The following is a 228,132-nucleotide window of genomic DNA, read 5'->3' as shown; positions in this document are numbered from 1 at the left end:
CGAGGAGGCCGACCTGGGCACCGATCCTGAGGACGCCGACTCCGACGACGACGGGTTGACCGACGGCGCTGAGGTCAACACGCACGGCACCAACCCGCTCGACCCGGACACCGACGACGGCGGCGTCAACGACGGCGCCGAGGTCAACGAGCTCGGCACCGACCCCGACGCCGCCGTCACCGACAACGACGGCCTCAGCGACGGCGACGACGTCAATGAGCACGGCACCAACCCGCTCGACCCGGACACCGACGACGTCTGCGTCAACGACGGCACCGAGGTCGGCAACGGCACCAACCCCGTGGACAACCCGGCCGACGACGTGGAGGCCACCGGCGACAGCGACGGTGACGGTCTGACCGACGAGGAGGAGGCCGACCTGGGCACCGACCCCGACGACGCCGACACCGACAACGACGGCCTCACCGACGGCGCCGAGGTCAACGACCACGACACCGACCCGCTCGACCCCGACACCGACGACGGTGGCGTGACCGACGGCGCCGAGATCAGCAACGGCACCAACCCCGTCGACGACCCGTCCGACGACATCCCGAACGACGACCGCGACGGTGACGGCCTCACCAACGACGAGGAGGCCGAGCTCGGCACCGACCCCGACGACGCCGACACCGACAACGACGGCCTCACCGACGGCGCCGAGGTCAACGAGCACGCCACCGACCCGCTCGACCCCGACACCGACGACGGTGGCGTGACCGACGGCGCCGAGAGCAGCAACGGCACCAACCCCGTCGACGACCCGGCCGACGACCTGCCGAGCACCGACACCGACGGTGACGGCCTCTCCGACGAGGACGAGGCGACCCACGGCACCAGCCCGACGGACCCCGACAGCGACGACGACGGGCTCTCCGACGGCGCCGAGGTCAACACCCACGACACCGGCCCGCTCGACCCCGACACCGACGACGGCGGCGTCAACGACGGCACCGAGGTCAAGAACGGGACGAACCCCAAGGACGACCCGGAGGACGACCTCGAGGCGACCGGTGACAGCGACGGCGACGGTCTGACCGACGCCGAGGAGACCGAGCTGGGCACCGACCCCGACGACCCCGACACCGACAAGGACGGGCTCTCCGACGGCGCCGAGGTCAACACCTACGACACCGACCCGCTCGACCCCGACACCGACGACGGCGGCGTGACCGACGGCGCCGAGGTCGACAACGGCACCGACCCGGTCGACAACCCGGCCGACGACCTGCCCACCCCGGCCGACGAGGACTCCGACGGCGACGGCCTCACCGACGCCGAGGAGGAGGAGATCGGCACGGACCCGGACAACCCGGACACCGATGGTGACGGCATCCGCGACGGCGCCGAGGTGGCGGGCGACAACAACCGCTACTGCGCGACCAACCCGCTGCGGGCCGACACCGACGCCGACGGGCTCAAGGACGCTCGCGAGGTCGTCGGCAGCCAGATCCGTCAGCTGGTGACCTATGTCGCCGGTCGTCCCCGCAACGGCAGGCAGATCGGTCTCGTGAAGACCAACCCCTGTGTCAAGGACACCGACGGTGACGGCCTCACGGACTTCCGCGAGGTCAAGGGCACCAACCTGCGCCAGGTGGCGGTCCGCTCGAAGGCACTCGGGGGTCGCTACGTCATCGGGCTCCGTCGCAGCGACCCGACCCGTCGGGACACCGACCGCGACGGCCTGAGCGACCGCGTCGAGGTCACCGGCAGCGCGAACCGCAAGTTCGGTCGCGCCAAGTCGGACCCGACCAACGCCGACACCGACTGGGGTGGCGCGCCCGACGGCCGGGAGATCCGCAACCGGACCGACCCGACGCGCTACCTGTACTGACGACGCGATCGTTGGTCCAGCGCCGTCGACTTCTAGGCTGATCCCGTGGATGCGGAGGAGATCGAGAAGTCGGCGGCGCTGGAGCGTCGTCACTGGTGGTACGCCGCGCGGCGAGCCCTGGTCCGGCGCACCGTCGGGCCGTGGCCGGCCGGTCGGGCCATCGACGTCGGCTGCGGCATGGGCGGCAACACGGCCGTGCTGCGCGAGCTCGGTTGGCAGGCGGTCGGGGTCGAGTACACCGCGGTCGGCTGCGAGATCGCCTCCTCCCGCGGCATCCCCGTCGTGCGCGGCGACGGCCGCGTGCTGCCGGTCGCCGACTCCTCGGTCGACCTGGTCATGTCGACCGACGCCTGGGAGCACATCGACGACGACGTGTCCGTGGCCCGTGAGAGCGCCCGGGTGCTGCGTCCCGGAGGACGACTGCTGGTCGCCGTACCCGCGAGCATGGCGCTGTGGAGCGGCCACGACGTGGCGTTGGGCCATGTGCGGCGCTATGAGAGGGACGAGCTCGCGGCGCGGATCGAGGGCGCCGGGCTGGTCCTCGACGACCTCTGGTCGTGGAACGTCCTGCTGCGCCCCGTGGTCCGCGCCCGCCGCAAGAAGCGGCAGGAGTCGGAGAGCGAGATGGAGGCGGTCCACCCGGTCCTCAACGCCGGGCTCCGCGCCGCCGTCGGCATGGAGCGGGTCCTGCCGCTGAAGAGGCTCCCCGGAGTGAGCCTCGTGGCCCTCGCCCACAAGGCGTGAGCGAGCGCCCGCTCCCGGACGGGTCGCCCCGGTGGGTGGCCGATCCGGGGATCCCGTGGAGGATCCTGCTCACCGCGACCGTCCCGGCGCTCGCACCGGACGGTGCGCTCGACGCCTCTCTCGAGGCGCTGGCCCGCGACCAGGGGTGGGTGACGCCACCACCGCTCGTCGTCGCCGGTGATCCGGCCGGACTACGGCGACGGCTGGCCACGGCCCAGCCCGCGCAGGTGGTGATCGGCCGAGCGGGCGGCGACCTGGTCGTCTCGGCTCACCACTCCGCCGTCGACGGCCTGGGGCTGCTGCGGGTGGTGGAGGCCCTCGGCGCAGGTCCCGTGACGAGCTCGGCCCGCGGCGTCGGGGACCGGGCGCCCGACGCGGGGACCGCGCGGACGATCGCCCGCCGCCTGCGCGAGGCCGCCCTCGCTCCCCCGGCCGGGCTGCGCCTCGAGCCGGCCGTCGACTCACACGCCGGAGGCGACGTCATGGTGGAGCAGACGCGCCCCGGCTCCTTCCGTACGGCGGACCTGGTCCATGCCGCGACCCGCGCCGTCGTGGCCCGCGAGCCGGCCCGTCACGTCGCGATCGCGATCGGCGCGACCCGCGACCCACTCCCCGACGACCCGGTCATCCGGGACCGCAGCGCCCTGCTGCGCCTGCGCGACGTCGAGCGGCTCGACCGGGCCGGGATCGAGCAGGCGCTGCGGACCGCGCCGCTGCAGACCCCTCCGACGCCGGGTGCGGGTGGGCCTGGTGCCGCACTCCTCGGCCGGGCGGCCACGACGGGGATGCGGCTGCTCTCCTCGCGCCTGGGCTCGACGTTGCTGGTCTCGCACCTCGGTGAGGTGAGCGCACCCCGGGTGAGGGGCCTCGCGTTCCACCCCGTCACGGCCGGCGGGACCGGGCTCTCCCTCGGCGCCGTCGGCCACGGCGGCCGCACCGTCGTGACGCTGCGGGCCCGTGCCGCGCAGTGGAACGACGACGGCCTCGAGCAGCTGCTCGAGGCCGTCATCTCCCTCCTCTGAGAGGAGTTCGGGGACCAGCGTCAGACGCCGGCCAGCTCCTTCTCGTTCCGCGGCTGCTGGCGCTCACGCCCGGACGAACGTCCGAGGAACAGGCCGGCGGCCAGCAGGATCGCGCCCAGCAGGCCGATCAGGACCGGGAACAGCAGCTGCATCCCGGCGAGCATCCGGGCGTTGCTCTTGGCGTCGGCGACGAGGTCGGCCACCTGGTCGTCGGTGTACTGCACGGTGCCGGTGAAGGCCGACACCGAGACGCCGTCGTAGCGCAGCTCCTGGACCCGGTCCTCGACGCGGTTCACCGGCGACCCGGTTTCCGGCTCGATGTAGAAGGTGCGGGTCATCTCGTACCACATCTCGGCCTCGACGGTCGGCTCGGTCGAGCCGAACACCGAGCCGGGGACGTCGCGGAGCTCGACGACCTCGGGGTCGATGCGCTGGACGAACTTGTAGACCGTCAGGCCGTCGATCTGCTCCTCGCCCTCGAACGTGGCGTCGACCGCGCGACCGGTCGTGCCGTCCCAGACCGGGTAGGTCTTCTTCTCCGTGCCGAACGGGAACTTGTAGACCTGGCCCTCGAAGTCGGTGGTCCGCTGCTCGCCGTCGGCGACCTCGACCCACGGCTCGCAGCTGTCGCAGTCGACGGCGGCACCCGTGCCCGCGTCGAAGGCGACGCGCTCGCGCGACTGCTGGAAGACGGTGCCGTCGGCACGCGTCACGGTGGCCGAGTTGACCCACACAGGCGTGCCGTCCGGCGCGTCAGCGCCGGTGTCGGCGACGGTGCGCGAGGCGATGCTCAGGTCGGTCACCTCGGTGGCGAGGATCTCCGGGTCGGAGTTGAAGACCTGGGCGCCCGTGGCCTCGAGGTAGGTGATGCCCTCGTAGTCCGCGGGCACCTTCGCGAGCGACGGGTAGGCGTAGGCGCGGACCAGGACGGCCGCGACGATCAGGAAGACGCCGAGTCCGACGGCTCCCGAGGCGAGCTTGCTGCGCATGGCGTGAGTACCTCTCAAACGGCCACGCGAGCATCGCGTGGGTGGTGACGGTCGGTGACCGCTTCTGCGGCACCGGTGGTGATCGGGGTGAGGCTGCGTGCCACCAGGTCGGCGGCGGCGAGGCGCGTCTGCGCCCAGTCGAACCTCCGCGCCCAGGCCAGGCAGGCCTCGGCGCGCTGGATCCGGGCATCGGGCCCGGTGGCATCGGCGAGGGCAGACTCGACGCCGTCCGCGAGGCGGGACACGATCAATGCCTCGCCGTCGGTGTCCGGCACGAGCCAGCCGCTCTCCCCCTGCTTGATGGAGTCGCGCAGCCCGGGGACGTCGCGGGCCAGCGTCGGGACGCCCCAACCGGCGGCGTCGATGACCGCCTGTCCCCAGCCCTCGGCATCCGAGCCGCACACGTGCAGCGCGGCCCGGGCGAGCAGCTCGTCCTTGTCAGCGGCCGGCAGGAAGCCGTGGAACGTGACCCGGTCGGCGAGACCGAGCTCCGCGGCACGCGCGACGAGCCGGTCCCGCTCGGGACCTTGGCCGATCACGTCGACGTGGAGGTCACGGCCGGCGAGGGTGGCCCGGGAACCGGCCCCAGCGATGGCCTCGAGGACGAGGTCGACGCGCTTGTGGGTCACCAGGCGACCGAGCACGACGATGCGGTCGGCGTCCTTGTCGGCGGCCCGCCGGGCGTCGTACGACGGCAGGTCGGCGCCGTTGGGCAGCAGACCGATCTCTCCGGTCCAGCCCAGCTGGCTCCGCATCTCCGCGGCCGTCGATGCCGAGACCGCGAGGGTGGTGTGGCGGCGATAGACCCGGCGCATCGCCACCCGCTCCAACCAGCGCCCGAGCGCCGCGGCCGGCGCCGGGAAGTGCACGCCGAACTGCGCCTGGTGGACGTGGTGCACGATCAGCACGGCCGGTGTGCGGCGGCGCAGCACCAGCGGCGAGAAGGACGGCAGTCCGCAGGCCGGGTCCACGACCGCGTCGACCTGCCTGCGGTGACGCAGCAGCCAGACCAGGGCGAAGAGGTAGAAGCCCAGGCGCCCCCCACCTCGCTGGATCGTGATGCCGTCGCGCACCTCGCGCGCCGGCTGTCCCTCGTCGCGGGCCGTCACGAAGTCGACCTGTGCGCCGGCGTCCCTCAGGCCACGGGCCAGCTGCCAGGCATAGATCTCCGCGCCCCCGGCGAGCGAGTGGTCGAGGTCGCGCCAGTTGACGACGACGACGCGTCGTCCACCCAGGTCCGCGTCCGGTGCTCGTGTCACCGCCGCCCCCGGTCGTGCAGGTCGGCCGTCGCGGCGACGATGAAGGGCAGCACCACCGCGGCGGGCAGCGCAGCCGGAGCGGGCAGCGGCGCGCGCAGCCCGGCGGCGACCTTGCCCGAGACGGTCGAGCGGCGGTTGCGCCACGCGATGCGGCCCAGCTCGGCGAAGGCGCTGGCGCCGTGGCGGGCCGGGACGAAGGTGGACCCCGGGACGTCGACCCAGGTCACCGGCAGCTCCTCGATCCGTGCGCCCGCGGCCTGCAGCAGGACGAGGAGCTCGACGTCGAAGGAGAAGCCGGCCGTCCGCAGGTCGGCGACGACCGAGCGGACCAGGTCGCCCCGGAAGAGCTTGAACCCGCACTGCGTGTCGCTGATCCCCGGCAGCATCCGGTGGGCCAGGCGCCGGTAGGCGGCAGCGCCGCGCGAGCGCGTCTTGCAGTGACGGGCCGTGGTGGTGCTCTCCGCGAGCCCGCGCGAGGCGATGACGACGTCGGCGCCGCCCATCACCCGCGCCCACGAACGCTCGAGGGCGTCGAAGGCGGTCGCGCCGTCGGCGTCCATGAAGCACACCAGCGCGGCGTCGCTGGCCAGCAGGCCCGCGCGAACGGCCGCACCCTTGCCGCGCTGTTGGCAGCGCACGACGCGCACCGGCATCGCGGTCGAGTCGGCGGCGCGCGCAACCTCGGCGGTGCCGTCGGTGCTGGCGTTGTCCACCACGAGGACCTCGACGCGGCCGAGCTCACCGCGGTGGGCGACGACGTGACGACGCAGCTCCCGCAGGGTGCGCGGCAGCCGAGCCTCCTCGTTGAACGCCGGAATGACGATCTGCAGCATCGGACCCTCCCAAGCCGTCTGCTCAGACGTCCCCCTCCCAAGGGACGTACGACGAAGCCAGGTCACCCCTCCGACGAGGAGGGCGTGACCCGACCGGGGGTCCTACTCGGACGCGTACTCGACGAGCTTGTCCTGGCTGACGGGCTTCGGGTCGCCGCCCTGGTAGGCCTGGATGCCACCGATGGTCACCGCACTGGCGACCAGACCGCCGACAACGGCAGAAATGATGAGATTCATGCGAAGGTCCCCTCCCAAAGACCAGCGCAGAGCGTGACTCCCCATGTCCATCATGCGGTGTGACGCCTGTTACTTACTGGCTCGAAGTATCCACACCGTGCTGGACGAAATCAAAACAATCGCCAGCAGATGCGCAATCGTGACCAAAATGCTCCGCAGCACCCCCCGGTCGGGCCATAGGACCTTGGTCCCAACGGCCACCTCGCCGGCCGCCCCGTCCGCAACGGCCAGGTCGAGCAGCTCGAGCCCGTCCCCGGCGTACGCGACCTCGCCGCGGGGAGCGGGCACGTCGGACACCCCCTGCTCGACGAGCACCCAGCGCACGCCCAGGTCGCGCAGGTGCTGCGCGACCGTCCCCGGATCACCGGCCGCCAGGGCGTCGTCGACGGCGCGGACGCGGGGGTCCTCTGCGGCGACGACGATGTCATCGAGGAACACCCTGTCGTCGACGAGGACCGTGCCGGGCAGATAGCGGGGCGCCGGGTCGAGCACCGCCCGGTCGTGGTTCCAGTCATAGCTGCGGTAGGAGCCGTGCCAGGGCAGGACGACGGTCGCCTCGTCGTCGCCGATCCGGTCGGCCACCTCGTCCCAGGCGTCCGGGTAGGTCGAGCGGTCGAGCTCGCCGAGCGCGCCCCACGCCAGACTGGGCAGCAGCAGGACGGGCGCGACGACGAGCAGGGCGACCGCACTCCACAGGGCACCGGTCCCGGGGGCGATCCGCGCGCGGACCAGGGTCACGGCGTGGGCCACGCCGACGGCGAGCACGAGACCGAGCGGGGCGAGGAAGCGGTGCGAGTCGCGCAGCAGCGCGATGCCGGGGACGGCATCGCCGAGGGCCTCGAGTGCCGCCGCGCCGCCCGGGAGCGTCGGAACCAGCGCCACCAGGACCGATCCGCCGCCGAGCAGCAGCCAGCGGTGACGGGCGGGCTCGGCGAGCCACAGGCCTGCCAGCGCCGCAGCGCTCAGCAGGCACGACAACAGCACCAGCGCCGTGCTGGCGCGCTCGACCGGAAGGATGGAGGTCTTCCAGATCCCGCCCATCGACAGGACACTCGCCACCGCACCGGCGCCGGACTCTGCGCGCGCCGCGAAGCCCGCGAACACGCCGTCGGTGGAGACCCGGACGGTCTCCACGGTGAGTGCGGGCACCAGCCAGGTCAGGTTGGCGACGACAGCGAGCAGTGCCGGACGCCACCACGTGCCCGGCGTACGACGCGCGCCGAGCACGAGGACCACGACGGCCGCCATCACGCCACTGGAAGGGCTGCACACGGCCGAAAGGCCCAGGGCCAGGCCGGCCCGGCTCCAGTCGCGGGGCTCCTTCCGGAGCCGGATCGCGCCGGCCGCGACCCACGGCAGGAGCAGGTAGCCGAGCAGGATCGCCCACTGTCCGATGAGGAGCCGCTCGTGGACCCACGGGTTCCAGCAGAAGAGCGTGATCGCGGCTGCGCGCGCGTACCAGGCCTGGTCGCCGACCAGCCGGGCGATCCCGAGGCCGCCCGCGAGGAAGCCGCCGAGCAGCAGCAGCTTCTGCACCAGGGTCCCGGGGAGCACGAGGCTGACGAGCGAGACCAGCGCGTCCATCGGCACCGCCCTCGGCAGGGCGCCGTCGAGCCCGAGCCAGGCGGCCTTCCAGGGCTGGTGCGGCACGAAGACCATGTCGCCCACCAGCCAGAAGCCACTGCCGAGCAGCAACGGCCCGCAGATCGCGACGGCCACGGCCACGGAGACCGCCAGGTCTGCGCTCGCTCGAGGTCCCGGCCGGATCATGGCGCCTCCGGCAACCCGGCGTCGAGGGCGGTGACGCACACCGCGTCCGGGCCGCTCCCCTCGAGCCGGACGTCCTCGACCGGTCCCGGCAGGTCGGGCAGGACCAGCCACACCTGCTGCGGACCCCGTCGGGCGAGGAAGCGGGTCGACCACTCCCCCGAGCTGACCACCACGACGGACTCGGCGCTGGTGAAGTAGGAGACCCGCAGCAGCACCTGGCCCTCGAGCGGCAGCAGGAAGGCGATGTCGACTGCGCCGGTGTCGACCCGATGACCGCAGTCACCGTCGGGCCCCGGCTCGGCGGCGACGAAGCCGGTGAGGTCGACCGGCAGCAAGGTGCCGTCATCGAGCACCTGCCGCAGGCGCGAGGACGTCTCGTCGAAGCGCAGACTCTCCGGCAGGGGCGCGAGGATGCGCGACAGTCGCGAGTCGTCCCCGACCAGCGGGAGGACGACGTCCGCCGGCGCCAGACGGTCGAGGAGCACCTGGGTGGGGTCGGCTGCCATCGCCGCGCGCAGGTTGGCGACGAAGGCCCGGTCCTCCTTGTTCTGGAAGGCCGGGACCAACAGCGCCGATCCCGACCAGCAGGCGACGGCGAGCGCCGTCATCCCCCCGACCAGAGCCGCCCGCCCCCGACGTGGCGACCCGGCGGGCAGTCCGAGCCGGGGAGGGGCACCGCGCAGGCACAGCGCGACACAGAGCACGGCAGCATGGATGGTGTCCGAGGAGTAGCGCGGGTCGAGCCCGATGATCGAGCCGAAGCCGGCCCGGCCGGACAGCAGGAGGGCGAGGTCAGCGGCGACGTAGCCCACGAGCACGGCGAGGCCCCACCGTCGCGCCGGACCGCCGCGCAGCAGCAACAGGGCCGCCACCGCGACGGCCAACGTCACCGACACGACGACCACCCATGTCGACGGCACGACCGCGCCACCCTCGATCCGACCGGTCCACGGTCCGCCGAAGAAGCCGGGGACCACGTTGCGGCCCAGGAACGATCCGGTCACCTCGACCTTCTGACGCAGCGTGCTCTGGCCGCCCTCGACGTCGGTCAGCAGCCCGTGGGCCACCAGGAAGCCGGTCAGGAGCAGGGCCTGGCCGACCCACAACCAGCGGAAGCGCACCAGCGCCGCGACCAGGCGCCGCCAGCCGGCGGCGAGTCCTGTCGCCCCCTCGTCCCCGTCGTCCCCGTCGGCCAGCGCCACCGCGACGCCGAGGAGCAGCGGGACGATGAGCACTGCCCGCTCGTGCCAGAGCAGTCCGATCGCGGTGAGGCCGAGAATGGCCAGCGTCGCCCGCCAGGCCCGAGCGTCGCCCTGCTGCCAGCGGACCAGCAGCAGGACCGCACCGAAGGAGCACAGCAGGTGGGGCCACAGGCCCATCGCAGCGCTCCACCACAGCGTCGTCGCGAGCGTGATCGGCGCCCAGGCGAAGAGCGCGAGCAGGAGGACCCGGCTCCACCGCTCTCCCAGCAAACGGGTGAGCAGGAGCCACAGCACGACGACGGTCGCCACCTGGATCGCCAGGATGAGTGCGGCGACCAGTCCCCAGTCATAGGGCGCGTGGTGGGCCACCAGCCAGTAGCTGAGCTGCTGGAGGGGATTGACGTGCCCGGCGGTGTCGCGGACCAGGAAGCCCGGGGTGAGGTCGGCGGCGTAGGCGCGACCGGACAGATAGAAGTCGTCCTGGTTGAACCACGAGCCCGCCAGCAGGATCCACCGGCTGATCAGCATCGTCACGATCACCCCGAGGGCGGCCGCACCCTGGGGGCCACGCCACGGCGCCCACGGTCCGGGGCGCGCGCCGCTCATTTGGCGACCTCCTGACGCCCGCGGGCCGGCCTGCCCAGCGCCACCCCGGCGACGGCGCCGACGGCGAGCGCCGCTGCGAGATCGGCCAGGTCGGCGACCGCCCGCGCGCTCGACGAGGCGTCCAGCGCTCCGGAGGCGGCCACCAGGACGCCGGCGATCCCCACGACCAGCGGGGTGCGTCGGAGGAGCGCTCCGGCGGCGAGCCCGGCGAGCGCGACCGGACCGAGCAAGAGCAGCGTCGCCGCGGCGGCCGCGGCCCACCAGGGCAACGCCACTGGGCCGGTTGACGGCGGCTCAGGACGTGACTCTCCCCCGTCCTCCCTGCGCCGGAGGAGCAACAGGACGAGGGCGACCAGGCCAGCGACCAGGACACCGCCACTGACCGCGAGACCCAGCGGCAGCACGACGTCGTAGGTGCGCTGCGGGGCGTAGCGCAGACTGACCTCCGTCTCACCGCCCGCAGGGAGGATCCAGCCCTGCTGCCAGCCGTCGACCCGCACGGCCTCCAGCCGCTGTCCGTCGGCCTCCGCGACCCAACCCGCGTTGAAGTTCTCCGGCACCGACAGCAGCGTCTCACCGCCCGCCCCCACGCTCGCCGTACGACGGCTGCTGGACCACTGCGCCACGGTGATGCTGCGGCCGTCGGTCGGCTCGGCGGCCCTGTCGACGGGCACGAGCGCGAGGTCGAGCATCTCGACCTCGGCGCTCGGCTCGACCACGAGCCGGTGCTCGCCCGCAGCCAGGATTGCGAGCGCGGCGGCGCCATCGGCGTCGCAGGCCTCGAGCTCCAGCGGGCTGCCGTTGGCGATGTCGGCCATCGTGCCGCTGACCCGCGTGGTGATCCGCTGGTCGGCGATGCGGAGCACCGGGCCGAAGCCGCAGGCCGCACCACCGGGGGCGTCGGCGATGAACGGCTGGGTCACGTCGGCGCCGGTCAGCTCGACCTCCCGGACGACCACGTGGGCGCTCTGCGGCGACTTGATGAAGCGCACGCTCAGGGTCCTCGCACGGACGGGGTCGATCGCGACGCGCTCGTCTCCCGTCAGCGCGACCTGCTGCGCCACGCCGTCGTCCCCGGTCACCACGGCCGCGACGGGCGCGTGCTCCGTGCCGAGCACGGGCACCCTGATCGCGGTGATCGTGCGCGGCGCGCGCCACTGGAAGGTCAGGGTCGGATAGAGGTCGGTGCCGTCGGAGACCCACGCCGTCGATGACTCGCCGTCGTAGGCGAATCGCCCCGCGACCTTGGGGTCCTGCCCGAAGGACGACGAGACGCCGATCGGCAGCCGCCGCCCGAACGGTGTCAGGAGGCGCGCGGCCTCCGGCGTGCTGCGGGTCACCACGTGGCCCGTGATGCGCACGGTCTGCCCGGCCTCGACGGTGAACGTCCGGTCCATCCCGCCGCGTTCCTCCGCCGAGCGGATCCGCGCGGCGTCGCAGTCGGGGATGTCGAGGGTGACCCGGCAGGCCCGGCGCCCGGGGACGGTGCCGAAGACGAAGGATGCGCCCCCCGGTGCGGTCCCGGGCAGCCGGAAGGTCCGGCGGGGCGCGAGGTCGTCGACGCGCACCTCGCGCAACCCGACCCGTGCCGAGCGGGCGCTGGTCGCCGCTTCCGCGATCCGCACCTCCACGTGGCCGACCGCGCTCCCGTCCAGTGGCACCGTGACGGGGACGCCGTCGGCCGGCACGTCGGCGCGGACCCGCTGGTCGCCGGCGACGACCTCCACCTCCCGGATCGGTACGACGAGGGGGTCGTCCGCCACGGGCGTGATCGTGACCTCGCGCACCGGGCGTGGCCCGTCGAGGTCGATGCGCAGCCACTGCTCCTCGGCAGCGCCGACGTTGGAGCTGACCCAGCGGGTGTCGGCGTCGCCGTCGACCGCGGCCTGCGGTCCGGCCTGCACGGTGACGGCACCGTAGTTGTCGGCGTATCCCTGCGAGCTGGACGCCGAGACGCCGGAGACGCCGCCGTCGTAGTCGGCGACGACGGGGTGCTCCGAGGGCCCGGAGGGATAGTCGTGGGCCGCCCGCTCGACGCGGTAGTCCTCGCCCGCACCCATCAGCACCGACAGTCCCTCGTCGTTGTTGCCGAAGGCCCGCTCACGACGCTGGTCGGTGTCCGTCACGACGTCGGCGGAGCCGTCCCAGCCGGGCTCCCCCTCCAGCACCGTCGGATCGTCGGCGCCGATCAGGCCGGTGGACTGGAGCGCGAGCACGCTCTCCGGTGCACCGCGGACCGTGGTGACGTCGTCGACGTCGGTGGCGCGCAGCCGCTGGCCGCTGCCGAGGAGACTGCCGGGCACGCGGAAGATCTCGACGAGGGCCTCGCCCGCGTCAGTGCTCCCGAAGCCCGCGAGCCGGACGAGGCCGGCATGGTCGAGTGACACCGCCGTCCCTCCGGGGTGGGGCGAACGGGTCTCGGAAGGCAGCAGGTCACGCCGCAGGACGACGTGGGAGATGCCCGCGCGAGACAGCTGCTCGCCCAGCGCCGCGGTGGCACGGCCCGTGGCGATCAGCTGGTCGAGCGCGGAGAGATAGCGCAGCGACTCTCCCGGGATCAGCGGCACCTGGCTGCGCGAGACCATCGGCGTCCCGCCGAGGATGGCGAGCGGCTCATCGATCGTCCAGCCCCACTCCTGCAGCGCGAAGCTGGTGCCGGGGACGACCAGGACCCGTCCGGAGCCCCCACCGTCGAGATCGACGCCGGCGTCCTCGGCGAGGAAGGAGCGCGCCTGCTGCCACGGCTCGGACACGTCCTGCCAGCCGGGCGTGCGACCACTCCCGGCGAGGAAGGGCTGGCCGAGCGCCAGCACCAGGACCAGCGGCGCCAGCGCGAGCAACCGCCCGCCGGGCGCCAGCCGGGGCACCCGCGCGAGCAGCCACGCGGTGCCGGACGCGACCGCGGCACCGACGCCGACCGCCAGCGGGAGACGGACGACGGGATCGATCTTGTGGACGTTGCGGAAGATCTGCAGCGGACCGTCCAGCAGGGCCCGCACGGGCTCGGCGATCGGCGATCCGGCCACGCCGCCGTGGGCGACCGTCAGACAGCCGAGCCCGAGGAGGGCCGCGAGCATCAGCGGCCTGCGGAGGTCGTCGGCGAGGGTCGCGAGACCCACCAGCCCGACCGCGGCGACCAGTGCGGCGATGGCGATCAGCCACGGGTCGGTCGCCAGTCGGAACGCGGCCGGCCACCAGGGTTGGTCGCCCGCCAGCAGGTAGCCGAGCCACGACGAGTCGCCCCGGGTCGCCTCCGACCAGCCGATCAGGCCCGTGGTGTCGCGCGCACTCTCGACGTACTCGAAGAACGGTGGGGCATGACGCGCGAGCACGAGCAGCGGCAGCGCCCACCACAGGCAGGCCGCGCCGATCGCCGCGGACCACCCGAGCGCGAAGCGGGCCGTCGTGCGGCCGCTGCGGGCGCCCCAGACGACGAGGATGAAGGCGAGCGGGAGCGACCCGGCGGTCTCGACCGCGTTGACGCCGCCCATGCACACGACGGCGGCGCCGCTCAGCAACGCGGTGCGCCACGGCCCCAGCCTCCCCCGGAGGTGCAGCAGCACGGGGAGCACGAGCCAGGGCATGACGGCCCCCGGCAGCGACTCGGCGGTCTGCACGCCGACGGTCCCGAGGAGGCGGGGCGACATCGCGAAGGCGGCGCCGGCGACCAGGGCCGCCACGTCGCGCAGTCCGACGACCTGGGCGACCCGGCGGACGCCCTCCCAGGCGAGGATCAGCACGAGCGCCGACCACAGCCGCTGACCGACCCAGCCCGGCATCCCGACGAGGTCGCTCAGCCAGAACCACGTGCCCTGCGGGAAGAGGTAGCCATAGGCCTGGTTCTGGAACTCGCCGAAGTTGGTCCCGGGGTGCCAGAGCGTGAACGAACCGGCGAGGAAGTCGCCCGGACGCTCGGTGAGCTCGGCGCGGGTGTCGTAGGTGGTCCGGCCGGGCTGCTGGAGCAGCATGAGCGCGGCGACCATCGCATAGAGCGTGACGGCCAGTCCTCCGGCGCCCTCGACCCGCTCGGTCCTGTCGCTCACCCGTCCTCCTCCCCTCCTGCGGCCCTGCTGTCCTGCTGCTCCCCGCCGCCGCGCCCTCCCCGGCGTGGCGGTGGTCACTGTAGAACGACTGACCGCCTTCGCGACGATCACCGCGTCCACCTACGATCGGGGCGTGACCATCGCTGCTCCCGCGTCCGGAGGACGAATCCTCCGCCTCCTGCGGAGCACCGCCGGCATCGCGATCGCGATGGCCGTGATGAACATCGGCACCTACGCCTTCCAGATGGTCGCCGCCCGCATGCTCGGGCCCGCGCAGTACGGCGCCGTCGCCTCGATGCTCGCGCTGCTGATGGTCCTCTCGGTGCTGCAGCTGGGACTCCAGGCCACGGCGGCACGGCGGATCTCCGCGGCTCCCGGTGATGTCGCCGCGATCGAGCAGACCGTGCTGACGACGACCTGGTGGGCGGCCGGCCTGCTCGGTCTCGTGGCGCTCGCCGCCGCGCCCGCGGTGTGGCACCTGCTGCGCCTCGACGGCCTCGCTCCCGCCGTCCTGCTCGCGCTGTGCGTCGTGCCCGTGACGGTGATGGGCGGCCAGGCCGGTGTGCTGCAGGGCGAGCGGCGCTGGTTGCCGCTCAGCCTCGTCTACGTCGCCGTCGGGCTGCCGCGCGTGGCCCTCGGAGTGGCGTTCCTGATCGTGTCGCCGAGCGAGACCAGCGCGATGCTGGCCGTCCTGCTCGCCTCCTGGGTGCCGGTGGCCGTCGGCTCGTGGACGCTGCGCCGCCGCCCGCGGCCGGTCACCGTCGCCCACGAGCAGCACGAGCGACGTGACCTGATGAAGGAGACGCTGACCAGCTCGGTCGCGCTGCTCGCCTTCATCGCGCTGTCCAACCTCGATGTGGTGGTGGCCCGCGGTGCGCTCGACGAGCACGATGCCGGGCTCTATGCCGGCGGGCTGATCGTGACCAAGGCCGTGCTCTTCCTGCCGCAGTTCGCCGTGGTGGTGCTGTTCCCGTCGATGTCGACCGACGGCGAGAGTCGCGGCGCCGTGCTCAAGGGCCTCACCTTCCTCGGTGGCATCGGCGCCGCGGCCGTCGTGGCGACGTACGTCCTCGCCGACCTGGCGCTGGTGTTCATCGGTGGCGACGAATACGGCGAGGTGCGCGACCTGCTGTGGCTCTTCGCGGTCCTCGGCGCGCTGCTGGCGGTGCTGCAGCTGCTGGTCTATGCAGGCCTCGCCCGCCGCGGCCGGGCGACGAAGTACCTCGTCGCCGTCGGCGTCGTCGTGATGATCAGCGCCGGCTCCACCGCAGGCGACCCGACCGCCCTCGCCACGATGGTCGCCGTGGTCGACGCGGTGCTGCTCGCCGTGCTCCTCACCCTCCAGCTCGTGCGGCACCGCCGCGAGGCGGCGGACGCCTGAGACTGACCGGCGGCTCAGTGCGCGGCTTCGTGCCAGCTCAGCCCGGTGCCGACCGAGACGTCGAGCGGCACGGTGAGATCGGCCGCGCCCGCCATCTCGGTGCGCACCAGGGCCTCCAGGGCCTCTCGCTCGCCCGCGGCGACCTCGATCACGAGCTCGTCGTGGACCTGGAGCAGGATGCGTGAGCGCAGACCAGCCGCCTCGATGGCGGCGCCCGTCCGCAGCATCGCCACCTTGATCAGGTCGGCTGCCGAGCCCTGGATCGGCGCGTTGAGCGCCATCCGCTCCGCGGACTCACGGCGCATCCGGTTGTCGCTGGTGAGGTCGGGCAGGTAGCGCCGCCGCCCCATGATGGTCTCGGTGAAGCCAGTGCGGCGGGCCTCGTCGACGACGCCGGTGAGATAGCTGCGGATGCCGCCGAAGGTCTCGAAGTACTCGTCCATCAGGCCACCGGCCTCGCTGGGCGTGATGCCGAGCTGCTGGGAGAGCCCGAAGGCCGACAGGCCGTAGGCGAGGCCGTAGTTCATCGCCTTGATCTTGGCGCGCATCTCCGACGTGACGGCGTCGGGATCGACGTCGAACACGCGCGAGGCGGTCTCGGCGTGGAAGTCGCGCCCGGAGCGGAACGCCTCGATCAGCAGCGCGTCCTCGGACAGGTGCGCCATGATCCGCATCTCGATCTGGCTGTAGTCGGCCGTCATCAGCGACTCGAAGCCCGGGCCGACGACGAAGCCCTCACGGATCCGCCGACCCTCCTCCGTGCGCACGGGGATGTTCTGCAGGTTGGGCTCGGTGCTGGAGAGGCGTCCCGTGGCCGCGATGGTCTGGTGGAAGGTGGTGTGGATCCGGCCGTCGGGCTGCACCGTCTTGAGCAGGCCCTCGATCGTCTGCCGCAGCCGGATCACCTCGCGGTGGCGCAACAGGTGGGCGAGGAACGGATGCTCGGTCGTGGCGAACAGGCCCTGCAGGGCGTCGGCGTCGGTGGTGTAGCCGGTCTTGGTGCGCTTGGTCTTGGGCATGCCCAGCTCGTCGAAGAGCACCACCTGCAGCTGCTTGGGCGAGCCGAGGTTGATCTCCTTGCCGATCACCGCGTAGGCCTCGTCGGCCTCCTTGCGCACCTCCTCGCCGAAGTGGCTCTCGAGGGACTCCAGGTGGTCGACGTCCACGGCGATGCCCGTCTGCTCCATCGCAGCCAGCACCGGGACGAGCGGCATCTCCACGTCGGTGAGGAGCCGGTGCCCACCCGCACGCTCGACCTGGTCGGCCAGCTCGACGGAGAGGTCCAGGGCCGCGCGGGCCGCGACCATCGCGCTGCGCGCGGTCGTGTCACCCTCGTCGAACAGCATGCCCTGGTCGTCATCGGCCGACTGCTCCAGCTCACGGTGGAGATAGCGCAGGGTCAGGTCGGCGAGGGCATAGGAGCGCTGGTCGGGGGCGACCAGGTAGGCGGCGAGCGCGGTGTCCTCCGCGACGCCGGCGAGCTGCCAGCCCTGGGCGGCGACCGCCAGCGACGGCCCCTTGGCGTCGTGCAGCACCTTGGGCCGCGCGGCATCGGCCAGCCAGGCGGCCAGCGCCGTGTCGTCGGCGGGCGAGAGCCCTTCGACCGCGACGTAGGCCGCACGGCCGTCGGCGAGTGCGACCGCGAGGCCGTCGACGCGGCCCGTGCCACTGCCCCACGTGCCGCCGACGTGCAGCCCGACCGGGTCAGCGCCCGTCTCGGCCAGCCAGCCCGCCACCTCGTCGGGGCCGAGCGTCACCCCGTCGAGCTCGACGCCGGCCTCGACCGGCTCGTCCTCGCCGGGTGCGACGACGTCGAGGATGCGGGTGCGCAGCTCGCCCCGGATCTCGAGCTCGTCGAGCAGCGCCAGCGCCTCGGCCCGGTCCCAGTCGGAGCGAGCCAGCTCACCGATCGTGACCCCCAGCGGGAGGTCGCGCACGAGTGCGTTGAGCCGGCGGTTGCGGATCACGTCGCCCAGGTGCTCCCGGAACGCCTCACCCTTCTTGCCGGTGATCTGGTCGGCCTGGGCGATGACGTTGTCGAGCCCGTCGTAGGTGTTGATCCACCGCGCGGCGAAACCGGCACCGACGCCGGGCACTCCCGGCAGGTTGTCGGACGTCTCCCCGACGATCGCGGCGAGCTCGGGATAGCGGTGCGGCGGCACGCCGTACTTCTCCTCGACGGCGGCCGGTGTCATCCGGGCCAGGTCGGAGACGCCACGCATCGGATAGAGCACGGTCGAGCGGTCGGTGACGAGCTGCAGCGAGTCGCGGTCGCCGGTGAGGATCAGCACCTCGGTGTCGTCGGAGTCGGCCAGCGCGTCGGTGACGAGGGTGGCGATGATGTCGTCGGCCTCGTAGCCGTCGACCTTGAGGAAGGGGATGGCGAAGCAGGTCAGCATCCGCTCGATGAGCGGGAGCTGGCTCTTGAACTCGTCCGGGGTCTTGTTGCGCTTGGCCTTGTAGTCGGCGTACTCCTCGGACCGGAAGGTCTGCCGGGACACGTCAAAGGCGACCGCCACGTGGGTCGGCTGCTCGTCGCGGAGCACGTTGACCAGCATCGAGGTGAACCCGTAGACGGCGTTCGTGTTCTGACCCGTCGCGGTCGAGAAGTTCTCGACCGGCAGCGCGAAGAACGCGCGGTAGGCCAGGGAGTGTCCGTCGAGCAGCAGCAGTCGTGGCACCCGCCGACTCTATCGAGGTCCACCGACAGCGCGACCCGCCGGAGTGCCTGCGCCGGGCGTACCGGGCCTCGCTATCGTCGCAGCATGACGACGCCCGACCAGCCCGACCAGATTGCCGAGATCGCCGACTTCGTCCGCTCCAACATGGGCGCGCTCAACGAGAAGATGGGCGTGGAGCTGGTGGAGGTCAGCCCCGAGCGGGTCGTGGCGACGATGCCGGTCGAGGGCAACACCCAGCCCTACGGGCTGCTCCACGGCGGCGCATCGGTCGTGCTGGCCGAGACCCTCGGCTCGGTCGCCGCTGCCGTCAACGCGGGCGAGGGCCGCTTCGCCGTCGGCACGGAGATCAACGCGACCCATCACCGCTCGGCGACCAGCGGCACGGTCACCGGCGTGGCCACGCCGATCCACGTGGGTCGGACGATGGCGAGCTTCCAGATCGAGATCACCGACGAGCAGGGCCGCCGGGTGTGCACCTCACGCCTCAGTTGCGCGATCCTCGAGCGGGACCCGTCGCCGAAGGGCTGAGCGCCGCGCGGCGAGCACCCGGCTGCGGCTGGTCTCGGCGCCCAGGCCCGTGCGCTGCGGCGAGAGGCGGTTGCGCACCAGGGCCGTCGGCGCGACCCGATACATCACGACGGGCGCGAGGCCGAGTCGGGCCATGAAGCGGTTGGCGTCGCGCGAGGAGTGCGGGACGGCCGTGACGACGTGGAGGATGCCGTTCTCCTCCGCAAAGGTCGTCGCGGCCTCCATCAGCGCCCGGCCGACGCCACGCCGACGGAACTGGTCGAGCACCCGGGGGTGGATCGACTGCACGCAGGGCTCGAGGTTGAGGGGCGAGAGGGTCGTGATCCGCAGCAGGACCGCCCCGGCGACCTGGCCGTCGTAGTCGACGACGACGACGCGCTGCTCGGGCGAGGCCACCGCGGACTTGACCACCAGCTCGATGTCGGCGACCTGCTCGGCGCGGTCCGCCTTGCGCACCGCGTCGGACCACAGCTCCGCCAGCAGCGGAGCGTCCTCGCGCGTGGCCGTCCTCGTGGTCAGCGAGTAGCGACTCATCGCAGCGCCTGCCTTCCCCAGCACCCGGGGGACCGCGCGACGGCGGGCGGTCCGGAACAGGCACAGCGTACGCCCGGGCGCCGGGCGCACGGCAAGGGATCCGGCGAACTCGGCATCGCCGCCGGCCTGACCCGCAATTGTTACGGTTCGGGCACATCGGCGCTCGACCCGCACAACTGTGTCCCAAGTCGCGTTCCGGACACTAGGGTGCTGGCAATGCCCGCTCCGTGGGCAGGGACCAGCTTCCGCAAGATCCGGAGGACCCATGAAGCGGATGACCACCATGATGCGCCTGGCCGCCATCGCCACGACGAGTGCACTCGTGCTCGCGGGCTGTGGCAGCGAGGACGGCGACGACAACGACTCGGGCGACAAGACGACGTCGAGCGACTCCCCCAGCTCCGACGCACCCGTTGCCGAGGGTGACGGCACCCTGACGTTCGGCTCGCTCCTGCCGCAGACCGGCAGCCTGGCCTTCCTCGGCCCGCCCGAGTTCGCGGGCGTCGACCTGGCCGTCAAGGACATCAACGCCGCCGGCGGTGTGCTCGGCAAGGACGTCGTGCACGTCCGCGGCGACTCCGGCGACACCGACTCCGGCATCGCCCCGGCCGAGACCGACAAGCTCCTCGACGCCGGCTCCGACGTCGTCGTCGGTGCCGCCTCCTCGGGTGTCTCCCTCACCGTGATCGACAAGATCATGTCCGAGGGTGCCGTGATGTTCTCCCCCGCGAACACCTCGACGGCGTTCGACGAGGGCGACTACGCCGGCGCCGACAACTACTTCCGCACCGCCCCCTCGGACATCCTCCAGGGCGCCGTGCTGGCGAACCTGCTGGTCCAGGACGGTCGCAAGAACGTCGCGATCATGGCCCGTCAGGACGCCTACGGCGAGACCCTGGCCGCCGAGGTCAAGAAGAACCTGGAGGCGCAGGGCTCGGCCGTCGCCACGACCGTGTTCTACGGCGAGAAGGCGCAGTCCTTCGACTCCCAGGTCCAGGAGGTCTCGGGTGCGGGTGCCGACGCGGTGGTCCTCATCGCGTTCGAGGAGACCACCTCGATCATCCCGCAGCTGATCGCCGCCGGTGCCGGCCCGCAGGACCTGCCGACGTACTTCGTCGACGGCAACACGGCCAGCTACGCCGACGACGCCTCCGCGCCGCTGCCCCCGGGCACGCTCGAGGGCACCAAGGGCACCATCCCGGGCGCCGAGGCTGCCAAGGACTTCCGCGACCGTCTGCTCGAGGTGAACCCGAAGCTCAAGGACTTCACCTACTCCGCAGAGGCCTACGACGCGGTCGTCGTGTCCGCCCTCGCCGCGATCGCGGCCGGCAGCGACGCCGGTGACGCCATCGCGACGAAGATCGTCGAGGTCACCGAGGGTGGTGAGAAGTGCACGGAGTTCAAGGCGTGCGCCGACCTGCTCGCCGATGGTGCCGACATCGACTACGACGGACTCTCCGGTCCGATCGACATGGGTGACACCGGTTCGCCGACCGCCGCCTCGATCGGCATCTACGAGTACGACGGTGAGAACCGGATCTCGCCGGTGGAGTACATCGCCGGTCAGATCTGATCTGACGCACAGCACGACGAAGGCCCCGGAGCTCGCTCCGGGGCCTTCGTCGTTGGCAGCGGGCTCAGCCGGCCTTGCCGAGGGTGCCGAGGTAGAGCTCGATGACCTTGGGGTCGTCGGCCAACGACTTGCCGGTGCCGGTGTAGGCGCTGCGCCCCTGGTCGAGCACGTAGCCGCGGTCGCAGATCTGGAGGCAGCGACGAGCGTTCTGCTCGACCATGACGACCGTGACGCCCGCCTTGTTGATGTGCCGGGTCTGCACGAACACCTCGTCCTGCATGACGGGCGACAGGCCGGCGGACGGCTCGTCGAGCAGCAGCACCGACGGGTTCATCATCAGGGCCCGGCCCATGGCGACCATCTGCCGCTCTCCGCCGGACAGGGAACCGGCCCGCTGCTTGCGGCGGGTGCCCAGCGTCGGGAACAGGTCGGTGACGAACGCGAACCGCTCCGCGAACCGCTTGGGGTCCTGGTAGCAGCCCATCTCGAGGTTCTCCTCGATCGTCAGGCTCGGGAAGACGTTGTTGGTCTGGGGCACGAAGCCGATGCCGCGGGCGACCAGCTCGTCGGCGCGCTTGTTGGCGACCTCCTGGCCGCCCAGCACGACCGATCCGCTGTGCACCTTCACCAGGCCGAACATCGCCTTGAGGAGCGTCGACTTGCCCGCGCCGTTGGGGCCGATGATGCCGACCAGCTCACCCTCCTGGGCGTAGAGGTCGGCCCCGTTGAGGATGTTGACACCCGGCAGGTAGCCGGCGACCACGTTGTCGGCGCGCAGGATCGCACCCTCGGCCGCGGCCAGGTGCGCCGTGTGCGCGTCGTTGACGGTGCTCTCGCTCATCAGTTCTCCCCTGCCTCGATGGCCTCGATCTCGGCCTCCACGGCCGCCTCCAGCGCCGCCTCGTCGAGCTCGCTGAGGTCGGCGTCGTGGTGGGCGCCGAGGTAGGCGTCGATGACCCGCGGGTCCGACATCACCGCGTCGGGCGTGCCCTCCGAGACGATCGAGCCCTGCGCCATGACGATGACCCAGTCGGAGATGTCGCGGACCATGTCCATGTCGTGCTCCACGAAGAGCACCGTGCGGCCCTCGTCGCGCAGCGACTTCACGTGGCCGAGCAGCGACTGCTTGAGCGCGGGGTTCACGCCCGCCATCGGCTCGTCCAGCATGATCAGCTCGGGATCCACCATGAGGGCGCGGGCCATCTCGAGCAACTTGCGCTGTCCGCCCGAGAGCGACCCGGCGAAGTCCTCGCGCTTGGCGTCGAGCTTGAAGCGCGCCAGCAGCTCGTCGGCGCGCGCGGTGATCTCGTCCTCCTGGGCGCTCCACAGCGCGCGGAACGGGGCGGACCAGAACCGCTCGCCACGCTGACCGGTCGCGCCGAGACGCATGTTCTCGATGACGGTGAGCTTGGAGAGCACCTTGGTCAGCTGGAACGTGCGCACCATGCCGCGCCGCGCGACCTTGTAGGCCGCGACCTTCTGCAGGGGTTGGCCGTTGAACGACCACGTGCCCGCGTCGGCGACGTCGAAGCCGGTCAGCAGGTTGAACAGTGTCGTCTTGCCGGCGCCGTTGGGGCCGATCAGCGCCGTGATCGCACCGCGCGGGATCTCGATGTGCGCCACGTCGACGGCGGTGAGACCGCCGAAGCGGCGGGTGATCCCGTCGCCGACGACGATCGCGTCGGGCTTCGAGGCGCCCGGCTCCGCGGGCACCGCCGACAGGTCGGGCCCTGCCGTCGCGGTGAGGCCCGTCGAGCCGCCCAGTGTCTTGTCCATTGCGTCAGCGTCCATCGATCGCGATCTCCCTCCGGTCGCCGAAGATCCCCTGTGGTCGATAGATCATCAGCAGCATGAGACCCAGGCCGGTCACGATGAACCGGATCAGGCTGGCCTGGGTGCCGTCCATCAGCCAGGTCGGCAGCAGCGGGTCGGAGCCCTCGGTCGCCTGGCTGAAGATGCTGCCGAGGCCGGCGACCAGGAACCAGAAGATGATCGCGCCGACGACCGGTCCCAGCACCCGTGCCGCGCCGCCGATGAGCAGCGCCGTGTAGGCGAAGAACGTGATGTTGGTCGAGTAGTCGCTCGGCACCACCGACGACTGCTTCAGCGCGTGGAAGAGACCGGCCAGGCCGCCGAACAGGCCGCCGAGGATGAGGGCCTGCATCTTGTAGGCGAAGACGTTCTTGCCCAGCGAGCGGACCGCGTCCTCGTCCTCACGGATCGAGCGCAGCAGGCGTCCCCACGGGCTGCGCATCAGCGCCCACACCAGCAGGCAGCCCAGCGCGACCAGGGTCCAGCCGACGGTCACCGACCAGAGGTCGTCGCGGCTGAACCGGATGATGCCCAGGTCGAGGCCGCCGTCGTAGGGATTGAGGTCCTTGTAGGGCTTGGAGTAGCCGGTCAGCCCGTTGGACCCGCCGAACGACTCCTTCATCTCGACCGAGCCGAAGATGAGGCGCAGGATCTCTGCCATCGCGATCGTCGCGATGGCCAGGTAGTCGGCGCGTAGCCGCAGTGTCGGGAAGCCGAGCACGATGGCGAGCAGCAGCGGCATCAGGAACGCCATGCCGATGCCGAGCCAGAACGGCAGGTCCATGATCACCACGGTGACGGCCAGGCCGTAGGCGCCGACGGCCATGAAGCCGGCCTGACCGAAGTTGAGCAGGCCGGTGTAGCCGAAGTGGATGTTGAGGCCGATGGCGGCCAGCGCGAAGACGATGGCCGTGGGACCGAGCGCCTGGCTGAGCGCGGTCCGAAGGATCTCGATGATGTCCATGCTGCCCCCTCAGCCGATCCGCTCGCGTCGGCCCAGGATGCCCTGTGGCCTGATCAAGAGGATGAGGATGAGGACGACGAGCGCGCCGACCTCCTTGATCGACGACGGCACTCCGAAGAGCGGCCCGGCCTCGACCATGATGCCGATGACCATCGAGCCGAACAACGCGCCCCAGATGGTGCCGAGGCCACCGAGGGTGACGGCGGCGAACACCAGCAGCAACAGCTTGAAGCCCATCAGGAAGTTGACCTGACTGTTGACGGCGAGCAGGGCGCCGGCGAGGCCGCTCAGCGCGGTGCCGAGGATCCACGCCATCCGGATCACGCCGTCGACCCTCATGCCGGACGACGCCGCCAGCGCCGGGTTGTCGGAGACCGCGCGCATCGCCTTGCCCATGCGGGTCTTGGCCATGGCGACGCAGACCAGGGCGATCGCGACGAGCGCGATCAGCATGATCGCGACCTCCTTGTCGGCGAGCTTGAAGAGCCCGTAGTCGCGCCGCTCCTGGTTGGTGTATTCGGACAGCGACCGGGTCGAGCTGCCGAAGAAGTACTGATAGACGCTGCGGAGGAAGAGACCGAAGCCGATCGACACGATCATCATCGCGATCAGGCCGGTGCCCCGGCGGCGCAAGGGGCGCCAGAGGGCGCGATCCTGCGTCCAGCCGAACCCCGCGGAGAGCGCCACCGCGACCAGTCCGGCGAGCAGGACGGACAGGCCGAGCTCGCGGTTGGCGAAGTAGGTGAACAGTCCGCCGAGCGTGATCAGCTCGCCGTGCGCGAAGTTCGTCAGGCCCGTCGTACCGAAGATCAGCGACAGCCCCAGGGCTGCCAGCGCGACGATGAGGCCGAACTTGATGCCCGAGAGCATGCTCGCCACGAACTTGTCACCGAAGGACGCGGTCTCGCCCTTCGTGGCACCGATCGGGAAGTCGACGAACGTGGTGGTCAGCAGTCGCATCTGGATCGGCTGCGACTCGTTGCTGCCGTTGAGGTTGATGCCGTCGGGCAGGGTGTCCTCGTCGAGCCGCACCGTGTAGGTGTCGAGCTCCTCGACCGGGACGAACGCCATGCCCTCGGCGTCGGTCACGCCCTCCCCGACCTCGTTGCCGGAGCTGTCGAGGACCGTGAGCGTCACGCCCTCCATCGGCGCACCCTTGGGGTGCTCGTCGCTCTTGTCGGAGCTGTTGACCAGCGTGATCCCGATCCCCGGGCCCGAGGGCACCACCGGGTCGTCGGACGCCGTGTCGGTCGGCGACACACTCTCGGACGGGGACTGCGTGGCGCTGCCCGACGACGGGGAGTCCGTGGGCTCCGCCGTCTCGTCCGCGTGGGCCGCGGCCGGGGACAGCAGGAGCAGGATCACCCCCGCCAACAGCAGCGCCCACCAACGACGATGAACCACTCGGCCAACTCCTGTTCGTCACGATCGCATCGCCTCACCCGACGCGGAAGCAAACGGCAGTCTATGCACGAGCAACCCTCGACGGGGTCCCCCGGCGCCGCCGACACACAATCGTGACGTGGCGGACTCAGTTGGCGCCCGGCACCCCGTGGGCCACGACGCCCTCGGCGACCTCGCGCATCGACATGCGCAGGTCCATCGCGGTCTTCTGGATCCACCGGAAGGCGTCGGCCTCGCTCAGCGACAGCGTCTCCTGCAGGATGCCCTTGGCCCGGTCGACCGCCTTGCGCGTCTCCAGCCGGTCCTTGAGATCGGTCACCTCGGCCTCGAGCTGCGCGATCTCGGCGAACCGGCTCACTGCCATCTCGATCGCCGGCAGCAGGTCGCCCTGGGAGAACGGCTTGACGAGGTAGGACATCGCGCCGGCCTCACGGGCCCGCTCCACCAGGTCGCGCTGGGAGAAGGCCGTCAGCATCACCACGGGCGCGATCCGCTTGCCCGCGATCGCCTCCGCCGCCGCGATGCCGTCCAGCACCGGCATCTTGACGTCGAGGATGACGAGGTCGGGGCGCAGCTCCTCGGCCAGCTCGATGGCCTTCTGGCCGTCGCCCGCCTGACCGACGACGTCGTAGCCCTCCTCGACGAGCATCTCGGCGAGGTCCATCCGGATGAGGGTCTCGTCCTCCGCGATCACCACGGTCCGCGGCGTGGTCGACGGGGTCGGGGCAGTCTCGGTCACGGGACAAGGCTATCGGGCCGCCCGGTTGCTGCGCCGGGTGCCGCCTCGGCTACCGTTTCCATCAAACTTGGCCGGGTTGGCGGAACGGTATACGCGGCGCTCTCAAAAAGCGTTGTCCGCAAGGGCATGTGGGTTCGAATCCCACACTCGGCACCCATCAGCTCTTGCGTCGGTAGGCGGGTGCGACCTCGTTGATCGCGTCGCCCATCCGGTGCACGCGCAGCGCGTTGGTCGACCCGGGGATGCCGGGCGGGCTGCCGGCGACGATGACCACCAGGTCACCTTCCTGGACCCGCCCGATCTTGAGCAGCTCCTCGTCGACCTGGCGGACCATCTCGTCGGTGTGCTCGACCGTCGAGGTCTTGAAGGCCTCGACACCCCAGGTGACGGCGAGCTGCGAGCGGCAGCGGGCCTCGGGGGTGAAGGCGAGCACCGGGATCGAGCTGCGCAGCCGCGAGAGGCGACGAGCCGAGTCGCCGGACTGGGTGAACGCGACGACGTACTTGGCACCGACCCGCTGGGCGACCTCCTCGGCCGCCTTGGTGATCACGCCCGAGGTGGTGTGCGGGTCCCAGTCGATGCGCCCGAACCGGCTGAACATGTCGTCGACGAGCGCGTGGCCCTCGGTGGCGACGATGATCCGCGCCATCGTCTCGACGGTGTGCACGGGGTGCTCCCCCACGCTGGTCTCCCCGGAGAGCATCACCGCGTCGGCGCCGTCGAGGACGGCGTTGGCGACGTCGCTGGCCTCGGCGCGCGTCGGCGCCGGGTTGTTCACCATCGACTCGAGCATCTGGGTCGCCACGATCACCGGCTTGGCGTTGCGGCGCGCGGCGACGATGACCTTCTTCTGCAGGAAGGGCACCTCCTCCAGCGGACACTCCACGCCGAGGTCGCCGCGGGCGACCATGAAAGCGTCGAAGGCGCGCACGACCTCGTCGAGGTTCTCGATCGCCTGCGGCTTCTCGATCTTGGCGATCACGGGCACCATGACGCCCTCTTCGCGCATGATCGCGCGGACGTCCTCGGCATCCGCGGCGTTGCGGACGAAGCTGAGGGCGATGAAGTCGACGCCCAGCCGCAGCGCGAACCGCAGGTCCGCCTCGTCCTTGTCCGACAGTGCCGGCACCGACACCGCGACGCCCGGGAGGTTGATGCCCTTGTGGTTGCTGACCTTGCCCCCGACGAGGACCTCGGTGAGGACGTCGGTCTCGCCCACCTCGACCACCCGCAGGCGCACCTTGCCGTCGTCGATGAGCAGCGGGTCACCGGGCGAGACGTCGCCCGGCAGGCCCTTGTAGGTCGTGCCGCAGATCTCCGCATTGCCCGCGACGTCGCGGGTCGTGATGGTCCAGCGCTGTCCGCGCGCGAGGGTGACCGGACCATCGGGGAACGTGTCGAGCCGGATCTTCGGTCCCTGCAGGTCGGCCAGGATGCCGACGCCGTGACCGCTGGCGTCGGACGCCTCGCGGACGAGGCGGTAGGCCTCGGCGTGCTGCTCGTGGCTGCCGTGGCTCATGTTGAGCCGGGCGACGTCCATCCCCGCATAGACGAGCTCGCGAATGCGCCGCTCGGAGCTGGTGGCAGGGCCCAGGGTGCACACGATCTTTGCTCTTCGCACGAGTGCAGCCTAGCGGGAGTCACTTCGACCAAAACCACGACACCGGCGCAAACTTCAGGTGAAGTCTGCGCCGGTGCGGCGTGGTGCGCTGTGACGGGGCGGCCCGATGGCTGGTCGGGTCAGACCACGACCGGGCGGGCCGTCGGCGGGATGGGCGCCGGCAGCTGGGTCGAGCCCGACAGGAACGTGTCGACCGCGGCGGCGGCGGAGCGCCCCTCGGCGATCGCCCAGACGATGAGCGACTGACCACGACCGGCGTCACCGGCGACGAAGACACCGTCGACGTTGGTCGCGTAGTCGTTGGCACGCTTCACGTTGCCGCGCTCGTCCAGGTCCACACCGAGCTGCTCGATCAGGCCGGGCTGCTCGGGACCGACGAAGCCCATCGCGAAGAGGACGAGGTCGGCCGGGATCTCCCGCTCCGTGCCCTCGTGCTCGACGAGCTTGCCGCCCTCGAACGCGACCTCGACCAGGCGCAGCGCCCGGACGTTGCCGTCGTCGTCGCCGACGAACTCCTTGGTGGAGACGGCGTAGACCCGATCGCCGCCCTCCTCGTGCGCGGAGGAGACCCGGTAGGTCATCGGGTACGTCGGCCACGGCTGTCCGGTCGGACGCTCCTCGGTCGGCTGGGGCATGATCTCGAGCTGGGTGATCGAGGCCGCGCCCTGTCGGATGGAGGTGCCGAGGCAGTCGGCGCCGGTGTCGCCGCCACCGATGATGACGACGTGCTTGCCGTCGGCCCGGATCTGGCCCTCGACCTCCTCGCCGACCGCGACGCGGTTGGCCTGCGGCAGGAACTCCATCGCCTGGTGGATGCCCTTGAGCTCGCGTCCCGGGACCGGCAGGTCGCGGGCGACCGTCGAGCCGGTGGCGATGACGACCGCGTCGTAGCGGTCGCGCAGGCGGTCACCGGTCAGGTCGCCCTGGCCCACCTCGACGCCGGAGCGGAACACCGTGCCCTCGCGCTTCATCTGCTCGAGGCGCTTGTCGAGGTGCTTCTTCTCCATCTTGAACTCGGGGATGCCGTAGCGCAGCAGTCCGCCGGGCTTGTCGGCCCGCTCATAGACGGCGACGGTGTGGCCGGCGCGGGTCAACTGCTGGGCGGCGGCGAGGCCCGCGGGACCGGAGCCGATGACGGCGACGGTCTTGCCCGAGAGCCACTCCGGCGGCTGCGGCCGCACGAAGCCGGACTCGAAGGCCTTGTCGATGATCGAGACCTCGATGTTCTTGATCGTCACGGCCGGCTGGTTGATGCCGAGCACGCAGGCGGTCTCGCACGGCGCCGGGCAGAGGCGACCGGTGAACTCCGGGAAGTTGTTGGTCGCGTGCAGGCGCTCGATCGCGCCCTCCCAGTCGTCGCGCCAGACCAGGTCGTTCCACTCCGGGATGATGTTGCCCAGCGGGCAGCCGGAGTGGCAGAACGGGATGCCGCAGTCCATGCAGCGGCTGGCCTGGACGTTGATGATCGGCAGCAGGGCGCGGCCGATCCCTCCCGGATAGACCTCGTCCCAGTCGTTGACGCGCTCCTCGACCGGACGACGTCCGGCCACCTCACGGGTGTTCTTGAGGAAGCCCTTCGGGTCAGCCATACAGCACCTCCATGACTCGGTTGGCGGCAGCGTCGGCGTCGAGGCCCTCGGCCTCCGCCTCGGCCTGGACCGCCAGGACCTTCGCGTAGTCGCGCGGCATGACCTCGGTGAACCGCGGCAGTGCGGCCTCCCAGTCGGCCAGCAGCGCCTCGGCGACCTCGGAGCCGGTCTCCTCGAAGTGCTTGCGCACGATGTCCTGCAGCTCCGCGGCGTACTGCTCGCTCACCGGACGCAGGTCGACGAGCTCGCCGTTGACCCTGAAGTCCTTGAGGTCGAGCACCCACGCGATGCCACCCGACATGCCGGCCGCGAAGTTGCGGCCGGTCTTGCCGAGCACGACGACGCGGCCGCCGGTCATGTACTCGCAGCCGTGGTCGCCCACGCCCTCGGTGACGATCGTCGCACCGGAGTTGCGCACGCAGCAGCGCTCGCCGACGCCACCGCGGATGAAGATCTCACCCGAGGTCGCTCCGTAGGCGATCGTGTTGCCCGCGATGATGTGCTCGTTGGCCCTGAACGTGGCCGCACGGTCGGGCCGGATCACGATCCGGCCACCCGAGAGGCCCTTGCCGACGTAGTCGTTGCCGTCGCCCTCGAGGCGCAGCGTGATGCCCGCGGGCACGAACGCGCCGAACGACTGGCCCGCCGAGCCGGTGAACGTCAGGTCGATCGACCCGTCGGGAAGTCCGGCGCCGCCGTACTTCTTGGTGACCTCGTGGCCGAGGATCGTGCCGACGGTGCGGTTGACGTTGCGGATCGCGAGTTGGGCGCGCAGCGGCTCCCCCGACTCGATCGCCGCGGCGGCCAGCGGGAGGATCTCGGTGACGTCCAGCGAACGCTCGAGACCGTGGTCCTGGGTGCCCGTGTTGCGCAGGTCCTGGTCCGGGAAGTGCGTGTCCGCGATCTCGACCTTGTGCAGGATCGGCGTGAGGTCCAGGCCCTGCGCCTTCCAGTGGTCGACGGCCTCGGCGACGTCCAGCGTCTCGACCTGGCCGACGGCCTCGGCGATCGACCGGAAGCCGAGCTCGGCGAGCAGCTCGCGGACCTCCTCGGCGATGAACTCGAAGAAGTTCACGACGTACTCGGCCTTGCCGCTGAAACGCGACCGCAGGGTCGGGTTCTGGGTGGCGACGCCGACGGGGCACGTGTCGAGGTGGCAGACCCGCATCAGGATGCAGCCGGAGACCACCAGCGGGGCGGTCGCGAAGCCGAACTCCTCGGCGCCGAGCAGCGCCGCGATGACGACGTCACGGCCGGTCTTGAGCTGTCCGTCGGTCTGCACGACGATCCGGTCGCGCAGGCCGTTGAGCAGCAGCGTCTGCTGGGTCTCGGCGAGACCGAGCTCCCAGGGTCCGCCCGCGTGCTTGAGCGACGTCAGTGGGGACGCGCCCGTGCCCCCGTCGTGACCGGAGATCAGCACCACGTCGGCGTGCGCCTTGGACACACCGGCAGCGACCGTGCCGACGCCGACCTCGGAGACCAGCTTCACGTGGACGCGGGCCGACGGGTTGGCGTTCTTGAGGTCGTGGATCAGCTGCGCCAGGTCCTCGATCGAGTAGATGTCGTGGTGCGGCGGCGGGCTGATGAGGCCCACACCCGGCGTCGAGTGACGCGTCTTGGCCACCCACGGATAGACCTTGTTGCCGGGCAGCTGGCCACCCTCGCCGGGCTTGGCGCCCTGCGCCATCTTGATCTGGATGTCGTCGGCGTTGGTGAGGTACTCCGACGTGACGCCGAAGCGGCCCGACGCGACCTGCTTGATCGACGAGCGACGCTCCGGGTCGTAGAGCCGGTCCGGGTCCTCGCCGCCCTCACCGGTGTTGGACTTGGCGCCCAGCCGGTTCATGGCGATCGCCAGGGTCTCGTGCGCCTCGCGCGAGATGGACCCGTAGGACATGGCACCGGTCGAGAATCGCTTCACGATCTCCGAGACCGGCTCGACCTCGTCGATCGGGATGGGCGTGCGGCCGAACGCTCCGGCGTCCTTGAAGCGGAACAGGCCGCGCAGGGTCATCAGCTTCTCGGACTGGTCGTCCACTGCCTGCGTGTACTGCTTGAAGATGTCGTAGCGACCGGTGCGCGTCGAGTGCTGCAGCCGGAAGCCGGTCTCGGGGTTGAACAGGTGCGGCTCGCCCTCGCGACGCCACTGGTACTCGCCGCCGATCTCGAGCTCGCGGTGCGCGGGCGCGATGCCGACGGGCGGGTGTGCCTTGGCGTGCCGCTGGGCGACCTCCTTGGCCACCTCGTCGAGCTCGATGCCGCCGAGCTTGGAGGTCGTGCCGGTGAAGTAGCGGTCGACCACCGACTGCGACAGGCCGATGCACTCGAAGATCTGCGCACCGGTGTACGACGCCACGGTGCTCACGCCGATCTTGGACATCACCTTCACGACGCCCTTGCCGAGCGCCTTGATGAGGTTCTTGACCGCGACCTCGGGGTCGGTCTTGACGTAGTAGCCCTCGCGAGCGAGGTCCTCGACCGTCTCCATCGCGAGGTAGGGGTTGACCGCGGCAGCGCCGTAGCCGACCAGCAGGGCCACGTGGTGGACCTCGCGGACGTCTCCGGCCTCGATGAGCAGGCCGACCTGGGTGCGGGTCTTCTCGCGGACCAGGTGGTGGTGGACCGCGCCGGTCAGCAGCAGCGACGGGATCGGCGCGAGGTCGGCCGTCGAGTGCCGGTCGGAGAGCACGATGATCCGGGCCCCGTCCGCGATGGCGGTCGACACCTCCTGGCAGATCTCGTCGATCCGCGCCGACATCGCCGCGCCGCCGCCGTGGACGTCGTAGAGGCCGCGCGAGACGTGGGTGATGAAGCCCGGGTGGTCGCCCTCGCGGTTGATGTGCCGGATCTTGGCCAGGTCGTCGTTGGAGATGACCGGGAAGGGCAGCACGATCTGGCGGCAGGAGGCCGGGGTCGGCTCGAGCAGGTTGGACTCCGGGCCGATGGAGCCGTAGAGCGAGGTGACGAGCTCCTCGCGGAGGGCGTCCAGCGGCGGGTTGGTCACCTGCGCGAACAGCTGGCTGAAGTAGTCGAACAGCAGCCGCGGCTTCTCGCTGAGGGCCGCGATGGGCGTGTCGGTGCCCATCGAGCCGAGGGCCTCGCCCCCGGTGTTGGCCATCGGGGTGAGGATGACGCGCAGCTCCTCCTCGGTGTAGCCGAAGATCTGCTGGCGGCGGGTCACCGAGGCGTGGGTGTGCACGATGTGCTCACGCTCGGGGACGTCGTCGAGGTGGATCATCCCGGCGTGGAGCCACTCCCCGTAGGGGTGCTCGCCCGCGAGCTGGTCCTTGATCTCCTCGTCCTCGATGATCCGGTGCTCCTCGGTGTCGACGAGGAACATGCGACCCGGCTGCAGCCGGCCCTTGCGGACGATCGTGGCGGGGTCGAGGTCGAGCACGCCGACCTCGGAGGCCATGACGACCAGGCCGTCGTCGGTGACCCAGAAGCGGGAGGGGCGCAGACCGTTGCGGTCGAGGACCGCGCCGATCTGGGTGCCGTCGGTGAAGACGACGCAGGCCGGGCCGTCCCACGGCTCCATCATCGTGGAGTGGAAGCTGTAGAAGTCGCGGCGCGACTCCGACATCTCCGTGTGGTTCTCCCACGCCTCGGGGATCATCATGAGCACCGCGTGGGGCAGGCTGCGCCCGCCCATGTGCAGCAGCTCGAGGACCTCGTCGAAGGACGCGGAGTCCGACGCCTCAGGGGTGCAGATGGGATAGAGCCGCTCGAGGTCGCCGGGGATGGCGTCGGAGTCGAGCAGCGCCTCGCGGGCCCGCATCCAGTTGCGGTTGCCCTTGACCGTGTTGATCTCACCGTTGTGCGCGATGAAGCGGAACGGGTGCGACAGCGGCCAGCTCGGGAACGTGTTGGTGGAGAAGCGCGAGTGCACCACACCGATGGCCGAGGCCATCCGCTCGTCGAGCAGGTCGGGGAAGAAGTTGTCGAGCTGGTCGGTCGTCAGCATGCCCTTGTAGGCGAGCGTGCGCGACGACAGCGACGGGAAGTAGACCTCGGTCTCACGCTCGGCGCGCTTGCGCAGGCAGAAGGCGAGACGCTCCAGGTCCATCCCGTTCAGGGGACCGCCGGCGGCCTGCACGAACAGCTGCGTGAACGTCGGCATGACGCTGAGCGCCATGGTGCCGAGGATGCCCGGGTTGACGGGCACCTCGCGCCAGCCGAGGACGGTCAGGCCCTCCTCGGCCGCGATCTCCTCGATGCGGCCACGGGTCTTCGCCACGTGGTCCTCGTCGCCGGGCAGGAAGGCCGTGCCGACGGCGTACGTGCCGGCGGTCGGGAGCGTGATGCCCTCCTCGCCCGCAACGGCGCGCAGGAAGGCGTCCGGGACCTGCATGAGGATGCCGGCGCCGTCGCCCGAGTTGGGCTCGGCTCCCGCGGCACCGCGGTGGTCCAGGTTGCGCAGGGCCGTCAGGGCCTTCACCACGATGTCGTGGCTGGCCTCACCGGTCATCGTCGCGACGAAGGCGACGCCACAGGCGTCGTGCTCGTGACGCGGGTCGTAAAGACCCTCCGGCGGCGGGAACGCGTGCGAATAGGGCACCAGGGTTCTCCCGTCGACTACGTCTGTGGCCGCCCGGGACGCCGACTCAGGGAGTGTCGTACCGGAAGGTCCGCAGAAGGTGGGGCGCTAGGGACAACACTGGCCCACGCGGCGGAAGCGTCAGGTTACCACCGTGTGAACCCACCGCGCTCATCCAGCGTCGTCGCTGGATGCCGCCTTGGTCACATCTTCAACCACGTCGGGGTCGTTCGCGTCAGCGTCCTCGGCGTCGGCGTCGTCGGTCGCCGGCTCCCGCCCCTCGACGTACGCCGCGTCCTCGCGTCCCGGCGCATGACGGCTGGACCACAGGTAGTAGGCGGCCGCGAGGACGAACAGCACGATCGAGGTCCACACGTTGAACCGGAGACCGAGGACGTCGTCGAGCTGCACGTCGTCGATGCGCAGGTACTCGATCCAACCGCGTCCCAGCGTGTAGCCCATGACGTAGAGCGCCATGATGCGGCCATGGCCGATCCGGAAGCGGCGGTCGAGCCAGATGATGAGGGCGAAGGCAGCGAGGTTCCAGCCGAACTCGTAGAGGAAGGTCGGGTGGAAGGTCGCCAAGTCCGGGATCGGCTGGCCGGCGTCGATGAGCTGCTGCTCGTAGGCGCTGCTGAAGTGGTCACGGTCGATCTCGACGCCCCACGGCAGGTCGGTGGGCTTGCCATAGAGCTCCTGGTTGAACCAGTTGCCCCAGCGGCCGATCGCCTGCGCGACCAGCAGCCCCGGCGCCAACGCGTCGAGGAAGGGCAGGAAGCGGATGCCCTTGCGGCGCGCACCGATCCAGGCGCCGAGCGCACCGAGACCGATGCCGCCCCAGATGCCGAGGCCGCCGTGCCACACATAGAGCGCGTCCACGGGCGAGGCACCCTCACCGAAGTAGTTCTTCCAGTCGGTGGCGACGTGATAGGCGCGGGCCCCGACCAGCCCGAAGGGGACGGCCCACAGCGCGATGTCCTGCACGTCGCCGACGGTGCCGCCACGCGCCTGCCAGCGTCGCTCCCCGATCCAGATCGCGGCGACGATGCCGAGGATGATGCACAGCGCATAGCCGCGCACCGGGAAGGGGCCGAGCTCCCAGACCCCGTTGGCGGGGCTGGGGATCGCGGCGATGATGAGGTCGACGGTCACGGCTGGTCCTTCACGGTCTGGCGGCTCGATCCTCGTCAGTCGTCGGCGAGGAGGATGCTGAAGTCGTTGGCGAACTCGGTGCTGGAGGTCTCCTGGTTCCACAGGGCGACGGCCTCGTCGTCGCTGCTGATCGCCAGGGTGAAGGTCGAGTGCCCGCCGAGGTCGTAGCCGCCAGTGGGCAGCTTCTCGCCGTCGTTCACGTAGACGTGGAGCGGGTCGCCGAGGGCGATGATGTCGTCGAGGTCTCCGGTCAGGCCGATGAATCCGGCGTCGTAGGCCTTGAGGTAGTCGTGCAGCGTCGCCTCGTCGTCACGGCTCGGATCGGTCGTCACGAAGACGACGTCCACCTTCGACCGCTCACCTTCGTCGAGCCGGTTGAGCGCCGCGGACAGGTTGTTCATCACCAGCGGACAGTAGTCCGGGCAGTGGGTGTAGCCGAAGAAGACCAGGGTGAGCGCCTTGTCGGTGTCGGCCGCCAGGGAGTACGACGACCCGTCCGTCGCGGTCAGCGCGATGTCGGGCACGTCGTAGGGCTGGTCGAGGCGGTTGCCGACGAACTCGCCGCTGCTCTCCTCCCCGCAGCCGCTCAGCACGAGTGCCATCAGGACGAGCAACATCGAGGCCGCGGTCAGGCGACGCTCGTGGCGGCCCGGCCGTTTGCTAGGCACGCACGGCCCCCGCGACGCCTCGGGCGAGCTCCTCGGTGAGCGCGCCGAGCGACTTCAGGCCGGCGGCGGCGTCACCGGGGTGGTCCAGCAGCGTGCGGACGAAGGCCGAGCCGACGATCACGCCGTCGGCGTACGCCGCCAGGTCCGCCGCCTGCGCGCCGGTGCTCACCCCCACGCCGACGCCGACGGGCAGGTCGACCCCACCGCTCGGGCTCAGTGCCTTGGTGCGGGCGATCAGCGGGGCGACCCCCGCGGCCGTGGCCTGCGTGGTGCCGGTCACGCCCATGACCCCCGTCGCGTAGACGAAGCCGCGCGAGGCGGCCGTGGTCATCGCGATCCGCTCGTCGGTCGACGACGGTGCCACGAGGAAGACCTTGTCGAGGCCGCGCGCGTCGGCCGCGGCGATCCACTCGGGCGCGAAGTCGGGCGTCAGGTCGGGGGTGATGAGGCCCGCTCCCCCGGCGTTGGCCAGGTCGGTGGCGAAGCGCTCGACACCATAGGCCTCGACGGGGTTCCAGTAGGTCATCACGAGGGTCGGCGTGCCGGTGGCCGCGACGGCCTCGACGACCCGCAGGACGTCGGTGATCCGGATGCCGGCCTCGAGCGCCTGCTGCGCGGCGGCCTGGATGGTGGGCCCGTCCATCACCGGGTCGCTGTAGGGCAGTCCGATCTCGATGACGTCGCAGCCCGCGTCGACCATCACCTTCAGTGCGGCGATGCTGGTGTCGACGTCGGGGAACCCGGCGGGCAGGTAGCCGACGAGGGCGGAGCGCCCCTCACCGCGCGCCTTCTCGAACGCCGCTCCGGTGGTCTGGCTGCTGCGGGTCACTCCGACTCCCCTGTGCTGCCGTCCGTGCCGAGGCCGAAGTAGTCCAGCGCCGTGCCCATGTCCTTGTCGCCGCGACCCGACAGGTTGACCAGGATGGTCTGCCCGGGCCGCTCCTCGGCGACCTTGAGCGCACCCGCGACGGCGTGGGCCGACTCGATGGCCGGGATGATTCCCTCGGTGCGGGCGAGCAGGGCCATCGCGTCCATGGCCTCGGCGTCGGTCACCGGCAGGTAGGTCGCGCGGCCGCCGGCGGCGAGCGCCGCGTGCTGGGGACCGACGCCCGGGTAGTCCAGGCCCGCGGAGATCGAGTGCGACTCGACGGTCTGGCCGTCCTCGTCCTGCAGGACGTAGGTGCGCGCGCCGTGGAGGACGCCGACCGTGCCGGCGAAGATCGTCGCCGCGTGCCGACCGCTCTCGACGCCGTCACCCCCCGCCTCGAAGCCGTAGACGTCAACCTCCGGATCGTCGAGGAAGCCGGCGAACAGGCCGATCGCGTTGGAGCCACCGCCGACGCAGGCCGCGATGGCGTCGGGCAGTGCGCCGGTCAGCTCCAGGCACTGCTGGCGCGCCTCGTCGCCGATGCCGCGGACGAAGGAGAGGACGAGGCTGGGGAAGGGGTGCGGGCCGGCCGCCGTACCGAAGAGGTAGGCGGTGTGGTCGACGCTGGCGACCCAGTCACGCAGCGCCTCGTTGATCGCGTCCTTGAGCGTCCGCGAGCCGCTTGTGACGGGGATGACCTCCGCGCCGAGCAGCTGCATCCGGGCCACGTTGAGCGCCTGGCGCTCCGTGTCGACCTCGCCCATGTAGACCGTGCAGTCGAGACCGAGGTAGGCCGCAGCGGTGGCCGAGGCGACACCGTGCTGTCCGGCTCCGGTCTCGGCGATGACGCGGGTCTTGCCCATGCGCTTGGTCAGCAGGGCCTGGCCCAGCACGTTGCGGATCTTGTGGGCGCCGGTGTGGTTGAGGTCCTCACGCTTGAGGAGGATCCGCGCGCCGGCGCGCTCGGAGAGCCGCTGGGCGTCGTAGAGCATCGAGGGGACGCCGGCGTAGTCCTGCAGCATCCGCTCGAACTCGGCGATGAAGGTCGGATCCACCATCGCCTTCTGCCAGGCGATGTCCAGCTCCTCGAGGGCCGCCATCAGCGCTTCCGGCATGAACCGGCCACCGAAGGCACCCGCACCGCCGAACCACCCGAAGGCGTCGGCGTCGTATCCACTCTCGGGAGTGCCCATCAGCCCTTCACCAGTCCTGTCATGGCCGCCACCGCGTCGCGGGGCGCGCCGTCCTTGACCAGGGCCTCGCCGACGAGCACGACGCGGGCGCCCTCGTCGACGTAGCGCTGGACGTCCGCCGGTCCGCCGATCCCCGACTCGGCCACCAGCACGCGATCCGCGGGGACCAGCGGGGCCAGGCGGCCGAAGGTGTCGGGGTGGACCTCGAGGGTCTTGAGGTTGCGAGCGTTGACGCCGATCAGCTCGGCGCCGACCTCGACGGCACGCTCGGTCTCCTCCTCGTCGTGCACCTCCACGAGGACGGTGAGACCGAGCTCGCGGGCGAAGTCGTGCAGCCGCGCCAGCTGGTCCCCCGGCAGCGAGGCGACGATCAGCAGCGCCAGGTCCGCCCCGGCCGCCCGTGCCTCGAGCAACTGGTACTCGGTGACGATGAAGTCCTTGCGGAGCAGCGGTACGTCGACCGCGGACCGCACCGCGCGCAGGTCCTCGAGGCTGCCGTTGAAGCGCCGGCGCTCGGTCAGGACGCTGATGGCGCCGGCACCGCCGGCGGCGTACTGGGCCGCGAGCGCAGCCGGGTCCGGGATGTCGGCGAGCTCGCCCTTGCTGGGGCTCTTGCGCTTGACCTCCGCGATCACGCTCGACGCGGCGGCGCGGAAGCCCGGCATCGGGTCGAGCGGAGCGGCCACGTCGTCGAGCGCGGCCCGCAGGTCCAGCTCGGTCGTGACCGCCTGGCGGGCGGCGAGGTCCTCGAGGACGCCGGCGACGATGCCCTCGAGCACCGTTGATGTTTCCGCCTGCGGAGCCTGGGGGGCCGACATGGCGACTCCGTTCATGAGTTCGTGGTTGAGGCTGGTGTCGAGTGTGGCACGCCGCCCCACGCCTGCACCGGCCGGCTCAGGGCGCGAGCCAGGCGCCCGCAGAGGTGTTGCGCAGGATGGTGAACACCGCCATGGCGGCGATCAGGACGCCTGCCGAGAGGGAGAGCGCACGGTCCGAGGCGCTCCAGGTCCGACCGGTCCAGCGTCCTTGGGTCCAGCGCAGGAAGACCCACGCCAGGACGGGCACCGACAGCACGAAGAGCAGGTTGCTCGACGCGGCGTCGAACAGGCGCGCGTTGCTGAGGTCGTTGACCGCCCGCAACCCCCCGCAGCCCGGGCACCAGAAGCCCATCGCGGCCGTGGGACACATCCCCCAGCTGCCCTGGTCGTGCGGGTCGCGCAGGTGCAGCGCGGCGGTCGCCACCGCGAGTCCACCGGCGACGAGCGTCGGTGGCACCATCCGCAGCCAACGCGTCTGGCCGCTGGGCGGGGAGGTCGGCGCGGGGACAGTCATCCTGACCTGGGCGAGGCGTGGTGCCGCGGTCGGCTCAGTGGGCCGACTCGTGCATGCCGAGCTTGGCCATGACGAGGAAGACGACGCCACCGCCGACGGCGACGACGGTGCCGATCCAGAAGGCCGGCCAGTTGAGCGGGTCGACGGACATGCCGAACGCCGCGATGCAGAAGCCGACCAGGGAGACGATGACACCCGTCCAGGCTGCCGGGGTGTTGCCGTGGTTGTCGGCCATGTGGAAGTGCTCCTCGCTCGGTGGTTCGTGCGGGTCGATTCTAGGGGGTCAGTCGTCGGTCGGGTCGGCGCCCTCGTCCATCGCCTTCCACAGGTCCAGGTTGGACTGCTCGCCGTCGGCGCCGTCAGCGACGGGAGCGGTGGCGCCGCCACCCGTCGGGGCGTCGTAGCGGCTGCCCATCTCGGGCCAGCGCCCGACATGACGGACGGCAAGGACACCGGCGGCGAGCGTCACCAAGCCACCGGCCAGCGCCACCCACACCCACGGCGTGCGGTCGACCTCGATGGTCACGGCGCCGAGACCGAGACGGGTGGCGAGGTCGGCTGCCGCGTCGTCGTCCTGGACGAAGCCACCGACGACCACGACCGCCGTCGCTCCGGCGCCGGCCAGGGCCGCCAGGGCGGCGACGATCCGCCGGACGATCCCGCGACTGACGAGCAACGCACCCCACGCCGCAAGACCGACGAGACCGAGGGCCCCGGCGAGCGGGAACTGCACCTGGGCGTTCTCGTTGCCCTCATAGCTGAGCAGGCCGGCGGACTGGAGGAAGCTGCCGGGCACCTCGAGCATCGCGCGGTGGCCGCCGACGGCCACCGCGCCGGCGCCGGCCAGGCCGAGCAGCACGACCGGTCCGAAGAGACGGCGTGACCCGTCGGGGGTCGGCTCGGGCGTCGGCTCGGGTTCAGTCACTGAGCAGGCCTTCGTCGAAGCAGGTGCGGGCGCCGGTGTGGCAGGCGACGCCGACCTGGTCGACACGGACGAGGAGGGTGTCGCCGTCGCAGTCGAGGCGCACCTCGTGGACGTGCTGGGGGTTGCCGGAGGTCTCTCCCTTGACCCAGTACTCCTGTCGGCTGCGGCTCCAGTACGTCGCCCGGCCGGTGGTCAGCGTGCGGTGCAGCGCCTCGTCGTCCATCCACGCCAGCATCAGCACCTCGCCGGTGTCGTGCTGCTGGACGATCGCGGGCACCAGGCCGTCGTCCGTGCGCCGCAGGCGGTCGGCGATGGCGGGATCGAGGGAGACACTCACCCGACCATTATCCCGTCGTCCGTCACGCCGTCACCGAGGGGCGTGCTGGGCGACCCAGCTGGTGTGCAACCGGGCATAGGCCGATCCGGCCTGCCGGACCAGCTCGGCATGCGGTCCGTGCTGCACGATCCGCCCCCGATCGACGACCACGACGACGTCGGCGGCCTCGGCGGTGGAGAGGCGATGGGCGATCGTGACGGAGGTGCGTCCACTCATCAGGCGCTCCAGGGCGCGGCCGATGCTGGTCTCGAGCTGAGGGTCGACGGCGCTCGTCGCCTCGTCGAGGACCAGCAGGTCGGGATCGGCGAGCTGTGCCCGCAGGAGCGCGACCAGCTGCCGCTCCCCGGCCGACAGCGACTCGCCGCGCTGGCCGACCTGCGTCCCGGTGCCGTCGGGCAGCCCGGCCAACCAGTCGCCGAGGCCCAGCGCATCGGCCGCCTCGCGGATCTCCTCCACGGTCGCGCCGAGGCGGCCGTAGCGCACGTTGGCGGCGAGGGTGTCGTCGAAGAGGAAGCCCTCCTGCGGGACGAGCACGACGCTGCGGCGCAGCGCGGTCTCAGCGACCTCGCGCAGGTCGATGCCGTCGAGCAGGACGCGACCCCGGCTGGGGTCCATCAGTCGGGTGAGCAGCTTGGCGATCGTGGACTTGCCGGAGCCGGTCTCCCCCACGACCGCGACCCGCTGGCCCGCCGGGACCACCAGCTCGATGTCGCTGAGGACCTCGACGCCGCCCGGGTAGGCGAACGAGACGTCGTCGAAGCGGACGTCGATCGCGCCCTTCGGCAGGACCTCGCCGTCGGGGCCGGGATCGACCAGGTCGGCCGGGGTGTCCAGGATGCCGATCACGCGGCGCCAGCCGGCGATCGCGTTCTGGGCGTCGGTGAGGATCTGGGTGCCCATCTGGACCGGTCCGACGAAAAGGGTCACCAGGAACGCGAAGGCCAGCACCTCGCCCGCGGTGATGGTCTCGCCCCAGTCCCCCAGCAGATGACCCTGGCCGAGCCAGATGCCGACGATCAGGACCCCGGCGTTGGCGAAGCCGGCCGAGATCCCGCCGAGGCTGAACGAGAACGCCGTGAACCCCTGCGCCCTCGTGCTGGCCGCCTTGTGGACGTCGATGGCGGCGTCGATGCGCTCCTGCGTCCGGTCCTCGATCGCGTAGGCCTTCACGACCGCCGCGCCGACCACCGGCTCCGACACCGCCGAGAGCAGCACGCCGACCTGGCGTCGTACGGTCCCGTAGGCGGCGGAGAGCTTGCGCTGGAAGTAGCGCAGGCTGAGGAAGAGCGGCGCGAAGCAGAGCCACACCACCAGGGCGAGCTGCCAGCTGTAGAAGACCATCACGACGGTGGCGATCAGGATCTGCCCGATGCTGACGATGAACAGCAGGCCGCCGAAGACGAGGAACTGGCTGACCTGGTCGACGTCGCTGGTCACGCGGGAGACCAGGGACCCGCGGCGCTCGGTGTTCTGGGTCAGCAGCGGCAGGTCGTGGACGTGGCGGAACGCCTTGACCCGCAGCGTCGCCAACCCGTGCTCGGCGGCCGAGAAGAGCCGCGCGGTCATGGCGTACGACGCCCAGCTGGTCACCGCGATCGCGAGGCCCGCGAGCACCGCCAGCCAGGTCGTGTAGCCGACGTCGGGTCCGCCCTCACCGCGCAGCCCGTGGTCGATCGTCTGCTGGACGGCGATCGGCACGACCACCTGACCGACGGATGCCAGGACGGCGAGGAACAGGGTCCAGCCGAGTCCGTCGCGCAGCTCCGGCGAGTGCCGGATCCCGCGGCGGATCGTCTCCATCGCACCGAGCTCCTCGCCCGTGCGCAGTGTGGTGCTCACCGGATCACCTCCACCGGCGCGGTCTCGGCGTCGGTCTCGCTCTCGGTCTCGTAGGCGTTGACCAGGCGCGCGTAGTCGTCGTTGCGGGCCACGAGGTCGTCGTGCGGACCGCGGTCGGCGATGCGGCCGTCGACGAGGAAGAGGACCTCGTCGGCGAGGGCGATCGTCGCCTTGCGGTAGGCGACCACGACCAACGTGGTGTCGCCGTGGCCGAGGCCGGCGAGGATGCGGGCCTCCACGTCGGGGTCGACCGCCGAGGTGGCGTCGTCGAGGACGAGCAGTCGAGGTCGGCGGGCCAGGGCGCGGGCGAGCGCGATCCGCTGCCGCTGGCCCCCGGAGAGCGACGTGCCGCGCTCTCCCAGTCGGGTGTCGAGTCCGTCGCCGAGGGCCCTGACGAAGTCCTCGCCCTGGGCGACCCGCAGCGCGGCCCAGACATCGTCGTCGGGCAGGTCGGCGCCGAGGGTGACGTTGCCGCGGACGGTGTCGTCGAAGAGGAAGGCGCTCTGCGGGACCAGCGCGAGCACGTCGGCGAGGGCACCGCGCTCGAGGTCGCGGACGTCGATCCCGTCGACGCGGATCGTGCCGTCGTCGAGGTCGACCAGACGGGCCAGCAGTGTGGTGAGCGTGCTCTTGCCGGACGCGGTCGCTCCGACGATCGCGACCCGGGAGCCCGGCGCGACGTCGAAGGTGAGGTCCCGCAGGAGGGGGCGATCGGCCTGGTAGCCGAACGCCGCGTGGTCGACCTCGAGGCGGGCGCCGCCGCTCGCTCCGGGTGCGGGCCGGTCGCCGTACGTCATGGCGCCGGAGGCGGCGAGGACCGAGGCCACCCGCCGATGGCCCACGACGCTGCGCGGGAAGTCGCCGAGCAGCCAGCCGATGGAGCGGATCGGGAAGGAGACCACGGTGAGCAGGTAGGCGACGGTCACGACGTCACCGGCGGCCGTGGAGCCGGAGACGACGCGGTGGACGCCGAGGACGAGCACCACCAGCACGGCGAGGTTCGGCAGGGCCGCGAGGACCGGGTCGAACGCCGCCCGGATCCGTCCGACGCGGATGTTGGCCTCGCGGAGCTCATGGGCCTTCGCCTGGAAGCGGGCGGTCTCCTCCGGCTCACGTCCGAGGGTCTTCACGACGAGCGCGCCGTCGAACGACTCGTGAGCGATCTCGCTCAGCTCGGCCCGCAGCTGTTGCGCGCGGGTCGCCCAGCCCTGAGCGAGGCGTTGGTAGATGACATTGGTGCCGATGACGAGCGGGAAGACGAGGAGTCCGACAGTCGCCAGTGCGAGGTCGGTGACGAGCATCTGCCCGACGGCGATCACCATCATCGCGATCGTCCCCACCGCCATCGGCAGGGGCGCGATTGGCCCCCAGGCGGCCTCGACGTCGGCATTGGCGTTGGACAGCAGCTCGCCCGTCGGGTGCTTCTGGTGCCACGCCATGGGCAGGCGCAGGTACTGCCGGGTCACCGCTCGGCGACTGTGGGCCTGCATGCGGTATTGCATGATCCCGGCGCCGAGCCGCCGGGCGACGATGCCGACCGCTCGCAGGATCGCGACCCCGACGAAGAGCCCGAGCACCGCCCAGAGCAGGCCGGCGCCGATCTCGCCGTCACGGAAGGCGGGAAGGACCACGTGGTCGGTGGACCAGCCGAGCACCCACGCATCCGCGACGGTCAGGGCGCCGAAGAGCACGCTGCCGATCGTGGACAGCGTGAAGATCCAGGGCTCGCGCTTGATGGCGACCCAGAGGACACCGAACCCGGCGGACGTCGTGCCCGTGCTCCCGGTCGTGCTGCCTGCCGTCGCCACCCGCACCCTGCTCTCACCGCTCGTCACTCGTGAACCTCAGCCCAACCCGGGCCCGGCGGAGCCTATTCCGGGCCGGGGACACCTCCCCCGGATGCGAGCCTGTACGACGGGCCCGGGCGCTGCCATGCTGACGTGATGGACGTCGTGGTGCTGGTGCTCCTCCTGCTGCAGTCGGCGCTCGGCGTCCTGGCACTGCTCCGGTGGCGCAAGGCGCTGCGTCCCTCGGCCCGCTTCCCCACCTCCCTCGTGGCCGCACACATCGCCGTCTCCGACATCGCGACCATCCTGTGGGTCGTCCGACTCGTGACCGACGAGGTCGGCTGGGGCTGGGCCGCGCTCGGCGTACTCCTCGTGGGCAACGGCATCGGCGACCTGGTCCTCGCGGGTCGCTGGCGCCTCGACCAGGCCACCTCCGGCGCCTGGCTGAAGGGATGGGTGTCGGCGGCGAAGGGGCTCACCAACCCCAAGAGGCGCGTCGGCGCCGCCCACGCCGCCGGCGCGGGCATCACCACCGTCGCGCTGCTCGTGGCCTGCCTGATCGGCTGAGCACAGCGCCATCAGCGCGGTCGCTGCCCACCCGCTGACGAGCTCTCCGACCGGCACGTCGAGTGCGAGCGCGATGGCCCAGCTGCTGAACAGCTCTGCCGAGCCGGGCGTACGAGGTCACCAGGGCAGCTCCGGCGCAGCGGCGCCGTTGTCCACAGGTCGCGTCGGAGCCGGTTGCGCCCCGCCGCGGGTCCGAGCACGCTCGGACCCACCCACCAGAGGAAGGCACCACGATGAATCCCATCGGACGCCGTCTCGGGCTCCTCTGCGCACCGCTCGTCCTGATCGCGAGCGGATGCGCGGGTCCCGAGGCCACCACACTCGACCTGCGGACCCCGGCGGTCAGGCCCGCCCCGGACGCGCCCACGACGACGCCCTCCGACGTGATGGGCGAGCTCGCCCACCGAGGGGCCGAGGGTCTGCGCGTGCATTGACCTGTCGTCGATTCGTCCACAGGCGGACGCGGCGTCGGTGACAACGCCGACGCCGACGCAGTACGGTCGACGCGCGTCCCCGGTCCGGGCGCGATGTTCTCGGGAGGACCCATGCGTTCCACACGACTTGCCGTCGCGTTGACGGCCTTGACGCTGCTCCTGCTCGGCTGCACCGATGACGACGTCGGACCGGGCGAGGCGACCTCGACCTGGACACCGTCGGGGACGATCGAGACGGCACCGACTGCCGCTGAGTCGAGCGACCCTGACGCCGCGCCGGCCAACGAGACCGCCCGGCAGTTCATCCGGCGCTGGGTCGAACTCGGCAATCAGATGCAAGCGACGGGCGAGACCGATGCGTTTCTCGCTGTTGCAGGTCCCGACTGCGACGCGTGCCACGAGTTCGCGACCAAGGTCGAGCAGATCTACACGGCCGGCGGAAGCATTACCGGCGGGCAGGAACTGATCCTCCGCCTGGAGCCCGAATCACACACGCAATGGCTCGTCACCACCGAGGCGTCGCCGACTACCTACACCGATGATGTCTCCGCCAGCCCGAGCACGCTGCCAGGCGGCCGCTTCCAGTCCCGCGTGCATCTCGTTCGAGGTCATCACGGTTGGATCGTCGGCTCGACGGAGGGAGTACCTCTGTGATCCGCGCGCTTCTCCTCCTGATCGCAACCGCCGTCCACGCGGTCACTCTGGTCCTGGGCCCACCCGCATCGGCAGGTTGCGGCAGTGCCGTCAACCTGCGCAACGCGTCACAGACGTGTGTCAGCGCAGGAGATCTTCCTGCAGGTCAGGCAGCCTCCGCCGAGCACCACACCTACCTCTACTTGCCTGTTTGCGGCATCCGGGTGGGCGGCGCCTGCGGCAGGGTCGTCGCGTGCACCACCCGCTCCGGATCCCGCGGAGTCCTCCACGACGTCACTGTCGACGGCGAAGCGGCCGGCCGTCAGTGCATCGGCGACGAGGAGGCCAGCGATGCCGCGGTCGTGACACCAGGGCTGGTCCAACGCGCCATGCGGCGCCTTGCCTGGCCAGCCAGCCCGCTGACCGTCCAGCCACCCGACGGCCTCACGCTGGTCAACTTCGACACGAACTTCTACACGACCGGCACCGAACCGGTGACCCGCGCGGTCACGCTCCTCGGCCAGCAGATCACCATCGAGGCCACCCCGATCGAGTACGCCTGGCACTTCGGCGATGGCGAGGTGCGCCGGACGGCAGAGGCCGGAGCGCCGTACCCCGATCTGCGGATCACGCACAGCTACCTGCGCAAGGACACCTACGACGTGCGGCTCGACACGACGTACGGCGGCCGGTTCCGCGTCGACAACGGCCCGTGGCAGGACATCCCCGGCACCGTCACCATCACCGGCACGCCGCAGTCGCTACGAGCGATCGAGGCGCGGCCGACGCTGGTGGGCTACTGAGATCCATCAGGGGCGTCTCGTGACGGCCCTGGCCGGCCTCCTCGAGGACCGGATGGCTCAGCGGATCGGATGGCCTGCGTCCGCGAGAGCGGACTTCACGTCACTGATGCGCAGCGTGCCGAAGTGAAAGACGCTCGCGGCGAGCACGGCGTCGGCGCCAGCGGTGACGGCCGGCGCGAAGTGGTCGACGGTGCCCGCTCCCCCGGAGGCGATGACCGGGATGTCGACGACCGAGCGGACCGCCGTGATCATCTCGACGTCGAAGCCGTCGCGGGTGCCGTCGGCATCCATGGAGTTGAGCAGGATCTCACCGGCTCCGAGCTCAGCGGCCCTGGCCGCCCAGGCGACGGCGTCGATGCCGGTGGACGTCCGACCGCCGTGGGTGGTGACCTCGTAGCCGGAGTCGGTCCGTACGTCGCCGCTCACCCGCCGGGCGTCGAGAGAGAGCACCAGCACCTGGTTGCCGAAGCGGTGGGCGATCTCCGCGATCAGCTCGGGTCGGGCGATCGCCGCCGTGTTGACGCCGATCTTGTCCGCGCCGGCCCGGAGCATCCGGTCGACGTCGTCGACCGACCGGATCCCCCCACCGACGGTGAGCGGGATGAAGACCTCCTCGGCGACCTTGCTGACCATCTCCAGGGTCGTTGCCCGGCCGTCGGACGACGCGGAGATGTCGAGGAAGGTCAGCTCGTCGGCGCCCTCGGCGTCGTAGGTGCGGGCCAGCTCCACCGGGTCGCCCGCGTCACGCAGGTCGGTGAAGTTGATGCCCTTGACGACGCGGCCCGCGTCCACGTCGAGGCACGGGATGACCCGTACCGCCAAGGTCACAGGAGACCACCCTGGGTGAGGGTCAGGGCGTCCTCGAGGGTGAACTGTCCGGTGTAGAGCGCCGTGCCGGCGATCGCGCCCTCGACGCCGACCTCGACCAGGTCCATGAGGGCCCGGATGTCGTCAAGCGTGGTGACACCGCCGGAAGCGACGATGGGCCGGTCGGTGGCGGCGCACACGTCCTTCAGCAGCTGCAGGTTGGGGCCCTGCAGCATGCCGTCCTTGTTGACGTCGGTGACGACGTAGCGGGCGCAGCCCTCGGAGTCGAGACGGGCGAGCGTCTCGTAGAGGTCACCGCCCTCCTGGGTCCAGCCGCGCGCAGCCAGCGTGCGGCCACGGACGTCGAGGCCGACGGCGACCCGGTCGCCGTACGTCGCGATCGCCTTCGCGCACCACTCCGGCTGCTCGAGGGCTGCCGTGCCGATGTTGACGCGACGGCAGCCCGTCGCCATCGCTGCCTCCAGCGACTCGTCGTCGCGGATCCCGCCGCTCATCTCGACCTTGATGTCGAGCCGGCCGACGATCTCCGCCTGCAGCGCGCGGTTCTGGCCGTGGCCGAAGGCCGCGTCGAGGTCGACCAGGTGCAGCCACTCCGCGCCAGCCTCCTGCCAGCGCAGCGCCGCTTCGATCGGGTCGCCGAAACGCTTCTCCGACCCGTCGACGCCCTGCACCAGCTGGACGGCCTGGCCGCCCTTGATGTCGACCGCGGGAAGCAGCTCCAGGTACGTGCTCACAGTGATGTCACCCAGTTCCTCAACAGTTGAGCGCCCGCGTCACCCGACTTCTCCGGGTGGAACTGCGTGGCGCACAGTGGTCCGTTCTCGACGGCCGCGACGAAGCGGTCGCCGCCGTGCTCCGCCCACGTCACCAGCGGCTGGTAGGCGTCGGGCGTGCGGTCGTTGGTGACGAGCTTCCAGTCCCGCACGCCGTAGGAGTGCACGAAGTAGAACCGCTCGTCCTGCAGGCCGTCGAAGAGGCGCGTGCCGGTGGGGACGTCGACCGTGTTCCAGCCCATGTGCGGCACGATCGGCGCCTGCAGGCGCTCGACGACGCCCGGCCACTCACCGCAGCCCTCGGTCTCGACGCCGTGCTCGATCCCCCGCTCGAAGAGGATCTGCATGCCGACGCAGATCCCCAGCACCGGGCAGTTGCCGGACAGTCGACGCGCGATGATCCGCTCGCCCCGGATCGCCCGCAGACCCTTCATGCAGGCCTCGTAGGCACCGACGCCCGGCACCAGCAGACCGTCGGCCGCCATGGCGGCGTCCAGGTCGGCCGTCAGGGTCACCGATGCGCCGGCGCGCTCGACCGCGCGGACGGCGGAGCGCAGGTTGCCGGAGCCGTAGTCGAGGACGACGACGGAGGGAGTACGGCCCGCCATCAGGCTGCGAGGGTTTCGAGGCTCGTCGCTAGCGCTCCTCGCGCCTCAACCACCGACGGGGTCACAGAGCGCCCTTCGTGGACGGGATCCCGGTCTCGCGCGGGTCGAGGGCGATCGCGTCGCGCAGTGCCCGGGCGAACGCCTTGAACTGCGTCTCGACGATGTGGTGCGGCTCGCGGCCCGCCAGCACCCGCACGTGCAGTGCGAAGTGGCCGTGGAAGGCGATCGACTCGAAGACGTGCTGGGTCAGCGAGCCGAGGTAGGACACGCCGGAGCCGCCGAGCTGGACGTACTGCTGGCCCTCCGGCTCACCCGTGTGCACGCAGTAGGGACGGCCGGAGACGTCGACGACGGCGTGCACCAGCGCCTCGTCGAGCGGCACGGTCGCGTCGCCGAAGCGACGGATGCCCGACTTGTCACCCAGCGCCTCGCGCAGCGCCTGGCCGAGAGCGATCGCGGTGTCCTCGGTGGTGTGGTGGGCGTCGATGTGGACGTCGCCCTCGGTCTGCACCGTCAGGTCGAGCAACGCGTGGCGCGCGAGCGCGGTGAGCATGTGGTCATAGAAGCCGACGCCGGTGGAGATGTCGTGGCGGCCGGTGCCGTCGAGGTCGACCTCGACGAGGACCTTCGACTCACTGGTCTGCCGCTCGACGCGGGCGGTCCTGGCAGTCATGCGCGCTCTCCATCTACATCGGTCAGTGCGGCCCGGAAGGCCGCCATTTCGTCGGGGGTGCCGACCGAGACCCGCAGCCAGCCGTCAGGCCCGGTCTCCCGGATCAGGACTCCCCGGTCGAGGAGACCCTGCCAGACAGCATGACGGTCGGCGAATCGTCCGAACAACACGAAATTGGCATCGGAGTCGGCAACGTCGTACGCCTCGGCGCGGAGCCAGTCGACCAGCGCGTCGCGCTCGGCCCGCAGCTCGTCGACCTTGCCCAGCAGCTCGGGTGCGTGCCGCAGGGCCGCGAGCGCGACGGCCTGGGTGACGGCCGAGAGGTGGTAGGGCAGCCGGACGACCCGGATCGCGTCGCAGATCTCGGGCGCGGCGGCGAGGTAGCCGAGCCGCAGGCCGGCGCCCGCGAAGGCCTTGCTCATCGTGCGCGTCACCACCAGGTTGCGGTACGACGGCAGCAGCTCGAGCGCGCTCGGCACCCCCGAGCGGCGGAACTCGCCGTAGGCCTCGTCGACGACCACGATCCCCTCATCGCCCGCGGCCTCGCAGAGCACGCCGACCGCCTCGGGCGGCAGCGCCGTGCCGGTCGGGTTGTTGGGGCTGGGCAGCAGGATCACGCTCGGCTGCTCGGTCTTGACCAGGTCGCGCGCGGCGTCGAGGTCGAGCGAGAAGTCCTCGGCACGGTGGCCGGCGACCCAGCGGGTGTTGGTGTCGCGGGCGTACTCCGGATACATCGAGTAGGTCGGCGCGAAACTCACCGCTGTGCGGCCGGGACCGCCGAAGGCCTGCAGCAGCTGCAGCATGACCTCGTTGGACCCGTTGGCCGCCCACACCTGCTCGGGCGCAATCGAAGACTCGGTGGTTGAGGTGCGAGCGCCAGCGAGCCTCGAAACCGCGTCCCGGGTCAGGTACGAGGCGAGCGCCTCCCGCAGCGCGACGAACTCGCGATCCGGATAGCGGTTCAGCGTCGCCGCCGCCTCCGCCGCGGAGGCCGCGATGTCCGCGATGCATGCCGCGGACGGCCCGTAGGGGTTCTCGTTGACGTTGAGCTGGACGGGGACCACGTCGATGGGCAGCTGCGGGGCGCCGTAGGGCTCGATCCCGCGCAGCTCGTCACGCAGCGGAGGGAACGTCACGATCGGCCGCCCGTCCGCACCGTGATCGCGGCGCCGTGACCGGGCAGGTCCTCGGCCTCGGCGAGCGTGACGACGTGACCGGCGACCTCGGCGAGCGCCTCGGCGGAGTAGTCGATGACGTGGACCGACTTGGTGAACGCGCGCACCGAGAGACCCGACGAGTGGCAGGCGCAGCCGGCCGTCGGGAGCACGTGGTTGGAGCCGGCGCAGTAGTCACCGAGGCTCACGGGGGCGTGCGGCCCGACGAAGATCGCGCCGGCGTTGCGCACCCGCGCAGCCCAGCCGGCAGCGTCATCGGTGTGGATCTCGAGGTGCTCGGCGGCATAGGCGTTGACGACCTCGAGACCCTGCTCGAGGTCACGCACCAGCACGATCGCCGACTGCTGCCCGCCGAGCGAGGTGGTGATCCGCTCGGCGTGCTTGGTCGCGGCGACCTGCGCCTCGAGCTCGGTCTCGACCTCGGCGGCGAGCCGCTCGGAGGTCGTCACCAGCACGGACGCGGCCAGCGGGTCGTGCTCGGCCTGGCTGATCAGGTCGGCGGCGACGTACGACGCATCGCCGGTGTCGTCGGCGAGGATCGCGATCTCCGTCGGACCGGCCTCGGAGTCGATGCCGATCTGGCCCTTGAGGATCCGCTTGGCGGTGACCACCCAGATGTTGCCCGGGCCGGTCACCAGGTCCACGCGCCTGCACGGCCCGGTGCCGTAGGCGAACATCGCGATCGCCTGGGCACCGCCGACGGCGTAGACCTCCTCGACGCCGATCAGCGCACACGCGGCCAGGATCGTCGGGTGCACCGAGCCGCCGAACTCCTTCTGCGGCGGGCTGGCCAGGGCGATCGACTCGACGCCGGCGGTCTGCGCGGGGACGACGTTCATCAGCACGCTCGACACCAGCGGCGCCAGGCCTCCGGGGACGTAGAGGCCGACCCGGCCGACCGGCACCTTGCGGTGCGTGACCCGGGCACCGGGGCCCAGCTCGGTGACGGCGTCGGTCTCGAGCTCGTTGGCGCAGGTCGCGCGCAGACGGCGGATCGACTCCTCCAGCCCGGCGCGGATGTCGGGGTCGAGGTCGTCGAGGGCAGCGCGCATCGCCGCCGGTGCGACCCGGATGTCATCGACGCGGACGCCGTCGAACCGCTCGCCGAACTCCACGATCGCGTCCAGCCCGCGGGTGCGGACCTCCTCGCAGATCGCATGCACCGCCGGGACCGCCGCCTCGACGTCGAAGTCGGCACGGGGCACGGCTGCGCGGTAGTCGACGGAGGCGTCGGCGTCACGCAGGTCGATGCGGCGGATCATGCTCCCGATTCTACGGGCGGTTGCGCCAGCACCCTGCGTCGCGGCGCTAGGTTGGACAACGTGAACGACCAGCTGCCGATGTTCCCCCTGAACTCGGTGCTGTTCCCCGGGGTGAGCATCCCGCTGCGGGTGTTCGAGGACCGCTATCGCTCCCTCGTGCACCACCTGCTGCGGATCGAGGACCCCGCCGAGCGCCTCTTCGGCTCGGTGGCCATCCGCGAGGGCTACGAGGTCGGCGATCACGGCAACCAGTCCCTGTTCCGCGTCGGCGTGCGGATGCAGCTCACCGACGTCGAGGCCCACAGCGACGGCACCTTCGACATCGTCGCGGTCGGACGCGACCGGATCCGGCTCGAGCGGCTACGGCCCGGCGAGACGTTCCCCGTCGGCGAGGTCGCGATCCTGGGCGAGTCCGCTGACGACGTACCGGCCGAGGTCATCGACCGCGCCCGGGCCACCTTCGTCGCCTACCGCCATCTGGTCCGCGAGATCTCCAGCGATCCACTCGAGGGCGAGCTGCCCAGCGATCCTGACTTCCTCGCCTGGACCCTCGCGGCCTGCAGCCCGCTCCCCCTCGCCGAGCGCCAGGAGCTCCTCGAGGCGCCCGATGCGGCCCAGCGGCTGATGCTGGTCACCGATCTGCTGCGGACCGAGCTGCACGCGATGAACGTCATCCCGTCCCTGCCGGCGACCGAGGTCAACCGCACTCGGTGGAGCCCCAATTGAGCAAACGCAAGACCGCCGGTGGTACCCCGGCGACGACGGCGCTCACCGCGGCCGGCGTGCCGTTCACGGTCCACGACTACGACCACGACCCCCGCTCGACGTCCTACGGGGAGGAGGCGGCCGAGGCGATGGGCATCGATCCGGCCCGGGTGTTCAAGACGCTCCTCGCCGACGTCGACGGCGCCCTGACGGTCGCCGTGGTGCCCGTCACCGGTCAGCTCGACCTTAAGGCACTGGCTCGCGCCGTCGGGGGTCGCAAGGCGGCGATGGCCGACCCGAAGGCGGCCGAGCGGGCCACCGGGTACGTCGTCGGCGGCACCTCGCCGCTCGGCCAGAAGCGGCCCCACCCGACCGTGGTCGACGCCTCGACCCTCGGGCACGACACGGTGTTCGTGTCGGCGGGTCGTCGTGGCCTGGAGGTCGAGCTCGCCCCCGACGCCCTCGTCGCGGCGACGAAGGCCGTGGTCGCGGAGATCGGCCGGACCTAGACCGATTCGGCCGGATCGGCGCGGTGCTGGGCGCGCGGGTCCGAGGGCAGGGTCGCGCCGGCCGTCGTGGCGAGGGCGAGCATCACCACCAGGTAGCCGAGCAGTGCACCGACGGGCCACACCAGCCAGGGCGTCGTGACGGGGATGATCCCGTCGTCGTCGCCGACCGCGTCGGCCAGCGAGTCGGGCAGGTCCAGCTCGTGGCTGGCGATCTCGAGGTGGCCGGGCAGCTTCGTGCCGATCTCGACCTTGGCGGCCTGCTCCTGCGGGTCCGGCGGGCTCTGCTCCTGACCGATCCAGGTCATCAGGCCCGCACCGAGCACGCTGGCGAGCAGCACGCCGACCAGCCCGGGGATCGCGTTGTTGCGTGCCCAGAGCCCCGCGGCGATGCCCAGCGCCAGCGCCAGGCCGACACCGATGACCACGAAGGTCGCCGTGCCCTTGAAGTCGGCGGTGATGCCGGGGTCGAACGGGTTGGGATACCAGGCGGGACCGGCGACGGTGTCATAGATCTGCCCGGACGGCGCGGGTCCCCACCAGCGCCACCACAGCCATCCGCCCAGGCCGCCCAGCGCGGCGCCGAGCGCCAGCGGTACGGCGACCGGCAGCGCCCAGGCGCGCGCACGGCCGACTGCGTCGGGCGCCGCGCGCCCGGTCTCGATGTCCTGCATCAGCCGAGACACCCCGGACCGAGGAGCTGCTTGAGGTCAGCGAAGAGTGCCGGGGTGGGAGTCACCCGGAGATTGTCCCCCAGACGCATGAGCTTGGTGGAGTCGCGGCTCAGCAACTGCAGCCTGACCTCGGTGAGTCCGGGGTGGGTGCCGAGGACGTCGCGCAACTGTTGGACCACCGGACCGGTGCACCGCGTCGAGGGCAGGCTGATCACGACCGGGCCGTCGCTGCCCCGGTCGAGGTCGGGCACCGTCACCTCCTGGCCGCGCAGCTGCGGGGCCTCCCGCTCGGTGTCGAGCTGGCCGCGGACACGGACGATCGCGTCCTCGGTGAGGTAGGGAGCGGCGAGGCGGTAGGAGCTCGGGAACAGCAGCACGTCGATGCCTCCCTCGAGGTCCTCGAGCGTGACGGTGGCCCACGGGTCGCCGTTCTTGGTGATCTTGCGCTGCACCGAGGTGATCAGTCCGGCCACCGTGACGGTGGAGTTGTGGGCCCGGTCCTCGTCGGTGACGAGCTGGCCGATCGTGCAGTCGGTGCCGTTGGACAGCACGTGCTCGAGACCGAGCAGCGGGTGGTCGGAGACATAGAGGCCGAGCATCTCCCGCTCGTGGCCGAGCAGGGTCATCTTGTCCCACTCGTCGATCTCGGGGATCGTCACCGTCACGCCGAACCCGCCGAAGCCTGCGTCGTCGGCACCCTCGTCGCCCAGGCCCGCGAAGAGCGAGTCCTGGCCGATCGCCTCGTTGCGCTTGATGTCGACGTACTGGTCGACCGCGGTCTCGTGGATCGCGACCAGCGCCCGCCGCTTGTGCTTCATGTCGTCGTAGGCGCCGGCCTTGATGAGCGAGTCGATGACGCGCTTGTTGCAGACGGTGGCGGGCACCTTCGACAGGAAGTCGTTGAAGTCGGCGAAGCGGGACTTCTCCGTGCGCGCCTCCACGATCCCGTCGACGACATTGGACCCGACGTTGCGGATGGCGGTGAGGCCGAAGCGGATGTCGCGGTCGACGGCGGTGAAGTTGTGGGCGGACTCGTTGACGTCGGGAGGGAGCACCTGGATCTTCATCCGGCGGCACTCGTTGAGGTAGATCGCCATCTTGTCCTTGTCGTCCTTGACGGACGTCAGGAGCGCGGCCATGTATTCGGTCGGGTAGTTGGCCTTGAGGTAGGCGGTCCAGTAGGTGATGACGCCGTAGGCGGCGGAGTGCGACTTGTTGAAGGCGTAGTCGGCGAACGGGAGCAGGATGTCCCAGAGCGTCGTGATCGCATCCTGGGGATAGCCGCGCTCCTGCATGCCGGCCTCGAAGCCGGCGTACTGCTTGTCCAGCTCCTCCTTCTTCTTCTTGCCCATCGCGCGACGCATGTTGTCGGCGGCGCCCAGGGAGAAGCCGGCGAGCACCTGCGCGATCGCCATCACCTGCTCCTGATAGACGATCAGGCCGTAGGTCTCGCCCAGCACCGGTTCCAGGGCCTCGGCGAGCGCCGGGTGGATGTAGTCGATCGGCTGGCGGCCGTTCTTGCGGTGGGCGTACTTGTTGTGCGAGTCGGCACCCATCGGGCCCGGCCGGTAGAGCGCCGAGACGGCCGTGATGTCGGCGAACTTGTCAGGGAGCATCGAGCGCAGCAGCGCCCGCATGCCGCCACCATCGAGCTGGAACACGCCGAGGGTGTCACCGCGGCCCATCAGCTCATAGGTCGCGCGGTCGTCGAACGGCAGCTCCTCGAGGACGACGTCCTCGCCCTTGTTGGCCTTGATGTTGACGAGCGCGTCCTCGAGGATGCGCAGGTTGGACAGGCCCAGGAAGTCCATCTTGACCAGCCCGAGCGACTCGCACATCGGGTAGTCGAACTGGGTGATGACCGCGCCGTCCTGAGGACGGGCCATGATCGGCACGATGTCCAGCAGCGGCTCACTGGACATGATCACGCCGGCGGCGTGCACGCCCCAGTTGCGGATCTGGCCCTCGAGGCCGAGCGCCGTCTGGTAGATCGTGCGGACGTCGCTGTCCTGCTCGTAGAGCGCGCGGAACTCGCCGCCGTCGTTGTAGCGCTTGTGCTCGGGGTTGAAGATCTCCTTGAGCGGGACGCCCTTGCCCATCACGTCGGGCGGCATCGCCTTGGTGATCTTGTCGCCGATCGCGAAGCCGTGGTCGAGCACCCGCGCGGCGTCCTTGATCGCGGCCTTGGACTTCAGCCGCCCGAAGGTCGCGATCTGGCAGACCCGCTCGGCGCCGTACTTCTCCGAGACGTACTGGATGACCTCACCACGACGGGCGTCGTCGAAGTCGATGTCGAAGTCGGGCATCGAGGGACGCTCGGGGTTGAGGAAGCGCTCGAAGTAGAGGCCGTGCTCCAGCGGGCACAGGTCGGTGATCCGCAGTGCGTAGGCGGCGATCGAGCCCGCTCCCGAGCCACGACCCGGTCCGACCCGGATGCCGTTGTCCTTGGACCAGTTGATGAAGTCGGCGACCACGAGGAAGTAGCCGCAGTAGCCCTTCTGGGCGACGACGGAGAGCTCCATCTCGACGCGGTCCTTGACCTCCTGGGTCAGCCGGTCGCCCGGGTAGCGGGACTCGATGCCGCGCCAGACCTCCTTGCGGAACCAGGTGTCCTCGGTCTCCCCCGCCGGGATGTCGGCCTTGGCCATGTAGCCGCCGGTGTTCTCGTTGAACTCCACCTCGCAGCGCTCGGCGATCGCGACCGTGTTGTCGCACGCCTCGGGCATCCCGAAGCGGTCGGCCCACAGCTCCCGCATCTCGGCGGCCGACTTGATGTAGTAGCCGCCACCGTCGAACTTGAGGCGGTTGGTGTCGGAGAGGCGCTTGCCCGACGCGACGCAGATCAGGGCGTCGTGGGCGTCGGCGTCCTCGGGGTTGTTGTAGTGCGAGTCGTTGGTGGCGATCGGCGGGATGCCCATCTCCCGGCCCAGGCGCAGCAGGTCGTCGCGCACCCGCTTCTCGATGGAGATGCCGTGGTCCATCAGCTCGAGGAAGACGTTGTCCTTGCCGAAGATCTCCTGCAGCTCGCCGGCCTCGCGCAGGGCCTCGTCGTACTGCCCCAGGCGCAGCCGGGTCTGGATCGCACCGCTGGGACAGCCCGTCGAGACGATGAGGCCCTTGCTGTGCTCGGCGAGGATCTCCTTGTCCATCCGGGGCTTGAAGTAGTAGCCCTCGAGGCTGGAGCGCGACGACAGCCGGAAGAGGTTGTGCATGCCCTCCGTCGACTCGGCCCACATCGTCATGTGGGTGTAGGCGCCGCCGCCGGCGACGTCGTCGCCACCCTCCTCGGCCAGGTCACCCTTGCCCCAGCGGACCCGCCGGCGCTCGCCCCGCGGGGTCCCCGGCGTGACGTAGGCCTCGATGCCGATGATCGGCTTGACGTCGTACTTCTTGGCCTTGGAGTAGAAGTCGTAGGCACCGTGGAGGTTGCCGTGGTCGGTCATCGCGATCGATGTCATGCCCAGGTCGCGCGTCCGGGTGAACAGCCCGTCGAGCAGCGAGGCGCCGTCGAGCATGGAGTACTCGGTGTGGACGTGCAGGTGGACGAAGTCCGACCCCCCGGAACCGGCTGCCATCTGTGGTCTGACTCCTCGCGGGAACTCGTGGTGGACGGTCGATGTGCTGTCAGTCGGGGAAGGAGATCAGCGTACGCGACCCGTTGGAGTGATCGTGGCAGGCACCTCCGACAGTCCGGTCCCTGAGCAGGGTCGAGCAGAGGGGGCGAGCAGAGGGCCGGGCGGAGGTGCTCAGTGTGTGGTGCGGACGACCTCGAGGGCCTGCGCCAGGTCGTCGGGGTACGACGACTCGTACTCGACGTAGCTGCCCGTCTCCGGGTGCTCGAACCCGAGCTTCACGGCGTGCAGCCACTGGCGCTCGAGGCCCACGCGGCGGGCCAGCACCGGGTCGGCGCCGTAGGTGATGTCGCCGACGCAGGGGTGCTTCAGGGCGCTCATGTGGACCCGGATCTGGTGGGTGCGGCCGGTCTCGAGGTGGATCTGCAGCAGGCTCGCGAAGCGGTGCGCCTCGAGCGTCTCGTAGTGCGTGACGCTGTGGCGCCCGTCCTCCATGACGGCAAACTTGTAGTCGAACCTCGGGTGCCGGCCGATCGGCGCGTCGATGGTGCCCTCCAGCGGGTCCGGGTGCCCCTGGACCAGCGCGTGGTAGGTCTTGTCGACGGTCCGCTGCCGGAAGGCGTTCTTGAGCAACGAGTAGGCGTGCTCGGACTTCGCGATGACCATGACGCCCGAGGTGCCGACGTCGAGGCGCTGCACGATGCCCTCGCGCTCCTTGGCCCCGGAGGTCGAGATCCGGAAGCCGGCACCGGCGAGGTGCCCCACCACCGTCGGACCGCGCCAACCCGGCGAGGGGTGGACAGCGACGCCGACAGGCTTGTCGATCACGACGATGGCGTCGTCGTCGTGGATGATCCTGATGCCCTCGACGAGCTCGGGCACGACCTCGAGCGGATCGGCCTCGGCGGGGATCTCGACGTCGAGGACGGCGCCGCCGAGGACCCGCTCGCTCTTGCCGGACACCACTGCCCGATCGAGCCGCACCCGGCCGTCGGTGATCAGCTCGACGGCCCGGGTCCGCGAGACACCGAAGAGCTGCGCCATGACGACGTCGATCCGCTCACCCTCCAGGCTCTCCGGGACCGCGAGGCTGCGGTGGTCGACCGTGCCGCTCACTTCTCGACCTCGACCCGGCTGCCATCGAGCTGGATCCCCCGGAACACCTGGATCAGGATGAGGCCGACACCGACGTTGATGCAGATGTCGGCGACGTTGAAGACCGGCCAGTTCGGCAGCATGAGGAAGTCGACGACGTGACCCCGGAACGGTCCGGGGTCACGGAACAGGCGATCGATCAGGTTGCCGCCGATCCCGGCCAGCAGGAATCCGAGGCCGACGGCCCACAGCCTGCTCCGCAGCCGCAGGCTCAACCACAGCACCACCACGGTCGCCGCGCACGCCAGACAGGCCAGGACGACAGTGAAACGGGTGCCGAGGCTGAAGGCGGCGCCGGGGTTGTAGGTCAGGTGGAGCTGCAGCAGCTCCCCCACCACCGGTACGTCGGGCTCGTCGGTGAGATGGCGGACAGCGAGCACCTTCGTGACCTGGTCGACGGCCAGGAGCATGCCCGCGACAGCGACGAACAGGAGCCAGGTGCGGGACGACGCGAGCAGTCCGGTCGGGGCCGAGCCGGGGTCGTCGCGGTCGTCTACCGGCGTTCCTCGCGCTGCTTGCATGGCAGGCACAGTGTGGCACGGGGAAAGGCCATGAGCCGCATCTTGCCGATCGGGTTGCCACACGACTCGCAGACGCCGTAGGTGCCGTCGTCGATCCGCGCCAGCGCCCGGTCGATCTGGGCGACCTTCTCGCGCTCGCTGTTGAGGACCGTCAGCTCGTGGTCACGCTCGAAGCTGGTCGCGCCGAGGTCGGCCTGGTCCTGGCCGGCTCCGTCTCCGGAGTCGCGCAGCAGGCCGCTGAGGTCGGCCTCCTGCTCCTCGAGGATCTGCGCGCTCTTGGTCCGCTGCTCGTGCAGCTCCTGGAGGAGCTCGGCCAGCTCCTCCTTCGACCACTGGGCCTCGCCCTCGAGGACGACGAGGGCCGACGGCGCGGCCTTCTTCGCGGGAGCCGCCTTCTTCGCGGGGGCCGCCTTCTTCGCGGGAGCGGCCTGCTTCGCGGGAGCCGCCTTCTTCGCGGGCGCCGCCTTCTGCGCGGGCGCGGCCTTCTTCGCGGGCGCTGCCTTCTTGGCGGGCGCTGCCTTCTTCGCGGGAGCAGCCTTCTTCGCGGGAGCCGCCTTCTTCGCGGGAGCGGCCTTCTGCGCTCGCTTCGCTCGCGCGGCTTCTTGCTCGTCGCCGCCGCTCGCCCTCGTCCCTCGGGCGGCGCCGCTCCTCGCTGCGTTCGCCTTCGCAGGGGCAGCCTTCTTGGCGGGCGCGGCCTTCTTCGCAGCCCCCGACTTCGCCGGCTCCGCGTCCTTGCGGGGGCGGATCAGCTTGCGTGCGGCCGTGGCGAGCGACTTCTTCGTACTGCGAACCATGGGTGCTCCTCGAAGCGGGCGACGCGCGATCGGCGGACCGCAGCCGTGCAGGGAGGGTAGCGGCTGACGGAGTGCACTCCAAGCAGGCTCACCGGCGAGAGACGCCCCTGCCGGCACCACGCAACACCGGCCGGCCCGCCGAAGCGGGCCGGCCGGTGCCGGTGATGTCCTGGCCTGCCCGGAGGCAGGCGACTCTCAGCGCGAGAGGATCAGGCCTCTTCCTCACCGAGGATGGACCGCAGCCGCTTGGGCGCCGGAGCCTCCTCGGCGGGGGCCAGCGTGTCGCCGGGCGTCTGCAGGGACTCGAGCTGCTGGGTGAAGTAGCTCTTGAGCCGCGAGCGGTACTCCCGCTCGAAGGAGCGCAGCGTCTCGACCTCGGCCGACAGCTTGTCGCGCTCGCGCTCCAGGTCGCCGAAGAGCTGGGTGCGACGCTCGGCGGTCTCGCTGTCGAGCATCTCGGCGCGGGTGCGGGCATCCGACTCGAGCCGGTCGGCCTTGACCTTCGCCTCGGACTCGAGGCGCTCGGACTTGGTGCGCGCCTCGCCGACGATCTTGTCGGCCTCGTTCTTCGCGTCCTCGACGAGCTCGTCGGCGTTGCGGGTGGCGATCTCGAGCAGACGGGCAGCGGCGTTGGACGCCTCGGGGACGGTCTCGACGCGGATCGTCTCGACGCCTGCCTCGACGGGAGCGGCGGGCGCGGCCGGCACCACGGTGGCGACCTCGACCGGGGCCGGCTGGGGCGTCGGCTCCGGGACGACGACCTCGGGAACCGGCGCGAGCGTCGGGGCCTCGAAGGACGACGTACCCGACTGGGCGGCGGCCAGCTTGGCGCGCAGGTCGTCGTTCTCCTGGGTGAGGCGTGCCAGCTCGGCCTCCACCTCATCCAGGAACTGGTCGACCTCGCCCATGTCGTAGCCCTCGCGCAGCCGGACCGGCGTAAAGCGCTTGTTGCTCACGTCCTCAGGCGTCAGCGGCATGACCTCACCTATCTTCGCAAAGTTCGGGAACACGGTGTCGACGGACACGGTGTCGAATCTTCCGTACCGAACCTTAGCGCCTGGATGGGCAATGCCCGCATCAGGAACACCCGTGATTGTTGGGACAGACGTGACAGGACGGTCGAGCGGGGGTCTGGTGGGAACCCTCAGCCGAGCAGCGTCGCCCGATTCACGCTCAACAGGACGTAGGCGAGGATCATCACGAGGATGAAGCTGAGGTCCAGCGCGAAGTTGCCGATCCGGACCGGCTTGATGACCTTGCGCAGGCCGAGGATCGGCGGGTCCGTCACCGTGTAGGCGAACTCCAGTCCGACCAGGACGACGCCCCGCGGCTCCCAGGTGCGCGCGAACACCTGCACCCAGTCGGTGATGAATCGCACCCACAGGAAGGCGATGAAGGCGAAGAGCACGCCCTCGATGATCCAGCCAGCAGTCGTCACGGGATCAATCTATCGGGCAGCCCGAGCCAGACCCGGGCAGCCTGAGCTCGAGGCTCCTCAACTCTGGTTGAAGAAGCCACCGTCAGCGATGCGCTGCTTGTCCTCGGCCGCGACGGTGACGTTCGGCGGGGAGAGCAGGAAGACCTTGTTGGTGACGCGCTCGATGCTCCCGCGGGTCGCGAAGATCAGGCCGGCGGCGAAGTCGACGAGACGCTTGGCGTCGGCGTCGTCCATCTCGGTGAGGTTCATGATCACCGGGATGCCTTCGCGGTAGCTCTCACCGACGGACCGGGCCTCGTTGTAGGTGGTCGGGTGGAGGGTGGTGATCCGGGAGAGCTCGGCGACCGTGGGCTGGGAGGGCTCGGGGGCGGCAGCCATCGGCCGGCGGCGCTCCTCGAGGTCGGCGACGGTGCCGGACGGTACGGCGCGCACGGGGCGGCGCTCGCGCGGCTCGCGCGGCTCGCGGGCGGGTGAGCGCTCGACCACCTCGTCGTCGTAGTCGTCATACCCGGTGTCCTCCAGCAGGCCGAGGTACTCGCCGATCCTGCGCATCGCACCGCTCATGACTGTCTGCCTCCGTGGTGTGGGCCCTCGTCGAGGACCTTTGGTGGTGTTGTGGACATTACTTGACCCGAGGCCTCGTTCCGAGGACCGCGGTGCCGACGCGCACGTGTGTCGCGCCGGCGGCGATCGCCTGCTCCAGGTCGCTGCTCATCCCGGCCGACAGGACCTGAGCCGGGTGGTGTCGCGCGAGGAATTCGGACCTGACGGCGCCGAGGCGCGCGAACGCCGATGCGGGGTCCTCGCCGAGGGGCGCGACGGCCATCAGACCGGCCAGGCGCAGCTCGGGGTGCTCCGTCGTCGCGTCGGCGAGGTCGAGCAGGTCGGCAGGGTCGGCGCCGGCGCGGTGGTCGCTGCCGGGCGGGTCGAGGCTGACCTGGAGGAGGACGTCGAGGGTCGCGCCGCGGTCGGCCGCACCGCGGGCGAGCCGAGGGAGGAGTCCTGGGCGGTCGACCGACTCGACGACGTCGGCGTAGCGGGCGACGGCGGCCGCCTTGTTGGACTGCAGTCCGCCGACGAAGTGCCACCGGAGGTCGAGGTCGGCACACTCCGCGGCCTTGGCCTCCGCCTCCTGGTGGCGGTTCTCGCCCACGTCGGTGACACCGAGGTCGGCGAGGATCCGGACGTCGGAGGCCGGGAAGTACTTGGTGACGACGACCAGCCGGACGTCGTCCGCGGGCCGGCCGGCGGCTTCGCAGGCGGCGGCGATCCGGGATCGTACGGCACCCAGCCCGGCGGCGAGCTCCTGGCGGCGGTCGGTGCTCATCGGCCACCGTCCAGGGCGTGCGCGAGCCGGATGACACCGGCCTGGCGGCCGGCGTCGGCGCCGTCGCGTCGGTAGGAGTAGAGGTCGGGCGACTCGCGGGTGCACCGGCCGGCGTCGATGACCTCGACACCCTCGGCAGCGAGTTGCGCGCGTACCCCGGCTCCGATGTCGAGCGCCGGGGTGTCCCACGTCGTCGTCGCCCGGCTGGCGGGGATCTCGACGGCGACCTCCTCGCGCAGCTCGGCGGGGACCTCGTAGCAGCCGCCGCAGATGTGCGGCCCGACCCAGGCGGTGATCTCGCGGGCACCGAGGTCACGCATCCGGGCGACGGTGGCGGGGACGACGCCGCGCACCATGCCCAGGCGCCCGGCATGGGCGGCACCGATCACCCGCGACCAGGGGTCGGCGAGCAGCACCGGCACACAGTCGGCCGCGCGGACCATGAGGGTCAGGCCCGAGGTGCTGGTCACGACGGCGTCGGCGTCGGGGCGGTCCGCACCGAGGGCCTCCTCGACGACCTCGACGACGGCACCGTGGACCTGGTGGAGGTCCGCGAGCTCGTCGCCCGGCGCGAAGTCGTCGAGCAGGAGCCTCAGGTTCTCCGACCGCGCGTCAGCCGGGCCGTCGCCGTCGAGAGCGAGGTCCAGGCTGTCCCAGGGGGCAGCACTGACCCCGCCGAGCCGGTCGGTGAAGGCCAGCTCGACGGGGCCGAGTGAGGTGCGGAAGGAGTACATCCCCTACTTCAGAAAGTCGGGGACGTCGAGTTCGTCGCCGTCGTCGAACTGGATCGGCGCCGGCGCGGTGCGCGCACCCACCGGCTGCGGCTCGGCGGGGGCGGGCTCACGGGCCGGGGCCGGCTCGCGGGCCGGCGTGGGCGCCGTGGAGGTCGCGGCGGCGGCCGGACGGGCGGCGCTCTGCGGGCGTCGTACGGCGCTCTCCTGACGCTTCGGCAGGCCACCGTCGAAGCCGGCGGCGATGACGGTCACCCGGACCTCGTCGCCCAGGGCGTCGTCGATGATCGTGCCGAAGATGATGTTGGCGTCCTCGTGCACCGCGTCGGCGACCATGGCGGCGGCCTCGTTGATCTCGAAGATGCCGAGGTCGGAGCCGCCGGCGATCGAGAGCAGCACGCCGTGCGCGCCGTCGATCGACGCCTCGAGCAGCGGGCTGCTGATGGCCATCTCCGCGGCCTGCAGGGCCCGGTCCTCACCGCGTGCGGAGCCGATGCCCATCAGTGCGGAGCCGGCGTTGCTCATGACCGCCTTGACGTCGGCGAAGTCGACGTTGATCAGACCGGGCGTCGTGATCAGGTCGGTGATGCCGGAGACGCCCTGGAGCAGGACCTGGTCGGCCTGCTTGAACGCGTCGAGCATCGACACGTTGCGGTCGGAGATCTGCAGCAGCCGGTCGTTGGGGATGACGATGAGGGTGTCGACCTCCTCGCGGAGACGCTCGATGCCCTCGTCGGCGGACTTCTTGCGGCGGGCGCCCTCGAAGGTGAACGGACGGGTCACCACACCGATGGTCAGCGCGCCGAGCGATCGGGCGATCCGGGCCACGACGGGCGCGCCACCGGTGCCGGTGCCGCCGCCCTCGCCGGCGGTCACGAAGACCATGTCGGCACCCTTGAGCACCTCCTCGATCTCGTCGGAGTGGTCCTCGGCGGCCTTGCCGCCGACGTCCGGGTTGGCGCCGGCGCCGAGGCCGCGGGTGAGGTCGCGGCCGATGTCGAGCTTGACGTCGGCGTCGCTCATCAGCAGCGCCTGGGCGTCGGTGTTGATGGCGATGAACTCGACGCCCTTGAGGCCGACCTCGATCATCCGGTTGACGGCGTTGACGCCGCCGCCCCCGATGCCGACGACCTTGATGATGGCCAGGTAGTTCTGTGCAGCTGCCACAGCGACTCACCCCTCCTATAGGTGTGGATGCGCGTATCGAATGTGTCCGTTCACCGACGTCGGCGGCCGGACCGCTCCCCCACGTTCGGTTGGGTGGTCAGCCGGCGTGTCGACAACTCTGACCCTCATCCTGAGGGTTATAGTTATGTCAACCTCGTCGTGTCCACGACAGTAGGCAGGACCGGACCGCGCCCTGCGCAGACACGCCGCACTGTCGGCCGATTACGCGATTTCTGCGCGCACTGGGCGCCGGAAGTCGGACTCAGCGGGTCGTCGGCGAGCCGGGGACGGAGACGTCGTACATGTCGGCCTTGCGGTCGAGGAGCTCGAGCAGCACGGCCGCCTTGTCCTCCGAGCTCTCCGCGCTTCCCCAGCGCACCAGCCGGCCGTCCTCGAGGTGGAGCAGGATCTCGTCGACGGTCTGGACCTCGAGGTGGTCGACCAGATTCGCGACCGCCGCATCCAGGGCCGCGACCACCGACGCGCCCTCCTTGAGGGCGTCGCGGTCGGCGCCACCGCCCACGGTGATGCGTGGGAGTCCGCGACGAGCGGCCGGGGGTGCCGGGAACGACACCCCGTCGGCGTCGAGGGCGACCTGGCGCGAGCCGAGGTCGAGCACGGCCACCGGGACCCGCTCGACGATCTCGATGCGGACGTCGTGGGGCCACATCCGCGAGACGTCGACCTCCTTGATCGCGGCGAGCGAGCGCACCCGCTGGGCGATCGCGTCGAGGTCCACCCGGATCAACGCGCCACCGGTGTCGACCTCGGCCGCGGCCAGCACCTGCTCGGTGGTGAGCAGGTCCTCCCCGACCACCTCCACCCCCTCGGCCCGCAGCCACGAGGAGAAGTAGAGGCCGTAGGCGCCGAAACCGATCAGGGCCAACGAGAGCACGCCCGCCAGGACGTAGCGCCAGGTCAGCCAACGGCGTGCGCGCTGCCGTCGGGCGAACGCCTTGCGGGCGCGGTCCTGCGGCGAGCGGGGCGCACGCGCCTCACGCCTCGCCATCGCCTGCTCCCTCGTTGAGCGCGGCCAGCAGCTCGGGCGCCAGGGTCGTGACGTCCCCCGCGCCGAGCGTGACGAGCACGTCGCCCGGACGCGCCAGCGACACCATCAGCTCACGCGCCTGCACCCGGTCCGGCACGAACCTGCCGCGGCCCTCCGGCACGGCGTCGGCCACGAGCGCGCCGGTCACGGTCGGGTCCGGGTCCTCCCGGGCGACGTAGATGTCGAGGACGAGGACCTCGTCGGCCGCCCCGAGCGCGACGCCCATCTCGGCACCGAAGATCCGGGTCCGCGACACCAGGTGGGGCTGGAAGCAGACGATGAGACGGCCCCCCGGGCCGACCAGCGAGCGGGCGGCCTCGAGGTCGCCGCGGATCTCGCTGGGGTGGTGCGCATAGGTGTCGTAGACCCGCACGCCGCCGGATTCGCCGATCGACTCCATGCGCCGCTTCGCACCGCGGTGCTGCGCCAGGCCGCGGATCAGCGCGGCCGGATCGCCGCCCAGCTCGAGCCCGGCAGCGAGCGCACAGAGCGCGTCCTGCGCGTAGTGCCGGCCGGGGACCGCGAGCTCGACCGGACCGAGGTCCTCGCCTCGCGCCTCGACCCGGAACCTCGTGCGGCCGCCTTCGACGACCAGGTCGCGCCCGCGGACCGTCGCGCCCTCGAAGAAGCCGGCCGTCACCGACGCCAGGTCGGCGCGCTCGGAGATCGTCACCCGGGCCCGCCCGGCGAATTCGGCGAAGGCCGCCTCGTAGGCCTCCTCGGTGCCCCAGTGGTCGAGGTGGTCGGCGTCGACGTTGGTGATGACGGCGACGTCCGGGGTGTAGACGAGAAAGGCGCCGTCGGACTCGTCGGCCTCGACCACCGCAGGTCCGGTCCCGAGCCGCGCGTTGGTGCCGAGGCTCTCGACCTCGGCGCCGATCGCGAAGGTTGGGTCGAGCCCGGCCTCGCGCAGCGCCACCGTCGTCATCGCCGTCGTGGTGGTCTTGCCGTGGGTGCCGGCGATCGCGACCACTGGACGACCCAGGAGCACCGACTGCAGGCCGGCCGAGCGCGGCCACAGCCGAAGGCCGCGGCGGACGGCCTCCACGATCTCGGGGTTGTCCTCGCGGGCGGCCGTGGTGGCGATGACGGTGTCCACGTCGAGGAGGTACGACGGATCGTGACCGACGTGCACCGCGATCCCCTCGGCGCGCAGCGCCGCGACCACCGCGGAGTCGTTGGCGTCACTGCCACTCACGCTCACGCCCATCTGGTGCATCAGCCGGGCGATCGCGGACAGTCCCGCGCCGCCGATGCCGACCAGGTGGACGGGCCCGAGCGCGGACGCGGGCAGGATCTCGTCGGGGACCGGGATCTTCACCGGCGGGTCCCGGTCGCGACCTCGACGATGATGCGGGCGAGGCGGTCGTCGGCGTCGCGCGGCACCAGGTCGGCCGCCGCGGCGCCCATGGCGGCCAGCCGCGCGGGATCGCCCAACAGCGCCGTGACGGTGTCGGCGACCGTGTCCGCGGTGAAGGCGGCGTCCTCGACGAGGAGTGCTCCCCCCGCGTCCACGACCGGGCGGGCGTTGAGAGCCTGCTCGCCGTTGCCGATCGGCAGGGGCACGAAGATCGCGGGCACCCCGCTCGACGACGCCTCGACGACGCTGGAGGCACCGGCCCGGCAGACCATGAGGTCGGCTGCGGCGAGGGCGTAGTCCATCCGGTCGACGTAGGGCACCACGACATAGGGGACGCCGGTCGGGGCCGGCTCGCGCCAGGCGGGGTCGCTGGTGCCGTTGGGCCCGATCGCGTGCAGGACCTGGATCTCGGAGGCAGCCAACGCCGCCGCGGCAGCACTCACGGCCTGGTTGAGCCGGCGCGCGCCCTGCGAGCCGCCGGTGACCACCAGGGTCGGGCGATCCGGGTCGAGCCCGAAGAACGACCGCGCCTCGGCGCGCAGGGCCGTGCGGTCGAGCGTCGAGATCATGCGGCGGATGGGCAGGCCGACGTACTCCGCACCCCGCAGGGGCGTGTCGGGGAAGCTCACTGCGACCCGGCTCGCCGCGCGGGCGCCGACGCGGTTGGCGATCCCGGGCAGGGCGTTCTGCTCGTGGACGACGAGCGGCAGCTTGCGGCGTCGCGCCGCGACATAGGCAGGCATGGACACGTAGCCCCCGTAGCCGACGATCACGTCGGGGGCGATCTCGTCGACGACCTCGAGGGCCGCCTTGACCGCGCCGCGCAGCCGCTTCGGCACCAGGGCCAGGTCCTTGCCGGGCTTGCGCGGCAGGGGCACCGGCGGGACGAGGCGGAGCGGATAGCCGGCCTCCGGCACGACCTTGTTCTCCAGTCCCCGGGGCGTGCCCAGGCAGGTGATCTCGATGGCAGGATCCAGCCTGCGCAGGGCATCCGCGGTCGCGAGCAACGGCGAGGTGTGACCCGCCGTTCCCCCACCGGCCAGAAGTACGCGCACCACGGAGGAGAACCTACCCGCGGGCCGAGACACCGGCGGAGCGGGCCCGCCGACGCTGCTTCAGCGCGCGCTCCGCGGCCGGCTCGCGGCGCGCGAAGCCGATGAGGAGGCCCAGCGCGGCCAGGGTCGGCAGCAGGCTCGATCCGCCGTAGGACACCAGGGGCAGCGGGATGCCGATGACGGGCAGCAGCGCGAGCACCATGCCGACGTTGATCATCATCTGCACGAGCAGCCACGTGACGATGCCGAAGGAGCAGTAGCGGACGAATGGCTGCGTGGTCTCGCGCGCGACCCGGATGCCGGCGTAGGCGAGGACGAAGAAGAGCCCGACGACCAGGAGCGTGCCCACCAGGCCCAGCTCCTCCCCGAGCACGGCGAAGATGAAGTCGGTGTGGGCCTCCGGGAGCTGGCCCCACTTCTGCTGGCTCGCTCCGATGCCCTCGCCGAACACACCGCCGCTAGCCATGGCGTAGAGGCCGTGGGCGGGCTGCCAGCCCGTGCCGTGGTAGTCCTTGAACGGATCGGCGAAGGTCGCGATGCGCGCCAACCGGGTCGGCGAGGTCGCGGCCAGTGCGAGCGCCAGGACGCTGACCCCGGCGAGCGCCAGGGCGAAGAGCCGGCCCGGTGCGCCGACGATCCACAGCATCGCCACGGCGAGGGCGAAGAAGACCAGAGCGGTGCCCAGGTCGCGGCCGACGACCACGAGACCCGTGGCCAGGGCCATGCCCGGCACCACGGGCACCAGCATCTCGTTGAGCCGGCCCAGCCTGCGCTCCTTGACCGCATAGATGTGGCTGGCCCAGATGACCAACGAGAGCTTCGCGATCTCGGAGGGCTGGACCTGGATCGGGCCCAGCACCAGCCAGTTCTTGTTGCCGTTGATCTCGACGCCCATGAAGGCCGTGGCGCCCAGGAGCGCGAGGGACACTGCGAACGCGGGATAGGTCAGGCGGCGCACCCACGGGATCGGCACCCGCGAGGCGATGAACGCGCACGGGATGCCCAGCGCCACCCACATCAGCTGGCGTCGTACGACGGTGTAGGAGTCGCCGGTCTCGCGGTAGGCATAGACGCTCGACGCACTCAGCACCATGATCAGGCCGATGGTCAGCAGCAGGGCCGTCGCGCCGAGCAGGAGGTAGTAGGTCGTCAGCGGGCGGTCGAGGGCGTCCTTGACCGCAGCCGTCCAGCCGGTGCGGGCCGCCGGACGACGCGCCGGTCGCAACGCACCCAGCCGGGCCCTCAGCGCGAGCCGCGGGGACTCGGGGTTCGCGGTGGTGATGGCGACTCCCCCTCCCTCGGACTCGTCCGGGCCCCTGGCGGCCTCACTGCGTGCCGGTGAACTCCTGCACCGCCGCGGCGAAGGCGTCGCCGCGGGCGGCGTAGTCGGCGAACTGGTCCATCGAGGCACATCCCGGCGCCAGCAGCACGGTGTCGCCCTCGCGGGCCACCCCGGCGGCTGCCGCCACGACGCGTCTCATCCGCGCTCCGGCATCACCGACTACCGGTCCAGTTTCGGGGCTGTCCACGTCGATCACCGGCACATCGGGGGCGTGTCGCGAAAGCGCCTCCGCGATGACGTGCCGGTCCCGCCCGAGCAGTACGACGGCCCGGAGCCGGTCACGCGAGGACTGGACGAGCTCGTCGAACCGGGCCCCCTTGGCGAGGCCGCCGGCGACCCACACCACGGATTCGAACGCCTTCAGGGACGACCCGGCCGCGTGGGGGTTGGTGGCCTTGGAGTCGTCGACCCAGGTGATCCCGTCGTGCTCGGCCACCACCGCGATGCGGTGCCCGTCGGGGCGGAACGCCCGCAACCCGTCGCGCACGGCGGCCTGGCTCACGCCGTGGGCGCGGGCGAGGGCCGCGGCGGCGAGGGCGTTGGCCACGAAGTGGGGGGCGGTCGTGGCGAGGTCGTCGAAGGTGCACAGCTCGGCGGCGCTGCTGTCGCGCTGCTCGATGAACGCGCGGTCGACGAGGATGTCGTCGACGACGCCGACCATGCCGACGCCCGGAACGCCGAGGGTGAAGCCGATGGCGCGGGCGCCCTCCACGACCTCGGCCTCCCGCACCAGGTCCTCGGTCGCGGGATCGGCCGCGTTGTAGACGCAGGCTCGCTCGACGCCGTGATAGATCCGTCCCTTGTCGCGGGCGTAGCGGTCCATGACCGACCCGGCGCCGCCGACCTCGTCGGGCAGGTCGTACCAGTCGAGGTGGTCCTCGGCCAGGTTGAGCACGGCGGCGCTCTCGGCGGCCATGGTGTCGACGTAGTGCAGCTGGAAGCTGGAGAGCTCGACGGCGATCACGTCGTAGGGATCGGGGTCCATCACGGCCTCGGTGAGCGGCAGGCCGACGTTGCCGGCGGCGACGCAGCGCAGGCCCGCGGCGCGCAGGATCGACTCGAGCATCTGGACCGTGGTGGTCTTGCCGTTGGTGCCGGTGACGCACAGCCAGGGCGCGCGATGCTCGGGATCGCGCAGCCGCCAGGCGAGCTCCACCTCGCCCCAGACCGGGATGCCGCGCTCGCGGGCCGCCACGATGATCGGCGCGTCAGGGCGGAAGCCGGGCGAGACGACGAGGACGTCGGCCTCGTCGGGCAGCGTCGCCGTGGCTCCCTCGTGCAGGTCGATCCGCGCGCCCAGCGTCTCGAGGAGCTCGGCCCGCTCGAGCAGGTCGGGGCGAGCACTCTCGGCGAGGGCCCGGACATCGGCGCCGAGGAACAGCAGGTTGTCGACGGCGGCCGCTCCGCTGGCGCCGAAGCCGGCGACGACGGCCCGCACGCCCTCCCAGGAGTCGTGCCGTCCGAGCGTGGTGGGGTCGGCCATGGTCACCCCGGGGTGCTCATAGTCGGGACACCCACTCGGCGTAGAAGATGCCGAGACCGGTGGCGACGAAGAGGCCGGTGATGATCCAGAAGCGGATCACGACGGTGACCTGCTCCCAGCCCAGCATCTCGAAGTGGTGGTGGATCGGCGCCATCCGGAAGATCCGCCTGCCCTTGGTGAGCTTGAAGAAGCCGACCTGCATCATCACCGACACCGTCTCGAGGACGAACAGGCCGCCGAGGATCACCAGGAGCAGCTCGGTGCGGGTCAGGATCGCGAAGCCGGCCAGTGCGCTGCCGAGCGCGAGCGATCCGGTGTCGCCCATGAAGATCTTGGCGGGCGAGGCGTTCCACCACAGGAAGCCGAAGCAGGCGCCGGTGATGGCGGCGGCGATGATGGCGAGGTCGAGCGGATCCCGCACGTTGTAGCAGGTGGCACTGGGCTCGTCCTGACAGAACTGGTTGTTCTGCCAGATGTTGACCAGCGTGTAGGCGCCGAAGACCATCACCGACGCGCCGGCCGCGAGTCCGTCGAGCCCGTCGGTCAGGTTGACCGCGTTGCTGAAGCCGGCGACGAACAGCCAGATCAGCAGGATCGCGAGGATCGTCGGGAGCACGAACCAGTCGAGCTCGCGCAGGAACGAGACCTTCTCGCTCGCCGGGGTCCGGCCGTTCTCGTCCTCGAGCATGGGCGAGAGCGCGAGCCAGCCGAACACCAGCGCGATGACGGTCTGCCCCGCCATCTTGGCCTTGCTGCGCAGCCCGAGGCTGCGTTGCTTGGAGATCTTGATGAAGTCGTCGAGGAAGCCGACCAGCCCCATCCCGACGAACAGGAAGAGCAGCAGCCAGGCGGACGCGCTGGGCGTCGTGAGGGTGATCAGCTTGGCGAGGAAGTAGCCGATGACCGCCGCGAGGATGATGACGACGCCACCCATCGTGGGCGTCCCGCGCTTGGTGTGATGGCTCGTCGGGCCGTCGTCGCGGATCTCCTGGCCGTAGCCCCATTGGGTGAACAGGTTGATCACGACCCGGGTGCCGAGCAGCGAGATCAGGAGGGAGATGCCTCCACCGAGCAGGATCGCTCTCACGCCGTCGACTCCTCCAGGATCGCTTCCGCCACGAGCTCCAAGGCGGCGCCGCGCGACGCCTTGACGAGGACGACGTCCTCCGGCCCTGCATTCTGCCCCAGCCAGGCCGCCGCATCCTCCCGCCCCGCCGTGACGATCACCTCACCGGCACCAGTCGAGGCTCCCTCGGCGATGCCGCGAGCAGGATCGCCGACCACCACGACGACGTCGATGCCCAGACCCGCGACGGTGCGACCGACGAGCCGGTGGCCCTCGTCGTGCTCGTCGCCGAGCTCCTTCATCTCCCCGAGTACGGCGATGGTGCGGCGTCGCTCGCCGGCAGCCCGTGCCGCGGCGCCGATGTCGCTGAGCGCCTCGAGCGCGGCCGTCATCGACTCCGGGTTGGCGTTGTAGGCGTCGTTGACGAGGACCAGCCCGTCGCGGCGCTCGGTGATCTCCATCCGCCACCGCGAGGCCGACCGGGCCGTCGACAGGGCGGCGGCGACCTCGCCGGCGTCGAAGCCCGCGGCGATCGCCATGCCGGCCGCGGCGAGCGCGTTGCCGACCTGGTGGATCCCGGACTCCTGCAACGACACCGGGTGCTCCTCGCCGTCGTGGGCGAAGGTGAAGGAGGGGCGTCCGAGCCGGTCCTGGCGCAGGTCGTTCCACCCGAGGTCCGCCGACTGACCGAAGGGCACCACGCGTGCCCGGGTGCGCTGTGCCATCGCGGCGACGAGGGGATCCTCCGCGTTGAGGATCGCGACACCGTCCGCAGGCAGGGCCTCGACGAGCTCGCCCTTGGCCTGCGCGATGGCCTCCTTGCCGCCGAACTCGCCGACGTGGGCCGAGCCGACGTTGAGCACGGCCGCGATCCGGGGCGGGGCGATCGCGCAGAGCTCGGCGATGTGCCCGATGCCGCGGGCGCCCATCTCCACGACGAGGAAGCGGGTGGTGTCCGTGGCGCGCAGCACGGTCAGGGGCACACCGAGCTCGTTGTTGTTGTTGCCGGCGGTCGCCACGACGGCCGTCTCGCCCGCGAGAGTGCGCAGCACGGCCGCCAGGTAGTCCTTGGTGCCCGTCTTGCCCTGGGAGCCGGTCATCGCGAGGACCGTGACGTCGAGGCGGTCGACGACGTGTCGGGCCAGCAGCCCGAGCGCCCGGACCGGGTCGTCGACGACGACGGTCGGGCTCGTCGTGGGGCGGCTCCCGAGCACCGCGTGCGACCCCTCGGCGAAGTCGTGACCGTCGACCCGCTCCCCGACGACCGCGACGAAGAGTCCGCCGGGCAGGGGCGATCGACTGTCGACGTAGGCGGGCGCAGTGACGGTCAGGTCCTCCCCCGCCAGCTCCCCGCCGACGACGGCTGCGATCTCCGACAGACGGAGCGGGATCATCGGGCCAGCACCTCGCGCACGACCTCGCGGTCGTCGAACGGATGGACCATCCCGGCGACCTCCTGGCCGGTCTCGTGCCCCTTGCCGGCCACGACGACCACGTCGCCGGGCCCGGCGCCGGTGATGGCCTGCGTGATGGCGGCGCGACGGTCACCGACCTCGACGACCTCGGCCTGGCCCTCGCGGGTGCCGGCCAGCACCGCGGCCCGGATCGCGGCAGGGTCCTCGGAGCGGGGGTTGTCGTCGGTCACGACGACCAGGTCAGCCAGCCGGGCCGCGATCTCCCCCATGACCGGACGCTTGCCACGGTCGCGGTCACCACCGGCGCCCAGCACGATGACCAGCCGTCCACGGGTCACCGGGCGCAGCGTGCGCAGCACGGCCTCGACGGCGTCGGGCTTGTGGGCGTAGTCCACGACGACGGTCAGGTCGCGGTCGGTCGGGATCCGCTCCAGCCGACCGGGGACGCCGCCGCTGCCCGCGATGGCGTCGGCCACGAGCTGCTCGGGGAAGCCGGCCTCGGCCGCGGCCGCGACGGCCGCCAGCGTGTTGGCGATGTTGAACCGGCCGGGGATCGGGCTGGCTGCCGGCACCCGCTGCCCCGTGGGGCCGTGCACGACGAAGCGCGACCCGTCGGCCGTCTCCTCGATGTCGGTGACGGTCCAGTCGGCGGGTCCGTCGACGGCGTACGACCGGACCGGGATCGTCGCTTCGCGCACCAGGCGTCGGCCGTGGTCGTCGTCGACGCAGACGAGGCCCAGCCGGGCGCGCTCGGGGGTGAACAGGCTCGCCTTGGCGGCGTAGTAGTCCTCGACATCGGCGTGGAAGTCAAGGTGGTCGCGGCCGAGGTTGGTGAAGACGGCGACGTCGAACCGGACGCCGTCGACGCGCCCCATGACGAGCGCGTGGCTCGAGACCTCCATGGCGCACGCCGTGACGTCGAGCTCGCGCATGCGGGCGAAGAGGCCGTGCAGGTCGGGCGCCTCGGGCGTGGTGAGCGCGGTCTTCACCTCGGCGCCGACGATGCGGGTGCCGACCGTGCCGACGACCGCGCTGCGCACGCCCGCTCCCAGCAGGCCCGCGTCGATCAGCCGGGTGACGGTGGTCTTGCCCTGGGTGCCGGTGACGCCGATGGTCCGCAGCCCGTCGGCCGGGTCGCCGTAGACGGCGGCGGCGACGCTGCCGAGGACGGCGCGCGCGTCGTCGACCACGACGAGGGGCAGGCCGGTCCTGCCGGCGGACTCCGCGCCGGTCGGGTCGGTCAGGATCGCCGCGGCGCCCGCATCGGCGGCCTGGGCGGCGAAGGAGGCCCCGTGGACCCGGGCGCCGGGAAGCGCGGCGTAGAGATCTCCGCGGCGCACCCGGCGGGAGTCGAGGGTCACGCCGGTGACCCGCACCTCCCCGGCCTGCGACAACTCCGCGCCGGCGGCCCGGGCGACCGTCGCGAGCGGGGACGGCGTGGGCTGGGCGGGGCGAGTGGGATCGTCGGTCACCACGCCCGCCTCACCACTCGACCGGCGTCTGGTTGGGTCGCGTGCCGGTCGGCGGGACGCCGTAGCGGCGCAACGTGTAGCTCATCAGCTTGGCGAATGCCGGACCGGCCGTGCTGCCACCGCCGCTGCCGGCGCGGGGACGGTGCACGACGACGTAGATGGTGAAGCGTGGGTCGTCGGCCGGCGCGAAGCCGGCGAAGGACACCGACGTGCTGCCGTCGTAGACGCCGTCCACGACGCGCTGGGCCGTGCCGGTCTTGCCGGCGACGCGGTAGCCGGGGACCTGCGCCCGCCCCGCGACACCGGCCTCGGGGTCGACCACACGCTCCATCATCAGCATGGTCTCCTGGGCGGCTTCCTCGCTGATCACCCGGCGGGTCGTCGCCGAGCCCGAGCCCACGGTCGCACCCTCGTCGGTCGACGCGGAGCCCTGGATGATGCTGGGGTCGACCCGGACGCCACCGTTGGCGACGGTGTTGATCGCGGTGACCATCTGGACGGCGTTGACCGACAGCGACTGCCCGAAGGCGATGCGGTCGCCGACCTGCGAGGTCCAGTCCGGGCCGTCGGGCAGGATGCCCTTGCTCTCCCCGCCGAGCCCGAGTCCGGTGCGGCTGCCGAGGCCGAAGTCCGTGAGGTACGACCGCAGCTGGCCCCGGTCGAACTGGTCGGCCGCGAGCACGGTGCCGACGTTGGAGGACTTGGCGAGGATGCCCGCGAGGGTCAGTCGCAGGGTGCCGTGCTCCCAGTAGTCACCGATCGGGCGGTCCTGCCGGTTGAGCTGGCCAGGGACGCGGAAGTGCTGCTCCTTGGCGCCGAGGCCGGCATCGACCAGCGAGCTGATCGTGAGCACCTTCTCGACCGAGCCCGGCTCGTAGACGTCGGAGAGCGCCGAGGACTTGTAGAGCTCCTCCGGATAGTCGCGGGGGTTGCTGGCGTCGTAGGACGGATAGTCGGCCAGGGCGAGCAGGTCACCGGTGCGGGAGTCCATGATGATCGCGATCCCGGACTCGCCGGCCGCGTTGACGACCGTCTGCTGGAGCACCCGCTGCGCATAGAACTGCAGATCGCGATCGAGCGTCAGCGTCAGGTTCTTGCCGTCGACCGCGGGGGTCACGGTGTTGTCGCCCAGCGGGATCTGGTTGCCGGCGCCGACCTCGTAGCGCGCCTCGCCGTCACGGCCGGAGAGCCACGCGTCGAAGGAGTCCTCGAGACCGGCGAGACCGACGACCGCTGCCTCGTCGCCCTCCTTGCCGTTCTCGCCGAGGAAGCCCAGGACGTTGGCGGCGACATCGTCGTTGGGGTAGATCCGCAGCGGGTCCCGCTCGGTGCTGAGGCCGGTGAAGGGACGGTCCTTGTCGTCCTTGAACCGCTCCGCGATGTCGGCGACCACCTTCTCGGCCTTGCTGGCCGGCACCCGGCGGGCGATGTACTCGAACTGGCTGCCCTCGGCGCGCAGCCGCTCGAGGGTCTCGATGTAGTCGACACCGAGCCGGCGGGCCAGATAGGTCGCCAGCTCGGCGGCGACCGGCGCGGTCACCACCGGGTTGGCGATGATCATGCGTCCGTCGACCGTCTCGGCGAGCAGCTCGCCGTTGCGGTCGAGGATCTCACCCCGCGTCGCGGGCAGCGCCACGATGCGCGAGCCCTCGGCCGCCGCCATCTGGGCGTAGGACCGCGGGTCGACGCCCTGCAGCTGCACCAGGCGGGCCGCGAACACCGACAGCACGATCGCGATGAGCAGGAAGCCGATGCCCATCCGGCGCTGCGGGTTGCCGCGCGGGACGCGCTGGAGGCGCCCGTGCTGGCGGCGGATCGTCGGTCGGCTCAACGCTGTCGTCCTGCTGCTCTCGGGGTCGGGGATGGGGTCGGGTGGACCGATCTCCAACCTACGGCCCGGCGATCACCGAACCGCGGTGGGCGCGCCGCCGGTCCGGGCCCGGGTGGAATCGGAGGTCCGCAGCTCCTCCGGCTTGCTCGGCGCCGGCATCTGCAGGGGGATGCTGTCCTCGGCGGACGCCGGGACCGGGTCGCCGGTCACCTTCCCGGTGCGGAGGTCGAGGACTCCCGCGGGGGTCGACGGGATCACCATGCCCATCTGCTGGGCCGAGCGCGCGACCCGCTGCGGCTCGCGCAACGCCTGGAGGTCCATCTCCAGCGCCTCCTGCTGGGCGCTGAGGTCGGTGGCCTGCGTCTCCAGCGCGGTCTCGCGGAAGGACGCCTGCTGCATGGAGGTGTTGAAGAGGAGCAGGCCGACGACGCCCGCGAGCAGGATGACGCTGACGAAGGTCACGAACGGCACGCGCGGCGCCCGCGAACGGCGTGTGCGGGGCACGACGGTGAGCCGCGCTCGCTCCAGCGCGGCCTGGGCGAACCGGGGTGCGGCATACGGGAGCCGGTTGCGGAGAGGGGACGATCCAGAGGACATGGCTATGCGGCTCCCTTGCCTGACGTGCCTGACCGAGACCGATCGGATGGACGGATGCGCTCGATGGCGCGGAGACGGACGGAGGCGGCCCTTGGGTTCTCCTCGATCTCGCCCTCGTCGGCGAGCTCGGAGCCCCGCGTCACCAGCCGGTACGACGGCTCGGCACCCTCCTGCACGAAGGGCAGGTCGTCGGGGACGGTGGAACGGGTGGCGTCCGCGAAGACCCGCTTGACCAGTCGGTCCTCCAGCGAGTGGTAGGACTCGACCACGACCCGGCCCCCGACACCGATCGCCTCGACGGCGGCCGGCATGGCGCGCTCCAGCACGCGCAGCTCGTCGTTGACCTCCATCCGCAGCGCCTGGAAGGTCCGCTTCGCCGGGTGCCCGCCGGTGCGGCGCGCCGGCGCGGGGATGACGTCATAGAGGAGCTCGACCAGACGGCCGGAGCTGGTGAACGGCTCCTTCGCCCGCTCGCGGACCACGGCGTCGGCGATGCGACGCGCCATCCGCTCCTCGCCGTACTGCTTGAGGATGCGTGCCAGCTCGGCGGCGCTGTAGGTGTTGAGGACGTCGGCGGCCGTGGGGCCGGTGCTGCCGTCCATGCGCATGTCGAGAGGGGCGTCGACGGCGTAGGCGAAGCCCCTCTCGGGGAGGTCGAGCTGCATCGAGGAGACGCCGAGGTCGAACAGGACGGCGGCGACCTCCGGGAGCCCCAGGTCGGCGAGGACGTCCGGGATCTCGTCATAGACGGCGTGCACGCCGGTGAACCGGTCGCCGAACGGGGCGAGCCGCTCCCGGCTCATGGCCAGGGCCTGCGGGTCGCGGTCGACCCCGACCACCCGCGCGAGCGGGCAACGGGTCAGGACGGCCTCGCTGTGGCCGCCGAGGCCGAGCGTGGCGTCCACGAGGACCGCGTCGGGATGGTCGAGCGCGGGCTCCAGCAGGGCCACGACCCGGTCGAGGAGGACGGGGACGTGTCGGGCGGCCACGTCAGCGGCCCGCGAGGTGGGAGAGCAGGAGGAGCAGGGAGCAGGTGACGGAGACCGCTGCCGAGAAGGCCATCACGGCGAGGGCCTCGCGGGCCTGCTCGCGCACACGCCGGGGCCCGGGCTCGCTGAATGACTCAGCGACCTCCGGCAGGTGTGCCCGCGTAGCGCTCATGACTTCGACCCTCGACCCGTTGGTACTGCGTTGACCTGGTGGAACTGCGGTGCTGACTGACCGCTGCTGACTGCTGAATTGGTGCAGCGGATCCGCAGGTCCAGGTCCCGGCCCGCTCCCGGCCCGTGTTCGGGTGCCGACTGGCGCCGGGGAAGGTGCTCCAGTTGGCCGGGCTGGCCGGATGTCGGGCAGTGCGCCTGGTGCCGGGGAAGGTGCCCCAGGTGGTGCCGACGTCCGGCGTCGGGAAGCGGGAGCGGGCTGAGACCTCGTCCTGCGGATCCGCTGTTGTGTTGTGAAGCTGGTCCTGCTGGCTACTGCTGGCTACTGCTCGTGCGGGGCGATCAGTCCTCGTCCTCGTCGAGGTCGGCGAATTCCAGGAGCGCCGCCGCCTGGAACTCCCGCCACGAGGTGGGGTTCCAGATCTCCAGGCGGTCCCGCACACCGATCACGACGACGTCGCGCTCGAGTCCGGCGTAGTCGCGCAGGTGGGCGGGAATCCCGACCCGTCCCTGCTTGTCCGGCGTGCTCTCGTCACCACCCGCGAACAGCACCCGCGCGTAGTTGCGGGCCGCCCGGTTGGTCATCGGCCGCGCGGACGCCCGCTCGGCCTCCTCGGCGAAGACGTCGGTCGGCCACACGACCAGGCACTTGTCCTGTCCCTGTGTGACCACGAGCCCCTCCGCCAGTCGATCCCTGAACTTCGCCGGGAGGAAGAGACGGCCCTTCTCGTCGAGCTTGGGGGTGTAGGTGCCCATGAAGAGCATCTGGCACCTCCGTCGTCCTCCACTTTCCCCCACAGTACTCCACTTTCCCCCACCGTCAACCACCTCGGCCCTGAATTTCCGCCGGATCGCCCCCACGCCCGGCCACAAAGGCGCAGGTCAGCGGGCCAGGAGCCGCCGGTGGAGCGGAGTGGAGCGCCGGTGGAGGGAAATGCGACGCGCAGGCCCATCCGGCGAGCCGACCAGCCAGGGGCGCCGTAGGGTTGCTCCACCGGGGACCGAGCGCCCCGCGCTGCAACGAGCACTGCACGAGCACGAGGGAGAGCACGTGGAGCCCACCACCCCGCCGGCACCGCCCGCACCACCCGCACCACCCGTGGCGCCGGCGCCACCAGCGCCATCAGGATCGGCCGGGCCGTCAGCCCCGGACGTCGAGACGGTGGCCCGGGTCGCCGCCCAGATCCGCGCCAACGTCGAGAAGGTCATCCAGGGCAAGAGTGACGTCGTCCTGAGCTCGGTGATCGTGCTGCTCGCCGAGGGTCACCTGCTGATCGAGGACGTGCCCGGGGTCGGCAAGACCATGCTCAGCAAGGCCCTCGCCCGCAGCATCGACTCGACGGTGCGCCGCGTCCAGTTCACACCCGACCTGCTGCCCTCCGACATCACGGGCGTCTCGGTGTTCAACCAGTCCACGCGGGAGTTCGAGTTCCGCCCCGGCGGCGTGTTCGCCAACGTCGTGATCGGCGACGAGATCAACCGCGCCTCGCCCAAGACCCAGTCGGCTCTGCTCGAGTGCATGGCCGAGCGCCAGGTCACCGTCGACAACGTGACCTATCCGCTCGAGTCGCCATTCATGGTCATCGCGACACAGAACCCCGTCGAGATGGAGGGCACCTATCCCCTCCCCGAGGCCCAGCGCGACCGGTTCCTCGCCCGTGTGTCGGTCGGCTACCCGGTGCCCCAGGCCGAGCTCGCGATGCTGACGAGCCACGGCACCGTCAACCCGCTCGACGACCTCGAGCCCGTCACCGACAGCGCCGAGGTCCGCAAGCTGTGCGGCATCGTCGCCCAGGTGCACGTCTCCGACGCCGTGCAGCAGTACGCCGTCGCCCTGACCGCCGCCACCCGCCACTCCCCCGAGCTGGTGCTGGGCGCCTCACCCCGGGCGACCCTGCACCTCGTCCGGGCCGCCAAGGCCCGTGCCGCGGTGCACCGACGTGACTACGTCATCCCCGACGACCTGCGAGCCCTGATCCAGCCGGTCCTCGCCCACCGCCTCCTCCCCAGCGCCGAGGCCGCCGTCGGCGGTCGCAGCGTCGCCGCGATCCTCGAGGGCATCGCCGCGCACGTGCCCGTGCCGGGCGCCTGACCGGGCCTCGGCCATGCGTGCCCTCTGGTCGTCGCTGACCCTTCGCGGACGCGCGTTCGTCGCAGCAGGAGCCACCGCGATCGGTTGCGCCATCGTGTTCGGTCAGCCCGCCCTCGTCCGGGTCGGCGTGCTGGTGCTGGTGCTGCCGATCGTCGCCGCGATCGTCGTCGCCGTCCGGCGGCCCGACGCGCAGGTCCAGCGCAGTGTCCGCCCCGCCCTGCTGCGGGCCGGAGAGACCGCCCACGTCGAGCTCGCCGCCACCGGCACCCGTCGCCGCGCCGCACTCCTCGTCGAGGACAACGTCCCCTACGCCCTCGGCAGCCGGCCACGCTTCGTGCTCGCCGACCTCGAGCGCGGCTGGGAGCGCACGCTCACCTATCCCGTGCGGTCCGAGCTGCGCGGGCAGTACGACCTCGGGCCGCTGGTGGTCCGCACGGTCGACCCCTTCGGCATGGTCGAGCGCCGCTCCTCGCTCGGCGACCCGGCCACCGTCGTCGTCACGCCGCGGGTGCTCCCCCTGCCCGGGGTCCCCCTGTCCGGCGGTTGGCACGGCGCCGGCGACCACCGTCCCCAGTCCTTCGCGACCGGCTCGGCCGAGGACGTCACGGTGCGCGAATATCGCCGCGGCGACGACCTCCGCCGCGTCCACTGGCGCAGCTCGGCACGCCTCGGTGAGCTGATGGTCCGCCGCGAGGAGCAGCCGTGGGAGGCGCATGCCATCGTGCTGCTCGACCACCGCAGCAAGGTCCACCAGGGCCGCGGTCCCGCCTCCAGCTTCGAGGCCGCCGTGGTCACCGCCGCCTCCGCCATCGTCCACCTCGAACAGCACGGCTACTCCGTGCAGTTCGCCACCGCCGACGGCATCGAGTGCGACGGCGCCGACGCCGCCCTCCGCCGCATGGCCGTGCTGCGCATGACCGAGCGGGGCAGCCTGGACGTCGGCTGGTGCGGCGACCACGCCCGGGGTGGCGTCGTCGTCGGCGCGTTCGGACGGACCCTCGACACCGATCAGGCCGCCCTGCGACGGATCCGGCACGACGCCGGCGCGGCCCTGGGCGTCGTGCTCGACGTCGCACAGTGGTCCGCCTCGGCCGGCCGCCTGGGCGACGCCGCCGCCGCACCCCTCGCGACCCTCGGCTGGCGGGCGACGGCCGTGGGCCCCCGGGACCGGCTCGACCTCGCCTGGCAGGACCTGGGCCGCTCCCCCTCCCGGACCGGAGCCTCCTGATGGCCGGCACCGCACGCGCCCGACGCACCGACCTCGCCGCCGGACACGGCACCACGATCGCCCTCAGCATCCTCGCCGCGGCGACCACCTGGCTGACCCTGACCGCGTGGCGAGGCTTCGTCGAGGAGCCGTCCAGCTATCTCGGACGCCTGGCCCTGCTCGCGCTCGTCGTCGCAGCACTCGGAGCCGTCCTCCGCTCCACGAGCCTGGCCCGCCCCCTCGTCGCCCTCGTGCAGACGGTCGTCGTCACGGCTCTCGTCTCCCAGCAGATCGCCGGAACGCCGATCCCGCTCGGCGGCGCGAGCGCCGAGATCAGCAACGCGCTGACCACGGCGATCGACGCCGCCCGCCTCTACCAGGCCCCCGTCAGCGCCGAGGCACCGCCCGTGTGGCCCCTCATCGTCGTCGCTGGCGCCCTCTTCCTGCTGATCGTCGACACCGTCGCCTGCACCTACCGGCACGTCCCCGCCGCCGGCCTCGCTCTGCTGGCGATCTACTCCGTGCCCAGCGGTCTCATCGACGCCGGCCCGGACTGGCGCAGCTTCGTCGCCGCGGCCGCCGGCTTCCTCGCCCTGCTCCACATCGACGCTCGCGGCCACACCCTCGTCTGGGGGCGGATGGTCGGCGACCCGGCCTCCCGCAACGGTCTGGCCCGACCGGTCCGCGACGCCGCTCGCGCCAGCACCTGGACCATCGGCGTCACCGCGACCGCGCTCGCGCTCGTGCTGCCGACCTTCATCCCCGTCCTCGCCGTCGACGTCTTCGAGTTCGGCGGCAGCGGCGGCAACGGGGACATCCGCATCCGCAAGCCCCTGGTCGACATGCGTCGCGACCTCGAGCGGGGCGAGGAGGTGCCGCTCATCCGCTTCACGACCGACGACCCGTCGCCGTCGTACCTCCGGCTCGCTGTCCTCAACCGCTTCACCGGCGACGAGTGGAGCAGCGGTGACCGGGACGTCGACGGCGACAACCTCGCCGACGGCGAGCTCCCCCGGCCGCCCGGCCTCTCCTCGACGGTCCCCGTCCGGGAGTACCGCTACGACCTGACCATCTCCGAGGACCTCGACTCGACCTGGCTGCCGACGACGTTCCCGGCCAAGGCCGTCTATGCCGCCGGGGACTGGCGCTACGACCCGACGACCCTCGACTTCCTCTCCGCCGACGACGACCTCGACACCAAGAGGATGCAGTACTCCGTCACCTCGCTCGATCCCGACTACGGGGCCGACGGCCGGTGGTTCGGCGACGCGGCATCCGGGGCGGTCCCCGACGAGCTGCTCGACGCGCCGGGCGTCTCCAACGCGGTGCGCGACCTCGCCCGCGCTGTCACCGAAGCGGGGGGCAACGACTACGAGAGAGCGACCTTGCTGCAGCGTTGGTTCCGCGAGGACGGCGGCTTCACCTACGACCTGCGCGCCGCGCCCAACGGCACCGGCAACGACACTCTCGACCACTTCCTCTCCGCCGAGGGCCGGGTCGGGTACTGCGAGCAGTTCGCCTCCGCGATGGCCGTGATGGCGCGGAGCCTCGGCATCCCGGCTCGCGTCGCCGTCGGCTTCCTCAAGCCGACCAACTACACCGACGGCACCTGGGAGTACACCAGCCACGACCTGCACGCCTGGCCCGAGCTCTACTTCGCCGACGCCGGCTGGGTGCGCTTCGAGCCCACCCCCGCCGACCGGGCACCCGACGTGCCGCCGTACTCCCGCTCCGACATCGACAGTGGCGGCTTCCCCGAGCCCTCGGCCCCGACCACCTCCGCGTCGGCCTCCTCCGGAGGAAGCGACCCCACCGCCCCCGAGCGGCGACCTGAGCAGGACCGCGCCGAGCCCGACACGACGGCCGACGACGCCGCCGCCCAGGAGGACGGTGGCATCCACCCCCTGGTCGTGGTGGCCTGTCTCATCGCGGCGCTGCTGGTGCTGCTCCTGCTGATCGGCCCCCCTCTGCTGCGCGGCCGGCACCGGCGCGCCGGCCTCCACGGCGGCCCGGAGGAGATCTGGACGGAGCTGCGCGCAACCGTCCGCGACCTCGGCGCGAGCTGGCCTGAAGGACGATCGCCGCGCGAGGTCGGTGTGGTGCTCGCGGGTCAGCTGGGCGACCCGACGGCACCCCCCGACCCCGACATCGAACGCCCACGGACCGGACCGTCTGCCGCCCCTGCCGCTGCCGACGCCCTCGAGCGCATCGTGGACCGGGTCGAACGGACGCGCTACGCCCGCGACGGATCGCCCGCCGCCGGCGGCGTCGCCACGCTGGCTCCCCCGTCACTCGCGGACGACGCCCACCTCGTGATCACCGCCCTGGAGGCGGGCGTCACGGCCCGGGCCCGCCGCCGCGCCCGTTGGATGCCCCGCTCCATCTGGCGCCACTGACCTTCGCTGGTTGAGGTGCCGCGAGCGAGGAACGAGCGAGTGGCCTCGAAACCTCTGTGCCTGTCGTGCCGGACGGTGACTGCTGTTGGGCGGGTTGGCGCCTGCGGCGCCTCCCGGGCCAACCCCCGACTCTCCGGGATGGGAGCGGTGAGCGCCTGCGGCGCCTCCCGGATCAACCCCCGGCGGCGCAGAGCGGGGACCCCGCCCTCGGCCACCCGGCTGGGCGGCTGACCCTGCTTCCCGCCGAGGGCACCCCGATGCGCCGCCGGGGGTTGCCCGTCCGGCACCGCAGGCGCCGACCCTCCTCGTGGTGGTCGAGGAGCCCCGCGAGGAACGAGCGGGGTGTCACGAGACCCCCGTGGTCACCTCGGCAAGGTTCGCCCAGGCATCTCGTGACGCTCGCTGGGGCTCGCTCCTCGATGACCAAGGCGGCCCGAGCGCAGCGAGTGGCCGTGCGGCCGCACCCGACTGGGCGACACGCTCGGCCCACTCAGCAAGCTACGCCAGTCTTGCCGCCAGACCAAGGCTCGACCTACGCCAGCCAACCGCGAGGCCGGCAGCGTGGCGCCCCGCGGCGAAGCCGCGTCGGGCGCGGCCCGCGGCCCGAGCGCAGCGAGTGGCCGTGCGGCCGCACCCGACTGGGCGACACGCTCGGCCAAGACAAACTAGAAGCCGCCGCGCTCCCTGCGGCGACGCCAGCGGGCCTGGAGGGTGGCCATGAAGCCGGAGGACCCGGAGCCGCGTGAGCCCCTCGAACGGCCTCCGTCAACGACGCCGAAGCCGGAGGGGTGGGCGGTGACGTGCGGGTCGCCGACACCACGCTGGCCGCGGAGGGCTCCGAGGAGCAAAGTCGCGGAGCCGAGCATGATGAGGAAGCCGAGGACGCCGAGTGGCCAGATGCCGCTGACGGCGCCGCCCATCATGACCGCGATCCCGGCCGCGAAGACGACGCCGGCTGCGATGGCGCGGCGGCGGGCTGCCTGACGCAGGGTGGTGCCGCGGAGGGTCGAGGCGAACTTCGGGTCCTCCTCGCTGAGGGCGCGCTCCATCTGCTCGAGCAGTCGCAGCTCCTCTTCTGAGAGTGGCACCGGCTCCTCCGACTCACGACACGATCGATCCTTGCTGGCTCAATAGTAGGCAGGCCGAGCCAGCGCGGGTAGGGCGGATCATGAAATTGTGCGATCGCGGTCACTCGGTGACTCGATCGGGTCAAGCGCGTCGTCCGTGACCGATCAGGCTGGCCGGACGGACGGCAGTGGAGCCGAACCTGCCGACGGCACGGTCGACGGCGCGGTCGGCATCCGGCCAACCCGGGTCGCGCTCGCCGAAGGCGAGTTGACGGGTGTCGCCGTCGTGGGTGCGCTGCAGCCCCTCGAGACGCACGCCGACGAGGCGCACCCGACGCGCGCGGGGGCCGAGGCCGTCGAGCAGCTGGTCCAGCAGGTCGACGGCCGTCGCATGGACCTCCAGGCTGACGTCGGTCGGCTCGGTGAGGGTGCGCGAGCGGTTGACGGTGACGAAGTCGCTGAACCGCACGGTCAGGGCGACGGTCCGGCCGCGGCGGTGCGCCGCGCGAGCCCGGCCGGCGACGCGGGTGGCGAGGGACAGCAGCTCACGGTGCAGGACGTGACGGTCACCGACGTCGACGGCGAGCGTGTGCTGGGAGCCCATGCTGCTCTCGGGCTCGCCCTCGCCGAAGCCGAAGACGCCGGCCCCGCCGGGTCGCAGCTGGGTCCGGTCGGCTCCCCAGACGAGGGCGTGGAGATGGCTGCCGAGGTGGTTGCCGACCATGCGACGCAGCTGCTCGACCGGGATGGCGGCGACGTCGCCGACGGTGACCAGCCCGATCCGGTGGAGGCGCCGGCGGGTCGCCTCACCGACACCGTGGAGGTCGCCGATGTCGAGGGGATGGACCTCCGCGACGAAGCGATCGGGGGCGATGACCCGGACACCGTCGGGCTTGGCCTGGCGGGAGGCCAGCTTCGCGACGGATACCGAGGCGGCGATGCCGACCGAGCAGGTGATGCCGTGCTCGGCGCGGACCCTGGAGCGCAGCCGCTCGGCGATCACCGTCGGAGATCCCAGGAGGCGGCGGGCGCCGCGGACGTCGAGGAAGGCCTCGTCGAGCGAGGTCACCTCGACCACCGGCGTCACGCTGCGGAAGGTGTCCATGATCGATCGTGAGACGGGGGTGAGCAGACCGAAGTCCGGAGCCATCGTGATGGCATGGGGACACAACCGCTGCGCCTGCGTCCCCGGCATCCCCGACCGGATGCCGAATCGGCGCGCGGGATAGTTGGCCGAGAGCACCACGCCGCGGTGTCCTCCACCGACCACCACGGGGGCGTCATGGAGCTCGGGACGGTCGCGGATCATGACCGAGGCATAGAACGCGTCCATGTCGACGTGCAGCAGGGTCGGGAGGGTCACGGCAGTCCCCCGCCGCCGGCGCGGTCGCGTCGTGTGACGCGTCGGCCCGTGGCCCGCGCGGGATCAGCTGCGGGTGGCGAGCACGTGCAGCTGGGTTGCGAGCGGGAGGTACTCAGCGCGCTCCGCGACGGCCCGTTCGAGCTCCACGAGCGCGGCGGCCGAGCCGGGCTCGAGGTCGACGAGCGCCGCGGGGACCAGGTCGGTGAAGACCCGCACTGCGTGGACGGCGTCGATGGTGAAGCCGGCTGCGGCGAGCAGTGCCGTGAGCTCGTCGACGGTGAAGCGACGGCCGGTGCGGGCATCGATCGCTGCGGTGTCGTCGAGCAGGCCGAGTGCCTGGCCGAAGTGGCCGGCCATCGCGCGGGCGACCACGGCGGCATGGCGCTGGCCGACCACGAGGCTGAGCCGACCGCCCGGCCGCAGGACGGCGCCCAACCGGTCGAGGGCGAGCACGGGGTCGACGACCTCGAGGACGCCGTGACACAGGACCACGTCGGCGCTGTCGGCGCCGGCCACCTCGACGAGATCGGCGACGTCACCCTGGAGCCCCGAGACGTCGATGCCGACCTCCTGGACGCGCCTGCTGAGCGCGGCGAGCGCGTCCGGACTCGGGTCGACCACGCGCACCCGGTGGCCCGAGGAGGCCAGTCGCACGGCGAATCCGCCGGTGCCGCCGCCGAGGTCGACGACGTCGCGCGGGCTGCCGCCGAGGGCCGCCTCCAACGCATCCCAGATGACCGCGGTCCGCACGGATCCACGCTGCTCGCGAGAGGCCATGCCCCGCACCCTACTCGGGCACGGCCGGTCCTCATCCTGCGGCGCGCGGCACCACCATGGTGGCCACGGTCGCATGGGGGGTGAGACCGAGCGACTGCTCGATGACGGCGAGAAAGCGGTCGGCATCGCGCACCAGGTCGTTGGCCTCGCGCTCGGTCACTGCGCGCGACGAGCCCGCCTCCGCCGCAGCGCGCTTGGAGGCACCGGCAGCGAAGAAGGTCGCCCACTCCCCCAGCTCGGGCGCCACCTCTGCGAGGAGCACCCAGGCGTTCTTCTGCTGGCGCCGACGCCCCGAGACGGGCCGGGCGCGCGCGGAGAGCAGGGCAGCCGCGGCGCGCAGCGCGGCCACGTGGGCGCAGGCATAGCGGGTGGCGACGTCGGGCGTCGCGACCGCCTCGCTCAGGGACTCCGCGGAGCGGAGGAGGTAGCTGTGGGTGGTCGCCGGCAACGTGTGCGGGCCGAGCGGGAACGGGGATGCATCCAGGGCCATCGTGCGGGTCTCCTCAGGTCAGTGATCGAACACCTGTTCGAACACTGCGAAGGTACACCCGCCTCCCGACACAACGTCAAGGACCGGCCGGGCCCACTCCCGGGGAGTGTCAGGACCGGTCGGCGTCGCCGTGGTCGACCAGCGTGGGTCGCATGAAGGCACGCGACTGCGGGTGCCAGAGGAAGACGAGTGTGACCGCGGAGACGACGGCCCCGGCGATGGCCGACCACTCCACCAGCATGGGCGGTGCGGTCCGCACGGTCGCCACCGCGACCACGAAGACACCGAGCACGATCGACGCGAGCGTGTGGCGGGCCCAGTTGTGACCCGTGCGATAGAGCGCGATCGTCGTGGCGGCGAGGAGCGCCGTGACGGCGTACAGCACGATGATGACGGGGACGAACTCCACCGGCTGCACGGTGCTGTCGCCCACCTGCATCGGGGACCAGACGGCGCCGAGGTCGTCGCGACGCGTGACGACGAGGATGCAGACCACCAGGCCCGCGGCCACGAGCAGCCACAACAACCAGCAGGCGAGGTCCACTGCGGGCGGGCGCTTCGTCACGTCGTTCCTCCTGATCACCGGTGGGTCCGGGAGACCCGGTCGATAGGGTCTCCCCCATGTCGACCGAGCACCCCTCGATCGCCCGTTTCCGCGAGGAGCACCAGCGCCGCGGCGGAACAGGCGAGATCGTCATTCTGCCCGACTCGGTCCACACGGCCGCACTGGCCGCCGCAGCGCTGGGCTGCGAGGTCGGTGCGATCGCCAACAGTCTGCTCTTCGACGCCGACGGATCCCCGGTCCTGGTCCTGACCTCCGGCGCCCACCGGGTCGACACGGGACTGCTGGCCGAGCGCATCGGGACCGGGCCGCTGCGCCGCGCCACACCCGACTTCGTCCGCGAGCACACCGGGCAGGCGATCGGCGGCGTGTCCCCGATCGGGCACCCCACCCCCCTCACGACGTACGTCGACCCGTGGCTGCAGCGCCACGACGTGCTGTGGGCGGCGGCGGGTCACCCGGCCGCCGTCTTCTCCACGACCCACGACGAGCTCCTGGCACTGACCGGCGCGACGCCGGTCGAGGTGGAGTGAGGGACGCCATGGCACGGATCATCGTCATCGGCGCGGGCCTCGGCGGACTGGCGAGCGCCGCCCGGCTCGCGAAGCAGGGTCACGACGTCGCGCTCCTGGAGGCCTCCGACCGGCTCGGTGGCGCCATCGCCCCCGTCGAGCAGGACGGCTTCACCTGGGACGGCGGACCGACCAGCACGCTGCTGCCGGCCGCGCTCCGCGACCTCTTCCGCAAGACCGGCCGACCGCTCGAGACCGAGCTCGGCGCCGACCTCGAGCCGATGCCGGTCCTGCGCGAGCACCGCTTCGCCGACGGCACGTCGGTCCAGCTCCCCGGTGGCTCCCGTGCCGCGCAGATCACCGCGTTCGACGAGCTCGGTGCCGGTCTGGGCGAGAAGTGGGTCAGCCACGTCGACCGCTACGCCGAGGTGTGGGAGCGCCTGCGCAAGCACTACGTCGAGGCGCCGTGGCACCCGGACCGCCCCGACGGCGTCCCGCGGGAGCTGGCCGAGCTGTTCGCCATCCGCGAGACTCTGCACAAGCGGCTGCGACACGACTTCCGCGACGAGCGACTCGCCCTCGTGGCCGGATTCCCCCACGTCAACGCGGGACACGACCTGCGCAACGTGCCGTCGTGGGCCGGCGTCGACGTCTACCTCGAGCAGTGCTTCGGCGGGTGGCGGGTGCCCGGCGGGTTCCGCCGGGTCCGCGACCTCCTCGCCGCCCGCATGGCGACCCGCAAGGTCACCGTGCGCACGGGCGTCCGCGTCGAGGACCTCGTCGTCCGCGACGGCCGCGTGGCCGGCGTCCGCACCGACGAGGGCGACGCCGACGCCGACCAGGTCGTGGTGGCGATCGACCCGCGGCGACTGCCCGCCCTGGCCCGCCACGTCGAGCGCACCATGCCGGCCATCCCGCCCGTGGTCTCCCACCTCGGTCTCGCCGGGGAGATCCCCGAGATCACCCAGGACGTGGTGATCCACGCGGAGCCGATGATCATCGTCCGGCCCAACGGCACCGCGCCCGACGGCCACACCGCCTGGACCCTGCACGGCCGTGGCAAGATCGCCGAGGACCTGCTGACCGCGCTGGCGCGGCACAAGATCGACGTCCGCGACCGGATCGTGTCCCAGGTCGACCTCAGCCCCCGCGAGCAGGTGGAGCGCTGGAACGGATCCCCGATGGGCGTCCTCTGGCAGGGCAGGTCCACCGTGCGACACCGCCTGGGACCCGCGACGCCCATCGCCGGTGTCTACGTCGCCGGAGCCCATGGCGCGCCCGGCGCGGGAGTCCCGATGGTCACCCAGTCCGCGGCGCTGGTCGCCCAGCTCATCGGCCCGGCCTGACCGACCGGTCCCCGGCCGCGGGTCAGACGGTGATCTGCAGTGCCTCGAAGATCTCCAGGGTCGCCTTGGAGCGGTTGAGGGTGTAGAAGTGCAGGCCCGGCGCGCCACCGGCCAGCAGCTCGTCGCACAGCTCGGCCGCGACCTTGATGCCCTCGGCCCGCACGGCGGCGGGGTCGCCGTCGAAGGCCGCGATCCGGTCGACGACGTCCTGCGGCACGTTGGTGCCGATCAGCTCACCCTGTCGGCGGATCGCGGCGAGATTCAGGATCGGCATGATGCCCGGCAGGATCGGCATGTCGACGCCGCGGTCGCGCACCCGGCCGACCAGGTCGAAGTAGTCCTGGGCGCGGAAGAACATCTGCGTCACGGCGAACTCCGCGCCGGCACGGGCCTTGGCGACCAGCACGTCGGCGTCGGCGTCCAGCGACGCGGCCGACGGGTGGCCCTCGGGGAAGGCCGCGACGCCGACCCGGAAGTCGCCGCGCCGGCTCGCCAGCTCGACCAGGTCGATCGCGTAGTCGAGACCGCCGTCGGTGGGCGTCCACTCGGCGCGCGGGCCCTCCTGCGGGTCGCCCCGCAGCGCCATCACGTGGCTCACGCCCTCGGCCACGTAGGAGTCGAGGATCCCCTCGATCTCCTCCCGGGTGTGGCCCACGCAGGTGAGGTGGGCCATCGGCACGAGCGAGGTCTCCCGGGCGATCCGCCCCGTGATCGCGACCGTCTTGTCGCGCGTGCTGCCCCCGGCGCCGTACGTCACGGAGACGAAGGTCGGCTGATAGGGCTCCAGTGCGCGGATGGCGTCCCACAGCTGGGCCTCGCCGGCCTCGTCCTTCGGCGGGAAGAACTCGAAGGAGAACGATCGTCCGCCCTCACGGAGGATCTCGCCGAGGGAACGGCCTGCACCGGTAGTCATGGGCGGCAGTGTAGGTCTGAGTGGCGCCCTGGGCCCCATCATCTCGCCGATCCGTGCGGGTCCTAGGCTGACGAGGGTGAGCGCGCAGCCGTGGGATCCGACCGCCTTCCGCGACGAGGTCCAGGCGACGCTCGATGCCTTCCTCGCCGAGCAGGTCGACCGGTTGCGTCCCCTGGGCGCCGACGCGGACCGGCTGCTGGTCGAGGCGCGGGCGACCGTGTCGGGCGGCAAGCGCTTCCGCGCCGCCTTCTGCCGGTGGGGCTACGCCGCGGTGGCCGGCGAGCCGAGCGGCCCCGCGGCCGCGGCCATCGGGCGGGCGTCGGCGGCGCTCGAGGTCCTGCATGCGAGCGCGCTCGTCCACGACGACCTGATGGATGCCTCCGACACGCGTCGCGGCCGTCCTGCGACGCACCGCGGCTTCGAGTCCGAGCACCGCGCCGACGGGTGGACCGGCGACCCGGTGCAGTACGGCGCCGCGGCGGCCATCCTCCTCGGCGACCTCCTGCTCTCCTGGGCCGACGAGCTGCTGCGCCGCTGCGGACTCCCCTACGACCTGGTGGGCCCGGCCCTCGACGTGTTCGACCTGTGTCGCTCCGAGGTCATCGCCGGTCAGTTCCTCGACGTCTCGGTGCAGGCCCGCGGCGCGGCGACGGTCGACCAGGCGATGACCGTGCTGCGGTTCAAGTCCGCCAAGTACTCGATCGAGCGGCCCCTGCACGTCGGCGCAGCCCTCGCCGGCGCCGACGCCGCACAGATCGAGGCCCTGACGGCCTTCGGGCTCCCGCTCGGCGAGGCGTTCCAGCTGCGCGACGACCTGCTCGGCGTCTTCGGCGATCCCGACACCACCGGGAAGCCGGCCGGCGACGACCTCGTCGAGGGCAAGCGCACGGTGCTGGTCGGGCTGGCTCTGGAGTCGGCGCGCGCCGCCGAGGCCGGCCGCCTCGACAGCGCGCTCGGCTCCGACCTGTCCCCCGCCGACGTCGACGAGCTGCGCGGCATCATCGACCGCAGCGGCGCGCACCAGCGCGTCGAGGTGCTGATCGAGCAGCTGGCCGCCCAGGCCGTCGAGGCACTGCGCCGCGGTCGCGACCAGTTCGGCTGGGACGAGCGGGCGTGCGCCGTGCTCGAGCAGCTGGCCGCGGCCGCCACGCAGCGCGCCCACTGACGACCTATTCCAGCAGCGGTACGGCGACCGCCGGGCCCTCGCCCCGCAGCAGGACCTCAAGCGCGACCTCGCCCGCGGGTCGCTCCCCCAGGACCGCGACCGTGAGCTCGAAGGATCGGGTGTCGGCACGGGCGAAGCCCGACCAGGCGTCCCACAGCAGCACCGTGGGTCCCGACCGGTCGCGGAGGCAGTCGTGGAGGGCGTCGAGGTTGCGACCGAAGTGGTCGGGGAGATGCAGCGCCCCGCCGATCGCCGCGAGGACGTCGCGCCTGGCCTCGAGGCCGATGCCGTCGACGTGGGCGAAGGACCAGTCGGCGTGCTCGACGGCGTGACGGACGTCCACGACATCGAGGCCCGACGCCCACCGGTGCACGCCGGGCGTCTCCCGGCCGGCCAGCACGGCAGCCAGTCCACTCATCGTCGACTCACCCCCGGATCCGCTCGAACGACTCGTAGTGGTCCTCGGTCCAGTAGCGCTCGCCGCCGTCGCCGGCCACGATGCGGCGCGCGCCACGGTCGTGCTCGCCGGGGGTGGGGACCGTGTATTCGGCGTAGTAGCCGCGGGACCGGTCGGGCAGCAGGCCCTCACGGTTGCCGAAGGTCGAGCCGTCCTTGTCCGGATGCGCGAACGGCCCGCCGTCGTCGATCTGCGCCATCACGTCCGCGGCCTGGGGCGGGAGATCGGCCAGGTCGACGTAGGGGATGCCGTCGGGATCGAGGGCCTCACCGGGCTCGCGGGGCTCGACGGACGAGGAGTCCCCGGCCCGCGAGGGCGGTTCGTCGTCGCGCGACTGCAGCCACCACACGCCGACCGTGAGCAGCGCGACGAGGAGCGCGGAGACCGCCCTGCGGGCCCCGGGTCCGAGCCGTGACGCCATGACCGTGACTAGAGAGCGAGGGCCTGGGCGCGCCGCTTGACCTCCGAGCCACGGTTCTCCCGCAGCGCGTCGATCGGCCGGCCCGGCAGGTCGGCATCGAGGAAGATCCACGCGATGCACTCGCGATCGTCGAAGCCGTTGTCGTGCAGGACGGTGAGCAGTCCCGGCAGACCCTTGACCGGCTCCGACTCGTCAAGGAAGAGGGCGGGCACCCCCTGCGGCTGGTTCGGCCCGGGCTTCGCGGCGGCCAGGACGTGCTCGCGCACCATCGTGCGGACCGCAGCAGGCGTCACGCCCAGCACGTCGGCGGCCTGGTCCCAGTCCAGCCAGTCGGCGACGAGGACGGACAGGTCGTGGTCGGCCAGGCGCGGTTCGCTCATGGGTCCATCCTCCCCCACCAGCCGGCGCGAGCGCAGGTGCGGGGCGCGCCACACCGTCGCGGTGGCCGCTCTGCGGGGGGTGGCGCCGTAGAATGGCCGCTCCGGTCACTTCCCCGGCCGGAGACATATGCCCAGGTGCACAGGAGGGTCGCTGTGCCGGACCATCAGCGCGAGGACCACCAGGCGGGACGCCTGCTGGATGGTCGCTATCGCATCGGCGCGCGCATCGCTCGCGGCGGGATGGCCAGCGTCTACGAGGCCGTCGACACCCGGCTCGACCGGACCGTCGCGGTCAAGATCATGCACCCGGGGCTCGGCGACGGCAGCAACCCCGAGCACGGCGACTCCTTCGCGCGCCGCTTCGTCCGTGAGGCGAAGGCGGCCGCGCGGCTGTCCCACCCCAACGTCGTCGCCGTCTATGACCAGGGTCAGGACGACAGTGACGGCACGACCTACCTCGTGATGGAGCTCGTCACCGGGCACACGCTGCGCGACACGATCGCCAAGGAAGCGCCGATGTCCCCCGAGCGGGCGTTGGCGCTCCTCGACCCGGTGCTGTCCGCGCTGGCGACGGCCCACCGGGCCGGTCTGATCCACCGCGACATCAAGCCCGAGAACGTCCTCATCGCCGACGACGGACGGATCAAGGTCGCCGACTTCGGTCTGGCCCGCGCCATCACGTCGGACACCCAGCACACAGCGACCACCGGCGTCCTGATCGGCACCGTGTCCTACCTCGCTCCGGAGCTCGTCGTCGAGCAGCGCGCCGATGCGCGAGCCGACGTCTACGCGGTCGGCGTGATCCTGTTCGAGCTGCTGACCGGCGCGAAGCCGCACACCGGCGAGTCGCCGATCGCGGTCGCCTACCGCCACGTCCACCACGACGTGCCGGCGCCGTCGACACTCGCCCCCTCGACGCCGGCGTACGTCGATGCGCTGGTCGCCCGCGCCACGACCCGCGACCCCAGCCTGCGACCGGCGGATGCGACGGTCCTGCTGCACCATGTGCGGCGCGTCGTGCACGCGCTCCACGACGGCGTTCGGGAGGACCCCGAGCTCGTGGCCGACCTGTTGCCGAGCGCCCGCGTGGCCGAGTCGGACAGCGACCACGACATCAACCACGACACCACGCCCGAGCCGGTGCGGTCCCTGGCGGCCGCGGTCCCGCGCACCAGCGACAACGAGTCCACAGCTGTGCTCGGCGGCCCGGCTCCGCTCAGGGCGCCGCGGAGTCCCGCAGCAGCGCCACCGTCGCCGGCCGGTCCCGCCGACCCGGGCCGGTCGCGTCGGGGACGGCGCCGGATCGTGCTCGGCGTCGTCATCGCCCTCCTCGTCGCCGCCCTCGGCACGACCGGATACTGGTTCGGCTGGGGCCGCTACACCACGACGCCGAGCGTCCTGGGGCTGTCGCAGGCAGCGGCGGTCGACAAGCTCGAGCAGGCCGACCTCGAGGCCGAGGTCACCGAGGAGGTCCACTCGGAGACCGTCGAGAAGGGCGAGGTCGTCGCCACCGACCCGCAGCCCGGCGACCGGGTGCTGCCGGGCGACACCGTCGGACTGACGGTGTCGCTGGGGCCGGAGCGCTACGACGTGCCCGACCTCGTCGGGCTCACCGTCGCGCAGGCCGAGGCCGAGCTGGCCGGGGTGAAGATGGTCCTCGGCACGCAGCGCCAGGTGTTCAATGACGCCGCGAAGGGCACGATCGTCAAGATGACGCCGGCGTTCGGCAGCGACGGAGCCGCCGCGCAGAAGCCGGGCAAGGCGATCGCGGTGTGGGTCAGCAAGGGCCTGCGCCCGATCAAGGTGCAGGACTGGAGCGGACGCGACGCCGACGACATCAAGGCCAGGCTCGAGAAGCGCGGGCTGATCGTCCGGATCACCGACTCCCAGTTCAGCGACGACGTGCCCGAGGGCGCGATCATCAGCCAGAAGCCGGCCTCTGGCACCGTCTTCAAGGGCGACACGGTCGAGTTCGTGGTCTCGAAGGGTCCCGAGCTCGTCACGATCCCCGGCATCCGCTACGACAGCACCGAGGACGCCATCGAGAAGCTGGAGGCGCTCGGCCTGGTCGTCGACACCGAGCACGCCACGATCTACCTCAGCGGCACGGTCGCGTGGAGCACCGACCCCGAGTCGGGCACCCGGGTCCGCAAGGGCAGCACCGTCATCCTCTACGTCGTTTGACGCGTGGTCCACGCGTGACCTCCGACCGGCGGACCACCCTGCTCGCGGCCGCAGCGCTGCTGGCGATGACGGCCTGCTGGGGATCGACGTTCTTCCTCATCAAGGACCTGCTCGACCGGGTGCCCACCGTCGACTTCCTCGCCGTCCGCTTCCTGATCGCCGGCACGGCGATGGTGCTGGTGGCCCCGCGCGCGATCGCCCGGCTCTCCCGAGCCTCCCGACGGCACGCGATCGCCCTCGGCGGCCTCTACGGCGGCGCCCAGATCTTGCAGACAGCCGGCCTCGCCCACACTCCCGCGAGCGTGTCGGGCTTCATCACCGGCCTCTACGTCGTGGCGACACCGCTCTTCGCCGCCGTCATCCTGCGCACCCGGATCACCGGGTTCACCTGGGCGGCCGTGGCACTCGCGACCAGCGGACTCGCGGTGCTGACGCTCGACGGCCTCTCCATCGGCTACGGCGAGGCGATCACCCTCGTCGCCGCGCTGCTCTATGCCCTGCACATCGTCGGTCTCGGCGCCTGGTCCCGCCCGGCCGACGCGCTCGGGATGTCGATCCTCCAGGTCCTGGTGATCGCGGCCATCTGTCTCGTTGCCGCGTTGGTGTCCGGGGAGCCGGGCGTCGTGCTGCCCGAGCGCACCGGCGACTGGATGTCGATCGTCTACATGGCCCTCGTGGCCGGCGCCGCCGCGTTGCTGGCCCAGACCTGGGCGCAGGCCCACCTGCCGCCGACGCGCAGCGCGATCATCATGAGCATGGAGCCGGTCTTCGCGGCGTTCTTCGCCGTCCTGCTCGGCGGCGAGGCGGTCACGAGCCGGATGGCGATCGGCGGTCTGATGGTGCTGACGGCCATGCTCGTCGTCGAGGCGGGCCCGCGGCGCAAGATCGAGGGCGAGGTCCCCCACATCGCGGTCTGACCGGTCTGGGTCCCTCAGCCTCGATTCACCCGGTAGCCTGCCCTCCGATGACCACCCCGGCGTACTGCACCAGTTGCGGGCACGAGCTCGGGGTCGGCCGGTTCTGCACCAACTGCGGCAGACCCGTTCCAGGCCGACACCCCGAGGCGGAGCCCGCCGCTGAGTCGCGCCCGGTGGCGCCGACGATCGTAGCGCCGCCCTACCCCAGTCCAGCGCCGCCCGTCACGCCTCCGCCGGCCGCACGGCCGCCGGCCACGCCGCCGCCCGCCTCGGCGGCGCCACCCGCCGCGCGCTACCCGCTCTTCGCCGACGCGGAGCCGACCGTCATCCGTCCGGTCGACCGACCCCCGCCCCCGCTGCACCAGCAGCCGGTGCCCGGTGGCGCCTCGGGCGGGGGTGACCGCGGCGGCCGGACCTGGCTGGCCTGGGTCGCGGCGCTGGTCGCGGTGGCCCTCATCGCCGGCCTGGGTGCCGTCCTGCTCCTCGGCGGTGGTGACGACACCGCCGACGACCCCTCCTCCGTCGACGCACCGGGCCGCGGTGACGCACAGGACGACGACAACGACGACACCGACGACCCCGATGGAGCCGACGACGCCGGACCGGCGGCAGCGCCTGACCCCGACGACGTGCTCGACGTCACCAGCAACGTGCGGGCCAGCGTCCCGGCGGTCGGGGCGCCGAGCGCCGACCTGGCCGGCCAGCCCGTCACGTTCGTCGCGGCGAACATGTGGGACGGCGACCCGGCGACCGCGTGGCGGATGCCCGGCAGCGGCGCCGGCGAGACGGTCGTCCTCGAGCTCGGGCAGGACACGGTGATCACCGAGGTCGGCCTCATCAACGGCTACGCCAAGACCGACCAGGGCACCAACTGGTATCGCGGCAACCGCCGGATCCAGGAGGTCGTCTGGGAGTTCGACGACGGCACCCGGGTGACCCAGGACCTGCGCGACCAGCGCGAGCTGCAGACGATCGCCATCGACCCGATCCGGACCGGCACCGTCCGCCTCCACCTGGCGCGGGTCAGCAAGCCCGGCGGTGGGCCCGCGCGACGCGACAACACCGCGATCTCCGAGGTACGCCTCCTCGGCGCTCCCGTCGACTGAGCCCAGGGTCTGATCCGGGTCAGAGCCGCGCGAGGACGACAGCCGCGCGCTCGGCGTCGGCCCTGCTCACGTCGAGGTGGGTCACGAGGCGGACCGTCCGCGGACCGACGGCGCTCACCCGCACGCCCTGCTGACCGGCCCGGGCGACGTAGTCCGCAGCGTCCGCACGGTCGATGACGACGACGTTCGTGTCGACGGTGGCCGGGTCGACGCCCGCGGCCTCGGCGAGCAGTCGCGCGTGCGCGTGGTCGTCGGCGAGCCGCTCGACGTGGTGGTCGAGGGCGTGCAGCCCGGCCGCCGCCAGGATCCCGACCTGACGCAGGCCCGCTCCGAGACGCTTGCGCCGCACGCGTGCCTCGGCGATCCGCTCGCGCGAGCCGATGACCAGCGAGCCGACCGGGGCGCCGAGCCCCTTGGACAGGCACACCGCGAGCATGTCGGCCACGGCGCCGTACGCCGCCAGCGGGACGCCGGTCGCGACGTGGGCGTTCCAGATCCGGGCGCCGTCGAGGTGGATCGCGGTCGCATGCTCGTCGGCGAAGGACCGCAACTGCTGGAGGTCGGCGAGCGGGAGAACCGCTCCGCCGGCGAAGTTGTGGGTGTTCTCGACCGAGATCGCGGCGGTGCGGACGAAGAACGGGCCCATGTCGGGCGCGTGCAGGTCGGCGATCGCCGCGTGGTCGACCTGTCCGCCCGGATGGCTCCACGTGCGCATCGTCAGGCCGGTGACGGCTCCGTGGACGCCGAGCTCGGCGCGGGCGATGTGCGCCCGCGACTCGCAGAGCACCTCCTGCCCGGCACCGACCAGCGCGGCGACGGCCAGCACGTTGGCCAGCGACCCGGTCGGCGTGAAGAGCGCCGCCTCGTGCCCGAACAGGCTCGCGACCCGCTCCTCGAGCTCGCGGACCGTCGGGTCCTCACCATAGACGTCGTCTCCCACCTCGGCCCGCGCCATCGCGGCCCGCATCGCCTCGGTGGGCGCGGTGACGGTGTCGGAGCGGAGATCGATCACTTGCCCTGCAACATCGAGGCGACCTGGAAGGCCATCTCGAGCGACTGCACCCGGTTGAGTCGCGGGTCGACGACCGATTCGTAGCGGTGGGCCAGGCCCTGCTCGTCGAGCTCCTCGCCGCCGCCGATGATCTCGGTGACGTCGTCGCCGGTGTTCTCCACCAGGATGCCGGCGGGGACCGTGCCCAACGCACGGTGGACGTCGAAGAAGCCCTGCACCTCGTCGAGGACGTCCTCGAACCGGCGGGTCTTGTAGCCGTTGGACGCCTCGAAGGTGTTGCCGTGCATCGCGTCGCACACCCAGGCGACGTCGGCGCCCTCGGCGGTGACCTTCTCGACCAGGGCGGGCAGGCCGTCGCGGATCTTCGCCGCGCCGAAGCGGGTGATGAAGGTCAGCCGGCCGGGCTCGTTGGTCGGGTTGAGCTTGGCGGCGAGCGCGAGGGCGTCGTCGGCGGTCGCGTTGGGGCCGAGCTTGCAGCCGATCGGGTTGGAGATGTGGCTGAAGTACTCGACGTGCGCGCCGTCGAGCTGACGGGTGCGCTCGCCGATCCAGACCATGTGGCCCGAGACGTTGTAGGGCTTCTCGGTGCGCGAGTCGATCCGCGTCATCGCGTGCTCGTACTCCATCAGCAGAGCCTCGTGCGAGGAGTAGAAGTCGACCCGGTGGAACTCGTCGGGGTCGGCGCCGATCGCCTGCATGAAGGTCAGCGCGCGGTCGATCTCTGCGGCCATCTTCTCGTAGTGCTGGCCCACGGGGCTGTTGCGGACGAACTCGGAGTTCCAGGTGTGCACCTGGCGCAGGTCGGCGTAGCCACCGGTGGTGAAGGCGCGCACGAGGTTCAGCGTGGAGGCCGAGGCGTGGTAGACGTCGAGCAGCCGCTGCGGGTCGGGCCGGCGGGCCTCGGGCGTGAACTCGAAGGCGTTGACCGCGTCACCGCGGTAGGCCGGCAGGGTGAGGCCCTCGCGGGTCTCGGTGTCGGAGGAGCGCGGCTTGGCGTACTGCCCGGCGAGCCGGCCGACCTTGACCACCGGCACCGACGCGGCATAGGTGAGCACGACCGCCATCTGCAGCAGGACGCGCAGCTTGTTGCGGGTGTTGTCGGCGGTCGCGTCGACGAAGGTCTCGGCACAGTCGCCACCCTGGAGGATGAAGGCCTCGCCGCGGCTGGCCGCCGCGATCTTGGCCTTCAGCTCGTCGCACTCGCCCGCAAAGACCAGCGGGGGCAGCGTGCGCAGACGGTCGACGACGGCCGCCACGGCGGCGGGGTCGTCGTACGTCGGCTGCTGCTTCGCTCCGATGGCGTGCAACTGCTCGAGGGACGGGATGGCGCTCACCCTCCAAGGGTACGGCGCCCGGCGTCCCGCGGTGCTATCGAGGATCGTCCGTGGGATCGATGTCCATGTGCTCGATGTCGGAGAACTGGCCACCCTCGGGCTTGTAGAAGAGCCGCGTGATCGCCCACAGCACGATGCCGAGCAGCAACATCGCGCCCGCGATCGGGTACTGCACCTGATCGGGCTCGAGGCGGGCCCAGGGCCCCAGGAGGTAGAGGCAGGAGACGGCGCCGAGGATCGGGACCACGGTCGGCGCGCGGAATCCGCCCGACGGGGTCGGATCGCGTCGCAGGATCAGGCAGGCGACGTTGACGACGGAGAACACCGCGAGCAGCAGCAGCGCGGTCGTCCCCGACAGGGCACTGATCACCGTCACCTCCGTGCCCTCGCCCGCGTCGCCGAGCTTGGCATCGCGCAGCTCGACCACCGCGACGATCAGCGCCAGCGACAGCAGCGTGGTGAACGCGATCGCGGCATACGGCGTGCGCCGCCCGCGCAGCACCCGACCCAGGACCGGGGGCAGCACTCCCTGGCGCGACATGCCGTAGAGCAACCGGCTGGCCATCAGCATGTTGATGAGTGCGGTGTTGGCGACCGCGAAGACCGTCAGGAACGGGAAGATCGAGTCGATCGGCAGGTCGGGAGCACCGAGCTTGACGACATCGATGAGGATGCCCGCGTCGGCATTCGTCGGCGTCGCGATCTGGCCGGCGGGGATCACGATGACGACCGAGATCGCGACCAGGATGTAGATCACCACCGAGATGCCGAGACCGGTCAGCATCATCCGCGGGAAGATCCGCTGCGGGTCCTTGGTCTCCTCGACCATGTTGACGGAGTCCTCGAAGCCGACCATCGAGAAGAAGGCGATGGCGGTCGCGACGGTGACGGCCATGAACAGGCCCTTGTCGCTGGGGCTCTCGAAGACCGTGATCCGGTCGAAGTCGCCGTCGCCCTTGGCCATCACCGTGAAGCCGATGGCGATGACGATCGCGAGGGCCGTCATCTCGACGAGCGTCAGGATCACGTTGAACTTCACGCTCTCCCCCACGCCGCGCAGGTTGATGGCCGCGAGCAGCACCATGAAGACCAGGGCGACGAACATCGCCCAGCCCGGGGTCGTGGGCACCGAGTCGGAGATCTCGTTGAGTCCCAGCAGGAGGTTGTTGGCCAGCAGGTTGGCGGAGGTCGATGCGCTGGTGATGCCGGAGCAGATCACCGTGAACGCGACGAGGAACGTGACGAAGTGGACCCCGAACGCCTTGTGGGCATAGAGCGCGGCACCGGCCGCCTGCGGATACTTCGTGACCAGCTCGAGGTAGGAGTAGGCCGTCAGCGTGGCCACGGCGAAGGCGACGAGGAAGGGCAGCCAGGCGATGCCGCCGACCTGACCGGCCAGTCGCCCGGTCACCGCATAGACGCCGGCACCGAGGATGTCGCCGACGATGAACAGCAGGAGCAGCCCGGGGCCGAGGACCCGCTTCAGCTCGGGTTGCTCGGGACTGGTCGCGCTCGTCGGTTCACTGGTGTTGCTGGTCATCGCTGCCTCCCGGGTCGGGGTGGGATGAATCCACCTTGCTCCCCGCCCGTCGGGTTGGGAAGCAACACGCCGGACCGGGACGGAACGGCGTTACCCCGAAGGTCGCTGCTTCATCCGAAGAAGACCTGCGCCTCGGCGTACTCCTCGGGGCTGACGACCTTGAGCTCGCCGGTGCCCTCGGCCAGCGGGACCCTCACGATGTCGGTGCCGCGCAGCGCCACCATTACTCCGAAGTCGCCGTCGGCGACCGCGCTGATCGCCTGCAGCCCGAAGCGGGTCGCGAGCCAGCGGTCGAACGCCGACGGGGTGCCGCCACGCTGGATGTGGCCCAGGACGACGGCCCGAGCCTCCTTGCCGGTGCGCTGCTCGATCTCGTGCGCCAGCCGGTCGCCGATCCCGCCGAGGCGGACGTGACCGAAGGCGTCCTTCTCGCCGCTCTGCAGGGTCATGCCGCTGCCGTCGGCGGGGACGGCGCCCTCGGAGACGACGATGATCGGGGCGTACTCGCTGCGGAAGCGCGCCTCGACGTCCGCGCAGACCGCGGCGATGTCGAAGGGGATCTCCGGGATCAGCACCGAGCTCGCTCCCCCGGCGATCCCGGCGTGCAGCGCGATCCAGCCGGCATGACGTCCCATCACCTCGACGACCAGGGCCCGGTGGTGGGACTCCGCGGTCGTGTGCAGCCGGTCGATCGCCTCGGTCGCGATGTTGACCGCGGTGTCGAAGCCGAAGGTGAAGTCGGTGCCGGACAGGTCGTTGTCGATCGTCTTGGGGACACCGACGACGTTGACGCCGAGCTCCGCCAGGCGGGTCGCGACGCCGAGGGTGTCCTCCCCGCCGATCGCGACCAGCGCGCCCACCCCGGCATCCGCCAGGTGATCGGTGATCCGCTGCACCCCGTCGTCGACGGCGAACGGGTTGGTGCGCGACGAGCCGAGGATCGTCCCTCCCCGCGGCAGGATCCCGCGGCACTGCTCGATGCCGAGCGGCATGGTGATGCCCTCGAGGGGGCCGCGCCAGCCGTCACGGAAGCCGACGAAGTCGAAGCCGTGCTCCTTGACGCCCTTGCGGACGACGGCACGAATCACCGCATTGAGTCCTGGACAGTCGCCGCCACCGGTCAGCACTCCGACACGCATGGCATCAACCTACGCTCCCGGCGGGGGCGCACAAGGGAGTCAGGACTGCAGCCGCTCCAGGTCCCGGCGGGCGGAGTCGCGGGCGGCCGTCGCCGTCCTCAGGTCGGCGCCGGTGGCGGAGGTGGCCTCCTCCGCCTCCGCGATCTCCTCGTCGACGGCGTCGGACTGGTCCTCCAGGTCCGCGAGCCGACGGCGCAGCTCGTCGATCTCGGCCTCCAGCTGCAAGGACCTCGCCCGGAGACGCTCCAGCTCCTCGGTGGTCTCATCGTGCGCGGCCTGCGCCTCGTCGAGCTCGTCGCTCGCGAGGGCCAGACGCTCCTCGGCGGCCGCGACGAGCCGCTCGGCCCGATCGGGGTCGGGGACGACGTGGAGGTCCGGCCGGGCCGGCGTGGGCGCCTCGCGCGCGGTGGCCGTGAAGCCGAGAGCCTCCGGTACGGCGAGGGCGGCGGCCAGCTCCCTGGCCGGCAGCGGCTCGACCCCGGTCGTGCGCAGTGGCGCGACCAGCAGTCCACTGCGGACCGCGCGGCCACACTCGGCGTCGACCATGGCCGCGGTGAGGGTGGCCTCAACCTGCTCGGCGACGGACTCCGTGACGCGCAGACCCTCCTCGGCGGCCAGACGACGCGCCTGGGTCGTCACCGCTGCGGTCAGCTGTCGGCGCTGACGCGTCAGGGTGCGCAGCTCACCGGCCGACATGGCGGCCTGGGCCTCGCGCAGGGCTGCCCCGACACTGAGCACCTGCTCCACCTGACCCGCCTCGCGTCGTACGAGCAGGTCGACGACCCAGGCTGCGGTGCTCGGCTTGCGCAGCGCCTTGACCCGGGGAGCCAGGGCGGTGCCCTTCAGCTCCTTGACCCGCGCATCGCGGGACGGGGTGAAGTCGGGCAGGGCGAGGGCATAGAGGTCGTCGGCGATGTCGAGCAGCTCGGCCAGCTCGGTGTCGGCGGGTTCGGCCACGATCGTCAGTCTCTCAAACCCGCAGCGACCATCGCGACCGCCAGCTCGATGAGCTGGTCGCGGTCGACGCCGGCGGGCCGGGCGAGCGCGATCCGCAGGCAGGTGGAGACGAGGACGCCCATCAGCATGAAGATCACGCCCTCCAGCCGGGCCGGATCGAGATGGGGAAGGTGGCGCCGTGGCAGCAGGGACGCGAGGTTGTGCAGGTCGGCCTCGATCTCGGGCAGGACGTTGGCGTTGTTGCCCGCGGGCATCTGGTCCACCATCGACAAGATGACGCCGCGGTGCCGCTCGAAGCCGTCGACCAGGGTCGTGACGACGCGCCGCAGCGCCTCGTCGAGGTCGGCCTCGAGTGCCTCGACGACGCTGACCATGAGGTCGTCGCGGATGGCGTGGACGGCCTCGTCACGGAGGACCGCGAGCAGCTCGTCGCGATCGTTGAAGTAGCGATAGAAGGTGCCGCTGCTGACGTGGGCCTCGCGGACGACGGAGGAGGTCGAGAGGCGGGCGATGCCCCCCTCGTCCAGGATCGCCACTGCGGTGTCGAGCAGCAGCCGCCGGGTCTGCACCGCGCGGTCCTGGCGGGGCCGGGCACGTTGGCGCTGGACCATCGGCCGACCTCCCCGGAAGTGAATAGAAAGTGAGACATTCTCACTTTATCCTCGCACCATGGCCATCGAGCAGCTGCCCTCCAGCGACACGCCGCCCGTCCCCCGGATCCCCACCGGCCTGCGTCGGGTCGAGGACGCGCGGCGGCACCACGGGGCCTTCACCCAGACCTACCTCGACGCCATGTGGCTCGGCGACCCGCTCGCCGACGCGTTCGTGGCCGACTTCCCGGCCCTCGGCCACGGCAGGGCGATGCGCCAGCTGCGGCAGGCATGCCGCGAGGGCATCGAGGCGGTCACGGACGCTCCGGAGTCACTGCGGGCCCTCTTCCGCCAGCTCGACGACGTCCCGGACTGGCTCGACATCGCCGCGATCGAGCGCGACACCGAGCACACGACCCGCTACAACCTGCAGTCCGGCATCGTCCTGGGCGCCGCCTCCCTCGTCAGCGGCTACGCGAACTCCGCGGCGTCACGGCCCCTTGAGCTGACCGGGCGCTACATCGAGAACGCCGGCGCCCGCACCATCGAGGTCGGCTCCTGGCTCGCGGCGGTGAGCCGCCCCGGTGGGCTCGATCGTCACGGCGAGGGCTTCGAGCTCACGGTCCGCGTCCGGATCATCCACGCCCTCGTGCGGGCGAGCCTCCAGACCGACGACCGGTGGGACTCGGCGGCCTGGGGCGTGCCGATCTGCCAGGCCTACCTCGCCTACACGCTGGTGGAGTTCACCCTCATCCCTCTGCGGGCGATGCGACAGATCGGGGCGCCGTACCTGCCGCACGAGGAGCGCGCCGCCTACGCCCGTTGGCGCTACCTCGGCCACCTGCTCGGCATCGACGCCACCCTGCTGCCGCGCGACGCCGAGGAGCAGGAGGCCCTCGAGCACATCTATCTCCTCACCCGGCCCGAGGTCGACGACTACTGCCGCGAGCTGGTCGCCAGCATCAACCGTGAGTTCCTGGTGCCCGAGATCGAGGGCGTCCTGCCCGGCCTGCTGCGGGGCCAGGCGCCTCGGGTCGTGCAGGCGTTGGAGCGGTTGTTCCTCGGCGACGAGATCGCCGACGAGCTGCGGATCCCGCGGACCCGGCTGACGCGCGTCATCGCCGTCCTCGGCCCACTGCTCGTCCTCGTCAACCGGTTCCGCGACCGCTTCCCGACCAGCCGGGCGCGGCGCGCGGCCAAGGGCGAGGCCTACGGCGAGGAGCAGGAGGCGCGGCTGCGTCGCGACTGGGGCGTGCAGCACGACCTCGTCGACGCCTCGCCCTCGGGCGGGCGGCCGCACCCGGCGCGCGGCGACGTGGGCTGAGCCAGGACCTTCAGTCCTCGTCGAGGCCCTGCTCGATCACGTAGCGGGTCAGCTGGACCCGGTTGTGCATCTGCAGCTTCCGCAACGTGTTCTGCACGTGGTTCTGCACCGTGCGGTGCGAGAGGACCAGCCGCTCGGCGATCTGGCGGTAGGACAGGCCCTTCGCGACCATCCGCAGGATCTCGGTCTCCCGCTCGGTCAGCCGCTCACCCGGCGGGGTCGCCGGCTCGTTCATCCGCCGGAACTCCCCCAGGACCAGCGCCGCGAGGCCCGGCGTGAAGACCGTGTCGCCGCCCGCCACCCGTCGTACGGCGGACAGCAGCTCCTCGCGCGACGCCGACTTCACGAGATAGCCGGTCGCGCCAGCCTTCACCGCCGCCAGCACGTCGTCCTGCTCCCCCGACGCCGACAGGATCAGCACTCGCGACTCCGGGTGCTCGGCCAGCACGGTGGCCGTCACCTCGACGCCGCCGGGCTCGGGAATCTGCAGGTCGAGCACCACGACCTGCGGCACGGTCGCGCGGAAACGCGCGATCGCCTCGGCTCCCGTGCTGGCCGTCGCCACCACGTCGAAGTCCGCCCCCATCAGGTCGCGCTCGACGGCATCGCGCCACATCGGATGGTCGTCGACCACCATCACCCGGATCCGGTCGGTCATGACCGTGACCCTAGATGAGCGACAGCCCAGCGACCGCGGCGGTGCAACAGCGCCTCGTCCTCCGAGGTCTCGTCGATCTCGATGTCGTCGAGCGCGACCGTGACCTCCGTCGACCAGCCCACCTCGCGCTCGCCGACGAGGCGCACCGTCGCCCACGTCCCGGCAGTCGCGAGTCGCGGACCGTGGTCGGTGTCGATGAAGTCGGCCTGCCGGAACGGGCCGCCCGGCGCGGGTGCCGTGCCGGCGAACGCCTCGGCGAGCTGCCGGTCCGGCCAGGACAGCAGCTGGACGACCGCGCGGCCCGTGGCGCGCAGCATCTCGGTGAGGTCGGCGTCGGGATCCAGCAGCGCCAGGATCGCGGGCTGCGGACCCAGCGCGACCATCAGCGAGGTCACCGTCAGACCTGCCCGATCGGTCCGGTCTGCGGGATCGCCGGCCGTCCAGAGTGTCACCGCTCCGCCGATCCGGCCGCGGAACCGTCGCGCCGGATCGGGATCGGCGTCGGCGAAGGGGTGGGTGGAGTGGATGGTCACGAGTGTCCTGTCCGGGGTACGACGAACGTCCACTCCGTGCCGTGCTCGCCCGTGTCGAGCCGCGCCTCGCCGCCGAGATCCTCGATCCGGCCGCGGATCGACTGCGCGACACCGAGCCGGCCGCCCGCCTCCGCCTCCGCGAGCCGGCCCGGCGCGATCCCCGGGCCCTCGTCGCGCACCGACACCTCGACCGCCCCGCCGAGGTCCTCGAGCAGGACCCACACGCGGGCGTCGGCGCCGACGTGGCGTCGTACGTTGTCGACGGAGGCGGACACCGCTGCCGTGATCTCGTCGACGTGGTGGACGGGCAGGTCGACCGCACCCGCCGGGAGCGCGACCTCGACGCGCGTCCCGTCCGCGAGTCGTCCGAGCGCCGAGGCGAGATCGGCGACGTCGCCATCGCTCGCGGTGCTGACCGACGACTGGGACCGGATCAGCGACCTGAGCGTCTCCTCCTGCTCCCCGGCCAGGCGTCCGAGCTCGGCGGCCTGTCCGCCGATCTCAGCGCCGCGGCGCTGGACCAGGGCGAGCACCTGCAGCACGCCGTCGTGGACCACGCGGGCGAGCCGGGCCCGCTCCGCGGCCGCGGCAGCGTCACGCTGTGCAGCGTCTCGCTCAGCCGCCATCTCCTTCAGCTGCTCGCTGGCGAAGCCGAGCATCGAACCGCCGAGCAGCAGCAGGAAGACATTGCCCCAGTCCTTCTGGGCGACGTCCGCGCGGATGAGCAGGTCGACCGCGCCGAGCACGACGGCAGCGACGGTCCCGCCGCGCCAGCCGTAGCGGACGGCCCACGCGAGCAGCGCCCCGGTGATCCAGTAGCCCGGGATCGTCGCGTTGAACCACTCACCCTTGACGACGGGCGTGGCGAGCAGCAGCGCCACCGCCAGAGCGAGGTCGACGAGCAGGACCGCCGGGCCCCGACGCTCCGGCGCCGCATAGACGACGACGGCGCCGACCGTCCCGGCCACCATCACCCCGACGCAGCACCAACCGGCCACGGGATGGTCGAAGTTGTTGCGATAGGCGTTGATCGCCAGCGTGTAGGCGAGGACGACCGTCCGCACCACGGCGAGCGCGCGGAAGAGACGGTCCTCGACCGCGACCGCGGCCCGGAGGGCGACCGCACCGTCGGTCGTCATGCCCGTCCCGGGGCCGTCAGGATGCGAGCTGGGTGGGCTCGTCGTCGCCGCGATCGGACTTGCGGGACTCCGCCTTCGCCCGGGTGGCGTACATGTCGACGTACTCCTGGCCGGAGAGTCGCATGATCTCGTACATGATCTCGTCGGTGATCGAGCGCAGGATGAAGCGGTCGTTCTCCATGCCCGCGTAGCGCGAGAAGTCCATCGGCTTCCCGAACCTGACCGTCGGCCGGGTGATCCGACCGAACTTCTTGCCCGGCGGCGCCACGATGTCGGTGCCGACGACGGCGACCGGGATCACCGGGACGCCGGTCTCCAGGGCGAGGCGGGCGATGCCGGTCTTGCCGCGATAGAGCTTGCCGTCGTGCGAGCGGGTGCCCTCGGGATAGATCCCGAACAGCTCACCGGCGTCGAGCACGCGCTTGGCCGAGACCAGCGCTCCGGCCGCGGCGTTGCCGCTCTCCCGGTCGATCGGGATGTTGCCGGTGCCGCTGAAGAACGTCTTCTGCAGCCAGCCCTTCACTCCCGGAGTCGTGAAGTACTCCGCCTTGGCGACGAACTTCACCATCCGCGGCACCACCAACGGCATGAAGAGCCAGTCGGCATAGGACAGGTGGTTGCTGGCGAGGATCGCCGGACCCTGCGCGGGCACGTTCTCGACCCCGTCAGCGCGGGGGCGGAAGATCAACTTCAGCAAGGGCCCCAGCGCGATGAACTTGAGGAACCAGTAGAACACCCGTCCGCACCTTCCGATCCGACCTCCGCCACGGGGCGCCGCCCGATCGGTGCCCTGCTCGCAGCGTAGTGCCTCGGGCCCGGGCGCCGGGCATCCGACCGCACCGCGGCGAACGGCAGGCGTGCGGCACACTCCCCCCATGTCCTCGCCGAGCCCCGAGCCGACCTCCGAGCCGACCTCCGAGCCGACCTCCGCGGTCACCGAGCCGCTCACGATCGCGGCCCGTCCCGAGCTCACCGGCGGCCGGTGCATCGGGGTGCTCCTGAGCCACGGCTTCACCGGGTCCCCCGCCTCGATGCGGCCGTGGGGCGAGCACCTCGGCGCGCTCGGCTACGGCGTCGTCGTACCGCGGCTGCCGGGGCACGCCACGAGCTGGCAGGACCTCAACCGACACCGGTGGTCGGACTGGACGGCCGAGATCGAGCGCGCCTTCGACGCCCTGCGCGCCGAGCACGACGCCGTGGTGGTGGGCGGGCTGTCGATGGGGGGTGCGCTCGTCCTCCGCCTCGCCGCCGACCGTGGCGACCAGGTCGCCGGCGTGATGGTCGTCAATCCTGCGGTGGCCACCCGGCGCCTGGACGTCAAGCTGCTCCCGGTCCTGAAGTACCTCGTCCCGTCGTTCCCCGCCATCGGCAACGACATCAAGAAGCCCGGCGTCGACGAGCACGGCTACCCCCGGACGCCGCTCAAGGCGATCCACTCGCTGATGCAGTCCTGGCCCGCGCTCATCGCGGACCTCCCCCGGATCGCGGCGCCGCTGGTCTACTTCCGCTCGGCCGACGACCACGTGGTCGACGACGCCTCCGAGCCGCTGATCCTCGAGCGCATCTCGTCGACCGACGTCACCCGCGTCGGGCTCCCCGAGAGCTTCCACGTCGCGACCCTCGACAATGCCGCTCCGACGATCTTCGAAGGCTCGGCTGCCTTCATCGCCCGCGTGACCGGATGACTTCCCCACCGACGTGTTTCGTCCACGCGTTCCTGCGGATGTGGGCAATCGCCCACATCGTCCACCTGACGATCGCCAACGGCCACGCGCTCGACACACCTTGGAACGTCGGCACCGTGATGGCCGCGCTGGGCGTGATCCTGCGCCCCGACCTGGCAGCGCTGGTCGTCGCGATGGCCGGACTCCAGCTCGTGGACTGGTACGACGAGATGCCGATCAGCCCGGACCACTGGACACTGCTCGGCTTCGGAAACGTCGCCCTCCTGATCGGTGTCGCGCTCTCCCGCACTCGCCCGGTCAACGAGGCGGTCGCACGGGTCTTTCCCGCGCTGCGCCTGATCACCCTCATCGCGTACTCGGCCGCGGCGCTGGCCAAGTACAACGAGACCTTCACCGACCCCGTCCTGAGCTGCGCGACAGCCATCGCCGACCGGGCGTCGTACGGGCTCGCGGCGCAGGTTCCGACCGACTGGTTGTGGTTCGTGACGGTGATGGTGGTCGAGACATCGATTCCCATCCTGCTCCTGATCCCGCGCACCCGCCGTCACGGGGTCCGGATCGCTCTCGCCTTCCACTTCGTGCTGAGCGCCAGCCCGGCCTTCGGCGTCGTCGACTTCACCGCCGCGTTGTTCGCGCTCTTCTTCCTCTTCCTCTCCCCCGACGATGCGGGTGCAGTGCTCGACCGCATCCGGAGGGTGACCTCGAGGTCGGCCGTGGCCCGGGATGCCCAGAACCATCCATTCGTCGCGGCGACGGTGGCCTTCGTCGTCTTGGGGCTGTCCGGGCATGTTGTGGGCCGTGTCGGCACCGGAGTGACGTACGTCGCCGTAGAGCTCTACTTCCTCGGCGTCCTTCTAGCAGCACTGATGACCTGGCGCCGTACCGCGACCGCCATTGCCTTCGGACGGATCCCCCTCGCGACGCTACCGGTGGCAGCCGTCCTTCTCGTGTGGGTCGCAAGCCCCTACCTGGGATCCCGCACGACTGGCGTGTTCACCATGTTCTCCAGCCTGAAGACCGAGAGCGACGTGGCCAACCACCTCTTCCTGCCGACGCATCACCTGACCGGCTGGCAGGACGACCTCGTGCACATCGTTTCCTCTTCCAACGCGGCGATCGATGGGGCTGCGCGAAACGACATCGCCGTGCCTCTTCTGCAACTGCGTCTGCTCGCGATCGACGACCCCGAGCTCGTCGTCACCGGGAGGGTCGATGGCAGGCTCGTGACGTTCGGTCCCGCTGCCGGCCAGGAGCATCTGACTCCGCCCGGCTACTGGGAGGGCAAGCTGCTGTGGTTCCGACCCGTGCCAGTCGGAGACCGTCTGTTCTGCTCCAACAGCTGATCGCCGACGTCGGTCAGACAGCCGCCTCTCCCCCACCGCACTAGGCTGGGGACGTGCAGCGGGAGCAGCGGGACGACGACGCCGCCTGGCAGGCGATCGTCGACAACTACGGCGACCGGGTCCTCGGCCCGGACGACGACCCTGCGGCATCCCAGTCGGTCACCGACGAAGCCCTCGACCAAGCGGACGTGACCGACGACGCTGTCGCGGACAACGCGGACAACCGCGACAACGAGATGCTCGAGGCCGACGAGGACGATCCTTGGGACCAGTTCGTCCCGCCCGTCCCCCCGCCCCTGCCTCGACCGAGCGTCGACCGCTTGCTGTCGTGGCTGGGCGTCTTCGGGTCGCCGGCGGTTCTGCTGGCGGTCGTCGTGACCGGCGTCCACCTCCCGACGTTGATCGGCTGGTTCCTCGTCGGTGCGTTCGTCGCAGGCTTCGGCTATCTCGTCGCCACGATGCCGGCCTCGCCTCGGGACCCCTGGGACGACGGAGCGCAGCTCTAGTCCTGTCCTGGTGGCGTTGCTAGTGGCGTGGGTCAGAAGTGCTTGGACGGTTGGCGTGCTCGTGGTGCGTGCATCGCGAGGCGGCCGGGCGACGACAGACCGGGCGTCTTTCGAGCTCGGCCAACACGGCGAGGTGCGTGCCACGGGTGCGCCGACCGTTCAATGACTTCTGGCACGCGACACTAGACCGACCCTTGACTGACGAGCAGGGCAGCACCGATGGCCCCCGCCTCCGGCCCGAGCTCGGCGGCGAGCAGGGGCGGCACGGGCCGGTAGGCCGTGCCCTGCAACGACGCGGCGAGCGCTGCCCGCGCGGGAGCGAACAGCAGGTCTCCGACGGCGCTGACCCCGCCCCCGACCACGACGATCTCGGGATCGAAGGAGGAGACCAGGCCCGCGACACCCACGCCGAGCCAGGTTCCGATGGTCGCGAACGCCTGTTGCGCGACGACGTCACCCTCGCGGGCCAGGCGGGTGACCTCCGGTCCGTCGAGGTGCCGGCCGAGCGCGACGCGGGTGACCCGCTCCAGGGCGCGGCCGCTGCTGTACTGCTCCCAGCACCCCCGCAGCCCGCACTCGCACGCGAGTCCGTCCGGGACCACCTGCTGATGGCCGAACTCTCCGGCCAGGCCGTGGGCACCGCGGATCACCCGGCCGTCGATCACCACAGCCCCACCGATCCCGGTGCCGAGCGTGATCACGAGCGCCGATCCGGCGCCACGGGCGGCGCCTCGGGCAACCTCGGCCCTCGCCGCGCAGTTCGCGTCATTGTCCATCGCCACGGTCCATCCCGTACGCCGCGCGAGCCGTTCCCTGATCGGTTCGTCGCGCCACGGCAGGTGAGCGCCGAAGAGGAATCGCTCGGCGGCGGCGTCGACCAGTCCGGCCACCGCAACGCCGAGCCCGGCGACGGCGCCACCGTCCGCCACGACGGAGGCGACCCGCACCACGGCGTCCTCGAGCTCGGCGCCGGGCGCGGTCCGTCCCGGCATCACGGCCGTCGCCGTGGCCTCGACCGCGCCGTCGGGTCCGAGCTTGACGGCGAGCAGCTTGCTGCCGCCGACGTCCACCCCGATCCAGGAGCCCACGGCCATCGTGGTGAGTCGTCCTCAGACCCGTGCGAGGTCGGCAGCGCCGACGACGCCGGCGCGACCTCCCATCTGGGCGAGACGGATCTCGGCCTCCGGGCGGAACCCTCGCCCGGTCAGCTCTCGCTCGAAGGCAGCTCGCAGCGGCTGCAGCAGCAGATCGCCGGCATCGCTGACGCCACCCCCGATCACCACGACGCCGGGATCGAGCACGGCACACAGTGATGCGATGCCCTGGCCCAGCGCGTCACCCAGACCGGCCAGGAGCTCGATCGCGAAGAGGTCGCCCTCCCGCGCAGCCAGTGTGACCAGCGGCCCGTTGATCATCGAGGCGTCGCCGCCAACGCGGTCCAGCAGGTCTCGGGCGCGCAGGTTGGTCGTGGCCTGCTCCCGGGCCTCACGCACCAAGGCGCTTCCGCTCCCGTACTGCTCGAGGCAGCCGTGGTTGCCGCATCCGCACAATCGGCCGTCCGGCACCAGGCGGAGGTGCCCGATCTCGCCCGCGACGCCGTGGGTGCCGCGGACCAGCCGGCCACCGGAGACGACACCGCCGCCGACACCGGTGCCGACCGTCACCATCAGCTGGTCGTGATGCTCGCGTCCCGCGCCGAACCTGAACTCTCCCCAGGCCGCTGCGTTGCCATCGTTCTCCACGACGACCGGCAGGCCCGTCAATCGTGCGATCTCGGCACCGAGCGGCTCGCGGCGCCAGGCGATGTTGGGCGCGAACAGCACGGTCGACCGATCGGACGCGACGTAGCCCGCCGCGCCGACGCCGACGGCGTCCACCGGGTGCACCGCCACCAGTTGGGCGACCAGGCCCGCGACGGCGGCCTCGATCGCGGCCGGATCGCTCGCCGGCGACACGACGCGGGCCTCGCTCGTGATCGTCCCGTCGACTGCGACCAGGGCCCCGGCGATCTTCGTGCCGCCGATGTCGATGCCGCAGGTGAGACCGGTGCTCACGGCGCCTCCTCTGACTCGATGTCGTCCAGGTTGTCGTCCGGGTTGTCGTCCAGGTCGATGTGCTGCACCTCCGGGCCGCGGTGGCCAGGATCGCCAGCGGCTGGCGATGGCGCAGGCGTCTCCAGCATCCCCGCAGCGGCTTGCAACAAGGACGAGGCCGCGACCATGAGGTGCGCCTTGACGTCGGGGGAAGTCTGCCGCACCGCGTGGACGACCCGGCAGACCGGGCAGTACCTGCACTCGGCGCCTTCCGTGGCGAGGTGCTCGTTGATCCCCTGGGCGAGGCCGGCGAAGTGCGTCGCGGCACCACCGACAGTGCCGGCTGCGTCGGTGGAGTGCTGCCGGGCGAGGTCGGCGAACGCCCCGAAGAGCCGCATCGCCTCCTCGCCCACGCTGCCGACCTCGTCGCGCCCGTCGGGTCCGCTGTGCCCGTCTGTCATCGATGCTCCTTCGCGCCCGTTGTGACGGGCAGTGGCTCGACGAACCTGATCCGGAGGTCGCCGTCGACCACCTTGGCTCCCGCAACCCGCATTCGGGCCAGTCCCACCGGGAGCGTCAGCAACCGCCGATAGGAACCGACGGTCATCACCAGCTCGTCGCCGTTGCGCGCGAGATCGACGTCCGCGCGGTTGACGAACGGCAGGGACAGACGCACCTCGGCGCCATCCTCCGTGCGCTGGACCCGGAAGGGGCCATCACCTGACGGAAGGACGAAGGGGTCGGCGCCGGCATAGAGGGCCGTCGCGAGAGAGCGGAGTGCCTCGACCCCGACGGGCTCGGTGGGCTGGTACTCGGAGGTGTAGATCGGCAAGCCGGTGAACGACTGGGCCACGTCGGCGAGGACGGTCGCCTGGGCGTCGACCCATCCGGCCCGCCACGGGTCGTCGGCAGCTGCCGGGAACACCCGGTTGGCGACCACCCCGTCGACGCGATAGCCGAAGAGGCACAGGCTGGTGAAGGCACGGCGCGCCTCGGCGAGCACCACCTGCTCCGGTGTCAGCACCAGGCGGACCGTGGCGCCCGGCCCCGACAGCAGCTCGTGGACGTCGTCCAGCTCGGCGTGCAGGCGGCCGATCGCGTCGAAGACGTCGTCGCTGGGCATCGGAACGCCTGCAGCCCGGTTGAGGACCGGGCGCAGCAGCTTGACGAGCCTGCGCTGGATCGGCAGGAGGCGCTCGATGTACCAGCCGAGAGCCTCGGGCAACGCCAGGAGGCGCAGGGTCTCGGCCGTCGGCGCGCAGTCCACGACGATCACGTCCCACTCTCCCGAGCGCGCCTGCCGGCGCAGCTCGAGGAGCGCCAGAACCTCCTCCGCGCCCGGGATCACCGTCATCTCACCGGCAGCGACGGGGTCCATGCCCGCCGCGTCGAGCACGGACAGCAGGTAGCGCTGGACGTCTGCCCAGGACTGCTCGAAGCGGAGCTGGGCGTCGACCTGCTGCAGGAAGAGTGCCGGTGCGACCTCGGTGGGCTCTGCGCCCGCGTGGGCGGAGCCCGCCGGAGTCGCGCCGTAGGCGTCGGCGAGCGAGTGAGCGGCGTCGGTCGAGATCACCAGGGTCCGCTGCCCGGAGGCGGCAGCCAGGGCCGCCGTACCGGCGGCGACGGAGGACTTGCCCACACCACCCTTGCCGGTGAAAAGGATGATGCGCACGGGCCTTTCCTGCATCCGTCGACCCTCAGGCGCCGGACTCGACGCGCTTCTTCAGCCCCTTGAGCGCGGTGTCGATGAGGATCTTCTCGCCCTTGCGCTTCAGCATGCCGATCAGCGGGATCGAGACGTCGAGTGCCAGGCGATAGGTCACCTCGGTGGAGGACGGACCGAGCTCCCGCAGGACGTAGGCGCCGTCGAGGGCGCGCAGCATCTTGCCCTCCACGAGGGTCCAGGTGACCTGCCGGTCGGCGTCCCAGTCATAGGCCAGCGTGTATTCGTCCTTGATCGGCGAGACGTCCAGGGCGAAGAAGACCTCGCGTGCGCGTCCGCACTGCTGCTTGTCCATCGCGTCGAAGCTGGAGCGGACCTCGGCCACGGTGACGCCCTTGGCCCACGCGGGATAGGCCGGGAAGTCGGCGATGACGGCCATCACATCGGCCGCAGCGGCCTCCACAACGATCGACGACGAGGTCTGTTCGGCCATGGCCGGAAGGCTACCGGACCTGCCGTGCGCGCTGACGGGAGGAGCACGCGGAGTACCCTGCCTGCGGCCCACGCGTCGCCCCCTCGTCAGGACAGGAGCCCCGGTGCGCGAGTACTCCACCCCGCTCGACCGATCGATCCCGACGACGGGATCCTTGACCGACGATGTGATTCGCAACGCAGACCAGTCCCCGGACACCGTGCAGTTCAGCCGTCCCGACGGCGCCGGTGGCTGGTACGACGTGACCTGCGCCGACTTCCGACAGGAGGTCGCCGGCGTCGCCAAGGGCCTGATGCAGTCGGGCGTCGGGGCAGGCGACAGGGTCGCCCTGATCTCCCGCACCCGTTACGAGTGGACGCTCCTCGACTACGCGATCTGGTTCGCGGGTGCCGTGACGGTGCCGATCTACGAGAGCTCCTCGGAGGAGCAGATCCGCTGGATCCTGACGGACTCCGGCGCCCGCGCGGTCGTCGTCGAGGACGACGTCCACCGGACCCGGGTCGAGGCGTCGCGGTCGGCTCTGCCCTCGCTCGAGCACGTGTGGTCGATCGACGACGGGGCCGTCGCCGACCTCACCGCACTCGGCGCCGACGTCAGTGACGAGCGCCTGGAGGAGCGACGTTCCGCCGTCGGCAACGACGACCTCGCCACGCTGATCTACACCTCGGGCACGACCGGCCGGCCAAAGGGCTGCCGCCTGACCCACGGCAACTTCCAGACCGAGCTGGGCACCGCCGTCTCGGAGCTGGAGCGACTCTTCGAGACCGACGGGGCCTCGACCCTGCTCTTCTTGCCCCTGGCCCACGTGTTCGCCCGGATCATCCAGGTCGGCTGCGTGAAGGCGCGCACCCGGATGGGCCACAGCTCCGACATCAAGAACCTGGTCCCCCACCTGGCGACGTTCCAGCCGACGTTCGTGCTGGCGGTGCCGCGCGTGTTCGAGAAGGTGTTCAACACCGCCTCGCAGCGTGCGACCGCCGACGGCAAGGGACGCATCTTCGATCGTGCCGTCGAGTCGGCCATCGCCTACTCACGCGCCCTCGACGCGGGCCGGGTGCCGATCAGGGTCCGGGCCCAGCACGCCGTGTTCTCGAAGTTGGTCCATGCCCGCCTCCGCGACGCCCTCGGCGGGCGTTGCGAGCACGCGGTGTCGGGTGGCGCGCCCCTCGGTGAGCGGCTGGGCCACTTCTACCGCGGCATCGGGGTGACCGTGCTCGAGGGCTACGGCCTGACCGAGACCACCGCCGCCCTGACCGTCAATCTCCCTGATGCGCAGAAGGTCGGCACCGTGGGCCGGCCACTGCCGGGCACGACCGTCCGCGTCGCCGATGACGGTGAGCTCCTCTTCACGGGTGGCCAGGTCTTCTCCGGCTACTGGAACGACGACGAGGCGACGCGCGAGGCCATCGACGCCGACGGCTGGTTCCACACCGGCGACGTGGGCGAGGTCGACGACGAGGGATTCGTTCGGATCACCGGCCGCAAGAAGGAGATCATCGTGACCGCCGGCGGCAAGAACGTCGCGCCCGCGGTCCTCGAGGACCGGGTCCGCGCCTCCGCGCTGGTGAGCCAGTGCCTGGTCGTCGGCGACGGCCAGCCCTTCATCGCAGCTCTGGTGACCCTGGACGAGGAGGCGCTGCCGGCCTGGGCCGAGCTGCACGGGAAGTCGGCCCGACCGGCGGAACTGGTGGACGATGCCGATCTGCTCGCGGAGATCCAGGAGGCGGTCGACGAGGCCAACAAGGCCGTGTCCAAGGCCGAGTCCATCCGGAAGTTCACCGTCCTGCCGGCAGACTGGACCGAGGATGCCGGCCAGGTCACGCCGAGTCTCAAGCTGAAGCGGACCGTGGTCATGCGCGAGTTCCGTCGCGAGATCGCTGCACTCTACGAGTGAGCTCGCCGGCGACCTGCCGGCCCGGAGCGGGACATAGTCCTTTGGGACCCCCTCTGACGTCAATCGACTACGAATCCACGACTTTCCGTCACTCCAGCATCACGACGCGCTACTGTCGCCCTGCACCGCCGAGCGGGAGGGTTCGACGGGTGCGGAGACGTGGTACCGAGAACATTGACCGGGTCCCTCGGAGGGATGGCTCGGACCGAGCAGCATGGGGAGCGGGAGGGCTTCGAAGTGGACCGTCGAAGGTTGCTACTGGTGGTGGCGGCAGTCATCGCTGCGTTGGGTGTGGCACTGGTGTTCGTCTATGCCCGAGGGGCCGACAGCCGAGCCGCCGACAAGTACGACGCGGTCGAGGTCCTCACGGCCTCGCAAGAGATCCAACCGGGCGAAAGCCTGGACGACGCGATCGACAGCGGCAAGGTCAAGCTGACCTACGTCGCCGAGGCCCAGCTCCTCGACGGCGCGACCGATGAGACGGACAAGCTCGACGGTGACGTCGCCCTCGTCACGATCTACCCAGGCGAGCAGCTCGTCCCCATCAAGTTCGGCGGTGAGGACGAGGTCAAGGCGGCGTCGGTCCTGCCGATCCCGAAGGGCAAGCTCGCCATCTCGATCTCGGTCGAGGACGACGCCCGCGTCGGCGAGTTCATCCAGGCCGGCGCCGAGGTCGCCATCATCATCACCCGTCCGAAGGACAGCAATGACCCCATCGAGAGCCGGATCCTTCTCGAGCGCGTGACCGTCCTCGCCGACGGCCTGAAGACCAACATCGACTCCGGCGACGACGAGGAAGGCATCACGGACGCCGACATCGAACGACTGATCACTGTCGCGGTCACCCAGCGCGAGGCCGAGAAGGTGCGGTTCGCCGAGCGGGCTGGCGACCTGTCGATCGGCCTGCTCAACGACGCCAGCAAGGTCGAACGCGACGGCGGCGTCACCCTCGAGAACCTCTTCAAGTGAGGTAGTGGCCATGCCCGTCCTCGTCGAGGCTGACTCCACCGCCGTCTCACCGCTGCAGGCAGCGATGCCCACCGGTTCCCACGCCGTCGCGTCCATCGACCGGATGCAGGCGTGGCTCGACCAGCACGCCGACGAGTACGCTGCCGTGCTCGGCCCCAGCGTCTCGATGGAGACGGCGCTGGACACGGCGGAGACACTGCGGATCCGGCGTCCCACGGTCAGTGTCGTGCTCGTGCGCGAGCAGGCGGACGCCGACGTCCTGACCAAGGCCATGCACGCCGGCATCCGTGACGTCGTCGTCATGAACGGTTCGGACGACAAATCGCTCACGCGCGCAATCGAGCGCGCCCACCAGCTCTACCAGGCACTGCGTGGTCCCGGTGGTGCGCGGCAGCTCGGCCGTGTCGTCACCGTCTTCTCCCCCAAGGGAGGGGTGGGCAAGACCACCTCATCGGTCAACCTCGCGCTCGCACTGGCCGAGCGCGGCGCCCGCAAGGTCTGCCTCGTCGACCTCGACCTCGCCTTCGGAGACGTGGCGATCACCATGCAACTCTTCCCGACCCACTCCATCGAGCAGGCCGTCGGCGCCGAAGACTCGGTCGACCTGACCATGCTCGAGGGCCTGCTGACTCGCGACGACAGCTCGTCGCTGACCGTGCTCGCCGCGCCTGCCCACCCGGACGTGCGGGAACGGATCACTCCCCTGCTGATCTCGCGCATCCTGCGGTCCTTGCGTGACGGCTTCGACTATGTCGTCGTCGACACGTCGCCGTCCTTCGACGACGCGACGCTGACCGCCCTGGACGAGACGGACGAGTGCGTCATCGTCGCGACCCTGGACGTGCCGACCCTGAAGAACGTCAAGGTGGCCCTCGAGACGATGGACATGCTGAGCATCGCCCGCGGTCACCGCCACCTGCTGCTCAATCGGGCGGACGACGCCGTCGGCATCAGCGTGGAGAAGGTCGAGAGCATCCTCGGGATGCCCGTGACGTCACAGGTCGCTACGGCCGTCGACATCGCAGCGGCCACCAATGCCGGCACGCCGATCGTGAGCCATAAGCCGAGCCACCCGGCCAGTCTCGCCTACACCGAGCTGGCCTCCTCCGTGACCGGCGAGCCGGTCGCCACCCCGTCGACGAACGCCGAGGAAGCAGCGACCGAGCAGGCACGCTCGCGGGGCTTCTTCCGGCGTGGGAGGAACTGATGTCGAGCCTCTCCGAACGGCTGGCCGCCGCCCGCAGGGAAGCCGCCGCCCAGGGCAAGCACGCCGGCGATCCTGCTCCTGATGAGTCGGGCGGGGAGGTAGCCAGCAGCACTTCTGCGACAGGGTCCGAGGCACGCCTCGCCGGATCCAGCACCGCTGCGACCACCGGACCACTGGCAGCTCGCGCAGCGGCTGCCGGTGCCGACGGCCGCCCGACGTCCCGTCGGACCCTGGCCAACCAAGAGGTCGACCGGATCGAAGAGTTGAAGAGCAGCGTGCATGCCGAGCTGCTCAAGAAGCTCGGTCCGCACCTCTACGACGCCGAGATGGACCAGGACGAGCTGGACCAGACCGTCCGTTCGGTGCTCTCCGAGGTGCTCGGCGCCCAGGATCGACCTCTCAGCGCAGCGGACCGCGCCCGGGTGACGCAGGACATCACCGACGACATCCTCGGCTACGGACCGATCGACCCCTACCTCCGCGATCCGGAGGTCTCCGAGGTCATGGTCAACGGTCACGACGACGTGTGGCTGGAGAAGAGTGGCCGCCTGATGAAGGCTGAGGCTCACTTCGCGGACGAGGGCCACCTGCGCCGAACGATCGACAAGATCGTCTCCCGCATCGGACGCCGGGTGGACGAGTCGTCGCCGATGGTGGACGCGCGCCTTCCCGACGGCAGCCGTGTCAACGCAATCATCCCGCCTCTCTCGATCGATGGCTCTGCGCTGACGATCCGGAAGTTCTCGACCGACCCGCTGACCGTGCAGGACCTGATCAACTTCGGGTCGCTCACTCCGCAGACCGCTGACTTCCTGGACGCGTGCGTCCGGGGACGGCTCAACGTGATCGTCTCGGGCGGCACCGGCGCCGGGAAGACGACGACGCTCAACGTGCTGTCGTCGTTCATCCCCACCGACGAGCGGATCGTCACCATCGAGGACGCGGCCGAGCTCCAGCTCAAGCAGGACCATGTCGTGCGCCTGGAGTCGCGGCCCTCCAACATCGAGGGCAAGGGCGAGGTCAGCATCCGCGACCTGGTCCGCAACAGCCTGCGCATGCGCCCCGACCGCATCGTCGTCGGCGAGGTTCGTGACGCGTCGGCACTCGACATGCTGCAGGCGATGAACACCGGCCACGACGGCTCCATCTGCACGCTGCACAGCAACGGTCCGCGCGACACCTTGGCCCGCATGGAGACGATGGTGCTGATGGCTGGCATGGACCTGCCGATCCGCGCGATCCGCGAACAGGTGGCATCCGCCGTCGACCTGATCGTGCACCAGACCCGCTTCAAGGATGGCTCACGGCGGATCACTCACATCACCGAGGTCGAGCGGATGGAGGGTGACGTCATCACCCTCCAAGACGTCTTCGTCTTCGACAACAGCCCCGGTTTCGACGAGAACGGGCGCATCTTGGGCCGGTTGCGCTCGACCGGGCTGCGGCCGAAGTTCCTCGAGAAGCTGACCTACGCCAACGTGGCCGTCGATCCGACGATCTTCCGCATGGACCGGCTGTGAGCACGCTGAGGCGTCTCCTGCTCCTCGTCGTCGCTGTCCTCGCCGGTCTGATGATCGGCATGACCAGCGCCTCCGCCGAGGACGGCACCATCGCGCACGTGGAGGCCTCCGAGGACGGCCTGCGAGTCCTCGTCAGCGTGCCCCCGGGCGTCCAGGTCGATCTGGACGGAGTCACCGCCAAGCTGGCCGACGACGAGCTGGATGCCAGCGCGACCGCGGCCAGCGAGGGCGCCAGCGTGAAGCGCACGACCGTGCTGGCCATCGACACGAGTGAGTCGATGCGGTCCCGCGGCCGCTTCGAGGCGGCCAAGGAAGCCGCCGGCATCTACCTCACCACCGTGCCCGACGACGTCGAGGTCGGCATCGTCACCTTCGACAACGAGGTGAACCTGGCGCTGGACCCGACCACGGATCGAGCAGCCGCGCAAGCGGTCATCGACGGCCTCGAGACGGCACGCGACACCCGCCTCCACGACGGTGTGCTGGCAGCGATCGACGCGGCCGGGACGCTGGGCCAACGCACGGTGCTGCTGCTCTCGGACGGCGCCGACACCGGCGGCGGAGCCACCATCGGCGACGTCGTCGATGGCATCGACGACAGCAAGGCGACCGTCGACGTCGTGTCGCTGGGGGTCCGTGGCACAGCTCTGGAGGCGCTACGCGAGATGGCTGGGGCCGGCGAGAGCCCGGGCACCGTCATCAACTCCACCGGGGAAGGCCTCGCTGACGCCTTCCGGGCCGAGGCTGATCTGCTCGCGAGCCAGATCCTGGTCACCGCTCCCCTGCCGTCGGGTTTCGACGCCGAGCAGGCCAACGTCGAGGTGACGCTGCCCACAGACGGCGAACCCATCGTCGCCGCCGCCCTAGCGTCGATCCAGTCCGCCTCCGGCGACGCAGATCTGATCGACTCATCTCCCGAGGTCGCCGACCAGAGCGCCTGGGACGCGCCCGACTGGGTGCTCTACGGCGGTCTCGTCGCCTTCGCCATCGGCCTCGTCGTCGTTGCCCTCATGCTGGTGCCCGCGAAGCCCGCACCGATGACCCTCGCCGATCGCGTGGAGGCCTACAGCACGCGGGCGTCTGTCTCCTTGGACAAGGCGGCGGCAAGGCCCGCCACTGAGCCTGTCCTCGAGCAAGCGAAGGCCGCCGCCGCCGGGGTGCTGGAGCGCAACCGCGGGCTGAACGACCGCCTGACCCGGCGCCTGTCCGCGGCTGGGAGCGAGTTCAAACCGTCCGAATGGCTCCTGCTCCACGTCGGTCTGGTGTTTGCCTTCGGCCTCTTGGGACTCCTCGTCGGCAAGGGCGACCTTGTCGTGGGCATCCTCTTCATGGCGATCGGAGTCGTTGCGCCACCCATCTACTTGCGAATCCAGAGCGCGCGGAGGTTGAAGGCGTTCCAGAAGGGCCTCCCTGACGTGCTCCAGCTCATCTCCGGTGCACTGAGTGCCGGTTTGTCCTTGGCCCAGGCCGTCGACACCGTCGTCCGCGAGGGTCCTGAGCCCATCGCCTCCGAGTTCAAACGGGTCCTGGTGGAGTCTCGCATCGGGGTTCCGCTCGAGGATGCCTTCGAGGGCGTCGCTGCGCGGTTTCAGAGCAAGGATTTCGCGTGGACGGTCATGGCGATCCGGATCCAGCGTCAGGTCGGTGGAAACCTTGCTGAGCTTCTGACGACCGTGGCCGCGACCATGCGCGAGCGAGCATCACTCCGGCGGCATGTGAGTGCTCTCGCCGCCGAAGGCCGGATGTCCGCCTACGTCCTCTGCGGTCTCCCTCCGGGCTTCTTCATGTATCTCTTCCTGACAAACCGCGATTTCCTCGAGCCGTTGTATGCCGACCCGCGCGGATGGATCATTTCGGGACTGGCGGTGGGCTGGCTGCTCATCGGAGTCTTCTGGATGTCACGCCTGGTCAAGGTGGAGGCCTGATGCTACTGATTCTTGCGTTCGTGCTGCTGATCGCCGCGGTATCGGCAATCGGAGTGGCGATTGCCGGCAACGAGCGTCCAGACGGGCTCGAGAGAGCCCTCCGTGCCCTAGAACAGCAGGGCGCCGGGGCCGGGGCACAGGATCTGGCCGACGACGCGGACCGATCCTTCACCGATCGCATCCTCGATCCGATGCAAGCGCGTGCCCTCCGCATCGGTCGACGCATCACCGGAGCCGACCAGGCGGACCGAATCCGTCGCCGGCTCGAGTTCGCCGGAGTCCCCCACGCATGGACGGTCGACCGAGTCGTCTCCCTGAAGGTGCTCGGCGCGGTCCTACTCCCGGGGCTACTGCTCGCCTACGGACTACTGCTGAACTTCTCGATCACGACTCTCGCGCTGATGGCCGCGGCAGGCGTCGTGATCGGATTCTTCGGTCCCGATATCTACCTCTACCAAATCACGGCAAAGCGATCAGATGAGGTCCGCAAGACTCTCGCCGATGCGGTAGACCTATTGACGATCAGTGTCGAGGCCGGCCTGGGTTTCGACGCCGCCATCCAGCAGGTCGCCCGCAACACGACTGGGCCCTTGGCCGAGGAGTTCTCGCGCGTGCTGCGCGAGATGCAGCTCGGGATGAGCAGGTCCGACGCTCTGCGCGCACTGGGAGCACGGAGCAACGTAGACGACCTCCATACCTTCGTTGGCTCGATGGTGCAGGCCGACGCCTTTGGCATCCCGATCGGCCAGGTCCTGCGCGTACAGTCGGCCGAGATCCGGTTGAAGCGGCGCCAGTACGCTGAGGAGAAGGCACAGGAGATCCCCGTCAAGATCATGATCCCGCTGATCATCTGCATCCTTCCCTGCCTCTTCGTCGTCGTCATGGGCCCGGCCGTACTCAACGCCATCGACAACTTCAGCTGAGACGCTGCATGGCCCCGCCGCCGCCAGAACTGGTTCTAGGCTGACCACATGGTCAGCAGCCAGAGTTACGCCGTCGTGGGCGCTGCCCGCTTCTTCGCGCTGCTCGCGATCGGCGGCCCCATTCTCTGGTTTCACCAAGAGGAGGGCCTCTTCGCCCTCCTCGCGCTGAGTTTCGTGTGGATCTTCCAAGGCGTCACGGCCACACGACGGGAGTTGCGTCTCTCCCTCAGCCCGGCGACCGAGGCAGCGACAGTAGGGGTCATCTGCGCCCTCGGCATGGAATCCGCGCCGTCCATTCTGGCTGCGCTCGTCGTTCCGCCGCTCTACGCCACAGCCAACGCCGGCCCGCGCACCATGGCCAGGGCCGTGATCGTCGAGTCGATCACTGTCGTGGCGTTGGCCCTCATGTGGTGGGAACGGATCACCTCAGAGCAGGCCGTGTCCATCTTCACCTGGGTGATGGCCGGGCTCGGACTGAGCCTGATCGCCAGTGTCACGTTCTCCTCCGACCGCCTGCCCGACCCGCTCGCCCCCTACCGCGACGCGCAGGAGCACCTCCGCCAGCTGCTCGCCCTCGCGGGCGACCTCAGCTCCGGTTTGGACGTCGCCGCTCTGGGGGGAGAATTGCTCAGCGTCGTCAGCGACCAGATCCCCAATCGTGGCCTCGTGCTCTACGTGCCTCGTGGCGACAGCCTGACCCCCGTCGCTTCGACCCTGGACCTGGAACAGGCGGACGCGGCTGCGTGCGAGACGCTCGCAGGCGACGTCCACCTCAGTGGTCAAGGACGCCAAGACCACGTCGAGATCGGGCAGGGCTTTGCCTTCCGGGTCAGCGAGCAGGTGGTGGTCGCCGGTCTCAGACCGGCGAGCAGCGACACCGACCTGCCGCTCCCTCTCGAAACAATCGCGCACGACCTCGCGGACAATGCGGTCAAGGTCGACGCAGCCTTGTTGTTCGCCCAGTTCCGCGATGCCGCCACAGCGGACGAACGCAACCGGCTGGCGCGCGAGATGCACGACGGCGTCGCGCAGGACATCGCCTCCCTCGGTTACATCATCGACGCGTTGGCTGCCCGTCCGGCCGACGATGCCCAGGAAAAGGCCCTCATCATGCTCCGGGACCGCGTCAGCAAGGTGGTAGCCGAGGTGCGTCAGTCGGTGATGAACCTGCGCACCAGCATCGGTGAGGCCGAGAGCCTCGGTGCGGCGATCAGCAACGTGGCTCGTCACCTCTCGGAATCCTCAGGCATCCCGATCCGGGTCCGTCTCGACGAGCAGCCGGCCCGGCTGCGCCCCGAGGTGGAGGCAGAGCTCTTCCGGATCGCCCAGGAAGCCATGAACAACGCGGTCAAGCACGCCCGCGCCACCGCGATCGACGTGCGCTGCCAGGTCTACGCGCCCGACGCCATCATCACCATCACCGACGATGGCGTGGGACTGCAGTCGGCGCGCAGCGACTCGCACGGGCTGAAGATCATGCGCGAGCGTGCCAGACTGATCGGAGCGGAGCTCGTGGTCCGCGACAACGCCAGCAGGGGCTTGACCGTCTCGGTATCGGTCAAGACCCAGCGGAGCTCGGTCGGCTCGTCGCCGACCCCGACCTCGACAGAGGAGATGTGATGAGTGAGCCGATCTCGGTACTTCTGATCGACGACCACGAGCTGATCCGCAACGGGTTGGGCGCCGTCCTCGACCTCGAGCCCGATCTCCACGTGGTCGCCACGGCCGGATCGGTGGCCGAGGGGATCGCCGCCTACCAGCGGGTGCAGCCTCAGGTGGTCATCACCGATCTGCAGATGCAGGACGGCACCGGACTCGACGTCGTTCGCACCCTCCGCAAGGAGAGCGACCAGGTCGGTCTGATCGTCCTCACCATGCACTCCGGCGACGAGCAGATCTTCGCCGCGATGCAGGCCGGTGCGTCAGGCTTCGTCGGCAAGGACGCCCCCTCCACCGAGGTGATCAAGGCTGCCCGTCACGCAGCCGTCTCCCCCAAGGCTTTCGTCTGTGCCGGCCTGGTGGGCGCGATGATGCGGCGACAGTCGGCCGAGTCGACCGCCCTGACAGAGCGTGAGCACGACGTCCTCGTGCTACTCGCCGAGGGCCTGAATGCGGCCGCCATCGGCCAGAAGCTCTACCTCTCGGAGTCGACAACCAAGTCTCATATCGCGCGGATCTACCAGAAGCTCGGAGCCGCCAACCGGGCCCAGGCACTGGTGACGGCGATGCGGATCGGACTGCTCTCGACGGTGCAGCCTTCAGCACGATGACGGACACCTCCGCCCGCTAGTCAGAAGTGACTAGGGGGGACGAGACGAACTCCCGATACAGGGGACGCCCAGATGCGGCAGAGTTCTCGTCATCGGGGAGGACTCCCCGGGGACACAGAGAAGCAACCAGTGCAAGGAGCACCCCGATGATCCAGTACCTCAACATCCTGCTCAACGCCCGCCTCGCCAAGTCGGACGAGCGTGGCGCGACCGCCGTCGAGTACGGCCTGCTGGTCGCCCTCATCGCTGGCGTCATCATCCTCGTCGTCGGATTCCTGGGCCAGGACATCCTCGGCGCCTTCGACGGCGTCGAGAACGAGATCAACGGCGACCAGGGCTGATCGCCTGCCAATGGTCACCAACGGCCGCGCTGTCACGACTGACAGCGCGGCCGTCGGCATAAGTCGGGCACATCGACAGGAAAGATGACGTCATGACACTGGGCCTCACGACTGCCCAAGAGCCGGCCCCAGCACCGGATCGCGGCGCAACAGCGGTTGAGTACGCACTGCTGGCCAGCCTCATCGCGGGTGTCATCATCGCGGTCGTCGGATTCCTCGGTCAGGATGTCACGGCGCTCTTCACCTCGGTCGACTGGACTCCCTGAGATCGGTCGCCATTCCGACTCTCTCTAACACCGTGGGATGCGAACCAAACCACCACTGTGACCACGCCGGAGGTGTGGGGTCGGCATGGGAGCGCACGGCGAGACGGCGCTGGAGATCGACGAAGGCGTCGGGATCGTTCGTCACCGCCAGGGCCGTCTGGTCTGCCCGGATCTCGATCTGACGGCTGATCCCGTTCTGCACCGGCGCCGTGACGACCGTCGCCAGCGCGACAAGGGCCAGCACGAGCGGCACCGATCCGACGTCGGCCATCCCCCGCCGGCGGCCGGACTGGAGCACCAGCCCGAGCAGGCCGACGCCCAGCATGGCGCCCGCCGCGCCGAGCATCGTCCCGGTCACCACGTCGTCGTGCTTGGCGTGGGCAAGCTCGTGCGCCACCACCGACAAGGTCTCCGCCTGCGGTGTGCCGTTGACGAGGTTGTCATAGAGCACCACGCGACGGGTGTGCCCGAATCCCGACACATAGGCGTTGAGCGTCGTCGTACGTCGGGACGCGTCAGCGACGAGGACGTCGTCCACCTCGACATCCTCGGCCTCCGCGAGGGCGAGCACGCCTGACCGCAGGGATCCGTCCGGGAGGGACTCGAAGTCGTTGAACAGCGGCTCGACGACCAGCGGATAGACGAACGAACCGATCATGACGAGGACCGCGGCCCCCACGCCCACGATGGCCGGCCACGCTCGGGTCCAGCGACGCGCGCAGCCGACAGCACCGATCAACGCCAGCGAGGTTCCGATCACGGTGACCGCGTCCGCGGTCAGGAGGTCGGTGCCCCAGGCCGCCCAACTGCCGGCGGCGAGCCCCTCGTCGAGCCTCAGCTGTCGCGAGGCGATCCCGAAGGGCAACGTCACGAGGCGGCCGACGGCCGTGAGCGCCACCACCGCAGCGATGACTCGCAGCCACCACCAGCCGGGGATCCGCTCGACGAGGCCCCGTCCACGACGCCCGAAGCCGAGCCAGCACGCGACCGCGAGGGAGACCACGAGCGAGGACCAGCTCCATGCCCGGGCCCAGCGGGCGAAGTGCTCCGCCCGGGCGATCTGGTCGTCGGTGAACACCGACGTCGCCGGAACCGCCTCGGGCCGACCGCCGGGCACGGGCTCCCACGGCACCTGGGTAACGGCGAGGAGGAAGAAGATCGCACCGCCGATGATCACGGTCCCGAGTGCCACCCGGTCGAGGGCGGGGCGTGTGTCCATCCGGGCAGTCTTTCGCAGCCGTCGGCATCAGCCGAGGCCGGCCACCCGCAACTGCCATCCGGCAGTCAGGTCTGCCTCGGTCCAGCCGAACCTGTCGACCAGCTCCGTGGCCACGTCGGCGCCACCGAGGACGGCACGGTAGAACTCGACGACCGCGGTCTCGCCGCCCTGCTCGGCCAGGGTCACGACGACCTGCCAGGCAGCCTCATAGACCACACCGAGGTGGCCCGAGGCGGGGTCGAACTCACTGTCGGCAGGAAGGGAGTCGGGGACACCGTCGGCCTCGACCGCGTCGATGAGCTGACCGGCGGTCCTGCTGATCGGCAGGTCGAGGTCGCGCAGCGCGACGTAGTCGGCGAATCCTTCCACCAGCCACAGCGGAGCGGTCTGGGCCAGGACAGCGCCGGTGACGGCGTGGACCACCTCGTGGGTGGCGACGACCTGAGCGGCGACCGGGTCCATGGCGTCGTAGACAGCCGGGTTCACGAACACGTGGACAGGACTCTGCTCGGTGCGCGACCCGTCGACGGGGGCGGTCACCGCGGCGATCGAGGCGTAGGTGCCCGATGCGACGTCCAGCGCCCGGTCGAGGGATCCGGTGTCAGCCGGGACCTCGACGACCACGCGTTCGTCACCGCCGATGACGCCGCGGATCTCGGTGATCGCCCGTCGGATCTGGCGGTCGTAGATCGCCAGCTCCTTGTCCGAGGCGACGCCGAACACCAGCGCGTCGGGCGATCTCCGCGAGCCCACCCGGTCCGAGAGCCACACCGGCAGGCGGGCGGAGTCGTCTCCCAGAGCCTCGATCGACCTGCCGCCGTCGGCGAAGTGGACGGGCAGCTCGGTGCGCGCCGACGCCTCGTCGAACCCGTCGATCCGCCACGTGACTGCGACGAGGGCCGTCCAGCCGTCGTCGCCCGACGTCTCCCCCGTCTCCGTCACATAGGTGAAGGTGACGTCCGACAGTCCCAGGTCGACCGCGTTGGCGACGATGTCGCCGAGCAGCGCGGCAGCCTCCGTGTCGGCGCCGAGCTCCTCAGCCGCGCCGAGATCGCCATCAACGGCCGCGCGTTGGAGCGTTGCGAGCGACGTTGCCGCCTGGCCGGCGTCGACGATCTCCATCGACGCCGAGGGCGGCGGCGCGACGTACTCGTCGGCCGAGCAGGCTGCGCCGGCGAGGGAGAGCAGTACGAGTACGAGGCCACTCCACGCGGAACGGCGTCGTGAGCTGTGCTCAGCCAGGTCGCACCGCACCGGCATACGGCATCTCGTCGACGCTCGAGACCTTCACGCCGGCCCCGGGATTGGCCGCGTGGACGATCATGCCGTTGCCGAGGTAGATCCCCACGTGGCTGATCGGGCTGTAGTAGAAGACGAGGTCACCCGGCTGGAGCTGGCTCTTCGCAACGGGAGTTCCGGAGCCGGCCTGGGCCCGCGAGGAGTGCGGCAGGCTGACACCGGCCTGGGCGTAGGCCATCATCGTCAGGCCGGAGCAGTCGAAGGCGTTGGGGCCTGCCGCGCCGAACACGTAGGCGTCGCCGACCTGGGCGAGGGCGTAGGCGATGGCGGCCTTGGCCCGCCCCGACGCGTCGATCGAGGAGGCATCGGGGGCCCGGTAGCCGCCGCGCGAGAGGATCTCGGCGCGCTCCTCCTCCTCGAGACGGGACAGCAGGCTCTCCGCCTCGGCGAGCTTGTCGTCGGCGACCTGCTTCTCGTCCTCGAGGCGCTCCTCGAGCTCCTCGATGTCGTCACGCCGTCGCTCGGTCTGGTTGCGCCGCAGGCTCGAGGCCTCGAGCTCGGTGTCGTAGTCGGCGAGAAGCGACTCGTGCAACCCGTCGACGGTCGTCTGCGTGGACAGCTCGTCCAGGAAGCCCTGGCTGTCGGATGCCAAGAGCTCGCCGGTGGCTCCGAGGCCACCGCTCTGGTAGCGACGGATGGCTGCGTCGCGAACGTCGTCGCGGACGCCGGCGAGTGCCTCGTCCTGCCGACCTTGGTCTGCCTCCAGCGAGTCCAGCTCGCGGTTGAGCTCCGTGAGCTCCAGGCGAGCGTCGTTGTAGCGCTCCGACGCCTGCTCGGCCTGGTGCAGGAGCTTCTCGACGCGGTCACGCACGGTGTCGATGTCGGGCTCGGCCTGGGCCGGGGTGGAAGAACTGGTCACGCTCATCACGATCGTGCCGCTGAGGGCGAGCGATGCGAGTGTTGCGGTGATGCGCTTGCGGCCGTTCAGCACGTGCTGGCGGTCCCTCCAGTGTCGTACGCCTACCGGGTGAGCTGACGGATTCGGGCACGACTTGCCCTACCCGTGCTCCTCGCCCCGCCTCCGACTGCTAGGTCGCCGGCAGTGCGCCTCGCACGGGATTCACCCCAGAAGTGTTGGTTCCCCGGCTCCTCTGCCACGGGTGGCTTCGGACTCAGCGCGGCATCCGCGCGGGCCGGTCGACCCACTTCCACGAACACCTGAACGGGCAGCCTAGTGGTGCCGAGGACCCACACCAAACCCGCCGCGGTGTGTTGTGGACACGGATCATGAGGCGCAGATCACATCTGTCCCACACGTGTCCGCACGCCCCGCCTTCCCCAAGCCCTCCGCCGGGCCCAGCTTGGATTCAGGCCGACTCCACCTCGGGGCCGTCGACAGGCCGGACCAGCCGTAGCGGTGGCACCAGACCCGCGCCAGCGAGCGCGTCCAGCGCCCGCAGCTCCTCGTCGTCGATCACCAGCTCGGGCGGCGGGCCCAGCAGCACGGTCACGACGCAGTCGTGACACGCCAGGCCGCGCACCACACAGGTGTCGCAATCGATTCTCGTCGTCATGGAGCGAGGGTCACAGGAGGTGCCGACACAAACCCGGCCCACCGGCCGGGCGCGGGCTCATCGGTTGCGTCGGCGGGCCCACCTAACGTCGTGCCCATGAGTGCCGAGCCAGTCCCTCCTGCCCGCTGGGACGAGCAGCGCTCGTTCGACGAGCTCGGTCGCCCCCTGCGCGAGGTGACGTTCTGCGTCGTCGATCTCGAGACCACCGGCGGCTCGGTCGCCGACGGGGACATGATCACCGAGATCGGTGCGGTCAAGGTGCGCGGGGGCGAGGTGCTCGGTGAGTTCCAGACCCTGGTCAACCCGCAGACCGCGATCCCGGCGTTCATCGCCGTCCTCACCGGCATCACGAACCCGATGGTCGCCGACGCTCCGCCCATCTCCTCGGCGTTGCCGGCGTTCCTCGAATTTGCCGCCGGCTCGGTCCTGGTCGCTCACAATGCGCGGTTCGACGTGGGCTTCCTCCGTCACTTCGCCACTCAGCAGCAGCTCGCGTGGCCCGACTTCGAGGTGCTGGACACCGTGCGCCTCGCCCGCCATGTGGTCACTCGCGACGAGGCGCCCAACCACAAGCTGTCCTCGCTCGCGAGGGTCTTCCGCGCGAGCACCACGCCCAACCACCGTGCGCTCGCCGACGCCCGTGCGACCGTCGACGTGCTGCACGGTCTCATCGGCCGGCTGGGCGGTCTCGGCGTGCACACGCTCGAGGAGCTGCAGTCCTACAGCGTGAAGGTGGCCGCCAGCACCCGCCGCAAGCGACACCTCGCCGACCGGCTCCCCCACGCCCCCGGCGTCTACCTGTTCCAGGACGACGCCGGCCGAGTCCTCTACATCGGCACGTCCCGCGACCTGCGACGCCGGGTCCGCTCTTACTTCACCGCCTCGGAGAAGCGCAGCCGGATGGGACAGATGGTCGGGCTGGCGACCACGGTCACCGGCATCACCTGCGCCACTCCCCTGGAGGCCGAGGTGCGCGAGCTCAGGCTGATCGCCGAGCACAAGCCTCCCTTCAACCGGCGCTCCCGTCATCCCGAGAAGGTGACCTGGCTCAAGCTCACCCGCGAGGTGTGGCCCCGACTCTCCCTCGTCCGCAAGGTGCTCGACGACGACGCGGACTACGTCGGTCCGTTCTCCTCCCGAGGAGCGGCTGAGAGCTCCCTGGCGGCGCTGCACGAGGTCTTCCCGATCAGACAGTGCAGCGACCGGCTCGGGCGGAAACCCTCGCGATCGGCGTGCGTCCTGGCGGAGATGGAGCGCTGCCTGTCCCCGTGCGACGGCAGCATCGACTCCTCCACCTACGCGGCCGTCGTCCGCCAGGTGCAGGACAACCTCCTGCGCCGGCCGGACGACGTCGTCGACCTGATCGAGGCGCGGATGAGTGCGCTGTCTGACCAGGAGCGCTTCGAGGAGGCCGCGGTGCACCGCGACCGGCTCGCCGACCTCCTGCGCGCTGCTGCGCGGTCCCAACGCCTCACCGCGCTCACTCGTTGCCGCGAGGTGGTCGCCGCACGTCGCGAGGAGACGGGGGCGTGGGCAGTCCACATCGCCCGCCACGGCCGCCTCGCTGCGGCCGGAGTCATCCCCCCGGGCGCCGACGCCATCGCCTATGTCGAGGGGCTGCGGCAGACGGCGGAGACCGTCGTCGCCGAGATCGGGCCCACCCCCGCGGCGACTGCCGAGGAGAGCGAGCGCGTCCTGCGCTGGCTGGAGGCACCAGGCGTGCGGCTCATCGACGTCGTCGGCGAGTGGAGCTGCCCGGTCCAGGGCGCCGGGCGCCATCTCCCGATCGTCGCCCCGCCCGGGCCTAGAGTGAGCGCATGATCACCGCCATCGTGTTCGTCCAGGCCGAGACCGCGCGGATCCCCGAGGTGGCCGCCGCGATCGCAGCACTCGACGGCGTGAGCGAGGTCTACTCGGTGACGGGCCAGATCGACCTGATCGCACTGGTCCGGGTACGCACCCACGACGAGATCGCCACCGTCGTGGCCGACCGGCTCAACAAGGTCCCTGGAGTCGTCGACACCGAAACCCACATCGCCTACCGGGCCTACTCCCGCCACGACCTGGAGGCGGCGTTTTCCATCGGCCTGGACTGACCCGAACCTGCATCAGCCGTTGGCGAAGGCGACCCAGCGTTCAAGCGTCGCGACGGCCGCGCCGGAGTCGATGGCCTCAGCGGCGCGGGCGATGCCCGTCGCGAGCGCCTCGGCGACCGGCGCACCGGGCGCGTCGTAGACGGCGAGGGCGGCGCCGGCGTTGAGGAGGACGGCATCGCGGACGGCGCCGGTCTCCCCCGCCAGCATCCGTCGTACGACGCCCGCGTTGTGCGCCGCGTCGCCGCCCCGGAGATCCTCCGCACTGGCCCGGGCGATGCCGAAGTCCAGCGGGTCGATCGTCGTGGCGCTCACCTGACCACCGGTGGCGATCCAGACCTGGGAGGTCGTGGTGGTCGTCAGCTCGTCGAGGCCGTCATCGCCGCGGAAGACCCAGGCATCGACGCCCCGGCGCGCGAACACCCCGGCCATGACCGGGGCCTTGCCCTCGAACGCACAGCCGATGGCCTGCGCGGCGGGCCGGACCGGGTTGGCGAGCGGGCCGAGCAGGTTGAAGAGCGTGCCGATGCCGAGCTCCCGCCGCGGGACGGCGGCGTGACGCAGCGCCGGGTGGAACGCCGCGGCGAAGCAGAAGGTGATGCCCGCCTCGTCGGCCACGGCGGCGACGCGCTCGACCGGGAGGTCGAGCCGGACCCCGAGCTGCTCGAGGACGTCGGCGGTCCCGGCCTGTGACGAGGCGGACCTGTTGCCGTGCTTGACGACCTTCGCGCCGGCACCGGCCGCGACGATCGCCGACATCGTCGACACGTTGACCGAGAAGGACCGGTCACCGCCCGTGCCGACCACGTCGAGGGTGCGACCGCCGACCGAGATCGGGGTCGCGACCGCATACATCGCCTCGACGAGTCCGGAGAGCTCGGCGCTGGTCTCGCCCTTGGCGCGCATGGCGACGGCGAATCCCGCGATCTGCACCGGCGTCGCCTCGCCGGCGAGGATCTGCTCCATCGCCCACGTGGCGTGCTCCGGCATGAGGTCCTCCCCACGGACGAGCGCGTCGAGGAGGTCCGGCCAGCTCATCGGGCGGCCGTCGGCAGCGGAGCTCACGCGGGGACGCGCGAGCGCAGCAGCGAGACCACGGCTTCGGCGAGCTGGATCGGGTCCAGCGGGTGCGGCACTGCCGCCTCGGCCCGCGACCAGGTCGCCAGCCAGGCGTCCTGCGGCCGCCCCGTGAGTACGACGACGGGCGGGCAGTCGACGATCTCGTCCTTGAGCTGCTTGGCGATGCCCATGCCACCCGCCGGCACGGCCTCACCGTCGAGCACGGCGAGCGCGATCTGGCCGCCGTCCATCTGCTGGATGACGACCGGCTCGGTCGCCACCTCGACGTACTCGACCTCGGGCAGGTCAGGGTGGGGACGCCGGCCGAGGGCCAGGATCACCTGCTCGCGGGTGTGCACGTCGTCGCTGTAGACGAGCACCTTCAGCGTGTTGGTGGAAGCCACCCGCGTGATGCTACTCGCTGGCGCGCCGCGGTGGCGTCGGGTCCCCTGTGGCGGCCAGTCGTTGCTGGCGCTCGAGCCGGTCGAGGCGCCGGTCCTCGCGCTCGGCCTCCTTCATCGACGATTTCACCCACTGGATGAAGAGCACGACGAAGAACACGACACCCACGAGGTCCCCGGCTCCCCAGAGGATGCCGCCGGCGAGGTTCTGGTCGTCGAAGGGATCGGGCAGCCACGAGCCCATCGGCCCGTCGTGCAGCGACGGGTAGTGGTCGCCGCCGAGGAGCGTCGACTGACCCATGATGGTGACGCCGAGGAAGGCATGGAACGGCAGCGTCATCACCGTCAGCAGCACCCGGAAGGGGTGTGCGACCCGGCCGGGCAGCGGGTCGACGCCGACGATCGGCCAGAAGAAGAGCGCGCCGACCGCCACGAGGTGGACGTGCATCATCTCGTGCACGTAGGTGGAGTCGAGCGAGGCGTCGTACCAGCCGGTGAAGTAGAGCGCCCACGGCGAGAGCACGTAGAGCGCGAAGGCCAGTGGGGGGAATCCGAGCACCTTGGCGAGCCGGGAGTGCAGCAGCACCAGCAGCCACTTGCGGGGCGTCCCGGGCAGTGTCCGCAGCGCCAGGGTGACGGGAGCGCCGAGGGCGAGCGACAGCGGCACGACCATCGACAGCACCATGTGCTGGACCATGTGGGCGCTCAGCAGCACCGTGTCGTAGGCGGCCAGGCCGGACGAGGTCGCGAAGTAGAAGGCGGCCATGCCGACGCCCCAGGCAATGCTCCGGCCGACCGGCCAGCGGTCGCCGCGACGCCTCATCGCGACCACCCCGAGGGCATAGAGGCCGATGCCCCACACCGTGACGATGACCGACATCGGCACGAGGCCCCACTCGCTGAACACGACACCGAGATCGAAGGCCGGCAGGTCGAGGGCCGCGTCCGACGCGGCGACCACGAGCGGACCCACTGCGACCTCCTGAACCGTGCCGGCGAACCTCAGGTGGGCCCGTGATCGGCGTCCACGAGCGTAAGCGGGCGCGCCAACTCGCCATAACGGGGGGTCGAGATGCCGTCGGCGACGGGAACCGCCATAATGGCGCCCGTGGCGATCTCAGCTTCGGCAACCCTCCCAGCCTCACGGCTGCACGGCCAGCACGACCGACCCAGCATGGTCGCGGTCGGCACGATCATCTGGCTGTCCAGCGAGCTCATGTTCTTCGCGGCCCTGTTCGCGTCGTACTTCACGATCCGCTCGGTCTCCCCGGAGATGTGGGCGGACAACACCGAGCTGCTGAACGTGCCGTTCGCCTCGATCAACACCACGATCCTGGTGCTGTCGTCCTTCACCTGCCAGCTGGGCGTGTTCGCCGCCGAGCGGGGCCAGGTGAGCCGCGCCGGCTCGCTCCTGCAGGTCGGCAAGTACGGCCTGCGTGAGTGGTTCATCGTCACCTACGTCATGGGTGCGATCTTCATCGGTGGCCAGGCGCTGGAGTACGCCGAGCTGATCCACCACGGCGTGACGATCCCCAACGACGCCTACGGCACGATGTTCTACCTGACCACCGGCTTCCACGGCATCCACGTGACCGGCGGTCTGATCGCGTTCCTGTTCGTCCTGGGACGCACCTACGTCGCCCGTCGTTTCACCCACGAGCAGGCGGTCAGCGCGATCGTCGTGTCCTACTACTGGCACTTCGTCGACGTCGTGTGGATCGGCCTGTTCGCCACGATCTACCTCGTCAAGTGACCGCACCGGAATCGAAGGACTACACGTGCGACTTCTGAACCGATCCGCCGGTCGCCTCTCGCGGCACCGCCGCGGTCCGATCGCTGGCGTCCTGGTGCTGCTGTGTGGGCTGCTGCTCACCGGCGGCCTCTACGCCGCGCTGGCTCCCGCCCAGGCTGACGACGACGCCGACAACGCAGCCCTCGTCCAGGAGGGCCGAGAGCTCTTCCTGGTGGGCTGCGCGTTCTGCCACGGCCAGAACGGCGAGGGCGTCCTGACCCAGGGCGGCTCGCAGTACGGCCCCGCGCTCACCGACGTGGGAGAGGCCGCGGTCGACTTCCAGGTCGGCACGGGCCGCATGCCGATGGCCCAGCCCGGTTCGCAGGCGCCTCGCAAGGAGGTCGTCTACACCGAGGAGGAGATCGCGGCTCTGGCGGCCTACGTTGGCTCCCTCGGCACCGGTCCGACCATCCCGGACGGCGAACTCTATGACCCGGAGACCGTGCCGGAGGACGAGTGGAACGAGTACGTCGTCCGCGGCGGCCAGATCTTCCTCGCCAACTGCACGGCATGCCACAACTTCGAGGGCTCGGGCGGCGCCATGCCGCGCGGTGGCTACGCGCCGAAGATCCGCGACGTCGACCCCAAGCACATCTACGAGGCCATGCTGACCGGCCCGCAGTCGATGGACACCTTCTCCGACGGCAACATCCCGCCCGACGACAAGAAGGCCGTCATCGCCTACCTCACGACCCTCAACGAGGCGCCGAGCTACAGCGGCTTCACCTTCGGCGGTCTCGGCCCGGTCAGCGAGGGCATCATCGCCTGGCTCGTCGGTCTCGGCGGCCTGGTCGGCTTCGCCGTCTGGATCGCGGCCCACACCACCCGCTCGAGCAAGAAGAAGGACGAGGCGGCAGCGTGAGCGACGCACACAACAACGACGACCACGGCGGGGAGCTCGTGCCCAACGAGCCGATCCCCGACCCCGGTCTGCCTGAGCACACGTGGCGTCCGACCGACGTCGACCCCGCCAAGGAGCGGCGCGCCGAGCTCCAGGTCGTGGCCTTCTTCGGCCTCTCCGCCGTGAGCACGATCCTGTTCGCCGTCGCCTACTTCACCCTCGACATCGGTGACAACTGGCACGTGGTCGGCGGCTTCGGCGCCTCGACGATGGCGCTGGGCGGCACCCTGGGTCTGGCGCTGCTGTTCATCGGCATCGGCATCATCCACTGGGCCCGCAAGCTCATGGGTGACGTGGAGATCTCCGAGCTGCGCCACCCGGCGCGGTCCAGCGACGAGGACCGCGAGGGCACCCTTCAGGCACTGGCTGCCGGCCTCGAGGAGTCCGGCATCGGTCGACGTCCGCTGATCCGCAACTCGCTCATCGGCGCCGTGGGCCTGCTGGGCGTGCCGACCGTCGTCATGCTGCGCGACCTCGGTCCCCTGCCGGTCGACAAGCTCTACCACACGATCTGGGGCGACGGCACCGCCGAGCACCCGATGCGCATCGTCCGCGACGGCATCTGGACGCCGATCCTGGCCTCCGACCTCGAGATCGGTGACCTGGTCAACTGCCAGCCCGACGCGCTGCACAACCCCGAGCGCTACGACATCGACCCGGCGGAGGTGGAGGGCATCGCCCTCCAGGTCCACAAGTCGAAGGCCTCGCTGATCCTGCTGCGGATGTCCCCCGGGGACATCAAGCCCGGCAAGGACGCCAAGGGCGAGAGCCGCGAGAACTGGACCCACGAGGGCATCGTCGCCTACTCGAAGATCTGCACCCACGTCGGTTGCCCGATCTCCCTCAACGAGCGGACCACCCACCACCTGCTCTGCCCGTGTCACCAGTCCACGTTCGACCTGTCGGACTCCGGCAAGGTGGTCTTCGGCCCCGCGGGACGCCCGCTGCCGCAGCTGCCGATCACGGTGGACTCCGAGGGATACCTGGTCGCCCAGAGCGACTTCGACGAGCCGGTCGGCCCGAGCTTCTGGGAGCGTGACTACTATGAGCGTTGATGTGAGCAAGGTGGCTTCCACCAACGGTTCGACCCCGGCCACGCCCCAGGGCCCCAAGGCCGCCGGAGCGATCGCCAACTGGGCTGATGAGCGGCTCGGTCTCGGCACCGCCATGAAGAAGAACCTGCGCAAGGTCTTCCCGGACCACTGGTCCTTCATGCTCGGCGAGATCGCGCTGTGGAGCTTCGTCGTCCTGCTGCTGACGGGCACGTTCCTGACGCTCTGGTTCGACCCGAGCATGACCGAGGTCTACTACAACGGGTCCTACGACCCGCTGCGCGGCGTGCACATGTCGTCGGCGATGGCCTCGACGCTGGACATCTCCTTCGACGTCCGCGGCGGCCTGCTGGTGCGGCAGATGCACCACTGGGCGGCGGCGATCTTCGTCGCGTCGATGATGATCCACCTGATGCGCGTCTACTTCACAGGCGCGTTCCGCAAGCCGCGCGAGCTCAACTGGGTCATCGGCTGCCTGCTGCTGCTGCTCGGGACGATCGAGGGCTTCACCGGCTACTCGCTGCCCGACGACCTGCTCTCCGGCACCGGTGTCCGCGCCGCGGACGGCTTCATGAAGGCCTCCCCCGTGGTCGGCACCTACATGTCGTTCTTCATCTTCGGCGGCGAGTTCCCGGGTGACTCGATCATCCCCCGGTTCTACATGGCGCACATCCTGCTGCTGCCCGCGCTGATCCTGGCGCTGATCGCGGCCCACATGCTGCTGCTCGTCTACCACAAGCACACGCAGTGGCCCGGGCCCGGCCGCACCGAGGAGAACGTCGTCGGCTACCCGATGCTCCCGGTCTACATGGCCAAGGCCGGTGGCTTCTTCTTCATCGTGTTCGGCGTGATCGCCCTGATGGGTGGCCTGTTCTCGATCAACGCGGTCTGGAAGTACGGCCCCTACGACCCGTCCAAGGTCACCGCCGGCTCGCAGCCTGACTGGTACATGGGCTGGCCCGACGGCCTCCTGCGCATCATCCCGGCCTGGGAGACGCACATCTGGGGCATCACCCTGTCCTGGAACGTGATGCTGCCGATCCTGGTCGCGCCGCCGCTGTTCCTGATGATCCTGATCGCGCTCCCCTTCCTGGAGGCGTGGATCACCGGCGACAAGCGGGAGCACCACCTGCTCCAGCGTCCGCGGGACGTTCCGACGCGCACCGCGATCATGGTCGCGCTGATGACCTTCTACGGCCTCTCCTGGGCCGCGGGCGGCAACGACATCATCGCGATCAAGATGCACCTGAGCATCAACCAGATCACGTACTTCATGCGTGCTGCGGTCTTCATCGGACCGGTGATCGCGTTCATCATCGCCCGTCGCTGGTGCATCTCGCTCCAGCGGCACTCGGACGAGAAGCTGCTCCACGGCTTCGAGTCGGGTGTCCTGGTGCGGTCGCCGGAGGGCGCGTACGCCGAGAAGCACCTGCCGCTCCCGGAGAGCCAGGCCTACGCGATCACGGCCCGCGACCGTGACCCGGTGCCGGAGACCGACGAGGAGATCGACGCGATGGGCCTGCCCGCCCGCCAGACCCGGATCCGCAAGATCCGCGCCAAGCTGGCCCGGCTGTTCTTCGCCGACAACGTGCAGAAGCCGACCGCGGCGGAGCTGCACGACGCGCAGCACCATGCCGAGCACGAGCTGCACGAGCTCGACTCGCAGATCGAGGCCGGCCCCAACCGGCACGGTCCGACCGAGGGTCACTGACGCAGAGCGCCGAAGGGCGCCGCTCCCCCACGGGGAGCGGCGCCCTTCGTCTTCTCCGGAACCTAGGTGCTCGACCGAGCCGTGATCGGCGCTGTCAGTCGAGCGCGGAGCCCTCGACGTAGTCGGCCCACGCGATGTTCCAGTCGCCGTAGCCATTGTCGGGCTCCATGGACCGGTCGGTGCCGACGGTCTCGACGACGTCGCCGCGGCGGGTCATGCCATAGAGCCACTCCGCATTGGCGGTGCTCATGCCGGTGCACCCGTGGGAGACGTTGGCCTGTCCTTGTGAGCCGACCGACCAGGGCGCAGCGTGGATGAACTCCCCCGAGCTCGTCAGCCTCATCGCCCACTGGACGTCGTCGATGTCGTAGGCCTCGGCCGATCCCTGCGGGATGCCGACGGTCTCGGAGTTCATCCGGCGGGACTCGAACTTCTCCATGATCACCTTGACCCCGGAGCGGGTGGTGAAGCCCGGCTTGCCCGTCGTGATCGGCAGCGTGCGGAGCAGCTTTCCGTTCTCGAAGACCTTCATCTGGTGGGTCCGGGCGTCGACGCGGTAGACGTGGGCGTCACCGACGGAGAAGTCGATGTCGCGGTCCTCCTGGCCGTAGATGCCGCCGCCGGCGTCGACGCCGTTGATGTCGATGTCGACACTCACCTCGGTGCCGGCCTTCCAGTAGGCCTTGGGGCGCCAGTGGGCCTCGGTGTCGCTGACCCAGCGCCACGAGCCACGCTGGGAAGGCGCCGAGGTCACGGTCATGTTCTTCTCGAAGGTCGCCTTGTCCGTCACCGGGAGGTCGAAGGTGACGACGACCGGCATCCCGACCCCGACGGTCTCGCCGTCGAGCGGGGCCACCGACGGGTAGGTCTGCTCGTCGAGGCTCAGCGCCCGGGTCCGGAAGGTCGTGGTGCTCTCGACGACCGCGCCGTCGGATCCCTCCGCGGTGGCGACGATCCGATAGCGGGCGTCAGGCTCGAGCCGGTCCTGCGCGACCCAGCGTGCCCCGCCCTGCACCAGTCGGCCACTGACGGGACCGGCCTTGGAGCTCACCGTGACCTTCGACAGCGTCCCGTCGGCAGCAGCGACCCGGACGAGCGTGTCCACGGAGATGTCGGTGGCGGCGTCGCGCACGTTGATCGTGATGGTCGCGGGCGTCGACCCCGCGCTCACGGCATCCCCCGCCTCGTCGTCTCCGCCGGGCGCGAAGCCCGTGCCGTCGCAGCCGCTGGCCACCAGACCGAGCACGGCGACAGCAGCGATGGAGCCACTCAGGTGGCGATGGGTGCGCAACACCGATCTAGGGTAACCGTGACACCCTGTCGAACCGACTCGCCGGACCGTGTCGCCGTGGTCACATGGAGCGCCGGCGGCGCCTCTCGGGCCGTCCCCGGGGAGTCGGCGCCTGCGGCGCCTCCCGGACCAACCCTCGGGGGTCGGCGCCTGCGGCGCCTCCCGGATCAACCCCGGACGGCGCAGAGCGGGGACCCCGCCCTCGGCCACCGTGCTGCGAACAGACTCGTCGGTCCAGCCGAGGGCACCCCGATGCGCCGTCCGGGGTTGTCCGTCCGGCGCCGCAGGCGCCGTCGCTCGGGTTCCGCCCACCCGGCGCCCCAGGCGCCGACGGTTGGGTTCGACCGTCCGGCGCCACAGCGCTTGCGCACTCTCGACCTGCAGAGTCGGCTTGCCGCCAGGCCAAGGCAGGACCTACGGAAGACAACCGCGGCGCGGCAGCGCGGCGTCCTGCCGCGAAGCGGCATCGAGCCCCGCCCGCGGGCCCGAAGGGTCCGTGCGGCGGGGCTCGATGGGACGACGCGCTCGCGCCATCAATCAGTGTGCGTAGTCGCCTCGGTAGTACTCGAAGATCCAGCCCGAGACTGCGAGCGCGCCGAGCACGATCCCGATGATGAACAGCCACCACGCGAGGACGGCGAGGGCGAAGACCATCACGCCCAGGGTGAGGGCACACCACAGCGGCCACCAGGAGTACGGCGGGAAGAAGCCGAGCTCACCGGCGCCGTCCGCGATCTCAGCGTCCTGCAGGTCCTCGGGGCGCGCATCCATCCGTCGGGCGTGGAACCCGAGGTAGAGGGTCACCATGGCGCAGAGCAGCGTGGTCATGACCAGCGCGGAGGTGCCGGTCCAGTCGGCGCAGCTCGCCTCGCCGCACTGGTTGTCGGCGTCGGTGATGAACCAGTAGGCCGGGCTGACCAGCACCAGGAAGACGGTGGTCACGCCGAAGATCCAGGTTTCGACCTTCATCAGGCGTCTCCGTCCTTCTTGTCCATCTGCTCCGCGAGGTGCTCGGCGCGGCCGTTGGTGTCCGGGAGGTCACCGACGCTGCCGTCGGCCTCAGCGGGGTTGTCGTACATCTCGATGGCCGCGATCTCCGGGTGGTGGAGGTCGAACGCCGGCGACTCCGAGCGGATCCGCGGGATCGAGTGGAAGTTGTGGCGCGGCGGCGGGCAGCTCGTGGCCCACTCCAGCGACCGACCCCAGCCCCACGGGTCGTCGGTGTTGACGAGCGGGGACTTCCGCGAGACGTAGACGTTGTAGAAGAACGGCAGCATCGACGAGGCCAGGAGGAAGGCACCGATCGTGGAGATCTGGTTCATGCCCTCCCAGTTGTCGCTGGGCAGGTAGTCGGCGTAGCGGCGCGGCATGCCCTCGATGCCCAGCCAGTGCTGGATGAGGAACGTGGTGTGGAAGCCGATGAACAGCAGCCAGAAGTGGATCTTGCCGAGCCGCTCGTCGAGCATCCGACCGGTGAGCTTGGGCCACCAGAAGTAGAAGCCGGCGAACATCGCGAAGACGACCGTGCCGAACACCGTGTAGTGGAAGTGCGCCACCACGAAGTAGGAGTCGGACACGTGGAAGTCCAGCGGCGGGCTGGCCAGGATGATGCCGGTGAGGCCACCGAAGAGGAAGGTCGTCAGGAAGCCGATCGACCAGAGCATGGGTGTGTCCATGCGTACTGATCCGCCCCACATGGTGCCGATCCAGTTGAAGAACTTCACGCCTGTCGGCACGGCGATGAGGAAGGTCATGCCTGAGAAGAACGCCAGGTTGACCGATCCTGTGACGAACATGTGGTGCGCCCAGACGGCGACCGACAGGATCGCGATGCCGAGGGTCGCGCCGACGAGGCCGACGTAGCCGAAGATCGGCTTGCGACTGAAGACCGGCAGGATCTCGGAGATGATGCCGAAGAACGGCAAGGCGATGATGTAGACCTCTGGGTGCCCGAAGAACCAGAACAGGTGTTGCCAGAGGATCGCGCCACCGTGTGAGGTGTCGAAGACGTGGGCGCCGAGTTGTCGGTCGGCCTCGAGCGAGAGCAGCGCGCCGGCGAGGATCGGGAAGGCCACCAGCACGAGGATCGCGGTGATCAGCACCGTCCAGGTGAAGATCGGCATCCGGAACATGGTCATGCCGGGGGCACGCATGCAGATGATGGTGGTGATGAAGTTGACGCCACCGAGGATGGTGCCGAGACCACCCATCCACAGACCCATGATCCACAGGTCACCGCCGACGCCGGGGCTGTTGACCGAGTCGGACAGCGGCGTGTAGGCGAACCAGCCGAAGGACGCGGCGCCCTGCGGGGTGAGGAAGCCCGCGCCGGCGATGAGGCCGCCGAACAGGTAGAGCCAGTAGCTGAACATGTTGAGTCGCGGGAACGCGACGTCGGGCGCGCCGATCTGCAGCGGCATGATCGCATTGCCGAACCCGAAGAACAGTGGCGTCGCGAACAGCAGCAGCATGATCGTGCCGTGCATGGTGAAGAGCTGGTTGTAGAGCTCCTCGTTGACGACCTGGCTGCCCGGGTAGGCGAGCTCGGAGCGGATCAGCAGCGCCATGATGCCGCCGGCGATGAACCAGAAGATGGCCGTACCGAAGTACAGGTTGCCGATCAGCTTGTGGTCCGTGGTCGTCATGACCCGGACGATCTGCTGGCCGAGCGGCTTGCGCTCGGCTCCGTCAGCGGAGCGGGCGACGGTGGTCACTCGTGTCCTCCCTCGTGCTCGTCGTCGTGCTCGCCGGTGGTGATGAGCTCCTCGGCGTACTTGCCGCCCTTGATCGGCTCGTCGGAGGACGTGTCCTCGCTGGCAGCCAGGTCATCGAGGTAGGCCTCGTAGTCGGCCTCGGAGACCACCGCGACGGTGAACAGCATCCGCGAGTGGTAGGCGCCACACAGCTCGTAGCACTTGCCGTCGTAGACGCCGATCTCGGTCGGCGTGACCTGGTAGGAGTTGTTGTTGCCGGGGACGACGTCCATGCGCATCGCGAAGGCCGGGATGCCGAAGTTGTGGATGACGTCGGGGCTGTAGAGCTCGAACTCGATGGTCTTGTCGACCGGGATCACGAGCTGCGGGATGTCGTCACCGGTGCCGGAGACGAAGACGTTCTCGCCGTCGTGGGGGTAGTTGAACGTCCACTGCCACTTCTGGCCGACGACCGTGACGACGACGTCGGGGTCCTCGACGTGCTCGAGCGCGACGTTCTGCACGCGCACGGTCTGCGAGAAGAACGCGATGACCATGATGACCGGGAAGATCGTGTAGAAGATCTCGATCGGGAGGTTGTAGCGCGTCTGCACCGGGACCTCGTCGTCGCTGCGGCGACGGAACCAGATCGGGACACCGATGATCAGCGCCCAGGTGATCACGCCGGTGACCAGCGCGGCGATCCAGGCCCCCTGCCACAGGTGCAGGATGTGCTCACCCTGCACCGTCGTGATCTCGGGCATGCCGAACCGCTCCCACTGGGTGTCGGTGGAGCAGCCCGTCAAGGCGGACGCGAGTACGACGAATCCGGCGAGCGGGATCGCGCGACGAAGACGTCGCTGCGGAAGCCGCGTGCGCTCGGGGTGCCACCAGCCCACGAACGAGCCTTCCTCTCAGGGGTCAGAACACTGCGAACACTAGCGGAGAGCAGCCCCGCTCGGGTTGCGGGGTGGGTCGTTTCGGACCGCGTCGCGCTCGGGCCCGCTCGGCCGGCGGGCGGCGGAGGACCGGGCATAGGGTCGGGACGTGACCAGTGAGCCGGAGGTCTACTTCGACAGCGCCTCCTCGACCCGCCTGCACCCCGCCGCGCGGGACACGCTGCTCGCTGCGCTCGACCGGGGGTACGGCGATCCGCGGCGGCTCCACGGCGCCGGTCGAGATGCGCGACTGCTGCTCGAGAACGCGCGCGCTGTGGTCGCGGAGTGCCTCGACGTCTATCCCGACGAGGTCTCCTTCACCGCCTCCGGGACCGAGGCCGTGCACCGAGGCTTGCTCGGCCTGGCCGAGGCGTCTGGCCGCCGCGGGGTCGTGCACGGGGCGGTGGAGCACTCCTCGGTGCTCCACGCCGCGGCGTGGCGCCCCCACCCGTCCACGTCGAGCATCCCCGTCGATCGGCACGGGCTGGTCGACCTCGAGGCGCTGGCCCGGGCGGCCATGGCCCCCGAGGTCGGCGTGATCGCGCTGCAGGCCGCCAACCAGGAGGTCGGCACGCGGCAGCCCGTCGACGCGGTCGACCGGCCGGCCGGCGTACCGCTGCTGATGGACGCGGCGGCCGCGGTCGGGCACGGCCCGCTCCCCCGGCACTGGGACGTCCTGACGGCCTCCGCCCACAAGTGGGGCGGTCCCGCGGGCGTGGGCGTCCTCGCGGTGCGCCGCGGGACCCGCTGGTCCACCCCGTTCCCGGGCGAGGACACGCCGGAGTCCCCGGGCTTCCCGGACGTCCCGGCGGCGCTGGCCGCCGCGGCGGCCCTGCAGGCCGTTCTCGCGGAGGCCGAGGAACTGGGGCGACGGCAGTTCGCCTGGATCGACGAGATCCGGGCGACGGCGGGGGCGCTGCCCGACGTCGAGGTGGTCGGGCATCCCACCGACCGGCTCCCCCACCTGGCGACCTTCTCGGCGCTCTATGTCGGTGGCGACGAGGTGGTCGCCGAGCTGGCGCGCCGGGGCTTCGCGGTCGCTTCCGGCTCGGCCTGCACCGCCTCCAGCCTCGAGCCGAGCCATGTGCTGGCCGCGATGGGCGCGCTCACCCACGGCAACGTGCGCATCTCCCTCTCGCGCGACACCACCGACGACCACGTGAGGGCACTGTGTGCCGCCCTCGGCGACGTCGTCCTGGGCATCCGGCGGAGGGCGGGACTGTGATCGAGCTCGACTGCCGCGGCCTTCCCTGCCCCCGGCCGATCATCGCGCTGGCGAAGGCCCTGCCCGGCGTGGCTGTCGGGGAACTGCTGGCCGTCGTCGCTGACGACCCGGCCGCGCGCCACGACGTCCCGGCCTGGTGCCGCCTCCGCGGTCAGGAGTACGTCGGCGCGGACACCGCCGACGACGGCGTCCCGCGCCACACGATCCGCCGGCTCAGCTGAGCCGGCGGTTGAGCCTCGAGACCTCCGGGCTCAGCTGACGAACTGTGCGACCTCGTCGGCCGCCTCGTCGCCGTAGGACAGGCGGACGCGGTCGACGAACTGCACGGGGGTGAAGTCGTACTCCTGGGTGCCGACCGTCTCCACGACGTAGGCGGCGAGGACGCAGCCGACCTGGGCGGCTCGCTCCAGCGAGGTTCCCCACGACAGGGCCGCGAGGAAGCCACCGCGGAAGGCGTCGCCGACGCCGGTCGGCTCGACGGCCGCGACGTCCTTGGCGGCGGGGATCTCGAAGGAGGTGCCGTCGGTGGTCGTGACCCGGACGCCGTCCTTGCCGAGGGTGGTGACCTGGATGTCGACGCGCTCGAGGACCTCGGCGGCGCTCCAGCCGGTCTTCTTCTCGATGACGTGCGACTCGTACTCGTTGGAGAAGAGGATGGCCGCGCCGTCGATGAGGTCGCGGATCAGGTCACCTTCGGCGAAGGCGAGCTGCTGGGAGCAGTCGGCGATGAACGGGTAGCCCCGCTGGCGGCACTCGTCGGTGTGACGCTTCATGGCGTCGGGGTCGTCGGCGCCGACCAGGACGTAGGTGGGGGCGCCCACTCGCTCCACGATCGGGGCGAGCTCGATCATGCTCGCCTCGCTCATCGCGCCGGGGTAGAAGGAGGCGAACTGCGCCATGGTCGAGTCGGTGGTGCAGACGAAACGGGCGGTGTGCTTGCTGTCGGAGATGTGCACCGAGTCGCAGTCGACGCCGTGGCGCTCGAGCCAGGAGCGGTAGTCGACGAAGTCCTCGCCGGCCGCGCCGACCAGCACGGGCCGGAGCCCGAGCTTGGCGAGACCGAAGCACATGTTGGGGGCGACGCCGCCACGGCGGATCTCGAGGTCGTTGACGAGGAAGGAGACCGAGAGCTTGTCGAGCTGCTCGACGACGAGCGAGTCGGCGAACTTCCCGCCGAAGGTCATCAGGTGGTCGGTGGCGATCGAACCGGCGATCAGCAGGGAGCCCGTGGGTGCAGTCACGGGGCGCAACCCTACGACACCGTCCGCGGCCGCGACGGCGACCTGACACGAAACGTTCACACGAACGTTGCGGCGCTACCTACGGGTAGGCCTGTGCCTACCCGTAGGTAGCACCTAGCGTCGGCGACATGACCCCGTACGAAGAGTTCGCCGCCCCCAGCGACCTGCGTGCCGACTGCGAGGCGGTCAGCCGCCGTCTCGAGCTGGCCGCCGTCAAGGCCACCCGTCCGGCCCCGAGCATCCACTACGACGAGTTCCCCCGCGACCAGGCCAAGCGTGGCATCGAGATCTCCGAGGCGGCCCAGCGGCTGGCCAACGCGCTCCACCTGCACCTGGATTGACGCACAGCAACGCGAAAACCCCCGCCGGACACGCTCCGGGCGGGGGTTTTCGCGTTGCTGTGCGTCAGTTGAAGCTGTCTCCGCAGGCGCAGGACCCCGTCGCGTTGGGGTTGTCGATCGTGAAGCCCTGCTTCTCGATGGTGTCGACGAAGTCGATGACCGCGCCGTTGAGGTAGGGGACGCTCATCCGGTCGACGACCACGGACACGCCGTCGAAGTCGGTGACGACGTCGCCGTCGAGCGTGCGCTCGTCGAAGAAGAGCTGATAGCGCAGACCCGAGCAGCCACCGGGCTGCACCGAGATGCGCAGGGACAGGTCCTCGCGACCCTCCTGCTCGAGCAGGCTCTTGACCTTCGTGGCCGCCACCGGGCTCAGGTTGATCTGGTCCTCGCGGCGGTCGAGGTCCACCGGCTCCGCGACGGTCGTGGTCGCGCCGGGGGCCTCGTGGCTGTGGCCGCCTCCGCAGCAGCTGTCGCTCATGCTCACTCCAGGTGTGTCAGTCAGGGTCGATCAGGGTCGATTCCGTTGTTCGACAGTCTCAATCCTCGCACAGGAGTGGTTATTCCCCCCACACGAGGACGGGCTTGACGACCGCTCCCGACTTCGAGTCGGCGACGGCGTCCGCGATCCGCTCGAACGGGTAGGTCGTCACAAGGTGATCGACGTCGAACCTGCCCGCCTCGCGCAGTGCGATGAGCTGCGGGATGGTGACGAGCGGGTCCGCCTCACCCTCGATGGACGAGCGCACGATCTTGCCGGACTGGAGCAGGTCGATGGCGTCGATCGTGTATTCCGGTGCCCCCAGTCCGAGCGCCACCAGCATGCCCCGGGGCCGCAACGCCTTCTGCGCCTGCAGCACCACCGCCGGGATGGCCGTGGTGTCGATGGCGTACGTCGCGCCGCCGTCGGTCGCGGCCCTGACCCGGTCCTCGACCGGCTCGGCCCCGGCTTCCGTGGGGTCGAGCGCCACGGCCCCGTAGGCCTCGGCGACCGTGCGGCGCTCGGCGAGCGGGTCGACGGCGATCACGGTCTCGACGCCGAGCCCGCGGGCGACGGCGACGGCGGCCAGACCGACCGCGCCGGCGCCGAAGACGACGATGCTCTCCCCCGGCTTGGGGTCGAGGACGTTGAGCACCGTGCCGGCGCCGGTCTGGAAGCCGCAGGCGAAGGGCGCCAGCCGGGCCAGGTCGAGCGACTTGTCGACCACGACGCAGTTGTCGGCGTACGCCAGGGCGTAGCGGGCCAGGCTGGACTGGCCGAAGAAGTTGCCGAAGACCGTCTGGTCGGCGCCGTCGACCTGGCGCTTCATCGTGGTGCTGCCGTCGGCGCGCATGCCCATGTAGTTGAGCAGCAGGGACTGCTCGCAGTAACCGACGTGGCCCTCCTGGCAGGGTCCGCAGGAGCGGCAGGAGCGGAAGCTGAGCACGACGTGGTCGCCGACCGCGATGCCCTCGACCTCGGCTCCGACGCGCTCCACGACACCGGTGCCCTCGTGGCCGACGACGGTGGGCATCATCTCGGCCGGCAGCATCGTGGGGACCGTCAGGTCGGTGTGGCACAGGCCGGTCGCGACGATGCGGACCAGGACCTCGTCGGCACGCGGCTCCTCGAGCTCGACATCGGCGAAGACGAAGCCCCCTCCGGGCACCTCGACGAGGGCGACGGTGTTGACGATCGGGTTGGGGGTGTTCACTGGTTGCGCTCCAGCCAGAAGTAGTAGAGCTCCGCGATGCCGAAGGCGCTGGCGAGCTTGCCGTTCATGATCCCCATGACGGTGTCGTCGTCGACCTTCTTGAAGTGGTCGAAGACCGGCATCTTGTCGTAGACCATCGTGGCCGTGACCTCGCCGCGGAAGCCCACCGGCCACAGAGAGGCACCGCCGCCGCCGGCGGCCGCCTCGTTGGCGTAGAGCTGGCCGTCCTCCCCGCGGCAGACGATCGGCTGGACGTCGAGCGCGCCGTCGAAGCGCTTGCCGACCCAGTTGACCTTGTCGAGGATGGTGCTGGCCACGTGGCCGGTCGCGAAGTCGCCGCCGGACCAGGCCCCGAGCATCTCGTCGACCTCGACGACGGCGAGGTCCGTCCAGAGCTGGTCGAGCTCGGCGGGGTCGGCCTGCTCGGCGGTTCGGAGTGCCTCGAAGCGTGCTCTGATGTCGGTCACGGCGGTCAATCTAGAACATGTTCGACGATTCAGCACACGGGTGTGCGCAGATCGGGACGGTCCCGGAGCCCCGCCACGGCCCGGTCACCGACCTCGTCACTGCGACCAGGTGCGGGCCACGCGGGCCGCGAGGTCGCCGAGCGCACCCGCCGGGTCCGCGAAGGCGCGCTCCTCCCCGACCGCCTCCACCAGCGAGTACGCCGCATCCATCCCGAGCGCCCGCATCTCGCGTGAGCCGACGAGGACCTGACCGGCGAGCGCGATGCACGGTCGCAGCGCGGCGGAGGCGATGCCGGCCACCCCGGCGGGGACCTTGCCCGCACGGCTGCTGAAGTCGAAGGCACCCTCGCCGGTGATGACCAGGTCGACGCTGGCCGCGCGCTCGGCCAGTCCGACCGCGTCGGCGACCAGCTCGATGCCCGGCGTCCGCGCGCCGCCGAGCAGGAACAGGGCGAACCCCAGCCCGCCGGCCGCGCCCGCGCCCGGCTCCAGAGCCAGGCGCCGGTCGGTGACGGCGGCCCACTCGTCCAGCACGCGGTCGATCAGCTGCTGGCGGTCCTCGTCGAGGCCCTTCTGGGCGCCGAAGGTGCGCGCCGCCCCGAACAGTCCGGTCAACGGGTTGTCGACGTCGGTCGCCGCGACCAGCTCGACACCCGCCACGAGCTCGCGGGGCACGGAGAGATCCACCTCCCCCACGCCGTCGAGGGCGGCCCCGCCCGCGTCGAGAGGTACGTCGGCCGTGGCACCGAGCGCGGAGAGCATCCCGGAGCCGCCGTCGATCGTCCCGGAGCCGCCGAGACCGACGACCACCCGGCGCGCCCCGGCGCGGACCGCCTCGTCCAGTAGGGTGCCGACACCGGCCGTCGTCCCGAGGTCGCCGTGGGCGCCCCCCGTGTGGTGCACGCCGCAGGCCTGCGCGCTCTCGACGTACGCCGTGTCGTCGACCATCAGCAGGGTCGCCGGGACGACGTGGCCGCCGGGCGCCGACACCGTGACCGCGAGCAGCTCGCCGCCCAGCGACGCCTGCAGGACGTCGATGAAGCCGGGGCCACCGTCCGACATCGGTGCGAGCAGCAGCTCGTCGTGCGGTGCGTGGCGTCGCCAACCCTCCGCGATGGCCTCGGCGGCCTCGACGGCGGTGAGCGTGCCCGCGAACTTGTCCGGGGCGACGAGGATGCGCATGCGCCCATCATGGTGGACCCACCTCGCAACTAGGATGGGGCCATGACGACCGTGGATCTCCCGCTGCTGCCCCTGGGCCGCGGCACCGACCCGCTCTCCGAGCGGGGCGTCGAGTGCCCGGGCGACCTCCCGGCGCCCTCCGACCCTGACCTCGTGGCCCGCGCGCAGGCCGCGAAGGAGAAGCTCGGCGACAAGCTCTTCGTGCTCGGACACCACTACCAGCGCGACGAGGTCATCCAGTTCGCCGACGTGACCGGCGACTCCTTCAAGCTCGCCCGCGACGCGGCGGCCCGTCCGGACGCTGAATACATCGTCTTCTGCGGCGTCCACTTCATGGCCGAGTCGGCCGACATCCTCACCGGCCCGGAGCAGAAGGTCGTGCTGCCGGACCTCGCTGCCGGCTGCTCGATGGCCGACATGGCGCGCCTGGCGCAGGTGGAGAAGGCCTGGGACGCGCTGGCCGCGGCCGGGGTGCAGGACCAGGTGGTCCCGGTGACCTACATGAACTCGAGCGCCGCGATCAAGGCGTTCTGCGGCCGCAACGGTGGCGTGGTCTGCACCTCGTCCAATGCCGAGGTCGCGCTCGAGTGGGCGTTCGCGCAGAAGGGGCCTGACACCAAGGTGCTCTTCCTGCCTGACCAGCACCTGGGGCGCAACACGGCGGTCCTGGAGCTGGGGCACTCGCTCGACCAGTGCGTCGTGTGGAACCCGTTCAAGGCCGACGGGGGTCTGACCGCCGAGGAGCTGGCCGACGCCCGCATGATCCTGTGGAAGGGCCACTGCTCGGTCCACGGCCGGTTCTCGCCCGACGTGATCGACGAGCTCCGCGCCAAGGTCCCGGACCTCAACGTCCTGGTGCACCCCGAGTGCCAGCACGAGGTGGTACTCAAGGCCGACCTCGTGGGATCGACCGAGTTCATCATCAAGACGATCGAGGCCGCTCCCGCCGGCTCCTCCTGGGCGATCGGCACCGAGCTCAACCTCGTGCAGCGGCTGGCCAACGCCCACCCGGACAAGAACATCATGTTCCTCGACCGCAACGTCTGCTACTGCTCGACGATGAACCGGATCGACCTGCCGCACCTCGTGTGGGCGCTCGAGAACCTCGTCGAGGGGCGGGTCGTCAACCAGATCGAGGTCGACCCGCAGACCGAGGCGGAGGCGCTGGTCGCGCTCGAGCGGATGCTCGCCCTGCCCGGCAAGTCGCACAAGGACTGACCCGTCGTCGCGGTCGCCCCGAGGTGACCGCACCCCGCAGCAACGAGAGGCACCGCGTGTTCAAGCGCTCCAAGGAACCCGTCGTCGAGGAGAAGCCCAACCTCACCAAGCCCGGCGGCAAGGGCCGTCCGACGCCGACCCGCAGGGAGGCCGAGGCCGCGGCGAAGGCACGGGCGAAGGGTCCCGCGGACCGCAAGTCCGCCAACCGCCAGACCCGGGAGTACCGCGCCGAGGAGAGCCGCAAGATCCGGCAGGGGATGAAGAACGGCGACGAGCGCTACTTCCTGCCGCGTGACCAGGGCCCCGTGCGCCGCTTCATCCGTGACTACGTCGACACCCGGTTCTCCATCGTGGAGATGGTCATCCCGCTGATGATCATCGGCCTGATCCTCGGCTACACCGGCAGCTCCGCGCTGGTCCAGGCCAGCAGCATCGTGCTGCTCGCGACCGTCCTGTTCGTCATCACGGACATGTTCTGGCTGCGCTTCAAGATCCGCCGCGAGCTCAAGCGTCGCTTCCCCGACGCCTCGCTCAAGGGCACCACCTACTACGCCCTGACCCGCGCGATGCAGATGAAGTTCATGCGCATGCCGAAGGCGCGCGTCAAGATCGGTCAGGAGCTCCCGGGCGACTACGACCGGTGACCCGGTCGTCGAGGCACGCCGGCCAGTAGTGTTCGGCCGCGTGAAGCTCATCGCTGCCCTCCGCAGCCCAGCCTCCGGCTCGGCCCTGCTCTCCGCCGACTTCCGGACCGCCCTCGCCGCGACGGGCGCCCGCCGGCTCCAGGTCAACGTCGACGACACCGACGTCGCCCCGGCGATGCGGTTCGGGCCCGGCGCGCCGATCACGGCCGTGGTCTCCGTCTGGGGCGATGACGCGGCCGCAGCCCTGTCCGTCGTACGACGGCAGGACGCGGGCGCCGACGCCTGGCTCGTCGAGGAGCGACTCCCCCTCCCACCGCCGCCGGTCGCGGACGGCGCGCGCACCGACGCGCTGGCCAATGTCGCCTTCCTGCGTCGTCCCGCGACGATGTCGCCGGACGAGTGGCGCGCGGACTGGCTGGATCGCCACACCCAGGTCGCCATCGACACCCAGGGCACGTTCGGCTACGTCCAGAACCCGGTCGTCCATTGCCTCACCACCGGCGGATCCGACGTCGCCGGCATCGTCGAGGAGCTCTTCATGATGGCCGCGATGTCGGACCACCACGCGTTCTACGGCAGCAACGGCGACGAGGAGGAGTTCCAGCGCCGCTTCACCGCACTGATGGACAGCTGCGCCCGGTTCGGGGCGAGCGAGGGGCTCGATCTCGTCCCGAGCAGTCGCTACTGCTTCGACCTGACGGGCACCGCCTGAATCCAAGCTGAGCGTCAGGACAGGACCTCCGAGCGGCGCGGCGACTGGGTCCTCGCCGGGTCGGAGACGACGACGCCGTCCAGGACCCGGTCGATCGCCGCGAGGATCTCGGCGTCCAGCCGCACGCCGGCAGCCTTCACGTTCTCGGTCACCTGCTCGGGACGGCTGGCGCCGATGATCGCGGCGGAGACGTTGTCGTTCTGCAGGACCCAGGCCACGGCGAGCTGCGCGAGCGACAGGTCGACCGACTCGGCGATCGGCCGCAGCTGCTGCACCCGCTCGAGGACGTCGTCCTTCAGCCAGCGTCCGACGTTGTCGGCGCCGCCCTTGTCGTCGGTGGCCCGGGAGCCGGCCGGCGGCGGCTGCCCGGGCAGGTACTTGCCCGTCAGCACGCCCTGGGCGATCGGCGACCAGACGACCTGACCGATGCCGAGCTCCTTCGAGGTGGGCACGACCTCCTCCTCGATGACCCGCCAGAGCATCGAGTACTGGGGCTGGTTGGACACCAGCGGCACCCGCAGCTCGCGGGCGAGCTCGGCCGCGGCGCGGATCTCCTCCGCACGCCACTCCGAGACCCCGATGTAGAGCGCCTTCCCGGCGCGGACGACGTCGGCGAAGGCGACCATCGTCTCCTCGAGCGGCGTCTCGTGGTCATAGCGGTGCGCCTGGTAGAGGTCGACGTAATCGGTGCCGAGGCGCCGCAGGGAGCCGTCGATCGACTCCATGATGTGCTTGCGCGAGAGGCCGTGGTCGTTGTGCTTGCCCGGGCCCGTGGGCCAGAAGACCTTCGTGAAGATCTCCAGGCCTTCGCGCCGCTCCCCCGCCAGCGCCTTGCCGAGCACCGACTCGGCCGCGGTGTTGGCATAGACGTCCGCGGTGTCGAAGGTGGTGATGCCCTCCTCGAGCGCCTGGTGGACGCACCCGAGCGCCGCATCCTCCTCGACCTGCGAGCCGTGGGTGAGCCAGTTGCCGTAGGCGATGGCCGAGATGCGAAGGCCACTCGCGCCGAGGTTGCGGATCTCCATGCGGTCGACCCTAGCGAGGTCGTGGCAACCGGCGCCGGTGCCCGACATCGGCGTCACCGGTGGGAGGATCGGTGACGTGGTCACCGCCGATGTCTCCGTCCGGGTCGCGTGGCCGGCCGATGCTGCCGGGATCGCCGCCGTGCAGGTCCGCCGCTGGCAGGAGCAGTACGACGCCAGCGCCACCGCGTTCCTCGACGGCGCCGGCGTCGGGGTGGACGACCTGGCGGCCGCGTGGGCCGCGTCGCTCGCCCGGCCTCCGGAGGCCCGCTTCCGGGCCCTCGTGGCTCTGGCCCGCGTCGAGGTGACCGGCTTCGCGCTGACCGGTCCGTGCAGCGACGCCGACGCCGACCCGGCCACCGACGGCGAGCTGTCCGAGTTCACCGTCGACCCGGGGCACCGGCGCGCCGGGCACGGATCGCGTCTCCTCCAGGCGTGCGCCGACACCCTGACCGCCGACGGCTTCACCCGGGCGACCTGCTGGATCGCGACGACCGACGACGTCCTGCGCGCCTTCCTCACCGACTCCGGCTGGGCCGCCGACGGGGCCAGCCGCGAGCTGGCGGACGCCACCGGCGCGGGCGTGAAGCAGGTCCGGCTGCACACCGCGCTGGCCTGAGGTCGGCCGGGACGATGAGCGACACGTCTCGACGCGCCGTCGTCCGCGACAGCCTCGGTGTCGCGATCGCCACGGGGACCTACGGGCTGAGCTTCGGCGCGGTCGGTGTCTCGTCGGGCCTCGACGTGGCGCAGACCTGCGTGCTGTCGCTGCTGATGTTCACCGGCGCCTCCCAATTCGCGCTCGCCGGTGTCGTCGGTGCCGGCGGCACTCCGGTCGCGGGCGCGCTCGCCGCGTTGCTGCTCGGCACCCGCAACACGCTCTACGGACTCCGGCTCGCGCCGCTGCTCGGCTACCGCGGTTGGCGGCGGGCGGTGGCCGCTCACGTCCTCATCGACGAGTCGACCGCGATGGCGGTGGCCCGGCCCGACCGTGACCTGGCCCGAGCCGGCTTCTGGACGACCGGCGTGACGATCTTCGTGCTCTGGAACCTCACCACCCTCCTCGGCGCGGTCGCGGGTGAGCAGCTCGGCGACCCCCGCGACCTGGGGCTCGACGCCGCCGTGGGCGCCGCGTTCCTGGCGCTGCTCTGGCCGCGGCTGACCACGGCCACGTCGCGGCTCGTGGCGCTCCTGGCCGCGGCGGTGGCCGCGGGCGCCGTACCGCTCACGCCGGCGGGGGTGCCCGTCCTGGTCGCAGCCGGCGTGGCGCTGCTCGTCGGCGTACTCCTGCCGCGGCGGGAGGTCGCGTCGTGATGTGGTGGGCCGTCCTGGCCGCCGGACTCGGCTGCTACCTGCTCAAGCTCGCCGGACTGTCCGTCCCTGCGCGCGTGCTCGCCCACCCTGTCGTCGCCCGGGTGGCTGACTTGATCCCGGTCGCCCTGCTCGCCGCGCTGGTCGCGGTGCAGGTGCTGGCCGCCCCGGACGGTGGCGCCCTTGCTCTCGACGCCCGCCTGGCCGCCCTGGCCCTGGCCGCCTTGCTGCTCCTGCTCCGGGCGCCGTTCCTGGTCGTCGTCTTCGGCTCGGCTGCCTTCGCCGCCCTCCTCCGCCTCCTCTGACCCGGACATGCGCTGTCAGCGCGCCCGCCATCGACTGTCGTGTTGCCGCCGGGCCAAGGCTGGACCTTGGTCAGACAACGGCGGCCGGCAGCGTGTCGGCCCGCGGCGCAGCCGCGTCGAGACCTGACCGCGGCGCGAGCGCAGCGAGGGCCGTGCGGCTGGTCTCGACCAGCCGACACGCTCGGCCCATCAGACGTCGAGCAGATGCTCCAGCCCGATGGTGAGGCCGGGGAAGTCGCCGATGCGTCGGATGCCGGTCAGGACTCCGGGGGTGAAGGAGACGCGGTCGAGGGAGTCGTGGCGGATGGTGAGGGTCTCCCCCAGGCCGCCGAGGACGACCTCCTGGTGGGCGACGAGGCCGCGAATGCGCAGTCCGTGCACGCGGATGCCGTCGACGTCGGCGCCCCGGGCGCCGTCGAGTCCGGTCGAGGTCGCGTCGGGGATGGGCGGGCTGCCGGCCTCCCGGCGTGCGGCAGCGATCATCTCGGCGGTACGACGAGCCGTACCGCTCGGCGCGTCGGCCTTCGTCGGGTGGTGCAGCTCGACCACCTCGACCGACTCGAAGAACGGCGCCGCGATGGTCGAGAAGCGCATCATCAAGATGGCGCCGATGGAGAAGTTGGGCGCGATGAGGACGCCGGTGCCCGGTGACTCCGCCAGCCAGCCGCGCAGTGTCGCCAAACGGTCGTCGTCGAAGCCGGTGGTGCCGACCACGGCGTGGATGCCGTGGTCGATGCAGAACCGCAGGTTGTCCATCACCACGTCGGGGTGGGTGAAGTCGACGACCACCTGCGTGCCGGTGTCGACGAGCGCCGAGATCGCGTCGCCCTGGTCGACACCCACGGTGAGGTCGAGGTCGTCGGCCGTCTCGACCGCCTGGACGACCTCGGCGCCGACCTTTCCGCGCGAGCCGAGCACGCCGACCCGGATTCGACCCGTCTGATCCGCGTTCACCGCGACACGTTCCGTCACGGGACCAAGGTAGTGCGTCACCCGGGAAGCCGTTCTGGCAGGCTGGGCACCATGGTGAACAAGATCCCGGCCCGGATCCGGTGGGCGGTGGACTTCATGGACGTCCAGCCGGCCGACCACGTCCTGGAGATCGGGTGTGGCAACGGCGCGGCCGCCGACCTGATCTGCCGGCGCCTCGAGGGCAAGGGCAAGATGTTCGCCATTGACCGCTCCGAGGCCGGTGTCGACCGCACGAAGGCCCGCTGCGCCGAGCACGTCGCCGCCGGGCGTCTCGCGGTCCGGCAGATCGATCTCGCCACCCTCCGTGTCCCGGTCAAGCGCCTCACCAAGGTCTTCGCCTTCGACGTCAACCTGTTCTGGGTGCGCGAGGCCAAGGAGGAGATCGCCCTCCTCCACGAGCGCCTGCTGCCGGGCGGATCGGTCAACCTCTTCTTCGACACCAGTCGCCCCGAGCAGGTCCCCGACATCCTGGAGAAGACCTCTGCGCAGCTGCGTGACGGCGGCTTCCGCGTCTACATCGTCGACTCGAAACAGCCGCCGGTCATCGGGATCATCGGGCGCCGTTGATCCCGGCGATGTCCCGGGGCACTCGTGTGCCCCAGGACATCGCACCGTTTCACGGGGTGCGGCCGCGGGGCGCGCCCTGCTCGCTGCTGCTGGGCGTCGTGGCCGACTCGGGTCCCCAGTCCGGGTCGGTCGCCCGCAGCTCCTCCGCGACCCGCTCGGCGAGCCACTGACGTTGACGCCGAACCCACCGGCGCTGTTCCTGCACCAGCGACTTCGCCGTCGAGATCGCCAGCCCGAGCATCACGAAGCTGAACGGGAGGGCGAGCAGGATCGCCATCGTCTGCAGGGCGCCGAGTGGATTGACCGAGGGATCGGTCTTCTGGGCCTCGAGTCCGACATAGAGCAGCACAGCGGCGACCGCGCCTTCCATGGTCGCCCAGAAGGCGCGGCTCCACACCGGCGGATTCGGGTCACCGCCCGACGACAGCATGTCGACGACGAACGACCCTGAGTCCGAGCTCGTGACGAAGAAGATCACGATCAGGAAGATCGCCAGGCCGCTCAGCACGGCAGCACCGGGAAGAAGGTCGAGCAGCTGGAAGAGCGCGGTGTTGGTGTCGACCCCACCATCGGCGGCGACGAGCCCGCCGCCTTCGAAGAGCTCTTCGTAGAGGGCCGTGCCACCCATGACCGAGAACCACAGGAAGGTGACCAGGGTGGGCACGAGCAGCACGCCGAGGATGAACTCCCGCACGGTCCGACCGCGTGAGATCCGAGCGATGAACACTCCGACGAAGGGCGCCCAGCTCATCCACCACCCCCAGTAGAAGGTGGTCCAGCCGCCGAGCCACTCCTTGCCGTCCTCCTGGAAGGGGCGGGCGTTGAACGACATCTGGAAGAAGTTCTGGATGTAGGACCCGATCTGGGTCACGAAGTCGCTGAGGATGAACACCGTGGGACCAGCGATCAGCACGAAGCAGACCAGGACGACGGCGGCGACCATGTTGATGTTGGACAGCCACTTGATGCCCTTGTCGACACCGGTGACGACCGAGGTCAGGGCGATCGCGGTGATGACGATGACGAGTCCGATCAGCAACCACGTCGTCGGCTCGTCGATCACGTCGAGGTAGCTCAGACCGGCGCCGATCTGGCTCACTCCCAGACCCAACGACGTGGCGACACCGAAGAGCGTGCCCAGCACTGCGATCACGTCGATGACGTCACCCCAGAAGCCCCGCACTCGGTCGCCGAGGAGCGGGCGCAACGCCCACCTGATCGAGATCGGGTTGCCCTGTCGGTGCACCGAGTACGCGATCGCGAGTCCGACCACGACATAGATCGCCCAGGCGTGGAGCCCCCAGTGCAGGAAAGTCGTGTCCATCGCCGTGCGCGCGGCCTGCGCCGGAGTGTCGGCGGGCGCACCGGGCGGCGTGGAGGCGAAGTGGTTGAGCGGCTCGGCGACCCCCCAGAACACCAGACCGATCCCCATGCCGGCAGCGAAGAGCATCGCGAACCAGGACCCGAGACTGAACTCCGGCTCGTCGTCGTCCTTGCCGAGGACGATGGTGCCCATGTGGGAGGCAGCGAGCCAGAGCGAGAAGAACACGAAGCTCGTGACGAGGGCGATGTACCACCAGCCGAGATCCTCGATGATGGTCCCGTTGAGGTCGCTGATGACCTCCCCGACCTTCTCGGGAAAGGCCGCCGTCAAAGCGACGAAGAGGACGAGCAGCCCCGCCGACGGGAGGAAGACGCGTGGCGCGGCGATGAGGCGGCCGGCGCTCGGAGGCACCCGCTCCTCCGGACCTGTGGTCTGGTCGTTCGGATGCAAGGAAGTCATCGAGTGTCTCCTGGGTTGGTAAAGGAGCCCAACACGCTAGCCGGAGACCAGCGCCATCGCACGTTGCCGTCACCCGGGTCCGACGACCGCCAGCAGCTCGGGCCGACCGAAGACCTCCGCGGCGACCTCGTGCACGTCGGCGGTGGTGACGGCGTCGATCCGGGCGATGATGTCGTCGATGCCGGGCAGGTCGCCGTGGATCAGCTCGTTCTTGCCGATCCGCATCATCCTCGCGCCGGAGTCCTCGAGCCCGAGGATCATGCCGCCGACGAGCTGCCCCTTGCCGCGGGCGAGCTCGTCCTCGGTGATCCCGTCGCGGGCGATGAGGACGAGCTGCTCGCGGACGACGGTCAGGACGTCGTCGATCCGGTCGGGCAGGCAGCCGGCGGCCACCCCGACCAGGCCGGAGTCTGCGTACTGGCTGGCGAAGGAGTAGACGGAGTAGGCGAGACCCCGCGCCTCCCGGACCTCCTGGAAGAGGCGGGACGAGGTGCCTCCGCCCAGCGCCGTGTTGAGCACGGCCAGCGCATAGCGGCGGTCGTCGTCGCGGGTGAGCCCCTCTCGTCCGACGACGAGGTTGACCTGCTCGAAGGGCCGCAGCACCTGACCCTGCGCGGCGCTCACGCGAGGGCGGCGGCTCGACCTCAGCGCGCGGGGCGTCGCCGGTGCTTCCGCGACGTCGAGCCACTCGTTGCGCGAGAACGCCTTCCGCACGGCGCGCACGACGCTCGCGTGGTCGAGTGCCCCCGCGACCGACACGACGGTGTTGGCCGGCACGTAGTGCTTGGCGTGGAAGCGCCGGATCTGCGCCGGGGTCATCGCCTCGATCGAGCCGGTGGTGCCGGCGATCGGGCGGCCGAGCGGCGAGTCCGGGCCCCAGGTGAGTGCGGCGAGAAGATTCTGGACGACATCGTCCGGATCGTCGTCGTGCATGGCGATCTCGTCGAGGATGACGTCACGCTCGGCGTCGACGTCATGGGGCGCGATCACGGAGTCGGTGATCATGTCGCCGAGCACGTCGATCGCGAGCGGGAGGTCGTCAGCGAGCACGCGGGCGTGGAAGCACGTGTATTCCTTCGCCGTGAAGGCGTTGAACTCGCCGCCGACCGCGTCGAGGGCGATGGAGATGTCCAGCGCCGAGCGCTCGGACGTGCCCTTGAAGAGCACGTGCTCGAGGAAGTGCGAGGCGCCGTGGGTGCGGGCCGTCTCGTCGCGCGACCCGACCCCGACCCACACGCCGATCGAGGACGACCGCGCCCCGGCCATCTGCTCGGTCACGATGCGCAGCCCGGACGGCAGTTGCGTGCGTCGTACGACGGACGTCACCTGCCCGGCGTCGTCGCTGACGGTCTCGAGGACCTTCGTGACCGATCGGGAAACGGCCGACGGCCGGTCAGCGGGAAGCTGACCGGCCGTCGACGTGGGAGCCTTGCTCACTCGTCCTCGGACTCCTCGGACTCCTGGGCGGCGTCCTCGACCACGGGGATCAGGGACAGCTTGCCGCGGTCGTCGATCTCGGCGATCTCGACCTGCAGCTTCTGGCCCACCGAGACCACGTCCTCGACGTTCTCGACGCGCTTGCCGCCGGCGATGGAGCGGAGCTTGCTGATGTGCAGCAGGCCGTCCTTGCCGGGCAGCAGCGCGATGAACGCACCGAAGTTGGTGGTCTTGACGACGGTGCCGAGGTAGCGCTCGCCGACCTCGGGCATGGTCGGGTTGGCGATCGCGTTGATCATCGACCGGGCGGACTCGGCCGCCTCGCCGTTGGTCGCGCCGATGTAGACCGTGCCGTCGTCCTCGATCGACACGCTCGCACCGGTGTCGTCCTGGATCTGGTTGATGACCTTGCCCTTGGGCCCGATGACCTCGCCGATCTTGTCCACGGGCACCTTCACGGTGATGATCCGCGGGGCGTGGATCGACATCTCCTCGGGGGCGTCGATGGCCTCGTTCATGACCTCGAGGATCGCGAGACGGGCGTCGCGGGCCTGGGTGAGCGCCGCGGCCAGGACCTCGGCGGGGATGCCGTCGAGCTTGGTGTCGAGCTGGAGCGCGGTGACGAACTCCTTGGTGCCGGCGACCTTGAAGTCCATGTCGCCGAAGGCGTCCTCGGCGCCGAGGATGTCGGTCAGTGCGACGTACTCGAGCTTGCCGTCGATCTCACCGGAGATCAGGCCCATGGCGATGCCGGCGACCGACGCCTTCAGCGGGACGCCCGCCTGCAGCAGCGACAGGGTCGAGGCACAGACCGAGCCCATCGAGGTCGAGCCGTTGGAGCCCATGGCCTCGGAGAGCTGGCGGATCGCGTAGGGGAACTCCTCGCGGTTGGGGAGCACCGGCAGCAGCGCACGACGCGCGAGGGCACCGTGGCCGACCTCGCGCCGCTTCGGCGAGCCGACGCGGCCGGTCTCACCGGTGGAGAACGGCGGGAAGATGTACTTGTGCATGTAGCGCCGGTGGTTCTCCGGCGACAGCGTGTCGATCTGCTGCTCCATCTTGAGCATGTCGAGGGTGGTGACGCCCAGGATCTGGGTCTCGCCACGCTCGAAGAGCGCCGAGCCGTGGACCCGCGGGATCACGTCGACCTCGGCGTGCAGCGGACGGATGTCGGCGAGGCCGCGACCGTCGATGCGGACCTTGTCACGCAGGATGCGCTCGCGGACCAGCTGCTTGTTGACCGAGCGGAACGCGGCGCCGAGCTCCTTCTCGCGACCCTCGAACTGGCCGGCGAGCTTGTCCAGCACCTCGGCCTTGAGCTCGTCGGTGCGGGCCTCGCGCTCCTGCTTGTCGCCGATCGTCATGGCGGCGGCGAGGTCGGACTTCACGGCCGCCTCGACGGCCGCGTAGGCGTCGTCCTCGTAGTCGAGGAAGACCGGGAACTCCTGGACCGGCTTGGCGGCCACGTTGGCGAGCTCGACCTGGGCCTCGACGAGCTGCTTGATGAACGGCTTGGAGGCGTCGAGGCCGGCGGCCACGACCTCCTCGGTCGGCGCCTGCGCGCCGCCCCGGACCAGCTCGATGACGTCCTCGGTGGCCTCGGCCTCGACCATCATGATGGCGACGTCACCGGACTCGGTGACACGGCCGGCGACGACCATGTCGAAGACGGCCTTCTCCAGCTGGCTGTGGGTCGGGAAGGCGACCCACTGGCCCTCGATGAGGGCGACGCGGGTGGCGCCGACCGGGCCGGAGAACGGCAGGCCGGAGAGCTGGGTCGACAGCGACGCGGCGTTGATCGCCAGCACGTCGTAGGGGGTGTCGGGGTTGAGCGCCATCACGGTGATGACGACCTGGACCTCGTTGCGCAGGCCCTTCTTGAAGGTCGGGCGCAGCGGACGGTCGATGAGGCGGCAGGCGAGGATCGCGTCCTCGCCCGGGCGGCCCTCGGAGCGGAAGAACGAGCCGGGGATGCGGCCCGCGGCGTACATCCGCTCCTCGACGTCGATGGTCAGCGGGAAGAAGTCGAAGTGGTCCTTCGGGTGCTTGCCGGCCGTGGTGGCCGACAGCAGCATGGTGTCGCCGTCGAGGTAGGCGCTCACCGATCCGGCGGCCTGGCGGGCGAGGACGCCCGTCTCGAACTTGACGGTACGGGTGCCGAACTTGCCGTTGTCGAGAACGGTCTCGACCTCGGAGATGACGGGTTCAGTCAATGTCTTCTCTTGTTCTACGGTGCGGGACGCGTTGCCCCGCGGGAATGGATTGATTGCCACCGGCCACCTTAACGACCGGGGCGGGAAAAGCAGAACGGGCGACCCGAAAGGGGTCGCCCGTCCATGTGGGTTTCAGTCGTCGATCAACGACGAAGACCCAAGCGCTCGACGATGGAGCGGTAGCGCTCGATCTCCGTCTTCTTCAGGTAGTTGAGGAGACGGCGGCGCTGGCCGACGAGGAGCAGCAGGCCACGACGGCTGTGGTGGTCGTGCTTGTGCTTCTTGAGGTGCTCGGTGAGGTGGCTGATGCGGTGGCTCAGCAGCGCGATCTGCACCTCGGGCGAACCGGTGTCACCCTCGGTGGTGCCGTACTCGGCGATGATCTTCTTCTTGGTCTCAGCGTCGGTACCGACTGCCATGGGTTTCTCCCTGTTCGCTCGTTGCGCGGCGCCCCAGCCTGAAATCCTGGGGCTCTCTTTGTCCGCGGCCGTCCTGACGGCAACCGCACAAGACTATCAACGCCGCCGGCTCCCGCCGAATCGGTGCTGGCCGCCGCGGAGGTGACGTGTGACGATGCCCCCGTGGAGACCCGACTGGCGGTGTGCAACCTGTGCGAGGCCACCTGCGGCCTGATCCTGACCATCGAGGACGGCCGGGTGAGCAGCGTGCGTGGCAATCCCGACGATCCCCTCTCCCGCGGGCACATCTGCCCGAAGGGGGTTGCGATCGGCGACGTCCATGCCGATCCCGACCGCCTCCGTCGTCCCGTAAGACGGATCCGCGCCACCGACAGCACGCCGGAGCGCTGGGAGGAAATCGACTGGGACACAGCGCTCGACCTGGTGGCCGACGGCCTGGCCGGCGTGATCAACGAGCACGGCGACGACGCGCTGGCGATCTATCTCGGCAACCCCAATGCGCACAGCCTCGGCGCGATGACCCACGGCGTGGGCCTGGTCCAGACCTTCCGGACCCGCAACAAGTTCAGCGCGACGTCCTGCGACCAGCTCCCCCACCAGCTCGTCGCGATGCTGCTCTACGGCCACCAACTGCTCCTGCCGGTCCCGGACATCGACCGCACCAGCCTGTTCCTCGTGTTCGGCGCCAACCCGATGGCGTCCAACGGGTCGCTGATGACCGTGCCGGACTTCCCCGCTCGGCTGCGCGCCCTCCAGGCCCGCGGCGGGCGGATGGTGGTCGTGGATCCGCGGCGCACCGAGACGGCCAGGGTCGCCGACGAGCACCTCTTCGTCCGCCCCGGCACGGACGCCTGGGTGCTGCTCGCCCTGCTGCACACCGTGCTGACCGAGGACCTCGCCGGGCCGGCCGCCTATGTCGACGGCCTGGACCGGCTCGTGGAGTCGATCAGCGAGTTCACTCCGGAGGCCGCCGAGCGGGCGAGCGGCGTCCCCGCCGACACCATCCGACGGATCGCCCACGAGCTGGCGGCCGCGGACGGCGCCGCTGTCTATGGCCGGATGGGCGTGTCGACCCAGGAGTTCGGGCTGGTGTGCCAGTGGGCCGTTCAGGTGCTCAACCTGGTCACGGGCAACACCGACCGGGTCGGCGGGACGATGCTGACCTCCCCCGCCATCGATGCCGTCGGCCGGAGGATGCTGGGCCCCGGCCACTACGACGCCTGGCGCTCCCGGGTGCGCGAGGCCCCGGAGTTCGGCGGCGAGCTCCCCGTGGCCGTGTTGCGGGAGGAGATCGAGACGCCGGGCTCCGGCCAGGTCCGCGCGCTGCTGACGCTCGCCGGCAACCCGGTGCTGTCGACCCCGGACGGCGCGGCCCTCGACCGTGCGCTGTCGGACCTCGACTTCTGCGCGGCGATCGACATCTACCTCAACGAGACGACCCGCCACGCCGACGTGATCCTCCCGCCGACGTCCCACCTCGAGCGCGACCACTACGACCTCGTCTTCCACCTGCTGGCGGTCCGCAACACGGCCCGGTTCGCTCCGGCGGTGTTCGAGCGCGACAAGGACCAGTGGCACGACTGGGAGATCGCCAGGGAGCTCCACCGCCGGGTCGTCCGGCGCCTGCGCCGCAAGCCCGCGCTGGCGAAGCGGCTCGTCGACGCCGCACGACTCCGCTTCTCGCCGACCTTCCTGGTCGGCATGCTGCTGCGCACGGGGCGCTCGGGGGTCACGATCACCGAGCTGCGCCGGCGCCCCGAGGGCGTGGATCTCGGCCCCCTGCAGCCCGACCAGCTCCCCCGTCGACTGCAGACCGCGGAGCGTCGCATCGACCTCCTGCCGACGCTGGTGCTCGACGACCTCACCCGGCTGCGCACGCAGACACAGCCCGCCGGCGACGAGCTGCTGCTCATCGGGCGGCGCCACCAGCGCGACTGCAACTCCTGGATGCACAACACCGAGCGACTGACGAAGGGCCGGGCTCGCCACCACCTGTTGATGCACCCGTCCGACCTCGACGCGCGCGGGCTCGTCGACGGCGCCACGGTGACCGTGACGTCCCGGGTCGGCAAGGTCGAGGTCGAGGTGAGGGCCACCGAGGACGTCATGCCCGGCGTGGTCTCACTCCCCCACGGCTACGGTCACCAGCGCGACGGGGTCCGACTGAGCGTCGCGGCGAGCGTGCCGGGGGTCTCGATCAACGACCTGACCGACCCCGACCGGCTGGACGTCTCGGGCAACGCCGCCCTGTCCGGCGTCCCTGTCCGGGTCTCCTAGGAGATGGACCTGACTGTCCCGCCCGGCCCCGGCCTGCCCGACGGCCTGCTCATCCCCGACAGCGAGCTGGTGGAGCGCTTCTCGCGCTCCCCGGGCCCGGGCGGGCAGTCGGTCAACACCACCGACTCCCGGGTCGAGCTCAGCTGGGACCCCGACGCCTCCGCGGCACTGACCGACGCCCAGCGCGCGCGTCTGCTCGGGCGGCACGAGGGCCCCCTCGTCGTCGTCGCCCACGAGCACCGCTCCCAGCACCGCAACCGGGTCGCGGCGCGCGAGCGGCTCGCGGAGCGTGTGCGGGAGCTGCTCGCGCCGCCGCCGGCGCCGCGCCGAACGACGAAGCCGACGCGAGGATCCCAACGCCGGCGCCTCGATTCCAAGCGCCGGCGCGGAGAGACCAAGCAGCTGCGCGGCCGGGTGCAGGACTGAGCGGGCCGACGGTCAGCCGACGGCCCCGGGGGCTTCGCCCAGGAGGGCTCGGTAGGCCACGCGCGCGCTGACGGCTCTCTCCAGCTCGCGGATCACCGTCGAGAAGAACTGGCGGCGATAGAGCTCGTCTGTCACGGCGTAGACCGTGAAGTAGAGCCCGCTGAAGGCAGCCAGGAAGGTCGACACGCGGACGAGCTCCAGGCTCAACCGATCGCCGGTCCACGAGCCCACGACGCCGCCGAGGGCGTGCAGGTCGCCACCCGTCCACGTCCCGACGACCTCCGGTGCCATCGCGACGACCCCGAAGATCAGGAAGAAACCGAACACAGCGATCGAGAGCAGCAGGACCTGGAGCGCCTGCGCGACCAGGAGGACCAGGACCAGGTTGGCCTTCTGCAGCCCGGTGACCTCGGCGTCGACAGCGCCGACCCGATCGACGCGCTCGGCGATCCTCCGGGCCGCTGCCTCGAGGGGGGTGCCCGCGCACGCATCGACGAGCTGTCGCGCCTCGACGTCGTCGTCGACCTGGTCGAGCTCCTCGGGAAGCCGGGTGAGCAGGAAGCCGACCGCGATGGCCCCGAACAGCAGGACCGTCACCCACAGCACGCCGCCGTCGAGGCTGGCGGCGACCTGCCACACCTCCGCGTTGATGAACAGGAAGGTAATGAAGAGCAGCAGCAGCGGGAGGGCGCGGGTGACGAGCGGGAGCAGGAGACCCAGCGATCCGAACGTACGGCGGACCGCCCACCCGACGATTAGCCACGCCCGCAGCGTGGTGACCGCGTAGACCGCGAGGAGCACGCCCAGCCCGGTCATGCCCGCGCCGATGCCGGCTGCGGCGCCGAGCCACAGGCCGGTCGCGACGCCGGCCACGGTCCCGAGGAGCGCGGCGGATGCGAGCACGCCCAGCAGCCGTCCACGGCGCAGGCCCTCCGCGACCGCCGCACGGTGGTGATCGACGAAGTAGGGCAGGCCGTGGCCGACGAACCACCGCTCGGCAGCCGCGATCTCGTCGGTGCTCACGTCGCCTCGCTCAGCGCATCAGGAGGGCGCGGGTCCGAGCGACGTCGTCGGCCATCGCCTCGAGCAGGGCATCGATGCCATCGAAGCGGACCATGCCCCGCAGGCGCTCGATGAACTCCACCTCGACCTCGTGGCCATAGAGGTCGAGGTCGGTGCGGTCGAGCACGTAGGACTCCACCCGTCGCTCACGCTCACCGGCGAAGGTGGGGTTGGTGCCGACGCTGATCGCAGCGGGGAACCGCGTCGTGGCGTCGGGGCCGTCGAGCGGGGTCAGCCAGCCGGCGTAGACACCGTCGGCCGGCGCTGCCGCACCGGGGGGCACCGGGACGTTGGCGGTGGGGAACCCGAGCTCACGACCGCGCTTGTCGCCTTCGACCACGACGCCGCGGACCGTGTAGGAGCGTCCGAGCGCCTCGGCGGCGCCGGTGACGTCACCGGCCGCCAGGCAGGTGCGGACGTAGGTCGAGGACCAGACCTGGGGGCCACCGTCGAGGCTGACCTCCTCGAGCACGAAGTCGTGCTCGGCGCCCGCGGCGCGCAGGAGGTTGCAGTCGCCGGCCGCACGGCGGCCGAAGCGGAAGTTCGCGCCCACCACGACCGCCTTGACGTGCAGCGTCGAGAGCAGGATCCGCTCGATGAACTCCTCGGGCGCCCACGCCGCGATGTCCCGCGAGAACGGGATCACGAGGACGTCGTCCACGCCGGCCTCTCCCAGCAGCCGCAGGCGCTCGTCGATGGTCGTGAGCGTCGGCGGCGCGTGCTCCGGACGCAGGACCGCGATCGGGTGCGGGTCGAAGGTGACGGCGACGACCCCGTCGATCGCCGTGTCGGCGGCCACGTCGGCCGCGACCTCGCGGGCCCGTCGTACGACGTGCTGGTGACCGAGGTGCATCCCGTCGAAGTTGCCGATGGTGGCAACGGTGCGCCCCAGCCCAGCCGGGACGTCGCTCAACTCGCGCCACACTCGCACGGCGCCACCCTACTGATCCCGACGTCCGAACGGGTCACCGGCGACCACGCTGCGCGCGGCTGCTCACTGCTGGGCGCAGGTGCGGATCGCACGCTCGAGCATCCTGCGCCACACCCGCAGGGCGATCCGGTCCGGGTGGATGCCGTCACGGAAGCGGGCCGGGTGCGCGGAGGCGTAGGTGTGCCACGGCATCACGCAGACCCCGCGCGTGGCCCGGGCGACCCGATGGATGGCCTTGCGATAGACGACCGTCTTGCTGGCCCACTGGTAGGGCTCGTAGGGAAGCCCGGTCGACTCCTTGAGGGCGCCCTCCTCGATGGACGGGTCCTTCCAGGGCGTGACGAGCACCACGCGCTTGGGCCCCCGCCAGCGCAGCGCGCCGCGGACCAGCCGGATGCCCTGCGCATAGAGACGGGTGGCGTCGGCGACCGTCATGGCCTCGTCGGCGCCGTTGGTCCCGAGTGCGATGACCGCCGTCCCCACCCGGTGCCGCGGCATCGTGAAGACGTGACGGATCGCCGTCTCCCGGTCGCGGGTGCGCGGCACCGGGGCGACGCCCAGGGCTGTCACCCGGCGGCCCGGATAGGCGTCGACCGTCCAGCCGCGCGGACGTCGTTCCGCGCTGAGCGGAGACCAGTCGTGATTGTGGGCGCGATCGGTGATCGAGTCGCCGATGACGTGCACGCCCGCCTCGAGGGGGCTCTGCGGGGTGGTCGTCGTCTCTCCCGAGGCCGGCGACGCGGCCGGCACCGACACCGCCGCCATCGCCGCGGCCAGGACGACCAGCACCAGGTGGCGCAGGCTCAGCGGCGCGCGCGATCGTCGGCCGCCTCGACTGTCCCCCCGCACACTCAACCCACTTCCCCACACCTGCCAGTCCGCGCACATTCAACCACCGGCAGCGCGGGGGCCGGACCCGAATCGGTCAGTTCGGACGCCGCAGCGCGACCGTCGCCAGTATCGGTCGGTGGTCGGACGCATAACCGGGCAGGGAACGGTGCGTGACGAAGGCGGCCCGTCGTGCGACGAGCGAGGGCCGATCGACCCACACGTAGTCGATCCAGCGGGTGTTGCGCGTCGGGCAGACGCCGGTCAGTCCGAGAGCCTGGAACGAGTTGCGGGCCCGTCCCGCGAAGGTGCGGGTGATGCCGCCCTCAGGCCGCGCGGCGAGGTCGTCGTGGTGGTCCCACTGGAAGTCGCCGGTCGCGATCCGGACATCGCCCGGCGAGCCCAGCAGCGCGGCGAGCCTGGCGTAGTGCTGCCGCGCGGCACGTGCGTTGACGTTGTCCTCCCACTGGGCGCCGGTCTCGACGTGGTTGGGCACGTGCGTGTTGAGGACCGTCACCTGACGCCCGGACGCGCGGTGCCTGAGCGTGACCGCGGTCGCCCACTTCGGCCGGAACGGATGGTCCGTCACGTCGCGACCCGCGCCGTCGACCATCGGATGGGCATCGACCCCGACGAGCACCCATCGATCGTCACGCCAGGTGATCGGCACCTGCCGAGCGCCGTCGCCGACGTCGAAGAAGTGCGTGCGCCAGCCCCGCTGCTCTCCCCAGGCGGCCGCCCGCGTGAAGGCATCCGTGTCGGCCTCCTGCCAGCCGACGACGTCCACGTCGTCGCGCCGCAGGAGGCGTCGTACGTCGGCCACGCTCCCGGCGGGGCGGCCGGTCCGGTCGACGTTGAAGCTCACCACGCTCACCCGGGCGACGGCGTCGGCGTAGCGGCGGACCACCGGGGCCGCGTCCTCACAGGAGCCAGCAGCGTCGGCTCCGCTGCTCGCAGCGGACGGGCTCTCCGGGGTCCCGGCTCCGGCATCGCAGCCCGAGGCGAGCAGGCACCAGCCGGCCAGCACCGCTGCCAGGCTATTCCTCATCCGACGAACACGGCGGCGGGCCGCGCGACACCGCCCTCCGGGCGATAGAGCGCGAGGAACTCCCCGGCCGGGTCGAACAGCCCGGTCAGGTCGTCGAGCGTGAGGGGCAGCGGCCTGCCGTAGCGGACCGCCTGCGCCTGCTCGGCGTCGAGCTCGACCGCTGGGAAGGTGGATCGGGCGGCGTCCGCGAGCGGCGTGAGCGTCAGGTGCTCGAAGTCGGTGTTGGCGCCGTCCAGGGTGAAGGCCCCCACCGAGTGCCGACGCAGGGCCGTCAGGTGCCCGCCAACGCCGAGCGCGGCGCCGAGGTCGCGGGCGATGGCGCGGATGTAGGTGCCACTGGAGCAGCGCACGCGGATCTCGACGTCCAGGAGGTCGCCGACCCGCTGCAGCTCTCCGACGGCGATCTCGTGGATCGTCACCGGCCGTGCCTTCAACTCCACCTGTTCACCGTCACGGGCCAGCGCGTAGGCCCGCTTGCCGTTGACCTTGATGGCCGACACGGTCGACGGGACCTGCTCGATCTCACCCTCGAACGACGCCAGGGCAGACCGCACGTCTCCCTCGGCCACGTCGGCGGCGGTCGTGGTCGCGACGACCTCGCCCTCGGCGTCATCGGTCGTGGTCGTCTGGCCGAGGCGGACGGTCGCGGAGTAGGTCTTCTCCGTCAGCATCAGGTGACCGAGCAGGCGGGTCGCCCGCTCCACGCCCAGCACCAGCACCCCGGTCGCCATCGGGTCCAGCGTGCCGGCGTGCCCGACCTTCCGGGTCCCGAGCGCGCGGCGGACGCGGGCGACGACGTCGTGGGACGTGATCCCGGCCGGCTTGTCGATGACGACCAATCCGGACTCGGCCACCCGCTCAGTCCTCGTCGAACTGGTCAGCCTGGTCGAGCTCGTCGAGCTCGCCGTCGGCCAGCTCCCGCGGCTTTTTGTAGGGGTCGGCCTCGCCGGCGGGCACGGCACCCTCGCGGGCCGCGGCGACGGCCGCATCGGCCTCCCGCGCCTTGGCGAGCACCTCGTCCAGGTGGCGCGCGGACTCCGGGACGCCGTCCCAGGAGAACGCCAGGGTGGGCACGTGGCGCATGCCGAGCTGCTTGCCGACCTCCGAGCGCAGGAGGCCCTTGGCGGACTCGAGCGCCGCGGCCGTGGCCTGCTGATCGGCGTCCTCGCCGAGCACGGTGTAGTAGATCGTGGCGTTCTGGGCGTCGCCGGTCAGGCGGACGTCGGTGATCGTGACGAATCCGAGACGCGGGTCCTTGATCCGACGCTCGAGCATCTCGGCAACGATCACCTGGATCCGGTCGGCGATCTTGCGCACGCGCGGGCTGGCCATGGGGACTTTCCTATCAGTAGAGCACTGCGCCGTCCGCCCCGAGGAGGGACGGACGGCACAGCAGGGATCGATTCTCCGGCGCTCAGGAGCGCGGGATCTCCTTCATCTCGAAGGCCTCGACCACGTCGCCTTCCTTGATGTCCTGGAAGTTCTTGAGCACGAGACCGCACTCGAAGCCTTCCCGAACCTCGGACGCGTCGTCCTTCTCCCGCTTGAGCGAGGCGAGGTCGAGGTTGTCGGCGATGACCGCGCCGTCGCGGAGGACCCGGACCTTGGCGTTGCGCCGGATGACACCACCGATGACCATGCAGCCCGCGATGTTGCCGATCTTCGACGAGCGGAAGATCGCACGGATCTCCGCCTGGCCGAGGGTCTGCTCCTCGTACTCCGGCTTGAGCATGCCCTTGAGGGCCGCCTCGATCTCCTCGATCGCCTGGTAGATGATCGAGTAGTAACGGATCTCGACGCCTTCCTTCTCGGCCATCTGCCCCGCCTTGCCCTGCGGGCGGACGTTGAAGCCGATGATGATCGCGTCGGACGCGGCCGCCAGGTCGACGTTGGTCTCGGTGATCGCGCCGACACCGCGGTCGATGACGCGGAGGCTGACCTCCTCGCCCACGTCGATCTGCGCGAGGGCGTCCTCGAGAGCCTCGACCGAGCCGGACACGTCGCCCTTGAGGATGAGGTTGAGCTCCTGGACGCCACCCTTCTCCATGGAGGCCATGAAGTCCTCGAGCGTACGACGCACGCGGCGCTTCGCCTGCAGCGCGGCCCGCTCGCGAGCCTCGCGCTTCTCGGCGATCTGGCGCGCCATCCGGTCGTCCTCGACCACGAGGAAGTTCTGACCGGCGCCCGGGACGGCGGTCAGACCGAGGACCATCGCGGGACGCGACGGGTCGGCCTCCTCGATGTTGTCGCCGTGCTCGTCGAGCATCGCGCGGACCCGGCCGTGGGCCGGGCCCGCGACGATCGAGTCGCCCACACGGAGGGTTCCGCGCTGGACCAGGATCGTGGCCACCGGACCGCGACCGCGGTCGAGGTGCGCCTCGATGACCAGGCCCTGTGCGTCCTGGACCGGGTTGGCGCGCAGGTCGAGCGACGCGTCGGCGGTCAGCACGATCGCCTCGAGCAGCTTGTCGAGGTTGAGACCGGCCTTGGCGGAGACGTCGACGAACATCGCGTCGCCGCCGTACTCCTCGGGGACCAGGCCGTAGTCGGACAGCTGGCCGCGGACCTTCGTCGGGTCGGCCGACTCCTTGTCGATCTTGTTGACCGCGACCACGATCGGCACGCCGGCGGCGCGGGCGTGGTTGAGCGCCTCGACCGTCTGCGGCATGACGCCGTCGTCGGCCGCGACGACCAGCACCGCGATGTCGGTCGCCTGGGCACCACGGGCACGCATCGAGGTGAACGCCTCGTGACCCGGGGTGTCGATGAAGGTGATCCGGCGGTCGTTGCCATCGACCTCAGTGTGGACCTGGTAGGCACCGATGTGCTGGGTGATGCCACCTGCCTCGCCCGCCACGACATTGGCGTCGCGGAGTGCGTCGAGGAGCTTGGTCTTTCCGTGGTCGACGTGACCCATGACGGTGACGACGGGCGGGCGGACGACCAGGTCGTCCTCGCTGCCCTCGTCGGCGCCGAACTCGAGATCGAAGGTCTCGAGCAGCTCGCGGTCCTCGTCCTCCGGAGAGACGATCTCGACGACGTAGTTGAGCTCGTCACCGAGCAGCTCCAGCGTCTCGTCACCCACGGACTGGGTGGCCGTGACCATCTCACCGAGGTGGAAGAGCATCTGCACCAGCGAGGCCGCGTCGACGCCGATCTTGTCGGCGAAGTCGGTCAGCGAGCAGCCGCGGGCGAGACGGATCGTCTCCCCGTTGCCCTTGCGGACCCGCATGCCGCCGATCGTCGGGGCCTCCATGGCCTCGAACTCCTGGCGACGGGCGCGCTTCGACTTGCGACCGCGACGAGCGGGACCACCCGGGCGACCGAAGGCACCCTGGGTCTGACCACGCTGTCCGGGACGACCACCGCCGGGACGACCGCCGCCACCGGGGCCGAAGCCACCGGGACCGCGGCCGGGCGCACCGGCACCAGCGCCGGCTCCGGCGCCGCCACGGCCCGGGGCACCGCCCCGACCGGGGGCACCCGGACGACCGGGACCGCCGGGGCCACCGCGGCCGGGACCGCCGGGTCCGCGACCGCCCGGCCCCTGGCCGAACGCGGCCGGGGACTTGGGCATCATCGCCGGGTTCGGGCGCGGCATGCCCGGGCGTCCGCCGCCGGCGCCTGCCGGCGGACGGGGGCCACCGGGACCGGCCTCACCCTCACGCGGCGGCGGGGCGGGACGGCGTCCCATGCCCTGGCTGGGGGCGAAGGGGTTGTTGCCGGGACGCGGCGTACCACTCGGCTTGCCGACGGGACGCGGGGCCGGAGCCTTCGGTGCCGGAGCCTTCGGGGACGACGCGGCCGGGGCCGACGGCTCCTCCGGGGCTTCCGGGGCAGCCGGAGCGGCAGCAGCCGGGGCCTCGGGCTCGGGGTCCGGCTCGGGAGCCTTGGCGGGGCCCGGTCGCGGACCCGGACGCGGCCCTGCAGGCGCGGCGGGCGCCGCGGGGGCAGCAGTGTCGGCGGCGGGGGCGGCGGCCGTGTCGGCAGCGGTCTCCACCGCAGCCGGAGCGGCGACGCCCTCGGGCTCAGCGGCCGGAGCGGGCGCTGCGGCCTTCTTGGCGGGCGCCGGCTTGGCCGCGGGCTTTGCCGGAGCGGCATCGGCCGGCTTCATCTTCGCCAGCAGCTCGGCGCCGTAGGTGTCCTCGAACTTCTTGACGGCAGGAAGCTCGACGGACGAGGAGGCTGTCTTGGCGAACTCGCCGATCGCGCTCAGCTTCTCCAGCGCTTCCTTGCTGGGGATGCCGTACTTCTTCGCGAGTTCGGAAACTCGGGTCTTGGCCACGGTTCTCCTTCTGGCCCAAGACCCGGGGGGATCTCTAGACCGTTGGTGGGTGGTGCAGAACGAACTGGCTCATCGCGAGGTACTCATCGAGTGCTCATGAGCTGCTGCTCCAGTCTCTGGTGGTTGGTGCGGTCCGGTTCGACGAGGCGAGGCTGCCGACGTAGTCCCCCACCGGCGCGCTGGAGCGCCCTCCCACCCCTGCGAGACGCAGGGCGCGGGCGAAGGCTTTCCGCCGCACCGCGAGGTCGTAGCAACCGGGCGTGGGATGCAGGTGCGCCCCACGGCCTGGCGCGGTGGCGTCGGGATCGGGCAGGACCACCGTCTGACCGGTGCTTCCGTCCGAGCCGGCGGTCACCCGCAACAACTCGCTTCGGGCGGCCCGCTGCCGGCATCCGACACAGGTCCGGACGGGTCCCGCAAGCGCGGAATCGTCAGGTCCTGCAGAGGACGTCAGTCGGCGAGCCACCAAGGCTCAACCCTACCGCTCCCGGGGTCCAGATCACGAACCGGCAGCGTCAGGAGTCGTCGCCGGACTCCTCATCCGAGTGGATGTCGATGCGCCATCCGGTGAGCCGGGCGGCGAGGCGGGCGTTCTGGCCCTCCTTGCCGATCGCCAGCGACAGCTGGAAGTCGGGGACGACGACCCGTGCGGACCGGGTCGCTGCGTCCACGACCGTGACCGACTGCACCTGCGCTGGCGACAGGGCGTGCGCGACCAGCTCGGACGGGTCGTCGGACCAGTCCACGATGTCGATCTTCTCGCCGCCCAGCTCGGCCATCACGTTGCGCACGCGCTGGCCCATCGGTCCGATGCACGCGCCCTTGGCGTTGACGCCGGAGACCGTGGAGCGCACGGCGATCTTGGTGCGGTGGCCGCCCTCGCGAGCGATGGCGGCGATCTCGACGGTGCCATCGGCGATCTCGGGAACCTCGAGGGCGAAGAGCTTCTTGACGAGGTTGGGGTGGGAGCGTGACAGCGTGATCTGCGGGCCTCGCATGCCCTTGCGCACCGACACGACCAGGCACTTGATCCGCGTTCCGTGGGAGTACGACTCCCCGGGGACGCGCTCGCTCGAGGGCAGCTGTGCCTCGAGCTTGCCGAGGTCGACCAGCACGTCGTCGGGGTTGCGGCCCTGCTGGATGATGCCGGAGACGATGTCGCCCTCCCGGCCGGAGAACTCGCCGAACCGGATCTCGTCCTCGGCGTCGCGCAGGCGCTGCAGCATGATCTGCTTGGCCGTGGTCGCGGCGATCCGGCCGAAGTCGGCGGGGGTGTCGTCGTACTCGCCGATCTTGTTGCCCTCGTCGTCGAGCTCGGCGGCCAGCACGCTGACGTGGCCGGTCCTGCGGTTCAGCTCGACCCGCGCCTGGGCGTGGGAGCCGTCGGTCTTGTGGTAGGCGGTGAGCAGGGCCTGCTCGATCGCCTCGACGAGGACGTCGAACTTGATCTCCTTCTCCCGCTCGAGGGTGCGGAGGATGTTGAGGTCGATGTCCATCAGTGCGCGTCCTTGTCGTCAGTGTCATCAGTGTCGTCTGCGTCGTGCTCGTCGGCGTCGTCGAGCTGAGACCTGCGGTTGAACTCGACCTGGACCATTGCCTTGCCGACCTCGGCGAACGGGAGCCTGGTCTGCGCGCCGGCGACGTCCAGGGTCACGGTCTCCTCATCGCTGGCGATGATCCGGCCGACCGTCTCGGTCCGCTCGCCGGCATCGGCGGTGGAGACGACCTTGACGAGCCGTCCGGTGTTGCGACGCCAGTGGCGCGGCAGCGTGAGGGGGCGATCGACGCCCCGTGAGGTCACCTCGAGGGTGTAGGGCTGCTGCCCCAGCACGTCGGCAGCACCGTCGGCGCCCGTGGCCTCCAGGAACTGGTCGATCACCTTCGTGGCCGCCGCGACGTCGTCGAGCGTGAGGCCACCATCGGTGTCGAGTGCGATCCGCAGCACCCGGCGCTTCCCGGCCGGAGTGAGCTCGACGGCCTCGAGGTCGAGACCGAGCTCGGCGAGCGGTCCGACGAGGACGCTCTCGATGCGCTCGATGGTGGCCTGAGCGGATGAGCTGGCCAAGGCGTCCTCCCGATGTCCTGTTGTTGTGCTGTTGTTGTCCCGTTGTCGCCCGCTGTGGCGGTGCAGGTCCACGATAGCGGCTGGCGATACCCTCACCCGGTGCCCGCCCTCCGCGTCGACCTGCCGCTCACCCGCCGCACCCTGGGCGGCAGTGCGCTGGCCGGCGCGGCAGCGGCCCTTGCCGCCTGCGAGGCGCTCGACGGTTCCGGGTCGCCGTCCAGCGGCGGCGGCACCCGCACGCCGACCGCGGAGGCGCCCGACGCTGACGGCGAGCTCGCCGCGGCGACCGCCGCGACCCTGGCCGCCATGGCTGCGCTGGCCACCGCGACCGCTGCGGCCGTCCCGGGGCTGGCCCGCGCTGCCGGTCGGCTGGCTCGCCTCCACGCCGCCCATGCCGCCGAGCTCGGCCACGCCGGCGAGGCAGACCCGCCGAGCGTCGGCACCGACCGGGCCGTCGCGCGGCGCGAGCTCCTCGCGGCCGAGGAAAGCCTCCAGCAACAGCTCGTCGACGCGGCACTGAACGCGTCGAGCGGCGCGCTGGCGCAGGCCCTCGCCTCGATGGCCGCCGCGGTCGCCCAGCAGCGCGCGGTGCTGGCATGAGCGGCCGCAGGACGGGCGCACCGTCGCCGCAGGTCGACGCTCTCCAGGCCGCGCTCGCGACCGAGCACGCCGCGATCTTCGTCTACGGGGCCCTCGGCGCCCAGACGTCGGCGACGGCGCGCCCCGCGCTCCACGACGACCTGGTGGCGGCCTATCGCGTCCACCAATCCCGGCGCGACCAGCTGACCACGCGCCTCCACGACCTCGGCGCCACTCCGGTCGCGGCCGAGCCGGGCTACCGCCTGCCGGCCGATCTCGGCTCGGCCGAGGCGGTGATGCGCCGCGCTCGCGCCCTGGAGCAGGCCGCCGCCGCGTCGTACGCCCACGTGGTGGCCAGCACCGTCCAGAGCACGCGGCGATGGGCGGTCGACGCGCTCGTCGACGCCGCCGTGCGGGTGCTGGCCTTCGGCGGCCGGCCCGAGCAGCTGCCGGGCCTCGCCGACTGAGGCACGATCCGGCGGCCCACCCGCCGCGAAACGGGCGAAAAACCACAATGGTCCGCGACCTCGTCTCCGGGAGACTCCCGAGACGTCCCCCGAGGACGGGGTCGCGGAACCATTGGTGACCGGGGACAACGGTCATCAGGTGCCGGGAGAGGTGGGGCTCACCGAGCACCTGTGCACAATCATGCAACAGAACGCTGGTGGCGTCTGTAGCGCGCCATCCTCATAAATGTGCAGTGCAGAAACCTGCAGTCAGCACGCGCGGGAAGGCTCCCCGCCGGCTCTCATCGCCACGGGTCGAGCAGCTCCGGGATCTGCGACAGGCGCGACGCGACGGCGTCCGGCGTGCCCTCCGTGTGACCCACCTGCTCGGCAGGGATCACGCTGTGGGGTACGTGGATCGCCCGCAGGCCGGCGTTCTGCGCCCCCCAGACGTCGTCGAAGAGCCGGTCGCCGACGTAGACGCAGCGGCCGGGGTCGGAGACGCCGACTGCCTCCATCGCGGCCCCGAAGGCTCGCGGGGACGGCTTGGTCCAGGGAATCTCACTCGTGTAGACGTCGCCGTCGATCAGGTCCAGCACGCCGTCGCGTTCGAAGTAGCCACGGTGCCACGCTCGCGGCCAGATCGTGTTGGACAGGATGCCGACCTTGATGCCCTCCTCGCGCAGCCGGCGGAAGAGCGGCGCCACCTCCGGATCGGTGAGGGTGTGCGGTTCCCAGAAGCCGTAGTAGGCCTCGAGCAGGTCGGGATCGTGGTCGAGGCCCGCCTCGGTGAAGAGGTCGGCGATGGTCGCGCTCTCCTGGTGGTCGCGGCTGCGGCCCCAGATGACGCCGCCGGCGTTGTGCAGCCGGGCAGCGAAGGCGTGGTGGTCGTCGCTGGTGTCCGGCGTCGCCAGTACCGCCTGGGCGAGCGCGAGCGACTCGGCGTGGAAGTCGATGTCGTGCCAGGCGGTCAGCGTGCCGCCCCAATCGAAGATGACCGCGTCGATGCCTGTCCCCGACCCCGCGTCGCTGTGCATGGTCACATCCTTCCCTCTCGCAGGTAGGCCGCGTGCCAACCGAGCGCCTCGTCCAGCAGATGCGGCGTGTGCCGGGCCTCCGGTCGGGCGGCTCGAGCGCGGTCGACGTAGTCACGCAGCCGGTCACGGTAGTCCGGATGAGCACAGTGCGCGATCACCCGATCGGCGCGGTCCGTCGGCGACAGTCCGCGCAGGTCCGCGAGGCCCTGCTCGGTGATCAGGACGTGCACGTCGTGCTCGGTGTGGTCGACGTGACTCACCATCGGCACGATCGAGGAGATCGCCCCGCCCTTGGCCAGCGAGTCCGAGACGAAGAAGTTGAGGTAGGCGTTGCGGGCGAAGTCCCCCGACCCACCGACGCCGTTCATGATGGCCGAGCCCATGACGTGGCTGGAGTTCACGTTGCCGTAGATGTCGGCCTCGATCATCCCGTTGATCGCGATGACACCGAGGCGCCGCACCAGCTCAGGGTGGTTCGAGATGTCCTGGCTGCGGAGGAGCACCCGGCCCTTGTAGGAGCCGACGTTGTCGAGGAAGCGCTGTTGACCGGCGGGCGATAGCCCGAAGGACGTGGCGGAGACCGACGTGAGCTTCCCGGCGTCGAGCAGGTCGAGGAGGCCGTCCTGGATCACCTCCGTGAACGAGGTCAGCCCCTCGAACTCGGCCGTCAGGAGACCCTCCATGACAGCGTTCGGCGTGCTCCCGACGCCGGACTGCAGCGGCAGCAGTCCCGGCGGCATCCGCCCGGCGGCGACCTCGTGGCGCAGGAAGTCGACGAGGAGCGCAGCCATCGCCCGCGAGTTGTCGTCGGGCTCGTCGAGCGGGCTGTTGCGGTCCGGCGCGTGCGTCTCGACGACAGCGACGACCTTCGACGGGTCGACACGCAGATAGGGGTCACCGATCCGCTGCATCGGGTGGGTCAGCTGGATCGGGATCCGGTGAGGCGGGACGGCGGCGCCGTAGTAGACGTCGTGGAAGCCCTCGAGGTCGCGCGGCAGCCAGCTGTTGACCTCGAGAACGACCTTGTGGGCCCGCTCGAGCCAGGTCTTGTTGTTGCCCAGCGACGTCCCCGGCACCAGCAGTCCGTTGGGGAGCACGGCGGCGACCTCGATGATCGCGACGTCGAGGTCGCCGTAGAAGCCGAACCACGCCTGCTGCGCGGCATGGGACAGGTGCGCGTCGACGTAGTCGACCTCACCGGCGTTGATCAGCCGCCGCAGATCCGGGTCCGAGTTGTAGGGCAGCCGCTTGGAGAGGCCGTGCACACCGGCCAGGGCGCCGTCCACGGCCGGACCGGTCGACGCGCCCGACCACAGGCCGATCTGGAAGTCCTCGCCACGCGCCCGTGCGGCCTGCATCCGGTCGGCGAGCGCCACCGGCACGGCCTTGGGGAACCCGGCGCCGGTGAAGCCGCTGATCCCGACCGAGTCGCCCGGCCGGACGAGGGCGGCGGCCTCCGCGGCCGACGCCGTCCGCCGGGCGAGAACCGGGCAGCTGATCCGCGACATCGGCCCCGGTCCCGTCAGCCGGTGACGATCGCGCGGATCACGTCGGCGGCGCCGTCGAGCGCGACCTCCTGCCGGTCACCGGTACGACGGTCCTTGACCTCGATCACCCGGTTGGCCGGGTCGGCCACGCCGCGGCCCACCGTGACGATGGTGGGCACGCCGATCAGCTCGGCGTCCTTGAACTTCACCCCGGGACTGATCTTCCCCGCCCGGTCGTCGTAGATCACGTCGACGCCTGCCGCCATCAGGTCGGCGACGAGGGCCTCCGCCGCATCGAAGACGGCCTGGTCCTTGCCCGCGGCGACGACGTGCACATCGGCGGGCGCGATCTCGCGCGGCCAGCAGAGACCGATGTCGTCGAGGGTGTCCTCGGCGATCGCGGCCACCGCGCGGGAGACGCCGACGCCGTAGGAGCCCATGGTGACCGTGACGAGCTTGCCGTTCTCGTCGAGCACCTTGAGATCGAGCGCCTCGGCATACTTGCGGCCGAGCTGGAAGACGTGGCCCATCTCGATGCCGCGCGCGGACTCGAGGGTGCCGTCCGAGCAGTTCGGGCAGGCGTCGCCGTCGCGGACCTCGGCGGCCTCGATGGTGCCGTCACCGGTGAAGTCCCGACCGGCGACCAGGTCGATGACGTGGCGGCCGGGCTCGTCGGCGCCGGTGACCCAGCGGGTGCCCTCGGCGACGCGGGGGTCGAGCAGGTACCTGATTCCCGAGCTGCCGCCGGCGTCGTTGCCCTCCCCCAGCGCGCCGGGGCCGATGTAGCCCTTGACCAGTGCGGGGTGCTTCGCGAACTCGGCCTCGTCCATCGCCTCGACCTCGATCGGCTCGAGCTGGCCCTCCAGCCTCTTCTGGTCGACCTCGCGATCGCCGGGGAGGCCGATGGCGAGGGGCTCGCGGGTGCCGTCGGGGTGCTTGAGCACGACCATGACGTTCTTGAGGGTGTCCCCCGCGGTCCAGGGTCGGTCCGCCCGCGGGAAGGCCGCGTTGAGGTGGTCGACCAGACTGTCGATCGTCGGAGTGTCCGGGGTGTCCTCGGCGTGCGCGGCCGGCACCTCGTCGTACGACGTCGCGGCGGGCGGACGCACCTGCACGGCTTCGACGTTGGCGGCGTAGTCGCAGTTCGTGCAGCGGACGTAGGTGTCCTCGCCGACCGCGGCGTTGGCGAGGAACTCCTCGGACTTCGAGCCCCCCATCGCGCCGGCCGTCGCCTTGACGATGACGTAGTCGAAACCGAGGCGGTCGAAGATCCGGACGTAGGCGTCGCGATGGCGCTGGTAGGCCGCATCGAGGCCCGCGTCGTCGACGTCGAAGGAGTAGGAGTCCTTCATGATGAACTCGCGGCCGCGCAGCAGCCCCGCACGCGGACGGGCCTCGTCGCGGTACTTGGTCTGCACCTGGTAGAGGCTCAGCGGCAGGTCCTTGTAGGACGAGTACATGTCCTTGACGAGGAGCGTGAACATCTCCTCGTGCGTGGGACCGAGCAGGTAGTCGGCATCCTTGCGGTCCTTGAGCCGGAAGATGCCGTCGCCGTACTCGGTCCAGCGGTTGGTCGCCTCGTAGGGCTCACGGGGCAGCAGCGCGGGAAAGCTGACCTCCTGCGCGCCGATCGCGTCCATCTCCTCGCGGATGATGCCCTCGACCTTGGCGAGCACCTTCAGCCCCAGCGGGAGCCAGGTGTAGATGCCCGGCGCGGCACGGCGGATGTAACCGGCCCGCACGAGCAGCCGGTGGCTCGGGACCTCGGCGTCCGAGGGGTCCTCGCGCAGGGTCCGAACGAACAGGGTCGACATCCGCATCAGCACTCGCCCAGCCTAGGGCCGCAGTTCCGCGCGCCGCGAACCAGTACCCGCGCTCACCCGAGGTCGAGCAGGTTCTTCTGACCCAGCTTGAAGAGGACCTTGTCGACGTTCTTGAGCAGCGCGAACTCCGGCGGGTCATAGAGCTTGTAGGTCTTCACCCTGGCGGCGGTCGAGCGCGACTCGTCCAGGATCGCGTTGACGGCGTGACGCGCGGACTCGTTGGCACCCTCCATCGTGGCGAGGTCGATGTCGGTCTGGACGAAGTCGCCGCTCATCAGCAGGTTCGGGATCTTCGTGCGCGCCGTCGGGCGCTTGCGCCAGGTGTCGACGGTGTTGACCAGGAGCGGCGTCTCGTTGCTGTTGCGGCGCCTCGCGGGGTCCCACTGCACGCCCGGGTCGAGGAACCACGAGTGGACGATGTCGTCGGGCAGCACCTTGCCGGCCGTCTGGTGGTCGGTGATCTGTGCCCAGACCTCGGCGGCGATCTCCTCGGCGGTGCACTCCTTGGCGGTCTTGCCGTAGAGGATGCCCGGCTTGTCCCAGTTGGAGATGTCGACCGACAGGATGTCGACGACCTCGCCGTCGCCGTAGTCGCGGGAGATCACGCGATCCTCCCAGAACTGCCCCTGGGTCAACGCCGTCAGCGACCACGGGGAGTCGATGAAGGTGATGTGCCCCTTGGTGATGTCGACGTGCTCGCGCAGGAAGTACTGGATGCCGACCATCCAGTCGGTCTGCAGCGACGTGAGCCCGGCCAGACCGGGGTCGAGCGCCAGCACCTGTGAGGTGAGGGTCGGGACGACCCGCTCGACCGGCATGGCGCTGACGAACCAGTCGGCCTCGACCCGTGTCGTCGCGCCGTGGGCATCCGCGAGGACGGCGGCGGTGATCCGGCCACCGCCGGTCTCGTAGCGGACCAGCCGCTGACCGGAGACGAACTGGACCCCGAGGCCCCTCAGGAGCGTCATCCAGGGATCGATCCAGGCCTCGTTGGTGGGCAGGTCGAGCACGCGGTCGAGTGCTCCGTCGTTGCCGCGGCCCATGATGTTGTAGATGAAGGCCTCGCCCATGTTGCCGATCGTGCGGGTGCTGGCGATCGTCTCCTTGGCGGCCACCAGGTTGCGGGTCAGGCCGGCTGCGAGGATGTTCTGGTACGGCGCCGAACGCTTGCCCGCGCCGACGAAGTCCCACCAGCTGACCTTCTCCCACTGGCCGAGCCGTCGCTCGTCGCAGCTCGTGAGGAAGACCAGCAGCCGCTCGACGAAGTAGACGAGCTCGTGCGGCGGCACCGCGTGGCCACCGAGGTTGTCCATCAGGTAGCGCCGCAGGCCGTCCACGGTCAACAGCTGCGCCGGGTCCGGGCCGATGCCGAAGACGAAGGCGTCCGCGCGGTCGCCGCCCCGCAGGAACTTGCCGCCCTCGGCCGCGACGAGGTTGTCGCCGACCGTGCCGGAGCCGAACGGGATGCGCCGCATCGTGTCCGGAACGTGGTGGTAGAAGCCCGGGAAGAAGCGGAAGCCGTGCTCTCCGGGGAGATCGGCCCGCCCGCCGGCGCCGGTGCCGGCGACCGGGATGCTGCGCGCCTTGCCGCCCCAGGCAGAAGGCTCGAAGACCGTGACGGAGAAGCCGCGCTCGATCAGCTCGTGGGCGGCGGTGAGGCCCGCCATGCCGCCGCCGAGCACGACGGCCTTCTTGCCGGGCGAGGCAGCGAAGGCCGGTGCACCGGCACTCGCCAGTGCGGCACCAGCGCCGACGGCTCCGGCAGAGGAGAGCAACGTACGACGGTCCAGGCGCTGTGCCATGGCGAATCACCCCATGTCTCGGTTCAACCGACACCACTGTCGGTAACTTCTTCGGGTGAGTATCGTGACCCACGACACAACTGGTCAAGACCTTCCGCGCAATCAACCGACACGGGTGTTGGTGGCGGGGCGAGGTCCCGTCCGGCCCCTGGAGGCACCATGACCACCGCCGACACCGTGCGCCGCCGGCTCACCGCGCCCGCGCGCCGGGAGCGGATCGAGGCTGCTGCCGTCGAAGTCTTCGCCGAACGCGGCTACGACGCCGCGGCGCTCGGCGAGATCGCCTCGGCCGCCGGCGTCAGCCGGACGGTCTTCTACGACCACTTCCGCTCCAAGCGGGAGCTCTACCTCCACGTCCTCGGCACGCAGAACGCGGCGATGCTCTCCGACGTCGGCGCGGGCATCACCGGCGCCGGCGCCGGCCGCGAGCGCATGCGCGCCACCATCCGCGCCTACCTGTCCTTCGCCCACCAGCGACCCGCCGCCCGCCGCCTTCTGGTCGACCCGATCCCGACCGGTGACGGCGACCTGGACCAGGTGATCAGCTCCTTCCGGATCGCGCGCACCCAGGCAGTCGCGACCATGCTCGGTCCCGACCTGGACCGTTCCGGCGTCGCGCCCGGCTCGCCGGCCGCCACGGTCGTCGTCGAGCTCCTCATCACCGGCACCGACGGGATAGCCCGCTGGTGGCAGGACAACCCGGGCCTGGGGCTCGAGGAGGTCACCGACATCACCACCCGGCTCCTGTGGAACGGGCTCCCCCGCCTCGGCGAGCACTGATCCGCCGGCCGCCGTCGCAGCGCACACCGGCTGCCTCGGGCCGTCGTCAGCCCCGGATCCGGGTCAGAACATGACGGTGGCGAAGCGGGCCGTCTCGATGAAGCCGACCTCCTCGTAGACCCGCCGGGCCGGCGTGTTCCAGTCATTGACGTAGAGCGACACCGTGGGGGCGATCCGGGCACGGACCTGGTGCACCACGGCCGCCATCCCCGCGGTGGCGATGCCCTCACCCCGCCGGTGCGGCGGCACCCACACCCCCTGGATCTGGGCCGCCGCCGGGCTGGCGCACGCCACCTCCGCCTTGAAGACGAGCTCGTCGCCGTCGTACCGCACGAAGGACCAGGCGCGGCCGATCAGCTGAGCGACCCGCGCACGGTAGAGGTCGGCGCCACCGCCGACCTCGGGCGAGATCCCGACCTCCTCGGTGTACATCGCCACGCACGCCGGATAGAGGGTTTCGAGATCACCGCGCACACTGGCCCGCACCCCCGGGTCGGGGTCGACCAGAGGAACGTCGTCGATGGCCAGGTGACGCTGGTCCCAGCGCACGTCCCGCGCCTGGCCCCAGCGCGGCGCGACGCGGTCCCAGAAGGCCTCCACGGCGAGCTGCGGGCCCACGATGGTCGAGGCCGTACGGCGCGCGCCGAGGGCCCGGTCGGCGAAGACGATCGCATCCTCCGGTCCGGCCTGGACGGGCACCAGGTTGGCCGCCACATGGCACGCGGCGACCAGGTCGCCGTCCTCGAAGCGGCCCCACATCTCCCCGCCGAGCCAGCGTGGCTCGAGGTTCGTGGTGGTCGCCCGGTGCACGGCAAAGACGTTGACGACGGGATCCTCGTCGGTCAGCTCCAGGAAGGCGGGCAGGTCCGCGCTGCCGAGAGCGCGCACGCCGTGCCGGGTCGTCAACACGATCGGAGCCTATCGCCGGGACAGGTCCGACGGTCCCGAGCTCAGGAGACCGAGACCGTCGCCTCGGCGCCCTCGACCGGCTCCATGCTCTCGGCGATCTTCATCGCCTCCTCGATGAGGGTCTCCACGATCTCGGCCTCGGGCACGGTCTTGATGACCTCGCCCTTGACGAAGATCTGCCCCTTGCCGTTGCCGGAGGCGACGCCGAGGTCGGCCTCGCGGGCCTCCCCGGGACCGTTGACGACGCAGCCCATCACGGCCACGCGCAGCGGGACCTCGAGGCCGTCGAGGCCCGCGGTCACCCGCTCGGCGAGGGTGTAGACGTCGACCTGGGCGCGACCGCAGGAGGGGCAGGAGACGATCTCGAGCTTGCGGGGGCGGAGGTTGAGCGACTGCAGGATCTGGATCCCGACCTTGACCTCCTCGACCGGCGGGGCCGAGAGAGAGACCCGGATCGTGTCGCCGATGCCACGGGAGAGCAGCGCGCCGAAGGCCGTCGCCGACTTGATCGTGCCCTGGAAGGCCGGTCCGGCCTCGGTGACCCCGAGGTGGAGCGGCCAGTCGCCGGCTTCGGCGAGCAACTCGTAGGCGCGCACCATCACGACCGGGTCGTTGTGCTTGACCGAGATCTTGAAGTCACGGAAGCCGTGCTCCTCGAAGAGGCTGGCCTCCCACACCGCGGACTCGACGAGCGCCTCGGGCGTGGCCTTGCCGTACTTCTCCAGCAGGCGCTTGTCGAGGGAGCCGGCGTTGACGCCGATCCGGATCGACGTGCCGCGGTCGTTCGCAGCCTTCGCGATCTCCTTGATCTGGTCGTCGAACTTCTTGATGTTGCCGGGGTTCACGCGGACGGCGGCGCAGCCGGCGTCGATCGCTGCGAACACGTACTTCGGCTGGAAGTGGATGTCGGCGATGACCGGGATCTGGCTGTGCTGGGCGATCTCGGCAAGGGCATCGGCGTCGTCCTGGCTCGGGCAGGCCACCCGGACGATGTCGCAGCCGGCAGCGGTCAGCTCGGCGATCTGCTGCAGGGTCGTGTTGACGTCGGAGGTCAGCGTCGTCGTCATCGACTGCACCGAGATCGGGTGGTCGCTGCCCACACCGACCTTGCCCACGTTGATCTGGCGCGTCGTGCGACGGGGGGCGAGCACCGGCGGAGGGGCCGACGGCATGCCCAGGCTGATCGACGTCATGTCCCCAAGGTTAGTCCGCGGACCCGCGGAATCAGGAGTCGAGGTGCACCGGCACGACGAGGTCGCCGACGATCAGCACCACACCCATGACCAGCAGGGCCGAGGCCACGACGTAGGCCACCGGCAGCAGCTTCGCCGCATCGACGTAACCCGGGTCGGGGCGGCGGAAGAGCCGGGCGAATCCGCGACGTGTCGCCTCCCACAGCGCACTGGCGATGTGGCCGCCGTCGAGCGGGAGCAGCGGCACGAAGTTGAACATGCCGATGAAGAAGTTGAACCCGGCGATCAGCATCAGCAGCGAGACGGCCTTGTCCTCGAGGGTGATCTCCTCGTGCGAGGCGACCTCGCCGGCCAGACGGCCTCCCCCGACGATGCTGACCGGACCGAGCGGGTCACGCTCCTCGACTCCGACGATGGCCTTCGCCACGCCCCAGACCTTCTGCGGGAGCGTGCCGAGCGACTTCGCGACGTCGACCGTCATGTGCCCCATCTGCTCGATCGTGTAGAGCACGCCGCCGGTCGTGGCACTGGAGTCGGGGAGCACACCCAGGTAGCCCACGCGCTCGTCGGTCGGCTCGCCCGCCCGGTCGGGAGGACGCACGATCGTGGTCGTGGTGAGCACGACCTCTCGTCCATCGCGCTCCACGACGATCTCCGCCGTGCCGGTGCCGTTGCTGCGCACCAGCCCCTGCACCTGCGACCAGTCCTCGATCGTCGTGCCGTTGAACGACACGACGCGGTCGCCGGGCTGCAGGCCCGCGGCGTAGGCCGGCGTGGGCTGGTCGCGGACCTCCTCGTCGGTGCACACCCGGCCCGACTCCTCGCCCGGCAGCACGCAGGCGTAGACCTGATCGATGGTCGTCCCGACCTGCTCGTCGCTGGGGTTGCCATAGGTCGCGAAGACCCCGGCGAAGATGCCGAACGCGATGAGGATGTTCACCGACGGGCCGCCGCCCATGACGATGACCTTCTTCCACCACGGCAGCTTGTAGAACAGGCGCTCGGAGTCCTCCGGGCCCACCAGCTCCCACTCGGCGGCTCGCGCGTCGGAGATGAGCTGGGTGAACATGCCCGTGTTGGACTTGCGGACCTTGTAGACGGGGTTGCCCGCGGCATCCACCTCGACCTGCTCCGCGACCTCCGCGGCGGCGGGAGGCAGCATCCCGATGATCTTGACGTAGCCGCCGAGCGGGATCGCCTTGACGCCGTACTCCGTCTCGCCGACCTGCTTGCTCCACACCGTCGGCCCGAAGCCGATGAAGTACTGGGTGACCTTCCCCCCGAATTTCTTGGCGGGGATCATGTGACCGAGCTCGTGCAGTCCGATCGACGCGAGGATGGCGACGACGAAGATCAGCACGCCGAGGAGATAGAGCAGAGCGGTCATGGCGGTGGGGCGGTGTCCTCAGCGGTGGGCGGATCTCGGTCGGGGTCGGTGGGCGGATCTCAGGCGCGGGTGTCATCCAAGGTCGTCGACGAGCCGCGCGGCAGTCTCTCTCGCCCACCCATCGGCAGCGAGGACGGTCTCGAGAGAGATCGTCTCCCCCGAGGGTACGTCGTGCTCGGCTACCGCGCTGGCGACCACGTCGACGATCCCGGTGAATGGCAGGCGCCCGGCCCGGAATGCGTCCACGGCGACCTCGTTGGCGGCGTTGTAGACCGCGGGAGCGGTGCCACCCCTGGCGCCCGCCTCGCGCGCCAGTGCCACGGCCGGGAAGGCCTCGTCGTCGAGCGGGTGGAACTCCCACGTCTCGGTGCGCGTCCAGTCGACCGCGGGGGCGGCGTCGGGGACCCGCAGGTCCCAGTCGAGGCCGAGCGCGATCGGGATGAGCATGGTCGGCGGGCTCGCCTGGGCGATGGTCGTGCCGTCGACGAACTCCACCATCGAGTGCACGACGCTCGTCGGGTGGACGACGACCTCGATCCGGTCGTAGGGGATCCCGAAGAGCAGGTGGGCCTCGATCACCTCGAGACCCTTGTTGACGAGGGTCGCCGAGTTGATCGTGATGACGGGACCCATGTCCCACGTGGGGTGGGCGGCCGCCTGCTCGGGGGTGACGCCGGCGAGATCTGCTCGACTGCGTCCGCGGAAGGGACCTCCACTCGCCGTGAGAACCAGGCGGCGGACGTCGCGGTGGCCCGCGTCTGCCTGGCCCGAGACCCGCAGGCACTGGGCCAGGGCGCTGTGCTCGGAGTCGACCGGGACGATCTGCCCGGGCGCCGCTCGGTCCAGAACCAGCGGGCCACCCATCACGAGTGACTCCTTGTTGGCGAGCGCGAGCGTCGTACCGGCGTCGAGAGCAGCGAGCGTCGGCCGGAGACCCACCGCACCGGTGATGCCGTTGAGCACCACGTCGCACGGGCGACCGGCGGCCTCGACACTCGCCTCCTCCCCCAGGCCGTGGAAGGTGGGCGAGAACTCGGCGACCTGCTGCTCGAAGAGCTCGCGGTTGCCGCCGCCGGCGGTCAGGCCGACGACCCGGAACCGATCCGGATTGGCACGGACCAGGTCCAGCGCCTGGGTCCCGATCGAGCCGGTCGAGCCGAGGATGACGACGTCCTTCACGCCGCCCATCCTCGCAGTTGGGACGTCCGTCGCCGCATTCGGAACGTGACCGGCGTCAAGTCGGGCGAAATACAGCGAAACGGCGGAATTCCCCTCATAGTTGCTGCGTGTTCGCCTCCCTCCTGCGTCGGCTGGGCCGCCATCCGGCCCGGGTGGCCGTGGGCGTGACGGTCCTGCTCTCGCTCCTCCTCGCCGGCCTCGCCCCCCTCCCCAGTCGGCCCGGCCCGCACCCGCTGGTGCCGCAGGGGGACGCGATCCGACTCGCCTCAGCCAAGCCGCACCGGCCCACGCCCCGCAGCCCGCGGCGCTGCAAGGGCCAGATCGCGCTGACCTTCGACGACGGACCCTCGGCAGCCGCGACCTCCGACCTCCTCGACCTCCTGATCGACAAGCACGTGCCCGCAACCTTCTTCGTGGTGGGGCAGCGCGTCGAGGGCAACGGTGCGCTGTTGCGACGGATGGAGCGCGCCGGCTTTTTCATCGCCAACCACTCCTGGGCCCACGATCAGCTGACCGCCAGGCCCAACCGCCAGGTGGTCAGGTCGCTGCGCTCGACCGACCGGGCGCTGCGCCGGGTCGGGGTCCACCCGACCCGCCTGATGCGCCCGCCGTACGGCGCCATCAACCCGCGCGTGCGGGCAGCGATCCGGCGCGCGGGCTTCCTGCCCGTGCTGTGGACGATCGACTCGCAGGACTGGGCGAGCGGCACCACCGACCAGATCGCGAACCGGATCCTCGGGTCGCTGCGTCGCGGCGGCAACATCGTCCTCCAGCACGACGGCGTCAACCGGTCGCCGCTCTCGGTCCGCGCGGTCGCCAAGGTCGTCCGGGTCGCGCGGCAGCGCGGCTACTGCTTCGCCGCGCTCGACGAGCGCGGACGTCCCGGCTTCCCCCGGCCCCACGTGGCGGTCTCGGCTCGTGGCGGCGTCGAGGGCCAGCACGCCACCGTGAGGCTCCGTCTCGACGCGAGCGCCGGACGCAGGACCAGTGTCGTCCTCGCCACCCGCTCCGGCACCGCGACCGTGGGCCCGGACCTCCCGGCGCTGCGCCGCCGCGTGAGCATCCCCGCCGGCTCGCGGGAGGTCGTGGTCCGGATCCCGCTGCGCTCCGACGACGCAACCGAGGGACGCGAGCAGGCGTCCGTCGTGATCGGGCTGGGCGACGGGCTCCGCTACGGCCGACGGACGGACACGTTCGGGATCATCGACGCCGAGCAGGCGACGGTCCGGCCGGTGGTCGCGACGAGGTCGCCGGGGTGGATCCTCGGCTTCCGGTTCTGGGGCTGACCGGCGGGTCGACGCTCAGGCGAGCAGCTCGTCGGCCGCCGTGTGGGCGTCCGTCGCCCCCGACACCACGGCCTCGGCCAGCTCGTCGAGCCGGTCCCCGGACCCCACCGAGCCCCACCGCCGGCGCAGTGCGGTCAGCGCGATCGTCTCGATCTCGTCCCGCGCCCGGCGCACGCGCCGGCGCCGGAGCTCGCCACTGGTCTCCAGCCAGGAGCGGTGCTCCTCGATCGCGTCCACGACGTCCTCGACGCCCTGGCCCGACGATGCGGTGGTCTTGAGGACAGGCGGACGCCAGGCCTCGTCGCGGCGCTCGGCCAGCCCGAGCATCGACCGCAGGTCGCGTCGTACCTTGTCGGCACCGTCGCGGTCGGACTTGTTGACGACGTAGAGGTCGCCGATCTCGAGGATGCCGGCCTTGGCCGCCTGGATCCCGTCGCCCATCCCGGGCGCGAGCAGGACGATGGTGGTGTCGGCCTGGCCGGCGATCTCGACCTCGCTCTGGCCGACGCCGACGGTCTCGACCAGGACGACGTCGAAGCCCGCAGCGTCGAGCACCCGAAGGGCCTGGGGGGTCGTCCAGGCGAGTCCGCCGAGGTGGCCGCGCGCGGCCATCGAGCGGATGAACACACCCGGGTCGAGCACGTGGTCGCCCATCCGGATCCGGTCGCCGAGGAGCGCGCCGCCGGAGAACGGGGAGGACGGATCCACGGCCAGTACGGCGACCCGGTGGCCGCGCCGCCGCAGCTCACCGATGAGGGCGTTGGTCGAGGTGGACTTGCCGACGCCGGGCGAGCCCGTGATGCCGACGACATGGGCCCGGCCGGCATGGGGCGCCAGCGCCCGCATCACCTCGGGCAGCAGCGGCGACTCGTCCTCGACGAGCGACACCAGTCGACCCACCGAGCGAGGGTCGCCGCCACGGGCCTTGTCCACGATGCCAGGAACGGCCGCCGCGGTGATCCCGCGACGGCCGCTCCCGGTGGATGCTTCGGTCAAGCCGATGGGCCGATCAGATGAGCCGGTCGGACCGGTCGGTCAGCTGGCCGGGACGCGCAGCACGAGCGCGTCGCCCTGGCCGCCACCACCGCACAGCGCGGCGGCACCGAGGCCACCGCCGCGGCGCTTGAGCTCGAGGGCGAGGTGCAGCGTGATCCGCGCACCGGAGGCGCCCAGCGGGTGACCGATGGCGATGGCGCCACCGTTGACGTTGACCTTGTCCTCGTCGATGCCGAGCGCACGCGCCGACTCGATGCCGACGGCGGCGAACGCCTCGTTGAACTCGACCAGGTCGAGGTCGGCGGCGGTCAGGCCCGCCTTGTCGAGCGCCTTCTTGGTGGCGTTGGCGGGCTGCAGCTGCAGCGTGGAGTCCGGGCCGGCGACCTGGCCGTGGCTCACGATCTCGGCGAGGATCGGCAGGCCGAGCTCCTCGGCCTTCTTCTTGCTGGTGACGACCACGGCGGCGGCGCCGTCGGAGATCTGCGAGGAGGACGCCGCGGTGATGGTGCCGTCCTTGGAGAACGCGGGACGCAGCGCGGCGAGGCTCTCGGCGGTGGTGTCGCCACGGACGCCCTCGTCCTTGCTGACGACGACCGGGTCGCCCTTGCGCTGCGGGATCGAGACCGGGACGATCTCGTCGTCGAAGACGCCGTTCTTCTGGGCGGCGGCGGCGAGCTGGTGGGAGCGGGCCGCGACGGCGTCCTGCTCATCACGGGTCAGCGGGGTCTCACGGCACGCGTTGGTCGACTCGGTCAGGTTGCCCATGCCCTGCTGGGTGGCCTGGTCGAAGAGCGCGTCATAGGCCAGCGAGTCGACGAGCGCGGTGTCGCCGTACTTGAAGCCCTCGCGGGACTTCGGGAGCAGGTGGGGCGCCTGGGTCATCGACTCGGTGCCACCGGCGACGACGATGTCGGCCTCGCCGGCGCGGATCAGCTGGTCGGCCTGGGCGATGGCGTTGATGCCCGACAGACACACCTTGTTGATCGTGATCGAGGGCACCTGCGGCGGCAGGCCCGCGGCCAGACCGGCGGTGCGGGCGGGGTTCTGGCCGGCACCGGCCTGCAGCACCTGGCCGACGATCAGGTAGTCGACCTGGTCACCGGAGACGCCGGCCTTCTCCAGCGCGCCCTTGATGGCGACGCCCGCGAGGTCGGCGGCCGACAGGGTCTTGAGGGCGCCGAGGTGGCGACCGATCGGCGTACGGGCGCCGGCGACGATGACGCTGGGGTTGTCGGACATGCTTCCTCCGCAGGGTGGGTCGGACTCCGTCGTACGACGGTGCGAACCCGATCGACTCTACTCGCCGGTAGCCGGGGTGATCGAGCGGTCCAGCCCGCGGTCGCTGAGGCGCTCGTCACACGGGACGACCCGGCACAATGGCCTCCATGAGCACTCTTCCCACGCACCTCTTCACCGCCATCGACCACGTCGGCATCGCCGTGCCGGACCTGGACGAGGCGATCGCCTTCTATCGCGACACCTACGGCATGGTCGTCGCGCACGAGGAGACGAACGAGGAGCAGGGCGTGCGCGAGGCGATGATCGCCGTCGGCGACACCGACTCGAAGATCCAGCTGCTCGCTCCGCTGAGCCCCGAGTCGACCATCGCCAAGTTCATCGACCGCAGCGGCCCGGGCCTCCAGCAGCTGGCCTACCGCGTCGAGAGCATCGACGAGGTGTCCGCGATCCTGCGCGAGCGCGGCCTGCGGCTGCTCTACCCCGAGCCCAAGCGCGGCACCGCTGACAGTCGCATCAACTTCATCCACCCCAAGGACGCCGGCGGCGTGCTGGTGGAGCTCGTCGAGCCCGCTCAGGGCGCGCCAGCCCACTGACCCCGCCGAGGTGCGAGGGTTTCTCGCACGAGGTGCGGGGGTTTCTCACCCGAGATGCGGGTCCCGGGTGAGAAACCGGCCCACTTCGGGCGAGAAACTCCCGCACTTCGTCATTTCCAGCGGAGGCGGAGTGGATCGCCGGGGCGGAGCTGGGCGAGCCGGTCGATGTCGGCGTCGACGATGACCCCGACGACCGGATAGCCACCGGTGACGGGGTGGTCGGGCCCGAAGACGACCGGCAGCCCGTCCGGTGGGACCTGGATCGCACCGCGCAGGGCGCCCTCGCTGGGCAGCTGACCGCGGTCGCGGACGGCGGCGAGCGGCGTGCCGGTCAGCCGGAGGCCGACCCGGTTGCTCTCGGGGCCCACCACCCAGGTGTCGCGCACGAGCTGTCCGGGATCGGCGAACCAGTCGGCACGCGGGCCGGGCACGACCCGCAGCTCCGCCTCCCGGTCGTACGACGCCGGGGAGACCGCGTCGACGAGGATCGGCCCGGCAGCCGCGTGCCCCACCGGCAGCGTCGTCCCCGGCACCAGCGGCGCGGGACCGAGCGCCGCGAGCTGGTCGTGGGAGCGCGAGCCGAGGACACTCGCGACGTCGACTCCCCCGCGGATCGCCACGTAGGAGCGCAACCCGCTCGGCGGCGTGCCGAGGCGCAGGCGCTGGCCCGGCCGCAGCGTCAGGACGGCGCCCGACGGCTCGGCACGGCTGTCCACCCGCAATGGCGTCGGGGCGCCGGTGACGCAGACCGTGACGTAGCCGGCCGCCTGGACCTCGAGCCCGCCGAGCACCACCTCGACCGCGGCGGCGCCGGGCGCGTTGCCGACCATCCGGTTCCCCAGGGAGTACGACGCCCGGTCGGCCGCGCCGCTGGCGCCGACGCCGATCGCGGCATGGCCCGGCCGCCCCTCGTCCTCGATGAGGCAGGGGCCGCCGTCGACCGCGGTCACGACGAGGTCGCTCACCCGACCGCCTCGAACCGGACCGTCGTGCCTGCGGCGAGCAGGGCGGGCGAGGACCGCTCGAGGTCCCACATCACCAGCTCGGTGCGGCCGATGAGCTGCCAGCCTCCGGGACTCCGGCGTGGGTAGATGCCGCTGAACTCCCCCGCCAGCCCCACGGCTCCAGCGGGGACCTCGGTCCGGGGCCGCTCGAGCCGGGGCACCTGCAGGCGAGGATCGCCGCCGACGAGGTAGGCGAAGCCGGGGGCGAAGCCGCCGAAGGCCACGCGCCACGGCCGGCCCGTGTGCGCGGCCACCACGTCGGCCTCTCCGAGCCCGGTGAGACGGGCGACGTCCGCGAGGTCCGGGCCGTCGTAGGTCACCGGGACCACGACCTCCACCTCCGGCCGGGATAGTCCCTGCCCAAAGGCACCGGATTTCGGCGAAATCCGGTGCTTGTGGGCAGGGACCATCCCCCGCAGGCGCTCCACCGCCACTCCAGGTCGCGCCACGAGCAGCACCGTCCGTGCACCGGGGACGAGGTCGGCGAGCAGCTCGGGCGCAGCGGGGTGGGCGCGGACGATGTCGGCCACGGCGACCACGTCCGCGGTGTCGGCCAGCTCGACCAGGAGCCCGCGGTCGCCGTACGGGAGGGTCCTCACGTGAAGGGCCGGACGTCGATCCCCGTCTCGGCGAGGGCCTGGCGCACGGCGGCGGCGAGGGCAGGTGCGCCGGGCGAGTCGCCGTGGACGCACAGCGAGCGGACGTCGCCGGCGTGCGCGAGCAGGACCGCCTGCGCAGCCACGTCGGTCGGGTCGGTGAGCACGGCGCTCGGCTCGGACCGAGGTGTCAGCGTCCCGTCGGGACGGTAGGCCCGGTCGGCGAAGCCCTCGGCGATCGCCGTGATCCCGGTGTCGTCGGCGACGTCGAGGAAGGTGGCGCCCGGTTGTCCGAGGACGGGCAGCTCGACGCCGTGGGCGTCGTTGAAGGCGGCCACGGCCCGCAGCACCGCTCGCGCGACCGTCGACCGGCTCTGGACCGCGTGATAGAGCGCGCCGTGGGGCTTGACGTAGGAGACCTGCCCGCCCGCTGCCCGGGCGATGCCGTCGAGGGCACCGAGCTGATAGAGCACGTCGGCCTCGAGGTCGGCAGCCGGCATCTCGATGTAGCGCCGACCGAAGCCGGCGAGGTCGCGGTAGCCGACCTGGGCGCCGATCCGCACGCCGTGCTCGACGGCGGACTCGCAGGTCCTCCGCAGGGTCAGCGGGTCGCCCGCGTGGAAGCCGCAGGCCACGTTGGCGCTGGTGAGGTGCGGCATCAGGGCCGCGTCGTCGCCCAGCTCCCAGCGTCCGAAGGACTCCCCCACGTCGGCGTTGACGTCGATCGCGACGGCCGCCACGGCGGCTCCCGCGTCCACCCGCGGGTCCGTGCCCGCCTGCCCAGAGCGACCCGAATGCAACGTCACGGGCCTATGGTGGCGCATGCCGGGTGCGCCCCGTCCGTGAGACGACGGTCACGAAGTGCCCCCTCGAACATTACCGATGGGTAATCTTCCGCCGGGGCCGAGCGCCCACCCCATCGCAGACAACCAGGAGACGACGATCGTGCAGCACATCCTCGACGCCATCCAGGCCGCCGAATCCGGCGACACCTCCCCGGAGGACTTCGCCAACCTCGAGCTTCCCGAGTCCTACCGCGCCGTCACGGTGCACAAGGACGAGGTCGACATGTTCGAAGGCGTCGCCTCCCGCGACAAGGACCCGCGCAAGTCTCTCCACGTCGACGACGTGGCCCTCCCCGAGCTCGGTCCGGGCGAGGCGTTCGTGGCGGTCATGGCCTCAGCGATCAACTACAACACCGTGTGGACCTCGATCTTCGAGCCCGTCTCCACCTTCGGCTTCCTCGAGCGCTACGGTCGCGAGTCCGAGCTCGGCGCCCGCCACAACCTCGACTACCACATCGTGGGCTCGGACCTGTCCGGCGTCGTGCTCGCCGTCGGCGCCGGCGTCACCAAGTGGAAGCCCGGCGACCGCGTCGTCGCGCACTGCCTCTCCGTCGAGCTCGAGGCCCCCGACGGCCACAACGACACGATGATGGACCCCTCCCAGCGCATCTGGGGCTTCGAGACCAACTTCGGCGGCCTCGCCGACGTCGCCATGGTCAAGGCCAACCAGCTCATGCCCAAGCCCGAGCACCTCACCTGGGAGGAGGCCGCCTCCCCCGGCCTGGTCAACTGCACCGCCTACCGCCAGCTCGTCTCCGCCAACGGCGGCAACATGAAGCAGGGCGACAACGTCCTGATCTGGGGCGCCTCCGGCGGCCTCGGCGGCTTCGCCACCCAGTACGCCCTCAACGGTGGCGCCAACCCGATCTGCGTGGTCTCCAACGAGGAGAAGGCCCAGATCGTGCGCAACATGGGCGCCGAGCACGTCATCAACCGCTCCGAGCTCGCTCCGAAGTTCTGGAACGAGGAGGGCACGAAGCAGAACCCCAAGGAGTGGCAGCGCTTCGGCAAGGCCATCCGCGAGCTCACCGGCGGCGAGGACATCGACATCGTCTTCGAGCACCCCGGCCGCGAGACCTTCGGCGCCTCGGTCTACGTCACCCGCAAGGGCGGCACCATCACCACCTGCGCCTCCACCTCGGGCTACATGCACGAGTACGACAACCGCTACCTGTGGATGAACCTCAAGAAGATCATCTCCAGCCACTTCGCCAACTACCGCGAGTCGTGGGAGGCCAACCGCCTCATCGCGCAGGGCAAGATCCACCCCACCCTCTCGCGCACCTACAAGCTCGAGGACACCGGCCAGGCCGCCCTCGACGTCCACCACAACAAGCACCAGGGCAAGGTCGGCGTCCTGTGCCTCTCCCCCGAGGAGGGCCTGGGCGTGACGAAGCCCGAGATGCGCGCCCAGCACCTCGACAAGATCAACCTCTTCCGGGGCATCTGATCCCACCCGGCCGACCTGAACAGAACAGGCCGCGCCGCACGCCGTACGACGAGCAGGGGCTCGCGCGATCTCGCGCGGGCCCCTGTTCGTCATCTCCACCACCGCCGGCCATCCGAGCTGTGACGCAGGCCCCACCGGTGGGGCCTGCTGGGAAACGGCGAGCCGATCGGGGATCATTGACCGGTCCCCCCCATGCACGCACCAACCAGGGAGCCTCATTCCATGAGCGACCAGGGTCTGTCCATCTTCGACGACGAGCCCACCCCGACCGAGGAGTCCACGACCGTGAGCACGAAGGCCGACGACGAACCGACCCAGGTGATCCCCGCCCAGCGCGCGGCCGAACGGCCTGCAACACCGGCCGCTCCCACGGCGCAGCGGGTTGCCCCCGCGGCCCAGCGCCCGGCGAGTGCCGCCTCGACGTCGGCGGCCCGCCCGACCGGCTACGGCGCCCAGTCCACCGCCGGCGGCCTGCCGATCGTCCGCAAGGGCGGCTACGACCGCGACGCCGTCGACGCCCAGATCCGACAGCTGGCCAGCGAGAAGGCCACTCTCGGCGCGAGCCTCACCGAGTCCGAGCAGCGGGTCATCGACCTCGACAAGGAGGTCGCCCGCCTCAAGGCCGAGCTGGCCGAGGCGGAGAACCCGTCCTACGCCGGACTCGGCGGTCGGGCCAGCGCGATGCTGCGCCTCGCCGAGGAGGAGGCGGGCGAGATCCGGTCGATCGCCGAGGCCGACGCCACCGAGATCCGTGACCAGGCCACCCGCGACGCCAAGGCGATCCGGGCGGAGGCTGCCCGCGAGGCCGACGACATGCGGGCCGTCCAGCTGCGTGAGCTGGAGGAGAACCGCACCCGTCTGCTGACCGACGCGGAGCAGGAGCGCTCACTCGCCAAGAGCGAGGCCGAGGACACTCTCGCCGGGGCCCGGCGGGAGGCCGACCAGCTGCGTCTCGCGGCACAGCAGGAGGTCTCCGAGCAGCGCAGCCAGGCGCAGCGCGACGTCGAGCAGGCCCGTGCGGCCGTCGACCGCGAGGTGCAGGAGGCCCGGCGGGCACTGGCCGTGGAGAAGGAGCGACTGGCTCGCGAGGCCACCGACCACCACAACACCGCGGTCGCGGAGACCCGCCGCCTGGTCGAGGAGGCCGAGGAGCGCGCCAACGCCGCCGAGGCCCGCGCGTCCGAGGCCAACCAGCAGGCGACGGCCAACCGGAGCGCAGCCCAGTCGGAGTCCGAGGGCATCCTGACCCGGGCGCGGCGCGAGGCCGAGCAGATCATCGTGTCGGCCCGGACCCAGGCCGAGGCCATCACCGCCAGCGGTGACGCCGAGGTGCAGCGTGAGATCGCGAGCCGCCGGGCCGAGCTCGACCGGCTCACCAAGCGACGGGCCGCGATCACCGCCCAGCTCAGCTCGCTGGCCGACCTCGTCGCCGGCTTCGGCGAGGACGAGAGTTGAGCGACGGCGGGGCAGGCCCGACCGACGACCAGCTCGACAGCGTCGCCGGTCATGCGGGGATCGACCCCGCGTCGCCGACCCCCGCGCCCGCGCCCTACGGCGCCCCGGGCAAGCCGTTCGACCGCCGTTCGCCGTTCTACTACGGCTTCGTCGGCGCGCTCGGAGCACTGACGGCGTGGTGGCTCTTCCAGGCCGTCACCAGCATCGGCTCGGTGCTGATGATGATCGTGGTCGCGTTCTTCCTGGCCGCCGGGCTCAACCCGGCCGTCGAGCTCCTCGAGAGGCGTGGGCTGCGGCGCTCGTTCTCGGTCACCGTCGTGATCCTGCTCGCGCTGGGTGCGGTCGCGCTGTTCCTCGTGGCGATCGTCCCGGTGATCACCGACCAGGTCAGCGCGCTCACCAAGAACGCGCCGATCTGGCTCGACCAGCTCCAGGAGAACAAGCGGATCCAGGAGCTCAACGACGAGTACGACGTCATCGACAAGATCGAGGCCAAGATCACCGACGGTGACTTCGTCTCGGCCCTGTTCGGCGGCGCGCTGGGCTTCGGCATCAAGATCATCTCGGCGCTGTTCAACATGTTCGTGATCGTCGTGCTGACGCTCTACTTCCTCGCCTCGCTGCGCACGACCACCACCGCGGTCTACCGTCTCGCCCCGGCCTCGCGTCGCTCGCGGGTGGCCGCGATCGGCGACAAGGTGATCGCCAACATCGGCGGCTATGTCTCCGGTGCGTTCGTGGTGGCGCTGTGCGCCGGCATCACGTCGCTGATCTTCCTGTCGTTCACCGAGATCGGCGAGTACGCCGTCGCGCTGGCCTTCGTCGTGGCCGTGCTCGACGTCATCCCGATGATCGGTGCCACCCTCGGCGCCGTGATCGTCTCGGCGATCGCCTTCGCCACCGACATCAAGACCGGCATCGCGTGCGTGATCTTCTACGTGATCTACCAGCAGGTCGAGAACTACGTCGTCTACCCGCGGGTGATGAGCAAGTCCGTCGACCTGCCCGGTGCCGTCATCGTCATCGCGGCACTGATCGGCGCGGGCCTGCTCGGCGTCGTCGGAGCCCTGCTCGCGATCCCCGTGGCCGCGGCGATCCTGCTGATCGTGCGAGAAGTCGTCGTCAAACGGCAGGACCTGCTCTGACCCACTCGCCGACGAGAGTCAGCCCTGCATGCCGATGAGCCAGCCGGCCAGGAACTGCGCGTCCGTCGGGGCGCTCACGACGGAGGCGATCCCCGGGTCGACGGCCCACGGGACGACGCCGTCGCGGACCAACTTCGTCCGCAGCCGGTTGGGGTGGTCGAAGAAGTCGGTGCCGAGATCCACCTCGCCGGTGCAACCCAAGCGGAAGACCGCTCGCTGGACGAGCGGCTGGGCTCCGAACGGGTCGTCGTAGCGCGCCTGCACGCTGACGTACTGCCGCACCTCGCGCGAGCAGGCCGTCGGAGCACCGACCGCGGACGCCTCGGCCTGCGCCGACCACGCCTGGTCGACGACGTCAGCCGTGGTCGCCCGGGCATAGGTCAGCCGGAACGCGCCCTCCTCCAGACGGTAGGCGCAGACCACGGCATCGATCGGGTCGCCCCTCCCCTCGTCGGACATGCCGGAGGAGCCGTCCGGGATGGTCGCCGACGAGGCCGGACAGACCTCGACCGGACGGGCCGACGCGATGATCCGGGCCCGCAGGTCCGGGTCCGTGCTCGCAACCGTCAGCCGCTCTCCCTCGGCCTCGACCGTCTCCTGGACCAGGCCACCGGGCCAGGTGACCGTGCCGACCTCGACGTCACCGCCCAGCCAGACGTACGGCGTGGGGTCATCCTCCTGCGGAGAGTTCTCCAGCCACGGATAGCGCGCACAGACGTCGGACAGGAGGACCGGTCGTCCTACCCAACCAGAGACCCAGTCTCCGCTGACATAGGCCGGCGGGCAGGCGCTGGTGTCGCCAGCGAAGGACAGGGGCGCACCGCCGTACCCCCAGTCCGCTGGGACCTCGACAGTCAACCCACCCCACGACTCGGTGCGCCAGCCGGGGGCAGCCGCGCCGTCCGTGGGCTCGGTCGCGACGGGCGGCGGGTCGTCGGCACCATCGGTGCTCACGACCGCGGTGGCCGCACCGACCGCCACGACCGCGGCGGCGGCCGCCGACACCAGCCAGCGCCGTCGGCGGCGCTGGGCGACGGCTCGGCGCACCTCGCCGACACCCAGCGCATGGACGTCGGCCGAGCCGGCGCGCTCGGCGAGGCCGCCGCGCACCAGCTCCTCGAGCTCATGCTCCTCCATCACTCCTCCTCCTCCCCTGCGTGCTGGCTCGCCAGCTCGCGACGCAACGCCGCGAGCGCTCGGTGGACGTGGGACCGCACCGTGGGCTCGGCGACGTCGAGGATCGCGGCGATCTCGGGATAGTCCAGGTCCTCGTAGAAGCGCAGCACGACGGCGGCTCGCTGCTGGGTCGGGAGCCCGGAGCACATCCGCCACACGGCGTCGCTCCGCGCCACCGTGTCGGCCGGGTCGGCCGCGACGGTGCCACGCACCTCCGCGACGGGCGACTCCCGCCGTCGGGAGCTGCGCCACGCGGACACGTGCCCGTTGACGACCATCCGCCGCACGTACTGGTCCGGGTCCTGCGTCCGGCTGATCCGGCCCCACCTCTCACACGCCCTCACCAGCGCCGCCTGGACCGCCTCCTCCGCGGCCTGCTGGGATCCCGTCACCAGGTAGCCGAAGCGCAGCAGAGACGCGATCCGGGCCTCCGCCCACGCGGCGAAGTCATTCGCCGCGACGTCGTGCTCCTGCTCCATGGCCACATCCACGCACGAAACACGTCGCAGCGGGCCGATCTGTTGCACCGGGTCGCCCCATTTTCTCCGATCCGGGCGCTGAGGCAGGAGCAGCCGACCTCAGACGGTGACGGGCTCGTCGGTGACCACGGCTCGCTCGCCGACCTTGACGGCGACCACGCCGGCAACGACCAGCGCGCCACCGAGCAGCTGGATCGCGGCGGGGAGTTGGTCGAGCAGCAGCCACGCCCACAGCACGCCGATCAGGACCTCGCTGAGCGCGACGAAGGACGCGAGCCGCGAGCCCAGCCGCCGGCTGGCCTCGATGCCCGTCACGTAGGCCAGCGCGGCGGTGACCAGGCCGAGCAGCACGATCGGCACCCAGGCGGCCGCGTCGATGCCGGCGTAGGTCACGGTCGCGGCCGAGGTCGCCAGCGGCATCAGGCCGACGAGGCCGAGCACTCCGAGGAGGGCACCGCCGACGACGAGTCCTCCGGCGGCAAGCGCGAGCGGCGGCAGCCCGCTGCGCTCGTCGGCGGAGATGACGAAGTACGTCGCGCATCCCACCATCGCCGCCAGTGCCCACGCCGCGCCCTGCGCGTCGAAGTCGGCGCCGGAGAAGAGGTCGAGGACCAGGAGCAGGCCGAGACCGGCCACCACGGCGCCGGCCAGGGTCATCGGTCCGGGCCGCTGCCCGTGGACGAGCCACATCCAGCCCACGACGGCCGCAGGTGCGGTGTACTCGATGAGCAGGGCCGGTCCGACGTCCATGGTCTGCACGGCCGAGAAGTAGCAGAACTGGGCACCGGCGACCGCCAGGCCTCCGTAGAGGAGGACGGTCGGCGCGCCCCGACGCAGCAGGTGCCAACGCCCACGGAGTGCGGCCACCCCGAAGGGGGCGACGACGAGCGCCCCGATCGCGATCCGGAGCAGGACGACGCTGCCGGCCGTCCACCCGGCGTCGAGCAGCGGCCGGGCGAGGGCGCCCGACATCCCGAAGGCGGTCGCCGACGTGAGCGCCAGCGCGAGCCCGGCGCTGAGCGGCGTGCGCACGGCGCTGTCACGGGTCATGGTGCTCATGGCCCATGACGGTAGTCCGGCGTGATGTAACCTGTCAAAGTGGTTTTCGCTCATGACACGGCCATGGCGCTCCAGGCCGCGACGGCGCTCGTGAACTCCACGCTCGAGCCGGTCACCCTCGACACCCCCGCTGCCCTCGACGAGTTCCTGTCGGAGTTCGGCTACACCGGCCGCCGCGACGGCGACGAGGCCGAGCTCGCGGCCGTCCGGGCCGTGCTCCCCCGGCTGCGCACCCTGCTCACCGCCGACCGCGACCGAGCAGCGGCGCTTGTCAACGACCTGCTCCGCGACGCCCAGGCGCTGCCGCAGCTGCGTCGCCACGACGGCTACGACTGGCACCTCCACGCCGTCGACCCGCAGGCACCGCTGGCCGAGCGGATCGTCGTGGAGACCGCGATGGCGATGATCGACGTCATCCGCGCCGACGACATGTCGCGCCTGGCCCTCTGCGCCGACGAGTCCTGCGACGGCGTCGTGCTCGACCTGTCCCGCAACCGGTCCAAGCGCTTCTGCTCGGTGACCTGCGGCAACCGCAACGCGGTCGCCGCCTATCGCGCCCGCCAGGCCGAGGAGGCCTGACCTTCCCCGATCCGGGCCCTGGGCGTCAGTCGCCGAGGAATCGGCTGACGGCCTCCACGAAGATGTCCGGCTGCTCGGAGTGCAGCCAGTGCCCGGCGTTCTTGATCGTCACCTTGCGGTTGCGCGGGAACCAGCGGTCCATCGCGGGCTCGTGCTCGGGCCGCACGTAGTCGGAGCGTCCGCCGGCGAGCCACAGCACCGGCCCGTCGTACGGCGGACGGTCGGCCAACCGCTCGGCCGGCCAGTCGCTGATGACGTCGAGGTCGTGGGCCAGCACCTCGAGGTTGACCTGCCACGACCAGCCGTGCGGGGCGGCCGCGTCGCGCCGCAGGTTCTGCAGCAGGAAGGAGCGGACCGTCGTGTTGGGCACGGCCCCGGCGAGCATCCGGTCCGCGTCGTCACGCTTGTCGACCGCGGCGAGGTCGAGCCCCTGCAGGGCCGCGAAGTAGCCGGGGAACTCGCGACTGCCCTGCAGCGCGACCGGCGAGATGTCGGCGACGCACAGGCGCGAGACGCGCTCGGGATGGAGCAGGGTCAGCACCATCGCCGTCTTGCCGCCGAGCGAGTGACCGACCACGGCGACCTGCTCCTGGCCGGCCACCTCGTCGATGAGGTCCGTGACGGCCTCGGCGGTCTCCAGGTAGTCGAAGCGCTCGGGCCACGGCGAACGCCCGTGGTGAGGAAGGTCGACGAGCAGCACGCGGTGGCGCTCGGCGAGGCGCTTGGCGATGCCGGTCCAGTTCTTGCCCTGGCCGAAGAGGCCGTGGAGAAAGACCACACGGCTCCCGGCGGAGCCGAGAGCCGTGTGGTGAAGCATCACGCGTGAAGGCTACTTGGCGTAGTTGTGAAAGCCCTCGCCGGTCTTGCGACCGAGCTTGCCCTCGGCGACCTTCTCCTCGAGCAGCGCCGCCGGCTTGAAGCCGGGCTCGCCGAACTCGCCGAAGAGCTCCTTCTGGATGGCCAGCGACACGTCGTTGCCGACGACGTCGAGCAGCTCGAAGGGACCCATCGGGAATCCGGCGGTCTCCTTGATGGCGGCGTCGATGGTCGCCATCTCCTCGCCACCCTCGTGCAGGAGGATCGCGTCGTTGAGGTAGGGGAACAGCAGCAGGTTGACGATGAAGCCCGAGCGGTCGCCGGCGGAGACGCCGACCTTCTTGACGTTGGCGGTCAGCGCGCGGACGGTCTCGTCGACGTCGGCGGAGGTCGCCGGGGTGGTGATGATCTCGACGAGCTTCATCACCGGTGCCGGGTTGAAGAAGTGCATGCCGATGACGTCGGCCGGGCGTCCGGTGGCCTCGCCGAGCTTCGTGATCGGGAGCGAGGAGGTGGTCGTCGCCAGGATCGCGCCGGGCTTGCAGATGCGGTCGAGGTCGCGGAAGAGCTCGAGCTTGATGTCGAGGTCCTCGGCGATGGCCTCGACGACGATGTCGACGTCGCCCAGCGCCTCGCGCTCGGTCGCTCCGGTGAGGCGGCCCAGCAGCGCGTCCTTGTCCTTCTCGGTGCCCTTGCCCTTGGCGATGGCGCGGTCGAGGTTCTTGGTGATGTAGCCGACGACGCCGTCGAGCTTGTCCTGGCTGCGGCCGACGTAGACGACGTCATAGCCGGCCTGGGCGAAGACCTGGACGATGCCGGAGGCCATCGTGCCGGTGCCGACGACACCGACCTTGGCGATGTCGTGCTTGAACGTCGGCGCGGCGGCCTCGCCTGCGGCCGCGGCCTCGTCGGCGAACGTGCGGCCCTCGGCGACGAGCTTCTCGAGCAGGCCGGCCGGCTCGTGCAGGTGGTCGCCGGTCTCGGCGTACCGCGCGGCGAGCAGGTCACGCACCGTGGCGGCGCCGAGCTCGTCGACCACGGTCAGCGGGCCCTTGGGGTAGCCGCAGCCGAAGCGCATCGCGGCGTCGATGTCGGCCACGGAGGCGTAGCCCGACTCGTAGGTGCGCACCGCGTGGTTGAGGTACGGCAGCACGAGGGTGTTGAAGATCTGCTCACTCGAGGTCATGGGCCGGATTCTGACACCACTGGGGAGCTGTGGCTACCCGTCGGTAACCATGCGAGACGGATCGAGACCGACGTCACAGCGACTCAGTTCCACCACGTCGGAACGGGGGTTCGCGCAGGGGAGCGCCGGTCAACGACCGGCCCCTCGTCCACGACCGGGCCCGTCCGCCGGCGCCGCGCGCGGGACGGTAGATTCGTCGCCCGTGAGACTCGTCGTGGCGCGCTGCCAGGTGGACTACGCCGGCCGACTGACCGCCCATCTCCCGATGGCCACCCGGGTCCTGATGCTCAAGGCCGACGGATCCGTGCTGGTCCACTCCGACGGCGGCTCCTACAAGCCCCTCAACTGGATGTCGCCGCCCTGCACGGTCCGTGAGGCCACCACCGAGGACGGCCAGGTCGAGTGGACCGTGACCGCGAAGGCGCCCAAGGGCCAGACCCCCGACACGCTGCGGATCCTCATCGAGGAGATCCACCACGACTCCCGGCACGAGCTCGGCCTCGACCCCGGTCTGCAGAAGGACGGCGTCGAGAAGCATCTCCAGGAGCTGTTGGCCGAGCACCCGATGACCCTCGCCGAGGGTCTCACCCTGGTCCGGCGCGAGTTCCCCACGGCAATCGGTCCGGTCGACCTGATGTGCCGTGACGGCGAGGGCCTCAGCGTCGCCGTCGAGATCAAGCGGCGCGGAGAGATCGACGGCGTCGAGCAGCTGACGCGTTATCTGGAGCTCCTCAACCGCGATCCCCTGCTGACCGGCCGCGGCAAGGTGCGCGGCATCTTCGCCGCCCAGGAGATCAAGCCGCAGGCCCGCGTCCTCGCCGAGGACCGCGGCATCACCTGCGCGGTCGTCGACTACGACGCCCTGCGCGGCATCGACAACGTCGAGGACCGGCTCTTCTGATGGCCACGATCTTCCACCTCGCCCTCGCCTCGGACTGGGCCGAGGCGGAGGTGTCCGGCAGCTACACGATCTCCACGCGGGGGCGCAGCCTCGCGGAGGAAGGATTCATCCACGCCAGCCGTGCCGACCAGTGGACCGGCGTGCGCGACCGGTTCTATGCCGACGTCACCGAGCCGCTGGTGCTGCTGCACATCGACACCGATCTGCTCGACGTACCCGTCGTCGAGGAGCCGGCGAGCCCGGGCGGCAGCGAGACCTTCCCGCACATCTACGGTCGGCTGCCGGCCGCGGCGGTCGTCAAGGCCATCCCACTCCCCCCCGCGCCGGCCGCAGCGCCTGTCGCGCCAGCACCGGTCGCAGACCCGGCCCCCGCGGCGGCTGCCGCCCGGCCGGGCGAGAGCTTCACCCGTCTCTACTTCCGCGAGATCTTCTTCAACGCCGCCATCCTGATGCTGGCGATCACCGTCAGCGTGCTCGGGATGGTCGTCGGCGGCACGGCCGACGACCGCACCGGGCCGGGGATCGGCGGCGTCGCCGGGCTGGCGCTCGGCCTGGTGGCGGCTCGGTGGCTCTATCGCCGTCGCCACGCGGCGCGGACGGCCGCCTGACCGGACGGGCGGAGCGTCAGGCGCCGGCAGCGGGCGGCGCGGTGGCGTCGGCGGACTCGCCACCGGCCTCGCGGGCCACCCAGTCCTCGATCGCGTTGATGTCGGCCTTGCTGCGGGTCACGACGGCCAGCAGGTCGTTCATGGTGGCGACCTCCTCGACCTGCTCCTTGATGAACCACTGCATGAACTGCTCGGAGGCGTAGTCGTTCTCCTCGCGCGCGATGCGCAGCAGGCCGTAGATCTGCTCCGTGACCTTCTTCTCCTGGGCGAGCGCCAGGGCGATCGGAGCGGTGATGTCGTCGAAGGTCGCGGTCGGGGCCTCGACGCCCGGGATCTCCACGTCGGCGTCGGTGTCGAGGAGGTACTGCACCATCATCATCGCGTGCTGGCGCTCCTCGAGCGCCTGGCCGTAGAAGAAGCCCGCCAGCCGCGGCATCGTCAGGGCGTCGTAGTAGACGGCGCACGCGAGGTACTGGTTGTGCGCGGCGAACTCGTTGCCGATCTGGGTGTTGAGCTGGTCGGTGAAGCGTGGGGCAGCCATGGGGAGAACCCTAGTGGACCCTCAGGCCGCCTTCTGCAGCTGCTTCTTGCTGACCTTCTTGCCGTCCGCGCGGACCAGGACCCGCTTCTTGACGGTGTAGCCGGCGGGGAGGGTGCCCTCCTTGAGCATGCGGATGGGGCAGCGACCGCAGCGCGACTTCGACACGCAGCACTTCGTCTTGGGCAGCTTCTTGAGCTTGCCCTTCGACTTCTTCTTGTCCTTGCCCACGACAGCAGGATAAGCGATGAGGCTAGGCAGACCTAACAGCCGTGACGTGCGTCACGGGTGATCGGGATCGCTACGGTGGCCCCGTGATCGAGATCTGGCACAACCCGTCGTGCTCCAAGAGCCGCACCGCGGAGTCCGAGCTGCGCACGGCAGGCACCGACTACGTCGTACGACGCTATCTGGACGAGCCGCCGACCGTGGCCGAGCTCGAGGACGTGCTCGCCCGGCTGGGCCTGGCTCCCTGGGACATCACCCGCACCGCCGACGCGCGCAAGCTCGGCGTCGAGCTGCCCGCGAAGGACGAGTCCGAGCATGACGCGTGGGTGGCACTGCTCGCCGAGCATCCGCGCCTCATCCAGCGACCGATCCTGATCGGTGCCGGTACGGCGGTCGTCGGCCGCGATGCCGAGTCGATCGCCCGCGCGATCGACTCGGACTGATGCGTCCTAGAGGCCGTTGGCCCTGCGGATCACCTGGACGATGCCGCCCATGATCTCGGTGAGGCCGAAGTCCTTCGGCGTGTAGACCGCAGCGACGCCGAGCTCGACGAGCTTGCGGCCGTCGGAGTCGGGGATGATGCCGCCCACGATGACGGGGACGTCGTCCATGCCGGCGGCCTTGAGCCCGTCAAGGACGGCCGGCACCAGCTCCATGTGCGAGCCGGAGAGGATCGACAGGCCGACGCAGTGCACGTCCTCGGCCACGGCCGCGGCGACGATCTGCTCGGGCGTGAGCCGGATGCCCTGGTAGATGACCTCGAAGCCGGCGTCGCGCGCGCGCACGGCCACCTGCTCGGCGCCGTTGGAGTGGCCGTCGAGGCCGGGCTTGCCGACGAGCAGGCGCAGTCGGCCGCCGAGCTCGTCGGCCGTCGTACGGACGGCCTCGCGGACCGCGCTCAGCTCGGCACCCGCCTCCGCGACACCGACGGCACCGGACACACCGGTCGGCGCCCGGAACTCGCCGAAGACCTCACGCAGCGTCCCGGCCCACTCCCCCGTGGTCGCACCCGCGCGGGCCGCAGCGAGGGTGGCCTGCATCAGGTTCTCGCCGGACTTGGCGTCCTCGGCGACCTTCGCCAGCGCCTCGGCGACCTCCGCCTCGTCGCGCTGGGCCTTCCACGCCTCGACCGATGCCTTGGCAGCCTCCTCGGCCTTCGGGTCGGCGGTCATGATCGCGTCGTCGAGGTTGGCGGTGAGGGGCGACGGCTCGGTGGTCTCGTACTTGTTGACACCGACGATGATCTCCTCGCCGGCCTCGATCCGGGCCCGGCGACGGGCGTGGGAGGAGACCAGCTCGGACTTCATGTAGTCGACGGCACCCATGGCGCCGCCCATCGCCTGGACCCGATCCATCTCGGCCCGCGCACTCTCCTTGAGCTCGGCGACCTTGGCCTCGATCACGTGTGAGCCGTCGAAGATGTCGTCGTACTCCAGCAGGTCGGACTCGAAGGCCAGGACCTGCTGCAGGCGCAGGGACCACTGCTGGTCCCACGGCCGCGGCAGACCCAGGGCCTCGTTCCACGCGGGCAGCTGCACCGCGCGGGCGCGGGCGCTCTTGGACAGGGTCACGCCGAGCATCTCGAGCACGATCCGCTGCACGTTGTTCTCCGGCTGCGCCTCGGTGAGGCCGAGGCTGTTCACCTGGACGCCATAGCGGAAGCGGCGCATCTTCGGGTCCTGGACGCCATAGCGCTCGCGAGCGATCTCGTCCCACAGCTCGGTGAAGGCGCGCATCTTGCACGTCTCCTCGATGAAGCGGACGCCGGCGTTGACGAAGAAGGAGATCCGGCCGACGACCTTCTCGAAGTCCTCGTCGCTGACCTGGCCGGAGTTCTTGACCTGGTCGAGCACGGCGATCGACGTGCAGAGGGCGTAGGCCAGCTCCTGCGTCGGCGTGGCGCCCGCCTCCTGCAGGTGATAGCTGCAGATGTTGATCGGGTTCCACTTCGGGATGTAGTTGACCGTGTAGGCGATCATGTCGGCGATCAGCCGGAGGGAGGCCTCGGGCGGGAACACGTAGGTCCCGCGCGACAGGTACTCCTTGATGATGTCGTTCTGCGTCGTGCCCGACAGGAGCTTGGCGACCTCGGCCGGCTCCATCTCCTGGTTTTGCTCCTCGGCGACCACCTGGTACATCGCGAGCATCCACATCGCGACGGCGTTGATCGTCATCGACGTGTTCATGTCGGTGAGCGGAATGTCCTTGAAGAGCTTGCGCATCTCGCCGAGGTGCGGGATCGGTACGCCGACCGTGCCGACCTCACCGCGGGCCATCGGGCTGTCGGGGTCGTAGCCGGTCTGCGTGACCAGGTCGAACGCGACCGAGAGTCCCGTCTGGCCCTTGGCCAGGTTGGTGCGGTAGAGCGCGTTGGACGCCTCGGCCGTCGAGTGGCCGGCGTAGGTCCGCATCACCCAGGGGCGGTCCTTGGGGTGCGAGGCCTTCTCGGGCGTGGCGGCAGTGTCAGGCGTGGTGCTCATAGGCGAAGCGTAGGTGCGATCACTACCGGTTGGTAACAGATGACCGCTGTGCGATTTTCCACACGCAGTCCCGTTTCGGCGGGACTCGATACCGCCGTGGCGGTGGTCCATCAGACCGCTGCCGGCACCCTCTCGACGTCGATGAGCCGGATGAGATGAGTCAGGTGCAGCATCCGCAGCACGGCCGGGCAGGTACCGCGCAGGACCACACGGACCCCACGTCGACGCGCCTGCCTGCTCGCCGCCGCGATCACCTTGAGGGCGGTGGCATCGACCGAGGCCACCCGGCTGATGTCCACGACGATGCGGCCCTCGGCATCGGGGCCGCTGTCACGCAGGTGCTGGTGGACCGCGGCGCGCACCTCGCCGGTGCTGCGGACGTCGAGGTCGCCGCCGAGCACCAGGACGCCACCGTCCGTGTGAATGTCGACGGTGCTCTCGACAGCACGGAGAGCACTGCCCTCGTCCCGACGTCTCCCGACCTGCACCTTGCGCTCCCGCATCCTGGCCTCCCGAGCCGGCTGGTGGTCCTGCCTCTCATCCACCATGACGCTCCAGATACCCGAAAGGTTGCATTCGACCCCCCGCGAGTTCGCCATTCACCTTGGCTACCCTCGGCTCATGGTCAACCTGACGCGCATCTACACCCGCACCGGCGACGCCGGCGAGACCCGCCTGGGTGACATGAGCGTGACGACCAAGACCGACCTGCGTCTGGCCGCCTACGCGGACGTCGACGAGGCCAACGCCCACCTCGGCGTGGCGATCGCGACCGGGGGGCTCGAGGAGGATGTGGTCGCGGTGCTCACCCATGTCCAGAACGACCTCTTCGACGTCGGCGCCGACCTCTGCACACCGGTCGTCGAGGACCCCGAGTTCCCGCCGCTGCGCATCGAGCAGGACTACGTCGATCGCCTCGAGGGGTGGTGCGACCACTACAACGAGCCGCTGCCCGCACTGCGCTCCTTCATCCTCAACGGCGGCACGCCGGCCGCCGCCCAGCTGCACGTCGCCCGGACCGTCATCCGGCGCGCCGAGCGTGCGGCGTGGGCCGCGCACGAGGTGCACGCCGCCGTGATGAACCCGCTCGCGATCACCTACCTCAACCGGCTCAGCGACCTCGCCTTCATCCTCGCCCGGCACGCCAACCGCGAGCAGGGCGACGTCCTCTGGGTGCCCGGAGGCCGCCGCGGCTGAGGAACGAAGCCGCGGATCACGGCCGAAGGTCGAGGAGCGTCGGCTGACCCGCGCGGCGAAGCAAGCGGGCCAGCGACGCGTCACGAGACCCGAGCCCGAACGCAGCAGACTCCTCGGCCGGGGCTGTGGACGAGACCCACTTCCCGCGGACGCGCGTGCCACGATGGACCGCGATGTCGATCCTCTCCCAACTCACCGATGACTTCCTGGCGTCGCACTTCGACTCCGGGGCGCTGGAGCGCGGCCGCGCCGTCGTCGCCGCTGGGTCGGTACGACGCCCGGAGATCGGCAAGCTCAGCCCCGACGCGGTCACGGCGACCGCCGAGGTCCAGGGGTCCCGCGACGAGCCCTATCACGTGCAGCTCCACGCGGAAGCCCGGTCGGCCAGCTATGCGGGGTGGCTGTTCACCGTCTGCAGTTGTCCCGTCCGCTCGCTGTGCAAGCACGGAGCGGCACTGGCCCTGACCCTGCGTCAGGGGTTCGCGACCACCGCGTCGCCGGCTGGTTCTGCCTGGCGGCGCACCCTGGAGACCGTCGTCTCCGAGCTGGACCGGCAGCTTCCGGACCCGCGGGACCAGGTGGCGCTCGCGCTCGAGATCTCCCTGGTCGAGCCGCGCCGACACTATGCATCGCAGGGCGCGACCCTCCACCTGCGCCCGCTGCGCTGGGGCCGCACCGGCCGCTGGATCCGCACGGGGGCGGACTGGACCGACGTGACCCGTGCCCCGTCGGCCTTCCCGGCAGCACAGGCCAGGACCGTGCTCGCACTGCACAACCTGTGGTCGGGCCACCGCAGCTATCACTCCACCGGCATGCCGCCCCTGCTCGCCGAATTCGGGCCGACCGTCCTCCGGGCGCTGCGAGAGGCGCGCGACGCCGGAGTGGAGCTCGTGGCCGCAGGAGGTCCGCGCAGGGTCGAGATCGCCGAGGACGACGCCGCGGTCGTGCTCGACCTGGATCGTGCCCGCAACGGCGGCACCCACGTGGGGGCCGCGGTCGCCCGCGACGAGCGCGAGTGGCGCGGGGACGAGGTCATCCCGGTCGGATCCCCCGCCACGATCGTCGGCCTCCTCGACGTCGACCAGCAACTGCTGCTGACGTCGTTGGAGCAGCCGATGCCGACGTCACTGCGCCACCTCCTGGACGGGGCTGGTGTCGAGATCCCCGCGGCGGAGACCGGCGAGTTCGTCGCCACCCTGCCGGCCCTGATGCGCCACCTGACCGTCCGGCCCGGTGACTCCGGGATCGCGCTGCCCGAGCCGATTCGACCCACGCTCCTGCTGACCGTGACCTGGCACTCCGCCACGAAGGCGTCCCTCGACTGGTCGTGGCACTACGGCGACGGCCCCTCCGCGCGCACCTGTGGCCTGCGCAGCAGGGATCCGCTGGGCGGCGTACGCGACATGGAGGCGGAGCAGGCGATCCTCTCCACGCTGCCCGAGGGGGCCGTACAACGCACCGCGGCCACGGAGGGCGATGCACTGTCCTTCGCGATCCACGACCTTCCGCACCTGCGCACCCTGGCGGACGTCACCGTCGTCGAGGAGGAGCGGCCCGACTTCCGCGAGACCGACGACGCTCCGGAGATCCGGTTCGAGCTGGTCGAGCCGGAGCCGGGTGAGGAGGTCGACGGCGTCACCGACTGGCTGGACCTCGCCGTCACCATCCGCGTCGCAGGGGAGACGATCCCGCTCCCCGACGTCCTCGCTGCGCTGACCCTCGACCTTGAATACCTCGTCCTGCCCAGCGGGCTCTACCTCACGACCGACCGGCCCGAGTTCGACCGGTTGCGGGAGACGGTGGCGGCAGCCGCGGAGCTGCGCGAGCGCGACGGCGACCGGATCGGCGTGGGGCACCACGACCTCGGCCTGTGGGCCCAGCTCGCCGAGACCGGCATCGTCGACCAGCAGGTGGCGGCGTGGGTCGAGCGTGCCCAGGCCCTGCGCGACCTGACCGACATCCCTCGCCCCGAGCCGCGCGGCCTGACCACCGAGCTGCGCAGCTATCAGCGCGAGGGCTTCTGGTGGCTGGCATTCCTGTGGCAGCACGGACTCGGCGGCATCCTCGCCGACGACATGGGGCTCGGCAAGACCCTGCAGGTCCTGGCCCTCATCGCCCACGCCCGCGCCGTGCGCCCGCTCGACGCGCCCTTCCTCGTGGTCGCGCCGACCAGCGTCGTCACCGCCTGGGCGAGCGAGGCCACCCGACACACTCCCGGGCTCCGCGTCGGCGTCATCGAGCGACGCACCGATGACGTCGCCGCCATCGCCCGCGACAACGACCTCGTCGTGACCACCTACACCCTCCTGCGCCTGGGCCAGGAGCACTACGAGTGCACCGCCTGGTCAGGCGTGATCATCGACGAGGCGCAGCAGGTCAAGAACCACCAGAGCAAGACGTACGCCGCCGTCCGCGCGCTCGACGCCGGCTTCAAGCTCGCCGTGACCGGCACCCCCTTCGAGAACCGGCTGATGGAGCTGTGGGCACTGCTCTCGATCACCGTCCCCGGCCTCTATCCGTGGCCACGTCAGTTCACCGAACGTGTCGTCCGCCCGGTCGAGAGGTCCGGCGACAAGGTCGTCCTCGACCGCTTCCGCGCCCGGATCAAGCCGTTCCTGCTGCGCCGCACCAAGGAGCTCGTCGCTGCGGACCTGCCGCCCAAGCAGGAGCAGGTCCTCGCCGTCGACCTCGGCCCGAGGCATCGCAAGATCTATGACACCCACCTGGCCAAGGAGCGACAGCGCATCCTCGGGCTCGTCGAGGACTTCGACCGCAACCGCGTCGCCATCTTCAGCGCGCTGACCCGTCTGCGACAGCTGGCCCTCGACCCCGCGCTCGTCGACGCCGAGCACGAGCGGGTCGGCTCGGCCAAGCTCGACATGCTCGTCGAGCACCTGCAGGAGATCACTGCCGAAGGACACCGGGCTCTCGTCTTCAGCCAGTTCACCTCGTTCCTCGCTCGCGTGCGCACCCGGCTCGACGAGGCTGGCATCGGCACGACCTACCTCGATGGCGCCACCCGCGACCGGGCTGGAGTCATCGAGGAGTTCCGTGGCGGTGCGGCGCCGGTGTTCCTGATCTCCCTCAAGGCGGGCGGGGTCGGGCTCACCCTCACCGAGGCGGACTACGTCTTCGTGCTCGACCCGTGGTGGAACCCGGCTGCGGAGGCGCAGGCCGTCGACCGTGCCCACCGGATCGGCCAGACGCAGCACGTCCACGTCTACCGCCTCGTCGCGACCGAGACGATCGAGGAGAAGGTGATGGAGCTCAAGGCCCGCAAGGCCGAGCTCTTCGCCCAGGTCATCGACGGCGACGGCGCGATGAGCACCTCGATCGGCGCCGACGACATCCGGGGGCTGTTCGCCGACTGACGGTTCCGGGCTCGCGCATCCAGCTCAGCGGCGGTTCCAGTCGGTGCCGGGGGGCATGGCCTCGAGCCAGGCCTGGAAGCCGACGAGCGAGGAGACGCTCATCGCGAGCTCGACCACGCCCTCCGGCGACTGGCAGCGGATGACGAGGTGATCGGGATAGAGCGACGCCTGCTCGGCGCCGGCGGGCTCGCGCCGACCGTCGTACTCGAGCTCATCACGGTCCCAGGTGCGCTTGGGGCGGGGCGAGAGGGAGAAGACCCGGAACCACTCCAGCCGCTCGCCGGAGTAGCGGCCCATGCCCAGCACCCAACCGCGCTCCGGCGCCGCGGTGCGATGCCGATGGCTCAGCTCGAAGGTGCCACCGTGCCGGGAGAGCAGACGGCGCCGGACGATGAGTCCGGCGCCGTACAGCACACACAGGAGCAGGAAGGCGCCACAGACGTCGAGGAGCCACTCCCACCATGCCATCTAGATTTCAGATGCCCTTCTTGACCTTCTCGGCCGCACGGATGCGCGCCTCGGCGTGACGGACCCTCTGCTCGGCCTCGTTGCTCGAGTCGAGCACGCGACGGGCCTCCTCCAGGTCGACCTCGGCCTGGGACACCTCGATGTCCTCGGCCATCTCGACCCGCTCCGCGAGGACCGACACCCGGTCGTTGGCCACGGAGAGGAACCCGCCGTCCACGGCCGCCACCACGAGCTGGTTGGTGTCGGCCACCTGGATCTCGACCACCGACGGCGAGAGCAGCGACAGCGTCGGCGCGTGACCGCGCAGCACGCCGATGTCGCCCTCGTGGGTGCGCGCGATGATCATCGCCGCCTCACCGGACCACACGGTCCGGTCGGCAGCGACGAGCTCGACGTGCAGCGTCGACGTAGCGGTATCGGCCATGGTCAGAGGCTCTTCTGGATCTCGGCCCAGTTGCGCTCGACGTCGTCCAGGCCACCGCACATGAAGAACGCCTGCTCGGCGACGTGGTCGTAGTCACCGTCGGCGATCTTGTTGAACGCCTCGATGGTGTCGGCGATGGAGACCGTCGAACCCTCGATGCCGGTGAACTGCTTGGCGACGTAGGTGTTCTGCGACAGGAACCGCTGGATACGACGGGCGCGGGACACGATGATCTTGTCCTCTTCGGAGAGCTCGTCGACACCGAGGATCGCGATGATGTCCTGGAGCTCCTTGTTGCGCTGCAGGATCTGCTTGACGCGGATCGCGCAGTCGTAGTGCGCCTGACCGATGTACTGCGGGTCGAGGATCCGCGAGGTCGAGGTCAGCGGATCCACGGCCGGGTAGATGCCCTGCGACGCGATGTCACGGGACAGCTCGGTCGTGGCGTCGAGGTGCGCGAACGTCGCCGCCGGAGCCGGGTCGGTGTAGTCGTCGGCCGGCACGTAGATGGCCTGCATCGAGGTGATCGAGCGACCACGCGTCGAGGTGATCCGCTCCTGGAGCGTGCCCATCTCGTCAGCCAGGTTCGGCTGGTAACCCACGGCCGACGGCATGCGGCCGAGCAGCGTGGAGACCTCGGAACCGGCCTGGGTGAATCGGAAGATGTTGTCGATGAACAGCAGCACGTCCTGGCCCTGCACGTCGCGGAAGTACTCCGCCATCGTCAGCGCGGACAGGGCGACGCGAAGACGCGTGCCCGGCGGCTCGTCCATCTGGCCGAAGACGAGGGCGACCTTGTCGAAGACGCCGGCCTCCTGCATCTCCACGATGAGGTCGTTGCCCTCACGGGTGCGCTCGCCGACACCGGCGAACACCGACACACCACCGTGGTTCTTGGCGACGCGCGCGATCATCTCCTGGATGAGGACGGTCTTGCCGACACCGGCACCACCGAAGAGACCGATCTTTCCACCGGTCACGTAGGGCGCGAGCAGGTCGATGACCTTGATGCCGGTCTCGAACATCTCGGTCTTGGACTCGAGCTGGTCGAACGCCGGCGCCTTGCGGTGGATGCCCCAGCGCTCGCCGACCTCGTAGGCCTCGCCCTCGGTCAGGTTGAGCACGTCACCGGTGGCGTTGTAGACGTGGCCGAGGGTGACGTCGCCGACGGGAACCGTGATCGGGCCGCCGGTGTCGGTCACCGACTGGCCACGGACCAGGCCGTCGGTCGGCTTCAGCGAGATGGCGCGGACGATGCCGTCGCCGATGTGCTGGGCCACCTCGAGCGCGAGGGACGTGGTCTCGCCGTCGAGCGTGACGTCGGCCTCGAGCTTGTTGTAGATCTCGGGCATCGCGTCGACGGGGAACTCGATGTCGACGACCGGGCCGATAACGCGCGCGATCCGACCCACCGAGGCCGCACCGCTGGCGGTGGTCTCTTCAACCGTTGCAGTCATGTCTTACTCCGTTGGATCCGTTGTGTGGTGGGTGGTTCAGTCGTTCGCAGCCTGGGCGTCGGCGAGCGCGTTGACGCCACCGACGATCTCGCTGATCTCCTGGGTGATGCCGGCCTGGCGGGCCTGGTTGGCCACCCGGGTCAGCTTCTTGATCAGCTCCGAGGCGTTGTCCGTCGCGGCCTTCATCGCCTTCTGGCGGGCGGCGAGCTCGGAGGCCGCGGCCTGCAGCAGGCTGTAGAAGATCCGGCTCTGGACGTACTGCGGCAGCAGTCCGTCGAGCACGGCCTCCGCCGACGGCTCGAACTCATAGAGCGGCAGCAGCTCGTCGGCCTCGGGGGCCTCCTCGCCCTCGACGACCTCGAGCGGCAGCAGCCGCACCGCGACCGGCTCCTGCACGAGCATCGAGCGGAAGCGCGTCGAGACGACGTGGACCTCGTCGACATCCCCGTCCTCGCCCTGCTCCTTCAGGAAGGCGTCGATGAGCGCCTTGCCGATCTCCGCGGCGTGCTCGTAGTCGGGCTGGTCCGAGAAGCCGGTCCACGCCTGCACGTAGTCACGTCCGCGGAACTTGAAGTACGCCTCGGCCTTGCGTCCGGCGAGGTAGAAGTCGAGCTCCTTGCCCTCCGCCTGGAGGCGCTCGGTGAGCCGCTCGGCCTCCTTGATCACGCTCGAGGAGTAGGCGCCGGCCAGACCACGGTCGCTGGTGATGACCAGGACGGCGGCCTTGCGCGGGTTCTCCTCCTCGCGGGTCAGCGGGTGGTCCACGTTGGAGAACGTCGCCACCGCCGACACGGCGCGCGTCAGCTCCCGGGCGTACGGCGCTGCCGCCTTCGCCCGCTGCTGCGCCTTGATGATCCGGGACGCAGCGATGAGCTCCATGGCGCGCGTGATCTTCTTCATCGACTCCGTCGACTTGATCCGCGCGCGGTACTCACGCAGCGATACGGCCATGGGTCGTCACGCCCTCTTCTGCTTGACGATCTGCTCCTGCTCGAGCTCGTCGTCGGCCAGCGCCTCGGCGTCGGGCTCGTGCCCGGCCTTGATGCTGCCGCCGTCAGAGGTCTCGAACTGGCCCAGGAACGTGTCGTAGGCGGCCGCCAGGCCGTCCTCGTCCTCGAACTTCTGGGACTCGCGGATGGCCGCGAGCAGTCCATCGTGCGAGAGGCGCAGGTGGTCGAGGAACTCCCTCTCGAAGCGGAGCACGTCGCCGGTCTCGATCTTGTCGAGGCGACCCGAGGTGCCCAGCCACAGGGAGACGGTCATCTCCTCGAGCGGGTACGGCGAGTAGGCAGGCTGCTTGAGGAGCGCCATCAGCCGCTGGCCACGCGCCAGCTGCTGCTTGGACGCCGCGTCGAGGTCGGAGGCGAACATGGCGAACGCCTCCATGGCGCGGTACTGCGCCAGGTCGACCTTGAGCGAGCCGGTGACGGCCTTCATCGCCTTGGTCATCGCCGCGCCACCCACACGGGAGACGGAGATACCGACGTCGATGGCCGGGCGCTGGTTGGCCGCGAAGAGGTCCGACTGCAGGAAGATCTGGCCGTCGGTGATCGAGATGACGTTGGTCGGGATGAACGCCGAGACGTCGTTGGCCTTGGTCTCGATGATCGGCAGACCCGTCATCGAGCCGGCGCCGAGCTCGTCGGAGAGCTTCGCGCAACGCTCGAGCAGGCGGCTGTGCAGGTAGAAGACGTCACCCGGGTAGGCCTCGCGGCCCGGCGGGCGACGCAGCAGCAGCGACACGGCGCGGTAGGCCTCGGCCTGCTTGGTCAGGTCGTCGAACACGATCAGGACGTGCTTGCCGTCGTACATCCAGTGCTGGCCGATGGCCGAGCCGGTGTAGGGGGCGAGGTACTTGAAGCCCGCGCTGTCCGACGCCGGGGCGGCGACGATGGTGGTGTACTCCAGCGCGCCGGCCTCCTCGAGCGCGCCACGCACGGAGGCGATGGTCGAGCCCTTCTGGCCGATGGCGACGTAGATGCAGCGGACCTGCTTGGTCGGGTCGCCCGAGTCCCAGTTCTGCTTCTGGTTGATGATCGTGTCGATCGCGACCGTGGTCTTGCCGGTGGCGCGGTCGCCGATGATCAGCTGGCGCTGGCCACGGCCGATCGGGGTCATCGAGTCGATGGCCTTGATGCCGGTGGCGAGCGGCTCGTGGACCGACTTGCGGGCCATGACCCCGGGAGCCTGCAGCTCGAGGGCGCGGCGACCGTCGGTGGCGATGTCGCCGAGGCCGTCGATCGGGCGACCCAGCGGGTCGACCACGCGGCCGAGGTAACCCTCGCCCACGGGGACCGAGAGGATCTCACCGGTGCGGCGGACCGACTGGCCCTCCTCGATCTTGTCGAAGTCACCGAGGACGACGACGCCGATCTCGCGCTCCTCGAGGTTCAGAGCGATGCCGAGCGTGCCGTCCTCGAACTCGAGGAGCTCGTTGGCCATGGCCGACGGGAGGCCGGCGACACGGGCGATGCCGTCCGCGGCGGAGGCGACCGTGCCGACCTCCTCCTTGCTGGCGGCCGACGGCTCGTAGTCGGAGACGTACTTGGCGAGGGCGTCGCGGATCTCGTCCGGACGGATGGAGAGTTCCGTCATCTCAGGTGCCTTCTCTTTCCTCTTCGTTGCTTGAGTCAGGTGGGCCGGGGTCAGCCGGCGATCTTGCGGCGGGCGTCGTCCAGGCGGCTGGAGACGGTGCCGTCGATGACGTCATCGCCGATCTCGACCCGAACGCCACCGAGGACGTCCGCGTCGACGACGACGTTGAGGTGGACCGTGCGCCCATAGTGCCGGGACAGGGCCGTGGCCAGTCGCTGCTGGTCGGCGGCGGCGAGCGGCCGGGCCACGTGGACCGTGGCGACTCCCTCACCCTGGACCGCGGCGGCGACCCGCTCGTAGTCCTCGAGTGCGGCCACCACGGTGCGGTAGCTGCCGCTGAGGGCCTGCTTGACCAGTTGGACGGTGGCCGCGAGCGCCTTGCCGGCGAGCAGGCTGTCGATCAGGCCCGACTTGTCGGCGCCCGAACGGGCAGGATCGGAGAGCGCGTTGCGCAGCTCGCTGCTGCCCGTGACGGTCTGGCGCACGGCGAACAGCTCGTCGACGAGCTGGTTGCCCTGCAGTCCGGTCGACCGAACGGCAGCGATGACGCCGAGCTGCTCGAGCGCGTCGGCCAGGTCGCGGCCCTTGGTCCACCGACGGGAGGCCGCCTCCCCGAGCAGGCCGAGCGTCACCGCGTCGACCTTGCCCGAGAACAGCTCGGTCACCAGACCCTTGCGGGCCTCCGGGGCCACCGACTGGTCGGTCACGAAGCGACGCAGGGTCGCCTCGGAACGGATCGTCGCCGCCGCGGAGAAGAGGTCGTCGGCCACCTTGGCGGCCGACCCCTCGCCGACCCCACCGAGCTGCTCGGTGAGGACGGCCACGGCATCGGCGGAGGCGCCACGGAAGGACACCATCAGGCGTTCTCCCCCGCGGCGTCCGCCGTCTCGAGCTCGGCGAGGAACCGCTCGACCACGCGCGACTGGCGCGCGTCGTCCTCGAGCGACTCGCCCACGATCCGGCCCGCGAGACCGGTCGCGAGGGCGCCGACCTCGGCACGCAGCGAGGTGATCGCCTGCTGGCGCTCCGCCTCGATCTGCGTGTGCGCGTGGTCGACGATGCGGGTGGACTCGGCCTGGGCCTGCTCCCGCATCTCCGCCACGATCGCGGCACCCTGCTCGCGGGCCTCCTCGCGGATCCGGGCAGCCTCGTGGCGGGCGTCCGCCAGCTGCTGCTCGAGCTCGGCGAGCTTGGCGTCCGCCTCGGCCTGCTTGGACTCGGCCGCCGCGATGCCGCCCTCGATCGCCTGCGTGCGCTCGGCGAACGTCGACTCGAAGTTCGGCACAACGAACTTCTTGACGGCGAAGAAGAGGATGCCGAACACCACCAGGGAGATGGCGATCTCTTCCCACAGCGGGATGAGGGGGTTGTGCTCCTCCCCCTCAGTCGCGGCGAGGATCAAGAGTGACTTCATGGACCTGACCTTGTCGATCTAGTAGAAGCGGGCGATCGCGGAGAGCGGTCGGCTCTAGAGAACGAAGGCGAGCGCGATACCGATGATGGCGAGCGCCTCGGCGAGCGCGAAGCCCAGGATCGCGATCGACTGGAGACGGCTCTGCGCCTCGGGCTGACGGGCAACACCGCTGATGTAGGCGGCGAAGATGAGACCGATGGCGATACCCGGACCGATGGCGGCCAGGCCGTAACCGATCATGTTTGCGGAGCCTTCCACGGCTTCTTCCTTTCGGTTGTTACTACTTGTTGAGGTGAGGGTCTGGGTGAACCTGAGCCAGCGGACGGCTCAGGTTCGGTGGATCAGTGCTCGTCGGCGAGCGCGCCCTGGATGTACATGGCGTTCAGCAGGACGAACACGTAGGCCTGGAGGAACTGGATCAGCATCTCCAGGAAGCTGACGACGACCGCCAGGACGAGGGCAAGCGGGCCCGCGACGTAGCCGATGCCGCCGTACTCGAGGATCAGGTGGAAGCCACCGGTCGCGAAGAGCACGAGCAGGATGTGGCCGGCGAACATGTTGCAGAACAGACGCAGGGCCAGCGTCACCGGGCGCACCAGGATGTTGGAGAAGAACTCCAGCGGCACGAGGAGCGGGTACATCGCCGGGCTGACGCCCGAGGGCACGCACTGCAGCTTGAGGTAACCGATCAGCCCGTGCTTGCGGATGCCGATGTAGTTGTAGACCAGCCACGACAGACCCGCGAGCGCGTAGGCCATGCCGGCACGGCTGAAGGTCGGGAACTGGAAGAGCGGGATGCTCGCGAAGAGGTTGTTGAGCAGGATGAAGAAGAACAGCGAGACGAGGTAGGGCACGTAGCGCTGGAAGTCGTGGCTGCCGATGATGTCGCGGCCGATGCCGTTGCGCACGAAGCCGTAGGCGCTCTCGCCGGCGAACTGCAGCTTGCCGGGCACCAGGGCCCGCTTGCGGCTCGCGAGGTAGAGCAGCGTGAAGACCACGACAGCGGCGACGACCAGCTGGAGCACCGGCTTGGTGACGACACCGTCGCCGTTCCACGGGAACACCGAGGGCAGCTCGAAGATCGCCGGGCCCGGCGCGTGGAACTCGTCGCCCGATGCGCTGATGGTGGCTGCGTAGGTCACCAGGTCTCCTCTGCGTTCACTGCTCGTCTGACTTCGTGCTGTCCGGCTGCTGTGGCGGATCCACCCGGAACCGTGCGGCCGTCATGTAGATCCCCAGCGCGGCTCCGGCGATGATGCCGACCGCGACCAGGAATCGGGTCTCGAGCCACCGATCCGCGAGCCAACCGAGGAAGCCGTAGAACGCGACCCCGGCCACGATGTAGCCGAACGCGCGCCACGGATCGCCCTGGGGCTTCTCCTCGGGCTGACTCATTGCGCCGCGAACGATAGCAGTCGGCTCGGGTCATCGCGCACCGCCCTCCGCCGTGGTCCGCACCGTGGGCTCGAGGACCTCTCCGGAGGCCCTCGGGGACGCCGGCTCGAAGGCCGGGATCCGCGCCGTGGTGGCCAGTCGCACCTGCACCAGCATCCACACCATGGCGCCCAGGATGATGGCGCCGGCGAGCCAGTCGCGGTCGATCTGGTCGTCGAGCAGACCCGAGCGGGTGAGGACCACGAAGGCCATCAGCATCAGCACGACCTGCAGCGTGTAGGTCAGCATCGCGAACATCAGCGAGGCGGCCGGCATCAGACGCGAGACGGTGTCGACACTGAAGGCCCCGAAGGCGAAGACGCCCACGGCGATCACTCCCCCGACAGCCGCTCCGCGCACCGCGTCGGCTCCGCCGACCAGAGCGCCGATGCCGACAAGGAGGACGGCCGCGGCCGCGGCCGCGGCGGCCGCACGGGCCACCACGGAAGGGGTGCGGTCAGCGGTCGTCATCATCGGCGGCCGTTTCTCTCGTCGCGGTCGGGACGGCCCCGGAAGAGCTTCTCCGGGAGTTCGTGAAAGTTATCACAAAGTCCCCGGGGACTCCGCATCGGGGGTGTGAGCGGCCGGCAACGCGAACGTCAGGGCCACCGTGACGACCGTGCTGGCGCCGAGCGCCATCCACACGACCGAGCCCGTGAACAGGCTGGCCAGGACCACCCCGAAGGCGATCAGACCAGCCCACAACCACATGATGACGACCGCGCGACGCTGGGAGTGCCCGATCTCCAGCAGCCGGTGGTGGAGATGCTGCTTGTCGGGTGCGAACGGCGACCGGCCCGCCCGCGTGCGTCGTACGACGGCAAGGACCAGGTCGGCCAGGGGCACGATCAGGATCAGGATCGGCAGTGCCACCGGCAGCAGGACGGGCAGCAGGCTGGCCCGGGCGCCGTCGGCGCCCTGGGTGAGGTCGCCGGGCGCGAACTGGGTGGTGATGGTGATCGCCGTGGCGGAGAGGACGAGGCCGATCAGCATCGAGCCGCTGTCGCCCATGAACAGCCGGGCGGGGTGGAAGTTGTGGATGAGGAAGCCCAGGCAGGCGCCGGCGAGGGCCGCCGCGAGCAGGGCACCCGTGGTGGCCCGGGTGACGTCGTTGAGGAAGGACAGCGAGTAGCAGAACAGGAAGAACGCGGCGGCGCTGATGCCGATCACCCCGGCGGCCAGGCCGTCGAGACCGTCGATGAAGTTGACCGCGTTGACGGTGGCCACCACGACGAAGGCGGTCAGCAAGGCGCCCTGGGCCTGGTCGAGCGAGAACACGGTCCCGCTCGACTGGTAGAAGTAGCTGAACTGGATGCCGGAGTAGACCAAAACGCCGACGGCCAGCAACTGCCCCCCGAACTTCGTCAGGGCGTCGAGGTCCAGGATGTCGTCGACCATCCCGACCGCGCAGACCAGCGAGCCCGCGATGAGCACGGACAGGGCGTCGTCGGAGAACGGGTTGCGGGTGCTCAGGAACGGCAGCTGCTGCGCCACGAGGTAGGCGGCCCAGAGACCGCCCAGCATGGCCAGCCCCCCGAGGTAGGGGATCGGCTCGGCGTGGACGTCACGGTCACGCACCTTGGCGACCGCGCCCGTCCGGACCGCGATCTCCCGGGCGACGACCGTCAGGAGGTAGGTGACGACCGCGGCGACGATGAAGACGACGAGATATTCACGCATCGTCGATCTCGGTGCCGGGCGGAGCCTCGGGCTCCTCCACCTCGATCGGCCCCGACGCCTCCGGCTCGTCGTCGCCGGGAGCGGCGGTGTCCACGGTGAGGCCGAGGTCGGCGAGCGCCTCGTCGATCACCTCCACCGGGATCGCCCCGGCACGCAGCAGGCGCGGTCGCTCCCCCGTCGCGTCGATGATCGTCGATGCCACTCCCCCGGTCGCGGGCCCGCCATCCACGACGACCGCGGTGGTCTCGCCGAGCATGCGCTCGGCCTCGTCGGCGTCGAGCGCAGCGGGCTCACCGGTCAGGTTGGCGGAGCTCACCGCCAGCGGACCGGTGCGGTCGAGCAGCTGGCGGGCCAGCTCGTGGTCGGGCATGCGGACCGCCACGGTGCCGCGAGTGTCGCCCAGGTCCCACTGCAGCGACGGCTGCTGGTGGCAGATCACGGTCAGTGCGCCGGGCCAGAACCGCTGCACGAGCACGTCGAGGTAGGCGGGCATCCGGGTGGCCAGCGCCTCCAGGGTGCCGAGGGTGCCGACCAGCACCGGTGGCGGCATCTCCCGGCCGCGCCCCTTCGCCGCGAGCAGGCGCGCGACCGCGTCCGGGTCGAAGGCGTCCGCGCCGACGCCGTAGACGGTGTCGGTCGGCAGGACGACGAGGCGGCCTCGTCGGACGGCGCGGCTGGCGGCGTCCAGCGCCGTCTCACGCTCTTCGTCGGTCTCGGTCGGGAACCGCTCGGCACTCACGGAGTCCATCCTCGCATCGTCCGGGTCCGCTACCGCGGGCGGCGTGCCGTCGCGAAACGCGGACGGTCGGCCAGGTCCCGGTGGTCGCGGATCTCCTGCCAGCCCCCGACCTCGGCGAACACGCCCGGGACCGCCTCACCCTGGACGTCGGCGTGCTCGACCCCCACGACACCGCCCGGACGCACCAGCCGGAGCCCACGACTGGCGATCACCCGGATCGCGTCGAGCCCGTCGTCGCCGGAGAACAGCGCGAGGTGGGGATCGTGGTCGCGGGCCTCGGTGGCCACCGACTCCCAGGCCTCGAGGGGGACGTAGGGCGGGTTGCTGACCAGCACGTCGACCGTGCCGACGAGGTCGTCGAACGCCGTCGCGAGGTCGCCCAGACGCAGGTCGACGCCGGTGCCGGCGAGATTGCGCTCGGCCCAGGCGTGGGCCGCCGGGTCGAGCTCGACGGCATGGACCCGGGCAGCGGGCACCTCGTCGACGATGCTGCGGGCGATGACGCCCGAGCCCGTGCAGAGGTCGACGACGACCGGGGTCTGCCCTGCGGCCACGACCTCGCGCGCGCGATCGATCGCCCAGCCGGCGAGCAGCTCGGTCTCCGGCCGCGGGACGAACACGCCGGGTCCGACCGCGACCTCGACGTGGCGGAAGGCGGCGCTGCCGGTCAGGTGCTGGAGCGGCTCGCGGGCGGCCCGCCGGGCCAGCAGGTCGTCATACCGGACCGCCTGGTCGGGGGCGATCTCGGCGACGAGCGCGAGCCGGCCACGGGTGGTGCCGAGGACGTGGGCCAGCAGCTCCGCGGCGTCGTACTCGGGGCTGGGGACGCCGGCGACAGCCAGCCGGTCGGCAGCTTCGCGGACCAGCCGTCGGGTGTCGCTCATTCCTCGAGCGCCGCGAGCCGGGCCGCCATGTCGGTCTCCACACAGGAGTCGAGCACCGGCTGGAGATCGCCGTCGAGCACCTGGTCGAGGTTGTAGGACTTGTAGCCCGTGCGGTGGTCGGAGATCCGGTTCTCCGGGAAGTTGTAGGTGCGGATCCGCTCGGAGCGGTCGACCGTGCGGACCTGGCTGCGGCGGGCGTCGCTCGCCTCCGCGTCCGCGGCGTCCTGCGCAGCCTGGAGGAGCCGTGCGCGCAGGATGCGCATCGCCTGCTCCTTGTTCTGCAACTGTGACTTCTCGTTCTGGCAGCTCACGACGATGCCCGTCGGCACGTGGGTGATGCGCACGGCCGAGTCGGTCGTGTTGACGCTCTGGCCGCCCGGGCCCGAGGAGCGGAAGACGTCGATGCGCAGGTCGCTGTCGTTGATCTCGACATCGACCTGCTCGGCCTCCGGCATGACCAGCACGCCGGCGGCGCTCGTGTGGATCCGGCCCTGGGACTCGGTCACGGGGACCCGCTGGACGCGGTGGACCCCGCCCTCGAACTTGAGCAGCGCGTACGGCGTCTGGCCCGCCTCGACGCTGCCGGTCGCCTTCACCGCGACGGTCACCGACTTGTAGCCGCCGAGGTCGGACTCGTTGGCATCCAGGATCTCGGTCTTCCAGCCGCGTCGCTCGGCGAAACGGCCGTACATCCGCAGCAGGTCGCCCGCGAAGAGCGCGCTCTCCTCGCCGCCCTCTCCGGACTTCACCTCGAGCAGGGCGTCCTTGTCGTCCGCGGGGTCACGGGGCACCAGGAGTCGGCGCAGCCGCTCGGCCGCCTCCTCCTGCTGAGCGAGCAACCCCTCGACCTCGTCCGCGAAGGACGGGTCATCGGCTGCCAGCTCCCGGGCGGCCTCGGCGTCCTCACCGGCCTGCCGCCACTCCCGCCACGTCGCGATGATCGCGTTGAGCTCGGCATAGCGGCGATTGAGGGTGCGGGCCAGCCGGGCGTCAGCGTGCGTCTCGGGCAGCGCCAGTCGCGTCTCCAGCTCGGCGTGCTCGGCGAGCATGCCCTCCACGGCTTCGAACACAGTGACTCCGTCAGACAGTGGCGGTGGTTGAGGTGCGAGCGCAGCGAGCCTCGGAACCCGGACAAATGACGAGCGCCGGTCCGCCCCGACAGGGACGGACCGGCGCTCGGAGAAAGCTACTTGGCAGCCTTCTTGGCGTAGCGGGCCTCGAAGCGGGCGACGCGACCGCCGGTGTCGAGGATCTTCTGCTTGCCGGTGTAGAACGGGTGGCACTGCGAGCACACGTCGGCGTGGATCGAGCCGGAGTTCGCGGTGCTGCGGGTGGTGAACGAGGCGCCACAGGTGCAGGTCACCTGGGTCACGACGTAGTCGGGGTGGATGTCCTTCTTCATGGGTGTCCTCTCTCAGGGGGACCGGGTCGCCTCGCTGGTGCGGACGTGAACCGGGCCAAGGGGCAATCCTACGACTTGCGGACCGACATCAGGAATTCGTAGTTGGTCTGCGTGCGCCGCAACTGGTCCAACACATGGGTCAGCGCGTCGATTCCCTCCCGTTCGGCCAGCTGACGACGCAGGCCCGCCAGGATCGTCTGCTCCTGCGCCGCGAGCAGCAGGTCGGAGCGCCGGGTGCTGGAGGCGAGCGGGTCGATGGCGGGGAAGACCTCGCGGTCGGCGTACTCGCGGCGCAGCCGGACGGTCAGGTTGGCCGTGCCGGTGAACTCCTCCAGGATCGCCTCGTCGAGCTTGGAACCCGACTCGACGGTCGCGGTGGCGAGGATCGTGAGCGAACCGCCGTTCTCGATGCACCGCGCCGCGCCGAAGAGCTTCTTCGGCGGGAACAGCGCCGCGGCGTCGACGCCGCCGGGCAGTACGCGGCCACTGGCGGGTGCCGTCAGGTTGTAGGCCCGCCCGAGGCTGGTGATGCCGTCGAGGAGCACGACGACATCGTGCCCGAGCTCGACCAGTCGCTTCGCGCGCTCGATGGCCAGCTCGGCCATCGTCGTGTGGTCGGAGGCCGGACGGTCGAACGTGCTGGCGACGACCTCTCCCTTGACGGTGCGCTCGAACTCGGTGACCTCCTCCGGACGCTCGTCGAGCAGGACCACCATCAGGTGCGCCTCGGGGTTGTTGACGGTGACGGCCGCGGCGACCGACTGCAGGATCGTGGTCTTGCCTGCCCCCGCCGGCGACAGGATGAGGCCGCGCTGGCCCTTCCCGACCGGGGCGACCAGGTCGAGGACGCGACCCACGAGGTTGTCGGGCGTGGTCTCGAGACGCAGGCGCTCGCTCGGCGACACCGGGGTCAGCTCGTCGAACTCCACCCGCGAGCGGGCCTGCTCCGGGTCGGCGCCGTTGACCGTCTCGATGCGCACCATCGGGTTGAACTTCTCGCGACGCTCGCCCTCGCGCGGCTGCCGGACCTGACCGGTGATCGAGTCGCCGCGTCGCAGGCCATAGCGGCGCACCATCGACAAGGAGAGGTAGACGTCGTCGACGCCGGCCAGGTAGCCACTCGTCCGGACGAACGCGTAGTTGTCGAGGACGTCGAGGATGCCGGCGGCCGGGACGAGGACGTCGTCCTCGCGCACCTCGGTGTCGGGCTCGCGGGTCGCCCGGTTGGCGCGGTCGCGGCCGCGACGGCGACGGTTGCGGCGGCTCCCGCCCTCGCCATCGCCATCACCGTCGAAGTCGGCGTCGTCCTGGGACGGGTCGGCGTCCTGCTTGCCCTGGTCCTGCTTGCCCT

At 70.9% G+C, this 228,132-nt stretch carries 219 protein-coding genes, 1 tRNA gene, 1 pseudogene and 1 riboswitch; of the genes and pseudogenes, 68 read left to right on the top strand and 153 right to left on the bottom strand.

Features of this window, described 5'->3' with window-relative positions; genetic code table 11:
• The 3 genes and pseudogenes from E9934_RS19475 to E9934_RS03040 all read left to right on the top strand — a co-directional run.
• A pseudogene (locus E9934_RS19475) lies at window positions 1-1,834 on the top strand (binary toxin-like calcium binding domain-containing protein); the annotation flags it as partial.
• Between the two features lie 45 nt (window positions 1,835-1,879).
• Entirely contained in the window at window positions 1,880-2,578 is a 699-nt protein-coding gene (locus E9934_RS03045; RefSeq protein WP_136561315.1) for a class I SAM-dependent methyltransferase, read from the top strand.
• Complete coding sequence (locus E9934_RS03040) at window positions 2,575-3,600, top strand: hypothetical protein (RefSeq protein WP_136561314.1); 1,026 nt, start codon at window positions 2,575-2,577, stop codon at window positions 3,598-3,600. Before E9934_RS03045 ends, E9934_RS03040 begins: the two co-directional genes overlap by 4 nt.
• Before the next feature lie 20 nt (window positions 3,601-3,620).
• On the opposite strand, the gene pgfA is transcribed toward E9934_RS03040, so the two are convergent.
• The 7 genes from pgfA to E9934_RS03010 all read right to left on the bottom strand — a co-directional run bounded on the left by pgfA (window position 3,621) and on the right by E9934_RS03010 (window position 14,539).
• Entirely contained in the window at window positions 3,621-4,589 is a 969-nt protein-coding gene (gene pgfA / locus E9934_RS03035; RefSeq protein WP_136561313.1) for a cell envelope lipid trafficking protein PgfA, read from the bottom strand.
• Between the two features lie 14 nt (window positions 4,590-4,603).
• Complete coding sequence (locus E9934_RS03030; protein ID WP_158294904.1) at window positions 4,604-5,848, bottom strand: glycosyltransferase family 4 protein; 1,245 nt, start codon at window positions 5,846-5,848, stop codon at window positions 4,604-4,606.
• Window positions 5,845-6,681, bottom strand: coding sequence for a glycosyltransferase (locus E9934_RS03025; RefSeq protein WP_136561311.1), 837 nt, complete (start codon window positions 6,679-6,681; stop codon window positions 5,845-5,847). The genes E9934_RS03030 and E9934_RS03025 overlap by 4 nt, the downstream gene beginning before the upstream one ends.
• Window positions 6,682-6,783: 102 nt before the next feature.
• Complete coding sequence (locus E9934_RS20415; RefSeq protein ID WP_275106604.1) at window positions 6,784-6,918, bottom strand: hypothetical protein; 135 nt, start codon at window positions 6,916-6,918, stop codon at window positions 6,784-6,786.
• Window positions 6,919-6,987: 69 nt separating this feature from the next.
• A complete protein-coding gene (locus E9934_RS03020; RefSeq protein ID WP_136561310.1) occupies window positions 6,988-8,643 on the bottom strand; it encodes an MmpA family trehalose lipid delivery protein in 1,656 nt (551 codons plus the stop codon).
• 41 nt (window positions 8,644-8,684) lie between these two features.
• A complete protein-coding gene (locus E9934_RS03015; protein ID WP_136561309.1) occupies window positions 8,685-10,496 on the bottom strand; it encodes a hypothetical protein in 1,812 nt (603 codons plus the stop codon).
• Window positions 10,493-14,539, bottom strand: a complete 4,047-nt coding sequence (locus tag E9934_RS03010) for an alpha-(1->3)-arabinofuranosyltransferase domain-containing protein (protein WP_136561308.1) — start codon at window positions 14,537-14,539, stop codon at window positions 10,493-10,495. Before E9934_RS03010 ends, E9934_RS03015 begins: the two co-directional genes overlap by 4 nt.
• A gap of 133 nt (window positions 14,540-14,672) precedes the next feature.
• Here E9934_RS03010 and E9934_RS03005 point away from each other — a divergent pair, with 133 nt between their 5' ends.
• Window positions 14,673-15,920, top strand: coding sequence for a lipopolysaccharide biosynthesis protein (locus tag E9934_RS03005; RefSeq protein WP_136561307.1), 1,248 nt, complete (start codon window positions 14,673-14,675; stop codon window positions 15,918-15,920).
• Window positions 15,921-15,934: 14 nt separating this feature from the next.
• Here the strand turns inward: E9934_RS03005 and polA are convergent, their stop codons facing one another.
• Window positions 15,935-18,601, bottom strand: a complete 2,667-nt coding sequence (polA, locus tag E9934_RS03000) for a DNA polymerase I (protein ID WP_136561306.1) — start codon at window positions 18,599-18,601, stop codon at window positions 15,935-15,937.
• A gap of 84 nt (window positions 18,602-18,685) precedes the next feature.
• Here polA and E9934_RS02995 point away from each other — a divergent pair, with 84 nt between their 5' ends.
• Window positions 18,686-19,129: a hotdog fold thioesterase gene (locus E9934_RS02995; RefSeq protein ID WP_193556860.1), complete on the top strand. Its 444-nt coding sequence runs from the start codon at window positions 18,686-18,688 to the stop codon at window positions 19,127-19,129.
• Here the strand turns inward: E9934_RS02995 and E9934_RS02990 are convergent.
• On the bottom strand, window positions 19,079-19,663 hold the full coding sequence (locus E9934_RS02990; RefSeq protein WP_136561305.1) for a GNAT family N-acetyltransferase: 585 nt from the start codon (window positions 19,661-19,663) through the stop codon (window positions 19,079-19,081). The genes E9934_RS02995 and E9934_RS02990 overlap by 51 nt on opposite strands.
• Window positions 19,664-19,937: 274 nt before the next feature.
• Between E9934_RS02990 and E9934_RS02985 the strand changes: the two genes are divergently transcribed.
• Window positions 19,938-21,236 (top strand): ABC transporter substrate-binding protein, encoded by a 1,299-nt coding sequence (locus E9934_RS02985; protein WP_238694719.1) that lies wholly within the window; start codon window positions 19,938-19,940, stop codon window positions 21,234-21,236.
• A gap of 64 nt (window positions 21,237-21,300) precedes the next feature.
• Here the strand turns inward: E9934_RS02985 and E9934_RS02980 are convergent, their stop codons facing one another.
• The 5 genes from E9934_RS02980 to E9934_RS02960 form a co-directional block, all read right to left on the bottom strand.
• Window positions 21,301-22,077, bottom strand: coding sequence for an ABC transporter ATP-binding protein (locus tag E9934_RS02980; RefSeq protein ID WP_136561303.1), 777 nt, complete (start codon window positions 22,075-22,077; stop codon window positions 21,301-21,303).
• Entirely contained in the window at window positions 22,077-23,012 is a 936-nt protein-coding gene (locus E9934_RS02975) for an ABC transporter ATP-binding protein (RefSeq protein WP_238694718.1), read from the bottom strand. Before E9934_RS02975 ends, E9934_RS02980 begins: the two co-directional genes overlap by 1 nt.
• Before the next feature lie 4 nt (window positions 23,013-23,016).
• Window positions 23,017-24,012, bottom strand: a complete 996-nt coding sequence (locus tag E9934_RS02970; protein ID WP_136561301.1) for a branched-chain amino acid ABC transporter permease — start codon at window positions 24,010-24,012, stop codon at window positions 23,017-23,019.
• A gap of 9 nt (window positions 24,013-24,021) precedes the next feature.
• On the bottom strand, window positions 24,022-25,416 hold the full coding sequence (locus E9934_RS02965) for an ABC transporter permease subunit (protein ID WP_136561300.1): 1,395 nt from the start codon (window positions 25,414-25,416) through the stop codon (window positions 24,022-24,024).
• Between the two features lie 127 nt (window positions 25,417-25,543).
• Window positions 25,544-26,155, bottom strand: coding sequence for an ANTAR domain-containing response regulator (locus tag E9934_RS02960; RefSeq protein WP_136561299.1), 612 nt, complete (start codon window positions 26,153-26,155; stop codon window positions 25,544-25,546).
• Between the two features lie 70 nt (window positions 26,156-26,225).
• Between E9934_RS02960 and E9934_RS02955 the strand changes: the two genes are divergently transcribed.
• Window positions 26,226-26,308: transfer RNA gene (locus E9934_RS02955), tRNA-Leu, on the top strand.
• 4 nt (window positions 26,309-26,312) lie between these two features.
• Here the strand turns inward: E9934_RS02955 and pyk are convergent.
• The 14 genes from pyk to E9934_RS02885 form a co-directional block, all read right to left on the bottom strand.
• Window positions 26,313-27,776: a pyruvate kinase gene (gene pyk / locus E9934_RS02950; protein WP_136561298.1), complete on the bottom strand. Its 1,464-nt coding sequence runs from the start codon at window positions 27,774-27,776 to the stop codon at window positions 26,313-26,315.
• Between the two features lie 119 nt (window positions 27,777-27,895).
• Window positions 27,896-29,365, bottom strand: coding sequence for a glutamate synthase subunit beta (locus E9934_RS02945; protein WP_136561297.1), 1,470 nt, complete (start codon window positions 29,363-29,365; stop codon window positions 27,896-27,898).
• Window positions 29,358-33,923, bottom strand: a complete 4,566-nt coding sequence (gene gltB / locus E9934_RS02940; RefSeq protein ID WP_136561296.1) for a glutamate synthase large subunit — start codon at window positions 33,921-33,923, stop codon at window positions 29,358-29,360. Before gltB ends, E9934_RS02945 begins: the two co-directional genes overlap by 8 nt.
• A gap of 150 nt (window positions 33,924-34,073) precedes the next feature.
• Window positions 34,074-35,054 carry a prolipoprotein diacylglyceryl transferase gene (lgt, locus tag E9934_RS02935; protein WP_136561295.1) on the bottom strand — a complete coding sequence of 327 codons (981 nt, stop codon included), beginning with the start codon at window positions 35,052-35,054 and terminating at the stop codon, window positions 34,074-34,076.
• A gap of 35 nt (window positions 35,055-35,089) precedes the next feature.
• A complete protein-coding gene (locus tag E9934_RS02930) occupies window positions 35,090-35,671 on the bottom strand; it encodes an SCO family protein (RefSeq protein ID WP_136561294.1) in 582 nt (193 codons plus the stop codon).
• 43 nt (window positions 35,672-35,714) lie between these two features.
• Window positions 35,715-36,551: a tryptophan synthase subunit alpha gene (trpA, locus tag E9934_RS02925; protein WP_136561293.1), complete on the bottom strand. Its 837-nt coding sequence runs from the start codon at window positions 36,549-36,551 to the stop codon at window positions 35,715-35,717.
• Window positions 36,548-37,783 carry a tryptophan synthase subunit beta gene (gene trpB / locus E9934_RS02920; RefSeq protein ID WP_136561292.1) on the bottom strand — a complete coding sequence of 412 codons (1,236 nt, stop codon included), beginning with the start codon at window positions 37,781-37,783 and terminating at the stop codon, window positions 36,548-36,550. The genes trpA and trpB overlap by 4 nt, the downstream gene beginning before the upstream one ends.
• A complete protein-coding gene (gene trpC / locus E9934_RS02915; protein WP_136561291.1) occupies window positions 37,783-38,601 on the bottom strand; it encodes an indole-3-glycerol phosphate synthase TrpC in 819 nt (272 codons plus the stop codon). The genes trpB and trpC overlap by 1 nt, the downstream gene beginning before the upstream one ends.
• Before the next feature lie 76 nt (window positions 38,602-38,677).
• Entirely contained in the window at window positions 38,678-39,115 is a 438-nt protein-coding gene (locus E9934_RS02910; protein WP_136561290.1) for a DUF2752 domain-containing protein, read from the bottom strand.
• A 34-nt stretch (window positions 39,116-39,149) separates the two neighbouring features.
• Window positions 39,150-39,350 (bottom strand): HGxxPAAW family protein, encoded by a 201-nt coding sequence (locus tag E9934_RS02905; RefSeq protein ID WP_136561289.1) that lies wholly within the window; start codon window positions 39,348-39,350, stop codon window positions 39,150-39,152.
• A gap of 48 nt (window positions 39,351-39,398) precedes the next feature.
• Entirely contained in the window at window positions 39,399-40,040 is a 642-nt protein-coding gene (locus E9934_RS02900) for a Trp biosynthesis-associated membrane protein (RefSeq protein WP_158294903.1), read from the bottom strand.
• The gene (gene hisI, locus E9934_RS02895) at window positions 40,033-40,377 is read right to left on the bottom strand and encodes a phosphoribosyl-AMP cyclohydrolase (protein WP_136561287.1); all 345 of its coding nucleotides are present in this window, start codon (window positions 40,375-40,377) and stop codon (window positions 40,033-40,035) included. Before hisI ends, E9934_RS02900 begins: the two co-directional genes overlap by 8 nt.
• A 30-nt stretch (window positions 40,378-40,407) precedes the next feature.
• Complete coding sequence (locus E9934_RS02890; protein ID WP_338036664.1) at window positions 40,408-42,216, bottom strand: ABC transporter ATP-binding protein; 1,809 nt, start codon at window positions 42,214-42,216, stop codon at window positions 40,408-40,410.
• Window positions 42,213-44,051, bottom strand: a complete 1,839-nt coding sequence (locus E9934_RS02885) for an ABC transporter ATP-binding protein (protein ID WP_338036663.1) — start codon at window positions 44,049-44,051, stop codon at window positions 42,213-42,215. Before E9934_RS02885 ends, E9934_RS02890 begins: the two co-directional genes overlap by 4 nt.
• Before the next feature lie 108 nt (window positions 44,052-44,159).
• On the opposite strand from E9934_RS02885, the gene E9934_RS02880 reads away from it, so the two are divergent.
• The 4 genes from E9934_RS02880 (at window position 44,160) to E9934_RS19470 (ending at window position 46,440) form a co-directional block, all read left to right on the top strand.
• Window positions 44,160-44,570 carry a hypothetical protein gene (locus tag E9934_RS02880; RefSeq protein ID WP_136561286.1) on the top strand — a complete coding sequence of 137 codons (411 nt, stop codon included), beginning with the start codon at window positions 44,160-44,162 and terminating at the stop codon, window positions 44,568-44,570.
• A 233-nt stretch (window positions 44,571-44,803) separates the two neighbouring features.
• Entirely contained in the window at window positions 44,804-45,004 is a 201-nt protein-coding gene (locus E9934_RS02875) for a hypothetical protein (RefSeq protein WP_136561285.1), read from the top strand.
• A gap of 111 nt (window positions 45,005-45,115) precedes the next feature.
• The gene (locus E9934_RS02870; RefSeq protein WP_136561284.1) at window positions 45,116-45,658 is read left to right on the top strand and encodes a DUF6318 family protein; all 543 of its coding nucleotides are present in this window, start codon (window positions 45,116-45,118) and stop codon (window positions 45,656-45,658) included.
• The gene (locus E9934_RS19470; RefSeq protein ID WP_158294902.1) at window positions 45,655-46,440 is read left to right on the top strand and encodes a PKD domain-containing protein; all 786 of its coding nucleotides are present in this window, start codon (window positions 45,655-45,657) and stop codon (window positions 46,438-46,440) included. The genes E9934_RS02870 and E9934_RS19470 overlap by 4 nt, the downstream gene beginning before the upstream one ends.
• 57 nt (window positions 46,441-46,497) lie before the next feature.
• Here E9934_RS19470 and hisF read toward each other — a convergent pair whose 3' ends face one another.
• From hisF to hisD, 6 genes are all read right to left on the bottom strand, one after another.
• Window positions 46,498-47,268 carry an imidazole glycerol phosphate synthase subunit HisF gene (gene hisF / locus E9934_RS02860; RefSeq protein WP_136561282.1) on the bottom strand — a complete coding sequence of 257 codons (771 nt, stop codon included), beginning with the start codon at window positions 47,266-47,268 and terminating at the stop codon, window positions 46,498-46,500.
• Window positions 47,265-48,002 (bottom strand): bifunctional 1-(5-phosphoribosyl)-5-((5-phosphoribosylamino)methylideneamino)imidazole-4-carboxamide isomerase/phosphoribosylanthranilate isomerase PriA, encoded by a 738-nt coding sequence (gene priA / locus E9934_RS02855; RefSeq protein ID WP_136561281.1) that lies wholly within the window; start codon window positions 48,000-48,002, stop codon window positions 47,265-47,267. Before priA ends, hisF begins: the two co-directional genes overlap by 4 nt.
• Window positions 47,999-48,649: an imidazole glycerol phosphate synthase subunit HisH gene (hisH, locus tag E9934_RS02850; RefSeq protein ID WP_136561280.1), complete on the bottom strand. Its 651-nt coding sequence runs from the start codon at window positions 48,647-48,649 to the stop codon at window positions 47,999-48,001. The genes priA and hisH overlap by 4 nt, the downstream gene beginning before the upstream one ends.
• A 61-nt stretch (window positions 48,650-48,710) precedes the next feature.
• On the bottom strand, window positions 48,711-49,322 hold the full coding sequence (hisB, locus tag E9934_RS02845; protein WP_136561279.1) for an imidazoleglycerol-phosphate dehydratase HisB: 612 nt from the start codon (window positions 49,320-49,322) through the stop codon (window positions 48,711-48,713).
• Window positions 49,319-50,458, bottom strand: coding sequence for a histidinol-phosphate transaminase (locus E9934_RS02840; RefSeq protein WP_136561278.1), 1,140 nt, complete (start codon window positions 50,456-50,458; stop codon window positions 49,319-49,321). The genes hisB and E9934_RS02840 overlap by 4 nt, the downstream gene beginning before the upstream one ends.
• Window positions 50,455-51,759, bottom strand: a complete 1,305-nt coding sequence (hisD, locus tag E9934_RS02835; protein WP_136561277.1) for a histidinol dehydrogenase — start codon at window positions 51,757-51,759, stop codon at window positions 50,455-50,457. The genes E9934_RS02840 and hisD overlap by 4 nt, the downstream gene beginning before the upstream one ends.
• 60 nt (window positions 51,760-51,819) lie before the next feature.
• Here hisD and E9934_RS02830 point away from each other — a divergent pair, with 60 nt between their 5' ends.
• Entirely contained in the window at window positions 51,820-52,485 is a 666-nt protein-coding gene (locus E9934_RS02830) for an LON peptidase substrate-binding domain-containing protein (RefSeq protein WP_136561276.1), read from the top strand.
• Window positions 52,482-52,973 carry a Cys-tRNA(Pro) deacylase gene (gene ybaK, locus E9934_RS02825; RefSeq protein WP_136561275.1) on the top strand — a complete coding sequence of 164 codons (492 nt, stop codon included), beginning with the start codon at window positions 52,482-52,484 and terminating at the stop codon, window positions 52,971-52,973. The genes E9934_RS02830 and ybaK overlap by 4 nt, the downstream gene beginning before the upstream one ends.
• Here the strand turns inward: ybaK and E9934_RS02820 are convergent.
• The 24 genes from E9934_RS02820 to mraZ form a co-directional block, all read right to left on the bottom strand.
• A complete protein-coding gene (locus E9934_RS02820) occupies window positions 52,970-53,644 on the bottom strand; it encodes a hypothetical protein (protein ID WP_136561274.1) in 675 nt (224 codons plus the stop codon). The genes ybaK and E9934_RS02820 overlap by 4 nt on opposite strands.
• Window positions 53,644-57,219 carry a DNA polymerase III subunit alpha gene (gene dnaE / locus E9934_RS02815; RefSeq protein WP_136561273.1) on the bottom strand — a complete coding sequence of 1,192 codons (3,576 nt, stop codon included), beginning with the start codon at window positions 57,217-57,219 and terminating at the stop codon, window positions 53,644-53,646. Before dnaE ends, E9934_RS02820 begins: the two co-directional genes overlap by 1 nt.
• 171 nt (window positions 57,220-57,390) lie before the next feature.
• Window positions 57,391-58,332, bottom strand: a complete 942-nt coding sequence (locus E9934_RS02810; protein WP_136561272.1) for an RluA family pseudouridine synthase — start codon at window positions 58,330-58,332, stop codon at window positions 57,391-57,393.
• On the bottom strand, window positions 58,329-58,892 hold the full coding sequence (gene lspA / locus E9934_RS02805) for a signal peptidase II (RefSeq protein WP_136561271.1): 564 nt from the start codon (window positions 58,890-58,892) through the stop codon (window positions 58,329-58,331). Before lspA ends, E9934_RS02810 begins: the two co-directional genes overlap by 4 nt.
• Window positions 58,865-59,686 (bottom strand): TraR/DksA family transcriptional regulator, encoded by an 822-nt coding sequence (locus tag E9934_RS20410; protein WP_193556859.1) that lies wholly within the window; start codon window positions 59,684-59,686, stop codon window positions 58,865-58,867. Before E9934_RS20410 ends, lspA begins: the two co-directional genes overlap by 28 nt.
• A 209-nt stretch (window positions 59,687-59,895) precedes the next feature.
• Window positions 59,896-60,663, bottom strand: a complete 768-nt coding sequence (locus tag E9934_RS02795; RefSeq protein WP_136561270.1) for a DivIVA domain-containing protein — start codon at window positions 60,661-60,663, stop codon at window positions 59,896-59,898.
• Between the two features lie 167 nt (window positions 60,664-60,830).
• Window positions 60,831-61,124, bottom strand: coding sequence for a YggT family protein (locus E9934_RS02790; protein ID WP_136561269.1), 294 nt, complete (start codon window positions 61,122-61,124; stop codon window positions 60,831-60,833).
• A 57-nt stretch (window positions 61,125-61,181) separates the two neighbouring features.
• On the bottom strand, window positions 61,182-61,688 hold the full coding sequence (locus E9934_RS02785; RefSeq protein ID WP_136561268.1) for a cell division protein SepF: 507 nt from the start codon (window positions 61,686-61,688) through the stop codon (window positions 61,182-61,184).
• Between the two features lie 58 nt (window positions 61,689-61,746).
• Window positions 61,747-62,451 carry a YggS family pyridoxal phosphate-dependent enzyme gene (locus E9934_RS02780; protein WP_136561267.1) on the bottom strand — a complete coding sequence of 235 codons (705 nt, stop codon included), beginning with the start codon at window positions 62,449-62,451 and terminating at the stop codon, window positions 61,747-61,749.
• Window positions 62,448-63,185 carry a peptidoglycan editing factor PgeF gene (gene pgeF / locus E9934_RS02775; RefSeq protein ID WP_136561266.1) on the bottom strand — a complete coding sequence of 246 codons (738 nt, stop codon included), beginning with the start codon at window positions 63,183-63,185 and terminating at the stop codon, window positions 62,448-62,450. Before pgeF ends, E9934_RS02780 begins: the two co-directional genes overlap by 4 nt.
• A 3-nt stretch (window positions 63,186-63,188) precedes the next feature.
• Window positions 63,189-64,349, bottom strand: coding sequence for a cell division protein FtsZ (gene ftsZ / locus E9934_RS02770; protein WP_136561265.1), 1,161 nt, complete (start codon window positions 64,347-64,349; stop codon window positions 63,189-63,191).
• Window positions 64,350-64,611: 262 nt separating this feature from the next.
• On the bottom strand, window positions 64,612-65,358 hold the full coding sequence (locus E9934_RS02765) for a cell division protein FtsQ/DivIB (RefSeq protein WP_136561264.1): 747 nt from the start codon (window positions 65,356-65,358) through the stop codon (window positions 64,612-64,614).
• The gene (murC, locus tag E9934_RS02760; protein ID WP_136561263.1) at window positions 65,345-66,718 is read right to left on the bottom strand and encodes a UDP-N-acetylmuramate--L-alanine ligase; all 1,374 of its coding nucleotides are present in this window, start codon (window positions 66,716-66,718) and stop codon (window positions 65,345-65,347) included. The genes E9934_RS02765 and murC overlap by 14 nt, the downstream gene beginning before the upstream one ends.
• Window positions 66,715-67,812 carry an undecaprenyldiphospho-muramoylpentapeptide beta-N-acetylglucosaminyltransferase gene (gene murG, locus E9934_RS02755; RefSeq protein WP_136561506.1) on the bottom strand — a complete coding sequence of 366 codons (1,098 nt, stop codon included), beginning with the start codon at window positions 67,810-67,812 and terminating at the stop codon, window positions 66,715-66,717. Before murG ends, murC begins: the two co-directional genes overlap by 4 nt.
• Before the next feature lie 13 nt (window positions 67,813-67,825).
• The gene (gene ftsW / locus E9934_RS02750) at window positions 67,826-69,037 is read right to left on the bottom strand and encodes a putative lipid II flippase FtsW (protein ID WP_238694717.1); all 1,212 of its coding nucleotides are present in this window, start codon (window positions 69,035-69,037) and stop codon (window positions 67,826-67,828) included.
• Window positions 69,038-69,137: 100 nt separating this feature from the next.
• Window positions 69,138-70,637, bottom strand: coding sequence for a UDP-N-acetylmuramoyl-L-alanine--D-glutamate ligase (gene murD / locus E9934_RS02745; RefSeq protein ID WP_136561262.1), 1,500 nt, complete (start codon window positions 70,635-70,637; stop codon window positions 69,138-69,140).
• 16 nt (window positions 70,638-70,653) lie between these two features.
• Window positions 70,654-71,724: a phospho-N-acetylmuramoyl-pentapeptide-transferase gene (gene mraY / locus E9934_RS02740; RefSeq protein WP_136561261.1), complete on the bottom strand. Its 1,071-nt coding sequence runs from the start codon at window positions 71,722-71,724 to the stop codon at window positions 70,654-70,656.
• Window positions 71,721-73,097 carry a UDP-N-acetylmuramoyl-tripeptide--D-alanyl-D-alanine ligase gene (locus E9934_RS02735; RefSeq protein WP_136561260.1) on the bottom strand — a complete coding sequence of 459 codons (1,377 nt, stop codon included), beginning with the start codon at window positions 73,095-73,097 and terminating at the stop codon, window positions 71,721-71,723. Before E9934_RS02735 ends, mraY begins: the two co-directional genes overlap by 4 nt.
• Complete coding sequence (locus tag E9934_RS02730; RefSeq protein ID WP_193556858.1) at window positions 73,094-74,590, bottom strand: UDP-N-acetylmuramoyl-L-alanyl-D-glutamate--2,6-diaminopimelate ligase; 1,497 nt, start codon at window positions 74,588-74,590, stop codon at window positions 73,094-73,096. Before E9934_RS02730 ends, E9934_RS02735 begins: the two co-directional genes overlap by 4 nt.
• Window positions 74,591-74,600: 10 nt before the next feature.
• A complete protein-coding gene (locus tag E9934_RS02725) occupies window positions 74,601-76,421 on the bottom strand; it encodes a peptidoglycan D,D-transpeptidase FtsI family protein (RefSeq protein ID WP_238694716.1) in 1,821 nt (606 codons plus the stop codon).
• 72 nt (window positions 76,422-76,493) lie between these two features.
• Complete coding sequence (gene ftsL / locus E9934_RS02720) at window positions 76,494-77,018, bottom strand: cell division protein FtsL (RefSeq protein ID WP_136561258.1); 525 nt, start codon at window positions 77,016-77,018, stop codon at window positions 76,494-76,496.
• A 2-nt stretch (window positions 77,019-77,020) separates the two neighbouring features.
• Window positions 77,021-78,007 carry a 16S rRNA (cytosine(1402)-N(4))-methyltransferase RsmH gene (gene rsmH, locus E9934_RS02715; protein ID WP_136561257.1) on the bottom strand — a complete coding sequence of 329 codons (987 nt, stop codon included), beginning with the start codon at window positions 78,005-78,007 and terminating at the stop codon, window positions 77,021-77,023.
• A 1-nt stretch (window position 78,008) separates the two neighbouring features.
• Window positions 78,009-78,179, bottom strand: a complete 171-nt coding sequence (locus tag E9934_RS19465) for a hypothetical protein (protein ID WP_158294901.1) — start codon at window positions 78,177-78,179, stop codon at window positions 78,009-78,011.
• A 341-nt stretch (window positions 78,180-78,520) separates the two neighbouring features.
• Complete coding sequence (gene mraZ, locus E9934_RS02710) at window positions 78,521-78,943, bottom strand: division/cell wall cluster transcriptional repressor MraZ (RefSeq protein WP_136561256.1); 423 nt, start codon at window positions 78,941-78,943, stop codon at window positions 78,521-78,523.
• Between the two features lie 334 nt (window positions 78,944-79,277).
• On the opposite strand from mraZ, the gene E9934_RS02705 reads away from it, so the two are divergent.
• Genes E9934_RS02705 through E9934_RS02695 form a run of 3 tightly spaced genes read left to right on the top strand, consistent with a single transcriptional unit; the run spans window position 79,278 to window position 83,873 of the window.
• Window positions 79,278-80,270, top strand: coding sequence for an AAA family ATPase (locus E9934_RS02705; RefSeq protein WP_379191006.1), 993 nt, complete (start codon window positions 79,278-79,280; stop codon window positions 80,268-80,270).
• A 13-nt stretch (window positions 80,271-80,283) separates the two neighbouring features.
• Window positions 80,284-81,498, top strand: a complete 1,215-nt coding sequence (locus E9934_RS02700) for a DUF58 domain-containing protein (protein ID WP_136561254.1) — start codon at window positions 80,284-80,286, stop codon at window positions 81,496-81,498.
• Complete coding sequence (locus tag E9934_RS02695; RefSeq protein WP_136561253.1) at window positions 81,498-83,873, top strand: transglutaminase TgpA family protein; 2,376 nt, start codon at window positions 81,498-81,500, stop codon at window positions 83,871-83,873. Before E9934_RS02700 ends, E9934_RS02695 begins: the two co-directional genes overlap by 1 nt.
• 665 nt (window positions 83,874-84,538) lie before the next feature.
• On the opposite strand, the gene E9934_RS02690 is transcribed toward E9934_RS02695, so the two are convergent.
• The 5 genes from E9934_RS02690 to E9934_RS02670 all read right to left on the bottom strand — a co-directional run bounded on the left by E9934_RS02690 (window position 84,539) and on the right by E9934_RS02670 (window position 88,135).
• Entirely contained in the window at window positions 84,539-84,961 is a 423-nt protein-coding gene (locus E9934_RS02690) for a DUF3040 domain-containing protein (RefSeq protein ID WP_136561252.1), read from the bottom strand.
• 121 nt (window positions 84,962-85,082) lie between these two features.
• Window positions 85,083-86,303: a DNA polymerase IV gene (gene dinB, locus E9934_RS02685; protein WP_238694714.1), complete on the bottom strand. Its 1,221-nt coding sequence runs from the start codon at window positions 86,301-86,303 to the stop codon at window positions 85,083-85,085.
• 63 nt (window positions 86,304-86,366) lie between these two features.
• The gene (locus tag E9934_RS02680; protein ID WP_136561251.1) at window positions 86,367-87,080 is read right to left on the bottom strand and encodes a methyltransferase domain-containing protein; all 714 of its coding nucleotides are present in this window, start codon (window positions 87,078-87,080) and stop codon (window positions 86,367-86,369) included.
• A gap of 31 nt (window positions 87,081-87,111) precedes the next feature.
• A complete protein-coding gene (locus E9934_RS02675; RefSeq protein WP_136561250.1) occupies window positions 87,112-87,570 on the bottom strand; it encodes an SAV_6107 family HEPN domain-containing protein in 459 nt (152 codons plus the stop codon).
• A 109-nt stretch (window positions 87,571-87,679) separates the two neighbouring features.
• Window positions 87,680-88,135, bottom strand: coding sequence for a hypothetical protein (locus E9934_RS02670; protein ID WP_136561249.1), 456 nt, complete (start codon window positions 88,133-88,135; stop codon window positions 87,680-87,682).
• Window positions 88,136-88,191: 56 nt separating this feature from the next.
• Between E9934_RS02670 and E9934_RS02665 the strand changes: the two genes are divergently transcribed.
• Together E9934_RS02665 and E9934_RS02660 are read left to right on the top strand one after the other, a co-directional pair.
• A complete protein-coding gene (locus E9934_RS02665; RefSeq protein WP_136561248.1) occupies window positions 88,192-88,665 on the top strand; it encodes a YbaK/EbsC family protein in 474 nt (157 codons plus the stop codon).
• Between the two features lie 8 nt (window positions 88,666-88,673).
• Complete coding sequence (locus E9934_RS02660; RefSeq protein WP_136561247.1) at window positions 88,674-89,990, top strand: phytoene desaturase family protein; 1,317 nt, start codon at window positions 88,674-88,676, stop codon at window positions 89,988-89,990.
• Between the two features lie 22 nt (window positions 89,991-90,012).
• Here the strand turns inward: E9934_RS02660 and metF are convergent, their stop codons facing one another.
• Window positions 90,013-90,903 (bottom strand): methylenetetrahydrofolate reductase [NAD(P)H], encoded by an 891-nt coding sequence (gene metF / locus E9934_RS02655; RefSeq protein WP_136561246.1) that lies wholly within the window; start codon window positions 90,901-90,903, stop codon window positions 90,013-90,015.
• 76 nt (window positions 90,904-90,979) lie between these two features.
• Here metF and E9934_RS02650 point away from each other — a divergent pair, with 76 nt between their 5' ends.
• Window positions 90,980-92,068, top strand: a complete 1,089-nt coding sequence (locus tag E9934_RS02650; RefSeq protein WP_238694713.1) for a polyprenyl synthetase family protein — start codon at window positions 90,980-90,982, stop codon at window positions 92,066-92,068.
• A 4-nt stretch (window positions 92,069-92,072) separates the two neighbouring features.
• On the opposite strand, the gene E9934_RS02645 is transcribed toward E9934_RS02650, so the two are convergent.
• The 3 genes from E9934_RS02645 to E9934_RS02635 are packed head-to-tail and all read right to left on the bottom strand — an operon-like array spanning window position 92,073 to window position 93,326.
• Window positions 92,073-92,486 carry a barstar family protein gene (locus tag E9934_RS02645; protein WP_136561244.1) on the bottom strand — a complete coding sequence of 138 codons (414 nt, stop codon included), beginning with the start codon at window positions 92,484-92,486 and terminating at the stop codon, window positions 92,073-92,075.
• Window positions 92,487-92,493: 7 nt separating this feature from the next.
• Complete coding sequence (locus E9934_RS02640; protein WP_136561243.1) at window positions 92,494-92,946, bottom strand: guanyl-specific ribonuclease; 453 nt, start codon at window positions 92,944-92,946, stop codon at window positions 92,494-92,496.
• A gap of 8 nt (window positions 92,947-92,954) precedes the next feature.
• Window positions 92,955-93,326 (bottom strand): Rv2175c family DNA-binding protein, encoded by a 372-nt coding sequence (locus E9934_RS02635; protein ID WP_158294900.1) that lies wholly within the window; start codon window positions 93,324-93,326, stop codon window positions 92,955-92,957.
• 153 nt (window positions 93,327-93,479) lie between these two features.
• Here E9934_RS02635 and pknB point away from each other — a divergent pair, with 153 nt between their 5' ends.
• The 3 genes from pknB (at window position 93,480) to E9934_RS02620 (ending at window position 97,533) form a co-directional block, all read left to right on the top strand.
• Window positions 93,480-95,510: a Stk1 family PASTA domain-containing Ser/Thr kinase gene (pknB, locus tag E9934_RS02630; RefSeq protein WP_238694712.1), complete on the top strand. Its 2,031-nt coding sequence runs from the start codon at window positions 93,480-93,482 to the stop codon at window positions 95,508-95,510.
• Window positions 95,511-95,524: 14 nt separating this feature from the next.
• Window positions 95,525-96,427 carry a DMT family transporter gene (locus E9934_RS02625; protein ID WP_238694711.1) on the top strand — a complete coding sequence of 301 codons (903 nt, stop codon included), beginning with the start codon at window positions 95,525-95,527 and terminating at the stop codon, window positions 96,425-96,427.
• 173 nt (window positions 96,428-96,600) lie between these two features.
• Window positions 96,601-97,533 carry a discoidin domain-containing protein gene (locus E9934_RS02620; protein ID WP_136561242.1) on the top strand — a complete coding sequence of 311 codons (933 nt, stop codon included), beginning with the start codon at window positions 96,601-96,603 and terminating at the stop codon, window positions 97,531-97,533.
• Between the two features lie 19 nt (window positions 97,534-97,552).
• Here E9934_RS02620 and E9934_RS02615 read toward each other — a convergent pair whose 3' ends face one another.
• The 6 genes from E9934_RS02615 to E9934_RS02590 form a co-directional block, all read right to left on the bottom strand.
• On the bottom strand, window positions 97,553-98,545 hold the full coding sequence (locus E9934_RS02615; RefSeq protein WP_136561241.1) for a threonine aldolase family protein: 993 nt from the start codon (window positions 98,543-98,545) through the stop codon (window positions 97,553-97,555).
• On the bottom strand, window positions 98,542-99,879 hold the full coding sequence (locus E9934_RS02610) for a class II 3-deoxy-7-phosphoheptulonate synthase (protein WP_136561240.1): 1,338 nt from the start codon (window positions 99,877-99,879) through the stop codon (window positions 98,542-98,544). Before E9934_RS02610 ends, E9934_RS02615 begins: the two co-directional genes overlap by 4 nt.
• A 34-nt stretch (window positions 99,880-99,913) precedes the next feature.
• Window positions 99,914-101,419, bottom strand: a complete 1,506-nt coding sequence (locus tag E9934_RS02605; protein ID WP_136561239.1) for an APC family permease — start codon at window positions 101,417-101,419, stop codon at window positions 99,914-99,916.
• A 110-nt stretch (window positions 101,420-101,529) separates the two neighbouring features.
• Window positions 101,530-102,558 carry a 6-phosphofructokinase gene (locus E9934_RS02600; protein WP_136561238.1) on the bottom strand — a complete coding sequence of 343 codons (1,029 nt, stop codon included), beginning with the start codon at window positions 102,556-102,558 and terminating at the stop codon, window positions 101,530-101,532.
• Between the two features lie 39 nt (window positions 102,559-102,597).
• Window positions 102,598-103,515: a hypothetical protein gene (locus E9934_RS02595; RefSeq protein ID WP_238694710.1), complete on the bottom strand. Its 918-nt coding sequence runs from the start codon at window positions 103,513-103,515 to the stop codon at window positions 102,598-102,600.
• Between the two features lie 5 nt (window positions 103,516-103,520).
• On the bottom strand, window positions 103,521-104,126 hold the full coding sequence (locus E9934_RS02590; RefSeq protein ID WP_136561237.1) for a TetR/AcrR family transcriptional regulator: 606 nt from the start codon (window positions 104,124-104,126) through the stop codon (window positions 103,521-103,523).
• A 58-nt stretch (window positions 104,127-104,184) separates the two neighbouring features.
• Between E9934_RS02590 and E9934_RS02585 the strand changes: the two genes are divergently transcribed.
• On the top strand, window positions 104,185-105,429 hold the full coding sequence (locus tag E9934_RS02585) for an oxygenase MpaB family protein (protein WP_136561236.1): 1,245 nt from the start codon (window positions 104,185-104,187) through the stop codon (window positions 105,427-105,429).
• 10 nt (window positions 105,430-105,439) lie between these two features.
• On the opposite strand, the gene E9934_RS02580 is transcribed toward E9934_RS02585, so the two are convergent.
• Genes E9934_RS02580 through E9934_RS02565 form a run of 4 tightly spaced genes read right to left on the bottom strand, consistent with a single transcriptional unit; the run spans window position 105,440 to window position 108,495 of the window.
• Entirely contained in the window at window positions 105,440-106,087 is a 648-nt protein-coding gene (locus tag E9934_RS02580) for a response regulator (RefSeq protein WP_202977164.1), read from the bottom strand.
• Entirely contained in the window at window positions 106,084-106,620 is a 537-nt protein-coding gene (locus E9934_RS02575) for a flavin reductase family protein (RefSeq protein ID WP_136561235.1), read from the bottom strand. The genes E9934_RS02580 and E9934_RS02575 overlap by 4 nt, the downstream gene beginning before the upstream one ends.
• Window positions 106,617-107,759, bottom strand: coding sequence for a MacS family sensor histidine kinase (gene macS / locus E9934_RS02570; RefSeq protein WP_136561234.1), 1,143 nt, complete (start codon window positions 107,757-107,759; stop codon window positions 106,617-106,619). Before macS ends, E9934_RS02575 begins: the two co-directional genes overlap by 4 nt.
• Before the next feature lie 16 nt (window positions 107,760-107,775).
• Window positions 107,776-108,495 carry a lysophospholipid acyltransferase family protein gene (locus tag E9934_RS02565; RefSeq protein WP_238694709.1) on the bottom strand — a complete coding sequence of 240 codons (720 nt, stop codon included), beginning with the start codon at window positions 108,493-108,495 and terminating at the stop codon, window positions 107,776-107,778.
• 139 nt (window positions 108,496-108,634) lie between these two features.
• On the opposite strand from E9934_RS02565, the gene E9934_RS02560 reads away from it, so the two are divergent.
• The 3 genes from E9934_RS02560 (at window position 108,635) to E9934_RS02550 (ending at window position 111,293) form a co-directional block, all read left to right on the top strand.
• The gene (locus E9934_RS02560; protein ID WP_136561232.1) at window positions 108,635-109,444 is read left to right on the top strand and encodes an alpha/beta hydrolase; all 810 of its coding nucleotides are present in this window, start codon (window positions 108,635-108,637) and stop codon (window positions 109,442-109,444) included.
• A 116-nt stretch (window positions 109,445-109,560) separates the two neighbouring features.
• Entirely contained in the window at window positions 109,561-110,787 is a 1,227-nt protein-coding gene (locus tag E9934_RS02555; RefSeq protein ID WP_136561231.1) for a hypothetical protein, read from the top strand.
• A gap of 53 nt (window positions 110,788-110,840) precedes the next feature.
• The gene (locus tag E9934_RS02550; protein ID WP_136561230.1) at window positions 110,841-111,293 is read left to right on the top strand and encodes a hypothetical protein; all 453 of its coding nucleotides are present in this window, start codon (window positions 110,841-110,843) and stop codon (window positions 111,291-111,293) included.
• A 182-nt stretch (window positions 111,294-111,475) separates the two neighbouring features.
• Here E9934_RS02550 and E9934_RS02545 read toward each other — a convergent pair whose 3' ends face one another.
• Genes E9934_RS02545 through E9934_RS02525 form a run of 5 tightly spaced genes read right to left on the bottom strand, consistent with a single transcriptional unit; the run spans window position 111,476 to window position 115,482 of the window.
• Window positions 111,476-112,387 carry an ROK family protein gene (locus E9934_RS02545; RefSeq protein WP_136561229.1) on the bottom strand — a complete coding sequence of 304 codons (912 nt, stop codon included), beginning with the start codon at window positions 112,385-112,387 and terminating at the stop codon, window positions 111,476-111,478.
• 15 nt (window positions 112,388-112,402) lie between these two features.
• Window positions 112,403-113,347, bottom strand: coding sequence for an ROK family glucokinase (locus E9934_RS02540; RefSeq protein ID WP_136561228.1), 945 nt, complete (start codon window positions 113,345-113,347; stop codon window positions 112,403-112,405).
• Window positions 113,344-113,787: a hypothetical protein gene (locus E9934_RS02535; protein ID WP_136561227.1), complete on the bottom strand. Its 444-nt coding sequence runs from the start codon at window positions 113,785-113,787 to the stop codon at window positions 113,344-113,346. Before E9934_RS02535 ends, E9934_RS02540 begins: the two co-directional genes overlap by 4 nt.
• Complete coding sequence (locus E9934_RS02530) at window positions 113,784-114,998, bottom strand: ArsA family ATPase (RefSeq protein ID WP_136561226.1); 1,215 nt, start codon at window positions 114,996-114,998, stop codon at window positions 113,784-113,786. The genes E9934_RS02535 and E9934_RS02530 overlap by 4 nt, the downstream gene beginning before the upstream one ends.
• A 25-nt stretch (window positions 114,999-115,023) precedes the next feature.
• Entirely contained in the window at window positions 115,024-115,482 is a 459-nt protein-coding gene (locus tag E9934_RS02525; protein WP_136561225.1) for an SRPBCC family protein, read from the bottom strand.
• A 166-nt stretch (window positions 115,483-115,648) separates the two neighbouring features.
• On the opposite strand from E9934_RS02525, the gene E9934_RS02520 reads away from it, so the two are divergent.
• From E9934_RS02520 to E9934_RS02475, 10 genes are all read left to right on the top strand, one after another.
• The gene (locus E9934_RS02520; protein WP_425576939.1) at window positions 115,649-117,376 is read left to right on the top strand and encodes an AMP-dependent synthetase/ligase; all 1,728 of its coding nucleotides are present in this window, start codon (window positions 115,649-115,651) and stop codon (window positions 117,374-117,376) included.
• A gap of 261 nt (window positions 117,377-117,637) precedes the next feature.
• A complete protein-coding gene (gene cpaB, locus E9934_RS02515; protein ID WP_158294899.1) occupies window positions 117,638-118,345 on the top strand; it encodes a Flp pilus assembly protein CpaB in 708 nt (235 codons plus the stop codon).
• Window positions 118,346-118,355: 10 nt separating this feature from the next.
• Window positions 118,356-119,552, top strand: coding sequence for a CpaE/TadZ family protein (locus tag E9934_RS02510; RefSeq protein ID WP_136561222.1), 1,197 nt, complete (start codon window positions 118,356-118,358; stop codon window positions 119,550-119,552).
• On the top strand, window positions 119,552-121,072 hold the full coding sequence (locus E9934_RS02505; protein WP_136561221.1) for a TadA family conjugal transfer-associated ATPase: 1,521 nt from the start codon (window positions 119,552-119,554) through the stop codon (window positions 121,070-121,072). The genes E9934_RS02510 and E9934_RS02505 overlap by 1 nt, the downstream gene beginning before the upstream one ends.
• A gap of 137 nt (window positions 121,073-121,209) precedes the next feature.
• Complete coding sequence (locus E9934_RS02500) at window positions 121,210-122,997, top strand: type II secretion system F family protein (RefSeq protein WP_158294898.1); 1,788 nt, start codon at window positions 121,210-121,212, stop codon at window positions 122,995-122,997.
• The gene (locus E9934_RS02495; protein WP_158294897.1) at window positions 122,997-123,920 is read left to right on the top strand and encodes a type II secretion system F family protein; all 924 of its coding nucleotides are present in this window, start codon (window positions 122,997-122,999) and stop codon (window positions 123,918-123,920) included. The genes E9934_RS02500 and E9934_RS02495 overlap by 1 nt, the downstream gene beginning before the upstream one ends.
• A gap of 48 nt (window positions 123,921-123,968) precedes the next feature.
• The gene (locus E9934_RS02490; RefSeq protein ID WP_136561218.1) at window positions 123,969-125,540 is read left to right on the top strand and encodes a sensor histidine kinase; all 1,572 of its coding nucleotides are present in this window, start codon (window positions 123,969-123,971) and stop codon (window positions 125,538-125,540) included.
• Entirely contained in the window at window positions 125,540-126,190 is a 651-nt protein-coding gene (locus E9934_RS02485; protein ID WP_136561217.1) for a response regulator, read from the top strand. Before E9934_RS02490 ends, E9934_RS02485 begins: the two co-directional genes overlap by 1 nt.
• Window positions 126,191-126,336: 146 nt before the next feature.
• Window positions 126,337-126,531 (top strand): Flp family type IVb pilin, encoded by a 195-nt coding sequence (locus E9934_RS02480; RefSeq protein ID WP_136561216.1) that lies wholly within the window; start codon window positions 126,337-126,339, stop codon window positions 126,529-126,531.
• 92 nt (window positions 126,532-126,623) lie between these two features.
• Window positions 126,624-126,797: a Flp family type IVb pilin gene (locus E9934_RS02475; protein WP_136561215.1), complete on the top strand. Its 174-nt coding sequence runs from the start codon at window positions 126,624-126,626 to the stop codon at window positions 126,795-126,797.
• Here E9934_RS02475 and E9934_RS02470 read toward each other — a convergent pair.
• The 4 genes from E9934_RS02470 to E9934_RS02455 all read right to left on the bottom strand — a co-directional run bounded on the left by E9934_RS02470 (window position 126,772) and on the right by E9934_RS02455 (window position 130,829).
• On the bottom strand, window positions 126,772-128,016 hold the full coding sequence (locus E9934_RS02470) for a M48 family metallopeptidase (RefSeq protein ID WP_136561214.1): 1,245 nt from the start codon (window positions 128,014-128,016) through the stop codon (window positions 126,772-126,774). The genes E9934_RS02475 and E9934_RS02470 overlap by 26 nt on opposite strands.
• A gap of 27 nt (window positions 128,017-128,043) precedes the next feature.
• Window positions 128,044-129,276, bottom strand: a complete 1,233-nt coding sequence (locus tag E9934_RS02465) for a hypothetical protein (protein WP_136561213.1) — start codon at window positions 129,274-129,276, stop codon at window positions 128,044-128,046.
• Window positions 129,251-130,180 carry a C40 family peptidase gene (locus E9934_RS02460; RefSeq protein WP_136561498.1) on the bottom strand — a complete coding sequence of 310 codons (930 nt, stop codon included), beginning with the start codon at window positions 130,178-130,180 and terminating at the stop codon, window positions 129,251-129,253. Before E9934_RS02460 ends, E9934_RS02465 begins: the two co-directional genes overlap by 26 nt.
• A 77-nt stretch (window positions 130,181-130,257) precedes the next feature.
• Window positions 130,258-130,443: riboswitch (cyclic di-AMP (ydaO/yuaA leader) on the bottom strand.
• Window positions 130,444-130,622: 179 nt separating this feature from the next.
• Complete coding sequence (locus E9934_RS02455) at window positions 130,623-130,829, bottom strand: hypothetical protein (protein WP_136561212.1); 207 nt, start codon at window positions 130,827-130,829, stop codon at window positions 130,623-130,625.
• Between the two features lie 96 nt (window positions 130,830-130,925).
• Here E9934_RS02455 and E9934_RS02450 point away from each other — a divergent pair, with 96 nt between their 5' ends.
• Window positions 130,926-132,650 carry a DEDD exonuclease domain-containing protein gene (locus E9934_RS02450; protein WP_136561211.1) on the top strand — a complete coding sequence of 575 codons (1,725 nt, stop codon included), beginning with the start codon at window positions 130,926-130,928 and terminating at the stop codon, window positions 132,648-132,650.
• Complete coding sequence (locus E9934_RS02445; protein WP_136561210.1) at window positions 132,647-132,925, top strand: Lrp/AsnC family transcriptional regulator; 279 nt, start codon at window positions 132,647-132,649, stop codon at window positions 132,923-132,925. The genes E9934_RS02450 and E9934_RS02445 overlap by 4 nt, the downstream gene beginning before the upstream one ends.
• A 12-nt stretch (window positions 132,926-132,937) precedes the next feature.
• Here the strand turns inward: E9934_RS02445 and trpD are convergent, their stop codons facing one another.
• From trpD to E9934_RS02430, 3 genes are read right to left on the bottom strand one after another with little or no spacing between them, the layout of a single operon-like run.
• Window positions 132,938-133,960, bottom strand: a complete 1,023-nt coding sequence (gene trpD / locus E9934_RS02440) for an anthranilate phosphoribosyltransferase (protein ID WP_136561497.1) — start codon at window positions 133,958-133,960, stop codon at window positions 132,938-132,940.
• Window positions 133,961-133,983: 23 nt separating this feature from the next.
• On the bottom strand, window positions 133,984-134,385 hold the full coding sequence (locus tag E9934_RS02435) for an Rv3143 family two-component system response regulator (protein WP_193556857.1): 402 nt from the start codon (window positions 134,383-134,385) through the stop codon (window positions 133,984-133,986).
• A gap of 10 nt (window positions 134,386-134,395) precedes the next feature.
• Complete coding sequence (locus tag E9934_RS02430) at window positions 134,396-135,355, bottom strand: cytochrome c oxidase assembly protein (protein ID WP_238694707.1); 960 nt, start codon at window positions 135,353-135,355, stop codon at window positions 134,396-134,398.
• A 126-nt stretch (window positions 135,356-135,481) separates the two neighbouring features.
• Here E9934_RS02430 and ctaE point away from each other — a divergent pair, with 126 nt between their 5' ends.
• From ctaE to qcrB, 4 genes are read left to right on the top strand one after another with little or no spacing between them, the layout of a single operon-like run.
• Window positions 135,482-136,135 (top strand): aa3-type cytochrome oxidase subunit III, encoded by a 654-nt coding sequence (gene ctaE / locus E9934_RS02425; RefSeq protein WP_136561207.1) that lies wholly within the window; start codon window positions 135,482-135,484, stop codon window positions 136,133-136,135.
• Window positions 136,136-136,160: 25 nt separating this feature from the next.
• Complete coding sequence (qcrC, locus tag E9934_RS02420) at window positions 136,161-137,036, top strand: cytochrome bc1 complex diheme cytochrome c subunit (protein ID WP_136561206.1); 876 nt, start codon at window positions 136,161-136,163, stop codon at window positions 137,034-137,036.
• Complete coding sequence (gene qcrA / locus E9934_RS02415; RefSeq protein ID WP_136561205.1) at window positions 137,033-138,130, top strand: cytochrome bc1 complex Rieske iron-sulfur subunit; 1,098 nt, start codon at window positions 137,033-137,035, stop codon at window positions 138,128-138,130. The genes qcrC and qcrA overlap by 4 nt, the downstream gene beginning before the upstream one ends.
• A complete protein-coding gene (gene qcrB, locus E9934_RS02410) occupies window positions 138,120-139,838 on the top strand; it encodes a cytochrome bc1 complex cytochrome b subunit (RefSeq protein WP_136561204.1) in 1,719 nt (572 codons plus the stop codon). The genes qcrA and qcrB overlap by 11 nt, the downstream gene beginning before the upstream one ends.
• Window positions 139,839-139,932: 94 nt before the next feature.
• Here the strand turns inward: qcrB and E9934_RS02405 are convergent, their stop codons facing one another.
• From E9934_RS02405 to ctaC, 4 genes are all read right to left on the bottom strand, one after another.
• Window positions 139,933-141,132, bottom strand: coding sequence for a L,D-transpeptidase (locus E9934_RS02405; RefSeq protein WP_238694706.1), 1,200 nt, complete (start codon window positions 141,130-141,132; stop codon window positions 139,933-139,935).
• Window positions 141,133-141,666: 534 nt separating this feature from the next.
• Window positions 141,667-142,098 carry a cytochrome c oxidase subunit 4 gene (locus E9934_RS02400; RefSeq protein ID WP_136561203.1) on the bottom strand — a complete coding sequence of 144 codons (432 nt, stop codon included), beginning with the start codon at window positions 142,096-142,098 and terminating at the stop codon, window positions 141,667-141,669.
• Entirely contained in the window at window positions 142,098-143,843 is a 1,746-nt protein-coding gene (gene ctaD / locus E9934_RS02395; protein ID WP_449289781.1) for an aa3-type cytochrome oxidase subunit I, read from the bottom strand. Before ctaD ends, E9934_RS02400 begins: the two co-directional genes overlap by 1 nt.
• A complete protein-coding gene (gene ctaC, locus E9934_RS02390; protein ID WP_238694705.1) occupies window positions 143,840-144,721 on the bottom strand; it encodes an aa3-type cytochrome oxidase subunit II in 882 nt (293 codons plus the stop codon). The genes ctaD and ctaC overlap by 4 nt, the downstream gene beginning before the upstream one ends.
• 148 nt (window positions 144,722-144,869) lie before the next feature.
• Between ctaC and E9934_RS02385 the strand changes: the two genes are divergently transcribed.
• Window positions 144,870-145,985, top strand: a complete 1,116-nt coding sequence (locus E9934_RS02385; RefSeq protein ID WP_136561202.1) for a cysteine desulfurase family protein — start codon at window positions 144,870-144,872, stop codon at window positions 145,983-145,985.
• Complete coding sequence (locus tag E9934_RS02380) at window positions 145,982-146,206, top strand: sulfurtransferase TusA family protein (RefSeq protein ID WP_136561201.1); 225 nt, start codon at window positions 145,982-145,984, stop codon at window positions 146,204-146,206. Before E9934_RS02385 ends, E9934_RS02380 begins: the two co-directional genes overlap by 4 nt.
• A gap of 30 nt (window positions 146,207-146,236) precedes the next feature.
• On the opposite strand, the gene E9934_RS02375 is transcribed toward E9934_RS02380, so the two are convergent.
• Window positions 146,237-147,169 (bottom strand): carbohydrate kinase family protein, encoded by a 933-nt coding sequence (locus tag E9934_RS02375; protein ID WP_136561493.1) that lies wholly within the window; start codon window positions 147,167-147,169, stop codon window positions 146,237-146,239.
• A 185-nt stretch (window positions 147,170-147,354) separates the two neighbouring features.
• Here E9934_RS02375 and E9934_RS02370 point away from each other — a divergent pair, with 185 nt between their 5' ends.
• The gene (locus E9934_RS02370) at window positions 147,355-147,567 is read left to right on the top strand and encodes a hypothetical protein (RefSeq protein WP_136561200.1); all 213 of its coding nucleotides are present in this window, start codon (window positions 147,355-147,357) and stop codon (window positions 147,565-147,567) included.
• Between the two features lie 64 nt (window positions 147,568-147,631).
• On the opposite strand, the gene erpA is transcribed toward E9934_RS02370, so the two are convergent.
• The 4 genes from erpA to E9934_RS02350 form a co-directional block, all read right to left on the bottom strand.
• On the bottom strand, window positions 147,632-148,048 hold the full coding sequence (gene erpA / locus E9934_RS02365) for an iron-sulfur cluster insertion protein ErpA (RefSeq protein ID WP_238694704.1): 417 nt from the start codon (window positions 148,046-148,048) through the stop codon (window positions 147,632-147,634).
• Window positions 148,049-148,127: 79 nt separating this feature from the next.
• Window positions 148,128-149,261: an NAD(P)-dependent alcohol dehydrogenase gene (locus E9934_RS02360; RefSeq protein WP_238694703.1), complete on the bottom strand. Its 1,134-nt coding sequence runs from the start codon at window positions 149,259-149,261 to the stop codon at window positions 148,128-148,130.
• A complete protein-coding gene (locus E9934_RS02355) occupies window positions 149,258-149,728 on the bottom strand; it encodes a DUF4334 domain-containing protein (RefSeq protein ID WP_202977163.1) in 471 nt (156 codons plus the stop codon). Before E9934_RS02355 ends, E9934_RS02360 begins: the two co-directional genes overlap by 4 nt.
• A 96-nt stretch (window positions 149,729-149,824) precedes the next feature.
• Entirely contained in the window at window positions 149,825-150,910 is a 1,086-nt protein-coding gene (locus E9934_RS02350) for a glycerate kinase family protein (protein WP_136561198.1), read from the bottom strand.
• 42 nt (window positions 150,911-150,952) lie between these two features.
• Here E9934_RS02350 and nadA point away from each other — a divergent pair, with 42 nt between their 5' ends.
• Genes nadA through E9934_RS02335 form a run of 3 tightly spaced genes read left to right on the top strand, consistent with a single transcriptional unit; the run spans window position 150,953 to window position 153,484 of the window.
• A complete protein-coding gene (gene nadA, locus E9934_RS02345) occupies window positions 150,953-152,128 on the top strand; it encodes a quinolinate synthase NadA (protein WP_136561197.1) in 1,176 nt (391 codons plus the stop codon).
• Window positions 152,129-152,184: 56 nt separating this feature from the next.
• Window positions 152,185-152,772, top strand: a complete 588-nt coding sequence (locus E9934_RS02340) for a DUF3043 domain-containing protein (protein WP_136561196.1) — start codon at window positions 152,185-152,187, stop codon at window positions 152,770-152,772.
• Between the two features lie 40 nt (window positions 152,773-152,812).
• Window positions 152,813-153,484 (top strand): EthD domain-containing protein, encoded by a 672-nt coding sequence (locus E9934_RS02335; RefSeq protein WP_136561195.1) that lies wholly within the window; start codon window positions 152,813-152,815, stop codon window positions 153,482-153,484.
• A gap of 14 nt (window positions 153,485-153,498) precedes the next feature.
• Here E9934_RS02335 and E9934_RS02330 read toward each other — a convergent pair whose 3' ends face one another.
• Window positions 153,499-154,509 carry an aldo/keto reductase family protein gene (locus E9934_RS02330; RefSeq protein WP_136561194.1) on the bottom strand — a complete coding sequence of 337 codons (1,011 nt, stop codon included), beginning with the start codon at window positions 154,507-154,509 and terminating at the stop codon, window positions 153,499-153,501.
• A gap of 76 nt (window positions 154,510-154,585) precedes the next feature.
• On the opposite strand from E9934_RS02330, the gene E9934_RS02325 reads away from it, so the two are divergent.
• The 3 genes from E9934_RS02325 to E9934_RS02315 are packed head-to-tail and all read left to right on the top strand — an operon-like array spanning window position 154,586 to window position 156,122.
• A complete protein-coding gene (locus tag E9934_RS02325; RefSeq protein ID WP_238694702.1) occupies window positions 154,586-155,125 on the top strand; it encodes a GNAT family N-acetyltransferase in 540 nt (179 codons plus the stop codon).
• Between the two features lie 14 nt (window positions 155,126-155,139).
• Window positions 155,140-155,820: an AzlC family ABC transporter permease gene (locus E9934_RS02320; RefSeq protein WP_136561192.1), complete on the top strand. Its 681-nt coding sequence runs from the start codon at window positions 155,140-155,142 to the stop codon at window positions 155,818-155,820.
• Complete coding sequence (locus E9934_RS02315) at window positions 155,820-156,122, top strand: AzlD domain-containing protein (protein ID WP_136561490.1); 303 nt, start codon at window positions 155,820-155,822, stop codon at window positions 156,120-156,122. Before E9934_RS02320 ends, E9934_RS02315 begins: the two co-directional genes overlap by 1 nt.
• Before the next feature lie 189 nt (window positions 156,123-156,311).
• On the opposite strand, the gene dapB is transcribed toward E9934_RS02315, so the two are convergent.
• Window positions 156,312-157,052, bottom strand: a complete 741-nt coding sequence (gene dapB, locus E9934_RS02310; protein WP_136561489.1) for a 4-hydroxy-tetrahydrodipicolinate reductase — start codon at window positions 157,050-157,052, stop codon at window positions 156,312-156,314.
• Between the two features lie 93 nt (window positions 157,053-157,145).
• On the opposite strand from dapB, the gene E9934_RS02305 reads away from it, so the two are divergent.
• Window positions 157,146-157,661: a class I SAM-dependent methyltransferase gene (locus E9934_RS02305; protein WP_136561191.1), complete on the top strand. Its 516-nt coding sequence runs from the start codon at window positions 157,146-157,148 to the stop codon at window positions 157,659-157,661.
• 49 nt (window positions 157,662-157,710) lie between these two features.
• Here E9934_RS02305 and E9934_RS02300 read toward each other — a convergent pair whose 3' ends face one another.
• The 4 genes from E9934_RS02300 to rpsO form a co-directional block, all read right to left on the bottom strand.
• Window positions 157,711-159,444 carry a BCCT family transporter gene (locus E9934_RS02300; protein ID WP_136561190.1) on the bottom strand — a complete coding sequence of 578 codons (1,734 nt, stop codon included), beginning with the start codon at window positions 159,442-159,444 and terminating at the stop codon, window positions 157,711-157,713.
• A 69-nt stretch (window positions 159,445-159,513) separates the two neighbouring features.
• Entirely contained in the window at window positions 159,514-160,881 is a 1,368-nt protein-coding gene (locus tag E9934_RS02295) for a M16 family metallopeptidase (protein ID WP_136561189.1), read from the bottom strand.
• Complete coding sequence (locus tag E9934_RS02290) at window positions 160,878-163,094, bottom strand: polyribonucleotide nucleotidyltransferase (protein ID WP_136561188.1); 2,217 nt, start codon at window positions 163,092-163,094, stop codon at window positions 160,878-160,880. The genes E9934_RS02295 and E9934_RS02290 overlap by 4 nt, the downstream gene beginning before the upstream one ends.
• Window positions 163,095-163,237: 143 nt before the next feature.
• The gene (rpsO, locus tag E9934_RS02285) at window positions 163,238-163,513 is read right to left on the bottom strand and encodes a 30S ribosomal protein S15 (RefSeq protein WP_136561187.1); all 276 of its coding nucleotides are present in this window, start codon (window positions 163,511-163,513) and stop codon (window positions 163,238-163,240) included.
• A 162-nt stretch (window positions 163,514-163,675) separates the two neighbouring features.
• Between rpsO and E9934_RS02280 the strand changes: the two genes are divergently transcribed.
• Together E9934_RS02280 and arfB are read left to right on the top strand one after the other, a co-directional pair.
• Window positions 163,676-165,790 carry a molybdopterin-dependent oxidoreductase gene (locus E9934_RS02280; RefSeq protein ID WP_136561186.1) on the top strand — a complete coding sequence of 705 codons (2,115 nt, stop codon included), beginning with the start codon at window positions 163,676-163,678 and terminating at the stop codon, window positions 165,788-165,790.
• Window positions 165,791-165,793: 3 nt separating this feature from the next.
• The gene (arfB, locus tag E9934_RS02275) at window positions 165,794-166,216 is read left to right on the top strand and encodes an alternative ribosome rescue aminoacyl-tRNA hydrolase ArfB (protein ID WP_136561185.1); all 423 of its coding nucleotides are present in this window, start codon (window positions 165,794-165,796) and stop codon (window positions 166,214-166,216) included.
• 12 nt (window positions 166,217-166,228) lie between these two features.
• Here arfB and E9934_RS02270 read toward each other — a convergent pair whose 3' ends face one another.
• From E9934_RS02270 to rimP, 10 genes are all read right to left on the bottom strand, one after another.
• Complete coding sequence (locus E9934_RS02270) at window positions 166,229-167,239, bottom strand: hypothetical protein (protein ID WP_136561184.1); 1,011 nt, start codon at window positions 167,237-167,239, stop codon at window positions 166,229-166,231.
• A 10-nt stretch (window positions 167,240-167,249) separates the two neighbouring features.
• Window positions 167,250-168,209 (bottom strand): bifunctional riboflavin kinase/FAD synthetase, encoded by a 960-nt coding sequence (locus tag E9934_RS02265; protein WP_136561183.1) that lies wholly within the window; start codon window positions 168,207-168,209, stop codon window positions 167,250-167,252.
• Window positions 168,210-168,272: 63 nt separating this feature from the next.
• A complete protein-coding gene (locus E9934_RS02260; protein ID WP_136561182.1) occupies window positions 168,273-168,998 on the bottom strand; it encodes a GDSL-type esterase/lipase family protein in 726 nt (241 codons plus the stop codon).
• Window positions 168,999-169,134: 136 nt separating this feature from the next.
• The gene (locus tag E9934_RS02255) at window positions 169,135-170,085 is read right to left on the bottom strand and encodes an endonuclease/exonuclease/phosphatase family protein (protein ID WP_136561181.1); all 951 of its coding nucleotides are present in this window, start codon (window positions 170,083-170,085) and stop codon (window positions 169,135-169,137) included.
• Window positions 170,082-170,939 carry a tRNA pseudouridine(55) synthase TruB gene (gene truB / locus E9934_RS02250; protein WP_193556856.1) on the bottom strand — a complete coding sequence of 286 codons (858 nt, stop codon included), beginning with the start codon at window positions 170,937-170,939 and terminating at the stop codon, window positions 170,082-170,084. Before truB ends, E9934_RS02255 begins: the two co-directional genes overlap by 4 nt.
• 4 nt (window positions 170,940-170,943) lie before the next feature.
• A complete protein-coding gene (rbfA, locus tag E9934_RS02245) occupies window positions 170,944-171,417 on the bottom strand; it encodes a 30S ribosome-binding factor RbfA (protein WP_136561179.1) in 474 nt (157 codons plus the stop codon).
• An 82-nt stretch (window positions 171,418-171,499) separates the two neighbouring features.
• Complete coding sequence (infB, locus tag E9934_RS02240; protein ID WP_136561178.1) at window positions 171,500-174,370, bottom strand: translation initiation factor IF-2; 2,871 nt, start codon at window positions 174,368-174,370, stop codon at window positions 171,500-171,502.
• A 94-nt stretch (window positions 174,371-174,464) separates the two neighbouring features.
• Window positions 174,465-174,836: a YlxR family protein gene (locus E9934_RS02235; protein ID WP_275106603.1), complete on the bottom strand. Its 372-nt coding sequence runs from the start codon at window positions 174,834-174,836 to the stop codon at window positions 174,465-174,467.
• 49 nt (window positions 174,837-174,885) lie between these two features.
• A complete protein-coding gene (gene nusA, locus E9934_RS02230; RefSeq protein WP_136561177.1) occupies window positions 174,886-175,866 on the bottom strand; it encodes a transcription termination factor NusA in 981 nt (326 codons plus the stop codon).
• Window positions 175,866-176,435, bottom strand: coding sequence for a ribosome maturation factor RimP (rimP, locus tag E9934_RS20135; protein WP_136561176.1), 570 nt, complete (start codon window positions 176,433-176,435; stop codon window positions 175,866-175,868). Before rimP ends, nusA begins: the two co-directional genes overlap by 1 nt.
• A 99-nt stretch (window positions 176,436-176,534) precedes the next feature.
• Here rimP and E9934_RS20130 point away from each other — a divergent pair, with 99 nt between their 5' ends.
• Window positions 176,535-177,035, top strand: coding sequence for a hypothetical protein (locus tag E9934_RS20130; RefSeq protein WP_136561175.1), 501 nt, complete (start codon window positions 176,535-176,537; stop codon window positions 177,033-177,035).
• Entirely contained in the window at window positions 177,032-177,481 is a 450-nt protein-coding gene (locus E9934_RS02215) for a DUF4439 domain-containing protein (protein ID WP_136561174.1), read from the top strand. The genes E9934_RS20130 and E9934_RS02215 overlap by 4 nt, the downstream gene beginning before the upstream one ends.
• Before the next feature lie 281 nt (window positions 177,482-177,762).
• Here E9934_RS02215 and E9934_RS02210 read toward each other — a convergent pair whose 3' ends face one another.
• The 4 genes from E9934_RS02210 to E9934_RS02195 are packed head-to-tail and all read right to left on the bottom strand — an operon-like array spanning window position 177,763 to window position 183,609.
• Complete coding sequence (locus E9934_RS02210) at window positions 177,763-178,497, bottom strand: HAD family hydrolase (protein ID WP_136561173.1); 735 nt, start codon at window positions 178,495-178,497, stop codon at window positions 177,763-177,765.
• A gap of 2 nt (window positions 178,498-178,499) precedes the next feature.
• Window positions 178,500-180,005 (bottom strand): succinate CoA transferase, encoded by a 1,506-nt coding sequence (locus E9934_RS02205; protein ID WP_136561172.1) that lies wholly within the window; start codon window positions 180,003-180,005, stop codon window positions 178,500-178,502.
• 14 nt (window positions 180,006-180,019) lie between these two features.
• Window positions 180,020-181,810 (bottom strand): proline--tRNA ligase, encoded by a 1,791-nt coding sequence (locus E9934_RS02200; RefSeq protein ID WP_136561171.1) that lies wholly within the window; start codon window positions 181,808-181,810, stop codon window positions 180,020-180,022.
• Window positions 181,811-181,860: 50 nt separating this feature from the next.
• Complete coding sequence (locus E9934_RS02195) at window positions 181,861-183,609, bottom strand: hydroxysqualene dehydroxylase (RefSeq protein WP_136561170.1); 1,749 nt, start codon at window positions 183,607-183,609, stop codon at window positions 181,861-181,863.
• A gap of 159 nt (window positions 183,610-183,768) precedes the next feature.
• On the opposite strand from E9934_RS02195, the gene E9934_RS02190 reads away from it, so the two are divergent.
• Window positions 183,769-184,389, top strand: a complete 621-nt coding sequence (locus E9934_RS02190) for a TetR/AcrR family transcriptional regulator (protein ID WP_136561169.1) — start codon at window positions 183,769-183,771, stop codon at window positions 184,387-184,389.
• A gap of 63 nt (window positions 184,390-184,452) precedes the next feature.
• Here E9934_RS02190 and E9934_RS02185 read toward each other — a convergent pair whose 3' ends face one another.
• The 4 genes from E9934_RS02185 to E9934_RS02170 form a co-directional block, all read right to left on the bottom strand.
• Window positions 184,453-185,298 (bottom strand): GNAT family N-acetyltransferase, encoded by an 846-nt coding sequence (locus E9934_RS02185; protein ID WP_136561168.1) that lies wholly within the window; start codon window positions 185,296-185,298, stop codon window positions 184,453-184,455.
• A gap of 41 nt (window positions 185,299-185,339) precedes the next feature.
• Window positions 185,340-186,491, bottom strand: a complete 1,152-nt coding sequence (gene ispG / locus E9934_RS02180; protein WP_136561167.1) for a flavodoxin-dependent (E)-4-hydroxy-3-methylbut-2-enyl-diphosphate synthase — start codon at window positions 186,489-186,491, stop codon at window positions 185,340-185,342.
• Window positions 186,492-186,522: 31 nt separating this feature from the next.
• The gene (locus E9934_RS02175) at window positions 186,523-187,878 is read right to left on the bottom strand and encodes a M50 family metallopeptidase (protein ID WP_136561166.1); all 1,356 of its coding nucleotides are present in this window, start codon (window positions 187,876-187,878) and stop codon (window positions 186,523-186,525) included.
• A 72-nt stretch (window positions 187,879-187,950) separates the two neighbouring features.
• Window positions 187,951-189,057, bottom strand: coding sequence for a 1-deoxy-D-xylulose-5-phosphate reductoisomerase (locus E9934_RS02170; RefSeq protein WP_238694700.1), 1,107 nt, complete (start codon window positions 189,055-189,057; stop codon window positions 187,951-187,953).
• A 107-nt stretch (window positions 189,058-189,164) separates the two neighbouring features.
• Between E9934_RS02170 and E9934_RS02165 the strand changes: the two genes are divergently transcribed.
• Window positions 189,165-190,343 carry a polysaccharide deacetylase family protein gene (locus E9934_RS02165; protein WP_158294896.1) on the top strand — a complete coding sequence of 393 codons (1,179 nt, stop codon included), beginning with the start codon at window positions 189,165-189,167 and terminating at the stop codon, window positions 190,341-190,343.
• Between the two features lie 15 nt (window positions 190,344-190,358).
• Here the strand turns inward: E9934_RS02165 and meaB are convergent, their stop codons facing one another.
• Both meaB and E9934_RS02155 read right to left on the bottom strand, forming a co-directional pair.
• Complete coding sequence (gene meaB / locus E9934_RS02160) at window positions 190,359-191,303, bottom strand: methylmalonyl Co-A mutase-associated GTPase MeaB (protein WP_136561487.1); 945 nt, start codon at window positions 191,301-191,303, stop codon at window positions 190,359-190,361.
• A gap of 75 nt (window positions 191,304-191,378) precedes the next feature.
• A complete protein-coding gene (locus E9934_RS02155) occupies window positions 191,379-192,578 on the bottom strand; it encodes an acetyl-CoA C-acetyltransferase (protein WP_136561163.1) in 1,200 nt (399 codons plus the stop codon).
• Between the two features lie 137 nt (window positions 192,579-192,715).
• On the opposite strand from E9934_RS02155, the gene mce reads away from it, so the two are divergent.
• The gene (mce, locus tag E9934_RS02150; RefSeq protein ID WP_379190691.1) at window positions 192,716-193,171 is read left to right on the top strand and encodes a methylmalonyl-CoA epimerase; all 456 of its coding nucleotides are present in this window, start codon (window positions 192,716-192,718) and stop codon (window positions 193,169-193,171) included.
• 110 nt (window positions 193,172-193,281) lie between these two features.
• Here mce and E9934_RS02145 read toward each other — a convergent pair whose 3' ends face one another.
• From E9934_RS02145 to E9934_RS02135, 3 genes are read right to left on the bottom strand one after another with little or no spacing between them, the layout of a single operon-like run.
• Window positions 193,282-194,136 (bottom strand): 5-oxoprolinase subunit C family protein, encoded by an 855-nt coding sequence (locus tag E9934_RS02145; protein WP_202977162.1) that lies wholly within the window; start codon window positions 194,134-194,136, stop codon window positions 193,282-193,284.
• Window positions 194,133-194,774: a 5-oxoprolinase subunit B family protein gene (locus E9934_RS02140; protein ID WP_136561161.1), complete on the bottom strand. Its 642-nt coding sequence runs from the start codon at window positions 194,772-194,774 to the stop codon at window positions 194,133-194,135. Before E9934_RS02140 ends, E9934_RS02145 begins: the two co-directional genes overlap by 4 nt.
• Window positions 194,771-195,529 carry a LamB/YcsF family protein gene (locus tag E9934_RS02135; protein ID WP_238694698.1) on the bottom strand — a complete coding sequence of 253 codons (759 nt, stop codon included), beginning with the start codon at window positions 195,527-195,529 and terminating at the stop codon, window positions 194,771-194,773. The genes E9934_RS02140 and E9934_RS02135 overlap by 4 nt, the downstream gene beginning before the upstream one ends.
• 187 nt (window positions 195,530-195,716) lie before the next feature.
• Between E9934_RS02135 and ccrA the strand changes: the two genes are divergently transcribed.
• From ccrA to E9934_RS02120, 3 genes are all read left to right on the top strand, one after another.
• Entirely contained in the window at window positions 195,717-197,066 is a 1,350-nt protein-coding gene (ccrA, locus tag E9934_RS02130) for a crotonyl-CoA carboxylase/reductase (RefSeq protein ID WP_136561485.1), read from the top strand.
• A gap of 222 nt (window positions 197,067-197,288) precedes the next feature.
• Window positions 197,289-198,521 carry a coiled-coil domain-containing protein gene (locus tag E9934_RS02125; RefSeq protein ID WP_136561159.1) on the top strand — a complete coding sequence of 411 codons (1,233 nt, stop codon included), beginning with the start codon at window positions 197,289-197,291 and terminating at the stop codon, window positions 198,519-198,521.
• Window positions 198,518-199,666 (top strand): AI-2E family transporter, encoded by a 1,149-nt coding sequence (locus E9934_RS02120; RefSeq protein ID WP_136561158.1) that lies wholly within the window; start codon window positions 198,518-198,520, stop codon window positions 199,664-199,666. Before E9934_RS02125 ends, E9934_RS02120 begins: the two co-directional genes overlap by 4 nt.
• Before the next feature lie 18 nt (window positions 199,667-199,684).
• Here the strand turns inward: E9934_RS02120 and E9934_RS02115 are convergent, their stop codons facing one another.
• From E9934_RS02115 to E9934_RS02105, 3 genes are all read right to left on the bottom strand, one after another.
• Entirely contained in the window at window positions 199,685-200,803 is a 1,119-nt protein-coding gene (locus tag E9934_RS02115; protein WP_136561157.1) for a hypothetical protein, read from the bottom strand.
• Complete coding sequence (locus E9934_RS02110) at window positions 200,803-201,321, bottom strand: SigE family RNA polymerase sigma factor (protein ID WP_193556855.1); 519 nt, start codon at window positions 201,319-201,321, stop codon at window positions 200,803-200,805. Before E9934_RS02110 ends, E9934_RS02115 begins: the two co-directional genes overlap by 1 nt.
• A 99-nt stretch (window positions 201,322-201,420) precedes the next feature.
• A complete protein-coding gene (locus E9934_RS02105) occupies window positions 201,421-202,380 on the bottom strand; it encodes an EamA family transporter (RefSeq protein ID WP_136561155.1) in 960 nt (319 codons plus the stop codon).
• 39 nt (window positions 202,381-202,419) lie between these two features.
• Between E9934_RS02105 and E9934_RS02100 the strand changes: the two genes are divergently transcribed.
• On the top strand, window positions 202,420-202,959 hold the full coding sequence (locus E9934_RS02100) for a CGNR zinc finger domain-containing protein (RefSeq protein WP_136561154.1): 540 nt from the start codon (window positions 202,420-202,422) through the stop codon (window positions 202,957-202,959).
• Window positions 202,960-202,984: 25 nt separating this feature from the next.
• Here the strand turns inward: E9934_RS02100 and E9934_RS02095 are convergent, their stop codons facing one another.
• Window positions 202,985-203,776: an alpha/beta fold hydrolase gene (locus E9934_RS02095; RefSeq protein ID WP_136561484.1), complete on the bottom strand. Its 792-nt coding sequence runs from the start codon at window positions 203,774-203,776 to the stop codon at window positions 202,985-202,987.
• 12 nt (window positions 203,777-203,788) lie between these two features.
• The gene (locus E9934_RS02090; protein ID WP_136561153.1) at window positions 203,789-204,961 is read right to left on the bottom strand and encodes a 3-hydroxyacyl-CoA dehydrogenase family protein; all 1,173 of its coding nucleotides are present in this window, start codon (window positions 204,959-204,961) and stop codon (window positions 203,789-203,791) included.
• Between the two features lie 202 nt (window positions 204,962-205,163).
• Between E9934_RS02090 and nucS the strand changes: the two genes are divergently transcribed.
• Both nucS and E9934_RS19970 read left to right on the top strand, forming a co-directional pair.
• Window positions 205,164-205,862, top strand: a complete 699-nt coding sequence (gene nucS / locus E9934_RS02085) for an endonuclease NucS (RefSeq protein WP_193556854.1) — start codon at window positions 205,164-205,166, stop codon at window positions 205,860-205,862.
• On the top strand, window positions 205,862-206,470 hold the full coding sequence (locus tag E9934_RS19970) for a DUF952 domain-containing protein (RefSeq protein ID WP_202977161.1): 609 nt from the start codon (window positions 205,862-205,864) through the stop codon (window positions 206,468-206,470). The genes nucS and E9934_RS19970 overlap by 1 nt, the downstream gene beginning before the upstream one ends.
• A 16-nt stretch (window positions 206,471-206,486) precedes the next feature.
• Here the strand turns inward: E9934_RS19970 and E9934_RS02075 are convergent, their stop codons facing one another.
• Window positions 206,487-207,011: a ferritin gene (locus tag E9934_RS02075; RefSeq protein WP_136561151.1), complete on the bottom strand. Its 525-nt coding sequence runs from the start codon at window positions 207,009-207,011 to the stop codon at window positions 206,487-206,489.
• Window positions 207,012-207,032: 21 nt separating this feature from the next.
• Window positions 207,033-207,239: a hypothetical protein gene (locus E9934_RS02070; protein ID WP_202977160.1), complete on the bottom strand. Its 207-nt coding sequence runs from the start codon at window positions 207,237-207,239 to the stop codon at window positions 207,033-207,035.
• 83 nt (window positions 207,240-207,322) lie between these two features.
• On the opposite strand from E9934_RS02070, the gene E9934_RS02065 reads away from it, so the two are divergent.
• The gene (locus tag E9934_RS02065) at window positions 207,323-207,679 is read left to right on the top strand and encodes an ArsC/Spx/MgsR family protein (protein WP_238694697.1); all 357 of its coding nucleotides are present in this window, start codon (window positions 207,323-207,325) and stop codon (window positions 207,677-207,679) included.
• Window positions 207,680-207,685: 6 nt separating this feature from the next.
• Here the strand turns inward: E9934_RS02065 and E9934_RS02060 are convergent, their stop codons facing one another.
• Both E9934_RS02060 and E9934_RS02055 read right to left on the bottom strand, forming a co-directional pair.
• Window positions 207,686-209,716 (bottom strand): protein meaA, encoded by a 2,031-nt coding sequence (locus tag E9934_RS02060; protein ID WP_136561149.1) that lies wholly within the window; start codon window positions 209,714-209,716, stop codon window positions 207,686-207,688.
• Window positions 209,717-209,826: 110 nt separating this feature from the next.
• The gene (locus E9934_RS02055; protein ID WP_136561148.1) at window positions 209,827-210,219 is read right to left on the bottom strand and encodes an STAS domain-containing protein; all 393 of its coding nucleotides are present in this window, start codon (window positions 210,217-210,219) and stop codon (window positions 209,827-209,829) included.
• 118 nt (window positions 210,220-210,337) lie between these two features.
• Between E9934_RS02055 and E9934_RS02050 the strand changes: the two genes are divergently transcribed.
• Entirely contained in the window at window positions 210,338-210,913 is a 576-nt protein-coding gene (locus E9934_RS02050) for a cob(I)yrinic acid a,c-diamide adenosyltransferase (RefSeq protein WP_136561147.1), read from the top strand.
• Between the two features lie 173 nt (window positions 210,914-211,086).
• Window positions 211,087-214,284, top strand: coding sequence for a DEAD/DEAH box helicase (locus tag E9934_RS02045; RefSeq protein WP_136561146.1), 3,198 nt, complete (start codon window positions 211,087-211,089; stop codon window positions 214,282-214,284).
• Between the two features lie 24 nt (window positions 214,285-214,308).
• On the opposite strand, the gene E9934_RS02040 is transcribed toward E9934_RS02045, so the two are convergent.
• The 17 genes from E9934_RS02040 to rho all read right to left on the bottom strand — a co-directional run.
• Window positions 214,309-214,752, bottom strand: a complete 444-nt coding sequence (locus tag E9934_RS02040; protein ID WP_136561145.1) for a DUF2550 domain-containing protein — start codon at window positions 214,750-214,752, stop codon at window positions 214,309-214,311.
• Between the two features lie 7 nt (window positions 214,753-214,759).
• Window positions 214,760-215,176 carry a F0F1 ATP synthase subunit epsilon gene (locus E9934_RS02035; RefSeq protein ID WP_136561144.1) on the bottom strand — a complete coding sequence of 139 codons (417 nt, stop codon included), beginning with the start codon at window positions 215,174-215,176 and terminating at the stop codon, window positions 214,760-214,762.
• Window positions 215,177-215,178: 2 nt separating this feature from the next.
• A complete protein-coding gene (gene atpD / locus E9934_RS02030) occupies window positions 215,179-216,633 on the bottom strand; it encodes a F0F1 ATP synthase subunit beta (protein WP_136561143.1) in 1,455 nt (484 codons plus the stop codon).
• 36 nt (window positions 216,634-216,669) lie between these two features.
• Window positions 216,670-217,584, bottom strand: coding sequence for a F0F1 ATP synthase subunit gamma (locus E9934_RS02025; RefSeq protein WP_136561142.1), 915 nt, complete (start codon window positions 217,582-217,584; stop codon window positions 216,670-216,672).
• Between the two features lie 6 nt (window positions 217,585-217,590).
• On the bottom strand, window positions 217,591-219,228 hold the full coding sequence (gene atpA / locus E9934_RS02020; RefSeq protein WP_136561141.1) for a F0F1 ATP synthase subunit alpha: 1,638 nt from the start codon (window positions 219,226-219,228) through the stop codon (window positions 217,591-217,593).
• Window positions 219,229-219,278: 50 nt separating this feature from the next.
• A complete protein-coding gene (locus tag E9934_RS02015; RefSeq protein WP_136561140.1) occupies window positions 219,279-220,085 on the bottom strand; it encodes a F0F1 ATP synthase subunit delta in 807 nt (268 codons plus the stop codon).
• Window positions 220,085-220,642, bottom strand: coding sequence for a F0F1 ATP synthase subunit B (locus E9934_RS02010; protein ID WP_136561139.1), 558 nt, complete (start codon window positions 220,640-220,642; stop codon window positions 220,085-220,087). Before E9934_RS02010 ends, E9934_RS02015 begins: the two co-directional genes overlap by 1 nt.
• 54 nt (window positions 220,643-220,696) lie before the next feature.
• On the bottom strand, window positions 220,697-220,882 hold the full coding sequence (gene atpE / locus E9934_RS02005) for an ATP synthase F0 subunit C (protein ID WP_193556853.1): 186 nt from the start codon (window positions 220,880-220,882) through the stop codon (window positions 220,697-220,699).
• A 101-nt stretch (window positions 220,883-220,983) separates the two neighbouring features.
• Window positions 220,984-221,784 carry a F0F1 ATP synthase subunit A gene (atpB, locus tag E9934_RS02000; RefSeq protein WP_136561137.1) on the bottom strand — a complete coding sequence of 267 codons (801 nt, stop codon included), beginning with the start codon at window positions 221,782-221,784 and terminating at the stop codon, window positions 220,984-220,986.
• Between the two features lie 16 nt (window positions 221,785-221,800).
• Window positions 221,801-222,037 carry an AtpZ/AtpI family protein gene (locus tag E9934_RS01995; protein WP_136561136.1) on the bottom strand — a complete coding sequence of 79 codons (237 nt, stop codon included), beginning with the start codon at window positions 222,035-222,037 and terminating at the stop codon, window positions 221,801-221,803.
• Between the two features lie 30 nt (window positions 222,038-222,067).
• The gene (locus E9934_RS01990) at window positions 222,068-222,550 is read right to left on the bottom strand and encodes a hypothetical protein (protein ID WP_136561135.1); all 483 of its coding nucleotides are present in this window, start codon (window positions 222,548-222,550) and stop codon (window positions 222,068-222,070) included.
• A gap of 69 nt (window positions 222,551-222,619) precedes the next feature.
• Window positions 222,620-223,756, bottom strand: coding sequence for a glycosyltransferase family 4 protein (locus E9934_RS01985; protein ID WP_136561134.1), 1,137 nt, complete (start codon window positions 223,754-223,756; stop codon window positions 222,620-222,622).
• Window positions 223,749-224,495 (bottom strand): L-threonylcarbamoyladenylate synthase, encoded by a 747-nt coding sequence (locus E9934_RS01980; RefSeq protein ID WP_238694696.1) that lies wholly within the window; start codon window positions 224,493-224,495, stop codon window positions 223,749-223,751. Before E9934_RS01980 ends, E9934_RS01985 begins: the two co-directional genes overlap by 8 nt.
• Window positions 224,496-224,524: 29 nt before the next feature.
• Window positions 224,525-225,379, bottom strand: coding sequence for a peptide chain release factor N(5)-glutamine methyltransferase (gene prmC, locus E9934_RS01975; RefSeq protein ID WP_136561132.1), 855 nt, complete (start codon window positions 225,377-225,379; stop codon window positions 224,525-224,527).
• Window positions 225,376-226,449 carry a peptide chain release factor 1 gene (gene prfA, locus E9934_RS01970; protein WP_136561131.1) on the bottom strand — a complete coding sequence of 358 codons (1,074 nt, stop codon included), beginning with the start codon at window positions 226,447-226,449 and terminating at the stop codon, window positions 225,376-225,378. The genes prmC and prfA overlap by 4 nt, the downstream gene beginning before the upstream one ends.
• 116 nt (window positions 226,450-226,565) lie before the next feature.
• Window positions 226,566-226,781 carry a 50S ribosomal protein L31 gene (gene rpmE / locus E9934_RS01965; protein WP_136561130.1) on the bottom strand — a complete coding sequence of 72 codons (216 nt, stop codon included), beginning with the start codon at window positions 226,779-226,781 and terminating at the stop codon, window positions 226,566-226,568.
• Between the two features lie 68 nt (window positions 226,782-226,849).
• Window positions 226,850-228,132: transcription termination factor Rho (rho, locus tag E9934_RS20125; RefSeq protein ID WP_238694695.1), on the bottom strand; the 1,283-nt coding region annotated here is incomplete at its 5' end.

The organism is Nocardioides caeni (assembly GCF_004912195.1).
GTDB lineage: Bacteria > Actinomycetota > Actinomycetes > Propionibacteriales > Nocardioidaceae > Nocardioides > Nocardioides caeni.
Note: the sequence above shows the minus strand (reverse complement) of the source record. Positions and strands in the feature narration are given on the sequence as shown.

Excerpts from the sequence above, each read along its gene's own strand:
- pgfA (WP_136561313.1), bottom strand. The coding sequence starts at position 4,589 with ATGCGCAGCAAGCTCGCCTCGGGAGCCGTCGGACTCGGCGTCTTCCTG.
- E9934_RS03025 (WP_136561311.1), bottom strand. The coding sequence starts at position 6,681 with ATGCTGCAGATCGTCATTCCGGCGTTCAACGAGGAGGCTCGGCTGCCG.
- E9934_RS20415 (WP_275106604.1), bottom strand. The coding sequence starts at position 6,918 with ATGAATCTCATCATTTCTGCCGTTGTCGGCGGTCTGGTCGCCAGTGCG.
- E9934_RS03015 (WP_136561309.1), bottom strand. The coding sequence starts at position 10,496 with ATGAGCGGCGCGCGCCCCGGACCGTGGGCGCCGTGGCGTGGCCCCCAG.
- E9934_RS02995 (WP_193556860.1), top strand. The coding sequence starts at position 18,686 with ATGACGACGCCCGACCAGCCCGACCAGATTGCCGAGATCGCCGACTTC.
- E9934_RS02990 (WP_136561305.1), bottom strand. The coding sequence starts at position 19,663 with ATGAGTCGCTACTCGCTGACCACGAGGACGGCCACGCGCGAGGACGCT.
- E9934_RS02985 (WP_238694719.1), top strand. The coding sequence starts at position 19,938 with ATGACCACCATGATGCGCCTGGCCGCCATCGCCACGACGAGTGCACTC.
- E9934_RS02980 (WP_136561303.1), bottom strand. The coding sequence starts at position 22,077 with ATGAGCGAGAGCACCGTCAACGACGCGCACACGGCGCACCTGGCCGCG.
- E9934_RS02975 (WP_238694718.1), bottom strand. The coding sequence starts at position 23,012 with ATGGACAAGACACTGGGCGGCTCGACGGGCCTCACCGCGACGGCAGGG.
- E9934_RS02970 (WP_136561301.1), bottom strand. The coding sequence starts at position 24,012 with ATGGACATCATCGAGATCCTTCGGACCGCGCTCAGCCAGGCGCTCGGT.
- E9934_RS02945 (WP_136561297.1), bottom strand. The coding sequence starts at position 29,365 with ATGGCTGACCCGAAGGGCTTCCTCAAGAACACCCGTGAGGTGGCCGGA.
- E9934_RS02930 (WP_136561294.1), bottom strand. The coding sequence starts at position 35,671 with ATGTTGCTCGTCCTGATGGCACTCGTGCTGAGCGGCTGCGGGGAGGAG.
- trpB (WP_136561292.1), bottom strand. The coding sequence starts at position 37,783 with ATGGGCACTCCCGAGAGTGGATACGACGCCGACGCCTTCGGGTGGTTC.
- trpC (WP_136561291.1), bottom strand. The coding sequence starts at position 38,601 with ATGTCGGCCCCCCAGGCTCCGCAGGCGGAAACATCAACGGTGCTCGAG.
- E9934_RS02910 (WP_136561290.1), bottom strand. The coding sequence starts at position 39,115 with ATGACTGTCCCCGCGCCGACCTCCCCGCCCAGCGGCCAGACGCGTTGG.
- E9934_RS02905 (WP_136561289.1), bottom strand. The coding sequence starts at position 39,350 with ATGGCCGACAACCACGGCAACACCCCGGCAGCCTGGACGGGTGTCATC.
- E9934_RS02880 (WP_136561286.1), top strand. The coding sequence starts at position 44,160 with ATGGACGTCGTGGTGCTGGTGCTCCTCCTGCTGCAGTCGGCGCTCGGC.
- E9934_RS02875 (WP_136561285.1), top strand. The coding sequence starts at position 44,804 with ATGAATCCCATCGGACGCCGTCTCGGGCTCCTCTGCGCACCGCTCGTC.
- E9934_RS02870 (WP_136561284.1), top strand. The coding sequence starts at position 45,116 with ATGCGTTCCACACGACTTGCCGTCGCGTTGACGGCCTTGACGCTGCTC.
- hisH (WP_136561280.1), bottom strand. The coding sequence starts at position 48,649 with ATGGCGGGCCGTACTCCCTCCGTCGTCGTCCTCGACTACGGCTCCGGC.
- hisB (WP_136561279.1), bottom strand. The coding sequence starts at position 49,322 with ATGACTGCCAGGACCGCCCGCGTCGAGCGGCAGACCAGTGAGTCGAAG.
- hisD (WP_136561277.1), bottom strand. The coding sequence starts at position 51,759 with ATGATCCGCCGCATCGACCTGCGTGACGCCGACGCCTCCGTCGACTAC.
- E9934_RS02820 (WP_136561274.1), bottom strand. The coding sequence starts at position 53,644 with ATGCAGGACATCGAGACCGGGCGCGCGGCGCCCGACGCAGTCGGCCGT.
- dnaE (WP_136561273.1), bottom strand. The coding sequence starts at position 57,219 with ATGGCAGCCGGTTCCGGGGGGTCGGACTTCGTCCACCTGCACGTCCAC.
- lspA (WP_136561271.1), bottom strand. The coding sequence starts at position 58,892 with ATGCAAGCAGCGCGAGGAACGCCGGTAGACGACCGCGACGACCCCGGC.
- E9934_RS20410 (WP_193556859.1), bottom strand. The coding sequence starts at position 59,686 with ATGGTTCGCAGTACGAAGAAGTCGCTCGCCACGGCCGCACGCAAGCTG.
- E9934_RS02795 (WP_136561270.1), bottom strand. The coding sequence starts at position 60,663 with ATGCCGCTGACGCCTGAGGACGTGAGCAACAAGCGCTTTACGCCGGTC.
- E9934_RS02785 (WP_136561268.1), bottom strand. The coding sequence starts at position 61,688 with ATGAGCGGTGCGATGCGCAGGATCGGCGAGTACCTCGGCCTGCTGGAG.
- E9934_RS02780 (WP_136561267.1), bottom strand. The coding sequence starts at position 62,451 with ATGAGCACCGACCGCCGCCAGGAGCTCGCCGCCGGGCTGGGTGCCGTA.
- pgeF (WP_136561266.1), bottom strand. The coding sequence starts at position 63,185 with ATGTACTCCTTCCGCACCTCACTCGGCCCCGTCGAGCTGGCCTTCACC.
- E9934_RS02765 (WP_136561264.1), bottom strand. The coding sequence starts at position 65,358 with ATGGCGAGGCGTGAGGCGCGTGCGCCCCGCTCGCCGCAGGACCGCGCC.
- murD (WP_136561262.1), bottom strand. The coding sequence starts at position 70,637 with ATGGCCGACCCCACCACGCTCGGACGGCACGACTCCTGGGAGGGCGTG.
- E9934_RS02735 (WP_136561260.1), bottom strand. The coding sequence starts at position 73,097 with ATGATCCCGCTCCGTCTGTCGGAGATCGCAGCCGTCGTCGGCGGGGAG.
- ftsL (WP_136561258.1), bottom strand. The coding sequence starts at position 77,018 with ATGTCCTCTGGATCGTCCCCTCTCCGCAACCGGCTCCCGTATGCCGCA.
- E9934_RS19465 (WP_158294901.1), bottom strand. The coding sequence starts at position 78,179 with ATGAGCGCTACGCGGGCACACCTGCCGGAGGTCGCTGAGTCATTCAGC.
- mraZ (WP_136561256.1), bottom strand. The coding sequence starts at position 78,943 with ATGCTCTTCATGGGCACCTACACCCCCAAGCTCGACGAGAAGGGCCGT.
- E9934_RS02700 (WP_136561254.1), top strand. The coding sequence starts at position 80,284 with ATGCGTGCCCTCTGGTCGTCGCTGACCCTTCGCGGACGCGCGTTCGTC.
- E9934_RS02695 (WP_136561253.1), top strand. The coding sequence starts at position 81,498 with ATGGCCGGCACCGCACGCGCCCGACGCACCGACCTCGCCGCCGGACAC.
- E9934_RS02680 (WP_136561251.1), bottom strand. The coding sequence starts at position 87,080 with ATGGCCTCTCGCGAGCAGCGTGGATCCGTGCGGACCGCGGTCATCTGG.
- E9934_RS02675 (WP_136561250.1), bottom strand. The coding sequence starts at position 87,570 with ATGGCCCTGGATGCATCCCCGTTCCCGCTCGGCCCGCACACGTTGCCG.
- E9934_RS02665 (WP_136561248.1), top strand. The coding sequence starts at position 88,192 with ATGTCGACCGAGCACCCCTCGATCGCCCGTTTCCGCGAGGAGCACCAG.
- E9934_RS02660 (WP_136561247.1), top strand. The coding sequence starts at position 88,674 with ATGGCACGGATCATCGTCATCGGCGCGGGCCTCGGCGGACTGGCGAGC.
- metF (WP_136561246.1), bottom strand. The coding sequence starts at position 90,903 with ATGACTACCGGTGCAGGCCGTTCCCTCGGCGAGATCCTCCGTGAGGGC.
- E9934_RS02645 (WP_136561244.1), bottom strand. The coding sequence starts at position 92,486 with ATGAGTGGACTGGCTGCCGTGCTGGCCGGCCGGGAGACGCCCGGCGTG.
- E9934_RS02640 (WP_136561243.1), bottom strand. The coding sequence starts at position 92,946 with ATGGCGTCACGGCTCGGACCCGGGGCCCGCAGGGCGGTCTCCGCGCTC.
- E9934_RS02635 (WP_158294900.1), bottom strand. The coding sequence starts at position 93,326 with ATGAGCGAACCGCGCCTGGCCGACCACGACCTGTCCGTCCTCGTCGCC.
- E9934_RS02605 (WP_136561239.1), bottom strand. The coding sequence starts at position 101,419 with ATGACCAGCAACACCAGTGAACCGACGAGCGCGACCAGTCCCGAGCAA.
- E9934_RS02600 (WP_136561238.1), bottom strand. The coding sequence starts at position 102,558 with ATGCGTGTCGGAGTGCTGACCGGTGGCGGCGACTGTCCAGGACTCAAT.
- E9934_RS02590 (WP_136561237.1), bottom strand. The coding sequence starts at position 104,126 with ATGGTCCAGCGCCAACGTGCCCGGCCCCGCCAGGACCGCGCGGTGCAG.
- E9934_RS02585 (WP_136561236.1), top strand. The coding sequence starts at position 104,185 with ATGGCCATCGAGCAGCTGCCCTCCAGCGACACGCCGCCCGTCCCCCGG.
- E9934_RS02580 (WP_202977164.1), bottom strand. The coding sequence starts at position 106,087 with ATGACCGACCGGATCCGGGTGATGGTGGTCGACGACCATCCGATGTGG.
- macS (WP_136561234.1), bottom strand. The coding sequence starts at position 107,759 with ATGACGACCGACGGTGCGGTCGCCCTCCGGGCCGCGGTCGCGGTCGAG.
- E9934_RS02560 (WP_136561232.1), top strand. The coding sequence starts at position 108,635 with ATGTCCTCGCCGAGCCCCGAGCCGACCTCCGAGCCGACCTCCGAGCCG.
- E9934_RS02545 (WP_136561229.1), bottom strand. The coding sequence starts at position 112,387 with ATGGCCGTGGGCTCCTGGATCGGGGTGGACGTCGGCGGCAGCAAGCTG.
- E9934_RS02535 (WP_136561227.1), bottom strand. The coding sequence starts at position 113,787 with ATGACAGACGGGCACAGCGGACCCGACGGGCGCGACGAGGTCGGCAGC.
- E9934_RS02525 (WP_136561225.1), bottom strand. The coding sequence starts at position 115,482 with ATGGCCGAACAGACCTCGTCGTCGATCGTTGTGGAGGCCGCTGCGGCC.
- E9934_RS02510 (WP_136561222.1), top strand. The coding sequence starts at position 118,356 with ATGCCCGTCCTCGTCGAGGCTGACTCCACCGCCGTCTCACCGCTGCAG.
- E9934_RS02505 (WP_136561221.1), top strand. The coding sequence starts at position 119,552 with ATGTCGAGCCTCTCCGAACGGCTGGCCGCCGCCCGCAGGGAAGCCGCC.
- E9934_RS02495 (WP_158294897.1), top strand. The coding sequence starts at position 122,997 with ATGCTACTGATTCTTGCGTTCGTGCTGCTGATCGCCGCGGTATCGGCA.
- E9934_RS02490 (WP_136561218.1), top strand. The coding sequence starts at position 123,969 with ATGGTCAGCAGCCAGAGTTACGCCGTCGTGGGCGCTGCCCGCTTCTTC.
- E9934_RS02485 (WP_136561217.1), top strand. The coding sequence starts at position 125,540 with ATGAGTGAGCCGATCTCGGTACTTCTGATCGACGACCACGAGCTGATC.
- E9934_RS02480 (WP_136561216.1), top strand. The coding sequence starts at position 126,337 with ATGATCCAGTACCTCAACATCCTGCTCAACGCCCGCCTCGCCAAGTCG.
- E9934_RS02475 (WP_136561215.1), top strand. The coding sequence starts at position 126,624 with ATGACACTGGGCCTCACGACTGCCCAAGAGCCGGCCCCAGCACCGGAT.
- E9934_RS02470 (WP_136561214.1), bottom strand. The coding sequence starts at position 128,016 with ATGGACACACGCCCCGCCCTCGACCGGGTGGCACTCGGGACCGTGATC.
- E9934_RS02465 (WP_136561213.1), bottom strand. The coding sequence starts at position 129,276 with ATGCCGGTGCGGTGCGACCTGGCTGAGCACAGCTCACGACGCCGTTCC.
- E9934_RS02460 (WP_136561498.1), bottom strand. The coding sequence starts at position 130,180 with ATGAGCGTGACCAGTTCTTCCACCCCGGCCCAGGCCGAGCCCGACATC.
- E9934_RS02455 (WP_136561212.1), bottom strand. The coding sequence starts at position 130,829 with ATGACGACGAGAATCGATTGCGACACCTGTGTGGTGCGCGGCCTGGCG.
- E9934_RS02450 (WP_136561211.1), top strand. The coding sequence starts at position 130,926 with ATGAGTGCCGAGCCAGTCCCTCCTGCCCGCTGGGACGAGCAGCGCTCG.
- E9934_RS02445 (WP_136561210.1), top strand. The coding sequence starts at position 132,647 with ATGATCACCGCCATCGTGTTCGTCCAGGCCGAGACCGCGCGGATCCCC.
- trpD (WP_136561497.1), bottom strand. The coding sequence starts at position 133,960 with ATGAGCTGGCCGGACCTCCTCGACGCGCTCGTCCGTGGGGAGGACCTC.
- ctaE (WP_136561207.1), top strand. The coding sequence starts at position 135,482 with ATGGCGCCCGTGGCGATCTCAGCTTCGGCAACCCTCCCAGCCTCACGG.
- qcrB (WP_136561204.1), top strand. The coding sequence starts at position 138,120 with ATGAGCGTTGATGTGAGCAAGGTGGCTTCCACCAACGGTTCGACCCCG.
- E9934_RS02400 (WP_136561203.1), bottom strand. The coding sequence starts at position 142,098 with ATGAAGGTCGAAACCTGGATCTTCGGCGTGACCACCGTCTTCCTGGTG.
- E9934_RS02375 (WP_136561493.1), bottom strand. The coding sequence starts at position 147,169 with ATGACCTTCGGCGGGAAGTTCGCCGACTCGCTCGTCGTCGAGCAGCTC.
- E9934_RS02370 (WP_136561200.1), top strand. The coding sequence starts at position 147,355 with ATGACCCCGTACGAAGAGTTCGCCGCCCCCAGCGACCTGCGTGCCGAC.
- erpA (WP_238694704.1), bottom strand. The coding sequence starts at position 148,048 with ATGAGCGACAGCTGCTGCGGAGGCGGCCACAGCCACGAGGCCCCCGGC.
- E9934_RS02350 (WP_136561198.1), bottom strand. The coding sequence starts at position 150,910 with ATGCGCATCCTCGTCGCCCCGGACAAGTTCGCGGGCACGCTCACCGCC.
- nadA (WP_136561197.1), top strand. The coding sequence starts at position 150,953 with ATGACGACCGTGGATCTCCCGCTGCTGCCCCTGGGCCGCGGCACCGAC.
- E9934_RS02330 (WP_136561194.1), bottom strand. The coding sequence starts at position 154,509 with ATGGAGATCCGCAACCTCGGCGCGAGTGGCCTTCGCATCTCGGCCATC.
- E9934_RS02320 (WP_136561192.1), top strand. The coding sequence starts at position 155,140 with ATGAGCGACACGTCTCGACGCGCCGTCGTCCGCGACAGCCTCGGTGTC.
- E9934_RS02315 (WP_136561490.1), top strand. The coding sequence starts at position 155,820 with ATGTGGTGGGCCGTCCTGGCCGCCGGACTCGGCTGCTACCTGCTCAAG.
- E9934_RS02305 (WP_136561191.1), top strand. The coding sequence starts at position 157,146 with ATGGTGAACAAGATCCCGGCCCGGATCCGGTGGGCGGTGGACTTCATG.
- E9934_RS02300 (WP_136561190.1), bottom strand. The coding sequence starts at position 159,444 with ATGACTTCCTTGCATCCGAACGACCAGACCACAGGTCCGGAGGAGCGG.
- rpsO (WP_136561187.1), bottom strand. The coding sequence starts at position 163,513 with ATGGCAGTCGGTACCGACGCTGAGACCAAGAAGAAGATCATCGCCGAG.
- arfB (WP_136561185.1), top strand. The coding sequence starts at position 165,794 with ATGGACCTGACTGTCCCGCCCGGCCCCGGCCTGCCCGACGGCCTGCTC.
- E9934_RS02255 (WP_136561181.1), bottom strand. The coding sequence starts at position 170,085 with ATGAGGAATAGCCTGGCAGCGGTGCTGGCCGGCTGGTGCCTGCTCGCC.
- rbfA (WP_136561179.1), bottom strand. The coding sequence starts at position 171,417 with ATGGCCAGCCCGCGCGTGCGCAAGATCGCCGACCGGATCCAGGTGATC.
- nusA (WP_136561177.1), bottom strand. The coding sequence starts at position 175,866 with ATGGACATCGACCTCAACATCCTCCGCACCCTCGAGCGGGAGAAGGAG.
- E9934_RS02215 (WP_136561174.1), top strand. The coding sequence starts at position 177,032 with ATGAGCGGCCGCAGGACGGGCGCACCGTCGCCGCAGGTCGACGCTCTC.
- E9934_RS02210 (WP_136561173.1), bottom strand. The coding sequence starts at position 178,497 with ATGCACAGCGACGCGGGGTCGGGGACAGGCATCGACGCGGTCATCTTC.
- E9934_RS02205 (WP_136561172.1), bottom strand. The coding sequence starts at position 180,005 with ATGTCGCGGATCAGCTGCCCGGTTCTCGCCCGGCGGACGGCGTCGGCC.
- E9934_RS02195 (WP_136561170.1), bottom strand. The coding sequence starts at position 183,609 with ATGGCACAGCGCCTGGACCGTCGTACGTTGCTCTCCTCTGCCGGAGCC.
- E9934_RS02190 (WP_136561169.1), top strand. The coding sequence starts at position 183,769 with ATGACCACCGCCGACACCGTGCGCCGCCGGCTCACCGCGCCCGCGCGC.
- ispG (WP_136561167.1), bottom strand. The coding sequence starts at position 186,491 with ATGACGTCGATCAGCCTGGGCATGCCGTCGGCCCCTCCGCCGGTGCTC.
- E9934_RS02175 (WP_136561166.1), bottom strand. The coding sequence starts at position 187,878 with ATGACCGCTCTGCTCTATCTCCTCGGCGTGCTGATCTTCGTCGTCGCC.
- E9934_RS02155 (WP_136561163.1), bottom strand. The coding sequence starts at position 192,578 with ATGTCCGACAACCCCAGCGTCATCGTCGCCGGCGCCCGTACGCCGATC.
- mce (WP_379190691.1), top strand. The coding sequence starts at position 192,716 with ATGGCCTCCATGAGCACTCTTCCCACGCACCTCTTCACCGCCATCGAC.
- E9934_RS02125 (WP_136561159.1), top strand. The coding sequence starts at position 197,289 with ATGAGCGACCAGGGTCTGTCCATCTTCGACGACGAGCCCACCCCGACC.
- E9934_RS02115 (WP_136561157.1), bottom strand. The coding sequence starts at position 200,803 with ATGGAGGAGCATGAGCTCGAGGAGCTGGTGCGCGGCGGCCTCGCCGAG.
- E9934_RS02110 (WP_193556855.1), bottom strand. The coding sequence starts at position 201,321 with ATGGAGCAGGAGCACGACGTCGCGGCGAATGACTTCGCCGCGTGGGCG.
- E9934_RS02105 (WP_136561155.1), bottom strand. The coding sequence starts at position 202,380 with ATGAGCACCATGACCCGTGACAGCGCCGTGCGCACGCCGCTCAGCGCC.
- E9934_RS02095 (WP_136561484.1), bottom strand. The coding sequence starts at position 203,776 with ATGCTTCACCACACGGCTCTCGGCTCCGCCGGGAGCCGTGTGGTCTTT.
- E9934_RS02090 (WP_136561153.1), bottom strand. The coding sequence starts at position 204,961 with ATGACCTCGAGTGAGCAGATCTTCAACACCCTCGTGCTGCCGTACCTC.
- E9934_RS19970 (WP_202977161.1), top strand. The coding sequence starts at position 205,862 with ATGGCCACGATCTTCCACCTCGCCCTCGCCTCGGACTGGGCCGAGGCG.
- E9934_RS02075 (WP_136561151.1), bottom strand. The coding sequence starts at position 207,011 with ATGGCTGCCCCACGCTTCACCGACCAGCTCAACACCCAGATCGGCAAC.
- E9934_RS02060 (WP_136561149.1), bottom strand. The coding sequence starts at position 209,716 with ATGAGCACCACGCCTGACACTGCCGCCACGCCCGAGAAGGCCTCGCAC.
- E9934_RS02055 (WP_136561148.1), bottom strand. The coding sequence starts at position 210,219 with ATGCGGGAGCGCAAGGTGCAGGTCGGGAGACGTCGGGACGAGGGCAGT.
- E9934_RS02050 (WP_136561147.1), top strand. The coding sequence starts at position 210,338 with ATGGTCAACCTGACGCGCATCTACACCCGCACCGGCGACGCCGGCGAG.
- E9934_RS02045 (WP_136561146.1), top strand. The coding sequence starts at position 211,087 with ATGTCGATCCTCTCCCAACTCACCGATGACTTCCTGGCGTCGCACTTC.
- E9934_RS02040 (WP_136561145.1), bottom strand. The coding sequence starts at position 214,752 with ATGGCATGGTGGGAGTGGCTCCTCGACGTCTGTGGCGCCTTCCTGCTC.
- E9934_RS02035 (WP_136561144.1), bottom strand. The coding sequence starts at position 215,176 with ATGGCCGATACCGCTACGTCGACGCTGCACGTCGAGCTCGTCGCTGCC.
- atpD (WP_136561143.1), bottom strand. The coding sequence starts at position 216,633 with ATGACTGCAACGGTTGAAGAGACCACCGCCAGCGGTGCGGCCTCGGTG.
- E9934_RS02025 (WP_136561142.1), bottom strand. The coding sequence starts at position 217,584 with ATGGCCGTATCGCTGCGTGAGTACCGCGCGCGGATCAAGTCGACGGAG.
- atpA (WP_136561141.1), bottom strand. The coding sequence starts at position 219,228 with ATGACGGAACTCTCCATCCGTCCGGACGAGATCCGCGACGCCCTCGCC.
- E9934_RS02015 (WP_136561140.1), bottom strand. The coding sequence starts at position 220,085 with ATGGTGTCCTTCCGTGGCGCCTCCGCCGATGCCGTGGCCGTCCTCACC.
- E9934_RS02010 (WP_136561139.1), bottom strand. The coding sequence starts at position 220,642 with ATGAAGTCACTCTTGATCCTCGCCGCGACTGAGGGGGAGGAGCACAAC.
- atpE (WP_193556853.1), bottom strand. The coding sequence starts at position 220,882 with ATGATCGGTTACGGCCTGGCCGCCATCGGTCCGGGTATCGCCATCGGT.
- E9934_RS01995 (WP_136561136.1), bottom strand. The coding sequence starts at position 222,037 with ATGAGTCAGCCCGAGGAGAAGCCCCAGGGCGATCCGTGGCGCGCGTTC.
- E9934_RS01990 (WP_136561135.1), bottom strand. The coding sequence starts at position 222,550 with ATGATGACGACCGCTGACCGCACCCCTTCCGTGGTGGCCCGTGCGGCC.
- E9934_RS01985 (WP_136561134.1), bottom strand. The coding sequence starts at position 223,756 with ATGCGTGAATATCTCGTCGTCTTCATCGTCGCCGCGGTCGTCACCTAC.
- prmC (WP_136561132.1), bottom strand. The coding sequence starts at position 225,379 with ATGAGCGACACCCGACGGCTGGTCCGCGAAGCTGCCGACCGGCTGGCT.
- rpmE (WP_136561130.1), bottom strand. The coding sequence starts at position 226,781 with ATGAAGAAGGACATCCACCCCGACTACGTCGTGACCCAGGTGACCTGC.